Source organism: Burkholderia sp. WSM2230 (assembly GCF_000472445.1).
In the GTDB taxonomy this organism is placed as follows: Bacteria; Pseudomonadota; Gammaproteobacteria; order Burkholderiales; family Burkholderiaceae; genus Paraburkholderia.
The window spans coordinates 1-228,339 of the sequence record NZ_AXAJ01000002.1 but is presented as its reverse complement, the minus strand read 5'-3'; the positions used below and the strand labels follow the sequence as shown (position 1 = coordinate 228,339).

Genomic DNA, 228,339 nt, shown 5'->3' with positions numbered 1-228,339 from the left:
ACCAGACCCACAAGCGAAATCAAGAACTACGTCATTCAACGAAACTTCCGCGAGGCTACACATAAAGTTAACGACAGGCCGAGGGGTAAAATACTGGCCTAGTCCCTTGCCTCTTAATTGCGACGGCAAAAATTCTTCAAAAGCTCGGCCTTTAACATCCACATCATCACTTTTCACGCTGAAAGGCTCAAGCTTTTTGAGGAGGACAGCGATTGTTTCAGGTGAGAGATTGATTTCTGAGGTTTCGTCCGAAAGCAGCGGAAATGCGGAGTGCACTACTTCCTTAAAATGGATATTTACCGATCTGGTCGCTTTCTTATGCGACGTCACCAACCAGTTTTCTACATCTTCGGCCGTAAGTCGTTTATGCTTCGAATTCAGAGCGTTTAAGGCCTCATCAGCTGCGCTCATCAAAAGCAGTTTGCTTAACTCATCAAAGGCGGCGGCTGGATCGAGTTTGTCGCCGTCTCTTATGGAATTGTGCAATCCCTTAAAAAATCTTCTATAGTCGCGAATCTTTTCTGCGTCAGGCTCTTGAATCGATCCAGCCGCCTCCGAAGTCGTTCCGGAAATTTCCTTCGATCCAATTAATTTGATGAGCTTGGAAAAACTTTTTTTATTGAGAGTTTCAATGGCGTCACTGATAAGATCAACGCGCTTGTTACCGTGGTAATACGCTCGAAGGCGATACTCTTTTCCGTTGGTTATGAAGCTGAATGGCGACTGCAAAGCAAATGCATACGAATCAGTCTGGCCTGTCGCGCCCGAAATGGCTTCCGTTGGTTTTTTTGCTTCTACGACGACAAGGGTTTCTCCATGCCTTTGAATAACCAGATCAGCCGCTTTGGTCTTAACCTCTCTACCAAAATTCATCTTCACCGGCACTGCCCAGCGCATCTCTTCTTCAGAGTAGCCAAGAATTTCTCTAAAAAGAGTAGTGATTACTTTAACTTCTACGTCCCGCTCGGATGAAAGCGAATCAATCATGGTGGCCGATGCAATAAATTTTCGAATTAAATTTTGATGGTGAAATCCACCTCGCGCACGAGGTCGATATAATTAGGCGCAAAGTGTAACGCAAGCGTGCTGCTTCTTATAGAGAGTATGCATAGTCCCCCGGGCGGAACGTTGACGCTCGCTTGGAAGGTGGAAAACCGGTGCGGCTCCGCCCCGCAACCAACGGTGGGTCACTCGGCGCATGCGCGCTTGACCGTGGCGATGCTTACGCCGAAGCGGTCTGCCGTCTGCGCGATCGTCGCCCCATTCTCGGCCCGCCAGCCTTTAATTTCGGCATAGTCGGCGGCGCGTTGCCTCCCGGTGTACTTGCCCTCAGCCTTGGCAATCGCCACACCTCGGCGTTGCATTTCGGCCCGGTTCTTGTAGTCGGCTTCGCCTTGCGCGGCCATAAAAGCCAGCACTGCATCGCGCGTAGCCTTCTCAATCGGGTCTGTCGCACCTCCGTCAAAGCTCATTCCGTTGAGCGTGCACTCAACCCGCACGCCCATATCCATAAGGCGACGCATTGTGCGGTGCAGTTCGTCGTAGCGTCGGCTGATCCGGTCGAGCCAGCGGACAATCAGGACTCCGCCGTGGCGCAGGTCATGTTCTACGCGTTGCCATTGCTGCCGCTGATCCGGGGCGACATGATAGCCGCTCACACCTTCGTCGACGAAAACATCTTTCTCGCTCACACCATGTGCCGTCGCGTCTGCGTACTGGCTGGCGGCAGATTGCCCGTCCGTGGTGGAGATACGACCGTAGTACAGTTTGCGCATGGCCCGCTGGCTCACTTGAATTAGCGGCTCAATACTAGCCGCTAGCTCACGTACGGTCAACCCTACTGAGCCATCGCGTCGACCGCAAGTCGATGGATCAGCAGGGTATACCCTATTGAGCCGCATCCTGTATTTGTCCGGCCTGTACGCTTAGGCAGAAGTTTCCCGATCCCACCTCGGTTACTTGTATGCTCTCCGTTTTGTCCCGGTAGCGTGCGGCGCCGCAACGCAAGAGCATCACTAGGGGTTCGCGCTCACCGAGTCCCAAATCTGCCGCCTCCGCGCCCGCACGGCGCAGCGCGGCCACCGCCATCGCGAACCACGCAGCCAGGACAACTTTGTTCGGACGGTTCTTGAGCGTTTCTCGCTCGTTGAGTCGCCAGTCTTTCCTCCAACCCTCGTGCGCGCCGGACGCCGCTGACCACGCCCGGACGTATGCCCTCGCCCTTGGCAGTTGGCGGCGCGTCGTCTCGGCTGGCAGTGCGCCGGAACCATAGAATTTCGCTTGCTCTACGCTCGCATTCATGGCGACGATATCCGCGTCCGTTAGCCCTCTTTCAATCGCACCAACCATGAGGCCGCCATTGCAGCGGCTGCACAGCGCCGCTCTCGGTGTTCCCGTCTTATGGCAGTGGTCACTGACCATTGATTGCCGTGGCTTGGCAATCTTACATATCGGGCACTTGCTGCGATTTGCGAGCCAACATACCGTTACCCATTCCCGCTTCTCGTAGGCATTCAGCCGCCAATGATTCCTGTTATCCATTTGATCCAATATTATAGCTTTTGTCGCTTCGCCCGCGCCGCCAATTCGATCTCGGAGCGGTGCGTGAAGTCGCTCGGCCGGCCAACCATATCGGTTGCGCAGCCGCGCGACCGATACTACGTCTCACGGCGAATTATTTCGACGTGGGGACGGCGGTCTCCGCAGATTCCGACGCTTCCCGTTCGCCCAACTTTCCCGAGCCCCCTCCCGCCACCTTTTTTGGCCTGCCCGGTCGTCTAGGTGGGTCACTTTCCCTAGGCGTCATCCATTCGGGCGCGCTCCCCGTTGTCACGGTCATAACTCGTACCGCCGCCTCCTGATCTGCCCGCTTTGGCAGCCCCTCAAACACCTCCCGCAATCGCCTGTTGCGCCCCTGTGGGTGCTTGTGGTCTAGCGGCTCATCTACCCGTGGCAGCGCTCGCGGCTTACCTTTCTTCCCAGCTGTCTGCGGGCGCATCCAAACCGGCCACGCTGTCACTCCAAGGCGGGAGCCTCGCCAGCATGCGTACACAATGCTCCGCCACACCGCCGCCTCCCGCCAACGATTCTCCTGCAAACTCCAAGCGCTACGGATATCAGCACGGTGCGCCCACGGGTGGGTATCGGCTACTTCCTCCGTTCTTCGTTCCTGCTCCCATGCCTTGTGTGCTACTTCTCGGGCTTCCATCTCCGCCCGCCACACATGCTCATTCGCTCGGGCTTCCATCCATTTCCAATGCGTGTGATTCCGTGCGTTTGCTCCCTTCGGCCACTCGGTCTTTTCAGGCGGCTTCTTCCCGGCAAAGTGCTTACGCCATGCTGCTCTGTCCGCTAAGCGCTTTTGGACCGCCCATTGCTGCTGCAGGCTGTCTATTGCGATCATGCATCCCCATAGCCCTTCCTGGGGCTTGTGTAGCCATCGCCTCACAACGACTTTCGCCAATTGGTTCGCCGCTCCGGTTTTGACTGCGGCTGGTGGCTCTGTGGGCATCTGCGCGCCGCCCCAATCCTCTCGGTCCCATTGCAACCATTCTTCGGCCCGCAGTCTTTTGCCTTCCCTACGCATTACTTACCCCGTTGCATGCACAACCAATAGCAATCCTAGATTTAGCTCGCCTAAGTCGCTCGCGCCATTTGGCAAGGCCACCCATTACCCGCCGCCCACTAGGTCCGCCACGTGCCCATACGCAAGCCTGAGGGCATGCCAAAAGGGGTGGGGGGTAGGAAAAATTGCGCGGTCTTCGCCTCTGGACTCCGTCAAGTTCACCGCACGTTATTGCTTTGTCCAAAAAAACCTTCTGATTTGCGCGCGGAAACCAAGGCCCCGCCTACGCCCAGGAAAACCAAAACTGTCGTGCGCGCGCAGGCGTGTGCCTAGCCCATATATAGGCACCCCTATTGGCCGTCTGAGTCGCGAAGGTAAAATTATATCGTTTGATGGACACCTACCCGTTGCGGCGGACATTCACAAACGAAGCACGTTTTCTTGTGTGTGCTTCGTAGAACGCACCGCCATACAACCGCTAGTCATCTGCGGTTTCTGCCCTATAGTTGGCCGGCGATGTTAGGAAAGCCTCAATTTCGGCGACACGCCACCCGGTAGCGCCAGGGCCAAGCTTTACCGGTGCCGGAAAAGTACCGTTTCTCACCCGCTGATATATTGTTGAACGAGCTAAGCCAGTTTCCCTCTCTACCTCCACCCGACGCATGATTGCGTTAGCCGCTCGCCGCATCGGCTCCTCCTTCACAATATCTGTAGAGGCTGGGCCGATTTGCTGCGAAAAACGTTGAGAGGCATTAGTGTGCTCTCGGGCACGGCAACCCGCCTTCACTCCAAACTCAATGAGCATCTCGGCCAGTCGGTCAGCGGCTTGTGACCAATGGGCGAACGCTTCGCAGTAGGACGCTAAAGCGCTAGAGTCAACGGCATCCAGCACGCCAGCATCGCGCAATTGTCTCGCCACGGTAGGCCACAGGGCTACTGCTGTAGGAGACAGACCTTTAAGCAGAATCCGGACCTCGTCACGCTCACGATCGTAGTCACGTCGATGACTCGCCGCCTCGTGACCTATTGACGAAGCCGCGTGCCCTGTGCGGTCCGAATTTCGTTGGTACATGACAGGTCCTCCTTTCGGTTTCCGTCTTGATTGGCTTGGCGGCGCGCTTGCGGGACAAGCCATCTACAGAATCGAGGTTAGGTCATAGCGCACGTGCGCGCAAAGCCGCAATTGCGCCGATTAATAAGGAGGGAGTTTGCTACACTCAGCTGTCACCGCTGCTACATGCGCATTTGTAAGTCACTGATTTTTAAAGTGAAGGGGAGTTCGATCCTCCTCCTCTCCACCAAAAATACATAAAGAAATTCAAGAAGGTCCGGAAAATCTTCAAAAACCCCGTGAGATCAAGGCTTACGGGGTTTTTTGTTGCCGTCAACGTTCGAGCCCGGGTGGCCGCTTCGTCCCTGACACCCACGGCGGTGCGGCCGCGGCCTTATCACGAGCGGCATGGGCCACAGAAGCCAGCACCCTAGCCCCCCACCCCCACCCTAAAAAACCCCACCGTCTCGCTCAACTGCTGCCCCTGCTCCTCCATGGACCGCGAAGCCGCCGCCGCTTGTTCCACCAGCGCCGCATTCTGCTGCGTGACGTTGTCCATCTGCGTGATGGCGCGGTTCACCTGCTCGATGCCGCGGCTCTGTTCGCCCGAGGCCGCCGCGATCTCCGACATGATGTCCGTCACGCGCGCCACCGCATGCGTGACTTCGGTCATGGTCTTGCCCGCTTCGCCCGCAAGCGACGAGCCGTCGCGAATCCTGTCCACCGAATCCGCGATCAGTTCCTTGATCTCCTTCGCCGCGCTCGACGAGCGCTGCGCGAGGCTGCGCACCTCGCTTGCCACCACCGCAAAGCCGCGTCCCTGTTCGCCGGCGCGCGCGGCCTCCACGGCCGCGTTCAGCGCAAGAATGTTGGTCTGAAACGCGATTCCTTCGATGATGCCGGTGATGTCCGCGATCTTCGTCGAACTGTCGCTGATCTCCTGCATCGTGCTCACCACCTGGCCCACCACCGCGCTGCCTTTTTGCGCAACAGACGAAGCGTTCGCGGCCAGCATGCTGCCCTGCTGAGCGTTATCTGCGTTCTGCTTCACCGTCGACGTGAGCTGTTCCATGCTCGACGCCGTCTCCTGCAGCGACGCGGCCTGTTGTTCCGTGCGCTGGCTCAGGTCCATGTTGCCCGCGGCGATCTCGCGCGCCGCGCCGGCAATGCTGGTGCTCGCGTCGCGCACGCGTCCGACGATCGTCGTGAGACGCTCGTTCATCTCGCGCAGCGCGCCGAGCAGTTTGCTGGTTTCATCCTTACCGTCGATGGTGATGCGCGTGCGCAAGTCGCCCTCCGACACTGTCCGCGCAACGTCGATCGCAACGCGCAACGGCCCGCTCACCGCGCGCGTAATCACGACGCACGCACCCGCCGCAAGCGCGACCGCGAACAGCGAAATCGCGATCAGCAGAGCGCGCCGGTTCTCGTAACGCGCTGCGTAGTCGGCAATCATCTGTTCCTGCCGGGCATGCGTGTAGTCCGCGTACGCGTCCGTCGCTCGAATCAGTGCCGCCAGCAGCGGCCGGCACTGATCGTCCATTTTGACGATTGCCTCGTCCCGCTTGTTGGCGAGCGCCAGATTGACGATGTCGGTCGCGACCGGTCCATAAGCGGCCTCCACGCGATCGATCTCCGCCACGAGGCTGCGCGCCTTCTCGGTCGCACCCGAGTCCTTGACCATCTCGTTCAGCTTCTTGAGATTCGCCGCGACGTCTTCGTGGGCGCGCGTGACCTGCGCTTTTTCGATCTCGAGGTCCTCGGGTTTCACGACGAGCACGAGGTTGCGCGCCGCAATCGCGCGGCGATCCACGGCGGTTCGCACCTGAACCGCCATGTCGGCGTGCGCGTTGATGCCGCGCACGAAGTTCGAAAAACCATCGGTGGAATCGGCGAGCGACTTCAGCGCGAGTCCCGCAACCGCAACCACGATCACGGACAACATGCCGAAGCCGGCTATCAGCCTCGCTTTAATAGAAAATCGGTTCAGAGCGGCCATATCTTTGTTTTCTCCAGGGACGAAGCGAGCGCTTCGCAATGGACTCTCAGGTCCGGGAATGGGAGCGTCTATGCGGCCGCCCGGCATACGGTCGGCCCCGCGCGATGTTGCCGTTCCGTACAGGCAGAAAAAGCGGCATCCCATTTATCGGTTATCGGGCAAGTACAAGCGGACTTGAGGGAAGCCGGGTATTCCAATAAAAAAGGCTTGCACGAGATAAAGGCAGTAAACGCGAATTGCAGTGCAAATCGCCGGGTTTTTTGCGCTTGCTGCGGCAACCTGCCACCGCGTTGACGCAAGCCGCGAAGAGGGTGACGCCGCAGCGCGGCAGCATGAGCAGCCATCATCGTTGCGTTGTCAATCTTCGTAAGCGGCATGCAAGGCGGCAAAGACCCGTCTGTTCCACGATTTGGGCGGCGACCACCTCTGGTACGCTACCGCTTTGCCGACGCGCCACTGTGGACGCGTTTTCTTCCTTTTTCGCGCGTCAAGGCCGCGCTTGTCCGAATCCAACATAATGGTCACGCGTCGTCCGAACATCATCATTGCGATCAGTGGCGTGCTGGCCAGCGCAATCCTCGCAATCGCTGTGTGGGTACTCGCGCAAATGCACGACGACGCGTTGCGGCGCGCGCAGGACTCGGTCTTCAACGTCTCGCTGCTGGTGGAGCGCGACGTGTCGCGCAATCTCGAGATCTACGATCTGTCGATACGCAGCGTGATCCAGGGCTTGAAGCAGCCGGGCGTGCTGCAACTCGATTCTTCGCTGCGGCAGATGGTGTTGTTCGACGGCTCGGCGTCCGCGAAAGACATGGGCTCGATCCTCGTGATCGACGAGACCGGCTACATCAAGTTCGATTCGCAGTTCGTGCCGCCGCGCCACGTCTATCTCGGTGACCGCGACTATTTCAAGGTTCATCGCGATTCGCCCAACGTCGGGCTGTACGTCAGTCACCCGTTCATGCCGCGCTCGACGGGCACCGACATCAGCATCGGCCTGAGCCGGCGCATTTCGAAGCCCGACGGCAGCTTCGGCGGCGTGGTGGTGGGCACCATGCGCCTCAGATATTTCCGCAGTCTCTTCGACGGCATGCACCTGGGCGCGGGCGGATCGATGGCGCTGATGCTGAGCGACGGCACGATGCTGATGCGTCGTCCGTACGATCCGAAGATCATCGGCATCAATCTGACAGGAACGGCCAACTATTCGCGCTTCGTACAGCAGCCGAGCGGCGACTTCTTCGGCACGGCGGCAATCGACGGCGTGGAGCGCTGGTACGCATTCCGCCATATCGACATGTATCCGCTGATCCTCGACGTGGCGCTCTCCACGCGCGACATCTATGTGGGCTGGCGCCGGCGGGCGTGGATCATCGGCTCGCTGATCGCCGCGCTCGACCTCACCCTGATCGCGCTGGCCGTGCTGTTCGCGCAGCAGATGCGGGGGCGTCTGCTCGCAGAAGAAGAGTTGCGCGTACTGGCGCGCACGGACGGTCTGACGGGCGTGGACAACCGCCGCGCCTTCGAGCAAGCCGTGGAGAACGAGTGGCGCCGCGCGCAGCGCGACGGCGATCCGCTCTCCTTGCTGCTGATCGACGTGGACAATTTCAAGGGTTTCAACGACCTGTACGGCCATTCGGCCGGCGACGACGCGCTCATCATGGTGGCTCAATGCATCGCCCGGAACGTGCAGCGCCCCGGCGACACGACGGCGCGCTACGGGGGCGAGGAGTTCGCCGTGCTGCTTCCGGACACCGACGAGGCCGGTGCCCTCTCGCTCGCCGAGAAGATCCGCGCGGCCGTCGAGGCGATCGCGCTGGGCCACGTGGCGAGCTCGCACCATGTGTTGACCGTGAGTATCGGCGTCGCGACCATGCGGGGCGAGGCGCTCTCGATGAGCCGCGTGCTTGTCGACGCCGCCGACCAGGCCCTGTATGCCGCAAAGGATGCCGGCCGCAATCGCGTGTTCCCGTATCCGGCAGGCGCGCCGGCGGGAGATGGCAGCTTAATGATCGTGGCCAGCCGGTGAGTCGCACGAATTTCACCGGGTAATATATTGCGCGGCAATTTAACCCGGGTATAATTCGACAAGTTCCTGAACCCGGAGTTTGTCGTGATAACGCATTCCCGCACCTGCAGCGCCTTTGAAGGTCACCGTCTGATCGCTTCCGGCGAGTCGCCGCTGGTGGCTCTCGCCGTAAAGGAAGTACTAGAGCGCGGCGAGCAGGCACCCGTTCTTGTTTTCGACGACACGACCGCGGCTCCCGTCGAATTCGATTTGCGTGGCACTGCGGAGGAGATCGTTGCGCGCCTGAATCCCGCGCAGCGCGAACCCGCCAGCAACGCTATCAACGCCAGCAACGCAGCCGACGCCGCCAGCGACGAAGCCGCAGCCGACGCATCCGAAGCCGCCGACGCAGCAGCCCCACGCGGTCGCGGACGGCCGAAGCTCGGCGTGGTCCCGCGCGAAGTGACCTTGTTGCCGCGTCATTGGGACTGGTTGAATGCACAGCCGGGCGGCGCGTCGGTGGCGCTGCGCAAGCTGGTCGAGACGGCGCGCGCGGCGGGCGAGCATCGCGACCGCAAGCGTGCGGCGCAGGAGGCGGTGTATCGCTTCATGACCGCCCTGGCCGGCAATCTGCCCGATTACGAGGACGCCACCCGAGCGCTTTATGCCGGCGACCGGCTGCGCTTCGAAGAAAAGATCGCGCAATGGCCCGAAGATGTCCGCGCCTACACGGTGCGGCTTGCTGCAAACGCGTTCCAAACTCACAACTGAGTCGCGGCACGCTCGAAACGAGAGCTGAAACCAGAACATCTGGCCCGCAGGCGAAAAAAAACCGCTCACACTCGGCGAGCGTGAGCGGGAAGTCGGAGAGTTACAACAACATCGCATGCGCTGCCTGAGGTCAGCGCAGCGGGAGAAGTCTACGAGGCGAATCACCGGCCTCCTATCGGACGAATCTCAAAGCTGGGCGTCGGAGTCAACGGCTATGAGAACGGAACTAAAACTAATGACGCAGGCGTCATACGCTCGCGTCGTCCCGCGCTGCGCTCCCAGCCCACATTCACGCGATTTTGCTCGCGCTTGCCACCTCCAATTGCACTCCGTACACTCGCGCGTGATTCCGAACGGCGCTTCTTTTGCGCGCCGTCGTCCACGAAAAACGCCGAATAGAGGAGAACCCCCGCGATGGCCGATTCCTATTTCCCCCGCTGGCGCGCGCAGCCAGACGCCGTCGAGGGGCGCATTGTCGATACCGATGAACGCCTCGCCTGGCCGCAGATGTTTGCGATGGGCATTCAGCACGTCGTCGCCATGTTCGGCTCGACGGTGCTCGCGCCGTTGCTGATGGGCTTCGATCCCAACCTGTGCATCTTCATGTCGGGCATCGGCACGCTATTGTTCTTCGTGCTGGTCGGCGGCCGCGTGCCGAGCTATCTGGGCTCGAGCTTCGCGTTCATCGGTCTCGTGATCGCAGTTACGGGCTACGGCGGCCACGGACCGAACATGAACATTCCGGTCGCGTTGGGCGGCATCATCGCGTGCGGCGTGGTGTACGCGATCATCGGGCTGATCGTTTCGGCGGTCGGCACGCGCTGGATCGAAACGCTGATGCCGCCGGTCGTGACGGGCGCGATTGTCTGCGTGATCGGGCTGAACCTCGCGCCAATTGCAGTGCGCGGCGTGAGCGGCAGCAACTTCGATTCGTGGATGGCGCTCGTCACCGTGCTGTGCGTCGGCGCCGTCGCAGTGTTCGCGCACGGCATGCTGCAGCGTCTGCTGATTCTCGTCGGCCTGCTGATGGCGTACGTGATCTACGCGATCGTGACGAACGGCCTCGGCATGGGTAAGCCGATTGACTTTTCGATCGTGGCGAACGCCGCGTGGTTCGGCATGCCGCACTTCACCGCGCCGGTGTTCAACATGCAGGCCATGACGCTGCTCGCACCCATCGCGGTGATTCTCGTCGCGGAAAACCTTGGGCATATCAAGGCAGTGAGCGCGATGACCGGGCAGAACCTCGACCGCTATATCGGCCGCGCATTTCTCGGCGACGGACTTGCGACAGTCGTGTCCGGTTTCGCAGGCGGCACGGGCGTGACGACCTATGCCGAGAATATTGGCGTGATGGCGGTCACCAAAATCTATTCGACGCTCGTGTTCGTGATCGCCGCTTTGATCGCGCTCGTGCTCGGCTTTTCGCCCAAGTTCGGCGCGGTGATCCAGACCATTCCGGGTCCGGTGCTGGGCGGCGTTTCAATCGTCGTGTTCGGGCTGATCGCGGTGACGGGCGCGCGCATCTGGGTCGTCAACAAAGTGGACTTCTCGGACAACCGCAATCTGATCGTGGCCGCGGTCACGCTCGTGCTCGGCGCCGGCGATTTCTCGCTGAAACTCGGCGGCTTCGGTCTTGGCGGCATCGGCACTGCGACTTTCGGCGCGATCATTCTGTACGCGCTTCTCAGAAGAAAGCCGGCGCAAGGGCCGGTGGCCTGATCTTCGCGCGGCAGCGGCGCGCGCTTTGAAATAAGCGCCGCCGCCGGAAACCGCGTCTCAATGCAGCGTTACTTTCTGCGCGCAGTCAGCGCTGTCTCTGACAGATCCACTTCGTGCATGAGCTTGTTGAACGTCTCGTCGTTGATGGTCTGACTGCTGCGCAAGCTGAGCAGCACCTGACGCTCGGCACGCATCGCCGAGAGCTTCATGCGAAATTCCAGCGCGTCCGCGCGGCGCGCCATTTCGCGCGGTTCCTGATCTTCGCCGAGCGCGGTCAGCCTGCGGCGATAAACATCCATGACTCGCGCGGTGACGTCGGCGGCATACGCGGAGGCGGATTCGTCCAGGTTCGCGCACGCCTTGTCGTGCAAGTCGTCCACCGCGCGGATCGCGGCTTGCGCGGCCATCGTGCGCGCCAGCGCTTCTTCTGCGGCGTGCGGGTCCTTGCCGCGGCGCCATCCGCGCAACAGCAACGGCAGTGCGATCACGCCGACTACAAGCGACAACAGAATCACGCCCGATGCGATGAAAATCGCAAGGTCGCGCCCAGGCAATTCCGCGCCGCCCGGCAAAGTCTCGGGTAAGGACAACACGCCGGCGAGCGTCACCGCGCCTCGTACGCCCGCAACTGTCGTGACGGCCACGGTGCGCAGTCCCGGCACCGCATTCGCGACGCCATGGCGCGCCGCGCCGCGGCTCGCGAACCAGCGCAGCAGCCAGACCCACACGAAGCGCATCGCATACAGCGCCGCTCCGACGGCCGCGATGTAGCCGATCAGCCGCCACACCTGCGCGTCGCTCGTCTGATGCGCGTCGAGCAGCGCGCGGCCAAGAATGTGCGGGAACTGCAGCCCCAGCAGAATGAACACCATGCCGTTGAAGACGAACTCGATCATCATCCACGTATTGTTTGCCCGCAGGCGCGACGCGACGGGCCCGGATGTCGCGAGCGTCGTGTAGTTCATCATCATGCCGGCGGCGACTGCCGCGAGGATTCCCGAGAGTTCGAAGCGTTCGGCGATCAGATAGGCGGCGAACGGAATCAGCAGTGTCATCACGACGCCGGGCGCAGGGTCGCCTTCCTCCGCGAGATTCAAAAAGCGCACCGACACGAAGCTGAACAGCCAGCTCACCGCGGCGCCCGTTGCGAGCCCGCCGGCCGCGATGATCACGAAGCTGATCGACGCGTCGCGCAGCGAAAACACGCCGGTCAATGCGGCCGCAATCGCGAACTTGAGCGCGACGAGGCCCGACGCGTCGTTCATCAACGCTTCGCCTTCCAGAATGTGCATGAGCCGGCCCGGCACCTTGCCCTTGCCGGCGATGCCGGAGAGCGCGACCGCATCGGTCGGCGACAACACGGCGGCGAGGGCGAACGCGACAGGCAGCGGCATCGACGGCACCAGCGCGTGCACAAAGTATCCGACGGCGAGCACAGTCATGAACACGAGGCCGAGCGCGAGCATCAGGATCGAGCGCCGCGCCATGAAAAATTCGCGCTTCGGAATGCGCCATCCGTCGGCGAACAGCAATGGCGGAATGAACAGCATCATGAAGATTTCCGGATCGAACGTGACGTGCAGGCCGAGCTTCGGCCATGCGAGCATCGCGCCCATCGCGATCTGCACCAGCGGCAATGGCAACGGCAGCAAGCGCGTCGCGACGCCCGAGGCCGCCACGGCAAGCATAAGAATCAATACGGTGAAGACGATTTCCATCGGTACAGGACTTGGGAATTGCGACGATGCGGACAGGCTTCGCCGGGCAGCGCGGAGAGCGGCATGACGCGCGCCGGCGTGAATAGCCCGAAGCACGGATAACGAAGCCGGGCGGCGAAGCTGCAACTGGAGTGCGCAGTGCAGACCGCGAGTTTAGCTTGGGATCGCGCGACGCGCAGTGAAGCGGCCAGTTGCGCCGTGCTTGAGCGAAGCCGTGGGCGCCGCGAAAGCCGCAAGAGCCCACGCGTACCGCAACGGCCGTGAGGGCCACGCCCGTCTGCACCCCAACGGTGCGGGCCCGCCCATGCATGGCGCACACCCCGTATCGCCGGTGCACTCTTTTACGCGAGTTACATCGCTATGTGCGCAAGCGTGCGCATGGAGCTTGCTTAAGCCATACCGATGACGCACATTTTGGAGCAGTGGCGCCGTGGGTTGTTCGCATCCGCGTTCGGACCGGCCCGGCTCTCGCGTGAGAGGATTGCATGACGATTGCGCAACAGGAAAGGACGGCCACCGCGCCTCACGGCTTCGACGTCGAAATGGCCTCGGGCCTCGAACGTTTTTCGGTGCAGCACGGCGAGCTGACGCTGACGAGCGTGTTTCAACCCATCTTCAGCCTGTCGCATATGCGGGCTGTCGGTTATGAAGGCCTGCTGCGCGCGCACGACATGCTCGACAGGCCGGTGTCGCCGCTCGACGTTTTCGGCGAGGCGGCCCGCGTCGGCGACGTCCTGCAGCTCGACCGGCTCGCGCAGACGCTGCACCTCGAAAACTTCAAGGTGCTCGGCGCCGAACGCGAGTGGCTGTTTCTCAACGTGCATCCGGGCGCGCTCACCGATCCGTATCTGTCGGCCGCGTTGCTCGCCACGCTCAAGCGCCTCGGTTTGCCGCCGCGGCGCATCGTGCTCGAAGTGCTCGAGCATCGCGCGGAAGATCTGGAGCGTCTTGCGGATGCCGTGCGTCAATTCCGCGAGCGCGGCTTTCTGATCGCGCTCGACGACTTCGGCGCCGGGCACTCGAACGTCGAGCGCATCTGGCAACTGAATCCGGATATCGTCAAGCTCGACCGCATCATGCTGTCGCACGCCGCGCATCGCGCCGACATGGCGACGATCCTGCCTGGCCTCGTCGCGTTGCTGCACGAAGCGGGCAAGCTTGTGCTGATTGAAGGCGTGGAAACGGAGCATGAAGCGCAGATGGCGCTCGCATGCAACGCCGACTTCGTGCAGGGTTTCTTCTTTGGACGCCCGAGTCCGGGCGCGGCCGATGCGACTCATGCAGCCACGTGCATCGGCGAGCTCACCGAGCGTTATCGCGATCAAACCGAAGCGCGCGAGCGCCGCAACGCAAGCCGCCTCGCACCTTATCTGCGTGCGTTCGAACGCGCGGCCGAGCGGCTTGCGGCGGGCGAGCCGCTCGAGGAAGTATGCTGGAATTTTCTCGCGCTCGATCACGCCGCGCGCTGCTTTCTGCTCGACGCCAAAGGGCGGCAGGCCGGCCGCAACGTCGTTCTGCGGGCCGACCGCGCGGCGCATGAAACGCGCTTCCTGCCGCTCGCCGACGCGCAAGGTGCGAACTGGCTGCGTCGCCCGTACTTTCGCGATGCGATCAACGCACCCGAGCGCGTCCACGTCACGCGCCCGTATCTGTCGATCAACGAGGCGCTGCCATGCGTGACGTTGTCGGTAGCCACGCGCGTTGGCGAGAAGACCTGCGTGCTGTGCGGCGATATCGACTGGGTGGACGAAGAGCGCATCTGACATCATGTCGTTTTTAACGACACCCCGTTGCGCTCATGTCCGTTCTGCTCGAAGTCATTGCCACTACCGTTGCCGACGCACGGCTCGCCGCGCAAGCGGGCGCCGACCGCCTCGAACTCGTCACAGCGATGGGCGAGGGCGGGCTCACGCCAGGCATCGGCCTGATCGAAGCCGTGGTCGACGCGGTCAGCATCCCTGTGAATGTGATCGTGCGTCCTCACAGCCGTTCGTTCGTCTACGACACCGACGATCACGCCGTGATGTTGCGCGACGTGCGGGCCGTCAAGGCTGCGGGAGCGAACGGCGTGGTGATCGGCATGCTGAACGCTCACGGCGAGATCGACCGCGAACAGCTCGCACGCGCGATCGACGCCGCCGATGGTCTTGCCATCACCTTCCATCGCGCGTTCGATGAAGTGCGCGATCAGCGCAAAGCGCTTGACGTGCTGCTCGGTTTCGACGCGGTGACGAATGTGCTCACGTCAGGCGCAAAGCCCTCGGTGCTGGATGCCGAAGCGACGATTCGCGAGCTGGTGCATCAAGCGTCGGGATCGCGCTGCACGGTGCTGGCGGGTGCCGGTCTGACGGTCGATGCGGTTGCAGGCTTCGTGAGCCGGACGCAAGTTGAAGCGGTGCATTTTGGATCGGGCGTGCGCATGGGCGGCAACGGGCTCGCGCCGATCGACATTGAAAAGCTCGCACGCGTCAGGGCATTGCTGAACGCGCAATCGGCCAACCCGCGAGCGCAATAGACGCTACGCCCGGGCGAACAAAAAGCCGCTTCGTGTTCACGCACGAAGCGGCTTTATCAGCAAACCATCACGCACCGCGCAACACGACACACATCACGTGCGCAATGACGCTCACTTGGCCACCACCACGGGAATGCCGCGCAACTGCCCCGCGCCTTTCACTTCTTCAAGTGACTTGTTCACCGACGCACCTGTCGCCGCTTCGATCCGTAGGCGCGCGGCGAGATCGCGTTCGCCGCGCTTCACAGCCGCGAGATTCGCGAGCTTCACGTGACCATAGCCGCGCACGCGGGCATGCAGATCGGCGAGCTTCGCGACGTCTTCGAGATTGCCGGCATCGAGCTTCGCGACCGCGCGCTGCATCGTGCATTCGTAATCGTCGGCGAGTTCGCGCTCCATCTTGCGCTCGAGCGTGCGGCCGAACGGGTCGAGCATGGTGCCGCGCAATCCGCGTACTTTCGCGAGTCCGCCGAGGACCGGCCACATCCATTGACCGAAAGTCTTCTTGGTTGGACGCGCGCCGTCATGCGCGCGCGTGAGCGTGGGCGGCGCGAGATTGAACTTGATGCCGAAGTCCTTGCCGGCCACGCCTTCAAATTGCGCCTCGAGCGCCTCGCGGAATGCCGCATCCGTATGCAGGCGCGCCACTTCGTATTCGTCCTTCACGGCCAGCAGACGATAGAACGTGGTGGCGACCGCACGCGTCACGCGTTCGCTGCTGGCGTCGACGGCATGCTCCGCGCGGCGCGCCGCATCAACGAGCGCCCGGTAACGCTTCACATAGCTCGCGCCGCCATAAGTCTGCAGACGGCCTTCGCGATGCGCGATCAATTCATCGAGCGTATCGACTCGCACCGTTTGCTTCACCGCATGCCGTGCCTGCCACAGCGATTCGAGCGCGGCGGGATCTCCGGCGGCAAGACGGCCAATTGAAAACGCCAGTTGATTCATCTGCACTGCGACGTTGTTCAATTCGATTGCACGCATCAGCGCGCCGAACGACACAGGCACGAGACCGAGTTGCCACGCAAAGCCGAGCATCAGAATGTTGGCGCCAATCGTGTCGCCGAGAAAGCGCGTGGCGAGCGCCTGGGCGTCGCAGGTCGACAGGCGCTCGGCGCCCGCGGCGTGCCGCATCTTGTCGATCAGCGCGTCGGCGTGCAGCGTCGCGTCGGGGTTTGTCACGAAGGTGGCGTTCGGAATCGCATGCGTGTTGACGACAATGCGCGTGCGGCCGTGACGCACCGTCTGCAACGCGTCGGCGCTTGCGCCGACCACCATGTCGCAGGCGAGCAGCACGTCGGCCTGTTGTGTGTCGATACGAACCTGGTTGAGCCACTCGTCGCGCGCGGCGAAGCGCACGAACGACAACACGGAGCCGCCTTTTTGCGCGAAGCCCATGAAGTCGAGCACCGACGCGCTCTGGCCTTCCAGATGAGCGGCCATGCTGATCAATGCGCCGACCGTCACGACGCCCGTGCCGCCGACGCCCGTCACCAGAATGTCGTACGGCGCGGCGTCGAGATGCGTCGCGGGTAGCCGCAGTGCGTTGACCCGTTCGGCCAAAGCTTGCGGGTCGAACGCGACGCCCGCGGCTTTCTTCAGCTTGCCGCCTTCCACCGTTACGAAGCTCGGGCAGAAGCCGTTCACGCACGAGTAGTCCTTGTTGCACGACGACTGATCGATGCGGCGCTTGCGTCCCAGCACCGTTTCAACCGGCTCAACCGACAAACAGTTGGACTGCACGCCGCAATCGCCGCAGCCTTCGCACACTTCTTCGTTGATGAAGAAGCGTTTGTCCGGATCAGGGAATTCGCCTTTTTTCCGGCGACGGCGCTTTTCGGCCGCGCACGTCTGGTCGTAAATGAGCACGGTCACGCCGTCGGTATCGCGCAACTCGCGCTGCACGGTGTCCAGTTCGCTACGGTGATGGAACGTGGTGCCCTTCGGGAACAGGTCGTGATGACCGTCGTATTTCTCCGGCTCGTCGCTGACCACGACGAAGCGCGATACGCCTTCAGCTTCCACCTGACGCGCGATCTGCGGCACGGAGATGCTGCCGTCGACCGGCTGGCCGCCGGTCATCGCAACGGCATCGTTATAGAGAATCTTGTAGGTGATCGTGGCTTTCGCGGCCACCGCCTGGCGGATCGCGAGAATGCCCGAATGAAAGTACGTGCCGTCGCCGAGATTCTGGAATACGTGGCGCGTTTTCGTGAACATGGAGTGCGAGGCCCAGTCCACGCCTTCGCCGCCCATCTGGATGAGGCCGGTGGTGTCGCGCTCCATCCACGAAGCCATGAAGTGACAGCCGATGCCCGCCTGCGCGATGGATCCTTCCGGCACTTTCGTCGACGTATTGTGCGGGCAGCCCGAGCAGAAGTACGGCGTGCGCTTCACGCTGTCGGCGGCATTCGAAAGAATCTGCGGCGCGACGAGATCAACCACGCGTTCCCGGCGATCGAGCGCGGGCTTGTGTTTCGCGAGCCATTCCGCGAACACCGGCAGGATCCGCGAAGGCCGCAATTCACCGAGCGACGAGAGCAGCATGCTGCCGTCTTGCGCATGCTTGCCGATCACCACGGGCCGCGCGTCTTGCGTGCGGTTGTACAGATAGTCCTTGATCTGCTGCTCGATGACAGGACCTTTCTCCTCGATCACGAGCACTTCCGAAAGACCCGCGACGAAGGTGTCGATGCGCGTCATTTCCAGCGGAAACGACAAGCCCACCTTGTAGATGCGCACGCCGGCCGCGTCGAGATCCGCGACCGTCAGATCGAGCCGGCGCAGCGTTTCCATCAGGTCGAGATGCGCCTTGCCGCACGTGACAATACCCACGTTCGCATGCGGACTCGGCGTGATCCATTTGTCGATGCTATTGGTCTTCGCGAAGTGGCGCACCGCGTCGAGCTTCGCGTGCATTCGCGATTCGATGGTGAGGCTCGGCAAGTCGGGCCAGCGGTTGTGCAGTCCGCCCGCCGGCACTGCGAAATCTTCGGGCGCGGTCCATTCGGTTCGCAGCGCGTCGAGATCGACGGTCGAGCCGGATTCGACGGTCTCGGAAATCGCCTTGTAGCCGACCCACGCGCCCGAGAAGCGCGACAGCGCCCAGCCGTACAGCCCGAATTCGAGCATGTCGGCGATATTCGACGGATTCACGACCGGCATATGCCAGGCCATCATGGCGAAGTCGCTCTGATGCGGCATCGACGATGACACGCAGCCGTGGTCGTCGCCGGCCACCACCAGCACGCCGCCATGCGGCGACGAACCGTACGCGTTGCCGTGCTTGAGCGCGTCGCCCGCGCGGTCCACGCCAGGCCCCTTGCCGTACCACATCGCGAACACGCCTTCGACGGTGCGTTCCGGGTCGGCTTCCACGCGCTGCGTGCCGAGCACCGCCGTGCCGCCGAGCTCTTCGTTGATCGCGGGCAGAAAGCGTATATCGCTCGCGCTGAGCAGTTTCTTCGCCTTCCACAATTGCTGATCGACCATGCCGAGGGGCGAGCCGCGATAGCCGCTGATAAAACCCGCGGTGTTCATGCCGCGCGCCTTGTCCAGCGCGCGCTGCATCAGCGCGAGGCGCACCAGCGCCTGCGTGCCGGTCAGAAAGATGCGGCCGCGCGTTGCGGTGAGATTGTCGGACAGCTTGTAGTCGGCGAGAGCGGGCGTGCCGTCGATGGGCAGGCGAGCGGTCATGGGTGAGTCTCCGTAATTTTGTATTCGCGCGCGTGGCGGGAACCGCGAAGCTCGCGCAGCGAAAGAGACTCTATTTTTTAGCGCCGATCAGAGTGGATTTTTTCTACTTTGCGCGTACGTAGGCGAAGGGCCGCGAAGAGCGGCGCGTTTTCACGCGCTTTTGAGATAGATATGCCACAGCGACGGCGCGTACGGGTATGCCCTGGTCTGTGGCAGACGCTGCTGCGAAGCGTGTGCCCGGGGCGGCTCACCCGCCGTTGCCGCAGTTTATGGACGAGCACCCGCGCCAACAGGCGCCTCGTCGAGCGGCACGATCTCGTGAAAGTGCGCATAGTCGATATGGCTCACGCTGTCCCGCTCGCTCATGATGTCGACGAAACGGTGGTGCCAGTAAATCTGGTCGCACGGCCACATATGGCGCGCCTGCATGGTTTGCGAGGTCGATTCGTCGACGCCTTCCAGTGTCAGCAGCAAAGACGTGTCCCGCGCCTTCAGCGTTTCAGCGGTCTCGCCGAAGAGCGGACTGTCTTCGTCGATTATGTGCATCAGAGTCCAGCCGAGCTTGAACACAGGATGTTGATCGCGCACGAGTGTGAGGTCGTGAAGCCGGCGCAATGTGTAGCCTTCGGCTGTGGTTTCGCGCCGCAGAATGCGCAGCCGCGCGTGCGCTTCGGCAATCACGTTCTGACGACCGTTGGCCGCGCGCACCATCAGCGTCATGTGGCCGTCGAGCGGCCGGATGACCGCGTGGCGCGCGAACATGATCTTGGCGTGCGGACGCGAGAAGCGCGCGAAAATGAGGCCGGTCGCCAACGCAATGCCCGACATGCCGACGAAGATTTCGAGCGTCGCGATCCAATGCGCGTAGACCGTTTGCGGATGCATGTCGCCATAACCGACCGTGGCGAGCGTCTCGACGCTGAAGAAAAACGCGCCGCCGAAACCCGGCGGATACTGGTTGGCGATGGACGCGTCGCCGAGCATATAAAGCGTGGCGAAGGTCGTGTTGAGCAACAGGAACAGCACCGCCAGCGAGACGAAAAACATCGGCCAGCGAACGGTCAGCGCGCGGTGATACAGATCCTGCCAGAACGGCATCGGCATGCCGTGCGCAATGACCACCCGGTCGTCGAGACGCAGTTCGCGGCTGCCGCGCGAGCGGCGTTTCGGCGCGCTACTTTCAGCGTCGCCGATACCGGGAAAACGTTCGGTCGGTTCGGTAGCCATCGCGTGCTCATCAAATGAAAACGGCGCAAGCGTAGCACGGCGCCTTGCTGGCCGAACGCGGCTTCGCTTCGTGCGATGGGACCTGCGGGCAGCGCTTTACGGAAAGGCGCGCGGCTTCGGAATGCCCGCGCCGTGTTCGATGTCTTCGACCGCTTGCTGATGTGCCGCGGCGATGGCTTGAACTGCGTCGCCGTAACCGTCGTCGCCGCCGACGGTCGTCCACGGCTTCACCGCTTTCTCGCGGTGGCGGATTTCGTATTCGGCGTCCCAGCGCGCGCCGCTGAGTTCGATGGGGCGGACGTGAATCGAGTACACGCCGTAGAGGAACAGCTGTTCAGCCATGATCGCCTCCAACCATTGCGTTCAGGCGGCGCGGCGCGAGATCAAGGCGCGCCGCGCCAGTCTGCCTACAGTTCGATTTCCCCGAGTATGCGATGAGCGAGCGCCTTCGCTTCTTCCAGTGCCTCGCCTGGCGTGGACGAGGTCGCCTCGACTTCATAGACGGTCGTTTCCTGGTCCTCGCTGGCTTCGCCTTCGTCGCGCGCGAGCGTGACCACGCCTTGCCAGGTGTCCTGATCGAGCTCTCTTACCGACGCGGTGGCCGTGTAGATGCCTTTGGTGTAGGTGATGTCCTCCATGGCGTCGCTCCTTATTCCAAAGGTTACGGTGTTTTCATGCTAGCACGGCGATTGCGCGTCGGCAGGAGGGCCGGCGCGCGTCGTGCGCGGCACGCACACGCGAGCAACACCACATTAAAACGCCAGCGTTACAACAGCGCGACGACCTCATCCAGCGACGGTGCATGCGCGCCCGCATGCCGGCAAGCCGCCGCGCCCGCCGCCAGCGCAAACGCAAGATGCTCCGGCCACGCGCGCTGCGGCGCGGTCATCAGGCTGAACAGCAGACCGCCGATCGAGGCGTCGCCGGCGCCGACGGTGTCCACCACCTCGACGCGCGGCGGCCGCGCCTCGGCCGTCATCGCGCCGTCGATCAGCAGTGCCGTCTCGGGCCCGCGAGTGACGAGAATCGCGGCGCTCGGGTTCATCGAGCGGAGTTGCGCAAGTGCATTGGCTTCGTCGTCGGTTTTGAAGAGCAGGCGCAGGTCTTCGTCCGATACCTTGATCAGGTCGGCGAGCGCGGCCATCTTGCGCAGCGTGGGCTCGTAGCCGTGCTCCATCAGGTTGCGGTAATTCGGATCGAAGCTGATCTTCACGCCGCGCGAACGCAGCTGTGCGGCAAGCGCGGCAAGCGTGTCGCCAAGCGGCTGACGAACGAGGCTGATGCAGCCAAAGTGCGCCCACTTCACGCCCTCGATCCAGCCGGCCGGTAGGCGGGCCGGATCGAAGGCGAGGTCCGCGCCGTTTTCGCCCATGAAGAAGTAAGCGGGCGGATGCGTGCGATGAACGATTGCAAGCAAAGGCGGGCGCTCGACGCGCTGCATGAAGCGCATGTCGAGGCCGGCCGCGACGCTCGCGTCCCACAGCTCGTCGGAGAAATTGTCGACGCCGAGCGAACCCGCGCACGCGGTCGGCAGGCCGAGCCGCGCTACGCAGCGCGCCACGTTCCAGCCGGCGCCGCCGGGACGCGACAGCCATTGCGAGGCGCCAGTGCGCACGAGATCGGTGAGTATGTCGCCCGCCGAAACGAAGACGGGCAGTTCGTTGTTCGCGCTTATGGTGGTCATTTTGCGTGCTCCGCGGAAACGGCTGCGGCGGTCGCGCCGTCGGGCAGCGCGTGCGCGAGCACCTCGTAGCACGCGCCCATGGTGTGATAGTCGGTCTTGCCGGCCGGGCTTTTTTCGTCGCTGTACTTGCGGTTGTCGCAGGTGAGTATGCGATACCACGCGCCGTATTTGTGGTCGACGAAGTGCGCCCAGCTATAGCGCCAGATCTCGTCGTACCAGTCCCAGAAGCGTTCGTTGCCGGTGCGCTTGCCGAGCAGCGCGGCGCTCGCCAGGGTCTCCGCCTGGACCCAGAAGTATTTGTCGTGATCGCAGACGGTGCCGTCCGGGCCGAAGCCGTAGTAGAGGCCGCCATGGTCTTCGTCCCACGCGTGGGTCATGGCGGCGTCGAACAGTTCGATTGCGCGCGGCAACAACCACGGCAACGGACGGAAGCGCTCCAGAATCAGCAGCAACTTTGCCCATTCTGTTTGATGTCCGGGCTGAAAGCCCCACGGGCGGAAGATATTCGAGCTGTCTTCCTCGTTGTAGTGCCAGTCCACCGACCAGTCCGCGTGAAAGTGCTCCCACACGAGCCCTTGCGAAAGCTTCGCCTGACGCAGCGTGATATTCGATGCCACGCGCTCGGCGCGATCCAGATAGACGAGGTGGCCGGTCGCTTCATGGGCGGCGAGCAGCGCCTCGGTGGTGTGCATGTTCGCGTTCTGCCCGCGATACGAACTCACTCGCCATTCGGGCGACGCTTCGTCGGCATAGAGGCCCGCGGCTGCGTCCCAGAAGCGGTGCTCCATCAATTCGAAAGTGGCGCCGATCATGGGCTTCGCTTCCTCGATGCCGGCCATCGCCGCATGCGAATACGCGAGCAGCACGAACGCGAGGCCGTAGCAGTGACGCGTGCCGTCGAGCGTGCGCATTTTGCCGTCGCGCCATTCGATTTCCCAGTCGTAGCCTTCGTGCTGCGCATCCCAATGTGCATCACGCAAAAAGCGTAGACCGTGGCGCGCATATTCCAGGTGCTTCGGGTCGCCGAACTGGCGATACGCCATCGCGTAGTTGAACACATAGCGGCAACTGCTCACGAGGTGCCGCGTAGTTTTGTCGTAGACCGAGCCGTCGTCGCGGAAAAAATGGAAGAAGCCGCCGCTCGGATCCAACACGTTCGGCGCATAGAAGCGCAGCGTGTCCTCGATATGCGAAAGCAGAAACTCGCGGCTGCGAAAACTGGCGACGGGCGGCACGGTAGGCGCGCCGTTGGCGGAGTGAGACGTGGCGGATTGCGTCATGGCGTTTTCACCAAAGTACTGGCACGGGCAATGAGATGAACGGGCAAGCGGACTTCCGTTTCGGTGGGTGCGTCTTCGAGCAGCAACTCCACGCCGCGCCGGCCGAGCGCTTCCTTATCGACAGAAATCGTGGACAGCGGCGGCGTGGCGTGTGCGGCGGCGGGAATGTCGTCGAAGCCTATGATGGCGATTTCCTCCGGCACGCGCACCCCGCGCGCAAAGCAGGCGCGCAGCGCCGCGAGCGCGGCCGCGTCGTTGTAGGCGAACACGGCGTCGGGGCGCGGGCCGGGCCCGTCGAGCAACTGCTGCATCGCGCGGGCGGCGCCAGTGTCGGGGTCGAGACCTGCGTCGATCGTCACTTCGAGCGACGGATCGAACAGCAGCCCCGCTTCGAAAAACGCGCGCCGGTAGCCGAGCGCCCGCTGCGCGATGCTGAAGTGCGCAAGCGATCCGCCGATAAACGCGACGCGCTGGCGCCCCTGCGCGAACAGATGCCGCATTGCAAGCGCGGCGCCCGCGGCGTTGTCGAGATTCACCGAGCGCAGGCCCGGCGCCCACAGGTCGATCAGCACGAGCGGGCGCTGCATCGCGACGAGCGTGGTCAGCGTCTCAGGCTCGACAAAGCCGGCAATCGCGACAGCGTCGGGCGCATGCAGACGCATCTGCTGGATCACGTCTTCGGTCGGGCCGGCCGTCAGCACGGACGGCACGATGCCGCGCTCGCGGCACGCGTCTTCCACGCCATGCAGCACATGCGAGAAGAATGGGCTGACGGCGAAGTTGTTGTGCTGCCGGTGCAGCAGAAACGTCAGGCGGCGGATGCGCGGGCGCAGTTGCGCGGCGTCATAGCCGAGTTCGCGCGCGGCCTCGACCACGCGCACGCGGGTCGCCTCGGAAAGGCCGGGCTGGTTCTTGAGGGCGCGCGAGACAGTGCCGATCGACACGCTCGCCGCGCGCGCAACGTCGCGGATGGTAATCGCCATCGAAGCAGGCGGCCGTGCGAGGGCGACCGCGCGGTGTTTGAGTCCGGCGATTGTATAGTAAAACCGAGCGAAAACCGCTCGAAAAAAGCGCGGCGTGTTTCGGTAAATACCCGTAGGTACGCGGTATTTTCGCGCTTTTGATGTTTAGTAAAATCAACTAAACATGCGCTGCCGCCGACGTTTGCCGGCGGCTTTTTCAGCTCGTGGCCATGGCTCTTTCCGGCTGTCCGCGCAGCAACGCCACGCTTTCTTCCGCGTCGATCAGCACGAAGCCGCTCGCCTCCAGCTTCGCTCGCCGCTTCGCTAGCGCCGCGACTGAGGCGACTTCCTCGCTGTTGTAGAGCGGCGCGCCGTCGGCCGAATTGGGCTCTACACGCACGCAGCCGATTGCCATCGTCACGAAGCCGAAGAAGGTCGGATTTCCGCGCCGGTCCTCGCCGTGAATGCCGCCGGCGAGACGGTCGGCCGGCGCGTAGAAGCGCTGCGCGCCTTCGTTGAACACACGGATTGCGCGCAGCACGCGCTCGCGCCAGTCGTCGCTCTGGAACAGGATCAGGAAGTCGTCGCCGCCGACGTGACCGAGAAAGTCGCGCATCGGGTCGCAGGCTTCGGCCAGCACGGCGGCGGCGAACTTCAGCACTTCGTCGCCTTGCCAGTAGCCGTATTGGTCGTTGAAGGGCTTGAAGTGGTTCAGGTCCACGTAGCACGCGTAAAAACCGGCGTGATTGCCGACCAGCCGCGCAATGTGCGAACTGATGGGAATGTTGCCGGGCAGGAAGGTAAGCGGGTTCGCGTAGCGCGCCGCTTCGATCCGCACTTCGGTCACCGCGCGCACCAGGTTTTCGCCGGTGCCGAGGCCCGCGTACTTGCCGTTTTCGGTGATGACGAAGCCATCGGCGAGATAGCGCTGATCGTCGCTTGCAAGGAGCTTGGCCATCTGCTCTACGGTCATCGATTTTTCGATTACCACCGGCGACGCATTCGCAAACAGCAGGCACGGCCGCTTGCCGAACAGCTCGCGGTGATACGGCAGCGCATAACGGTCCATGAAACTGCGGCGGTTGATCAGCGCGATCGGCTCGTCGTGCTCGACCACCGCCACCGCGTGCAGATCCGGCAGACGGTTGAAGAGTTCGAGCACGTCGTTATTGGTGGCGTGGCGCGGCAGCGCGGGCGCGTGCACCAGCATTTTTTCCGACGCCATGCCGCCCGACGGCGACGCCCCGCCGAGCGTGCGCGTCGCTTCGGGAAACACGGCGATGTGGCCGGCGCGCAGCGCGTCGCGGGCGTCGTCGGTGACCTTGCGCGCGGGCTGCGCATTGGGGCGTCCAAAGAAAAAGCCTTGCCCGCAGCCGATTCCCATGTCGCGCACGACGATCAGGTCCGCTTCGTTCTCGATGCCTTCGGCGACGAGCCGCGCGCCGCTCGCGCTCGCGAAGTGCTGCATCGCGCGCACGGCTTCGAACTTCAGCGGGTCGCAGGCGATGTCGTGGATGAAGAAACGGTCGATCTTCACGACGTCCGGCTGCAGCCGCACCCACAGATTCATGCTGGCGTTCGCGGTGCCGTAGTCGTCGAGCGCGAACTGCGCGCCTGCCGTGCGCAGGCTGGCGATAACGGGCAGGAAGGCGCCGACGTCCAGAATCGTGCTTTGCTCCGTCAGCTCGATGACGAGGCGCTGCGGGTCGACGCCGCGCTGGCGCAACAGCGCGAGCGTGGCCTCGGGCGCGTCGGCCAGACGCCGAAGCGCACCCGCGCTGAAGTTGAGAAACAGCTTGCCGTCGTAGCCGAGCCGCGCGAACGCTTCGATGCAGGCGCGCGCGGCGGCCTGCTCGAGCTCGATCGTGCAGCCTTCGGCGAGCGCCTGCGAAAAGAGCGCAAACGGCGCCTCCAGCGATGTGCCCGCGGGCCCGCGGATCAGACCTTCGTAGCCGAGAATCGCGCCGCCGTCGAAGTCGACGATGGGCTGGAAAACGGCGGACAGCTCGCGCCGGGCAATCAACTCCTCGATGCGCGGCGCGGCGGACCGGGAGGACGAGCTAAGTTGCATGGCAGATAGGCGTAGCGATGGACCTACGGCTTAACGACCTGCGATGCGGAGAATTAAGTGAACTTTTGATGAAGCGTTGCACTGGCGTGGTGCGCGAGACTCGTCCAGGACTTTTAGAGACGCTGCCTACGCCATCTGGCTGAGGCGACAACCGCAGCGTTTGCGCGTGAAATAACAAAAAGCCGCGCATGGCGGCTTTTCGAAAAACGACGCTCAGGGAGGGCGCTTATGAATGTCTTATTTGCATTGCGCGCGTACTCAACGGCGGGCGACGGCTGCGGCAGCCCGCTCGCGAGAAGCGGCGCGAGTCTCCTCGCTCAGGTCGCGAGCGCCCCAGCGCTGCGCGAGCGCGGCGCACACCATCAACTGGATCTGGTGGAACAGCATCAGCGGCAGAACGACCGCGCCGACCGCCTGCGAGGCGAAGATGACCTTGGCCATGGGCACGCCGGCAGCAAGACTTTTCTTGGAGCCGCAGAAAATGATGGTGATCTGGTCCGCGCGGGAAAAGCCAAGCCGCTTGCTCACGAAAATCGTCATGGCCAGCGCCAGCGCGAGCAGCACCACGCTGATGAGCAGCACGCCGCCCAACGCGGAGAGCGGAATCTGGTGCCACAGACCTTCGGTAACCGACTCGCTGAAGGCGCCGTATACCACCAGCAGGATCGAGCCCTGGTCCACGAACTTCAGCACGCCGCGATGCCGCTCGATCCATTTGCCGATCAGCGGGCGCAGCAGCTGCCCGGCCACGAAGGGCACCAGCAGTTGCAGCACGATCTTGCCCACGGTGTGCCACGGCGAACTGCCGCCCGCCGCCTGACTGGTGACGAGCACGCTGACGAGCGCGGGCGTGATGAAGATGCCGAGCAGACTGGAGGCCGACGCGCTGCAAACGGCGGCCGGCACGTTGCCTTTGGCAATGGACGTGAACGCGATAGAGGACTGAACCGTAGACGGCAACGTGCAGAGGAAGAGGATCCCGCTATAGAGCGCCGGCGTGACAAGTGGCGAAAGGAGCGGTTTAAGCGCGAGGCCGAGCAGCGGAAACAGCGCGAACGTGCTGAGCAGTACGACTATATGCAGACGCCAGTGCGTCGCGCCCGCAACAATCGCTTCCCGCGAAAGCTTCGCGCCGTGTAGGAAGAACAGCAGGCCGACCGCCACGTTCGTCACCCAGTCGAACCCCACGGCGGCCTGCCCGCGAACCGGCAACAGGCTGGCCAGTATCACGGTGCCGACGAGGCACAGGGTAAAGTTGTCGGGAAGCAGTTTCGGGCGGGCCATGTCGGGTTCTCGAAATCGGTGATGCGCAACTGTACGCAAGCCGCGTGCGCGAAGCGCCGCGTGTTCGCGTCAGGGAAAACCAGTATTGTCCCGCGAAAGCGATTGAAGAGACAAATTCATTTGACGACTCGATTGATGAGTCATGTGCATTCCCCCGGCATTCGGTGTGGTGGCAAGCGGTAGGTGGAGATTTTTCAGTTCGGCGGAAGATTGGGCTTGATCGCCTGTCGGTCTGGCCCGGTGGCACTTGCGAACGCCTTTAATCGCGCGACTTCCGCCATGCATCGCGCGCGAGTCCCAAAGACCGCATCGGCGGACGCGATCCGGCGGTTTGTGCAAGGCTTATGTCGTAGAAAAACGTCGCAGTAACAAGGTGTTACAACAGCGGGCGAGGCCTAACACTTTTTGGCTCGACACCCTTTGCCCGCGACCATAAATTAGCCCTTCAAAGGCCGTCGGGAATGCCCCGCGCCGCGAAATCTCCGCAGCGCCCGCGCCAGTCCCTCAACAAGCCCGCCGCAGCTCGAACGGCGCGCTTCAGGCAAGTCTTCGGGCATGTGAGTCACTGGTGGACGGGTTGTCGAGAACGAAGCACTGGCCGTGGGGCGCGCTGATCATCGCGCTGTGCTCGTTCGCCTACGCGAAAGGGCCGGGCACACCGCATGGCGGCGCGAGATTCGGTGTCGACAGCTACGGCCACGGCAACTACGTGAACCGCGATGTGGGCCGCAGCTTCAATCGCTCCAACGCGCCAACCTCCGGCATCCGCCGGGTTGCCGGGCCGGGCGCTTATCCCGGCGAAGGCCGCGGCGGCATACCGTACCCTGGCGTCCTCACGCCGGTCAGCGCGGAGTCGCGCCCCGGACAACGGCCGCAGTCTAATGCGCCGGTTCGCTCCGGTTCCATCCGGGCAGATGTCGCGCGATACAACGAAGAACGCGGTTCGATTCGCGCGATTCAGCGCCAGGCCGACGACGGCCGCCCACCCGAAGGGTCTCCTTACCGCAACTAGAGGCGTGTGCCTCGCTGCGTCCTCACTGCCTGATTGCGCGTTTCAGTCGCGCATGGCGTTTCCATGTGCGTCGCGCTGCTCCCGGACGTCAGTTTGCTCATGATGCTTACGGTGGCTGAGCCTTTCAATTAGCTTCGCGCGCGCATTACATCCCGATTCCCTCCCGCAAAGCGTCGAAAATCCCGTCCTCGAATTGACGTTTCGACGCCACACTTTTTTGAAAACACTCGGCAACAAGCCGCCTCCCGTCGTCAAATCTTGGCGTTTATGCGGCGACGCGTCATCGGTATGTCATCTGAAGCGTTATTGAGCGGCCGGCGCATGGCGAGCGCGGCTGCGCGCGAGCCGGGCGTCTGTCGCGGCAAGGCGAAGGGCCGCATGTGAAGGTCTTTAGCAGGCCGATAAGCGACAAAACTAATCAGACCGATATACCCGCAATAACCAGCCATATTTTTGTTTATAAAAATGGTCCGCAAAGATGGTCCCGCCCAGATTGGCTCGACGATCAGACGGATAACAACATTGGTCCGCGCGAGCTTGCCCTTTCGCACAGCCACACCTTTTTGACAAAGACTGGAGAATCCATGAAAACAAACATCAGCCGTGCGCTGAAGACAACCCTGAAGGCAACCGCGTGCGCGGCTTTGCTGGCCAGTGCATCGTCTGCGTTTGCGCAATCGAGCGTGCAACTGTACGGCCAGGTCGACGAATGGGTCGGCGCTCAGAAATTCCCGGGCGGCAAGACCGCCGTGCAGGTGTCCGGCGGCGGGATGTCCACGTCATACTGGGGCCTGAAGGGGGCCGAGGATCTGGGCAACGGCTACAAGGCGATCTTCACGCTGGAAGGCTTCTTTCGCGCGCAGAACGGCCAGTACGGCCGCTTTACCGGCGACACCACGTTCTCGCGCAACGCGTATGTCGGTATCGAATCGCCGTACGGCACGGTCACGGCCGGCCGTCTGACCACGCATCTGTTCGTGTCGACGATTCTGTTCAATCCGTTCATCGACTCGTACGTCTTTTCGCCGATGGTCTACCACGTGTACCTTGGCCTCGGCACGTTCCCGACCTACTCGACGGATCAGGGCGTGACCGGCGACTCCGGCTGGAACAACGCGGTGCAGTATCAGTCGCCGAACTTCAACGGCCTGTCGGCGAGCGCCATGTACGCGCTTGGCAACACCACGCAGAACGGCGCGAAGAAATGGAGCGGCCAGGTGCTGTATTTCCACGGCCCGTTCGCGGCGACCGCGGTCTACCAGTACGTGAACTTCAACAACACGCCGGGCGACCTGGGCAGCTTCGATTCGTCGGGCGTGCCGGGCCTGAAGGCGCAAAGCGTCGCGCAACTGGGCGTCTCGTACGACCTGAAGTACGTGAAGCTGTTCGGCCAGTACATGTACACGCACAACGACCAGACGCTGACGAGCTGGCACGTGAACACCGCGCAAGGCGGCGTCTCGGTGCCGGTCGGCCCCGGCACGGTGATGGCCTCGTACGCGTATTCGCGCGACGGCGGCGGCTTCGACCAGACGCGCCAGACCGCAGCCGTCGGCTACGACTATCCGCTCTCCAAGCGCACGGATGTCTACGCAGCCTATCTGTACGACCACATCAGCAACCAGTCGAGCGGCAACACGTACGGCGTGGGCCTGCGCGCGAAGTTCTAGGCGCAGCCGTTCTCCTCTGGGTGAGCGCAGTGCTCGGCCTTGTCTTGCGCCGCGCCGGATGCACGGCATCACAGAAGCCCGCTTCCTTTGGAACGCGGGCTTTTGTTTTGCCAAAGGAGAGCGCCACAACACGCCGTTTCCTCACTTGCTCTTGATAAACCGGGCAAAATGACGCCGATTAATTCCTTGAGCGAGCGATTCGGATGGACACCCTCGTCAGCATGAAAGTGTTCCGGCAGGTGGTCGAAGTGGGCAGCTTCGTCGGTGCTGCCGAGCGCATGGAAATGTCCGCGGCGATGGCGAGCAAGCATGTCATGCATCTCGAACAGCAGCTCGGCGCACGCCTGCTCAATCGCACGACGCGCCGCGTGGCACCGACCGAGGCGGGCCGCGAATACTACGAGCGCCTGAGTCAGGTGCTCACCGAACTCGAGGAGGCGGAGCAGGTGGTAGGCGCGGCGAGCGTGGTGCCGCAAGGGCGCCTGCGGGTCTCGTCGCTGTCGGCGTTCGGGCTCAGCCACGTGATGGCGGCCGTCGCCGACTACGCCGCGCAGTATCCGCAAGTCACCGTCGACATCACCTTGTCCGACCGCGTGGTCGAGCTGATCGACGAAGGCTTCGACGTCGCGATTCGCGCTTCGCCGAGCGGGCTCAAGTCGTCGTCGCTGATCGCGCGGCCTATCGCGATGGCGCATCTGGTGCTCTGCGCGTCGCCCGATTATCTGCGCCGACGCGGCACCCCGAAGACCGCCGCCGATCTCGCGCGCCACAACTTTCTGCAATACGCGGGCGTATCCGGGCTCGACGTGATGCAGACCACTGGCGAGGTCGCGCGTGTGCGTCTGTCCGGCAACCTGATCGTCAACCATCTCGAGGCGCAACGCGTGATGGTGCTGCACGGCGCGGGCATCGCGCTGCTCGGCACCGAAGTGATCGGCGCGGACCTGGCCGAGGGGCGCCTGGTGCCGCTGCTCGTCGATGAAATGCCGCCGCGCGAGCTGCCGATTCACGTCGTCTACGCGAGCCGCCGCCATTTGTCCGCCAAGGTTCGCTCGTTCGTTGACTTTCTGGCCGAGCGCTTTGCGAACGAATCGCTGTGGCCGTCGCTCGAACAGATCAGGGCGCTGGCCGTTGCCCCGTCGGTTCGCTAGCCCGCAAGCTCTCCCGACCCGTTTCGCTATACTGGTTGCCAGCACCCGCACACGCCAATAGCGTAACGATCTGGGGGAGACATGACCGATCTGTCCACGCCGCAGCGCGCCGCCAGCCACGAGCTGCCCGCCGGCCGGCGCTTGCGTTTCGTCACTGCCGCGGCCTTGTTCGACGGCCACGATGCGTCGATCAACATCATGCGGCGCATCCTTCAGGCGAGCGGCGTGGAGGTCATCCACCTGGGCCACAACCGTTCCGTCGATGAAGTCGCGACCGCCGCGCTTCAGGAAGACGCCGACGGGGTCGCGGTGTCCAGCTACCAGGGCGGCCATAACGAATACTTCCGCTATCTCGTCGATCTGCTGCGAGCGCGCGGCGGCGAGCGCATCAAGGTGTTCGGCGGCGGCGGCGGGGTGATTGTCCCCGAGGAAATCGTTGAGCTGGAAACATACGGCGTCGAAAAGATCTATTCGCCGCATGACGGGCAGCGGCTCGGCCTGCAAGGCATGATCGACGACATGATCGGGCGGTGCGCCGCTCTCGCGCGCGAGAGCGCCGCGGCGCGGGCGGGCTCGCTCGGCGGGGTTGGCGCCACCGGCGCGGTGGGCGGGGCTGGTGCGGTCGGCGCGTCCAGCGCGTCCAGCGCGTTCAGCCCGGTTGGCGAATGGATCGACGGGTTGACCGCGGGCCCGTTACCACGCGGCGTTCCGCTCGGGCAAGCACTTACCGAAGACACAAGCTCCGCAACATTTCGCCGCCTCGCGCAACTCATCAGCGCATTCGAAACAGGCGGTGTGGGCGCGGCCGAGCGCGACAAGGTCGCGGTCCGGGCGCAAGCGGCGCGGATTCCCGTACTCGGCATCACCGGCACGGGCGGCGCCGGCAAGTCGTCGCTGACCGATGAACTGATCCGGCGCTTCCGCCTCGATTACGGCGACGCGCTCACCATCGCCGTGCTCGCCGTCGACCCGTCGCGCCGCAAGTCCGGCGGCGCGCTGCTGGGCGACCGCATCCGCATGAACGCAATCGGCGATTGGGGCGGCGGCGCGCGTGTCTACATGCGCTCGATGGCGACGCGCGAAGCCTCCAGCGAGATCTCGAACGCACTGCCCGACGCGCTGATGCTGTGCAAGGCGGCGGGCTTCGATCTGATCGTCGTCGAAACTTCCGGCATTGGTCAGGGCGACGCGGCAATCGTGCCGTTCGTCGACGAGTCGCTGTATGTGATGACACCCGAGTTCGGCGCGGCGAGCCAACTGGAAAAGATCGACATGCTCGATTTCGCGGACTTCGTTGCGATCAACAAGTTCGACCGCAAGGGCGCGGCGGATGCGCTGCGCGACGTCGCGAAGCAGGTTCAGCGAAATCGCGGCGACTTCGCGAAATCGCCCGACGCAATGCCGGTGTTCGGCACGATCGCTTCGCGCTTTAACGACGACGGCGTGAGCGCGCTCTACCGGCATCTCGCGAACGCGCTGCATAGGCACGGCCTGCGTGAGGGCGGCGGTCGTCTGTCCGCGCCCGCGGACGTGCGGTTTTCGACCGGCAGCCACGCAATAGTGCCGCCGGCGCGCGTGCGTTATCTCGCCGAAATCGCGCAGACGGTCCACGCGTATCGTGAGCGCGCCGAAGCCCAGGCGCGGCTTGCGCGCGAGCGCTGGCAACTCGTCGAAGCGCGGCGAATGCTTGGCGAGGCCGGCACGAATGAGCACGAGACACAGACCGGGACATCCGCAGCCGGGCTCGACGCGCTGATCGAGCAGCGCACCGCTACGTTGGGCGAGCGCGAACGCAAGCTGCTTGATGCCTGGCCGCAAACCGTAGCAGCCTATTCCGGCGACGAACATGTAGTCCGCATTCGCGAGCGCGAAGTTCGCACAGCGCTTGCAGTCACCACCTTGTCCGGCACGCAGATACGCAAAGTCGCGCTGCCGAAGTTCATCGACCACGGCGAAATTCTGCGCTGGCTGATGCTCGAAAATCTGCCGGGCCACTTTCCGTTCACCGCCGGCGTGTTCCCGTTTCGTCGCGAGAACGAAGATCCGACGCGCATGTTCGCGGGCGAAGGTGATCCGTCGCGCACTAACCGGCGTTTCAAACTGCTCTCGGAAGGCATGCCGGCCAAGCGTCTTTCCACTGCGTTTGATTCGGTCACGCTGTACGGCGAAGAGCCGCACGAACGGCCCGACATCTATGGCAAGGTGGGCAATTCGGGCGTGTCGGTGGCGACGCTCGACGACATGCACGTGCTCTATGACGGCTTCGATCTGTGCGCGCCGGAAACGTCGGTGTCGATGACCATCAACGGCCCCGCACCGACCATTCTCGCAATGTTCTTCAACGTCGCAATCGATCAGCAGATCGCGCGCAAAACGCAGCAACTCGGCCGCGCACTCAGCGACGACGAACTTGCAGCCACGCGCCGCATGGCATTGGAGAACGTGCGCGGCACCGTCCAGGCCGACATCCTGAAAGAAGATCAAGGCCAGAACACCTGCATCTTTTCGACGGAGTTCAGCCTTAAAGTGATGGGCGACATCCAGGCGTATTTCGTCGAACACGGTGTGCGCAATTTCTATTCGGTCTCGATTTCCGGCTATCACATCGCAGAGGCCGGCGCGAATCCGATCTCGCAACTCGCCTATACGCTCGCCAACGGCTTCACCTATGTCGAGGCGTATCTCGCCCGCGGCATGTCGATCGACGACTTCGCGCCGAACCTGTCGTTCTTTTTCTCAAACGGCATGGACCCGGAGTACACGGTGCTCGGCCGCGTCGCGCGGCGCATCTGGGCAATCGCGATGCGCGAGCGCTACGGCGCGAACGAGCGCAGCCAGAAGCTCAAGTATCACGTGCAGACGTCGGGCCGCAGCCTGCATGCGCAGGAGATCGACTTCAACGATATCCGCACCACGCTGCAGGCGCTGATCGCGATCTACGACAACTGCAACTCGCTGCATACGAATGCCTTCGACGAGGCAATCACGACGCCCACCGAGGAGTCGGTGCGCCGCGCGGTGGCGATCCAGTTGATCATCAATCGCGAATGGGGGCTCGCGAAGAATCAGAATCCGAATCAGGGCAGCTTCGTGATCGACGAGCTTACCGATCTCGTCGAAGAAGCGGTGCTCGCCGAGTTCGACCGCCTGACGGAGCGCGGCGGCGTGCTCGGCGCGATGGAAACCGGTTATCAGCGCGGGCGCATTCAGGATGAGTCGATGCTGTACGAGCATCGCAAGCATGACGGCTCGTATCCGATTGTGGGCGTGAACACGTTCCTGAGCGCGCACCCGCACGAAGCGCCGCAGCCCATCGCGCTTGCGCGTTCCACCGAAGAAGAAAAGCAAAGCCAGCTGAAACGCCTGCGCGATTTTCAGGCGCGGCATCGCGAGGCCGCGCCCGCCGCGCTCGAGCGTCTGAAGCGCGCGGTGATGGACGACGAAAACGTGTTTGCCGTGCTGATGGACGTGGTGCGCGTGTGTTCTCTCGGGCAGATCACGCACGCGCTATTCGAGGTGGGCGGGCAGTATCGACGGAATATGTAGGCGGGCGATGCGCGCTCTGGCCGCAGTCCTGCTTTTCGCAGTCCCGTTCCGCACTGCCGTGTTCCACGGCGTAGTTCAGCGCGCGATGCCGAGGCGCGCCTTCGCGTCGTCGTATTCCTTCGCAAGACGCGCGACCAGTTCGCTCACGCTCGGCACGTCGTCCATCAGGCCGACGCCCTGACCCGCGCCCCAGATGTCTTTCCACGCCTTGGCCTTTTCGCTGGCGAAGTTCATCTTGGTCTTGTCCGATTCGGGCAGTGCGTCCGGATCGAGCCCGGCGTTGACGATGCTCTCCCGAATATAGTTGCCATGCACGCCCGTGAACAGGTTCGTGTAGATGATGTCCGACGCGCTCGAGCTGACGATGGCCTGCTTGTAGCTCTCCACTGCGTGCGCCTCTTTGGTCGCGATGAAGCGCGTGCCCATATACGCGAGATCGGCGCCCATTGCCTGCGCGGCGAGAATCGAACCGCCGTTCGCGATGGCGCCGGACAGCACGATCGGGCCGTCGAAAATGCGCCGCACTTCGCCGACCAGCGCAAACGGCGACGTAGTGCCCGCGTGACCGCCCGCGCCCGAGGCCACCAGGATCAAACCGTCGACGCCCGCCTCAAGCGCCTTCTGCGCGTGACGCAGATTGATCACGTCGTGCAGCACGATGCCGCCGTAGCTGTGCACCCCATCCACAATCTCGCGCGCCGGCGCGCGCAGGCTCGTGATGAAGATCGGCACCTTGTGTTCGACACACACGCGCACGTCATGTTCGAGCCGCGCATTCGATTGATGAACGATCTGATTCACGGCGATGGGGCCCACCACCGCGCCGGGATTCGCCGCCTTATGCTCCGAGAGCTGCGCCTGGATCTGCGTGAGCCATTCGTCGAGCAATTCGGCGGGGCGCGCGTTGAGCGCCGGGAATGAACCGACGATGCCGGCTTTGCACTGCGCCAGGACCAGCTCGGGATAGCTGACGATGAACATCGGTGAGGCGACGACAGGCAGCGCCAGATTTTGCAGAACGGCGGGCAAAGCCATAGTGCGAGTCTCCTGATTGACGAGCCAGTGTGCTTTCAAGGCCCACGGCTATTTGATGAGTGTAGCGGCGCACGGCTTGCGGCGTACTGCGTGCGGCATGCAATGCGCGGCAGCAAAGCGGCGTGCGCCGCGTCGAAGCCAGCAGCGCATCTCACAGCACGTTGGCCGCGCGAACGTTTAAGAACGGTCGTTCGATTATAGGCCAGGCGCGGACGCTGCGTTCGCCGTATCGTTTGGAACCGTTGGAGGGAAGGTTCTACGCCTGGGTGGGTTATCCCACCTCGCGCGGACACATTGGCCTTTTACAATGCACGAACTCCAAAACGACGAGAGACCCGGTCATGGCCTTCGAGAATTTCACGCCCTTTCGCGTCGTCGCGGGCGATGCGGATATCTTCGGAGTAAAGGGCGGAGCAGGGCCGCCGCTTCTGCTGCTGCACGGCCATCCGCAGTCGCACCTGATCTGGGCGCGCTGTGCCGCGCAACTGGCCGAGCACTTCACGGTCATCGCCACCGACCTGCGCGGCTACGGCGCATCGGGCAAACCGGCCAGCGACAGCGCGCATACGCCGTATTCGAAACGCGCCATGGCCGCCGACCAGGTCGCCGTAATGCGTCACTTCGGCTTCGAGCGCTTTCTGGTTTGCGCGCACGACCGCGGCGCGCGCGTCGCCCACCGCATGGCGCTCGATCACGCGGATGCCGTCGAGCGTCTGATGCTGCTCGACATCGCGCCGACGCTCGCAATGTACGAAGCCACCGACCGCGCGTTCGCCACGCATTACTTCCACTGGTTCTTCCTGATTCAGCCTGAGCCGCTGCCCGAAACGCTAATCGGCGCGAATCCGGCCGCCTATGTGGATGCGGTGATGGGCAGCCGTCATGCGGGCCTCGCGCCGTTCGAGCCGGACTCGCTCGCAGCCTACCGCGCGGCGTTGGCGCAGCCTGGCGCGGTCCACGCGATGTGCGAGGACTACCGCGCGTCGGCAAGCATCGACCTCGAGCACGACCGCGCCGACATGGAACGCGGGCACAAGATTGCCTGCCCGCTGCGCGTGTTGTGGGGCGACAAAGGCGTGATCGAAAAGTGTTTCGACGCGCTTGCCGAATGGCGTCACGTGGCGCGCGACGTAAGCGGTCGTTCGCTGCCTTGCGGCCACTACATTCCCGAAGAGGCGCCTGAGCAGCTCGTCGCGGAAATGCTGTCGTTCTTCGAAGCGATCGAACGGTAAGCGCGTTCGCTGATTCGCCGAGCGCTTAGCCGAGCGGCGGCAGGCGTCGTGCGACGGGCGTCGATTTGACGATTGCAGTGCTGGTCTCCGCGCGCTCCGTGACCTTCGAGAGAATCTCGTCGAGCTGTTCGATCGAATGCAGGTAAAGGCGGCAGATGAAGCAATCGTCGCCGGTCACCTTGTCGCATTCGACAAACTCCGGAATTCGCCGGATTACTTCCTCCACCAGATGCAACTGCCCGGGCAGCGGCTTCACACGCACGATGGCTTGCAGCGTGAAGCCGAGCGCGCGCGGGTCGAGCTGCACCGTGAAGCGCTCGATCACGCCTTGCGCCTCGAGCCTGCGGATGCGCTCAGCCGTACTCGGCGCGGATAGTCCGACGAGCCGCGACAGTTCGCTGACCGGGCGGCGCGCGTCTTCTGCTAGCGCGGCAAGCAGCGCGCGGTCGGTTTCGTCGAGCGGGACAGGCGTTAGGGGAGCAAGGCGTTTTGGCATGACGGCCTTCGAATATGAGGTGCTGCCGCAGTATCGCTTAAGTTTATCCATGTTTTCGTGGATCCGGATTATTTACACTGCTTGCCATGCAGCAATCAATTCGAGGATCGGATCATGGCTTCAAACGAAATTCGCCGCGGCGCGGCGGAGATGAGCATGGCGATGCTCATGTCGGGCACGATCGGCTGGCTGGTCGTGTCGTCGCAGCAGAGCCCGTTCAATGTGGTGTTTTTTCGCTGCATCTTCGGCGGCGCGACGCTCGCGCTCGTGTGCGCAGTGCTCGGCCTCTTCAGACGCAAGCTGTTCTCGTGGAAGATGCTCGGGCTCGCGCTGCTCGGCGGCGCGGCAATCGTCGCCAACTGGGTGCTGCTGTTCGCCGCGTACTCGCGTGCGTCGATCTCGATGGCGACAGCCGTCTACAACACGCAGCCCTTCATGCTGGTCGCGCTCGGCGCGGTCGTATTTCGCGAGCGTATTAGCGCGTCGACGGTGGTGTGGCTGCTGCTCGCGTTCATCGGGCTCGTGTTCGTGGTGAAAGTCGAGCCGGCGGTGCTGGCGGTGCGGGGGCAATATCTGATCGGTATCGCGTATGCGGTCGGCGCGGCCGCGATGTATGCGGTCTCGTCGATCATCACCAAGCGTTTGAAGGGCACGCCGCCGCATCTGATTGCGCTGATCCAGGTGTTGCTCGGTGTGGTGATGCTCGCGCCGCTCGTGCGTTTCGATGCGCTGCCCGCCACCGGGGTGCAATGGCTCGAGCTCGTCGTGCTGGGCGTGGTGAACACCGGCCTCATGTATGTGCTGCTGTACGGCGCGATCCAGAAACTGCCGACTGCCATGACCGGCGCGCTGTCGTTCATCTATCCGGTGGTCGCGATCATCGTCGACCGGATCGCATTTGGGCAGACGCTCGCGTGGATTCAGGTACTGGGCGCGGTGCTGATTCTGCTCGCCGCGGCCGGCGTCAATCTCGGCTGGCGGGTTGTCCCTCAAAGGCGCGTGCGCTCGGTCTGAACACGGCGCTATCAGCGGATGCAACGGAGGCGATGCTACGGATTGCAAAGCAACCGCGTTTGTTCATATGAGCGGAGCAATGGACGTGCGGCCCGCGGCATAGCGGCGGTTCCGGCGCCCGGCGTGTATGCGGGTTAACAGCCGCCGTCAAGCATCTGTAGGGAAATCACCGATGCGGTCCAAAATCGCGCGCGCGTATCATTCAACAAGACGCTGATCACGTCCGACAAAAATTGCGCCGCTCGCCTTAACGGGTTGAGCGGCTTTCTTTTTGTGCCGGCGCTTTGGAGTGTTTTGCGCTTTGCATCTGCGCTGTTCGCCTGACCAAGGTGCTATGGCGCGGATGCCGGCACGGTTGCTCTCGCAACGATCCGCTCGCCGTCCACCGTGATCGGTCCATTGCCGGCGGCCAGTTCTTCAACAAGCGCTTTCATAAGCGCGGGCCATTCGCCACGTGGCTTCAGCATCGAGGCCGCGGCGCGCATGGCCATCGCGTCGTCGACCATTTGCAGCAGCGTCGCAAAGCTCATTGCGCGGACCTCGAGCAGCTTGAAGACGATCAGTACCTTGAGCGCGTTCTTCGCATTGCGCGCCGGATCGGCACGCAGCCACGCGAGCCGCGAGAAGGCGCGTTGCAACGCCTGCTCGACGTTCATGAACGGCGCGCCGTGGCCAGGAATCGCGAGACGCACGTCGAGCGCGGCAATCGCTTCGAGCACGGCTTGCTGTTCGGCAAAGCCGCTTTCGCCTTCCAACTCCGGGAAGATCACGCCGAAGCCGTTTTCCCATAGCGCGTCGGCGCTGATCAACACGCGCTCTGCCGCGCAGTAGAGCATGAGCGAGTGCGGATCGTGACCGGGCGCGCCGAGTATCTGCCAGTCGAGTGCGCCGAGACGCAGTGTCGCGCCCGGCGCGATCGTGCCTGTGAAGCCGAAGCGCTCGCAAGTTTGCCCGGTTGCACGGAAAGTAAGGCGCGCTTCGTCCCAGTCGCGCACGGCATCGGCCTCCGACGCGGGAATCAGCGTGCGGCACGGCCACGTCGCTTGCAACAGCGCATTGCCGCCGCAATGATCCGAATGCAGATGCGTGTTGACGATCAGGTCGAGCGGCCGCGCGCCAAGTGCCTGCTGCACGAGCGCACGCGTTTGGTGCGCATGCGTCGCATAGCCTGTATCGACGAGCGCGGCGCATTCGTCGTCGACTATCAGTACATTGTTTGACGAGAGCCAGCCGCGCTCGAACACGCGCACCGATGTGGGCAACGCGTTCATAGCGTAGCGGTGCCGCTAATGATGTTGGCGTCGACGGACGCCTCGGGTTTCGGCATCACCAGAATGGTCGAGGCGCCGATCACGGCAACTTCGCCACGCTGATTTTTGACCGTGCCTTCCAGATGCGTGAGGTCGCCATTCAGGCTCGGCTTCCAGTAAGCATCGCGCACACGCCACGTCATGACGAGCGTGTCGCCCGCGTGTGCGGCCTTTTTCAACTTGATGTCGAACTCGAGTCCGAGCGGTTGCGCGTAGGTAGAAAAATGCGTGGCGAGCAGCGCCATGAAATGCGCGGTAGGCTGCGTGCCGGACGCGATCAGACCGCCGAAGCGGCTTTGCGCGGCATAGGCCTCATCGTGATGCAGCGGGTTCAGGTCGTTGACGAGCGTCGCGAACGTTTTCACCGAATCCGCCGATAACGCGAGCGTCGCGCTGAATGTCTCACCGATGGTGACAATGCGCGGCGGTGCGTTCATCGCTGCACCTTCGCATGTTTCGCGATGAACTGTGCATGGCGCGATTCGAGCGCGTCCCATACCGCGCGCTTCTCGTCGTCGTCATAGAGCGACCAGCCGGCGATTTCGTCGATGGTGCGCAGACACCCTTCGCACCATCCCGTCGACGCATCCATCCGGCACACGTTGATGCACGGCGACGGCACGCTGCCGCCTTCTGTCCCGTGGTCGTTTTCTGCTGTCATCGGGGCTGCCATTGCCTAGGCCGTCTCGCGCAAAGCCACGTCCACCACCGGAGCACCCGTCAACGCGATCAGTTCCTCTGCGGTCAGATTGAACACCGCATGCGGATGACCAGCCGCGGCCCACAGACTGTCGAGCGAGAGCAGGTCTGCGTCGATCAGCGTGACCGGTTCGACCGCGTGACCAACGGGGCACACGCCGCCAATCGCATAGCCGGTTTTTTCGCGGACGAACTTCGCATCCGCGCGGCCGATCTCGCCGACCTGCGCCGCCACCTTTTTTTCATCCACACGATTCGCGCCGCTTGCGACGACCAGCACCGGCGCGTCGTCTTCGCGACGGCGAAACAGGATCGACTTGGCGATCTGCGCGACCGAGCAGCCGAGGCCCGCGGCGGCTTCGGCGGAAGTCTTGCCGGTTTCCGGCAGCATCACGACGCGGCCTGCGTGACCGCGTTCCCGCAGCAGCAGCGCGACGCGGCGAGCGGAGTCGGGCAAGGCGGTGAGGTCATCGGAGTCGAGAAAAGCGTGGTCCGTCATCGTTTCAAGTCCTGTCTGGTTGCGATCTGGTTGCCGAGTGCTCACACGCAGTTGGCCGCTTCGCTGCGCGCCTTTGCAAGCAACGCCTTGCCCGCGCGCGACACGTTCGGCCGGCCTATCGCCGTCGAAATGAAATCGCCGATGGCTACGACCTGCGCGAGGTCGATGCCGGTTTCAATGCCGAGGCCGTTCATCAGGTACAGCACGTCTTCGGTCGCGACATTGCCGGTTGCGCCCTTTGCATACGGGCAACCGCCGAGCCCCGCGACCGACGCGTGATAGATCTCGATGCCTTCCTGCAACGCCGCGTAGATGTTCGCGAGCGCCTGGCCGTAGGTGTCGTGAAAGTGCCCCGAGAGCCGTTCGCGCGGATACACGCGGGTCACGGCTTCGAAGACTTCGCGCGTGCGTCTGGGCGTGCCCACGCCGATCGTATCCGCGATGTCGATCTCGTCGCAGCCGAGAGCCGCGAAACGTTGCACCACGTCGACCACCGACGCCACCGGCACCTCACCCTGATACGGACAGCCGAGCGCGCACGAAACGCTGCCGCGTATGCGCAGGCCATGCTGCTTCGCCGCCTGCGCGACCGGCGCGAACCGTTCGATGCTTTCCGCGATGCTGCAATTGATGTTCTTCTGCGAGAACGCTTCGCTCGCGGCGCCGAAGATCACGATCTCGTCGGCGCGTGCGGCGAGCGCGCCTTCGAAGCCGCGCAGATTCGGCGTGAGCACCGAATAGAGCGTGCCGGGGCGCCGCTCGATGCCGGCCATCACGTCGGCGCCGTCGGCCATTTGCGGCACCCATTTGGGTGACACGAACGACGCGGCCTCGACGTTTCGAAAACCCGCTGCCGAGAGTCGGTTGATCAATTCCACCTTGGTCGCAGTCGGGACGAATTCCTTCTCGTTCTGCAGGCCGTCACGCGGGCCGACTTCGACGATCTTCACTTGTTGCGGTGCTACTGTCATGTTCTGTCTCCTGAAGGTTATCCGCCCAACAAAGCTGTGCTGGCACCGCCTGGAAATGTATTGGGACGATGGTCAGTATCCGCGCCCGATATCCACCACGCCGCTAACAGCCTCACCCCGTTGGAGCGCGAGCAGTTTCTGCGCGATCTGCGCGACGCTTTCTTCGCGCAACGTGAGCGCCGACATGTGCGGTGTGATCGTGATGCGCGGTTCCTGCCAGAACGGATGATCCGGCGGCAACGGCTCGTGCTGGAACACGTCGAGCGTGGCCGCGGCGAGTTGGCCGCTCGCGAGCGCGTCGAGCAGATCGGCTTCCACGAGATGCGCGCCGCGCGCCACGTTGATCAGATACGCGCCGCGCGCGAGCTTCGAAAACGTGCGGGCGTTGAGCACGTTCGCGGTATCCGGCGTATGCGGCAGCAGATTGACGAGTACTTTCACGCCGTCGAGAAACGCGTCGAGCCGGGCTTCACCGGCGAAGGTGGCGATGCCTTCCACCTGTTTCGCGCTGCGACTGTAGCCGCGCACGGGCAGGCCGAATGCCGCGACCGTTCGCGCGACGTGTGCGCCGAGCACGCCGAGCCCCAATACGCCGACCGTGAATGACTCGCGTGGATGCGGGTCGAGCACCTGCCAGCGGCGCTCGCGCTGCAGCGTTTGATATTCGTCGAAGCGCCGCAGATAGCGCAGCACCGCGTGCGTCACATATTCGGCCATCTGCGGAGCCATGCCGGTGTCTTCGAGGCGGATCAATTGTGCGTTGCGCGGCAAGCTGCCGGGTTGCTCGCGTTCGAGCGCAAGAATCGCATCGACGCCCGCGCCAAGATTGAAGACTGCGCGCAGATCGGCGCGGCCGGCCAGCATCTCGCGAGGTGGGCGCCACACGACGGCGAAATCGGCGGGCGCCGTGTCGCCGGGCTGCCACTCGCGCAGTTCTGCCTCGGGCAGCGCGCGGGCGAAGTCTTGCAGCCAGGCCGCGGCTTCGTCGTTGGGCATGTAGAAGAGGATTTTCATGCGGCTGCTCCGTTGCGCACGCACTTGCCCTGATTCGCGCCGCATGCGGGACGCGGGCGGCATGGCGGCCGTGAGGCTGGCAACGGCTGAAGCGCGGCGCGCGACGCTGACGACATGAGGGCTCCTCCTTTTATGGGTAGGCTTCATTCTACTTTTTCGCCGGCAATCCCGCGCAATTGCGCACGACCGTACGCAGCAGCCTTCGCAATGCGCGCACATCCAGCCCATAAACAAAGCACAAAAACTTGGTTCGTCCACGCGCAAGGCGGCGGGACAATGGCTCTCCGGTTTCTCTTTGCGAGGGACAGACATGCTTTCATGCGCAAGATCGCCGTGGCCGCCGCGGCTCGTCACGGTTCCGGGCCTGCACGGCAGCGAGGGCGCCCATTGGCAGACGTGGCTCGAGCGCCAGTTCGCGCGCTCGCTGCGCGTCGAGCAGGCGGACTGGGATGCGCCGGACGTGGCGGGCTGGGCCAACTCGTTGCGCCAGTTGCTCGAACGCGAGCGTGGGCCGTTCGTGCTCGCCGCGCATAGCTTCGGCTGCCTTGCCGCGGCTCACGCGTTGCAGCAGGCGTCGTATGCGAACGACGTGGTCGGCGTGCTGTTCGTCGCGCCCGCCAGTCCGCAAAAGTTCACCTTTGCCGGACCATTCGAAGCGCGGCGTGTCGGCGTGCCGTCCATTCTGATCGGCAGCGAAACGGATCCGTGGATGCCGCTTGCCGGTTCGCGCGAACTCGCGCAGCGTTTCGGCAGCGCTTTCGTCAATCTGGGTGACGCGGGGCATATCAACACCGCGGCCGGATTCGGACCGTGGCCGAGGGCCAAGTATTTCATCGACACGCTGGTGCACTGCGCCGCGCCGCTGCGTTTTCGCGACGAAGCGCTGGAGATCGCGCAGCATGCGATGGTTTGAGGATGGGCTGACGGGCGGCGCATTGACACGGGCGTTGATAAGCGCCTCGACTGCGCCGCATCCCATGCTTGCACGCCGTGAGGCAATCGCGCATGCCGGCGCGGCGCACAGGTGCGATCCGCTAGAATCCCGCTACATGCCGCGCGCTGGCGCGGCCACGGCTTTTCATCATCGACAGCGGGGACAACATGGCAGGCAGGACGGGGACATCGCGCTGGCTGGCGGCCGGCTTCACGGCGATTACGTTGGGCTTCGGGCTTGGCGGCACATCGGCGGCGTACGCGGATGCGTCGTTATTGAACGTGTCGTACGACGTGACGCGCGAGTTGTACAAGGACATCAATGCGGGCTTCATCGCCGCGTACAAGCAGAAGAGCGGCGAGACCGTGTCGATTCGCCAGTCGCATGGCGCGTCGAGCGCGCAGGCGCTGTCGGTATTGCAGGGCTTGCAGGCCGACGTCGTGACGATGAACCAGCCGAACGATATCGATCTGCTCGCCGAAAAAGGTCAACTGATCCCAGCGAACTGGCGCGCACGTCTGCCCAACGACAGCGCGCCGTACACCACGACGATGGTGTTCCTCGTGCGCAAGGGTAACCCGAAGCACATCAAGGACTGGGACGATCTCGCGAAGCCCGGCGTGCAGGTGGTCATCGCGAATCCGAAGACCTCCGGCAACGGACGCTACACGTACCTCGCCGCGTGGGGTTATCGCAAGCAGCATGGCGGCACGGACGCAGACGCGCTCAACTTCGAGAAGGCGATTTTCAAGAACGTGCCGGTGCTCGACACAGGAGGCCGCGGCGCGACCACAACGTTCACGCAACGCGGCATCGGCGACGTGCTGGTCACCTTTGAAAACGAAGTCGCGCTGATGAACAGCGGCGTGGGCGCGGGCAACTTCGAGGCGGTGTATCCGTCGCTGAGCCTGCTCGCGGCGCCGCCGGTGTCGATTGTCGACAAGGTGGTCGATAAACGCGGCACGCGCAAGGAGGCGCAGGCGTACCTCGATTATCTATGGTCGCCGGCTGCGCAGGAGGTCATCGCGCAACATCATCTGCGTCCGCGCGACAAGAACGTGCTCGCGAAACACGCGGCGGAATTCAAACCGATCAAGACGTTTACCGTCGAAGAAATGTTCGGCAGCTGGCAGAAAGCGCAGCAAACCCATTTCTCCGACGGCGGGACTTTCGATCAGATCGTCGTCGACAGGAAGTAACGCGTTTTACGCGTGATCGCAACCGTGCTCGCAGCCGCTCTTTTCGAGCGGCATTTGCTGGGCCGCCTCGGCGCGAATGCCGAGGCGTGAAAGCAGCTTGCGATCCGCTTCGGCTTGCGGGTTGCTCGTGGTCAGCAACTGATCGCCATAGAAAATCGAGTTCGCGCCCGCGAGAAAGCACATGGCCTGTAGCGCCTCGTCCATCTGCTCGCGGCCGGCGGACAGACGCACCATCGCACGCGGCATCGTGATGCGCGCAATCGCGATTGTCCGCACGAATTCGAACGGATCAATAGCTTCGGTGCCGGTCAGCGGCGTGCCTTCCACTTGCACCAGGTTGTTGATCGGCACCGACTCCGGATACGGGTCCATGTTGGCCAGCTGAGCGATCAGGCCCGCGCGTTCGCGACGCGACTCGCCCAGACCCACAATGCCGCCGCAGCACACATTGATGCCCGCGTCGCGCACGCGTTCGAGCGTGTCGAGGCGGTCCTGATACGTGCGCGTGGAAATAATCTGGCCGTAGAACTCCGGCGACGTGTCGAGATTGTGGTTGTAGTAGTCGAGACCGGCCTCGCGCAAGGCTTGCGCCTGATGCGTCTCGAGCATGCCGAGCGTCACGCAGGTTTCAAGTCCCATCGCCTTGACGCCGCGGATCATGTCCTTGATCGGCTCGAGATGCCGGTCTTTCGGATTGCGCCACGCGGCGCCCATGCAGAAGCGCGTTGCGCCGTTTTCCTTCGCGGCTTTCGCGGCGGCGAGCACTTCATCTACCGGCATCAGCTTGTCGGCTTGCAGACCCGTGTCGTGATGTACCGACTGTGGACAATACGCGCAATCTTCTTCGCAGCCGCCGGTCTTGATCGACAGCAGCGTCGACAGTTGCACGGTGTTCGCGTCGAAATGCTCGCGATGCGTTTGCTGCGCGCGAAACATCAGGTCGTTGAAAGGCAGTTCGTACAGCGCGACGATGTCGGCGACACGCCAGCGCGCGAGCTGTTTGCCCGCAGCATCGGCGTTGGCGTTGGCATTGGCGTTGCTGATGGCGGCCGTGCGCGCGGTCGATGGAGCGATGTTCGGTTGGGTCATGTGCTCAATCCTCATGAATGGATGTGATGTTCGATTCAGCGCTGCGAGTGACGCAGCGTCTGCAATAGCCGTTGAATGTCCAGTGCTTCAGCAGCGAGTTTGGGCGATGCCGGGCTCAGATGCGGCACGATGCCGAGCAACGGCGCATGATGTTCTCGTGCGAGATGCTCGCGGATCGATGCGATGTTTTCGTCGGGAAAGGTCATGTCCGGATCGACGCGATTCGCAACCCAGCCGGCAAGCGTGAGCCCGCGCGCGGCGATTGCCTCGGCAGTGAGCAAGGCGTGATTGATGCAGCCAAGACGCATGCCGACCACCAGCACGACCGGCAGCTTCAAGGCGACGGCGAGATCGGCGGTGTCGTGCGTCGCGGTCAACGGCACACGAAAGCCGCCGACGCCTTCCACCACGACAACGTCCGCACGCGTGAGCGCTTGTCGATGGCAGGCCACGATGCGGTCGATATCGAATCCGACGTTTTCCAACGCCGCCGCGATATGCGGCGCGGCAGGCTCTTTCAGCAGATACGGCGTGCGCATCTCGGGCGGCAACAATACGTTCGACGCCGCGTCCAACTGATCCGCGTCTTCGTTATGCAGCTGACCGTTCAGCTCGAATGCGCCCGCGGCAATCGGCTTCATTGCGGCGGCTCGCAGTCCCTCGCGAGCGAAACCGCGCAGCAATGCCGACGAGACGAAGGTCTTGCCGATTTCTGTATCCGTGCCGGTAACAAATAGCGACAATGCGCGCAACGGTGCGCTATCGGTTGACGTAGAGGTAGAGGTCATGCGGCTCGCGCTCCGGTCTGTTGCAAGCCCGCTTCGAGTCGGTCCAGATCTGCGTGCGAGTGCGCCGCCGACAGCGAAATGCGCAAGCGCGATGTGCCCGTCGGCACTGTCGGGGGCCGGATAGCGGGAACCCACAAACCCGCGCGGTCGAGCGAGGCGGCGATTTCGAGCGTGGCCTCGTTCGCGCCGATGATGAGCGGTTGCACGGCGGTGTGCGAATCGACCGGAAGCCACGGCGTGGTCTTGAGCATCGCGCGTGTGCGTTCGATCAGTTGCCGAAGATGCGCGCGCCGCTCATCGCCTTCCGCGCCGCCGATAATGCGCAGGCTCGCCGACACCGCATGCGCGGCAGCCGGCACGGAAGCTGTGGTGAAAATATACGGGCGCGCGCGCTGAACGAGCCATTCGATCACCGTCTCGTGCGCCGCGACGAATGCGCCCGACACGCCCGCCGCTTTGCCGAGCGTGCCGATTGAAATCAGGTTCGGCGCGCGCAACGCGGCTTCTGCAATTGCGCCGCGCCCTTGCGGACCGAGCACGCCGAAACCGTGCGCATCGTCGACGATCAGCCATGCGCCGTGCCGTTCCGCAAGCTCGAGCAGACGCGGCAGCGGTGCGATGTCGCCGTCCATGCTGAACACGGTATCGGAGACGATGACCTTCACGTCTGCGTCAGACGCGTCGAGCATCGCGCTCAACGCTTCCATATCGCAGTGCGGATAGATCTGCACGTCGGCTCGCGACAAGCGCGCGCCGTCGATTAGCGAAGCATGGTTCAGCGCATCGGAAAAGAGTGTCGTGCCGCGGCCCGCGAGCGCGGTGAGCGTCGCGAGGTTCGCCATGTAGCCGGTGCTGAAGTAAAGCGCTCGGGGCGCATCGACGAAGCCGCCGACGAACTCAGCCAAGTCGTCTTCGAGTTGCGCGTGCGCACGCGAGTGCCCGCCGAGCAGATGCGAACCGCCGCTGCCCGCGCCATAGCGTTGCGCGCCTTCTGCAATGGCCGCGATCAATTGCGGATGCGCGGCGAGCCCAAGGTAATCATTGCTCGCGAAGCCGATGATCTCGCGGCCGTCGACCGTCATGTGAGCCGCGCAAGGCGTGTCGGCCGTGCGGCGGCGACGGCGCAGGCCGCGCTCGTCGATCTCCTTCAGTCCCTGCGAAAGTGTGTCGAGGAGATGCATCAGTGCACCTCCGCGAGCGTGGCGCCGAACGTTTCGCGCGTGCGCGAGGCGAGCAGCGCGAGTTCTTCGTCGTCGAGAATGTACGGTGGCATCAGGTAGACAGTGGTCGAAATGGGGCGCAGCAGCAGCTCGCGCTGCAAGGCGTTTTCGAAGAAACGGCGTGAAAATGCTTTGGCATGCTGAGCATTGTCGATCACTGCGTCGAACGCGAAGATCGTTCCGCATTGACGCAGATTGCGCACGTTGGCGTGCTCCGCCAGTGGAGCAAGTGCGGCCTTCAGTGCGGTCGACTTTTGCTTGTTGACGGCCAGCACGTTGTCGCTCGCGAACAGGTCGAGCGTGGCGAGCGCCGCGCGGCATGCGAGCGGATTGCCTGTGTACGAATGCGAGTGCAGGAAACCGCGCGCGGTATCGTCGTGATAGAAGGCGTTAAAGATTTCGTCGCGCGAAAGCACGATGGAAAGCGGCAGATAGCCGCCGCTAATGCCTTTGGACAGACACAGGAAGTCCGGCCAGATGCCGGCCTGTTCGCACGCGAAGAAGGTGCCCGTGCGCCCGCAACCCACGGCGATTTCATCCGCGATCAGATGCACGCCGTACTGGTCACACAACGCGCGCAAGCCGGCGATGTACGACGCGTCGTGCATGGCCATGCCTGCTGCGCATTGCACCAGCGGCTCGACGATCAACGCGGCGATTTTTTCGGCGCGCGCTTCGAAAAGCGCGCGCACGTGTTGCAGTGCGCGACGTGCGACGTCCGTGGCCGTTTCACCGGCTTGGCCGAGCCGAGCGTCCGGCGATGCCACGACATGAGCGCTGCGGATGAGCGGATCGTAGGCGTCCTTGAACAGCGCGACGTCGGTTACGCCCAACGCGCCGACGGTCTCGCCGTGGTAGCTGTTGGCAATGCAGACGAATTCCTGCTTGTCGGCGAAACCGCGATTGCGCCACGAGTGGAAGCTCATTTTCAGCGCGATTTCCACGGCCGAGGCGCCATCCGATGCGAAGAACGCGTGGCCCAACGTGTTGTTGGTGAGCGTGCCAAGGCGCTCGGCGAGTTCGATGGCGGGCTCGTGCGTGCAGCCGGCGAGCATCGCGTGCTCGAGCGTATCGAGCTGATCCTTGAGCGCTGCGTTGATACGCGGGTTCGCGTGGCCGAACAGATTGACCCACCACGAACTGATCGCATCCAGATAGCGACGGCCGGCGCGGTCGTAGAGCCACGCGCCTTGACCGCGCGCGACGGGCACGAGCGGCAGGCGCTCGTGATGCTTCATCTGCGTGCACGGATGCCAGACGGCGCGCAGGCTGCGGGCGATCCAGTCTTCCGTCGATGTTGGTGATGCTGTTGAATTTTCCAAGGGGTACTCCGGTGCTTTTGTGCCGCTGCTGTCGGGGCTTTTTTATGGTTTTTTCGAGGCGCTGCGCGCAAAGATTTTTGTGCCGCGCCCGGTTCGAAGGCCAGCGTGCGGGGTCGAGATTAGCGGTTTATTTGCGCCTTTGCACCAGGGCTTGCGGGGCGATTTTTGGCTTGCGGGTCGAGGTTCGGCGCTGTTCGGTGCAGCTGATTGGCTTTCGGGATTGAAGGTCGCAGATGGGCGGAGTTGACGACGGAAAAGTATTGGGCGGGGTGGGAGGAAATCGGGGCCGCCTGCCGTATCTCCGCCAGTTCGGGACGGGAACTGTGCATCGTCTGGCGATCCGCTGCGCAGTCGCGACGGCCTTCAGGCCGCAAAGCAGACATTAGTATCGCTAACTAAATGCCGGAATTGACCGGCACACAACGTGTGTTGTGAAGTAAGCCAATTGGAGAGATATTGGGAGGTTTTGCCGGGCGCCTATTCCCGACTAGCAATAGCATGCCGGCCGTCATCGGCGGATGAAAGCGTGGAGCGATCCGAATCGCCCGAACCATTACCAGCCGTGCGCGAACCCTGATCTCCCCAAACAACGGAGTTATCAACCGCATACAACCGGCAAGGCGCCGAGCTCTGTTTCTGGCAGTTCGCAATCGCGACCGACATAGGATCGTCGCCGCCCTCGGCCCAGGACCATGCGCCCGTGTACGACACAGCAAAAGCGCGGCTCGGGTACTGTCGCAGGAAGTTGCGATACCCATTGCGTCCGGCTTCATCCACGTAGGGCACGGCGTCGACGGCATCGACGGAAGCAAAGCCGCTCGCCTTGGGCGCGGAAGGATCTTCCACGCGATATTGGACGCCCGTCGGCATGCCCATGCGTGCGAGGAACGCCTCGACAGCCGGCCACCAGACATGCACGCCATCGCGGTCGCCAACGAGCCGGTGTGCGTCGTTCTTATAGCGACCGTAGTCGACCATCTTGGCGCTCGCGCCGTGCGCGACGTACGCCGCGTACATGCCGGCCACGAGCGGCGCATTCCACACGGAGTCGTTGTCGCCGTACATCCACAGCGACGGCACTTTGGTCTTGTCGCCGTATGCGCCGAAAGCACGCGTCAGGTTGCCCTGCCAGTCACCGCACGCGTCCTGCCGCAAGCCGCCCGAGAAGTTGATGAGCGCCCGCACCCCCGGCGCCGCCTCGGTGCCGTACGCCATGGTTGCGAGTCCGCCGTGCGACGTGCCCGCCACCACGATGTGCGACGCGTCGACATAAGGCTGCTTCGACATGTAGTCGATCGTGGCCGCCACGTCACCGGCCTGCGACAAGCCGTTGCGCTCCACATCGCAGCCGTCCTGATGATAGACACCGCCCGACTGGCCGAAACCCTGGCGGTTCGGCGCCACCACCACGTAGCCGCGGCGCACGAATTCGCGCGCGAACGGCAGCGGGTCGCTGCGCTCCTGCATACGTGGATCGCCGGGAATTTTGCCGTGATTGAAGACGATCATCGGAAACGGGCCTGCGCCGTCCGGCTTGTAGATCGTCGTTTGAAGCGTGATGTCGCCGTCGGCGTCGACCGGTATGCGGATGATCTGCTGGTTCAGGCGCGCGCTCGGCAGATACACGTCATCGGGCAGCGCGATGCGCGGCACCTGAGCGCGAGCGAGCGGTCCAGGCTGGCCGTCTGCGAGCGGGTTCGCGTGCGCGGCTGCGACAGCGCACATAGCCGCTGCACAGATCGCCGCCCACTTAGCCAGAACCTTGCTCAACACCATTCACGTACCTGCCTGAAAAAAACTGCCACAACGTCTGCTTTGCGTTCATCGAAAACGCGCGACTAACATTTGCCTTTCGCTAGCGTTTGCGACAAACAAAAACATGCTCACGTACGCATTGCGCGAAGCGCACGCACGTCAACTCGAGATCGCACGGGACAAACCCAACGGCCGACGCGACCCCACGCGCCGATGATGAACGCCACATCTGCTGCCGGAGCCGTTGCCGCAACCCTTACTATCCGGTTATCGGCAGGCGCCGGCGCAACTTGCGGAACCCTTACCAACTGGTCCTCGCAGGGTGGCGTCATGAAGCAACGGCCTCATCCTGGCACGACAATTTTGTTTTGTGCAATCAAGGAGAACCCGCGACGAAAAAATTGCCGCGTGGCGCGCGAGGCACACGCGGTGGGGCGCGCAGCGAGAGGTGCACGAATGGAAGGCGCACGCAGGCGCATACGCAGGCGCAAACAGGCTTTAAATCGACGGATGAAACCGAAGCGCTTGCCCGGGCCCAGCCGTGCTCCCTGCGATGGCGGGCCCGCCGGGCTGTCGCGCCGAGCCAACAACAGAAAGTGGCCTTTCTAAAGGGCCATATGCGATCCCGGCGCATTGTCCAGTGCTCCCCATGTAAGACGGGGAAAGCTACTGAAAAACTATTCGCTCACGTCGCCGTCGACATAAAGCCAGTGGCCGTCGTCATTGCGAATGAATCGGCTTAGCTCATGCAACCGATATGCGCGGCCCGCCACCTTGTACCGCGCGACGAATTCAACCGTCGCGTGCGTCGGGTCCGTCTCGGCGAATGCCTTGATTTGCAGTCCGAGCCAACGCGGGGCGTCGGGCGCGAAAGGGTCCGCGTCGAGATCGGCGGGACAGGTGGCTGGCGACCACGTGGCACGGAGGTACTCGGTTGCGCCGACGACATAGGCGCTGTAGCGCGAGCGCATCAGTTCCAGCGCGCGCGGCGCCAGTTCGCCGCCGTCGATATAACGGCCGCAGCACTGCGCAAAACGCGGCGTTGTTGCTGCGCCGGACTGGTGAGGCGCAGCGCCGCCGCATGGACAATCAGCGGGGCGTTGCGTGGACGGCTTCTGCTTGCTCATCGAACTCCTAACCAATACCGCGAGCGATCAAGATCTTCTGGATGTCGCTCGTGCCTTCGTAGATCTGGCACACGCGCACATCGCGATAAATCCGTTCGACGGGAAAGTCGCTCAGATACCCATAACCGCCGTGAATCTGCAGCGCCGCCGAACAGATGCGCTCGGCCGCTTCGGAAGCAAACAGTTTGGCCATGGCGGCTTCCGTGAGGCAGGGCCGGCCCGCGTCTTTCAGCGAGGCGGCATGCCAGATCAACTGACGCGCGGCTTCGAGTTGCGTCGCCATCTCCGCGAGACGGAATTGCACGGCCTGGTGCGAGAACAGCGGTTCGCCGAAGCTCTCGCGCTCTTTCGCATAGCTCAACGCCGCTTCGAACGCGGCGCGCGCCATGCCGACGCTTTGCGCCGCGATGCCGATGCGTCCGCCCTCAAGCCCCGACAGCGCAATGCGATAACCCTCGCCTTCCGCGCCGATCAGGTTGGCGGCAGGCACGCGGCAGTCTTCGAAAACGATCTGTGCGGTGTCCGACGAATGCTGTCCGAGCTTGTCTTCGAGCCGCGCGACGACGTAACCCTGGCTGTCGGTCGGCACAATGAATGCGCTGATGCCGCGTTTGCCCGCCGCCTTGTCGGTGACGGCCATCACGATTGCAACGTTGCCGTTCTTGCCGCTCGTGATGAACTGCTTCACGCCGTTAAGCACATACGCGTCACCGTCGCGTGTTGCGGTGGTGCGCAGCGCCGACGCGTCGGACCCCGCCTGCGGCTCCGTAAGGCAGAACGCGCCGAGCATTTCGCCGCGCGCAAGCGGCGTGAGCCAGTCGCGCTTTTGCGCGTCGTTGCCGTACGTCAACAGGATGCTGCACACGGGGCAGTTGTTCACGGAGATCGCCGTGGACGTGCCGCCGTCGCCGGCTGCGATTTCTTCGAGAATCAGCGCGAGCGCGAGCGCGTCCATGCCGGCGCCGCCGTACGCTTCGGGCACCAGCACGCCGTAAGCGCCGAGTTCCGCGAGCTGACGGTGCACGTCTTTTGGAAAAGTGCGCTCGCGGTCCCACGCCGCCGCGTACGGCGTGATGGCTTCGCGCACGAAGGTGCGCAGCGCGTCGCGCACCATCAGGTGATCCTGATCAAGCACCATGAGCCTGTCTCCTCACCAGTCGAGCTGGGTGCCGTCGTATTGATAGAAGCGGCCATTGAACGCTTCGCGCGAGGCCGCCGCCTGCGCCAGCACCTCGCGCATGCCGCTCACGCTGCGGGTGGGATGAACGGCGGCCTGTGCGCCGCCCATATCGGTCTGCACCCAGCCCGGGTGCAGCGACACGCACGTCGCGCGCTGCGCTTCGAGCGACGCAAGCTTGAGCGCGTCGTTAAGCGCCGCCTTGCTCACGCGATACAGCCAGCCGCTCGTGCCGCTCGCATCGGCAATGCTGCCCATCCTGCTCGAGATCACCGCCAGCACGCCGCCGGTTTCTTCGACGAGCGGCAGCAGGATCGGCATGAGTTGCATCGGGCCACGCACGTTGGTGTGCATCACATGGTCGAAGTCTTCGGCGGTAATCGTTTCAATGCCTTCGCTGCGCGGACCATAGACGCCCGACACGACGATGGCCACATCGACATGTTCGCCGTCGAGCTTCCAGCCGAGTGCGGCGATATCCGCGGGCTCCGTTACGTCGACGGAATAGGGCTGTGCGCCGAGCTGGGACAGAGCGTCGAGCGCGGCGCCGTCGCGCGCGGTGGCGAGCACGCGCCAGCCGCTCTCTTTGTACTGCCGGACAAACTCGTGGCCGATGCCGCGCGACGCACCGACGATCAACACTGTCTTCATTGAATCACCTCCAACTATGGAAAGCGCCTGAACGTGCGCGCGACGTGTCAAACCAGCTCGATGCCCATCGCAGTCGCTTCGCCCCCGCCGATGCACAACGTCGCAACGCCGCGCTTGCCGCCGCGCCTCTTGAGCGCGCCGATCAGCGTGACGATAATCCGCGCGCCGGATGCGCCGATCGGGTGGCCGAGCGCGCACGCGCCGCCGTGCACGTTGACCTTGTCGTGGGGAAGCTTGTGCTCCTTCATCGCCGCCATGGTCACGACAGCGAAAGCCTCGTTGACTTCGTACAGATCGACTTCGTCCGCGCGCCAGCCGTTCTTCTCGAACAGCTTGTGAATCGCGCCGACCGGCGCGGTTGTGAATTTCGCCGGTTCCTGCGCGAAGGTGGAGTGCCCGACCACGCGTGCAAGCGGCTCGACGCCAAGGCGCTTCGCCGTCGATTCGCGCATCATGACGAGCGCCGCAGCGCCGTCCGAAATCGACGACGAGTTTGCGGCCGTCACCGTGCCGGTTTTGCTGAACGCGGGCTTGAGCGTCGGAATCTTGTCGAGGTTCGCCTTGTACGGCTGCTCGTCGTGCTCGACGGTCACTTCGCCTTTGCGGCTTTGCACTTTTACCGGCGCAATTTCCCACGCGAACGAACCGTCTTCGTTTGCGCGCTTCGCGCGGTTCAGCGATTCGACAGCGAAAGCATCTTGCGCGTCCCGCGTGAAGTCGAACGAGGCCGCGCATTCTTCCGCGAACGTGCCCATCAGGCGGCCTTTTTCGTAGGCGTCCTCGAGGCCGTCGTAGAACATGTGATCGATCACCTGGCCGTGACCCATGCGCATGCCGCCTCGTGCTTTGGGCAGCAGATACGGTGCGTTCGTCATGCTCTCCATTCCGCCCGCGACGATCACCTCGACCGAGCCGGCGGCCAGCATGTCGTGCGCGAACATCGCGGCGCGCATGCCGGAGCCGCACATCTTGTTGACCGTCGTGCTGCCCGTGGAAAGCGGCAGGCCGGCGCCGAGCGCGGCTTGCCGCGCGGGCGCCTGGCCGAGGCCCGCGGGCAGCACGCAGCCCATCACCACTTCGTCGATCTGTTCGGGCTTTAGTCCCGCGCGTTGCACGGCGGCCTCAATCGCAACCGAGCCCAGTTGCGGCGCGGTAAGCGACGCAAAGTCGCCCTGAAACGCAGCCATCGGCGTGCGTGCCGCGCTTACGATCACAATCGGATCAGCGGTCATACTGTTCCTGTTCGTCTCACTCATGTTTTAGCTCCTTGATCACACCTTCGACGATGGCCGGCACGTCGCCAAGCCGAGCCGCGTCGGCGGCCACCACGTCGTTGTCCGCCTCATGCGCGCGGCTCGCCGATACACCGGCTACGCAGCGCTCATAGGTCTGTTCGAGCGCGGCCGCGTTGTTCACCGTCATGCCGAGGTCGCGCACCTTGCCGTCGTGCACGCCGTACACCCAGCCGTGCACGGTCAGTTCCTGGCCGCGCGCCCATGCATCGTTGATGATGGTCGTGCGGCATACGTTCACCACCTGCTCGATCGTGTTCAGTTCGACGAGGCGGCGGTGACGCGCCTCGCCAAGCGGCCATCCGTCGAGCAGCGCCGCGTGCTTCGAACGCACGTCCTGCACGTGATGCAGCCAGTTGTCCGCGAGACCCACGCGGCGGCCGTGCAGCGCCGCGCCCACGCCCGAGCAGCCATAGTGGCCCACCACCATGATGTGCTTGACCTTGAGCAGGTCGACGGCGAACTGGATCACCGAGAGGCAGTTCAGGTCCGTATGCACGACCACGTTCGCGATGTTTCTGTGCACGAACACTTCGCCCGGCGGCAGACCGATGATCTGGTTGGCCGGCACGCGCGAGTCGGAGCAACCGATCCACAGATACTCGGGCGTCTGCTGATGCGCGAGGCGCGAGAAGTACTCGGGGTCTTCGGCCAGCTTGCGGGCGACCCACGCGTCGTTGTTCTCGAACAGATGGGCGAGCGGATGAGCGGAGTTGGAAGCGTTCATGTTCATGATGCGTGTTGGCGGTTATGCGGCCGGTTGAGCGGCCGTTTCGTTGCGTTACGTTGGATTCGAGGTAGTGCGGCTAGGCGACTCTCACGCTACGTTCGTCGGCTTGCGAGTTGGCGGCATTCACTGCGTTGGATGCTGCATCGTCAAAGCGTTCCGGATAGCGGATGCAAAAGCGCACGCTGCTGTCATAGGGAAAGAAGTCGGGCAATTCGCCTTTCAGTAGATGGTCCTTGTGCTTTTGCCACAGCGCGGGATCGAAGAAGTCCGCGTGATGCTGCATGAACGAGCGGCGCACGCGTGGGTCGCCGAGCAGGAAAGTGCCATACGTCTCGGGGAAAATGTCGTGAGGGCCGACCGGGTACCACGGCTCGCCCGACATTTCGTCTTCCTCGTTGCGCGGGGCCGGCACCGCGCGCACGTTGCAGTCGGTCAGATATTCGATCTCGTCGTAGTCGTAGAACACCACGCGGCCGTGGCGTGTCACGCCAAAGTTCTTGTACAGCATGTCACCGGGGAAAATGTTCGCCTGCATCAACTCCTTCACCGCGTTGCCGTATTCCTTGATGCCATGATCGACGTCCGCGTCGCTGCCGTTTTGCAGGAACAGATTCAACGGCACCATGCGGCGCTCGATATACATATGGCGAATCACCACGTTCTCGCCTTCATATTCGAGCAGCGACGGCACCTCCTTTTCGAGCTCGCGCAGAAGTGTGTCGTCCAGCCGCGAAATGGGCAGGGCGACGCTCGAATATTCGAGCGTGTCAGCCATACGCCCCAGGCGGTCGTGCCGCTTGACGAGCTGATACTTCTCCTGGATCTTCGCGCGCGTGGTTTCTTTCGGCGGAGGGAAGTTGTCCTTGATAAGCTTGAAGACGTATGGAAACGAAGGCAGCGTGAACACCAGCATCACGAGCCCCTTGATGCCGGGCGCGACGATGAACTGATCGCTCGAATGCGACAGATGATGCAGCAGATCGCGATAGAACAGATTCTTGCCCTGCTTCTGCAAACCGACGGACGTATAGATTTCCGCTTTCGGCTTGCCCGGCATGATGATGCCAAGGAACTCGACGTAAGCGGACGGCACTTCCATATCGACGAGAAAATACGAGTGCGAGAAGCTGAAGATGATCAGCAGCTGTTCGCGCTTGAGCAGCACGGTGTCGAGCGCAAGCACGCCGGGCTTCACATGACGCAGCGGCACCGCGAACGGCAGCAGCATGTCGCCGTTGATAATCCGCCCGACGATATACGCCGCCTTGTTGCGAAAGAACAGCGACGAGAGCACATGAATCTGGAAGTTTGGCGCTTCGTCGAAAGTGCCGAACGCGTCGTGAATCGCCTGCATCACGCAGCCGACGTCACGCGTCAAATCTTCGAACGGCGGCTCGAGCTGAAAATTTGTGACGATGCGCTCGAGCGTCGCGGCAAGGCCGTCCTTGCCGGGGTAATACGCGCGATACGTCGGTTTGGCCGCCGGTTCGTCGTTCTCGAGATATTCAGTCGAGATCGCCGGGCGCACGAAAATGAAGTCGTTGTTGAAATACGAGCGGTGCAGAATCTTGCAGCACACCGAATTGAAAAACGTCTCCGCGCATTCGGGCTGACGGTGCGTGGTCAAGAGGCCAATGTAGTGCAGCTTGATCTGCTGCCACACTTCGCGGTCAATGTTCTCTGCGTCGTACTCGTCTTCGAGCAGTTCGACGCATTCCTGCACGCGGTCGTCGTATGAAGTAATGCGCTCGCGCGCGAGCTTTTGCAGGCCATGCCAGTCGCCGTTCTCGAACAGCGTCTTGGCGTGGATCGCCGCGTCGCGAAAGATCCGGTAGTGCCGGTCGAATCCTTCGAGCATGGTTTGGGCGACGTCAAAGCCGATTTGCGACGACAACAGTTTGGGGAAGTGATTCATGTCGACCGTGCATTCGTCTCATCGTGAAGACACCCATGATTGTATCGTTCGGGTGCGCCCGCGATGCATTGCGTCAACCGGCTCGTGCCTTACTACCCATGGGCGTTGCCGGGCATTTGCCGACTTTTCCGGGCAACTGCGCTCAATGCGCCGGTTCGGCATTGCTAAACGACTCAACTTGCAGAAAAAAATCTCGTCCGATACGTGCGGTACTGTCTGATCACGCAGGCTTGGCCTCGCGCGCTTGCGGGGCTGCCGCTGGTCCTCGTGCTTCTTCTCCAACTGCCGCGTGGGTGCCGCTTTCGAGCAGCGCGCGCGCCTGGGCTTCATATTGCGCGAGGTCTTCGAGTGTCGCGTTCAGGTCTTCCAGTTGCCGCTCCAGCACGTCGCGATGACGCGCGACCGTGTCAAGAAACGCGTGCAGTTGCGGGACGGTGTCCGTCGGCGATTCATATACATCCAGCAAATCGCGGATTTCGGAGAGCGTGAAGCCGAGCCGCTTGCCGCGCAGCGTGAGCTTCAGCCGCGTGCGGTCGCGGCCGGAATAGACGCGCCGCAAGCCGCTCGATCCTTCGCGGCTTGGCGAGAGTAAACCCTGGTCTTCGTAGAAACGTATGGCGCGCGGCGTGACGTCGAATTCGCGCGCGAGCTCGGTGATCGTGTATTGGGTGGTCATCGGGGGATTCGGTAGCCGGGCACAAAATCGGATTGGACGATAGAATCGACGTTTACGTTATCGTCAACCTGGGTTGAATGCAACCTGTGGGAAGTACGCGCAAAGCGTGGAGGAAGACACCAGAATGAATGCACTCGAACATCAACTCGACTATCCGTTCAAGGACTTGCTGCCTGAGCCGGGGCAAGCGCAGGAAGTCGCGCCCGGCGTGTTCTGGCTGCGCATGCCGCTGCCGTTCGCGCTCGACCACATCAATCTGTGGCTGCTGCGCGACCGGATCGACGGCCAGGACGGCTGGACGGTGGTCGATTGCGGAATTGCGTCCGACGCGATCAGGCAGAACTGGGAGAAGGTGTTCGACACGGTGTTAGACGGTTTGCCGGTGCTGCGCGTGATCGTCTCCCATTGCCATCCCGATCACATCGGTCTTGCAGACTGGGTTTGCAGCGGCGGCGACAAGAAGCGCTGGGACGTGCGCCTGTGGATGACGCTCGGCGAATACATGCAGGCTCGCGTGATGGCGGCCGGCGACGGCTCCAACGCGGGAGGCGAGGCTGCGGCACGGCACTTCGCGCTGCATGGCGTCACCGACGAGGCGTCGCTCGAGAAGCTGCGCAACCGTCAGAGCTACTACGCGAACCTGGTGCCGGCGGTGCCGGGCCAGTACCGGCGTTTGCGCGAAGCAGACGGCGTGAGAATCGGCAGAAAAACGTGGCGCGTGGTGACGGGCTACGGCCATTCCCCCGAGCACTGCGCGCTCCATTGCGAAGAACTCGGCGTGCTGATTTCCGGCGACATGGTGCTGCCGCGCATTTCGACGAACGTGTCGGTGTTCGCGATGGAGCCGGAAGGCTCGCCGTTGGCGCTCTATCTGGAGTCGCTTGCGCGCTACGAGGTGATGCCGGAAGACACGCTCGTCTTGCCGTCGCATGGCAAGCCGTTTCGCGGCGTGCGCATGCGCGTCGCGCAGTTGCGCGAGCATCACGACGCGCGTCTTGCCGAGGTGCGCGAAGCGTGCGCGGCAAAGCCGCACAGCGCCGCGGACATCGTGCCGCTCATGTTCAAGCGCGAGCTCGACATTCACCAGTTGACGTTCGCGATGGGCGAGGCGCTCGCGCATTTGCATCTGCTGTGGCTTGCCGGGGCGTTGAAGCGCACGCTGGATGCGGATGGGGTCGTGCGGTTTTCGGCGTGAATCGCGCGGCAAGGGTGGGCCTTCGGGCCTGGCTTGACCCCCTGAAAAAAAGCCCGGCGCTTGCGCGACCGGGCTTTTTTTCTGAGCGTACAAGCCGGTTACTGCACGGCCACCGCCCCAAAATTCTGCCGTCCAAACGGACTAACGTGATAGCCGCTCACATTCGTGCGCGTGATCGCCGCGGCGGTCGGATAGCCGAGCGGAATCCACAGCGCCTGATCGTGAATGATCTGCTGCGCGGCTTGGTACGCTTTCGCGCGCTTCGTCTGATCCGGCGTGGACTTGCCGTCTGCGATCAGCTTGTCGAGGTCCTGATCGCAAAAGCGCGCGAAGTTGATGCCCGACTTCACCGCATTGCAGCTAAAGAGCGGCGAGAGGTAATTGTCCGGATCGCCGTTGTCGCCGGCCCAGCCCATAAATAGCGAGTCGTGCTGGCCTTGCTTGGCCTGCTTGATCAGCTCGCCCCATTCGATTACCTTCACGTCGGCTTTCACGCCGATCTTCGCGAAGTCCGCTTGCAGCAGTTCGGCACCCGCCTTCGGATTCGGATTCAGCACGCTGCCGTTCGGACGCACCCAGATGGTCGTTTCAAAGCCGTTCGGGTAGCCCGCATCGGCGAGCAGCTTCCTCGCCTTTGCCGGATCGTATGGCCAGGCCTTCACAGCCTTGTCGTAGCTCCACGTGTTCGGCGGATACGGGTTCACAGCGGGCGTCGCCGTGTTGTCGAACACGGTCTTCAGATAGGTGCCGCGGTCGAACGCCATGTTCAGCGCGGCGCGCACCTTCTGATTGTCGAGCGGCTTCTTCTGCGTATTCAGCGCGACGAACGCCGTCATGAACGCCGGTGTCTGCACGATGGTGAGCGACTTGTCGCTCTTTGCATCGGCGAGATCCTGCGGCTTCGGCGAGAGGGCGATCTGGCATTCGCCGGCCTTCACCTTTTGCGCGCGCACGGTGGCGTCGGGTGTGATTGCGTAGATCAGGCGGTCGATCTTCGGTTTGGGGCCCCAGTAGGTTGGGTTCACGTCGTAGCGGATCACCGCGTCTTTCGTGTAGCTCTTCAGCTCGAACGGACCCGTGCCGATCGGCTTCGAGTTGAGGTCGGCCTGTTTGCCGGCCTTCAGCAACTGATCGGCGTATTCGGCGGAATAGATCGAGGCGAAACCCATCGTCAGGATCGACACGAAGGTCGCGTCCGGCGCGTTCAGTTCGAACTTGACGGTGTTGTCGTCAACCTTGCTGATCGACTTGATGAGCTTCGGTAAGCCCATCGACTGCGCATGCGGGAAGCCGCTCGCGCCCGCCACCTTGTGCCACGGATTGCTGTCGTTGAGCATGCGGTCGAACGTGAAGACGACGTCGTCTGCATTCAGCGGCCGCGTCGGCTTGAAATAGTCGGTGCTCTGGAACTGCACGTTCGGGCGCAGATGGAAGGTGTACGTGAGGCCGTCCGCGCTCACTTCCCACTTGTCGGCGAGCGATGGCACCACTTTCTTCGCGGCTTCATCGTAGGAGACCAGCGAGTTGAAAATCACATCAGCCGACGCATTCGTCGTGACGAGCGAATTGAACTGCACGACGTCGAAGCCGTCGGGGCTCGACTCGGTGCAGACGGTCAGCGGCTTGGCGAGCGCGTGCGCGCTCGCCGTGACGAGTACGGCGGCTGCGAGCAGTTTGAAGCGCATAAGATCTCCGATAACAAGCGCAGTCAGGCAGTGCGTCTGGTTGTGGTTATGTTCCGTTGACGAGCGACGGATAACCGTCGCGTTCATTTTCATACGTTTCAGGCGCTCGCGCAGGGTCGCCATAATCCAGGCTCACGCGCGCGCCGGCCTTCGCGAAAGCTTATCGAAGGGCAGTTCCGGCGACAACAACATAATCCGCATATTCATATGGGAACGGCCGCCGTGCATCGGACCGGCGCGCGCAGTGCTTTCATGCGCCTGTGGCGCGCCGCATCAGGTAAGCGATGCCTTCTATCGCGCGCACGCCGTACCACGAGACCATTTCGCCGTCGATCAACTCGATGCGCTTGCCGCCAAGGCGCGGATCGCGCTTGAGCGCATCGCAATGAGCTTGCGTGAAGCGGTACGGCTCGCTCGAAAGTAGAATGCGCTCGACGCCGGCAAGCCACGGCGCGCGTCCGGCGCCGTCGAATTCGAACGACGGATAGCGGGCCGCGCCCGCGGCGCCGCCTTGCACGTCGGGCAGCGTGTGCCAGTTCACGAGGCGCAGCATTGCGGAGATGTAGGTGTCGCGAGCGACTGTCATCCACGGTTCACGCCAGATCAGATAGAGCACGCTTTGCGCGGCGAATGAGTGCGACGCGGCTTCGTGCAGGCGCGTCTGCAAGGCATCGGTGAGATGCTGTGCTTCCTGCTCGCGGTCGAAAATCGCGCCGAGCAACGCGTATAGCGAAAGGTTGTCTTGAGGCGTCTGCGGATGAGTCACGACGACATGCGGCACGAATGCGCGCAATTGCTCGACCGTGTCGCGCTCGTTCTCGTCGATATTGACGATCAGGTGCGTGGGTTGCAGCGCGCGCACTGCCTCGACACGCACCGCCTTTGTGCCGCCCACCTTCGGCACGTTGCGGACCTTGTCACGCGGATGCACGCAAAAGCCGGTACGCCCGACGATCTGCCGTTCGAGCCCAAGCGCGAACAGCAGTTCGGTGATGCTCGGCACCAGCGAGACGATACGGGCGCCGGCGCCCGCTTTCTCGTGCGCGACGCCGCTTGCATCGACCGCACACGCGGACATGATTTACTCGACGACGGCGCGCGGCTTGCGCGGCGCGCGTTCGAACACGCGGTCGTAAAGCCAGCGCGGCGCAACGTGCAGCAGCATTGTCACGAGCCGCATCTGCCACGGAAACACCGCGAAAGCCACCCGGCGCTCTATAGCCTGCGCGGCACTGGCGGCGAAGTGCTCGGCGTCCATCAGAAAGGGCATTGTGTAGGGATTGTGCGCGGTCATCGGCGTGCGGATATAGCCGGGCGCGATGGTGACCACGCCGACGCCGCGCGGGCGCATTTCGAGGCGCAACGCCTCGAGATACTTGAGCGCCGCCGACTTCGACGCGCTATAGGCGCCCGAGCCCGGCAAGCCGCGCACACCCGCGACGCTTGCGATGCCGACGAGCGTGCCGCGTCTCGCGGCAGCCATGGCGGGCGCGAACGGCTCGAACGTGGCAACCATGCCGAAGTAGTTGATGTCCATCACTTCGCGGAAGGTGCGCAGGTCGCCTTCGCCGGTCACGGCACCGCGGCTCACGCCGGCATTGGCGATCACGATGTCCGGCTGGCCATGTTGCGCGATGAACTGTGCGGCCGCTTCGGCGAGCGCCTCGGCGTCGCGCACGTCGACGCAATAACACGAGATGGAATTTTGCGAATGAGACCGCTGGAAGGCGGCGAGGGCGTCGCCGCGGCGGGCAACGAGGCCAAGAATCGCGCCGCGCCGCGCATATTCGGCGGCGAGCGCGAGGCCGATTCCACTCGAAGCGCCGGTAATGAAAACTTTCAACGGTGAGCTCATTCCGGCGCCTCGGGCTTTACATCTTCTTCGCGCGAACCTGCTGGACCAGGAAGTCGAGCACCTGGAGCGTGCCGGGCAGGCTGTTGGTCGCGGCCGGGCCGGTTTCATACTTGCCCTGCACGGCGATGGTCGGCACGCCGTCGATCTTGTAGTCTTCCAGCAGCTTCTTGTCTTTTTGCAGCGCGCTTTGCGTCGAGAACGAGTTGTACGCGTCCATGTACTTCTTCGGATCGACGCCGTTCTTCGCGAGGAATTTCGCCTGATCTTCCGGCGTCAGCAGGTAGTTCTTGTTGACGTGAATTTCGTTGAAGACCTTCGGCGTGAGTTGCGGGGCGACGCCGAGTGCGTCGAGCGCGTGATACATCTTCGAATGCGGAATGAAGTCGTCGCGGAAGGCGACCGGCACGCGCTTGAAGACGACGTCCGCACCTTGCTTCTTCACCCACGTTTCCAGAAACGGCTCGAATTCGTTGCAATGCGGGCAGCCGTACCAGAAGAATTCGGTGACTTCGATCTTGCCGGCGGGCACGTCGGTGGGTTGCGCGCTCGCCAGAGCGGTGTAGTCCTTGCCCGCGACCGGCGCGGACGGCGAAGCGTGCGCCGAGGCTGCGACGAGGCCCAGCGAGAGGAACAGAATGCTCAGCAGTTTTTTCATGTTGTGTTGACCCAGGTAGGCGTAAAACAGTGGCGCCACGCAGATGCCCGTCACCGTTTCAGATTCGGCGTTTGACGGTTGTATCGGCCGTCGTGCTCAATCATGCTCAGCGTGCATGCGATTCCTGTGACATGCGCCGCGCGCCGATGGTTCGGTGGCGGCGCATGCCGGTGGATCGCTCGCTAGTTATTGTTTCGTGAAGCGGATGACAGCTGTGTCCACGCCCGCGTCCGACAGGCGCTGACGGCTCGCATTCATGTCCTCGAACTTTGAGAACGGCCCGATACGCACGCGATAGTACGTGACACCGCCCGCATCGCGCTGCGTGACCTTCGACTCGAAGCCCTGGAACGCGAGACGCGCGCGTTGCTGTTCGGCGTCGGCGGCGGTCTTGTAGGCGCCCACTTGCAGGAAGTAGCCGGTGTTCGCGTCGCCCGGTGCGGGAGCCGCACCCGAGCCCGGCTTGGCGTTCGCGACCGCCGGGGACGAGGTGCTCTTCGGCGCGGAACCCGCCGCGGTGGCGGCTGGCGCGCTCGCGCCTTGCGGCTTTTTCACCGCGGCCGTGGCGCTGCTGCCGTTGTCTTGCGCGGGCTTCGGCGCGACGGCCGTACCGTTGGCGTTGTTGTTGGCGTTGCCGACGGTGGGCGGCACTTCAATGATCTGCGGCTGCTCCAGCATGCCCGACTGCGTTTGCGAGTTGGTCTGGCCAGGCGCGGTGTTCGGCGGCGCGGGTTGCGCGGCCTGGGGCACCGGCTGACCCGGGGACTTGCCTTGCAGCGGACGGTTCGGATCGTATTGCGCCTGGCTCGCGCTCGAATCCGACGCCGCGGGCGGCGCAACCTTCGAGACGAACGGCGTAGGCGCACGGGTGATATACAGCGCCACCACTACCGCGATCGCGAGGCCGACGATGAGGCCCAGCACGATGCCGAGAAAAGTACCCCCGGTTTGTTTCGATTGCTTTGTTGTGCGGCGTGGTTTTGCCATCGTATGAATCACCTGCAAAAAGAATCCTGGAACGGCCGTCGATTATAACGACGGCCGCATGCATGTTGCGCCGGAGGACTTACATCTTGACGGGAGCGGAGACGCCGATGACCGCGAGACCGTTGGCGAGCACCTGGCGCGTGGCCGCGAGCAGCGCGACGCGCGCATTGCGCTCGGCCGCATCGTCGACGAGCACGCGTTCGGCTTTGTCATTGTAGAACGAGTGGAATTCCCCGGCGAGGTCGCGCAGATAGAACGCGACCGCGTGCGGTGCGAGTTCGTCGGCGGCGTGTTGCAGCATGTCGGGAAATTCCGCCAGCTTGTTGAGCAAGGCCATGGCGCGCTCGCTCGAGAGCGGCGCGAGGTCGACATTGGCGAGCGCGGTTTCATCTGCGCCGTAGCGCGCCTTGCATTCGGCGATGACCGAGCAGATGCGCGCGTGCGCATATTGCACGTAGTGCACCGGGTTCTCGTCATTTTGCTTCAACGCAAGGTCAATATCGAACACGAACTCCGTGTCGGCCTTGCGCGAGATCAGGAAGAAGCGAACCGCGTCGCGGCCGCGGCGGATTGTCTCTTCGTCGATCAGGTCGACGGCGGCTTCCGAGCCCGGCGTCGCGCCGCCCGACCATTCGATCAGATCGCGCACCGTCACGTAGCTGCCCGCGCGCTTCGAGATTTTGACCTCTTCGCCGTTGCGCATGACCGTGACCATCTTGTGCAGGATGTAGTCGGGATAGCCCTTCGGAATGCCGATGCCGAGCCCTTGCAGACCGGCGCGCACACGCGCGATCGTGCCGTGATGGTCGGAACCCTGAATGTTGATGACCTTGGTGAAGCCGCGTTCCCACTTCGCGACGTGATACGCGACGTCCGGCACGAAGTAGGTGTAGGTGCCGTCGCTCTTGCGCATCACACGGTCTTTGTCGTCGCCGTCATCGGTCGTGCGCAGCCACAGCGCGCCTTCCTGCTCGTAGGTCTTGCCGGCGGCGATGAGCGCCTGCACCGTCTTCTCGACGCGGCCTTCCGTATAAAGCGACGACTCCAGGTAGTACTGGTCGAACTTCACGCCGAACGCCTGCAAGTCCATGTCCTGCTCGCGGCGCAGATACGCGACTGCGAAACGGCGGATCGCGTCGAGGTTCTCGACGTCGCCCGCGCCCGTGACGGGCTCGCCGTCGCTGGCCGATACGGTGACGCCGTTCAGATAGTCTTTCGCGATGTCGGCAATGTACTCGCCGTTGTACGCCGAAGCCGGCCAGCCCGCGTCGCCTGGCGCCAAGCCGCGCGCGCGCGCCTGGGTGGACAGCGCGAGAGTGCCGATCTGCACGCCGGCGTCGTTGTAATAGAACTCGCGATGCACGTCCCAGCCTTGCGAAGCCAGCACGTTCGACAGCGCGTCGCCGAGCGCGGCCTGGCGGCCGTGGCCGACATGCAGCGGCCCGGTAGGATTCGCCGACACGAATTCGATCAGCACGTGCTTGCCGGCGTCGCGTTGCGAGCGGCCATACGCGTCTTTCTCTGCGAGCACGGCCGTGACCACCGCCTGCTTGGCCGCGGCGGCCAGACGCAGGTTGATGAAGCCGGGGCCCGCAACCTCGGCGGATTCGATCAGGCCTTGCGCCTGCGGTTGGGCGAGCAGCGTGTCGACGATCTGCTGCGCCAACTGGCGCGGATTCGCGCGCAGCGGCTTGGCCAGTTGCATCGCCAGATTACATGCGACGTCGCCGTGCGCGGCGACCTTGGGGCGCTCCAGCGCGATGGTGGGCGACACGAACGCGGCTTCGGTCGCGCCTTGCGTGGCAAGCGCGACCTGCTTCACCGTGTCGGCGAGCAGTGTTTCGAGAGTATGTTTATGTGCGGGCAGCATGCTTGTTGCGAGTCCAGTGAGGCAATCCGGTGATACGGAGGATGCGCCGGCCGCCTGGTGCGCGGCCGATTCGGCAGAAGCGTGGAAAGCGGCGGTCGCCCGTTGGCGCTGTCCTTGACGAGGCATTGCGATGCATCGGCATGACCGGGCGCGCTGACGGGCACGTTGTCTGCAACGCAAGGAGCGCGCTTTTCGGCCACCCGCGAAGGCATGGCCGCTGCGGCATGCAAAGCGGAACCGGCCGGACCGGACGCTTCGTTGCGCTTGCCGCGCGAGATGCAGTGCGGCGCGCTTTTCCGTCCAGACGGATTTTAGCAGGTGCTAATATGTTCAATGAGATGCCCAGCAAGGGCCGTGGCCGCCGCGTTTCTTCGGGCGACTGACGGAAGCGCATGGGAGCGCGCGCGGGCGGCCTTCTGCGCCGCCCTGCGCGTGAAGCCAACAAAACGAAAAAGGGAATAGTCATGCTGATTACTTTCAAATGCCGCGCCTGCCCGGACGTGATGATGCTGGAGAACCTGGCACAGTATCTGGTGGGCATTGTCGGCAAGCGCCTTGGTGAACGCGGCGTGATTACGCACGACGAACTCGCCGACGCTATCGCCAGGCTCGAAGCGGCCATCACCTTCGACAAGCAGGAACGCGCCGAACACGACGGCCATTTCCACGAGGGCGAAGAGGGCCACGAGCATCACGAGATTCCGCCGGGACTTGCGCAGCGGGCCTATCCGTTCCTCGACATGCTGCGCGCCGCGCAGAAAGAGAACGCGGATATCGTCTGGGGGCTGTAGTCGAGGCTTGCCGCGAGGGTGAGTTGCGAGGGTCGCGCAAGGAGGTGCGGCGCCTTCAAAACGCGCCCAAAGCAATAGAGCCCGCTCGAAGCGGGCTCTATTGCTTTGCAAGCCCCAAAGCGGCTTGCGCGCCTCACCAGCTTACTGGCTGGCGGCTTCTGGAGCGACTGCGGGAGCCGACGCACCCTTCTTCATTTTCTGCTTCTTCGATTTCTTGACATGCTTTGTCGTGGGCGGCGAGTACGAACTGACCGAACTCGAGCCGGCCGGAGCGGCGGTCTGTGCGAGCGCCGCCGAAGCGCCCAGGGCAAACGAAACAGCAGTCAATACCAGCGTCAGCTTCTTCATATGATTTTCTCCGTTGACGGTTGCAATTCGATGAGCCGACGCGTTCTGGCCGCGTCTGGCGGGTCAAGCCGCCTCAGTCTACAAAGCCGAAAATTACGTTGCCGCAAATATTCAGTCTTTCTCGCCCGATATAGTGCGTTTCCCGCCACGCGGTTCATCCGCGCCCGCCGACGCTCGCCAGCTTCATCCGCTTACAGCAACGGCGCCAGCGCGCGCTCTGCGTCCGCCTTCGAAAGCGACATGCGCTGCGCGTAGTCTTCCAACTGGTCCTGACCGATCTTGCCCACGGAGAAATACGTGCTGTCCGGATGCGCGAGATAGAAACCCGAGACGCTTGCGGCCGGCAGCATGGCGAGCGATTCAGTCACGCTCATGCCGATTTCGCCCGCCTGCAGCACCTCGAACATGTCGCGCTTCACGAGATGGTCCGGGCACGCCGGATAGCCCGGCGCCGGGCGAATGCCGCGATACTTTTCGGCGATGAGCTCGTCGTTGCTTAGACTTTCGGCGTTCGCGTAGCCCCACAGGTCGCGCCGCACGCGCGCATGCAGTGCTTCGGCGAAGGCTTCGGCGAAACGGTCCGCGAGCGCCTTCAGCATGATTGCGCTGTAGTCGTCGTGATCTTTTTCGAACTGCTTTTCCTTCACGTCGACGCCGAGGCCCGCCGTGACCGCGAACATGCCGATGTAGTCGGCCACGCCCGAATCCTTCGGCGCAATGAAGTCGGCAAGCGAGCGGTTCGGCCGCATCACGCCGTCCACCACCGGCCGCACGCTTTGCTGACGCAGATTGCGCCAGGTGAGCGCCACTTCGCTGCGCGATTCGTCCGTGTAGATTTCAATGTCGTCGTCGTTCACGCTGTTGGCCGGCAGGAGCGCGATCACGCCGTTAGCTTGCAGCCAGCGGCCCTGGATCAGGCGGGCGAGCATCGACTTGCCGTCCGAGAACACGCGCCGTGCGGATTCGCCGACGATCTCGTCGTTCAGAATTGCCGGGTACGGACCGGCGAGATCCCACGTCTGAAAAAACGGGCCCCAGTCGATGTAGTTCGCGAGTTCATTCAGGTCGAAGTTCTTGAACACGCGGCGGCCGATGAACTTCGGCTTGACCGGCTGGTAGTTCTTCCAGTCGATGGGCGTCTTGTTTGCGCGGGCTTCGGCGAGCGTGACCATCGGCAGCGCTTTCTTGTTGGCGTGCTGAGCGCGAATGCGGTCGTAGTCGGCCTTGAGTTCGTCGAGATACTTCGTCGCGCCTTCGTCGGAGAGCAGGCTGGAGGCTACCGACACCGAGCGCGAGGCGTCCGGCACATACACCACCGGCCCTTCGTAATGCGGCGCGATCTTCACGGCCGTATGCACGCGCGAGGTAGTCGCGCCGCCGATCAGGAGCGGAATCTTCTTCACGCGGAAGTAGTCGTCGCGCTGCATTTCGGACGCCACGTAGGCCATTTCCTCGAGGCTCGGCGTGATCAGTCCAGAGAGCCCGATGATGTCCGCGCCTTCCACTTTCGCCTTCGCGAGAATGTCGTTGCACGGGACCATCACGCCCATGTTGACCACTTCGAAGTTATTGCACTGAAGCACGACGGAAACGATGTTCTTGCCGATATCGTGCACGTCGCCCTTCACGGTCGCGATGACGATCTTGCCCTTCGCGCGCACGTCGCCGCCCGCGGCCGCGAGCTGCTTCTTTTCTTCTTCGATGAACGGAATCAGATGCGCGACCGCCTGCTTCATCACGCGCGCCGACTTCACGACTTGCGGCAGGAACATCTTGCCCTGGCCGAACAGGTCGCCGACGATATTCATGCCGTCCATCAGCGGGCCTTCGATCACGTTGATCGGGCGACCGCCTTCAGCTGCGATTTTCGCGCGCACTTCCTCGGTATCTTCGACGATGAAGTTCGTAATGCCGTGCACGAGCGCATGCGAAAGGCGCTTCTCGACCGGCTGGTTGCGCCACTCGAGGTTCTCTTCCTTCTTCGCTGCGCCGGTTTTGAATTTGTCGGCGATTTCCAGCAGACGGTCGGTGCCGTCCGGGCGGCGGTTCAGCACGACATCTTCGACGAGTTCGCGCAGTTCCGGGTCGAGGTCCGCGTACACGCCGAGCTGCCCCGCGTTGACGATGCCCATGTCCATGCCGGCCTGGATCGCGTGATAGAGGAACACGGTGTGGATCGCCTCGCGCACCGGGTCGTTGCCGCGAAACGAGAACGACACGTTCGACACGCCGCCGCTCACCTTCGCGTACGGCAGATTCTGTTTGATCCAGCGCGTCGCGTTGATGAAGTCGACCGCGTAGTTGTTGTGCTCTTCAATGCCCGTGGCAATCGCGAAGATGTTCGGATCGAAGATGATGTCTTCCGGCGGAAAGCCGACTTCATTCACGAGAAAGTCGTACGAGCGTTTGCAGATCTGCGTCTTGCGCTCGAACGTGTCGGCCTGGCCCTGCTCGTCGAAGGCCATCACCACGGCGGCCGCGCCGTAGCGGCGAATCATTTTCGCGTGATGACGGAATGCTTCTTCGCCTTCCTTCAGCGAGATCGAATTGACGATAGCCTTGCCCTGCACGCATTTCAGACCCGCTTCGATCACTTCCCACTTCGACGAGTCGATCATGATCGGTACCCGCGCGATGTCGGGCTCCGACGCGATCAGATTCAGAAAGCGCACCATTGCCGCTTTCGAGTCGAGCATCGCTTCGTCCATGTTCACGTCGATCACCTGCGCGCCGTTTTCGACCTGCTGACGCGCAACCGCGATTGCTTCGTCGAACTGGTCGTTCAGGATCATTCGCGCGAACGCTTTCGAACCGGTCACGTTGGTCCGTTCGCCAACGTTGATGAAGAGCGTCCCGGACGTGACGTTGAACGGCTCGAGGCCGGCAAGGCGCATGGTGTGATCGGTCATGGCGTATGTGCGAGTCGATTGCGTGCGTTAGGTGCGGCCTGGTTGCGTCGGATGTGCGCGGACCGGCGTCTCGTGTTGACGGCGGGCTAAGCGGCGTCGCGATATTGCGTCGGCCACTTGCGCGGCTTCACTTCGGCGAGCGCTTTGGCTATTGCCGCAATGTGCTCCGGCGTCGTGCCGCAGCAGCCGCCGGCAATGTTCACGAGACCCGCCTCGGCAAATTCCTTCAGCAGACCGGAGGTGTCGGCCGGCAGTTCGTCGAAGCCGGTGTCGCTCATCGGATTCGGCAAGCCTGCGTTCGGATAGCACGACACATAAGTGTCGCAGAGCTTGGCCAGCTCGGCGATGTACGGGCGCATGAGCGCCGCGCCGAGCGCGCAGTTCAGGCCGAAGGTCAACGGTTTCGCGTGACGCAGCGAGTTCCAGAAAGCCTCGACGGTTTGCCCCGACAGAATGCGCCCGGAGGCGTCCGTCACGGTGCCCGAGATCATGATCGGCAGGCGTTCGCCGGTGTTTTCGAACAGCTCGTCGAGCGCGAACAGCGCGGCTTTTGCATTGAGCGTGTCGAAAATGGTTTCGACGAGGAACAGGTCCGCGCCGCCGTCGAGCAGCGCCTTCGCCTGCTCGTAATAGGCGGCGCGCAGTTCGTCGAACGTCACGTTGCGTGCGCCCGGATCGTTCACATCAGGCGAAATGCTCGCGGTCTTGGGCGTCGGTCCAATCGCGCCGGCGACGAAGCGCGGCTTGTCCGGCGTCGAATACTTGTCGCACGCGGCGCGCGCGAGTTTCGCCGACTCCAGGTTCATTTCCACGGCCAGCGCTTCCATGCCGTAGTCCGCCTGCGCGACCGTGGTCGCGCCGAACGTATTCGTTTCGATAATGTCCGCGCCGGCGGCGAGATACTGCTCGTGAATCTCGCTGATGATCTGCGGCTGCGTAATGGACAGCAGTTCGTTGTTGCCCTTGATGTCGCGCCCGTAGTCCTTGAAACGCTCGCCGCGATAGCGCGCTTCGTCCAGCTTGTAGCGCTGGATCATCGTGCCCATTGCGCCGTCCAGAATCAGGATGCGCGACTTGAGCAGCGCGGGCAGCGCCGCGCCGCGTGTGTACTCGGACTCGGGACGGACTGGCTTGGCGGTTTGGGCAGGCTGGTTCATGGCGGACGAGGGCTTGGGCCGGCTTTTTCGGAACCTGTCATTGTAGCCGCAGCCGGGCTATTCCGCCGGACGCGGCGGTGGGAGGCGCGAAGCGCGCGAATAGCAGGCGAGCCGTAGGCGACTGCTACGCGACCCGCGGCTCAAAAAAAGAAAACGGTCCAGTGCGCCGAGGCCCGCTGAACCGTTTCCACTCAGATCGACCGCCTGATGAAGACCGCCGGCAGAGCCGGACGGCGCGGTCGAGAGATGTCGCCAAAAACGTTGAAAAGCTCCAAACGTCGAAAAGTTGAGGCGCGAGGTGCGCTTAGTGAAGAATGACCGGTTGATGCATGAGACTGTCGAACTGGCCGAGGAATTCGTCCACTTCGTCCAGCGACGGTTCCTCTTCGATCAGCTTCTGCACGTTCTCGCGAAACCGCGCCGCCATTGCACCGTCGATGTAAATCTCGCGCTGCATATTCTTGTCGACGATCTCATAGCCACCCGATTTCATGGCCAGCGGACCTTCCTGCGGCGGAAATTCGACGACACAATAGTTGGGGCTGTTGTAGATCATTTGCATGGCGACACTCCTTATTTCCGTTGGCTCCTGGCCGTTCCTGCGCCTTACTTGGAGCTTGTGGTTTGGAATTCAAGGGGTGGGTCCGGGGTGACGCTTGTAAAAGTTCCGAACCTACCGGTTAGACCGGCCTTTCAAGAAACGTTTCAAGCAGTGCGGCAAACCGTTGGGACTGCTCGACAGGCGCAAGATGAGCGGCGTCAAGCAATTCGAACTGCGCGCCTCCAATGGCATCTGCTATTGCCTGACTAGCAGCAGGCGGCGTGCCCGTGTCATGGCGCCCCGCCACCACGAGAGTTGCGCAGCGAATGTCTCCCAGCTTACTGCGTACGTCGAAATCGCGCAGCGCTTCGCACGCCATTGCGTAGCCTTCCGGCAACGTTCGGCTGAGCGCCTCGCGTATCGGCTCGACGGCTTCGGGGTGCGCCGCGCGGAAATCGGGCGTCAGCCAGCGCTCGAGCGTGGCGGGGACAAGCGAGTCCATGCCGTCCCGACGCGCGTTGGCGGCGCGTTGATCCCACGTCGCGCGGGCTTCCGGCAAGTTGGCGGCGGAACTGTCCGCAATAGTCAGCGTGTTCACGCGCGAAGGGTTATCCAGCGCGAACTGCTGCGCGATCATGCCGCCCATCGACATGCCCACGAGGTGCGTGCCCGGCGCGCCTAGCGCATCGAGCAGTGCGGCAAGGTCGCCGGCAAGATCGGCAATGGTGAACGGCGCGGGCGACACTGCCGTCTCGCCGTGGCCGCGCACGTCGTAGCGCAGCACCGTGTAGTCGTCGCGGAAATAGCCCGCGAGCTGGTCCCACACTGACAGGTCACCGCCAAGTTGATGAATGAACGTGAGCCAGGGGCCGCCGCCTTCGTTGCTCAGCACATAGCGCGTCTCGATACCGTTGATGTTCACTTGCATGCAAGCTCCTTCAAGGGGAACGCAGTGGAGGAATCCGTCGGCGCTTGTGGCCGCCTGCCATTCATGCGCGTGGCGGCTCGCCGAACGGTGACATCAGATGATGCAGAGTCGGCGGTGAGGCGGAAGTTTCGCGGAATCTCAGAGGCACCATTCAGGTGCAGAGCTTGCCTTTTGGCTTTTGGCCGACTCTGCTTTTGGCCGACTCGCTTGCGATCACGGCTTGATGTTGCCCGAAGTATCTCCGGGACCAGTCTGATCGACCGGTGCATCAGCAGGAGAAGTGTTTGCTGGAGCGTTCGGCGAAGCCGCCGGCGCGTCGGCGCCCGCGCCGTTATCCGCATTCAGCTTGCCGCGCCACACGAGTTCGAACTGCGTGCCGTTCGGCTCCGTCTGCACGAGCCGCGCGGGCAGCCAGCCGAGCGAAGGCGCGAGCCATACGTCGATGCGGCGCTGGTCGCCCTCGCGGCGCGGCAGGCGTTTGAAATGGCGCGTTTCGACGTAGCCCTGCGCAGTGCGGATGGTTTCGTCGCCGATCGTCTCGACTGGCCAGTTTTCGCCGCTGTCGCTATCCACCACAAAGAACTGCCGTGTGACGCCCGGCCTGTACGCGTCCGGATCGCCGCGCACGAGGCTTGCCAACTGCATGACCATGCTGAAGCGGTCCTGCGCGCCGTCCGGCAGCGGCAGCGTGGCGGGCGTGCGCGTGAAGGCGATCTTGCGGTCGGCGCGGTTGAAGATGGACACGTCTTCGGCGCGATGGCCCCGTTTTTCCACGTACTGCTCGGGCGCGAGCCCGAATGCGTCGATGCGGCCATGGCTCGAATAGACGAAGGTGCCCACAAAAGGTAAGGGTACCGAAACCACCATTTCGTAGCTCTGGGCGCTGCTCGTCCAATGAATCGTGCCCGGCTGGTTGCGTACGCCGTTGTAGAACGTGTCGTATTGAAGATTGCCGGACGGCGGCACAGAGAACTTCACGCCGGATGCCGCTTGGGTTGCGCCGGCGGTTGCCGTCGCGTTTCCAGTTGCATTCGCATTGCCACTGGCCGACGCGCCGCTTGCCGCGCTTGCCGCGCTTGCGGGCACCGCGTTTGCGGCGGGCTCGCTGGCCGCGACCTCCGATGCCGCATTCGACGCTTGTGCTGTCGCTTTGTCCGCTAGTCGCATTGCGCTCAGCACGTGTTGGCGCGGCTTGCCGGCCGCGGGCCTGCGCTTCGGCTCCTGCTCGCGAGCCGCGGCCGCGGCCGCAGCCGGATTGCGCTCGATGCGCTCCGGCTGGAGCAGGGCGACCTGCACGGGCACGTGTTCGTCATTCGAAGGCTTCAGCGTTGCGCGGTGACGCTCGACCCATTGCGCGGCGATCCAGTGAAGCACGCTTACCACGAGCAGCACGGCGATCCACCGCCACGCGCGCTGACCAAAGCGCGGCTCGTCGGGCGGCGTGAGACTGGCAGCGCGTGCGGCGGAAGGGAAAGCCATCGGCGGAAGAATGTGCGGGAGGAGAGGTCAGCGTGCGCGTTTAACGCGGCGTTGGACTATACCCGAGTTCATACGAGAGCTTGCGCGCGCATTCGCGCAGCGCCGTGTCGATTTCGCCGCCCCAACTGATATCGAACGCGCCTTCGTGACCGAGCGCAACGAGGCCGAGCGCAAGCTCGCCGGTCGAGTCGAACACCGGCATGCAGAACGCGTGAATGGTCGGCAGCAACATGCCTTCCACTCGCGCCGCTTCGTGCTCGCGCACTTGCGCGAGCACGCGTTCGACTTCCTCGCGCGTGCGCGGCACGCCGCCTTGCGACGAGCGGCGCGTGTCGGCCAGCTCGCGCTCGATCATCGCGGCGGTCTTGCCGGCCGGCAGGTACGCCGCGAACAGCAGACCCGTGGCGGAACTCAGCAGCGGCATCACGTCGCCGAGTTTGAGCGACGCCTTGGCCGGATGGCTGGACTCCATCCAGTGAACCATGGTGGGCCCCTGGTTGCCCCACACGGCGATGCCCACCGTCAGATCAAGACGGTCGCGCAATTCCGCAAGCGCGATGCGCGCGAGCTTCACGCCGTCGACGCGGGCAAGCCGCGCGAGTCCGAGTTGCAGCGCGAAGCCGCCGAGTTCATAGCGCCCCGACAACGCGTCTTGCGCGACGACGCCGAGCCGCAGAAAGCTCACCAGATAGCGGTGCGCTTTCGCCGGGCTCATGCCGGCGCGCTGCGCGAGGTCGCGCAGCATCATCGCGCGCGGCTCGCGGGTCAGCACGTCGAGCAGCCTGAAGCCGACTTCGATCGACTGGATGCCCGAGCGCAGTTTTTCCTCGCCTGAATCGGTGGACTCATCGTCGGCTTCAGTTGCGCCGAGCGGTTCGTCTGCGTTGGCGTCTGCTTTGGCGTCGTTACGAATTGCGCCGGAGCGGGCAGTGTGCGGCATGAGCAAAGGAGGCGCGCGAAGCGCGTTCAAAATCAACGTGAGAAGAACCGGCTGCAGGCCAACTGCAATGCGCCTGCGAGTGGTCGCGACCGGCCGGGTTTGGGCGGCGCGGATTCACCATCGTAGAATAGATTCCCTCTATCGTCACTAACACGGTTCATTCCTCCATGAAACTTGCCACGCTGAAGGACGGCACGCGCGACGGTCAACTGATCGTCGTCTCCCGCGACCTGCATACCGCTGCCGTTGCCGATGCCATCGCGCCCACGTTGCAGCGCGTGCTCGACGACTGGGCCTTCTACGCGCCGCAATTGCACGACCTGTACGACGCGCTCAACCAGGGCCGCGCGCGCAACACCTTTTCATTCGACGCGAGCGACTGCATGGCGCCGCTGCCGCGTGCGTTCCAGTGGGCCGACGGATCGTCGTATGTGAATCATGTCGAACTCGTGCGGCGCGCGCGCGGCGCGGAAATGCCGCCGGAATTCTGGACCGATCCACTGATGTACCAGGGCGGCAGCGACGACTTCATCGGCCCCAAGGACGACGTGCTGTGTGCGTCCGAAGCGTTCGGCATCGATTTCGAGGCAGAAGTTGCAGTCATCACCGGGGACGTGCCGATGGGCGTGACGCCCGACCAGGCGCTCAGAAGCGTGCGACTGATCACGCTCGTCAACGATGTTTCGCTGCGCAACCTGATTCCCGCCGAACTGGCAAAGGGCTTCGGCTTCTTCCAGAGCAAGCCGGCCACCTCGTTCGCGCCCGTCGCTGTGACGCCCGACGAACTCGGCCAACATTGGCACGAAGGCCGCGTGCACCGGCCGATGATCGTCCATTGGAACGGCAGGAAGGTCGGGCAGCCGGACGCCGGAACGGACATGGTGTTTCACTTCGGTCAACTGATCGCCCACGCGGCCAAAACACGCAATCTGCGCGCGGGCTCGATTGTCGGCTCGGGCACGGTGTCGAACAAGGACGCAAAGCGCGGCTACTGCTGTATCGCCGAAAAGCGCTGCCTGGAGACGATCGAGCACGGCGCGCCGCAGACCGAGTTCATGAAGTACGGCGACACGGTGAAGATCGAAATGTTCGACGAAGCGGGCAAGTCGATTTTCGGTTCCATCGAGCAGAGCATTGCACCGCTCGACTGACGCGCCAAGCCTGCCGAAAGGGTTTCGCCCGATGCCGCTGTGATCGCGCGCCGCTACACTGACTGGCGCGGCATCGAAGGTCAATCAGAACGAAAAACTCAGCGAGGAGACACCATGCGGCGAGCTGAATCTGGTGAGACGGGAATGATGGGCGGGGCGGATATGCGCACGTGGCGCGAGCGGCTGCTGCAGTTCGAGCCGCAGTTGAAGCCGCCGTTCTCACCGCAGTTGAAGCCGCCGTTCTCACCGCAGTTCACCCGGCTCGCGCAGGCGGCGCGTCGCGCAACTACGCTGGGCGCGACGCTCGCGTGTTTATCGCCGGCTATCGCGCTTGCTCAGGTGAAGATTGGGCTCGTGCTTTCGCTGACGGGGCCCGCTGCGTCGCTCGGCATTCCCGCGCGCGACACGGCGAGCTTGCTGCCGAAGCAGATCGGTGGCCAGAGCGTCGAATACGTCGTGCTCGACGATGCGTCGGACACGACTCAAGCCGTGCAGGACACCAGGAAGCTGATCTCCGAAAATCACGTCGACGCGATCATCGGTTCGTCGATCACGCCGAATTCGCTGGCCATGATCGACGTGGTCGCAGACGGCACCACGCCGATGATCTCACTGGCTTCGTCGGCGAAGATCATCGAGCCCGTGGATGCCAAACGTCACTGGGTATTCAAGACCCCGCAAACAGACGCGATGATGGCTTCGGCAATTGCCGGGCACGCGAGCACGCACGGGGTGAAAACCGTCGCGTTCATCGGCCAGGCGGATGCGCTCGGCGAGACCTTTTACGCCGAAGTCGCGAAGTTCGCACAACTGCATCACATGGAGATGGTGGCAAGCGAGCGCTTTAATCGCACGGACCCGAGCGTGACCGGCCAGGTGCTGAAAATCCTCGCGACGCATCCCGATGCCGTGGTGGTCGGCGCGGCCGGCACGCCCGCCGCACTGCCGCCGAAGACGCTCAGGGAGCGCGGCTACAAAGGGCTGATCTATCACAACCACGGCGTCGGCAATAACGACTTCCTGCGCGTGTGCGGCGCCGATTGCAACGGCACCTTCCTGCCCGCGAGCCCGGTGCTGGTCGCGGCGCAATTGCCGGCGGATCATCCGGCCAAACGCCTCGCGCTCGACTACATCGCGCGCTTCGAGGCGCAGCGCGGACCCGGCACGGTGTCGGCTTTCGGTTCCTACACGTGGGACGCGGGCATGCTCCTCAATCATGCGGTGCCGATCGCGTTGAAGGCCGCGTCGCCGGGTACGCCGGAATTCCGCCGCGCGCTGCGCGACGCGCTCGAAGCGACGCGCGGTCTCGCGGACACCAACGGCGTCGTGAACATGAGCGCCGCGGATCACCTCGGCCTCGACCAACGCGCGCGCGTGATGGTCGAAATCAGAAACGGCAAATGGGTTTATCAGCCGCGTTGAACGAGGCAAGCACTCGACGACCCGGCCAAGCGCGCATACGCAGACACGCAAATACGGACACATCATCATGTCTCAGCAACCTCACACGAACGACGCGTTTTACGCGCATTACCGCTCGCTTCAACTGCATCGCCGTCCGCACGGCGTGCTCGAAGTGGTGATGAGCGGCGAAGGCGCGAACAGGAGCGCGCTCGCCACCGCGGATGCGCGCATGCATTACGAGCTCGCGGAAATCTGGCGCGACATCGATCGCGATCCCGAGACACGCGTCGCGATCATTCGCGGCGAGGGCAAGGGTTTTTCTGCCGGCGGCGATCTGCAACTGGTCGAAGACATGGCGACCGATTTCGACGTGCGCGCACGCGTATGGCGCGAGGCTCGCGATCTCGTCTACAACGTGATCAACTGCAGCAAGCCGATCGTTTCGGCGATGCACGGCCCGGCTGTCGGCGCCGGTCTTGTTGCGGGGCTCCTCGCGGATATCTCCATCGCGTCGAAGACGGCGCGCATCATCGACGGTCATACGCGGCTCGGTGTCGCGGCGGGCGACCATGCGGCGATCGTCTGGCCGCTTCTGTGCGGCATGGCCAAAGCCAAGTACTACCTGATGCTGTGCGAGCCGGTGAGCGGCGCAGAGGCGGAGCGTATCGGGCTGGTGTCGCTTGCCGTCGACGAAAACGATTTGCTGCCGAAGGCGTACGAGGTCGCGCAGAAGCTGGCTCACGGTTCGCAAACGGCGATTCGCTGGACCAAGTATGCGTTGAACAACTGGCTGCGCTCAGCGGGCCCGGCCTTCGATACGTCGCTTGCGCTGGAATTCATGGGCTTCGCCGGACCCGACGTGCGCGAAGGCGTGAGCTCGCTGCGCGAGCGGCGCGCGCCGGATTTCGGCGGCGCGGACCCGTGGCGTCGACGGTGACGACGGCGGTGCGATGGTCACGCGGCACGCGGTATGATCGGATTCATCTGTGCGGGTCTCATTTCCTTCTGCGCACTTTCGCGCTTTTTCGTTAATGCAGCGAGGCGACAAGCATGACCGACACATCTGGCGCAACCCCGCCGTTTCCCGGTTTCCCTGGTTTTCCGCCCGCCGAAATGCTCGAGCGCATGTGGGGCATGATGCGCCTCTCGCCGTTCGGCTCCGCGTTTGCCGGCGCGCAGCCGGGCGCGGGCCTCGGACCCTCGCTGTCGATGATGTCCGACATGATGGCGCCGCTCACCAATGTTGAAGAGCTCGACAAGCGCATCACCGACATGCGCGCCGTCGAGCAATGGCTCAAGCTGAACCTGAGCATGCTGCAATCCGCGATACAGGCGCTCGAGGTGCAGCGCGCAACGCTCGCGACGCTGCGCGCGTTCGGCGCGTTCGCGCAGCAGTCGATGGCGCAGCCCGCCGCGACGGGTCAAGCGCAGTCGCCGGCACCCGCGCCGAGCCCGTCGCCCGCGAGCCGTTGGCCGCATTCGGAGGCGAGCGCTTCGGCTTCCGGTTCCAGTGCCAGTTCCACTTCCGCGGAAAGCGCGAGCGCCTCTGAACCGGCGAGCGATGAAGAAGCCGCAAGCGCCGCGCCGGCATTCGACGCATCGGCATGGTGGAACCTGCTGCAATCGCAATTCAATCAGATTGCGCAATTCGCGATGACTCAGCCGGTGGCCGGCGCCGCGGACGCAGCCGCGAGCGGCAGCGCGCAGGCGGACGAGGCTGCTGACCCGGAGGACGACGCGGTAGACGCGGCCAGCGAGGCGGTAGGCGGGGCGACAGACGTGCCGCGCCCGTCGCCGGAGGACGCGGCCGCGTCCGCGGCGTCGCGCGAACCGGGCCGAGCCGCTGAATCCGCCGCGAAGCGCCCTGCGGCAAAGCGCGCGCCGGCTGCAACAAAGCGCGCGGCCGCGGGCGCTGGCAGCAGTGCGTCGAAACCGCCGAAAAAGTCTTTGTGAGAGGGCGCGCCGAACGGCGGCGCGCGCCGACCGTCGGCGGCAAATAACAAGAGAAATCGCCGACTGTCACGGTTTTGACCCTGGTCGCGGGTCACACTCGGCGGGTTCCGCATTTCATTGAGACAGGTCAAGCAGGCACCCGAATTGCGTCTGTCTCGACGCGGGTTTGGAGAAGCCAGCGTGCTATCATTGGAAGGACTTTGTTTGGCTTTTGGGCGCGCGCTGAAAACAACCAATCCAGCCGCCCTTGCTCCATTCGCCGCCGGCACGACCGGCGCAGGGCTGGACGGTGCGGTTTTCATCGCAAACTGGCTCGACCTCAGGCATAGGGTATCCCTCACCCACGGTTGGCCGCGCGGCGCGTAATTCGAGCGTGGAATTTTGTGTTGGCCGCTCTTCGCGCAAGCGTCCGGACTTCTTCGCTGCCCGTGCATCCAGGCGGCCGGTTACCGCGTAAAATTGAAGGCTTGGCCGGCGAACGGCGCGGTACCCGGGTACGACCGGTGCGTCCGGTTCGTCGTCAGCAAGAGTGCTACACGTAGTAGTGACAGACACACACAGTATGTGCAGAACAGGGGTGGGACTATGAACACCATGCTTTATCCGGAACTTTATAAATCGCTCGAATCCGTTCGATGGGACATGGAGAAAGACATTCCCTGGGACAAGTTCGATGCCTCGCTGCTGACGGACGAGCAGGCCGCGACCATCAAGATGAACGCGATCACCGAATGGTCGGCGTTGCCCGCCACGGAAATGTTCCTCCGTGACAACCATCACGACAGCGATTTTTCCGCGTTCATGAGCGTGTGGTTCTTCGAAGAGCAGAAGCATTCGCTGGTGCTGATGGAATACCTGCGCCGCTTCAAGCCCGAAATGTGCCCCACTGAGGAAGAACTGCACGCTGTGCGTTTCGAATTCGACCCGGCGCCGCCGCTCGAAACGCTGATGCTGCACTTCTGCGGCGAAATCCGCCTGAATCACTGGTATCGCCGCGCCGCCGAGTGGCACACCGAGCCGGTCATCAAGCACATCTACGAAACCATTTCGCGCGACGAAGCGCGGCATGGCGGCGCGTATCTGCGCTACATGAAGAAAGCGATGGCGCAAACCGGCGACATCGCGCGTGCGGCGTTTGCGAAGATCGGCGTGCTGATGGCGTCCGCGCGCCGCACCGAAAAGCCGCTGCATCCCACCAATCTGCACGTGAATCAGGCGCTGTTCCCGCGCGACACGATCCAGTCGCGTCTGCCCGATCCGGAATGGCTTGAGCGCTGGCTCGACGAGCAGATCCGCTTCGACGACGGTTGGGAAAAGAAGGTGGTCGAGCGTATTCTGCACAACCTGTCGCTGCTGTTCGAACGCACGTTCAACACGGCGCAGGAACTGAACCGCTATCGCAAGGAAGTGGTGGCGCGCCTGCAGGCCGACCAGAAATCGGCCGAACAGCCGGCTTGATGGTCCAGCAGGCCTCGTAAGTTCCGATTTGCGGCTGCGGGCAGTTGCAAAGCTCGCGCCGCGATCCGGTTGACGCTTCGGAGTTTGAAACGGTCCCGCAGGTGTGAGCTTGCCGGGCCGTTTTGTTTGATTGGCGTTGTTGGTCCTGGCCTTTTCGGTCGACCGGTCCTGCTGGTTCCGTATAGCTCGGGCTGTCTCGTGACAGCACTCCCTCTGTCTCTTCCACGTCCCTCATGGCTGCTATTTTCGAACGCAAGATTCTCACGCGCGACGCACTGGCCGCGCTCCGCCCTTCGCTGAAGGCGCCCGTGGTATTTACGAACGGCGTGTTCGACATCCTGCATCGCGGGCACGTGACTTATCTCGCCGATGCAAAAGCCCAAGGCGCTTGTCTGATTGTCGGTGTGAATAGCGACGCGTCGGTCCGCATGCTAGGCAAGGGCGACGACCGGCCGATCAACAACGAAGCCGACCGCATGGCGCTGCTCGCGGCGCTCGAAAGCGTCGACTATGTGGTTTGCTTTGCTGAAAAGACGCCGGTCGATCTCATTTCGGCGCTGCGTCCGGACGTGCTCGTCAAGGGCGGCGACTACGACATGGATGCATTGCCGGAGTCGGCCATCGTGCGCGGCTGGGGCGGTAAGGCGTTGGCGATTCCGTTCGAGCATGACCGCTCGACCACCGCGCTGCTCAAGAAGGTTCGCACGCAAGGCTGAATGCCCGGCATAAGCGGGGGGCGAGCGCGCTCCAGGACGAGCGCGCTCTATTGCGGCAACGCCGACGCTGCAATCGGCGCGGCGGGCGCCGGTGCGCCGACCACCGCCTGATCGCCCGCCTCGGCGGCCGTGATCGGGCGCACCTTGAGCCAGTCGGCATGGACTTCCCGGCTCAGATGATTCGGCTCGCGCCCGCTCGCCGTGGGCGTTGGCCCGAACACGCCGCGTACAGCGACGAATGCCAGAAGGTTGGCCAGAAACAGGACGGCGATCAGCCAGCGCAGCATCGTTTTGTTTTCCCATCCATGAGTTGAACTGTCGATATCGTTCGACCGCGCGCTTCGGTCATCGCGCGGGGGCACGACATTAAGGTGTGCCCACGACATTCAGCGGCGCTTCAGGCGCCTTGATCGGATGCCTGGTCCGCGGCAATCAGCGCGAGGCCGGACAAGACCAGCGAATCGTGGCGAGTATGCGGCACTTTCAGCGCACTCGCCACTTCGTCGGCCGCGCCGCCGCTGACTACGAGGCGCACCGGCACCTGCCACTCACCCTGCAAGTCGCGCCATGTCCGCTCGACGAGGCCGGCTTGCGCAAGTGTGCAGCCGGCGGATAACGAACGCCGCGTATCCGTCGCGAAGAAGAGGCCGCGACGCGCCGTTTGTGGAGCGTCGCCAGGGCCCAGCGCACTCTGCGTGCCGCCCCCGCCGGCAGTACCGCCAGCTCCATCCGTGCCGCCAGCCGCAACCGACCCATCCCTGCCACCGGTTCCACCAAACCCACTCATGCCGCCGGTTCCGCTCGCGCCACCAGCGCCACTACCCCCACCCCCGCGAAGAAGTCCCCGCGCAGCATTGGCGTCGAGCGTCGGCAATTGCGCCGTATGCTCGCCGAGCGAACGCATCATCAGGCTCCAGCCAGGCGCAATGAGTCCGCCGACGAAGCAGCCGTCCGCGCGCAATGCCTCGAGCGTGGTCGCGGTGCCGAAGGTCGCAATCAGCAGATGCTCGCCGGGAAACGCTGCATGCGCGCCGATCATGCCGGCCCAGCGGTCGCTGCCGAGTGCATGTGGCGTCGAGTAGCTATTGGTCACGCCGCATTGCCGCTCGCGTGCGCGGATCGTGGTCAGCGGCAGGTCAGGCCACCGCGTGTGGACGAGCGCGGCGATTCGGGATGCTACAGCCTCGCCGGCGACATTGGATACCCACGCGCCGCAAGGCGCGGGCAAGCTTGACCACTGAGCAGTCCCCTCAGCAGTCCACTGAGCCGCCCCCTGACTCGCCAACTCCGGCGAATCGCTCCCGCCATGCGAAAGCGCACCGGCCGCGAGCTGCGCGCCGTCCGCCGCCACCATCGCCCATTTGACGCGGCTATTCCCAGCGTCGATCAGAAGACGAGGCGCGCCGCTCGTCATGCAGCACCGTCGGCGAGACGCAGCGAAACGTCGCCGGTCGCGATGCTTTGCCGGCCCGCAGCGGTATCGAGCATTAACTGGCCGCGCTCATCGACGCCCGCAGCCACGCCGCGAGCGACTTCCGCGCCCTGTTCGAGCAGCACGACCTCGCGGCCCGCGTATGCGTGCATCGCGTTCCAGCGCCCCTGGAAGGGCGCGAAGCCTTCCGCGCCGAAACGTTGCAAGGCGGGCTCCAGCGCGTTGAGTTCGGCAGCGAGCGTATCGGTGAGATTGGCGTTCGGCAGCGCGCGCTGGAGCGCGGTCGGCGCCGTGCCGCGCGCCTGCGGCGGCGCGTCGGCGTTCAGCGCGCCGACCTTTGCGGCGAGCTCGTCGGCGCCCTTCACGTTAGTGCCGATGCCGATCACGACCGCGCTCGCGTACTCGGTGCTCCATGCGGTTTCGATCAGAATGCCCGCCAGCTTGTCGCCTTCAAGCAGCACGTCGTTTGGCCACTTCAGCGCGATCTGGCCGGGCCCGGCAACAGGCAGCGAGCGCAGTCCGTCGACAAGCGCAACGCCCACCGCGAGGCTCAACCCTGCGAGCCCTTCGAGCGGACGCGGCAGCACGCACGCCACGGAAAACAGCAGCGCATTGCCCGGCTCCGCATACCACGGACGGCCGCGGCGGCCGCGTCCAGCGGTTTGCAGGTAGGCCACCCGCACGATAGGCCGCGGCAGCGCGCCGGCCCGGCGCGGCAGCGCTTTTACGCGGGACATGAGGTCGGCATTGGTCGAGCCGGTTTCCTCGACGATTTCGATCGGCCAGTCGTGCGCATGCGCGCCGAAAAGCGCGACGGCGCGTTCACGGTCGATGCGCCAGTCGGCTGAATTGGTAGCAGCGGCCGGAGCTTGGGGCGGAGTGCGGGAAGCGTTCATGCTGCATATTGTAGCGACAGCGAACCGCGCGAGGCCGCCTGCACGGTCGATCAGCTGCGCCTTCGTTACAATGGCCGCTAATCCGATAACCAGATTGCAGCGATCCTTGAACTACGACACTCCGCCCGGCCTCGAAGTCGCGGCCGGCAGCCAAGGCAAGATCGTCCGGCTCTCGGGCCAGTGGACGGCGCTCGCGCTCGCGCGCGATCGCGCAACCGGACACGTGATCCCGCAATTGCGTTCGCTGGAAGGCGCCGAAGGCATCGGCCAATGGGACCTGTCGCGTGTCGACCGGATGGACCATGTGGGTGGCCAGGCCCTGTGGCGCGTGTGGGGCCACAGAATGCCGCCCGACACCGAACTCACCGACACGCAGCGCGATATTTTCGAGCGCATCGCGTTGCTCGACACGGTTCGCGAAACCGCTGAGCCAGTCGTCAGACTGGACCCGTTCACGCGGCTCGGGCTCGGCATCTTTTCCTTCCTCGAGCATCTGTATGGCGGTGTGGCGATGCTCGGGCGCGTCGTGATCGACCTGCTCGCGATCGCGCGCAAGCCGGCCATCACGCCGTGGACCGAAATCTCGGCCAACATCTACAACGCCGGCACCAAGGCGTTGCCGATCACCGCGCTCGTCGCATTCCTGATCGGCATCGTGCTGAGCTATCTGTCCGCGCAGCAATTGCGGCTCTTCGGCGCGAATCAGTACATCGTGAATATTCTCGGGCTTTCGGTGATCCGCGAGCTCGGGCCGGTGCTCTCGGCGATTCTCGTGGCCGGCCGCTCGGGCTCGGCGATCACCGCGCAGATCGGCGTGATGCGGGTGACCGAGGAACTCGACGCCATGCGCGTGATGGGCATTCCGCATGGCTTGCGGCTGATCCTGCCGCGCGTGGTCGCGCTCGGCGTTGCGATGCCGCTGCTCGTCATGTGGACCAACATCATTGCGTTGACGGGCGGCGCGGTCGCCGCCAAGATCGTGCTTGGCATCGACATCAGCTATTTCGCGCGCGCGTTGCCGGGCGTGGTGCCCGTCGCGAATCTGTGGATCGGGCTCGGCAAGGGCGTCGCCTTCGGCATGCTGATCGCGATTGTCGGTTGCCATTTCGGCTTTCGCATCAAGGCCAATTCGGAGAGTCTCGGCGAAGGCACGACGACTTCGGTCGTGACGTCAATTACCATTGTGATTCTCGCGGACGCCGTGTTCGCGATCCTGTTCCAGAACGTGGGGCTCGGATGATCGCGCCGCTCACTCAGGCCGTGCGCGGCCAGCCGATGCCCTGCATCGCCGAACCGGTGATCGAGGTGATCGACGTCACCAAGCGCTATGGCCGTCACATCGTGCATCAGCATCTGAATCTGGACGTGCGGCGCGGCGAAATCGTCTCGATTGTCGGCGGATCGGGCTCGGGCAAGACCACGCTCGTGCGGCAGATTCTCGGGCTCGAGCGGCCGTCGTCGGGGACCATCAAGCTGTTCGGCGAAGATCTCGCGACCATCTCGCCCGAAACGGCGCTGCTCATGCGTAGCCGCTCGGGCATGCTGTTTCAGCGCGGCGCGCTGTTCTCGTCGCTGTCGGTGTTCGACAACGTCGCGCAGCCGGTGCGCGAACTCGGCAAGGTGCCGGAAGATCTGCTGCGCGACATCGTCATGCTGAAGCTGGAGATGGTCGGACTGCCGTGCAAGCATGCATCGAAAATGCCGTCGGCGCTGTCGGGCGGCATGATCAAGCGCGTCGGCATTGCGCGCGCCATCGCGCTCGAACCCGAGCTGCTGTTTCTCGACGAACCGACCGCCGGACTCGATCCTCAGGCGTCCGATGAATTTGTCGAGCTGATTTCGGCGCTGCATCGCGCGCTGGGTTTGACGGTCGTGATGGTCACCCACGATCTGGACACGATGGTCGCGCTGTCCACACGCGTCGCGGTGCTGGCGGATCGCAAGGTGCTGGTCGCGGCGCCGGTGGAAGAGGCCGCGGGCGTCGATCATCCTTTTATCCGCGAATACTTTCTCGGCTTGCGCGGGCGGCGCGCGTTGCAGGCGCTGCCGCCCGAACGGCGCGCGAAGCTGCCGCATGCGGCGCTCGCGCCGGCGTCGTCGGAATTGCCGCTGTAGATCAGGGCTGTAAATCAGGAAACCCGGTAATGGAAAACAAAGCACATGCGTTCTGGGCAGGGCTCTTCACGATCGTCCTGCTCGCCGCGATCGCCACGGCGGCATTTTTGTTCAATGTCGACCGCGCCGTGCGCGTGCCGTACGATCTGATTGCGCGCACCAACGTAACGGGCCTTTTTACCGACGCCGCCGTGCGCTACCGCGGGCTCGATGTCGGCAAGGTGCAGTCCATCAAGTTCGACCGCGCTCATCCGGGGCAGATCGTCATCCGCATTCTGGTCGACACGCACGCGCCGATCACGCATTCCACGTTCGGCAGCCTTGGCTTTCAAGGTGTAACGGGCATTGCGTTCATCCAGCTCGACGATACGGGGCGCGATCCGTCGCCGCTGCCTTCGTCGGCGAAACAGGTTGCGCAGTTGCCGATGCGCCCAGGCCTGCTCGATCAGTTGCAGCAACGCGGCGACGTGCTGCTGAAGAAACTCGAAAAGGTCACGGACGACGTCGACAATCTCCTGTCGAAGGAAATGGTCGACCAGTTGCACGGCACGGCGGCCAGCATCCAGAAAGCCGCGGACGGCGTCGCCACGCTCACGCAGCAGATGGCGCCCGCGGCCGGCAAGCTGCCCGCCACCATCGACAAGCTGGACAGCACGCTCGCTTCGACCAACCAGTTGATCACGGGCCTGAACCGCCCGGACGGTCCGTTCGAGAGCAATCTGAACAAGGTCGGCACGGCCGCGCAGCAAGCGGGCGACGCGCTTACCGCGATGAACGGCTCGTTGCAGGAGCTGTCGGCGCGGGTCGGTTACGACACGTTGCCGCGCGTCAATTCGCTGGCCGAAGACGTGCGCTCGGCCGCGCGCTCGGTGGACCGCGCCGCCGATACGTTCAGCACCAGTCCGCGCAGCGTGCTGTTCGGCGCGCCGGCCGCGGCGCCGGGGCCGGGCGAGGCCGGTTTCACGTGGCCCGCGCCGCACGCCGCGAAATGAATCTGAAGCTTTGAAGAAAGGAAGATTGTCATGTCACGTTCCATTCGCCGGTTGTTGTCTTCACGCGTCACGCGTGCGGGCGCGGCGTGCGCGGCGCTCGTCGCCGTGGGTCTGCTGGCTGCCGGCTGCACGAGCACGCCGGCCGCGCTCGCGGACATCCGCTATGACTTCGGGCCGCCGAAGCCGGCATCGTCGGCGGGAACGCAGCCGGCCGTGAAGGTGCTCGACGTGAGCGCGCCCGAAGGGCTGCAGTCCGACAAGCTCGTGTACCGGATCGGCTATGCCGACTCGCAGCAGGTCGCCGCGTACGCGAACAGCCATTGGACGATGCCGCCTTCCGCGTTGCTCACGCAGCGTCTGCGCGGCGCGCTGAGTTCGCGCGGCACGGTGCTGACGGGTGCGGACGGCGTTGCCGCGCCCGTGCTGAAAATCGATCTCAGCGAGTTCGAACAGGTTTTCGACAGCCAGTCGCAAAGCCATGCGGCGGTGACCGCGCGGGCCACCCTCACGCAAAACGGCAAGGTGATCGGCCAACGCACGTTCATTTCACGCGCGCCGTCCAGTACCGCGGACGCCGCCGGCGGCGCGCAGGCACTCGCCACCGCCAGCGACGACCTCGTCTCGCAAATCGGCGCCTGGCTCGGCGTGCAGGCGCTGGTCGCCGCGCAATGACGGGCGCGCAGCGCACGCAACGGAGCGCTGCATGAGCGAACGATTGTGGCTGCGCCGTCCTTCGGTGCTCTCGCGGCAGGCGCTGCTGTTGTACACCGCACTGATTGTCTACGGTTCGTGGTATCCGTTTCTGGGCTGGCGCTCGCTCGGCATCGGGCCGTTGGCGTTTCTCTCCGACCCGATGCCGCAGTATCTGACGGCATTCGACGTCGTCACCAACGTGCTTGGCTATATGCCATTCGGCGCGCTGATGGTGCTCGCGCTTTACCCGCGCTGGCGCGGGCCACTCGCCGTCGCTCTGGCGTTCCTGCTGGGCGGGCTGCTGTCGGGCGTGATGGAAGCCGTGCAAACCTATCTGCCGACGCGTGTTGCCTCCAACCTCGATCTCGCGGCCAATGCGCTCGGCGCGCTGCTCGGTGCGGCGATCATGTCGCCCGCCACCGGCGCGCTGCTCGACCGCGGCTTGCTGCGACGCTTGCGGCTGATGTGGTTCGAACGCGACAGCGCGGCGCTGGCGTGTCTCGTGGCAGCGTGGCCGTTCGCGACGATGTACCCGTCGCCGCGCCTGCTCGGACTCGGCAACTGGCCGCGCGTGTTGTGGACGCGCTTCGATTCCACGACACAGGACGCGCTGTTCGCCTGGGCGCCGGCCGCCTGGCACGTCGGCGCATGGCCCGCAGCGGTCGCCGCGTGGTTGCCGGACGACGTGTGGGAAGCGCTCATCACGACGCTCAATCTGTTCGCCGCGCTTGCGCTCGCTTCGTTGTCCGTGCGCCGCCATGCGCCGCGCGTGCGGCTTTTGCTGCTCTTTATCGTCGCGGCTCTGGGTGTGAAGGCGGGCGCGACGTTCCTGCAATCGCAATCCGGCCTCGCTTTCGACTGGGCGACGCCGGGCGGTCTGGCGGGCCTCGGCTGCGGCGCGCTGCTCGGGCTCGCCGCGCTGCGTCTGCGGCGCAGCGCGCGGGCGGCGCTGGCGGCCGCTGCGCTGATCGTGACGCTAGTGTTCGTCAACCTGCTGCCGGTCAATCCTTATTTCGATGTGGTACTGGCCGACTGGCGGCAGGGGCGGTATCTGCACTTCAACGGACTTGCGCGCTGGCTCGCGTGGGTGTGGCCGTATGCGGCGCTGGTGTGGCTGGCGTTTGTCGTCGAGCGGGTGTGGCTCGGGCGGCGCACGCGGCGCGCCTGAGCCACGAGAGGGAGCGAGCGCGAGGCGTGGGTCGGTCGCTATAATCATCTGCTACCGGCCGTTCGCAGGCACGCGTTTGCAACCGGCCATCTGCCACCGACCGTCCGCACGCCGCACTGCTATCGCACACGCTTGCATCCAAAAAAACATGCGCCGCTGCGCCGAACTGCGTTCTGCTGCACTATTGCCCTTCTGACAGCCTTCCCCCGCTAGATCATGGACTCGTTCTACAAATATCACGTCTTCTTTTGCCTGAATCAGCGCGAGCCTGGCGCGGAGCGTCCGAGCTGCGCGAATTGCAACGCACAGGCCATGCAGGAGCACGCGAAAAAACGCGTGAAGAAACTCGGCCTCGCCGGCCCCGGCCAGGTGCGCATCAACAAGGCGGGTTGTCTCGACCGCTGCGAGCTCGGCCCGGCGCTCGTGGTCTATCCGGAAGGCGTCTGGTACACGTATGTCGATGAAAGCGACATCGATGAAATCGTCGACTCGCATCTCGCGAACGGCAAGATTGTCGAGCGTCTGAAAATCGATCAATAAGCGCCACCATGAACGTACACACGAAGAAGTATCTGATCGACGGCCCGGTCGGCAAGATCGAGGTCGCGCTCGACCTCCCCGACGAAGCGCGCGAAAACGGCGCGGCGCCGCGCGGCATTGCGCTCGTCGCGCATCCGCATCCGCTCTTTGGCGGCACGATGGACAACAAGGTCGCGCAGACGCTCGCGCGCACGCTCGTCAAGTTGAACTACGTGACGTATCGCTCGAACTTTCGCGGCGTTGGGCAAACGCAAGGCGAGCACGATGCGGGCATAGCCGAGCGCGACGATCTGCGCGCGGTGCTGGACCACATGCGCGCACAGCCGGGGCAGGGCGATCTGCCGCTCGTGCTCGCCGGCTTTTCGTTCGGCACGTTCGTGCTCTCGCATGTGGCCGCGAAGCTGCGCGACGAAGGGCAGCAGATCGAGCGCATGGTGTTCGTCGGCACGGCTGCGAGCCGCTGGGAAGTCGCGCCGGTGCCGGAAAACACGCTGGTGATCCACGGCGAGACCGACGAGACGGTTCCCATTCAATCCGTTTACGACTGGGCGCGCCCGCAGGAATTGCCGGTCGTCGTGATTCCAGGCGCCGAGCATTTTCTGCATCGCAAGCTGCACATCCTGAAGCGGATCATCGTCGACGCGTGGCGTTGATTGGCCGGGCGCCGTCCCGTTTTGCGGGGTACAGCCAGGCAAAAACTCACCATTAATTGCCCGCCGTTACGCGAAGTTGCGAGAGTAGCGCGCGTATAATGGGCGCTCTTTTTTGGGCGCAGCACGGCCTGTGCGGCAGTTCGCGCGATGCGTGGCTTTTTCACGCGCGCAGCGGTGCCGGTTACAAGTGTGCTGCGCGAACCGATCGCGTGGCCGGAAGTCCAATGGGCGCCCGAGCCGTTACGCTTGATATCGTGGCGGCCAGACGCTCGCCGACCGGCTCTCCCAACTCTGCGCTCTCGCGCGTTGTATTTTTCTGCACGAATCGACCCTATGCGTTTTTCCACCTCCGGCCGCCTGTCTTTCTCCTCTGTTGCATCTCTCGTTCCCTCCACGCTAAGCCGCGCATTGACGCTCGGCGTCGTGCTGCCCGCCACGCTCGTGACCAGCACCGCGTTCGCGCAAGTGCCGCCGCCGGCGGTGAATGCGCGTTCGTGGGTGCTCGTCGACGCGACCAGCAATCAGGTCCTCGCGTCGGGCAATCCGGACGAGCGCGTGGAACCGGCATCGCTCACCAAGCTGATGACCGCGTATCTCGTCTTCGAGGCACTGCAGACGAAGAAAATCACAATGGACCAGACGGTGACGCCGGGCGAAGCGGTGCGCCGCGTGCGCACGGACGAATCGCGCATGTTCGTCGAGGCGAACAAGCCCGTCACCGTGCATGATCTGGTGTATGGCATGATCGTCCAGTCCGGCAACGACGCGGCAATCGCGCTCGCAGAACTGGTGGGCGGCAGCGAGGCGCAGTTCGTCAACATGATGAACACGGAGGCGCAGCGCCTTGGCATGACGCACACGCATTTCGCCGACGTCAACGGCATGCCCGATCCGCAGCATTACACGACCGCAGGCGACCTCGCCGTGCTGTCGGCGCGTCTGATTCGTGACTTCCCCGACTACTACAACATCTTCTCGGTCAAGGAATTCACGTACAACAAGATCAAACAGCCGAACCGCAACCGTCTGTTGTGGATCGACCCGACGGTGGACGGCCTGAAGACGGGCCACACGCAAGCCGCCGGCTACTGCCTGATCGCAAGCGCAAAGCGCTCGCTGCCCGGCGTGCCGGACGCGTCGCGCCGCCTCGTCTCCGTGATGATGGGCGAGACGAAAGAGCACGACCGCGTGCAGGACAGCCTGAAGATGCTGAACTACGGCTACTCCGCGTATGACACCGTGCGTCTGTACAAGGCCAGTCAGGTGGTCGGCACGCCGCGCGTCTACAAGGGCTCGCAGGACACGGTGCAGATCGGCGTGAAGAGCGATCAGTACATCACCGTGCCGAAGGGCATGGCCGACAAGGTGAAGCCGCAGATCGAGCAGATCGATCCGCTCATCGCGCCGATTGCCAACGGTCAGCAGGTCGGCACGGCGAAGCTCGTGGCCGACGGCAAGGTGCTCGCGCAATTCCCGGTGGTTGCATTGCAGGCTGTGCCGCAAGCCGGCGTGGTCGGCCGTGTGTGGGATTCGCTGATGCTCATGTTCAACAAGAAAAAGTAAGCGCCTGATTGCGATGACCGCTCTTCCCGATGTTCCGCTCGAACCGATCGTTTATCTGAACGGCGAAGTGGTGCCGTTGTCCGAAGCGCGCGTGCCGGTGCTCGACCGCGGCTTTATTTTCGGCGACGGCATTTACGAAGTCGCGCCGCTGTACGCGCACGCGGGCGGCCGCACGGCTTTCCGCTTCGAACAGCACCTGGCGCGCCTCGCGCGTTCGCTCGAGAAGATCGGCATTGCCAATCCGCTCGACAATGCCGGCTGGCGCGCGCTGATCGAGCGCGTGTGCGCGGCGAACGAGGCCGAGGCCGGCCTCGCCGCCGACCAGGACGCGATCGCATACATTCAGATCACGCGCGGCGTCGCAAAGCGCGCTCACGCGTTTCCCGCGGGCGTCCAGCCTACGGTGTTCGTCATGGTCACGCCGCTCAGTCTGCCGAATGCCGCGCAGCGCGCGGAGGGCGTTCGTTGCGTGAGCGCGGAGGATCGCCGCTGGCTTCACTGCGACATCAAGTCGGTCTCGCTGCTCGGCAATGTGCTGATGGCGCAATACGCGGCTGAGAACGACGCTTTCGAAACCATCCAGTTCCGCGACGGCGTGTTGACCGAAGGGTCGTCGTCGAATGTATGGGTGGTGAAGGACGGCGTGCTGGCCGCACCGCCGCGCAGCCACAAGATTCTCGAAGGCATCCGTTACGGGCTGATCGAGGAACTCGCGGCCGAATGCGGTATCCGCTTCGAGGTGCGCGAGATCGCGGAGGCCGAAGTGCGCGCCGCCGACGAAATCGTGATCAGCTCCGCCACCAAGGAAGTGCTGCCCGTCACGCAGCTCGACGGCCAGCCGGTCGGCGAGGGCAAGCCGGGCGCGGTGTTTGCGGCGCTGTATGCGGCATATCAGCGAGCCAAGGCAAGAGAAGCACAGGCAGCAAACGAAGCGTGAGAGGCGCGGCGAGGAGCAACAAATGAATCCGGCAGACGAATCACTGATTGAGTATCCCTGCGATTTCCCGATCAAGATCATGGGTAAATCGCATCCCGAGTTTGCCGAGACCATTGTCACGGTGGTCCGGCAGTTCGATAGCGAAGTCGACGCCTCGCGCGTCGAAACGCGTCCTTCCAGCGGCGGCAATTACACCGGTCTGACGGTGACGGTGCGCGCCACCAGCCGCGCACAACTCGACGACATTTACCGCGCCCTTACCGGGCATCCGATGGTCAAGGTCGTGCTGTAACGAGTCACGTCGGTCCCCCCGGTCGCATTACGGCGCGACGCGCAACGCGTCCGCCGTGCCGCCGGTGCTTGTCGAACCGGTCGAATTAGCCGAACTGTCCGCGCTCCCCGAACTGGCCGGGCTTGAAGAACCGGCCGCCGGTCCGGCCTCGCAGGCCCGCTCGAAAAGCTGCTTGAACCGTCCCACCTCCCCGAACACCCAGTCGCGGAACGCCTTGACCTTGGCGGTTTCCAGCATGTGCGGCGGGCAGATGAAGTAGTACTGCCACGGGCTCGGTCCATCCACGTTGAAAAGCCGCACGAGGCGGCCGGCAGCGATCTCGTGCATTGCCAGCGAGCGGCGCGTGAGCGCGATTCCCTGACCGTCGATTGCCGCCTGCAACAAATTCGACGAATCCTGATAAAGCACGCCGCGCTTTGGCTCCGCCCAATCCGCGAGGCCGGCGGCGTCGAACCATGGGCGCCAGAGCTCGTCGTCCGAGCGCAGCAGCGGCAGGTGGGCGAGCTCTGCTGGCGTTGCCGGCAGCTTGCCGCCGTTGAAATTCGGCGCGCACGCCGGGAAAAAGATCTCTTCCAGCAGCAGTTCCGAGTGCAGCCCAGCATATTTGCCGTAGCCGAAACGGATCGCCACGTCCACGTCGTCACGCGCGAAGTCGGTCAGCGCATTGGTGGACAGCAGTTCGAGGTCCCATTGCGGATGCGCCTCGATAAAGCTGCCGATGCGCGGCGTCACCCAGCGCGCCGCGAATGACGACAGCATCGACACCACCAGCCGCCGCTCACGGTCGCCCGCGCGTAGTTCGCGGGTGGCGTCGCAGAGCGCGGCGAGTGCGGCGCGTACCTGGTTCGCGTAGCGTCGGCCCGTTTCCGTGAGGCGCACGCGCTTGCCGTCGCGCGCGAATAGCGAGACGCCTAGCTCGGCCTCCAGCGCGCGAATCTGATGACTGACCGCGCCGTGAGTGACGAAAAGCTCGTCCGCGGCGCGCGAAAAGCTCTCGTGGCGGGCGGCTGCTTCGAAGGCCTTGATCGCATTCAAGGGCGGAAGGTGGCGGAGCTCCATCGCAATTTTTCTCACATAGAGGTGAAAATTGATCGTTTTGCACGAACCCTTGCTGCGCCTACGATTGTAGCCATGAAACGACTTTTGGCGAGGGCATCATGCGAGAAGTTTCCTCTAGCATCGCGTACGAAATCCGCAGCGGCGAAACGCTGCCCCTGAAGGTGGCGCGCAGCACGAAGCTGGTCGTGCGTGGCGGCGCAGTCTGGGTGACCCGCAGCGACGACACCGCAGACTACTGGCTGCAGCCCGGCCACACGTTGAGACTGCGGCGCGGCGAACGCCTGTGGCTGAGCGCCGAGGGCACGCCCCGCGCTACCGTGGCCTTCTCAGTGCCGACGCGTTGCGACGAGCGCGCGCTGAACTGGTTTGCGCGCATAGGCGAGCGGTTTGCGGCGTGGGTGCGCGGAGGATGGCGCACGGTTTGACGGCGCAGGCCGCGCCGCCACGTCACCGCGTCATTCCGGGCGCGGCGACTTCGGGCGGGGATTGCCGGATTTCGGTAAACTGCCGGGATCATGTCCGCCCCTCCGGTTTCATCATCTCCATTGCCCGCTGCGGCGCCGCTCAAGCTGCGCTGGCGCGGCAGCGAACCCTACGAAGTCAGTTTCGAAGCGATGCGTGCGTTCACAGACGCGCGCACCGCCGAAACGCCCGACGAAATCTGGCTGGTCGAACATCCGCCTGTCTTCACGCTTGGCCAGGCCGGCGATCCGGCGCATCTGCTGGCCGCGGACAGCGGCATTCCTCTGGTGAAAGTCGACCGTGGCGGACAGATCACGTATCACGGCCCAGGCCAGGTAGTCGCCTACCTGCTGCTGGATTTGCGGCGCCGCAAACTGATGGTTCGCGAGATGGTCACGCGGATCGAGCAGGCCGTGATCGACACCCTTGCGGCGTATAATCTCGCCGGAGAACGCAAGGCTGGCGCGCCCGGCATCTATGTTTCGGGGGGGCCGCAGGCCAGCTTGCACGCCGGCGCGAAGATTGCCGCGCTCGGTCTCAAGATTCGCAATGGCTGCAGCTATCACGGCGTCAGCCTCAACGTGAAAATGGATTTACGGCCGTTTCTGGCCATCAACCCTTGCGGCTACGCGGGTCTCGAAACAGTCGACATGGCAGCGCTCGGCGTTGCCCCCGGCTGGGACGACGTGGCCCGCACGCTTGCCGAATGCCTCATCGCAAACCTCGACGGCAGTCCCGCGGCCGTCGCCCAACCGCAGGCCGGTGCGCTCACCGCCTGACTGGATCGAACGAATGACTGACGTTACCGCGAACCTCGCAGCTAATCCCGCGCCCGAAGGCGGGCCGGCATCTGCTGCTGCCTACGACGCTACCGCGAAGCAGAAGGCGCAAGCCAAAACCGCCCGCATTCCCATCAAGATCGTTCCGATTGAAAAGCTGAAGAAGCCGGACTGGATTCGCGTCAAGGCGGCAACCGGCAACTCGCGCTTCTACGAAATCAAGCAGATTCTGCGCGAGCACAACCTGCATACGGTGTGCGAAGAGGCGAGCTGCCCGAATATCGGCGAATGCTTCGGCAAGGGCACGGCGACCTTCATGATCATGGGCGACAAGTGCACGCGGCGCTGCCCGTTCTGCGACGTCGGCCATGGCCGTCCCGATCCGCTCGATCCGGAAGAACCGGCGAACCTCGCACGCACCATTGCCGCGTTGAAGCTGAAGTACGTGGTGATCACGAGCGTCGACCGCGACGATCTGCGCGATGGCGGCGCGGCGCACTTCGTGGAATGTATCCGTCAGACGCGCGAGTTGTCGCCCGACACGCGCATCGAAATTCTGACGCCGGATTTTCGTGGCCGCCTGGACCGCGCGCTCGGCATTCTGAACGCCGCGCCGCCTGACGTGATGAACCACAATCTCGAAACGGTGCCGCGTCTGTACAAGGAAGCGCGGCCGGGCTCGGACTACGCGCATTCGCTGAAGCTGCTCAAGGACTTCAAGGCGCTGCATCCTGACGTGGCGACCAAGTCGGGCCTGATGGTAGGCCTCGGTGAAACTGAAGAAGAAATTTTGCAGGTGATGCGCGATTTGCGCGAGCACGATGTGGACATGCTCACCATCGGCCAGTATTTGCAGCCTTCGGAGCACCATCTGCCGGTGCGTTCGTATGTGCACCCGGACACCTTCAAGATGTACGAGGAAGAGGCCTACAAAATGGGCTTCACACACGCGGCAGTGGGCGCGATGGTGCGCTCGAGCTACCACGCCGATCTGCAGGCGCATGGAGCCGGCGTAGTTTGAGCGCCCGGTTCTGTGGTCCGTTGATTGAAAAATGCCCGTACAGTGTGCGGGCATTTTTTTCGCGGTGAGCAAAACGCTCTGGCTTTGGCTGTTGCGGCGTCTGGCCGGGCTTCATGCAGGGCAGCCCACTCGCTGTTCGCCCCGAGCAGTGAGCCGTCCGCAAGCGGCGGCCATGCAGGCGCTTCTACACTTGCGCGCCGCCGCGCGCCTCACAAAAAAGTTCGATGACCGGCCAGCCCCGCTCGTTGGCGAGCGCGCGCAAACGTGCATCGGGGTTGGTCGCGACCGGATGCGTGACGCGTTCGAGCAAAGGTACGTCGTTGATCGAATCGCTATAGAACCAGCTTTGCGGGAAGTCCTGCAAACAGTGACCTAGCGAGGCCAGCCAGCTCTCGGTGCGCGTGATCTTGCCTTCGCGGAAAGTCGGCACGCCGACCGAGGCGCCCGTGAAACGCGCGAGCGGATCGCCGCCCTCGGTACCGAGCTCGATCCCAAGAAGATGCTCGAAGCCGAGGGCCTTGCCGATCGGCGCGGTCACGAACACATTCGTTGCGGTGACGATGCAGCACAGGTCGCCCGCGTCCATGTGACGTCGCACCAGTTCGCGCGCGGCCGGCAGGATCGCGGGCGCGATCACCTCCCGCATGAAACGCGCATGCCACGCGTCGAGCTGCTCGCGTGTATGGCATGCGAGCGGCGCCAGCGTGCGGTCCAGATAGGCGGCCATGTCCAGCGTGCCGGCCACGTATTGCCGGTAATACTCGTCGATGTCTTGTGCATGCCGCGCAGCGCCTTCAATTCCTAGGCCGGCGACAAAATGAGCCCACGCCTGGTCGCTGTCGAGCGGCAGCAACGTATGGTCCAGGTCGAACAGCGCGAGATTGCGGCTCATCCGGTTGTCCTCGTTATCAGGTGGCCAAGGGGTTGGACAGGCTCTGCATGAGCGCCATGTGAGCGCCATGTGAGTGGCATGAGCTGCGGCATTCGACGCAACAGGCACGCTGCGCACAAAAAGAAAAGCGCCACGCGTACAGAGCAAAACAAAAAGCGCCACGCCGCGCCCGACATTCGTTGCCGAGCGTATATTTAAAAGCACAAAAATACAATAAGGCAAAAATGTGCAACACTACTGTCATACGTCCCGGGTGTCCTCGGCGGCATGCGGTTCCGGTCACGGCAGCAGAGAACGAATGCGCAGTGCCTTATGTTGATTCTCCTTAACCTCCTCGCCGGTGTGGCACTGCTCGTGTGGGGCTCGCATATCGTGCGCACGGGCATTCTTCGTGTATTGGGCGCCGATCTGCGCAGCGTGCTTGGGCGCAGCACGCGGAATCGTTGGCGGGCGTTTCTCTCAGGCGTCGGCGTAACGAGTCTCGTGCAAAGCAGCAACGCAACCGCGGTGATCCTCACGTCGTTTGCCGCGCAAGGGCTCCTGCCGCTCACCAGCGGGCTTGCCATCATGCTCGGCGCCGACGTGGGCACGGCGCTCATGGCGCGAGTCCTCACACTCGATCTGTCGTGGCTGTCGCCCATCCTGATCCTGTTCGGCGTGCCGCTCTTCCTGTCGCGCAAGCAAACGCGCGCCGGCCAGGTCGGCCGTACGCTGATCGGTCTCGGGCTGATCCTGCTCGCGCTGCATCTGATCGTCGAGGCCGCTCAGCCGATGATGCAAGGCGCCGGCGTGCGCGTGATGTTTGGCGCATTGACCGGCGACACCATGCTCGACGCGCTGGTGGGCGCAGCCTTCGCGATCGTCTCGTATTCGAGTCTCGCGGCGGTGCTGCTTACGGCCACCCTTGCATCCTCGGGCGTCATTTCGTTGAAGGTGGCGCTCTGTCTCGTGATTGGCGCGAATCTCGGCAGCGGCCTCGTGGCATTGTTCGGCGCTGCCGCGCAGAATCCGGCGGCGCGGCGGCTCGCGCTCGGCAGCTTCGCGTTCAAGCTGGCGGGCGCACTGCTGATCCTGCCGTTTGCGCCCTTGCTCGCGAAGTGGTTGCCGGTGCTCATCGCCAATCCGCGTGAAGCCACCGTGGGCTTTCACCTGATCTACAACACGCTGCGGTGCTGCGTATGCCTGTCGCTGATCGATCCGGTGGCGCAAATCAGCGAGCGCGTGTTGCCGGACCGGCCCATGCCGAACGGAGAGCTGCGGCCACTGCATCTTGACGCGGCCGCGCTGTCCACGCCCACGCTTGCGCTCGCGAATGCCGCGCGCGAAGTGCTGCGTATCGGCGACATCGTGCGGACGATGCTCGACAACGTCGCCGAGCTGATCCATCACAACCATCTCGAGAAGGCGCGGGAAACCGTCCGCATGGACGACGACGTCGACGAACTCTACGCCGCGGTCAAGCACTACCTCACGCTGATTTCGCGCGAGCAACTGGACGAAGCCGACAGCCGCCGCTGGACTGACATCATTTCGCTGACCATCAACCTGGAGCACGCGGGCGACATCATCGAGCGGATTGTCGGCAATATCGAGGAAAAGAAGATCGCTCACCGCCTGTCGTTTTCCGAAGAAGGCCTGGGTGAGCTGGACGATCTGCAGGCGCGGCTCGTCGGCAATCTGCAGCTTGGTCTCTCGGTATTCCTGAACAATGATCTGCGTTGCGCCGAGCGGCTGCTTGCCGAAAAAGAGCGCTTTCGCGACCTGGAGCGCGCTTATTCGTACCGGCATCTGGATCGCCTCGCCGGGCAGACGCTGCGCAGCATCGAAACCAGCGCGTTGCATCTCGATCTGATCAGCGACATGAAGCGGCTCAATTCGCTTTTCTGCTCGACCGCTTATCCGGTGCTCGATGCCGCCGGCGCATTGCATGACACGCGCTTGCGCAAGCGCGCGCTCGACACCATGCATGTGAAGGAGTGACTGTCGATAGAACCGCATGCGGCGCGTCATCGCGCGACGCCTTGCGGTTTTTCCGGTTTCGCTTCGGCTTCCCGCTTTACGCCAGCACCACTTCGTCCAGCTTCTTTTTCAGCGCACTGAAATCGGCTGCGTCGGCGGCCTTCTTGTTGGTGACGAGCACGTCGATCCGCTCTACCGGACAATACGAAATCCGGCTGCGCTGACCAATTTTGCTGTAGTCGGCGAGGATCACCACACGGTCCGCGTTAGCGACCATCGCGCGCGCCACTTCGGTTTCCGCGTGATCGTAATTGGTTGCGCCATGCCGGTGGTCGACGCCCACCGGCGACAGCAGCGCGAGGTCCGCGCGATACCGCTGAATGTCGAGCACGGTGGTCGCGCCGGTGGTCGCCATGGCGCGGTCGCTGATCGTGCCGCCGAGCAGGATCACTTCGTTGCCGGCTTCCGCCTGTTCCGCTGCGCCGCGCAGTTTCAACGCGACGTCGATTGAATTGGTGACGATGGTCAGATTCGCGAGCTTGGCCAATTCTTCGGCGAGCGCGGCAGTGGTGGTGCCGGCGTCGATGAACAGCGTCTGGCCGCTTGCAATGAGTCTGGTTGCCGCCTTGGCAATGGCCGTTTTGGACTTGACGCGCATGTGCGCGCGCTCGGCAATCGGCGCTTCGTCGGCTGGTCTGATCGCGCCGCCATGCACGCGGCGCAGCTCACCGAGCGCTTCGAGATCGAGCAGATCGCGCCGCACTGTTTCGCGCGACACGCCCAGGTCCGCCATGATCCGTTCGGTCGACACCCGATGCAGCGTCGACAACAACGCGCGTATTCTCTGATGACGGTCTTCCTGCCACATGCATTTTCCTTGGATGCGAAGGCGCTCGCACAACGTGTATTAACCGGTGACATCGTGGTCACGAATGTGTGTCGGGACGATGTCAAGCGTACTACTTCAGCCGGATTGTGTTGTATTTTTTTGGTAGCTTGCAACTTTGTGTATTTGAATTTAGCCTTCGCAAATCGAAGTGCCGGCTGATTCGAACATCGAATGTTCGGATCGATCTGAGTGGAAGGTTTGATCTGTGCTTTCACGCATTTTCATGGCGCTTTCTGACAAGACCGCAGGCATCGGCGCATGACGAATGCTTTATCTGAGCAAAAGGTGACGGGACGTGGCAAACGGGATCGATCGCACATCACCTGCTGACTGGCCTTATCCGCCACTCGTCGCGCACCGCTGCGGCGGCACGCTCGCGCCGGAGAACACGTTGGCGGGCTTTGACGCCTGCGTGCGCTACGGTTACCGCATGGTCGAATTCGACGCCAAGCTCTCCGCCGACAACCAGTTGTTCCTGCTGCACGACGACACGCTGGAGCGCACCACCAATGGGTACGGCGCAGCGGCGATTTACAGGTGGGCGCAACTGGCGTTGCTCGACGCTGGCGCCTGGTACGGGCCGCAATTCGCGGGCATGCGTCTGCCCACGCTTGCCGATGCAGCCGCGCGTTGCGCGCGCGAGGGCATTCTCGCGAACATCGAAATCAAGCCGTGTCCCGGCCGCGACGAGATCACCGGCCGCCTGGTCGCAATTGCCGCGCTGGAGTTGTGGCAAGGCCAGACGCCGCCGCTCCTGTCGTCGTTTTCGTTCGACGCGCTCGCGGCCGCGCGCGACGCGGCGCCTTCATTGCGACGCGGCATGCTGTTCGAGGAAGTGCCCGCGGACTGGCTGCGCATCGTGCGTCAATTGGACTGCGTGTCCTTGCACGCGAGCCACCGTTATCTGACCAGGCAGCTCGTCGCGGATATTCGTGCGGCCGGCCTGCACGTACTCGCTTACACGGTGAACGACCCGGCGCGTGCGCAATTGCTCGCGCAGTGGGGCGTCGACATGATTTGTACAGATCGCATCGATAAGCTGCAGCACGACATGCTTTGAGCGCCCCAGCCGGCGCGGGCATGGCGTGGGCGCGCGGGCACACGGAGCGATGCACGGACCAACGCAAAGGCGCCGAAACAGGCGCACGCAATGGCAGAGGCCGCGCGCCCTTGAAGTCGAATCAAAAACTTTCCAAACGCAACAATTTCGGCAGAGGATGGGGAAAACTATGAACCGCACCGTGTTAGCTCGCGTACTTTCGATGTCGGCCGCCGCGGGCGTTGCCGCCGCCGGCGCGAGCAGCGCTTATGCCGCGCCGCTCGACGCATTGGTCGCCGCCGCAAAGCAGGAAGGCCAGCTCACCGTGATCGCGTTGCCGCACGACTGGTGCAATTATGGGCAACTCGTCGCGGGCTTCCAAAAGAAGTACGGAATCAAGATCAACGAACTGAACCCGGATGCGGGTTCGGGCGACGAAGTCGAAGCCATCAAGGCGAACAAGGGCAACAAGGGCCCGCAAGCGCCGGACGTGATCGACGTGGGTCTGTCCTTTGGCCCGAGCGCGAAGGCCGAAGGACTCTTGCAGCCGTACAAGGTCTCGACGTGGAACTCGATTCCGAAGGAGTCGAAGGATCCAGACGGCTACTGGTACGGCGACTACTACGGCGTGCTCGCGTTCGAAGTCAACGCCGACATGATCGACAAGGCGCCGGCCGACTGGAGCGATCTGCTGAAGTCGGATTACAAGAACGCTGTGTCGCTTGCAGGCGACCCGCGCTCTGCGAACCAGGCCATTCAGGCGGTCTATGCGGCGGGCCTTTCGCAAAGCAAGGGCGACGCGTCGAAGGCGGATAAAGCCGGCCTCAAATTCTTCGCGGACCTGAACAAGAGCGGCAACTTCGTGCCGGTGATCGGCAAGGCGGCCTCGCTTGCGCAAGGCACGACGCCGATCGTGGTCCGTTGGGACTACAACGCGCTCGCCGACCGCGATACGCTGAAGGGCAACCCGAAGGTTCAGGTGGTGATTCCGAAAACGGGCGTGGTGGCGGGCGTCTATGTTCAGGCGATCAGCGCCTACGCGCCGCATCCGAACGCGGCCAAGCTGTGGATGGAATACCTCTATTCCGACGAAGGCCAGATTGGCTGGCTGACTGGCTATTGCCACCCGATGCGCTACAACGAACTGGTGGCTGCAAAGAAAGTGCCGCAGGCGCTGCTCGACAAACTGCCGCCGCCGACCTCGTATAAGAACGTGGTATTCCCGACGCTCCAGCAGCAGGACGCGTACAAGGAAACCATCACGAAGCATTGGGACGAAGTGGTGGGCGCGAACGTCAAGTAAGCGCAGCTTGAGCAACCTTGCGTAATCGAAGTGCGCCGCGGCGCCGTTCGCAAAGGGCGGCATCCGCGGCGTTGGTTTTCAAGCCCGGAGGGTGAGCTATGAGCGCTTCATCGGATGCTGGATCGGTGCAGCCGGATTTGCTGGTGCCTGTGCCCACGCCGACGCCGCGCGTCGACGGCCCGGGCCGCGCTTCGAAGATGCTGGCCTGGATCGGCGTCGTGCCGTTCTTCACATTCGCGCTGTTGTTCCTGATTCTGCCGACCGGCTTTCTGATGGTCGGCGCGTTCCAGGATGCACAAGGCCACTTCACGCTCGCCAATCTGCGCGATCTGTTTCAGCCGTCGGTGCTCGACGCCTATTGGATCAGCTTCAAGGTCAGCGCGGCGTCGGCCGCGGGCGGCGCGCTGATCGGCTCGCTGCTCGCGTGGGCGGCGGTGCAGGGCAAGCTGCCCGGCTGGATTCGTCCGACCTTGATGACGTTCTCCGGCGTTGCGTCGAATTTCGCGGGCGTACCGCTCGCGTTCGCCTTTATCTGCACGCTGGGGCGCGTGGGGCTCGTCACCGTGCTCCTGAAGAAATACCTCGGCTTCAATCTGTATTCGACGGGTTTCAGCATTCTCAGTTTTTCCGGGCTCACGCTCACCTACCTGTATTTCCAGATTCCTTTGATGGTGCTGATCGTGACACCCGCGCTGGACGGCCTCAAGCGCGAATGGCGCGAAGCCTGCGATTGTCTTGGCGGCACCGCCTATCAATACTGGCGCTATGTCGCCCTGCCGGTGCTGTGGCCGAGCGTGCTCGGTGCGACGCTGCTGCTGTTCGCCAACGCGTTCGGCGCCGTGGCGACAGCCTACGCGCTCACCGGCAGCTCGCTGAACATCGTGCCGATCCTGCTGTTTGCGCAAATTCGCGGGGACGTCATGCACAACCAGAATCTCGGCTACGCGCTCGCGCTCGGCATGGTGCTGGTGACGGGTCTGTCGAATGGCGGCTACATCTGGCTGCGCTCGCGCGCCGAAAGGGGCCGCCGGTGAAAAGCCAATCGCGCGTGGGAGCGTGGACCGCAGTGGTGATCGGTTCGCTGTACTTCCTGATTCCGCTGATAGCCACCTTCGAATTCAGCTTGCGGATGAAGCGCGGCACTTACAGCTTTGAAGCATATAGCGTGGTGCTGAGCGATCCGCGTTTTCAGGCGTCGTTCGGTTATTCGATTTTGATGGCCTTGCTGACGATCGTGGTCGGCATCCTGCTCGTGGTGCCGACGGCTTACTGGGTGCAACTGCGTTTGCCGAAACTGCGGCCGGTGGTCGAATTCATCACGCTGCTGCCGCTTGTCGTGCCGGCTATCGTGATCGTGTTCGGTTATCTGCGCATTTACAACAGCAGTTCGATTTTGCCGCTCACGAGTAACGAGCGCGCGACCGACCTGCTGCTCGTATTCGGCTACGTGACGCTTTCTCTGCCCTACATGTACCGCGCGGTCGATGCCGGCCTGCGCGCCGTGGACGTGCGCTCGCTCACCGAGGCCGCCGAATGTCTCGGCGCAAACTGGCCGACCATTCTCTTCAAGGTGATCTTTCCGAATATCCGCTCGGGCATTCTGTCCGGCGCGTTTCTCACCTTTGCGGTGGTGATCGGCGAATTCACGCTCGCGAGCCTGCTCGACCGGCCAGCGTTCGGACCGTATCTGCAGTTGATCGGCGCGAATCGCGCATATGAGCCGTCGGCGCTTGCGATCATCGCGTTCATGATCACGTGGGCGTCGATGGGACTGATCCAGGTGTTCGGCTCGGCCCGCGCGGCAGCCGGCCAGAAACTCTGAGGCGCGAGCTTCGCATACGGCGTTTGACTCACTGAGGCGGCGAATCATGGCATTTCTCGAGATCGAAAATCTGCACAAGTCCTTTGGGACGAACATCGCGCTGCATCACTTCGACATGAAGATCGAGCGCGGCGAGTTCATCACGTTTCTCGGCCCGTCCGGCTGCGGCAAGACAACCGTACTGCGCATGATCGCCGGCTTTGAAACGCCCACGCGCGGCGCGATCCGGCTCGACAACAAGGACGTCACGCATTTACGCACGCGCCAGCGCAAGGTCGGCATGGTGTTCCAGTCGTATGCGCTCTTTCCGAACATGACGGTGGCCGAGAACATCGGCTTTGGGCTGAAGATCACGCACCGGCCGCAGGCGGAGATCAATCAGCGCGTCGAAGAGATGCTGCATCTGATCAAGCTGCCGCAGCTCGGCGGCCGTTATCCATGGCAGCTGTCGGGCGGCCAGCAGCAGCGCGTGGCGCTCGCGCGCGCGCTCGCGGGCAAGCCGCAGGTGTTGTTGCTCGACGAGCCGCTGTCCGCGCTCGACGCGAAAATCCGCATCTCGTTGCGCCAGGACATCCGCGCGTTGCAGCGTGAACTCGGCATCACGTCGATCTTCGTCACGCACGACCAGGAAGAGGCGCTGTCCATTTCGGACCGCATCGTCGTGATGAACGAAGGGCGCGTCGAGCAGATCGGCTCGCCTTCGGAGATCTATAACTATCCGCGCACGCGCTTTGTCGCGTCGTTCGTCGGCACGCTGAACATTCTTGCCGGTCACGTGATCGATCCGGCAACCGGCAAGATGGCGGTGGACGGCCAGGAGCTCATCACGACCCAGGAGCTGCCGGCCGGCGATGCAGGCAAGAAGCGCCTGCTCGCGCTGCGCCCGGAAGCGATCGTGCTGGAACCTGCGGCGCCCGGCCGCAACACGCTGAACGCGACCGTCGAGGAAGTGAATTTTCTCGGCGCTGTAGTGCGCATCAGAACGCGTGTGAAAGACGCTGTGATTTCGCTCGACGTCTTCAACGACCCGAATCGCGGTTTGCCCGAGCGAGGGCAGCCGGTCTCGCTAGGCTTCTCGCACGACAATCTGCTGGTGCTCGAGGAAGGCAACGCCTGAAACCGGCGCAAGCCAGCCGGCGACGGCCTCGGGTTTTCCCCGAGGGTTTTGCCGTGACCGATTCCGGGTTTCCCGACGCGCCTGGTCCGGATTTCCGGAATCCCGGAAGTCTGAAGCTGTGCCATTCAGAAAAATCATTACGAATCAAGGGTATGTCTTAGGCATCAACCTGGCATCGACCTTGCAAAATAGACGGCGCGGCCGCAACGGTCCGACAACTAAAGCAAGGAGACAACGATGTCCGATTTCCCTTCCCGGTATTTCTGAATTCGTCGTCTTGTCGCGGCCTAATGCCGTGCAGAGGCGACGATCTTTCGTTCGCATGATGCGCAGCGTGGCAGGCCATGAGCTCACCCACATCGCAGGAAACATCGTGAAGAAACCTATCCACAAAGTGCTGTACATCCAGGTGATCGTGGCGATCATCATCGGTATCGCGCTCGGGCATTTCTACCCGAATCTCGCCGTCGACATGAAGCCGCTCGGCGACGCCTTCATCAAGCTCATCAAGATGGTGATCGGACCGATCATCTTCTGTACGGTCGTGACCGGCATTGCCGGCATGGAAGACATGAAGAAGGTGGGCCGCGTCGGCGGCAAGGCGCTGCTCTACTTCGAGGTCGTCTCGACCTTCGCGCTGCTTCTCGGCCTCGCCGCGACGCACCTGCTGCGTCCGGGCGTCGGCTTCAACGTCGATCCCGCAACGCTCAACGGCAAGGAAGTCGCGTCGTATGCCGCGAAGGCGCACGGCCAGACCACGGTCGACTTCCTGATGCACATCATCCCGGACACGCTGGTGTCGGCGTTCTCGCAAGGTGAAATCCTGCAGATCCTGCTGATCGCGCTGCTGTTCGGCGCGGTGCTCGCGCATGTCGGCGAGCGCGGCAAGCCGGTGACGAGCTTTATCGAGAGCCTGTCGAGCATCCTGTTCGGCATGGTCGGGATCATCACGAAGCTGGCGCCGATCGGCGCGTTCGGTGCGATGGCGTTCACCATCGGCAAGTACGGCATCGGCTCGCTGTTGCCCATGCTGAAGCTGATCGGCACTTTCTATCTGACGTCGATCGTATTCGTGGTGGTGGTGCTCGGCATCATTGCGCGCGCGGTGGGCTTCAACGTGCTGCGCTTCGTCGCGTACATCAAGGAAGAGATGCTGATCGTGCTCGGCACGAGCTCGTCTGAAGCCGCGTTGCCGCAGCTGATGCTGAAGCTCGAAAAGCTCGGCTGCTCGCGTTCGGTGGTGGGTCTCGTGGTGCCGACCGGTTACTCGTTCAACCTCGACGGCACCAACATCTACATGACGATGGCCGTGCTGTTCATCGCCCAGGCGACCAACACGGACCTCACGTGGACGCAGCAACTCACGCTGCTCGCCGTGACCATGCTGACCTCGAAGGGTGCGAGCGGCGTGACCGGTGCGGGCTTCATCACGCTCGCCGCGACGCTGGCTGTGGTGCCGACCATTCCGCTGTCGGGCATGGTGCTGATTCTCGGCATCGACCGCTTCATGAGCGAATGCCGTGCGCTGACCAACATCGTCGGCAATGGCGTGGCGACCGTGGTCGTGTCGGCCTGGGAAAAGGAGCTGGACCGCAGCAAGCTGAACGCCGCGTTGCGCGGCGACGTGCCGCTCAAGGAACCGGCCGGCGTCTGAGCCGGACTTGTCGGGCATTGACTGAAACAGCATGAAGTTTGCGGCCGCGGACACCAGAACATGCAACCGGTGACCGCGCGCCCCACCTCCGTGCCGTCGGCCGGGGAAGCTCGCGCCGACGGCGCTTCGCCTTATGCCACAATATGCGGTCACACCCGACCGGATATTGCCAACGTGACCCGCCGCCTGCTGATCCTCTTCGCGCTCGTCGCCGGGCTCGTTGCGGCGTGCGGGCTCACCTATAGCATCGCGTGGCAAAGCGGAATCGACAGCTTGCGGCTGAATGCCGCCGGGCGCGTCGACCGTACCGCCAGCTCGCTAAAAAGCACGCTTGAGCGCTACGAATCGCTGCCGTATCTGCTCGCGGAACATCCGATCGTGCAGGACGTGCTGGTCGATCCGTCGCCTGCCAATGTGAAGCGCGCGAATCTCTATCTGGAAGACCTGAACCGCCATGCGCGCGCGACGGTGACCTACATCATTCCGCTCAACGGCTACTGCGTGGCCGCGAGCAACTGGCAAGGGCCGGGCAGCTTCATCGGCGCGGGCTATCAGTTCCGGCCGTATTTCGTCGATGCAATCAAGGGCGGCGTGGGCCGCTTCTTCGGCATCGGCACGATTTCGCAGGCGCCGGGCTATTACATTTCGCAGCCGGTGCGGCGCGACGGCAAGATAGTCGGCGTGGCGGTCGTCAAACTCGATCTCGAATGGTTTCAGGGCGCGGATGCCTTTGAGCCGCTCCTCGTCACCGACGATCACGGCGTGATCTTTCTGTCTTCCGTGCCCGCCTGGAAATACCACACTATCCGGCCGCTCTCCGGGCAGGTCGCTGATTCGATCTACCAGGCGCGCCAGTACGCGCAGCAGCCAATCGAGCCGCTGCCCGTTACGATCGAGCGCAAGCTGGAAGGCGACGCGCAGATCGTGCGCGTCGGCGGCGGCCGCTACGCGCCGCGCTATCTCGCGTCGCGGCGCGGCATGGGCGAGCCGGACTGGCATCTGATCACCATGGCGCCCGTCAGTCCCGTCGATGCCGACGCGCGTAACGCAACCATCGTCACAGGTTTCGGCTACGTGTCGCTGGTCCTGCTGGCGTTTTATTGGAGAATGCGCCGCGCGCGCGTGCGCGAGGTCATGCGCAGCCGCGCGCTGCTGCAGAAGGCGTATGCCGAACTGAACCGGCGCGTCGCGGAACGGACCGCGGACCTCTCGCAGGCGAACGAGCAGTTGCAGAAAGAAGTCGCCGAGCGCACGCGCGCCGAGCAGGAATTGCGCGCCGCGCACGACGAGCTGATCCAGGCGAGCAAGCTCGCCGCGCTCGGGCAGATGGCGGCCGGCATCACGCATGAACTGAATCAGCCGCTGGCCGCCTTGCGCGGCTTTTCCGACAACACGCGCGTGCTGCTCGAGCGCGGCGATCAGGTGTCGGCGCGGGAGAATCTGGAGGCGATCGCGGCGCTCACCGAACGCATGGGCAAGATCACCAATCAGCTGAAGCTGTTCGTCGGACGGGCGCGGCCCCGCAGCGCGCGCGCGCCGGCCGTGCGGGCGCTGCGCAATGCAGTCGCACTGTTGCAGAAGCGCTTGCAGGGCGTCGAACTCGAGCTCGCCCTGTTCGACGTGAAGAGCGCCACGCGCACGTCCCTCGATCTTGCCGACGACCATCCCGATCTGGTCGCGCATTGCGACGATCTGCGTCTCGAACAGGTGCTGATCAATCTGCTCGGCAACGCGCTCGACGCCACGGCCGACGTGGCGGCGCCGCGCATCTCGGTACACATCGAGGTGGCCGGCGACAGCCTCTCGTTCGCGGTCGGCGACAACGGTCCCGGCATTCCAGAAGATGTGTTGCCGCGCCTTTTCGAACCGTTCTTTACCACCAAGGAAATGGGTCAGGGCCTGGGTCTTGGGCTCGCGATTTCGTCGTCGATCGCGCGCGATTGCGGCGGCACGCTCGTGGCGCGCAATGCGCCGCAAGGCGGTGCATTATTTGTGCTGACGCTGCGCCGGCCACGCGTGCAGACGAGCCGTATCGCAGCCCCGCTCACGACGGGCTCCTGAATCCGATGAGAAAGACATGCTGAACGACGGCTTGCAAGTGCTGTATATCGAAGACGATGAACTCGTGCGGCGCGCCAGCGTGCAGAGTTTGCAACTGGCGGGCTTCGAGGTGGTCGGCCATGCGTCGGCGGAATCGGCGGCGAAGTCGATCAGCGCGGACTTCTCCGGCGTGATCGTCAGCGATATCCGGCTGCCCGGCGCAAGCGGCCTCGAACTGCTCGCGCAGTGCCACGAACGCGCGCCCGACGTGCCGGTGATTCTCGTCACCGGTCACGGCGATATTTCGATGGCGGTTCAGGCGATGCGCGACGGCGCCTACGACTTCATTGAAAAGCCGTTCGCGTCGGAACGTCTGATCGAAACCGTGCGGCGCGCGCTGGAGCGGCGCAAACTCGTGCTCGAAAATCACGCGCTGCGCCGGGAGCTCGCTGGGCAGAACGCGGTGGCGCCGCGGATCATCGGCCGTAGTCCGGCTATCGAGCAGGTGCGGCGGCTCATCGCCAATGTCGCGCCGACCGATGCGTCGGTGCTGATCAACGGCGATACCGGCGCGGGCAAGGAACTGATCGCGCGCAGCCTGCACGAGTTGTCGCCACGGCGCGACAAGCCGTTTATCGCGGTGAATTGCGGCGCGCTGCCTGAGCCGATGTTCGAATCCGAGATGTTCGGCTACGAGCCCGGCGCCTTCACCGGCGCCGCCAAGCGCCGGATCGGCAAACTCGAACATGCATCCGGCGGTACGCTGTTTCTGGACGAGATAGAAAGCATGCCGCTCGCGCTGCAGGTCAAGCTGTTGCGCGTGCTGCAGGACGGCGTGCTCGAACGCCTCGGCTCCAATCAGCCGATTCGGGTGAACTGCCGCGTTGTCGCGGCGGCGAAAGGCGATATGGCGGAACATGTCGCGGACGGCTCGTTTCGCCGTGACCTGCTTTACCGGTTGAACGTGGTGACCATCGCGCTGCCGCCGCTTGGCGAGCGTCGCGAGGACATCGTGCCGCTTTTCGAGCACTTTCTGCTCGACGCGGCCGTGCGTTATCAGCGGCCGGCGCCGATTCTGACCGACCGCCAGCGCGCGAGCCTGATGCAGCGCGACTGGCCCGGCAACGTGCGCGAACTGCGCAATGCCGCCGACCGCTTCGTGCTCGGCGTCGCCGACGATCCCGTGACCTCTTTCGGCGACGAAGGCGGTGAAACGCAGCCGCTCAAGGAGCGTGTCGAGCAATTCGAACGCGCGGTGATCGCAGAGGCGTTGGAGCAGTGCGGCGGTGCAGTCGCGCTCGCAGCGGACAGACTGCAGCTCGGCAAGGCGACGCTCTACGAGAAGATCAAGCGCTACGGCCTTGCAGCCAAAGGGGACGCGGAGAGATGAAAACAAAACGCCGGCAATCGATGCCGGCGTTTTTGATTGAGGGTGAAACTTGTCGGGGCTTATCCGGCTGGCTTTCAGACCGGTTGCCGTTGCGAGGTTCAGCGTGCCGCCGCGACGGGTTGCGCTCAGGCGGCGCTCAGCGCTTTTTCCAGCAACTGGTCGAGTTCCGCGAATTGCGGTTCACCGACGTAGCGCTTCAGGATCTTGCCGTCCTTATCGACGAGAAAGGTGGTCGGCGTGAGCTGCACATTGCCGAACTGCTTGGCGGCCGAGCCGTCGTCCATGGCTACCTTGAACGGCAACTGGCGCGTTTGCGTGTAGTTGGTCACGTACATTGGCGCGTCGTAGCTCATGGCCACCGCGACGAATTCCAGCCCTTTGCCTTTGAAGCGGTTGTAGGTCTGCACCATCTGCGGCATTTCCTTCATGCAGGTGTCGCAGCTCGTCGCCCAGAAGTTGACGAGGTAGACCTTGCCTTTCAGGTCGGCGGTGGTGACTTTCTGCCCGGAGAGCAGCGTGAAAGTCGCATCGGGCACCCGCTGCTGGCCGGCAAACGCGAAATAACCCGCGACGCCGATTGCAATCGCCACGACGGCGATGATCAGGTAGCGAAGCGGATTCGTGCGCGTGACGGCGCTGGTCGACGTAATGGAGCTCATGAACGGAACCTCGGAAGTCGCGCTGGGGCGCGGGGCAGGGCGTCGGCTGGGGGCTGGAGCGCACTGCGGCGTAGCTTCGCTATTGTAGTCGGATTCCGGCAAGGCGGCAGGGAGGGCAGTGCTGCTAAAGTCGCGAGGCGCGCGCGACGGGCAGGCACGGCGGCGGACGAGGTGGCAGAGGGCGAACCGGGAAACGCGAACGGCGAACGGCGAACGGCGAATGGCGAACGGCGGCGCGGGCAGGTGAGCAAGCGCAAGCACAGCACAAACAGACAGCCTCCCCCAGCCCCCGGTGGACCACCAATCCCACACACGCGCCGGCCGCCTCCACGCAGTCCGTCAGCTTGCAGCGGATAATTACGCTTTATGCTCACGTCAACTATCCCGCTTCACTGGCACCACCGTCCCATGCACCAGACACTTTTCCGCGTTATCCCGTTTTTGTCTCGAACTGCCTCGCGCTTCTTTTCCCGCCTCGCTCCCAGCGGAAATACTATGGATCACGCGCTGCCCGGCCAGCCGCGCCCGCGCTCGGCCGTGCGCGTGGCGGCTTGCGCGCTCGCCGTCGGCGTAGCGCTGAGCGCCTGCTCGCCGACTTTCGACTGGCGCACCGTCATGAATAACGACAACGGCTACACCATCGACTTGCCGGCCAAACCGGGCAACGATCAGCGCGCGGTGCAGGTCGACGGCACGCCGATGCAGATGGCCATGCAGACGGCCGAAGCCGGCGACGCCGTGTTCGCGGTCGGCACCATCATGCTGCCGGACGAAGGCGAAGCGACGCAACGCAAGGCTCTTGAGTTCCTGCGCACCGGCCTCGCGCGAAACGTGGGCGTGGCGCCGGACGCGCACGCAGTCCAGATCCCGCTCGCCGCGGGCGGCAAGGTTCTGGGGCTGGAAATGAAGCTGACGGGCGAGGCCGGCTCCGCGCATGAGGCGCGGACCGTCTACGCGCGGCTCGTGGCGCGGGGACGGCACGCCTATCAGGCTGCGATCATCGCGTCCAAGCCGCTGCCGCCGGAGCAGGTCGAACAGTTTTTCTCGTCCTTCAAGCTGTATTGAAAACGGTAGATTTGGCCGATTCGCATCCTCGACGACGCGCCCCAAGAGTGAAAGTTCCTTCACAGCTTCCCGCGCTAATTCGCGGTTTACGTTGAGGTTTTCGAAGTCTTGATGCGTCCTGTGGATAACTCTGTTGAGAACTCCCGTTTTTTTGCCGCAGATGCCCGTCTGGCGGGCTTTTCACCAGCTTGAGTGTCTAAAGGCAAGAATAAAAAAGCCTTTTAAATCAAGGGCGTGACGACAAGACCTTGTAGGAACCTTTCAGATGTTTCTAAATCTGTCTGGAACGCGGTCGTGTGCATAAGTCAAGTCTTGACAGCCTATTTTTCTCCTTACCCAGAGCCGAAAGCCCGCCGGTATTGAACCGCTTCACCGACCTGCGCGGCACTCGGCATGCTCGCCCCTGCCAGGTCGGCGATGGTTCGCGCAACCTTCAGGACGCGGTAATAAGCCCGCGCCGACCAGCCGAACCGTTCTCCAGCCTCCCGCAGCAGCGCCTCGCCGGCGGCGTCGAGACGGCAGACCTCGTCGACTTCCCGCCCACTCAACTCGCGGTTGGTCTTGCCTTGCCGCGCCAATTGCCGCTCGCGCGCCGCGCGCACGCGGCGGGCGATTACCTTGCTGGTTTCACCGGCGGTATTCGATCGCGTCGACAACTCTGCGGACGTGAGCGCCGGCACCTCCAGTTGGATATCGATCCGGTCGAGCAGCGGGCCGGACAGCTTGCGCAGATAACGCGCCGCGACCTCTGGCGTGCAGCGGCAACGCCCATTGGGGTCGCCGCGCCATCCGCAAGGACAGGGATTCATCGCGGCGATGAGCTGGCATGCCGCAGGAAAGTCGGCTTGCAGCGCCGCGCGCGAGATAGTGATGCGGCCTGCTTCCAGCGGTTCGCGCAGCGTTTCCAGCACGTCGCGGTCGAACTCGGGCAATTCGTCGAGGAAAAGCACGCCCAGGTGCGCCAGCGTGATCTCGCCGGGCTGCGGCGGGTTGCGTCCGCCGACCAGCGCTGCCGCGCTCGACGAGTGATGCGGTGCCCGGAACGGCCGCTGGCGCCACTGGGCAGGGGTGAACCCCGCGCGGCTTGCAGACAGCAACGCCGCTGAACAGAGCGCTTCGTCGTCGGTCATGGGTGGCAGCAGACCCGGCAGGCGAGCGGCGAGCATCGATTTGCCGGCGCCCGGCGGCCCGATCAGTAGCACGTGGTGGCCCCCGGCGGCGGCAACTTCGAGGGCGCGGCGCGCGCCTCGTTGGCCGATCACATCGCCCATGTCCGGCACGGCGGCCGGCGTCGTATCCGCCAGATCCGGTGCGGCGACGGGATAGAGGCGTGCATCGGGCGCATTCGCAAGGTGGGCGCAGAGCGACGGGAGATCGGTCGCGCCGTACACATCGACGCCGGGGACGAGCGCGGCTTCGGCCGCGCTCGCCGCGGGCAGGTACAACTGTGGATTGCGCTGTGGTGACGCTCGTCCAGCCGTGCTCGCGGCGGAAAGCGTCGCAGAGATGGCACCAGAGGACGAAGAGGCAGCGGAGCCTGCAGTGGCAGCAGTGGCCGAGCTGGCAGCAGCCGAAGCAACCGCAGCAGCCGAAGCAACCGCAGCAGCCGATATAACCGCAGCAGCCGAAACAACCGCAGCATCGCCAGCACCGCACCCACGCCCCATCGCCCCACCCCGCGCCGTACCGCAAGCCATCGCAAACGCGCCCCGCATCGGACGCAGCGCACCGGTCAACGATAGTTCGCCGGCGAATTCACGGTCGAGCAGCGACTCCGCCGGAATCTGCCCGCTCGCCGCAAGGATGCCCAAGGCGATCGGCAGGTCGAAGCGGCCGGATTCCTTGGGTAAATCCGCAGGAGCGAGATTCACCGTGATGCGTCGCACAGGGAAATCGAAGTTGCAGTTTTGCAGCGCCGCGCGCACGCGCTCGCGGCTCTCGCGGACTTCCAGATCAGGAAGCCCCACGATCGAAAAAGAGGGAAGCCCGTTGGCGAGGTGAACCTCGACGGTTACTTCGGGCGCGCGGCCGGCGGCCGGCGCGCGACTGCGCACCACGGCAAGCGACATGTTTTCTCCCGTCGGACAGCGCGCGAGTGGCGCGCTCAATCCCCTTAATACGCTGATGACGTCACGGCTCGCTTGCCTGTGATGTGCAGCTCGATGCAGCTACAACGCCGCTGCGAAACCGTCAGACGGTTTGCTAGGCGACCGGCAGCTTCTGCTCCAGCTCCGCGACGCGGCGCTCCAGTTCTTCGAGCCGCGCGCGCGTGCGCACCAGCACCTGCGTCTGCGTCTCGAATTCCTCGCGCGTGACGAGATCGAGCTTCGAGAAGCCTTGCGACAGCATGGCTTTCACATTGCGTTCGACGTCTTTGGCCGGCGAGTTCTTGAAGAGCTCGCTCATGCGCGCCTGAATGTCGTTGAAAACGTCGTTCGGTTGTTTCATGGTGTTCCCCTTGGTGCACAAAAAATGTGCAACGTTTCGTTACGTCTGTGCCTCGCTTCTCGCGATGCGCTCAGTTGGTGCGTGACGCCGGTTGTCTCGTCCGGCATGAGCCCCTTTTGGTGCGCGACTTTGCATGAGGCGTCTGCGGACACTCTAGCAATGATCCCTGCTCCGCGCCACCGGGCGGGGCGCGCGTTGGCCATCTGGACAAGGGCGGCTGTGCCTTTTCCAGCCGTGCGGGGCCGCAGTCTGACACAACATGGCATAGCAGTTGCTCTTACTGCCCCGCGCGCACTGCCGGCACCCATTTACGGCAGCGCAACGAGACCACGCGGACGGGCTGCGACTACCGCCCGCCTTGCGCGAGCGGGCTGCGGACAGCTTGCGCAAGGTTTACGCAAGCGCCTTGGGCAACGGGTTACGCAAACAGGCACCCAAACGGGCACGCAACGGGTTACGCAAACGGGTTACGCAACGGGTTACGCAACTAAGCGAGGGGATTTCATGAAACTCATCACCGCAATCATCAAGCCGTTCAAGCTCGATGAGGCGCGCGAAGCCTTGTCGGCGATCGGCGTCTCGGGCATTACGGTCACCGAGGTCAAGGGGTTCGGCCGTCAGAAGGGCCATACGGAGCTGTATCGCGGCGCGGAGTACGTCGTCGATTTCCTGCCGAAGGTGAAGATCGAGGCGGCCGTCTCGGACGACATCGTCGACCAGGCAATCGAGGCGCTCGAGCGCGCCGCGCGCACGGGCAAGATCGGCGACGGCAAGATCTTCGTCACGCCGATCGAGCAGGTGATCCGGATCCGCACCGGCGAGACCGGCGCGGACGCTCTGTAATACCAAAAGATAGCAACACAGATAGCGACAAGAGGAAACGAAAGATGCGCAAATTATTGATGTCCTTGCTGATGGCCGGTTCGCTGCTCGCGGGCGGTATCGGCGCCGCCCTTGCGGACGACGCCTCCGCCCCCGTCGCCGCGTCGGCCGCTGCTTCCGACGCAGCGGCAAGCGCGCCGGCAGCGGACGCTTCGGCGGCACCGGCAGCTTCGGCGCCCGCCGCGGCCGCACCGGCGGCGAGCGCTGCGGCAGCCGCGCCGGCCGCGCCCACCGCGCCGTTCTCGGTCGATTCGTCGAAAATCAACTCGGGCGACACCGCCTGGATGCTGACCTCCACGGCGCTCGTGCTGTTCATGACGATCCCTGGCCTTGCGCTCTTTTACGGCGGCATGGTGCGCAAGAAGAACGTGCTCGCGACACTGATGCAAAGCTTCGCGATCACCTGTCTCGTGACGATCATCTGGGCCGTGGTGGGCTACACGCTGGCCTTCACGCCGGGCGGCTCGTTCATCGGCGGCTTCTCGCGCTTTTTCATGGCGGGCATGAGCTACATCAAGGGCGACACCACGACCCTCACGGTCAGCCATCTCGCGCCGACGATCCCGGAGTCGGTCTACTTCGTCTATCAGATGACGTTCGCGATCATCACCCCGGCGCTGATCACGGGCGCGTTCGCCGACCGCATGAAGTTCTCGGCAATGCTCGTTTTCATGACGCTGTGGTCGATCATCGTCTACGCGCCGATCGCGCACATGGTCTGGGAACCGACCGGCTGGCTGGCTAGCGCGGGCGTGCTCGACTTCGCGGGCGGCACGGTGGTCCACATCAACGCCGGTATCGCCGGTCTGGTCTGCTGCCTCGTGCTGGGCAAGCGCATCGGCTACGGCAAGGAAGCAATGGCTCCGCACAACCTCACGCTCACGCTGATCGGCGGCGCGATGCTGTGGGTGGGCTGGTTCGGCTTCAACGCAGGTTCGGCAGTCGCGGCGGACGGCCGTGCCGGTTTCGCGATGTTCGCAACCCAGGTGGCAACCGCGGCGGCAGCGCTCGCGTGGATGTTCGCCGAATGGGCCGCCAAGGGTAAGCCTTCGGTGCTCGGCATCGTGTCGGGCGCGGTCGCGGGTCTCGTGGCGATCACGCCGGCTTCGGGCTTCGTCGGCATGACGGGCTCGCTCGTGATCGGCATCGTGGCGGGTGTGGTCTGCTTCTGGTCGGCAACGTGGCTCAAGCACAAGCTCGGTTACGACGATTCGCTCGACGCCTTCGGCGTGCACTGCATCGGCGGTATCGTGGGTGCGCTGCTGACGGGCGTGTTCGCGGTCAAGGACATTGGCGGTTTCGACGGCAGCATCGTGCTGCAAGCCAAGGGCGTGCTGACGACGCTCATCTACAGCGGCGTGGTGAGCTTCATCCTGCTGAAGATCATCGACATGGTAATGGGCATCCGCGTGACGGAAGAAGAAGAGCGCGAAGGCCTCGACGTAAGCCTGCACGGCGAACACGTCGAATAACAAGGTGTTTCGCGAGCCCGTGCTCCCGGGCTGAGCGATCTGTCCACGCTGGCAGCCGCGCCGCCAGGCGCGGCCAGCGTAGGCAGCAACAAGCTGCCTCACGTAAGAAGCAACAAGCAACAAGCGCAACGATTTGGCCCGCCTTCATGGCGGGCTTTTTTCTTGCTCGCTATCTTGTTAACAGTACTTTGTGCCGCCTATCATGGCGATAGGGACAATGCATTCCGGCTAGCTTGCGAATGGAGAAACCATCCCCAAATGGGCAAAGCATTTGCTCTACAATCTTTTTTCTCCAGTCTGCGAGTGATCAATGGTTCCGCACCTAGTTACGGCGTTAAACGGCCCGCTGCTCGATCTCGAGCGGAAGATCCTCGACGCTACTCCCGCAATCGAACGGTGGTTCCGGCTCGAGTGGCAGGAGCACACGCCGCCTTTCTACTGTTCCGTCGACCTGCGTAACGCGGGTTTCAAGCTTGCGCCCGTCGACACCAATCTGTTCCCCGGCGCTTTCAATAATCTGCCGCAGGAAGTGCTGCCGCTCGCGGTGCAGGCCGCAATGGCGTCCATCGAAAAGATCTGCCCGGACGCGAAGAATCTGCTCGTCATTCCCGAGCGCCACACGCGCAACGCGTTCTACCTGGAGAATGTCGCGCGGCTGGCGGCGATCATGCGCCAGGCAGGCCTGAACGTGCGTTTCGGCACGCTCGACGAAAGTATCAATGGTCCCGTCACCATTGCGCTGTCCGACGGCCAGAAGCTCGTGCTCGAACCGCTCGAGCGTTCGCAGCGGCGTCTCGGCCTGAAGAACTTCGACCCGTGCTCGATTCTGTTGAACAACGATCTGTCTGGCGGCATTCCACCCGTGCTCGAGAATCTGCACGAGCAATATCTGTTGCCGCCGCTGCACGCGGGCTGGCCGGTTCGCCGCAAATCGACGCACTTTTCGTGTTATGACGACGTCGCCAAGAAGTTTGCGAAGATGGTCGAGATCGATCCGTGGATGATCAATCCGTACTTCGCGCACGTCGAAGGCGTGGATTTCCAGGAGCGCACCGGCGAACAGCCGCTGGCCGATGCGATCGACGGCGTGCTGAAGAAGATCGCGAAAAAGTATCGCGAGTACGGCATCTCCGAGAAACCGTATGTCGTCATCAAATCGGATGCGGGCACCTACGGCATGGGCGTCATGACGGTGCACGACGCGTCGGAAGTCGCCGCGCTCACCAAGCGGGAGCGGGCGAAGATGGCGGCCACCAAGGACGGCCTCGAAGTGCACGACGTGATCGTGCAGGAAGGCGTGTACACGTTCGAACGCATTGGCGAGGAAGTCGCCGAGCCGGTCGTCTATATGATCGACCGCTACGTGGTGGGCGGTTTCTACCGCGCGCACGGAAGCCGCGAGCGCGATCAGAACCTCAACGCGCCGGGCATGCACTTCGTGCCGCTCGGCTTCGAGCACACGGCTTTGCCGGACGCCCACGCCAAGCCCGGCGCGGCGCCGCCTAACCGCTTCTATATGTACGGCGTGGTGGCGCGGCTCGGCTTGCTGGCCGCATCGGTCGAACTGGAAAAGACCGATCCGGAAGCCATCCAGGTCTGAGCGCGGCGGCGCGGCCTCGCCCGCGCCGTTTCCCTCGACCACTTCGCGGTTACTCACGATTAACGCCAGGCCCAGCAGGGCGCAACGGGACCTTCATGGACATTCTTTTCATCGCCGATCCGCTCACGCAGTTCAAGATCTACAAAGACTCGACTTACGCGATGATGGCCGAGGCCGCGCGCCGCGGTCATACGCTCTACACGTGCGAGCCGAAGCATCTGGCGTGGACTGGCGGCGACGTCGAAGCCAACGTGCGGCGCTTTGCGATTACGGGCGACGTGACCGATCTGCATCGCGACGAATGGTATGCGGCGGAAACCGCGGCGCCGCGTCCGCTGAAGAGCTTTAGCGCCGTCGTGATGCGCAAGGACCCGCCGTTCGACATGGAATACGTGACGTCCACGTGGCTGCTGGAAATGGCCGAACGCGCGGGCGCACGCATTTTCAACAAGCCGCAGGCGATTCGTGACCATTCCGAAAAGTTGGCTATCGGCGAATTCGCGCAGTTCGTCGCACCTACTCTCGTGACGCGCGATCCGGCGCGCTTGAGGGCGTTCCACGAGCAGCACGGCGACGTGATCCTTAAGCCGCTCGACGGCATGGGCGGCATGGGTGTATTCCGCGTGAAGCCGGACGGCATGAATCTCGGCTCGATCGTCGAAATGCTGAGCCACGACGGTGCGCGCACGGTGATGGCGCAAAAGTTCATTCCCGAGATCAAGGACGGCGACAAGCGGATTCTGCTGATCGGCGGCGAGGCGGTGCCGTATTCGCTCGCCCGGATTCCGCAGGGCAACGAGGTGCGCGGCAATCTCGCCGCCGGCGGGCTGGGCGTCGCGCGTCCGCTCACCGCGCATGACCGCAAGATTGCGGACACGCTCGCACCGGTGCTGGCGGCGCGCGGGCTGCTGCTGGTCGGGCTCGATGCGATCGGCGATTGGCTCACGGAAGTGAACGTGACGAGCCCGACGTGCTTTCGCGAGATCATGGATCAGACGGGCTTCGACGTCGCCGCCATGTTCGTGGACGCGCTGGAGCGCGCGGCGGGTTGAGCGCGTGGCGAATCGGGCGGCTGTGCTTGAAAGCGGGCAGCGGCTCCCAAACTGAGTGACAGGAACAGCATGATGTCCGCTGCGGGCGGGACATCGGCGTGGGCCTGAAAACGGGCCTGCTACAATGCCCGCTCTCCGCATCGATTCCTGGCGGCGGGCTCCGCGCGGAGCCGCCGGCATGGACAGCGGAGTGTTGAACGGGCAGGTTGGACAGGCGCCGCTGCGGCGTTACGGTCGATCTCCTGCTTGTGAAGTGATGCAATTGCGGCCCTCATGGCCAACGGCCGGCCGAGGGCGCGAGCATTCCGGACAAGGTTCCGATCCACGTTTGTGGCCGTCTTTTTGCAGTAGGCTGACATGGCAGGCATTCTGATCATTGCGCACGCTCCGTTCGCCACCGCGTTGCGCGACTGTATTTCGCATATTTACGGCGGTTTGCCGGCTCGTATCGGAGTGATCGATGTATCGCCCGATTGCGATCCCGCACAAATGGTTTCTTTTGCGGAGTCGGAGATTGCGCGTCTGAAGGAAGAGAACGGCGCGCTCGTGCTCACCGACATGTTCGGCGCGACACCCGCGAATATCGCGGGGCGGCTTGCTTCGGTGCCTGACGTGCGCGTGCTCTGCGGCGTGAATTTGCCGATGCTCGTGCGCGCGGTCTGTTATCGTGCGACGCCGCTCGACACGCTGGTCGACAAGGCGCTCGCCGGTGCGACAAAGGGCGTCCATGCGATCGGCCCGGCCACGCCCGCGCCCGCCGAGGCCGCGGCTGTGGCAGCAGACTGTCTGCCGGCCTTGCCGCCCGACGCGGACCTCACGCAAAAGGGCGGGCCGGCGGGTCTCTAGTCGGCCGCTCGGCAAGCCGCAGCGCAGCTCTCGTTGCCCTTGCATCTCCAACCGCACTGCGCCTGATTTGCAGTTTCTTCTTTCACAACAACACTTACCCGCGCTTCGGACCATCACATGCTGCAACAGGAAACGACTATCGTGAACAAGCTGGGGCTGCACGCGCGCGCGTCGGCCAAATTGACGCAACTCGCGGGCAGTTACCAGTCCGAAATCTGGATGAGCCGTAATGGCCGCCGTATCAATGCGAAAAGCATCATGGGCGTGATGATGCTGGCTGCGGGAATCGGCAGTACGGTGCTGATCGAAACCGAAGGCGCCGACGAAAAAGAAGCCATGGACGCATTGTTGAAACTGATCGCTGATAAATTCGGCGAAGGTCAGTGAGCTTGCGAATCGACATGACGATGAATAAAGACGCCGCGGCCATCCGCGGCGTTTTTTTTTGCGGGCGACAATACGCATAGATCATGACGATGCGCCGACGCCAAAGCAGGTAATGCGTGTTTGCTGGCACACTCCCAGGCGGCATGGCCTGGCTACGCGCTTTCGTGCTGCGCTGCACACAGCATTCGCGCGCGTGCCGAAGGGCGCGGAATTTATAATGACGACGAGAGTCTGAGAGCATTGCAGCGGTTTGCCGCGGCATCACACAACTAGAGGAGGTGCGCGTGTCGTTCACGCTGCATGGAATTCCCGTGTCACGCGGTATTGCCATCGGGCGGGCTTATCTGATCGCCCCGGCTGCACTTGACGTAGACCACTATCTGATCGAACCCGCGCAGATCGAAAGCGAGGTCGAGCGCTTTCGCGCGGCCCAACAGCGCGTGCACGTAGAACTCGACGCATTGCGCGCGGACCTCGCCGCAGACGCGCCCAGTGAAATGGGCGCGTTCATCAACGTACATTCAATGATCCTGAACGATGCAATGCTCGTTCAGGAAACCATCGACCTGATTCGCACGCGCCGCTACAACGTCGAGTGGGCGCTCACCGAACAACTGGAACGGCTGTCGCGTCATTTCGACGATATCGAAGACGAGTATCTGCGCGAGCGTAAAGCCGACATCGAGCAAGTGGTGGAGCGCGTGCTGAAGGCGCTGGCGGGCGCCTCCGCGACGCTCGTGGACGGCGTGCACGGCGCCTGCGACGAGATGATCGTGGTGGCTCACGACATTGCGCCGGCCGACATGATGCAATTCAAGACGCAAACGTTCCAGGGCTTCGTCACGGATCTCGGCGGCCGCACTTCGCATACGGCTATCGTCGCGCGAAGCCTGGGTATTCCCGCCGCGGTCGGTGTGCAGCACGCGAGCGCATTGATTCGCCAGGACGACCTGATCATCGTCGACGGCGATCATGGCATCGTGATTGTCGATCCCGCGCCGATCGTCCTCGAGGAGTACTCGTACCGGCAAAGCGAAAAGGCTCTCGAGCAGCGCAAGCTGCAGCGCCTCAAGTTCTCACCCACGCAAACGCTGTGCGGCACGCGCATCGAGCTGTGCGCGAATATCGAGCTGCCGGACGACGCGCGCGCCGCGCTCGATGCCGGCGCGACCGGCGTCGGCCTGTTCCGCACCGAGTTCCTGTTCATGAATCACAAGGACCGGATGCCGGAAGAGGAGGAGCAGTTCGAAGCCTATCGGCGTGCAGTCGAGTTGATGAACGGCCTGCCCGTCACAATCCGCACGATCGACGTCGGCGCGGACAAGCCGCTCGATTCGATGAGCGGCGGCGACGGCTATGAGACGGCGCCGAATCCGGCGCTCGGGCTCAGGGCGATTCGCTGGAGCCTCTCCGAGCCGCAGATGTTCCTCACGCAACTGCGCGCGATTCTTCGCGCGTCGGCGTTCGGTTCGGTGAAAATTCTGGTGCCGATGCTCGCGCATGCGCAGGAAATCGATCAAACGCTCGACCTGATCCGCGAAGCCAAGCGTCAACTGGACGACGCCGGGATTGCCTACAACCCGAACGTGCAGATCGGCGCAATGATCGAGATTCCGGCGGCCGCGATTGCATTGCCGCTGTTCCTTAAACGGCTCGACTTTCTGTCGATCGGCACGAACGATCTGATCCAGTACACGCTTGCTATCGACCGTGCCGATAATTCTGTCGCGCATCTGTACGACCCGCTGCATCCGGCGGTGCTGCATCTGATCGCGTTCACGCTGCGCGAGGCGAAGCGCGCAGGCGTGCCGGTGTCCGTGTGCGGCGAGATGGCGGGCGATCCCACGTTGACGCGTCTCTTGCTCGGCATGGGTCTCACCGAGTTTTCGATGCATCCCAGCCAATTACTCGAGGTCAAGCAGGAAGTGTTGCGCTCGCATCTGAAGACGCTGGAGAAACCGGTGGCCGATGTGCTCGCATCGTTCGAACCTGAAGAAGTGCAGGCTGCGCTCAAGCGTGTCGCGCAAGCCTGATTCTGCGTGATGATGCCCGCTTGAACGACAAACGCCGCACTTGTGCGGCGTTTGTCGTTATGGGCTTTGCATGTGATCAGGCGCGGTGGCGTTCCTTGCAGATGGGGCAATCCGGCTGGCGGCCAATGCGCATGGTGGTCCACTCCATTCGCAGCGAATCCAGCATGGTCAGGCGGCCGCTGAGCGGCGTGCCGATCTGGCCGATGACCTTGAGCGCTTCAGCCGCCTGCATCGACCCGATGATGCCGACCGTGGGCGCGAACACGCCCATGGTCGAACACGCAACCTCCTCGAACGGCTGGTCTTCGGGAAACACACACGCGTAGCATGGCGATGCTTCGTCGCGGAAATCGAACGTGCTGATCTGGCCGTCGAAGCGCAACGCCGCGCCTGACACGAGCGGCACGCCGTGCTTCACACAGGCGCGATTGATCGCGTGGCGCGTGGCGAAATTGTCGGTGCAATCCAGCACGACCGTGGCGCCCGGCACTTCGCGATCGAGCCATGCGTCGTCGACGCGTTCCGCTACCGCGTTCACGCTCACTTCGGGATTGATTTGTGCAAGCGTGTCGCGACCGGACTCCACCTTCTTGCGTCCGACGGACGCGCTCACATGCAGGATTTGCCGCTGCAGATTGGTGAGATCGACTGTATCGGCATCCACCAGCGTCAAGCGTCCGACGCCCGCCGCCGCAAGGTACATCGCCGCGGGCGAACCCAGCCCGCCTGCGCCGACGATGATCGCGTGCGCCTCGATAAAGCGCTGCTGCGCCTCGATGCCGATTTCGTCGACGAGAATGTGGCGGGAATAGCGAAGGAGTTGATCGTCGTTCATGGCGGGGGCCGGCGTGTCTTCGCGGCGTAGGCCGCGAAGACACGCGAGGTGGTGCTGCTTGCGCTGCTTACTTGCCTTGCGTTGCCGGAGCGGAAGCCGGCGCCGTGTTCGACGCGCCCGGCACCGGTTGCGTGGGCTTCACGGCGACCGGCGCGGACGCCGACGTCGCCGGCTTGTTCTGCGCGAGACGACGCTCGGTGAGCGACTTCGACTCCTGCACCGGCTTGCCTTCCAGTTTATTCAAGGCTTGCGCGAGCATGTAGTCGTCGGCGGAACCGAATTCGACCGGCTTGCGTTCGCGATCTTTCTGACGCTGCTCCGGCGTTTTCTTGTCGTTCTGCTCTTCGAGCTGACGCAGCTGATCCATGCGATCCTGCTCGCGCTTTTCGGCTTCCTTCTTCTCGTTCGGATCTTGCGTATTGGCAAGGTGGTTCGAGTAGTCGACCTCGCGCGTGACGAGTGCGTCGTCCGGATCGCCTTCCGCGTATTGGTCCACCGCGATGTCAGGACGGATGCCCTTGTTCTGGATGGAACGGCCGCTCGGCGTGTAGTAGTACGCCGTGGTCAGGCGCAGCGCGGTGTCGGCAGTCATGGGGCGCACAGTTTGCACGGAGCCCTTGCCGAACGTGGTTTTGCCGACGATCAACGCGCGATGCTGATCCTGCAGCGCGCCCGCGACGATTTCCGATGCCGACGCGGAATACGCGTTGGTCAGCACGACCATCGGCACCGTCTTGAAGATCGGCGCTTCGTCTTTCAGCGGGTCGGTGTCGAAAGATTGCAGACGGTAGTTGTCGTAGGTGTCGCGATAGACCTGCTTCGAGTCTGGAATCTGCCCGTTGGTGGACACGACAACCGAATTCGGCGGCAGGAACGCGCCGGCCACGCCGACCGCGCTTTGCAGCAGACCGCCGCCGTTGTTGCGCAGATCGAGCACGAGGCCCTTCAGATTGGGTTGCTGACGCGCGATGTCCTGCAGTCTGGCGGCCAGGTCAGGCGTGGTGCGCTCCTGGAAGCTCGTGATACGCACATAGGCGTAACCCGGCGCGAGAATCTTCATCTTGACCGACTGCACCTTGATGACTGCGCGCGTCACGGTGAGCGGGAACGTACGGTCGTCGGTCTTACGGAAGATGGTGAGCGTGACCTTGGTGCCCGGCTCGCCGCGCATCTGCTTGACCGCCTGGTCGAGCGTCATGCCGCGCACGGGCTTGTCGTTGATGCGCGTGATCAGGTCGCCCGGACGGATACCGGCGCGGAATGCGGGCGTGTCTTCAATTGGCGAGATCACCTTGATCAGGCCGTCTTCCGACGAAATTTCAATGCCGAGGCCTGCGAAGCGGCCCTTGGTCTGCTCCTGCAGCTCCTCGTAATCCGTCTTGTCGAGGTAGGACGAATGCGGGTCGAGGCTCGACACCATACCTTTGATGGCGGCGGTGAGGAGCTTTTTATCGTCGACAGGTTCGACGTACTCGTGCTTGATCTGCCCGAACACTTCGGCAAAGAGCCTGAGCTGGTCCAGCGGCAACGGCGTGGCCGCGCTGGCGGGTTGCTGCGCCGAGGCCGAGAGTTGCAGGGTGGCAAATACACCGGTAGCAAGGCCCGCGGCGATCAGGCCGATATTTTTCAGGTTCTTTCGCATAGAGTCTGTTGCGGTCGGAAGCGCGTGGCAGCGTCAAGAGATGGGGACGGACAAGTATAACTGCACACCCGCCAACACAGGGCGCGGCGCAGGCAATCGTGATTCGACAGCGGCAAGCGTGCCGGGTTCGGCGGAACGTGCGTCCCGCGGCGAAGTAATCTGCGGTAACGGCGGGCGGCGGGAAGAATGGCGCGTTCCGGGGAAGCGGGTGTGCCGACCGGTAGGTGTTGCCGGGCGGCGCTCCGGCTGGGTCGGTGCTAGCGGCATGAGCGACCCGACGTGACCCGAGCGGAGCCGACCCGCGCCAACCCGCGCCGACCCGAGCCGACACAACGCATTTGACGCCACCCGCCGCGTTTGCGCCGAGGTTCGCTGCCACCTTCTTTAACAAAGATGCGCGGGAATGCGAAACAACGACGAACAAGCGGCGACTCAACATCGAACAAGCGGCGACTCCAACGTCGAACAAGCGACGACTCCAACGACGAACAACCGGCGACTCCAACGACGAACAACCGGCGACTCCAGCGACGGACAGGCCGACGGGCGGAGCGCCTGCCGGAGCGACGGCAGGCCGATATGACCCGCACCCGCCCGGCAGCGCGCAGTGCGCCCCGCGGGATCAGCCCGCCTTACCTTGCTTGGCGACGGCGGCCTGGGCCTTCGCGATGGCTTCCTGATCGCCCAGGTAGTAGTGCTTGATGGGCTTCAGATCCTCGTCCAGTTCATAGACGAGCGGCACGCCGTTAGGAATGTTGAGCCCGACGATGTCGTCGTCCGAAATGTTGTCCAGGTACTTCACCAGCGCGCGGATCGAGTTGCCGTGTGCGGCGATCACCACCTTGCGACCCGACTTGATGGCCGGCGCGATCGACTCGTTCCACAGCGGCAGCACGCGCGCGACCGTATCTTTCAGGCACTCGGTGAGCGGCAACTGTTCGCGCGGCACCTTCGCGTAGCGCGGATCGTCGTAGGGCGCGCGCTCGTCGGTCGGCTCGAGCGCCGGCGGCGGCGTATCGTAGCTGCGGCGCCAGACGAGCACCTGTTCGTCGCCGAATTTAGCCGCCGTTTCTGCCTTGTTGAGGCCCGACAGCGCGCCGTAATGGCGCTCGTTCAGACGCCACGAATGGACGACCGGAATGTACATCTGGTCCATCTGGTCCTGCACGTGCCACAGCGTGCGAATCGCGCGCCTGAGCACCGAGGTGTACGCGATGTCGAACGTGTAGCCGGATTCCTTCAGCAGCACACCCGCCTGCTGTGCTTCGCGGTTGCCCTGCTCGGTCAGGTCGACGTCGACCCAGCCCGTGAAGCGGTTTTCCTTGTTCCAGGTCGATTCGCCGTGGCGGATGAGAACGAGTTTGTACATAAGATTGCCGGTCGGTAGTAAGGAAGCGGTAAAGCGCTGCGAAGCGCCCGCCGGGGAGCGCCGCCATCGCGTCAGACGGTTATTTTATAATGGCCGGATTGCCCTTTTCGATTTCTCTCTTTTTCGGCGGATTTTCCGTGAAGTTTTTCACTGATTACACAAACCTTGTCCTGATCGCGATCGTCCTCATCTCCGGTGGGTTGCTGCTGTGGCCGAGCCTCAGCCGGCGTGGCCGCGGCGGCCTGTCGGCGGCCGAAGCCACGCAGCTGATCAACCGGCGCAATGCGGCTGTTATCGACCTGCGTCCGTCGGCCGACTTCGCCAAGGGGCATTTGCCCGCGGCGCGGCACCTCGAATTCGCCGAGTTGCAAGCAAAGGTCGCGCAACTGGTGAAGAATAAGAACAACCCTGTGCTGCTGGTGTGCCAGACCGGCCAGCAGTCGAACAAGGCAGCGCGTATCGTGCAGGACGCGGGATATGCGGAAGTCCACGTTCTGGAAGGCGGCGTCGACGCCTGGCAGAAAGCCGGCATGCCGGTTGTGAAACAAGGAGTAGCCAAGTGAACAAAGTGATCATGTACAGCACGCAGGTGTGCCCGTATTGCCAGATGGCCGAACGTCTTTTAAAGTCGCGCGGCGTCGAGAATATCGAAAAAGTACTGATCGACAAGGACCCGGCCCGTCGTGAGGAAATGATGACCAGGACCGGTCGTCGCACGGTGCCGCAGGTGTTCATCGGCGAGAAGCATGTCGGCGGGTACGACGACCTTTCCGCGCTGGATCGCGCGGGCGGTCTGACGCCTCTGCTCGAAGCCGCCTGAATGCGCGCGCGTTTGCGCGCGTGTATTGGCGGGTGAGGCACAAGACGGCGCATCGTCGCTCCGTTGAAGGAGCGGGCGGCGCGCCGCAACTATCTGGCGGGCCATGGAACTCATGGGCCGCCGCTTCGCATATCTATCAGGGAATCACACAATCATGTCCGACGAGAATAACCAGCCGTTCTTCAACATCCAGCGCATCTATCTGAAGGACATGTCGCTCGAGCAACCCAATTCGCCGGCCATTTTCCTCGAGCAGGACATGCCGTCGGTCGAAGTGGAAGTCGACGTGAAGGCTGAGCGCCTCGCGGAGAGCGTGTTCGAAGTCCTCGTGACCGGCACGGTGACGGCCAAGGTGTCGGATAAGGTCGCGTTCCTGATCGAAGCGAAGCAAGCCGGCATTTTCGACATCCGCAACATTCCCGCTGAGCAGATCGATCCGCTCGTCGGCATTGCGTGTCCGACCATCCTGTTCCCGTACCTGCGCTCGAACATCGCAGACGCGATCACGCGCGCCGGCTTCCCGCCGATCCACCTCGCCGAAATCAACTTCCAGGCGCTCTACGAGCAACGCCTCGCGCAGATGGGCGGCCAGGACGGCGCGGCGCAGAACGGCGTCACGCATTAAGTGTCGCAGGCAGTGCCGGCCATGAAGGTTGCTGTTCTCGGAGCCGGCGCATGGGGCACAGCCCTCGCCGGCCATCTGGCCGTTCGGCACGACACCGTGTTGTGGGCGCGCGAGCCCGCGCTCGTCGCCGAACTGTCCACTTCTCACGAAAACGCCCGCTACCTGGCGGGCGTTGCTTTGCCCGCGGCGCTTCGCTATGAAGCAGACCTTAACGCGGCGCTCGAGCACGCGCTCGCCGACGATGCATTGTGCGTCGTCGCCACGCCGGTGGCCGGACTGCGCAGTCTCATCCAGTCAATGCGCGATGCCGGCAAAGTGCCGGCGCATGTCGTGTGGCTGTGCAAGGGTTTCGAAGCGGACTCGCAGTTGTTGCCGCATCAGGTGGTTGCGGCGGAGCTGCCGCAGCACGGCAGCAATGGCGTGCTGTCGGGTCCGAGCTTTGCGCGCGAAGTCGGGCAGGGCTTGCCGGTGGCGTTGACTATCGCCAGTGCTTCGGCGGCGTGCCGCGAGCGCACGGTGGCCGCATTCCATCACGGCGCGATGCGCATCTATACCGGCGATGACGTTGTCGGCGTGGAAGTGGGCGGCGCGGTGAAGAACGTGCTGGCTATCGCGACGGGTATCGCGGACGGTCTCGGTCTCGGCCTGAACGCGCGCGCGGCGTTGATCACACGCGGCCTCGCCGAAATGTCGCGTCTGGGCGTGACGCTGGGCGGACGTGCTGAGACGTTCACCGGTTTGACCGGCCTCGGCGATCTGATTCTGACCGCGACGGGCGACCTGTCGCGCAACCGCACGGTCGGCGTCCAGCTCGCCGCGGGCCGTTCGCTCGCCGATATTCTGGGCGGGCTCGGCCACGTGGCCGAAGGCGTGCGCTGCGCGCAGGCGGTGCTGGCTATCGCGCGCGCTCATTCAATCGACATGCCGATCACGCAAGCGGTCTGTGCCGTGCTGTTCGACGGCGTGGCGCCTCGCGACGCCGTCAGCGCCCTGCTGCGGCGCGATTCCAAGGCCGAGTAAGTCCGGCCGCCTCCGTTAATCGAGTCGTTTCAATCAGCCGTTCGGCGCGTAAAACGCTGAACGGCTGCCGGCGCTGGCTGTCCATTGTGTATCGACGCTTCGGATCAGCGAGGTTCACATGCTCAGTATCGATCGTTGCACGCTGGAAGCACGCGTTGCCGACATTACGACGCTTGATGTGGATGCCATCGTCAACGCGGCCAATAGTTCGTTGCTGGGCGGCGGCGGTGTGGACGGTGCGATTCACCGCGCGGCCGGCAAGGAGTTGCTGCGCGAATGTGAAATGCTTGGCGGCTGCGCGACCGGCGACGCCAAGCTCACGCGCGGCCACCGTCTGCCCGCGCGCTATGTGATTCACGCGGTGGGCCCCGTGTGGCGGGGCGGCACGCACGGCGAGCCCGACTTGCTGGCTTCGTGCTATCAGCGCTCGCTGGAAGTGGCGCGCGAGGCGAATTGCGCGAGCATTGCGTTCCCCGCGATTAGTTGCGGCATCTACCGTTTTCCCGCCGATCAGGCGGTTCGCATTGCGGTCGAAACGGTGCTCGAAAATCTGCCGCGCATGCCGCAACTGGAAAGCGTGATCTTCGCCTGTTTCGATCATGCGATGTTCGAGCGCTACGAGGCGGAATTGAAAAGCCGTCAGGCGCCGCCTTCAAAGCCGGTCTGACGCCACGCCTCGAACACCACGATTGCAACGGTGTTCGACAGATTGAGGCTGCGGTTGCCCGGTCTCATGGGCAGACGCACGCGCTGCTCGCCGGCGAACTGGTCGAGCACCGAGTCGGGCAAGCCGCGCGTTTCGGCGCCGAACACGAACCAGTCGCCCGGCTCGAACGCGTGCTCGTGAAAGCGGCCCGAGCCGCGCGTGGTGAACGCGAACATGCGCGACGGATTGGGCGACTCTTTTGCGATGAACGCGGCCCAATCCGCGTGCACATTCATTTGCGCGTACTCGTGATAGTCAAGGCCGGCGCGGCGCAGTTTGGCGTCGTCGAGCGGAAAGCCGAGCGGCTCGATCAGATGCAGACGCGCACCTGTGTTCGCGCACAGGCGGATAACGTTGCCGGTGTTCGGCGGGATTTCCGGTTCGACGAGAACGACATTGAACATATGGTGACCAGGTAGAGACTAGTTTTTCGGTGTGCGGAGCGCGACGAAGTTCGTGACCCGCCGGGCGCCGGCCGCCTTCAAAGTGCGAGCCAGCGCTTCGAGCGTGGCGCCGGTCGTCATCACGTCGTCGACGATGCCGACGTGCAGCCCTTGGACGCTTCGCGTGAGCCGGAACGCGCGGCCCACGTTGAGCCGGCGCGCATCGAGGTCGAGCCGCGACTGCGGCGCCGTGTCGATTACCCGGCACAGCAGTGTTGCGTCTGCCGGCACCCGCAGCTGGCGAGCCAGCGGTCTGGCAATCTGCCAGGCCTGGTTGTAGCCGCGCTCGATCAGGCGCCGCCTGGCAAGCGGCACCGGCGCGATTACATCTGGACAGTCCGACGGATCTTGCCAGGCATCTTGCGCGAGACGCGCGAGGCGCCGCGCAAACTCCCCCGCAAGCATGAGCCGCGCGCGAAACTTCAGGCTCACCGCTAGCGCGTCGAGCGGTGCACGGTAGTCGGCGAGCGCGAAAGTGGCATCGAACGGCGGCTTTTCGGTGCTGCAGTCCCCGCAACGATAAGACGCACGGCGCCCTCTAAACGTGACAGGCAATGGAACCGCGCATACGCCGCATCGCAAGGCGCCGTCATTCCAATAGGATTCGTCGCAAAAGGCGCACAGCGGGCTATGCGACATATTGCCGCACAAAGCGCATGCGTTCGGCAATATCGCCTGCATTGCATGCGGCCACGCCCATGCGAGGCCGCTCGCGAATCGCGCGAAGCGGCTTCGTGAAAACCAGGAAGCGTCTCGGAATGACATGCGTTGACGGCCGCAACGGCCTGTTGCGCTGAATCGGAGGAAGCGAACGAGTATACTTCGGGCTCTACGCCAGTACGACACCCATGTCCCCAACGCATCCTCAATCTGGCCGTCCGGTCTACGACTCCCGGCGCCTGCGGCAGATTTTCGACCGCCGTGCAGCGAATTTCGACGACGTCGCCTTCCTGCCGCGCGAAATCGCGCAGCGCATGCGCGAGCGTCTCGATTACATCAAGGTCGCGCCGGCGAGCGTGCTCGACGCGGGTTGCGGCGCAGGCGAAGACATCCCTGCATTGCGCGAGCGCTTTCCAGAAGCGCCGGTATTCGGCATGGACCTGTCGCGCGGCATGCTCGCGCGCGCGCTGCACCACGATTCCGGCGATACCAGCTGGCGGCGCTTCTTGCCCGCTGCGCTTGGCAAAGCGCTGGGCGCACGCGGTCCGCGCTTCGCGCAAGCCGACTTTGCCGCACTGCCTTTCGCGGCGGGCGCGTTCGACTTCATCTGGTCCAACCTCGCACTCCACTGGCACTCGCGGCCCGACCTCATATTTCCGGAGTGGCAGCGAGTGCTGAAGGTGAGCGGCCTGCTCATGTTCAGCACGCTCGGTCCCGACACGCTGAAGGAGTTGCGCGGCGCCTACGCCGAAGTCGAAGCGGCGCATGGCGTGGGCTCGCGCAAGCACGTGATCGACTTTGTCGACATGCATGATCTTGGCGACATGCTGGTCGAAAGCGGTTTCGAAATTCCCGTGATGGACCAGGAAACCATCACAATCACCTATAAGTCCCCCGAGTCGCTGCTTGCGGATGTGCGCCGTTGGGGCGCGTATCCGTTCGAGCGCGAAGCCTCTGCGGGTGCGGCGGCACGCCGGTTGCACAGGGCGTTGCTGGCGGCGCTCGAAGCGCGCCGGCGCGCCGACGGCACGATCGCGCTGACCTTCGAGGTGATCTACGGACACGCATGGAAAGCAGTGCCGCGCACGACGGCGGAAGGGCATGGCATCGTGCGGATAGAAGACATTGGACGAGGTTCGTCAAGGAATCGCTGAAACGGTAAAGAGGGCATCTGTTATGTCTGAAATTACCGTTTCCAGACACGTGCAAAAGGTGCGGCAAAACGGCGCGGAGGCTTGTCGCGCCTGGCTTGTGAGGCAGGCGGGGCTTGCTTGTGGATGCTATGGATCGCGCCTATAATGCGTCAGTTTGTCGCCCGGAGTTCCCACATTTGGGGCGGCAGGCCCGAGGCAAACGGCCGCAAGACGAGTTGGCGCGGTAGGGCTCAGGCGGCCGGAACACGAGGCTCTGCTCGGGCGATCGCAGGCGGCCTTTGGGACGATCGGCGGGAGGCAGCGATGGAAGCATCTGATCTGCTGGCGGATTCAGAACCGGTCCTCAAGGACTGGACGATGAAACGCAACTGTTCCATGTCGCCGCGGCAGTTCATATGTTTCTACGTGTCGCTTGCGTTGTTCTCGTTGGCAATTGCTTTCATGCTGGTTCTGGTCGGCGCCTGGCTGGTGTTGCCGTTCACCGGTATCGAATTGCTGGCGGTGGGCGTCGCGTTCGCCATATATGCGCGTCATGCTGTCGATTACGAACGCATCCGGCTGTTTCCGAACCGGCTCGTGATCGAACAGGTGAGCGCCGAGCAGGTCACGCAGTTCGAGTTCAATCCGCGCTGGGTGCGGATCGAGGCTGGCGCAACACCGCGAGATCAGATCAGGCTGGTTTCGCGCGGCGAGACTGTCCTGATCGGGCAGCACCTCGCGCAGCACCGGCGCGCGCAGTTCGCCGGCGAATTGCGGATGTGGCTCGCGCACTGTTAGACGCGCGCAGACATGCGCGGTTCGGGGCAGCGGATGAACGGGGTCAGCGGGCCAGCGGGGTCGAGGGTTTGAATGGAAATTTTGGGTAAGGAAGCTATGAAAACAATCAAGCGAGCGCTCATGGGCGTGCTGGCGATGAGCGGACTGCTTTTCGCCGGTGCCGCCCTGGCAGTGGGCGATGTTCCGGGCGGCCCCGCCGTCAACGAGATCAATCTCCAGCCGCCTGCGACGAGAATCGCTGAGGAGCTCTACAGCCTCCACACGTTGATGCTGATTTTGTGCACGGTGATTTTCGTCGGCGTGTTCGCTGTGATGTTCTATTCGATCTTCGCTCACCGCAAATCGAAAGGACACAAGGCTTCGAATTTCCACGAAAGCACCACCGTCGAAATCATCTGGACGATCGTGCCGTTCATCATCGTCGTGTTGATGGCGCTGCCCGCCACCAGGACGGTCGTCGCGATGAAGGACACGACCAACGCCGACGTCACCATCAAGGTCACCGGCTACCAGTGGAAGTGGGGCTACGACTACGTGAAGGGTCCGGGCGAGGGCATCAGCTTCCTGTCCACGCTGGCCACGCCGCGTGCGCAAACCGACGGCCGTCAACCGATTTCCACTACGTACCTGCAGGAAGTCGACAATCCGCTCGTCGTGCCGGTCGGCAAGAAAATTCGCATCATCACCACCGCGAACGACGTGGTTCACTCCTGGTACGTGCCGGCCTTCGGCGTGAAGCAGGACGCGATTCCGGGCTTCGTGCGCGACACGTGGTTCAAGGCTGAGAAGGTGGGCACGTTCCGCGGCTTCTGTACTGAACTCTGCGGCAAGGAACACGCGTTCATGCCGGTTGTGGTCGAGGTGCTCTCCACCGACGACTACGCGAAGTGGGTCGACGCGCAGAAGAAGAAAATGGCCGCGGGTCAGGACGATCCGAACAAGACTTATACGATGGCCGAGTTGATGGAGCGCGGCGGCAAGGTCTACGCGGCGAACTGCGCGGTCTGCCATCAGCCGACGGGCAAGGGCGCAGGCGCGTTCCCCGCGCTTGACGGCAGCAAGGTCGCCAACGGCGCGATCGCCGAGCATGTGAGCATCGTGCTGAAGGGCAAGAACGCGATGCCTTCGTGGGCGCCTACGCTGAACGACGTCGAAATCGCTTCGGTCGTCACGTTCGAGCGCAACTCGTGGGGCAACCACACAGGCGACATTCTCCAGCCGAAGCAGGTCGCGGACGCACGTAACGGCAAACTGCCCGAAGGCGGCAACCATCTGGCCGACGCAGGCGCGGCGGCAAGCGGCGCCGCAGCGGCCTCGGGCGCTGCGGCTTCGGAAGCATCGGGCGCGCAGCCCGCTGCGGCAGGCTCGGAAAGCGCGGGTGCATCGCAAGCCGCGCTGCCGGCAAGCGTCTACTTCGAAACCGGCAAGAGCACGCTGCCCGCAGACGCGAAAGCGGCGGTCGAGGCAGCCGCGGCGTATGCGAAGGCGCATCCGGATGCGAAGTTCTCGCTGTCGGGCTTCACCGACGCCACCGGCTCGGCCGAGACCAACGCGAAGCTCGCAAAGAGCCGCGCGGAAGCCGTGCGCGACGCGTTGAAAGCAGCCGGCATCGCCGAAGACCATATTATTTTGAAGAAGCCGGAAACGATCACGGGCGGCAGCGACGCAAAAGAAGCTCGCCGTGTTCAGATCAGCGCGGCTGCCAGCCCGGCTGCCTGACGTGTCACGGTCAGCACCGCAGTATTCGCTTTAGGAGATTGTCATGTCTAGCATCGGACACGATGTAGTCGCGGGCCACGAGCACGTGCACGGCGACCATGCCCACGAAACGCCGCACGGCTGGCGTCGTTGGCTGTTCGCAACCAACCACAAGGACATCGGTACGCTGTACCTGATCTTCTCGTTCACCATGTTCCTTTCCGGGGGCGTGATGGCGCTGATGATCCGTGCCGAGCTGTTCGAGCCGGGCCTGCAGATCATGCGCCCCGAGTTCTTCAACCAGTTGACCACCATGCACGGCCTCATCATGGTGTTCGGCGCGATCATGCCGGCGTTCGTCGGCTTCGCGAACTGGATGGTGCCGCTGCAGATCGGCGCATCGGACATGGCTTTCGCCCGTATGAACAACTTCAGCTTCTGGCTTCTGCCGGTGGCGGCTGTTCTGCTGGTCGGTTCGTTCTTCTCGCCTGGCGGCGCGACCGCCGCGGGCTGGACGCTCTACGCGCCGCTCTCCACGCAGATGGGCCCGGGCATGGACTTCGCGATTTTCGCAGTCCACCTGATGGGTGCCTCGTCGATCATGGGCGGGATCAACATCGTCGTGACGATTTTGAACATGCGCGCGCCGGGCCTCACGCTCATGAAGATGCCGATGTTCGTCTGGACCTGGCTGATCACCGCGTACCTGCTGATTGCCGTGATGCCGGTTCTGGCAGGCGCGATCACCATGGTGCTGTTCGATCGTCACTTCGGCACGTCGTTCTTTAACGCGGCGGGCGGCGGCGACCCGGTCATGTACCAGCATATCTTCTGGTTCTTCGGGCACCCCGAGGTGTACATCATGATCTTGCCGGCGTTCGGGATCGTGTCGCAGGTGATTCCGGCGTTCTCGCGCAAGCCGCTGTTCGGTTATAGCTCGATGGTGTACGCAACGTCGTCGATTGCGATTCTGTCGTTCATGGTCTGGGCGCACCACATGTTCGCAACGGGCATGCCGGTGACGGGCCAGCTGTTCTTCATGTACGCGACCATGCTGATCGCGGTGCCGACGGGCGTGAAGGTGTTCAACTGGGTCGCGACGATGTGGCGCGGTTCGCTTTCGTTCGAAACGCCGATGCTGTTCGCGGTGGGCTTCCTGATCGTGTTCACGTTCGGCGGGCTGTCGGGCCTGATGCTCGCCATGGCGCCGCTCGACATCCAGTACCACGGTACCTACTTCGTGGTGGCGCATTTCCACTATGTGCTGGTAGCGGGGTCGCTCTTCGCGCTCTTCGCCGGCTGGTATTACTGGGCGCCGAAGTGGACCGGCTGGATGTACAACGAAACGCGCGGCAAGATCCACTTCTGGGCGTCGCTGTTCTTCTTCAACCTCGCGTTCCTGCCGATGCACTTCGTGGGCCTTGCGGGTATGCCGCGTCGTTACGCCGACTACCCGGCGCAGTTCACGGACTGGAACCAGGTGATCTCGATCGGCGCGTTTGGCTTTGGTCTCGCTCAGGTCTACTTCCTGTTCGCGGTTGCGCTGCCCGCTTATCGCGGCGGCGGCGATCACGAAAAGGCCGGCGACAAGCCGTGGGACGGCGCAACGGGCCTCGAATGGACCGTGCCGAGCCCGGCTCCGTTCCACACGTTCGAAAACCCGCCGACCGTCGAGTAATCGGCGTGGGGCGAAGTACCCGGTTCCACAGCGGCGGTCTTGCCGCTTAGGAACCGGGCAGCAGCGGCAAGGGCAGTGATAAAGCAGTAGCCGTAGCAGTAGCCGCCGCGGCAATCGTTGCAGTAACCGCGGCGGTAACCGCGGCGGTAACAGTTGCGGTAACAGTTGCGGTGATGGTCGCCGTAACCAGCGCAGCACCAGTCACCGTAACAAGCGCAGTAAAACGGTATTCAGAAACGTGAGCATGACGCGCAATCCACAGGAAAGACGTACGCCGGAGCAGATTCGCGCGAGCAACAGGCGGTTAGGTCTCGTGCTGCTTGCCATCGCAGCGGTTTTTTTCGCCGCTGTCATCGTCAATCAGGGCTGGTTTTCCTGACCAAAACGGGTAAGCCTCGTTTGCAGGTTTGTTGAGGATTGAGATGTCGACGCAGCCGCCGGCTCAGGCCGATCGCTCTTTTAACCGTTCGATGCTGATCAAGCTGTTCGTCGTCGCGTTGATGATGTTCGGTTTTGGATTTGCGCTGGTGCCGATGTACCGCGCGATCTGTCAGATCACCGGTATCAACAACCTCGTGCAGCGCGATGCGACGGCGCGCGAGGCAAAGAATACGCAGGTCGACATGAGCCGCACGATTTCGATCGAATTCGATGCGAACGCGCGCGGCCCGCTGGGTTTCAAGCCGGAGCAGCACAGTCTGGACGTGCATCCGGGCGAAGTGATGACGGTCATGTACGAGGTGAGCAACGAACAGGCGCGCACAATTCAGGCGCAAGCCATTCCGAGCTATGCGCCGAAGCAGGCGACCGAGTACTTCAAGAAGATTGAGTGTTTCTGCTTTACGCAGCAGACGTTGAAGGCGAACGAGACGAAGCGCATGCCGGTTGTGTTCGTCGTCGATCCGAAGCTGCCGAGGGATGTGAAAACGATCACGTTGTCGTACACGTTCTTCGAGTTGAACACGCCGGCAACGGCAAAGGTCGGAAGCGCGGCGCTCCCGGCCGAGACGGCGGCAACGTCCGCCAATCCCGCCTGACGGCCAAAGCCCGGGCGAAGGAAGACAACATGAGCGATAACAGCGGCGGCCCGCGCAAGAGCAGCTTTGGCCAGTCGATGCGGGCGGTGTTCTGGTCGTTCTTTGGGGTGCGCAAGCGGCGCGATCTCGAAAGCGACGCGACGCAGTTGAACCCGCTGCATGTGATTATCGCCGCGCTGATCAGCACGGCCATTTTCATCGGCGTGCTGATTCTGGTGGTACGCGCCGTGGTCGGCCAGCACGGCTGACCCGGCGCGGGCACGAAGCAGGGCCGGGCGCTGGGCGCCCACGAATTAGAGTGAAGCGGTGCGGTACAGACGCGCCGTCGAAGATGCAGCCGGACCTTCCGGAACAACTGGACTGAAGTGGAGAATCAAGAATGAGCGGTCAAAACGAGAGCCCGTACTATTTCGTACCGCATCCGTCGCGGCATCCGATCAGCGCCGCTGTTGGCTTGCTGATCATGCTTGGATCGCTGGCGGCCTGGATCAACGAACATGAACTGGCGCCGATCGGTGTTGTCGTCGGTCTGTTGTGGCTGCTGTTTACGTTGTGGCACTGGTTCGGCGACGCAATCGCCGAGTCCGAAGGCGGCATGTACGGCAAGAACGTCGACAAGTCGTACCGCTGGAGCATGAGCTGGTTCATCTTCTCAGAAGTCATGTTCTTTGGCGCTTTCTTCGGCGCGCTGTTTTACGCACGCGCCATCGCGCTGCACGAACTGGCAAGCCTCGACTACAAGCTGATCTGGCCGGACTTCTCGGCGGTGTGGCCGAACAACGGCCCCGCGTCGCTCGTGTCGACCTTCAAGTCGATGACGCCCTGGCCGGTGCCGACCATCAACACGGCGTTGCTGCTGTCGTCGGGCGCCACGCTGACGGTGTCGCACCACGCGCTGCGTGAAAATCATCGCAGGAAGGCGATTGTCTGGCTGGCCGCTACGCTCGTGCTCGGTGTCTGCTTCCTGTTCCTGCAGGGCTTCGAATATTTCCACGCGTATAACGAACTGAACCTGACGCTGGCTTCGGGCGTGTATGGCTCCACGTTCTTCCTGCTGACCGGCTTCCACGGTTTTCACGTGTTCCTCGGCGGCACGATGCTGGCGGTGGTGCTGGTGCGCATGATCCGCGGACACTTCACGGCGGATCACCACTTCGCGTTCGAAGGCGCGGCCTGGTACTGGCACTTCGTGGACGTGGTCTGGCTCGGACTGTACGTCGTCGTGTACTGGCTGTAAGACTGGCGCGACCGCGCCGGGCCAGGTCCGCGCTAATGCGGACCACCGTGCGCGGGCTGTCGCGTAGCGTCTTTCGGGATGCGCCGCGAACGCGGCAAGTACGGCAAGTACGGCAAACAAACGCCGCTGCAGCACGACGCAACGAGCAGTACGCGGAAACGTCCGCAGCAGGTGAGAAGAATGGATGCAGCGCCGCCCTCGACCCTGTCAGGGCGGCTTTTTGTTTGAAGCTGCGGTTTAAAGCAGCGATTCAGGGCAGCGGGAGTCTTTCGCCGGACTCAGCGCCCGTACGGAATACCGGTCGAGTGAATCCAGCCCATCCAGTAGGCGAACAGGATGAAGAGGAACAGCGAGATCGACAGTCCGACTCGCGTGGCGAGCGACCAGACCATCCGCTTGGTTTTGCCCTTGTCATGCATCATGAAGTACAGCGCTGACACCATGCTGGCGATGATCAGTGCAAAGGCAATGGGAACGAGAATGTGCATGGAACCTGCTGAAACGGAAAAGCGCGAAGGCAAGATAGTCATTATCTCACCGCGCGCAGGCGTTTGCCCCGCGTTCCTCGCGACGCGCGGCGCGAGCCTGGAGTGCGGTCGATGAAATTCCGGCTCGTTCCCGTCTTGTTGATCCTGCTCGTCGTCGCGGTGACGGTTCGGCTCGGTTTCTGGCAGCGCGAGCGCGCGCAACAGAAGGAAGCGCTCGAGGCGCGCATCACGCAGTTCGAAAACGCGCCCGCTCTACCCGTCACCGGAGCACCGGTGGCATTGAAAGACATCGAATTTCACCGCGTGAAGGCCCGTGGCACCTTTGTCGCGGACAAGGTCGTGTATCTCGACAATCGTCCGTATAACGATCAACCGGGCTTTTACGTCGTGATGCCCTTTAAACTCGCCGACGGCGGGTATGTGCTCGTCAACCGCGGATGGTTGCCGCGCAATATGAACAATCGCGAGACGATCGCGCCGTACGCGACGCCCTCGGGCGAGATCGAAATCGAGGGCATCGCGCGCGCGGATGCGTCGCGCGCATACGAGCTCGGCCAGGGCGGTTCAGCCGCGCATCAGTTGATTCGCCAGAATCTTGACGTTGCCGCATACGCCGCTGAAACCGGACTGCCTTTGCAACCGTTCGTGATCCAGCAACTGAGCGACGACGGCGACAGGCTCGTGCGCGATTGGCCGGCTCCCACGAGCGGCGTCGAGCGCAATTACGGCTACATGTTCCAGTGGTGGGGCATGGCGGCGGCGGCCCTGGTGTTCGGCCTGTACGCAGCGCGCCGCGCAGCCCGAAAAGAGCACGCGCCCGGTGTGTAATGCAGCGCGCTGCGCGGCTCCACGGGAGTTCGGCGCCAGCCGCACAATCATTGAAAGAGGTCATGTAGTGTCCACGCAATCTCCCCGTTCGCCACAATCCGGCAAGCCCGCCGGCACGAAATCCGCCGCCACGCGCGCTGCGGTCAAGCCGATGCCCGGCCAACCCAACGGCCGGGGCTCGTGGAAAAGCGGACGCTGGATGCTGCTGCTGCTGGCCATCGTCTGCGGCGCGCCGATCGCTATCTCGTACTTCATGTACTACGTGGTCAAGCCGACGGGCGGCACCACAAGCTACGGCACGCTCATCGAACCGCAACGGCCGATTCCCGAATCGCTCGTCGTCACCGGCGAAGACGGCAAGCCGGCGAAGCTCGCCTCGCTGCGCGGCCACTGGCTGCTGATTTCCGTCGACAACAGCTCGTGCGACAAGGCGTGCGCCACGAAGCTCTACTTCATGCGGCAAATCCGCGCGGCGCAGGGCCCGGAACGCGAGCGCGTCGTGGAAGTGTGGCTGCGTACGGACGCAGGCAACGTCGCGGACGTGATACAAAAGGCGTACCCGGACACGGACATGCTGATTGCTGATCTGGCGCAGGTATCGGCGTGGCTGCCGGTCGACAAGGGCACCAAAGTTTCGGACCATATCTACATGGTCGATCCGAACGGCAATCTGATGATGCGTTTCCCGAAAGATCCGAACCCGAGCAAGATCAAAGGCGACGTGACCAAACTGCTGAAGTGGTCGCGTATCGGCTGATGCCGCAACAAGGGTAATCAAGATGTTCGTACTGCAATTGGGCCTGATCGGCTTGTGTATCGCGTTGTTGCCGCTGTCCTACGTATGGGTGAAGGCCGACGACAACAAGTTCCGCAAGCTCGTCTGGCTCACCACGTTTCTCACGCTCGACCTCGTGATGTTCGGCGGCTTCACGCGTCTCACGGATTCCGGGCTTGGTTGTCCAGACTGGCCCGGCTGCTACGGCACGTCGTCGCCGTTTATCGCGCACGCGGCCATCACCGCCGCGCATCAGGCTATGCCCACCGGCCCCGTCAGCATGACGAAGGCCTGGATCGAAATGATCCACCGCTACTTCGCAATGGCAATCGGCGTGCTGATCATCGCGCAGACGGTCATCGCGTGGGTCGCGCGCATCAAGCGCCGGCCGTTGCACGTGTCGCCGTGGTGGCCAACTTCGCTGCTGCTTCTGATTCTCGTGCAAGGCGCGTTCGGGGCGTGGACGGTGACCATGAAACTGCAGCCGGTCATCGTGACGACGCATCTGCTACTCGGTCTCGCTCTGCTGGGCACGCTCGGCTGGCTCGCCGCGCGGCAAACGCCGCTGCCCGCCTACGAGCCGGAGGCGGCGCGCTGGCGTGCCGCGGCCCTCGCCGGGCTCGTGCTGCTGATCGCGCAGATCGCGCTGGGTGGCTGGGTGAGCACGAACTATGCGGTACTCGCGTGCACGGACTTCCCCACGTGCAATGGACAATGGGTCCCGTCCATGGACTTCACTCACGGCTTCCACCTGTGGCGCGCGCTCGGCATGACAGGCGACGGCGACATGATCACGCAGGACGCGCTGGTCGCCATCCACTGGACGCATCGAACGTTCGCGTTCGTCGTGATTGCCTACCTCGTCTGGTTTGCGCTGAGGCTGCGCCGCTTCGAGTCGCTGCGGCGTCCGGCGGACGGCGTATTGCTGGTGGTGCTGGTCCAGTTCGTCACCGGGTTGTCAAACATCGTTCTGCAATGGCCGCTGCCTATTGCGGTAGCTCATAACGGCGGCGCGGCGGTCCTGTTGCTGCTGCTCGTTATGTTAAACTTTCGAATCGCTTATAGCCGTCCCGGCCGCGCCGTGTTGCCCGCGCGCGATGCCGCGCCAGCGTGACTCCACATGGACAGCACAACACTTTCCCAAACGCCCGGCAGCCGGATGTCCCAGTACATCGCACTGACCAAGCCGCGCGTCACGCAACTTGCGGTGTTCTGCGCCGTCATCGGCATGTTTCTGTCGACGCCGGGCATGGTGCCGTGGACCGTTCTTATCGGCGGCACTATCGGCATCTGGTTGCTGGCCGGCGCCGCGTTTGCAATCAACTGCCTCGTCGAGCAGAAGATCGACGCGAAGATGCGGCGCACCTCGTGGCGTCCGTCGGCGCGCGGCGAAATCACTACTGCGCAAATTCTGCTGTTCTCGGCCGTGCTCGGCGGCCTCGGCATGTGGACGCTCTACACGTTCGCGAATCCGCTCACCATGTGGCTCACGCTCGCTACCTTCGTCGGCTATGCGGTCATCTACACGCTGCTGCTCAAGCCGGCCACGCCGCAAAACATCGTGATCGGCGGCGCGTCGGGCGCCATGCCGCCGGCGCTCGGCTGGGCGGCCGTGACTGGCCACCTGCCGGGCGACGCGTGGATTCTCGTGCTGATCATTTTCGTATGGACCCCGCCGCACTTCTGGGCGCTCGCGCTCTATCGCCGCAAAGACTACGAAAACGCCGGCCTGCCCATGCTGCCGAACACGCACGGCGAGAAGTACACGCGCTTGCACATCCTGCTTTACACGGTGATTCTCTTCGCCGTCACGATGATGCCGTTCATTTCCGGCATGAGCGGCGTTGTGTACCTTGCCGCGGCCGTCTTGCTGGGCGCGGTGTTTCTCGCCTATGCGTGGAAGATCTACCGCGAGTATTCGGACGATCTGGCGCGCCGAACCTTCCGTTATTCGATCGTCTATCTGTCGCTGCTATTCGCGGCGCTGCTGGTCGACCACTATGTGCGCGTTCTGATCGGCGCGTAATCCCTATGTTCGATACCCGCTTCGCGCGCGCGGCGCGTGCTGCTGTGATTGCCTGCGCGCTCGGCGGCGCGTTGTTCGTCGCCGGTTGCGGCAAAGAGCAGCCGGCATTCCAGAACCTGGACATTACCGGCAACGCGCAGTTCGGCAGCAACTTTTCGCTGCCGGATACGTCCGGCAAGATTCGCACAATGGCGGATTACAAGGGCAAGGTGGTCGTGCTGTTCTTCGGCTATACGCATTGCCCGGACGTGTGTCCGACCACCATGGCCGAGCTCTCGCAAGCGCTGCAGCAACTGGGCCCCGAAGATGCGAAGCGGGTGCAGGTGCTGTTCGTCACCGTCGATCCCGAACGCGATACCGCCGCGCTGCTTGCGCAATATGTGCCGGCGTTCAATCCGACCTTCGTCGGCCTGCGTCCCGCGGACGATGCACAGGTCAAGAAGGTAACGAAAGATTTCCGCATCTACTACGCGAAAGTGCCGGGCAAGACGCCCGACAGCTACACAATGGACCACACCGCGGCGAGCTACGTGTTCGACACCGACGGCAAGCTACGCCTCTTCGCGCGCGACGGCCAGGGCGCCGCGCCCTGGGTTCACGACATCAAGCTGCTGCTCGACTGACGCGGCGTCCAATTCGAGCGGAGAGAGCCGCATGAATGCGGCACGACGCGCGGTAACAGCGGTGCGAAAACCGCGCCGCAGCCATAGCAAATTCGCGCGGCCGCCCAATAACCTCAAGCGGGTATCGGCAGATTAAACCCCGGCGCAAGCCGCGTGGTCTTGAACTCCGTCACCTCATAACGCGCGAGTTTGTGGACGGCGAACGGATCGGTCGCGAGAATCGCGTCGAGTCTGTCGCGCTCTATGCGCACCGCCAGAATGATGCCGCCGTCGCGCGGCACTTTCGGGCCGGCGGCAACGAACACACCGTCCTCAAACTGCTTTGCCACAAACGCGCGATGCGCTTCCAGCGCGTCGTCGATCCGCTCGAGCGGCGCGGTGTAGATCAGGTTGATGACATACATGGATGGGCGTCCTCGCACGCAAATGAACATGCCGCGGAACTCGCGGCAACGTCTGCAATTATCGGCCACCGCGCGGCTCATTCGCCAGCGTGCATCGCATACTCATATGCGATTGCGGTATTTCCCATCTTGCGCAGCATGTGAGACGATTTACGGTCCAGCCGGCGGCGCCACGTCATTTGCGCGGCACATGTGTGTGGTTAGCAGCGGTCTCCGGCTATCACCCGAATCCGTTTTCCAATGGATCCGTTCAGAAACAGCGAGAATTACATGCAGCGCAGAAACATCCTCAAAGCCCTCTCCGCAGTGATCGCCGGCGCGGCGATCGTCACCAGCTTCGGCGCTCATGCCGACGACAAAGCCATCAAGGTCGGTACCATCAGCGGGCCGGATGCGCAGATCTGGGAAGTCGTCACGAAAGTGGCCAGGCGTGAAGGCCTGAACGTGAAGGTCGTGGAATTCAACGACTACGTGCAGCCGAACGCCGCGCTCGACGCGGGCGACCTCGACGCCAACAGCTTCCAGCACCAGCCGTATCTCGACAGCCAGATCAAGCAGCGCGGCTACAAGATTGTCAGCGCGGGGCTCACGTACATTTCGCCGCTCGGCATCTACTCGAAGAAGCTGAAGTCGGTGAAGGATCTGCCGCAGGGTGCGAAGGTCGCGGTGCCGAACGATCCGTCGAACGAGAACCGTGCGCTGCTCCTCCTGCAAGCGCAAGGCGTGATCAAGCTCAAGGCGGGCGCGGGCACGAACGGCAATAACGCGACGGCGCTCGACGTGGCCGACAATCCGAAGAAGATCAAGCTCGTCGAACTGGATGCCGCGCAGTTGCCGCGCTCGCTCGCGGATGTCGACGCAGCCGCGATCAACACCAACTTCGCGCTGGCCGCCGGCCTGCAGCCGACCAAAGACGCAATCGCACTCGAGGACATTCACAGCCCGTACGCGAACCTGATCGCCGTGCGCACGCAGGACAAGGACAAGCCGTGGGTGAAGAAGCTGGTGGCCGCGTACCAGTCGGAAGACGTGCGCCAGTTCATCAAGACGCAGTTCAAGGGTTCGGTGGTGCCGTCGTTCTAAGGCAGCCTCCTACAGGCCGAGCTCCCAGCGCTCGATCATCAGGTCCTTGCCGAAACGGCGCTCCGGCGCCGCGTTGACGAGCTCGAAACCGGCGCGCTCGCACAGGCGCCGCGCCTGTTCCAGCGTGCTGGCCGTGGTCAGCGTCAACTTCGTATAACCCGCGCGCCGCGCAAAGCGTGTTGCTTCTGTCATTAAGCGAGTGGCGATGCCACGGCGCTGCAGGTCCGGTTCGACCCACAGGAGCCGCACGCCGGCGACCGTCGTCGATACCGCGACGACGCATACCGCGCCAACCACCGTGCCGTGCTGATCCGCAACGACGCAGACTTCGCGCACCGTATCGTTGCGCTGCGTGTAGTCGGCAACCACGCGCGCGAGCAGTCCCTCGAACGACTCGTCCCATCCGTATTGGGCGGCAAACCACTGCGCCTGCCGATGCACGATCCAGCCGCATTCGCCGGCGCGCGGCGCCCGTAGTTCCACAGCGTCATGCGGCGGCTTGTCGCCAAGCAGCCTTTCGACGACGTTCATCGCGGCAATCAACTGCTCCTGCGATGCTTCGCTGAGCTTGTCCAGCAACTCGAGCACTTCCTGATTGGCGGCGGCGTCGAGCGGTGCGTAAGCCGCGTGGCCGTTATGTGTGAGTGCGATCAACGACTGGCGCGCGTCCGTCTCGGACGGCCGGCGCGTGATGAGATCGCGTCGTTCAAAATTGGTGAGTAAGCGGCTCAGATAACCACTGTCCAGTCCCAGCGCACGGCCGAGCACCGACGCCGTCTGCGCGCGTCCACGCGACAGCTCGTGCAGCACGCGCACCTCGGTCAGCGAGAAGGAGCTCTGAGCCAGGTGTTCGTGCAGAGCTCCGATAAGCCGCGTGTAAAAGCGATTGAAGCGGCGGACTGCCTGGGCCCGCTGCAGCGCCTCGGAATCGGTCAAATGCTGATCTCCGTTTTTTTATGCATTCGCGTATCACTATATTGGAACGCGTCCTTATAAACAAAGGCGCGTGCCCGTGAGCTTGATTGACGGGTATCAAAGAGGCCGCAGCGAGCATGACCTCACACCTCTGGAATTGGTCCGCAATTGGCCACAGACACTTCTTTCCTATCTCGAATACGGGTAAATCCTGGGCTCGCAAACCGGCGACACAATAGCGCCTTATCCGAGCAAAACGCTTGTGCGACAAGGCTTTCCGCAGGCCGAGCCAACGTATAACCAGTTTGTTGACTGGTATTATTGTGGTTATATAATGGGCTCTCTTTTCTGCAGGCCGAATTCTCGACAGCCGCCCGGAGCGCCATGGAAACTCGCTGGTCCGCACTCATGCCTGACGCTCGCAACGTCACGCCGCTGTATCTGCAGCTTGCGCGCAATCTGGCGACGGCAATCCACTGCGGCGTATGGTCGGCGGGTGAGGCGCTGCCTTCGGAGCGCACGCTGTCCGACGCAATCGGCGTATCACGCATCACCGCACGCAAGGCGATCGAGCTGCTGGTCGAGCAAGGCCTGATCCGGCGCGCGCGGGGCGCTGGCAGCTTCATCACGCCTCGCGTTGAAGATCCGCTGTCGCGGCTCACCGGCTTCACCAAGAAAATGCAGCAGCGCGGCTTCCGGCCGGACTCGGTATGGCTCGAGCGCGACATCCGCGCCGCCAATCGCGACGAGCTGGTGCACCTCGGCTTGTCGCCGGGCGCCTCGGTGGCGAGCCTGCGGCGCCTGCGTCGCGCGGACGGCATCGTGATGGCGGTCGAACACTCGGCGCTGCCGGTCGCCGTCGTTCCCGATCCGCTTGCCATCGGCGTCTCGCTTTACAGCTATCTGGAACAACGCGGCGCGGCCGTCGTGCGCGCGCTGCAGCACTTTCGCGCGGTCAACGCGTCGAGCGAGATCGCTTCACTCATGGATATCGAACCGCGCTCGGCGTTGCTGGTCATCACTCGTATCGGTTATAGCGCCGACCAGCGCGCGATCGAGTTGACGGACACCTATTGCCGCGACGACTACTACGACTTCGTCGCTGAGTTGCGCACTTAAGCCGCGCCGCGGTGCGCCGCGCGAGCCGCGCGGGTTGTGCTGACCCGCGGCGCCGTCGGGTGCAATTCAGCCTCGCCCTGTATCACGCCTTGCAAGAGAGACTCATGCTGACCGGAAACATACTCACCACCGAAGGGTGGATTCACGGCACGCTCGAATTCGAAAACGGCCGCATCACGGCACTCACCGGCGAGCGCGTCGATCCCGCGACGAACGACGCGCCGTACATCCTGCCGGGCTTCATCGACCTGCACGTGCACGGTGGCGGCGGCGCCGACGTGATGGAAGCCGGCGACGCCATCGAAACCATCACACGCACGCATGCGCGCTACGGCACGACGAGCCTGCTCGCCACCACCATGACCGCGCCGCGGGACGAGCTGATGAGCGTGGTGGCCGGTCTCGGCGACGTCGCGCGCGTGCGCACGCCGGGCTGCTCGCGCGTGCTCGGCGTGCATCTGGAAGGGCCGTATATCAATCCCGGCAAGCTCGGCGCGCAGCCCGACGCGGCCGTGTCGGCGGTGATGGACGAAGTGCTCAAGTATCTGTCCATCGCGCCGATTCGCGTCGTGACGCTCGCGCCCGAGATCGCGGGCCACATGGACATCATTTCGGAGATGGCGGCGCGCGGCGTGCGCGTGCAACTCGGCCACTCGCTCGGCACTTATGACGACGCCGTCGCCGCGCTCAAGCACGGCGCGTGCGGCTTCACGCATCTGTTCAACGCGATGTCGCCGCTGCATCACCGCAATCCCGGCCTCGTGGGCGCGGCGCTCGCGCACGCGGAGTTCGCCGAAATCATTCCCGATCTGCTGCACGTCCATCCGGGCGCGATCCGCGCCGCCTTGCGCGCGATTCCGCGCCTGTACGTGGTGACGGACAGCACGTCGGCGACCGGCATGCCCGACGGCGAATACCGCCTCGGCAGCCAACACGTGACGAAGTGTCTCGGCGGCGTGCGTCTCGCCGACGGCACGCTCGCCGGCAGCACCCTGACGATGGATCAGGCGCTGCGCAATCTGGTGTCGATCGGTCTGCCGATCGCCGATGTATCCAACCGTTTGTCGCGCTACGCCGCCGACTACCTCGGTATCGAAGACCGCGGCCGTATCGCGCGCGGCGCGTGGGCCGACGTCGTCGTGTTCGATCGTGAACTGGCGTTGAGCGCGACTTACGTCGAAGGAGAAGCAATTGTCGAATATGCTTAAAGAGGCGCTGGCGTCCGCTGAAACGGTCGCCGCGCAACTCACGGACACCTCGCGCGTCGAGGCGCTGGCCGCCCGGCTCGCAGAGAAGCCGCGCCACGTCGCCCTGACGGTCGCGCGCGGCAGTTCCGATCACGCGGCGAGTTACTTCGCATCCCTGACGATGAGCCGCCTCGGCGTGCCCGTCGCCTCGCTGCCGATGTCGGTGGCGACGTTGCAGCAGGCGCCGCTGCAGGTGCGCGATCAGCTCGCGCTGGCGTTCTCGCAATCGGGTAAGAGTCCCGATCTGGTCGGGACCATGCAGGCGCTGCGAGCAGCGGGCGCGCTGACCGTGGCGGCAGTCAATGCACCGGCTTCGCCGCTAGCCGACGCGTGCGAATGGCATCTGCCGCTCGCCGCCGGTCCGGAGTTGAGCGTCGCGGCCACCAAGAGCTATATCGCGATGCTCTCCATTTCGGCGCAACTGGTCGCGCATTGGCAGAGCGACGCTGCGCTGCTGGGCGCGTTGAACACGTTGCCCGACGCACTGCAAGCAGCGGGCAAGCTCGACTGGTCGAAAGCGGTTGACGAACTGCGCGGCATCGAACGCATGATCGTGATCGGACGCGGTCTCGGTCTTGCAATAGCACAGGAAGCCGCGTTGAAGCTGAAGGAAACCTCCGGCATTCAGGCCGAAGCGTTCTCGAGCGCGGAAGTGCGTCATGGTCCGATGGAACTGATCGACCGCGACTATCCGCTGCTGGTCTTCGCGCCGCGCGGACCGGAGCAGGCGGGCCTCTTGCAACTCGCGCGCGACATGCAGGCGCGCGGTGCGCGCGTGCTGCTCGCGGCTCCGTCGGACGTTGCCGAGGCCACGTTGCCGCTTGCCACCACCGCTCATGCTGCGCTCGATCCGATCGCCGCAATCCTGTCCTTTTATGTGATGGCCGCGGGCCTTGCAGCCGCGCGCGGGCGCAATCCCGACGCGCCGCGCCATCTCAACAAAGTCACCGAAACTCACTGACGAGAAATCAGATGCGACGTGTCGAGGAGTCCCGTTTAATGAGCCATTCTGAAGGCCATATTGTTTTGCTCGCGCCGATGACCGGTCCGGTCGTCCCGCTCGCGAACGTGCCCGATCCCGTGTTTTCGGGCGGCATGTTCGGCGACGGCATCGGTGTCGATCCGCTCGAGGGCCGGCTCGTCGCGCCATGCGACGCCACTGTCACCCATCTCGCGCGCACCGGCCACGCGGTGACGCTCGCCACCGCCGAAGGCGCGGAGATTCTGCTGCACATCGGTATCGATACCGTCGAGCTGAACGGCAAGGGTTTTGCGCCGATGGTCGAGCAAGGTGCGCAGGTGCGTGCCGGCGACGTGCTGATCGAGTTCGATCAGGATCAGGTCGCGCTACATGCGCCGAGCCTCGTTTCGGTGATTGCGATTGCCAACTCGGACGCGTTCGAAATCGTCGAGCGTGCCGACGGCGGCATGCTGAAGGCGGGCGAAACGCCGCTGTTGCTGCTGCGTGCCCGCGACGGCGCGGCGGCCGCGGCGTCGCGCGAGTTAAGCGCGACGTGCATGACTGAGGAAGCCCGCGCTCAGGTCACGCTGGTTCACGCAGGCGGCTTGCATGCGCGGCCGGCAGCGCGCGCTCGCGAAGCGGCGCGCGCTTTCGACGCGCGTGTCGAAGTTCGTTACGAAGGACGCAAGGCGCCAATTGAAAGTGTGGTGGGTCTGCTTGGACTCGGCGCGGGGCAGGGCGCGACGGTCGAGTTACTCGGCGTCGGTCCGCAAGCCAAAGCCGCGGTCGACGCGATCGCTCAAGAACTGACGCGCGAAGCGCTCGGCGAAGTCGAAGAAAAGCCGGCGCGGCAAAGCTCGCCCGCGCCGCAAACGGCCGTTCCCACGCCCGCCGCCGGCGGCGAAGCGCTCGCGCCGAACACGCTCGCGGGCGTGTGCGCGGCGCCCGGCGTCGCGGTCGGCAAACTGGTGCGCTGGGACGACGCGGACCTCGATCCGCCTGAACAGGCGAGCGGCACCTCGGCGGCGGAAAGCCGTCTGCTCGATAAGGCGATTGCCAGCGTGGACGCCGATCTCGGCACCACGGTGCGCGATGCGTCGCAGCGCGGCGCGGTCGGCGAGGCGGGCATTTTCGCGGTGCATCGCGTGTTGCTCGAAGATCCGACGCTGCTCGATGCCGCGCGCGACCTGATCAGCCTCGGCAAGAGCGCAGGCTTCGCCTGGCGCGAGGCAATCCGTGCACAGACAGGCATCCTAAGCAATATGGAAGACGCCTTGCTCGCCGAACGTGCCGCCGATCTGCGCGATATCGAAAAGCGCGTGCTACGCGCGTTGGGCTACAGCAACGCCGCCGCACGCATGCTGCCGGACGAAACGGTGCTCGCCGCCGACGAGTTCACGCCTTCCGATCTGTCGACGCTCGACCGCTCGCGCGTCACCGCACTCGTCATGGCGCGCGGCGGCGCGACTTCGCACGCGGCGATCCTCGCGCGCCAGGCGGGCATTCCGGCGCTGGTGGCAGTCGGCGACGCGCTGCATGCGATTCCCGAAGGCACGCAGGTGGTGGTGAACGCGACCACAGGCCGCCTGGAGTTTGCGCCGACCGAACTCGACGTCGAGCGCGCGCGGCTGGAGCGCAGCCGCCTCGCCGGCGTGCGCGAGGCGAACCGCCGCATGTCGCAGCAAGCGGCCGTCACGGCGGATGGCCGCGCGATTGAAGTCGCCGCCAACATCGCCACGCTTGACGACGCCAACACCGCCGTCGAAAACGGCGCCGATTCCGTTGGCCTGCTGCGCACCGAGCTGCTCTTCATTCACCGCGCCGCCGCGCCCTCGGTGGAAGAACATCGGCAGAGCTATCAGGGCATTGTCGACGCATTGAGCGGGCGCACGGCGATCATCCGCACGCTTGACGTCGGCGCTGACAAGGAAGTGGATTACCTGACGCTGCCGCCGGAGCCGAATCCCGCGCTCGGCTTGCGCGGCATTCGTCTCGCGCAGGTGCGTCCCGATCTGCTCGACGATCAGCTGCGCGGTCTGCTTGCCGTCAAACCGTTTGGCGCCGTGCGCATTCTGCTGCCGATGGTGACCGACGTCGGCGAATTGATCCGCATCCGCAAGCGCATCGACGAATTCGCTCGCGAGCTCGGGCGCGCCGAGCCGATCGAAGTCGGCGTGATGATCGAAGTGCCGTCGGCGGCGCTGCTTGCCGATCAGCTCGCGCAACACGCGGACTTCCTGTCCATCGGCACGAATGACCTCACGCAATACACGCTCGCAATGGACCGCTGCCAGGCGGATCTCGCCGCGCAGGCCGACGGTCTGCATCCGGCCGTGCTGCGGCTCATCGCGACGACCGTGCAAGGCGCGAACCGGCACGGCAAATGGGTCGGCGTGTGCGGTGCGCTGGCGGGCGATCCGCTCGCGATGCCGCTTCTCGTCGGCCTCGGCGTAACCGAGCTTTCGGTTGATCCGGTGTCGGTGCCGGGCATCAAGGCGCGCGTGCGCAACCTCGATTATCAACTGTGCCGCCAACGCGCCCAGGACGCACTGGCGCTGGAATCGGCACAGGCGGTAAGAGCAGTCAGCCGGGAGACCTGGCCGTTGGACTGAATCCAGCGGTCCGGTCAAGCCGGCCACATAACTTAACGACGTCCGCTTAACGACGTCCGTCGACAACGAGACAAGGATTGGAGGTAATCAATGGATGGGAATCCGTTTCTGAAGATTCAGCGGCTAGGACGCGCGCTGATGCTGCCTATCGCGGTGCTGCCGGTTGCCGGCCTGCTGCTGCGGCTCGGCCAGCCCGATGTGTTCAATATCAAGATGATCGCCGACGCCGGCGGCGCGATCTTCGACAACCTGCCGCTGCTGTTTGCAATCGGCGTCGCGGTCGGCTTTGCCAAGGACAACAACGGCGTCGCGGGTCTCGCGGGTGCGATCGGTTATCTGATCGAAGTCGCGGTGATGAAGGACATCAACGACAAGCTCAACATGGGCGTGTTGTCGGGGATCGTGGCGGGCGTTGTCGCGGGCTTGCTGTACAACCGCTACAAGGACATCAAGCTGCCGGATTACCTCGCGTTCTTTGGAGGCAAGCGCTTCGTGCCGATTGTCACGGGCGTGGTCTGTCTCGCGCTCGGCATTCTGTTCGGCTACGTGTGGCAACCGGTACAGGCGGTGATCGACACGGCAGGTCACTGGCTGACCACGGCGGGCGCTCTCGGCGCGTTCGTGTTCGGCGTGCTGAACCGGCTGCTGCTCGTGACGGGTTTGCATCACATCCTCAATTCGCTGACGTGGTTCGTGTTCGGAACCTTCACGCCGCCGGGCGGCGCCGCGGTGACGGGCGACCTGCATCGCTTCTTTGCTGGCGACCCGACTGCCGGAACCTTCATGACAGGCTTCTTCCCGGTCATGATGTTCGGCTTGCCGGCCGCCTGTCTCGCGATGTTTCATGAAGCGCCGAAGGAGCGTCGCGCCGTGGTCGGCGGCCTGCTGTTTTCCATGGCGCTCACGTCGTTCCTCACGGGCGTCACCGAGCCGATCGAGTTCAGCTTCATGTTCCTCGCGCCGGTGCTGTACGTGATCCACGCGCTGTTGACGGGCCTCTCGCTCGCAATCTGCTCGGCGCTCGGCGTTCACCTCGGCTTCACGTTCTCTGCGGGCGCAATCGACTACGTGCTGAACTACGGTCTGTCGACGAAGGGCTGGCTGGCGATTCCGCTTGGCCTCGCGTATTCGGTCGTGTACTACGGGCTGTTCCGCTTCTTCATCCGCAAATTCAACATGGCGACGCCGGGCCGGGAGCCGGCGGCTGCCGACGAGCAGGTCGAATCGTTCACGGCGGGCGGCTTCGTTTCGCCGGCCGCCGGGGCGGCCGTGCCGCGCGCTCAGCGCTATATCGCGGCGCTGGGCGGCGCGTCCAACCTGTCGGTAGTGGATGCTTGCACGACGCGTCTGCGTCTGTCGGTCGTCGATTCGAACAAGGTCTCCGAGAACGAGCTAAAGACGATCGGCGCGCGCGGCGTGCTCAAGCGCGGCGCGACCAACGTGCAGGTGATTATCGGACCGGAAGCGGACATCATCGCCGATGAAATCCGCACGGCGATCGGGCAGGGCAGCGCCGCTGGCGCGGCAAAGCCCGCCGCCGTTGCTGCGGCTCCCGCTGCGGTCGCGGCCGCGCCGGCGGTTGCGGCGAACGTGGCGAATGGTCCGCTCGACCCCGATCCGTTGCGCTGGCTCGCGGTGTTCGGCGGCGCGGGCAATGTGTTGTCGCTCGACGCCGTCGCGGCGACGCGCTTGCGTATTGTCGTGCGCGATCCGTCGGCGGTGGATCGCCAGCGTCTCGCCGCGCTCGACACCGCGTGGGTGTCGGCGGATACGTTCCATATCGTTGTCGGCGATGCCGCACGGCGTTATGCCGAAACGCTGGCAACGCGCGTGCCCACGAGCGGCGGCGCGGCGCCTTTGCCCGCCTGATCGCATGAACGTGGCGGCGGAGCGCTGGCGTGATCGCGCTGTGCCGCTGCGTGCCGGGTGCGGTAAAGTCTGAGCGCCGCCCAGTCGCAGCAAACAAAAAAGCCCTGCCGTCGCAAGACGGCAGGGCTTTGCTCAGGGCTTTGCTACTGACGGCGCTTCTTCAGGGCACACCGCGGAATCCTCTTGCGGCCGCCCCGTTTTGCCGCCGGCAAGCGTTACGCGTACTCGGTCAGCGCGCCGCGCATCTTCTTCATGGCGCTGGCTTCGATCTGGCGAATACGTTCCGCCGACACGCCGAACTCGTCAGCCAGTTCGTGCAGCGTGGAGCCGCCCGAACCGTCGTCCTGCACCTTCAGCCAGCGAGCTTCGATGATGCGGCGGCTGCGGGCATCCAACGCTTCCAGTGCCGTCGCGATACCGTCGCTCTGCAGCTTGTCGCGCTGACGCGACGCCAGCACGGCCGTCGGCTCGCTGTGCGAGTCGGCGAGATACGCGATGGGCGCATACGACTCTTCGCCGTCTTCGACCTGGCCTTCCAGCGCGATATCGCCGCCGGACAGGCGCGTTTCCATCTCCGCGACTTCTTCGCGCTTGACGTTCAGCTCCTTGGCGAGACCATCTATCTCGTCCGGCGTGAAAGCGCCCAAGCCTTGCTTGTGGCTGCGCAGGTTGAAGAACAGCTTGCGCTGCGCCTTGGTCGTGGCGACCTTCACCATGCGCCAGTTGCGCAGAATGTATTCGTGAATCTCAGCCTTGATCCAGTGCATGGCGTACGAGACGAGGCGCACGTTCTGTTCGGGATCGAAGCGCTTCACGGCCTTCATCAGGCCGATATTGCCTTCCTGGATCAGGTCGGCGTGCGGCAGCCCATAGCCCAGGTAGTTGCGCGCAATCGAAACGACCAGCCGCAGGTGCGACAGCACGAGGCGGCGTGCAGCCTCGAGGTTGTCGTGCTCGCGGAATTCGGTGGCGAACTGGCGTTCTTCTGCCGGCGTCAGCATCGGAATCCGATTTACGGCCTGGATGTAGGCGTCGATATTGCCCAGTTGACCGGGCAGCAGGGAGGAATGCGAGAGCGCCAGCGCACCTGCCGGAGCGGCCTTAGCCGACGACGGGCTCAGAGTACTCGGAAGGGTCAATGCATGGCTCACGTGGAAAACTCCTTTGGAATCAGGCAAAAGCTTGTTCAGGTAACGACTCCAGCGTTGGATGTTAGCACTCTCGTTTTCCGAGTGCTAATACTTAGAGGCGGTAGGGGCATCGAAGTTCCATAAATTCCTATCGAACATCATTTTTCAATAGCCATCATACGCGCTTCGGGCCAAGCTTGCGGAGGCCGTACAAATTACCTGACAACGCGCCTTCATTCTCACTTTCGACCGATTTTTTCGGTTTTCGGCGTGAGTAATTGCGAAACTTTAAGTTTCTTAAGATGATCCACCGAGTTCAGATTCTCTTTAGAATAAGCAAGAATGTTACGGAATGTTCAACCTTTGCTGAGCTCGGGTATCAGATGAACAACAAAAAGAAACGCTTGCGTGGTCTGGCTCTAAAAAGTACTTGCGCAGCCTTGCTGCTCGGCGTTTCCGCCGCTGCCGCAGCCGATCAGTTCGGAATTCAGGTCGCCGGCGGCCTTGGGGATCATCATGTCAAGAAACTCGACCTCGGCATCGTGTGGGACCCCAATCTCACGTGGTGGCAGATCGGCGACTGGCATTTCGCGCTGATCGGCGAGGCGCACGTGGCCTGGTGGCATACGAACGAAGGCAATGTGCACGAGAACATCGGCGAGATCGGTGTGACGCCTATCATTCGCTTCATCAAAGGGTCCGGATCGATCCGGCCTTTCGTCGAGGCAGGCGCCGGCGTGCGTCTGCTGTCGAGTCCCAGAATCTCTTCTGACTTCACGCTGTCCACCGCGTTCCAGTTCGCCGACATGGCGGGCGTGGGTGTGCAATTTGGGGGTCATCAGCAATACCAGGCCGGCTACCGGTTCCAGCATGTGTCGAATGGCGGTATCAAAGAGCCGAATCCTGGTATAAATTTCCACCAGCTATATCTGCAATATAACTTCTGACCGTGGCCGCCTTCGGCTCACCGGTACAAGGGGCTGAGCAATGGCGGCAAAGACAATCGAGGCGATCCGCGGGCTGGAGAGGGAACGTTTCCGCGCGATGGTCGACGGCGACGGGCCCTCGCTCGACGTGCTGCTCGCTGACAACGTGAGCTACGTTCACACGAACGGCAAGCGCGAAACGAAGCGGCAATTCATCGACGGCATTACCGCAGGGCGCCGCCGCTACCGGCAGATCGAAGTGCAGTCGCAAGACGTGCTGCCGGTCGGCCGGGAAACCTGCGTCGTGACCGGCCGCGCGCTGATCGAGATGGAAGCGAATAACGGCGCGCTGCTTTTCCCCATTGCCTACACGGCGATCCACACGCAGGAAGACGGCCAGTGGCGCCTCATTGCCTGGCAGGCGACGCGCTGCGCCATCGAGTGAGCTTAAGCCGGCGTTCTGGCCACATCCACGATCACCTCGACTTGCCGCTCGATCGCGCCCGGCACCGGCGCCTCGCCGCGCAGCACCGCGCCGATCCACGCGGCGGTGGTCGCGGCGTCGCGCGCTTCGGGTAAGTCGACTTCGGGCGCGTCGCGCGACGAACGCTCATGCGGCACACGCGTTTCGCAGATGCCGTCGTGCAGCCAGTCGATCTGCACCTGGCGCCGCGTGTCCGCCACCGCTTCGCCTTCCGTACCGCGCGCGAGCAGAGCGCCGCCCAGCGCGGCATCGGGATGCGTGCTGAAGAGCTGTGTGAGGCTGTCCCGATACGGCGGATGCGTGTAGTTCACGAGCCGCAGTCCGGCGGGCGCGAACGGCTGCAGGATTTTCACCAGCGTATGCGTCGAATTGCGCACGCCCATGCGCCGGCGCAGCGCGAGCAGACGAGCGAGCTTCGGCGCGAGGACGTCGATCGACGCGAACGCCACACGCCGCTCGGCGAGGCCGTCTTCGATATCGTCGTGCGAGCCCGCGTGCGGAATCCGCAGATGCGCGAAAATCTCCGCGCTCGTCACGCGGCCTGGATCTTCGGTGACGCCGTGCACGAGAACCGGCACGCCCTCGCGCGCGAGCAACAGCGCGAGCAGCGGCACCAGGTTCGGCTGCTTGCGCGCGCCGTTATAGCTCGGGATCGACACCGGCCGGAAGTCGCCAGGCGGCAGATGAACCGGCTCGAACGACGCATGAGCGCCCGCCAGCATCGCGGCAAGCTCGTCGGCGGTTTCGCCTTTCACGCGATACGCAAGCAGGATCGCGCCCAGTTCGAGTTCGCCGACGCGGCCGTCGAGCATGGCGGTGTAGAGCGCGCGCGTGTCGTCGGCGGTGAGCGCGCGGGCGCCGTTGGGCCCACGGCCGATTTCCTTGATGAAGCGGGCGCACGGGAACGGGTTGGCGGTGTCGGCGGAGTCTGTCATGAGGGCAGTTGACGTGCTGGCGTGCCGCTGTCGAGCCGGCCGCCACGGTATTCAAGGGACGTTGTCTGGTGTGAGTATCGCATCTATGGCCGTCCGGCGAGACGTCGGCGGCGGCGCGCCGCTGTCTCGAAGCCATGCTGGACCGGCGCGCGCCGCCTTGCGCCGCGCGTTACACTCGCTGTTTAGCGCCGCGCGGCGGCTCATTTCCAACAAAGAACGGAGAATCGGATGAGTTACGTATTTGCGCCCGCACCGGTGGTTGCGGTGCCGGTTGTGGGGTCCAGCGAACAGTTCCCTGTGCGTCGCATTTATTGCGTTGGCCGCAATTACGAGGCGCATGCCCGTGAGATGGGACACGATCCGGACCGCGATCCGCCGTTTTTCTTCGGCAAGCCTGCGGATGCCGTTCTATACGTCGCGCCCGGCGAGACTGGCGAATTCCCGTATCCGTCGCTGTCGAAAAGCGTCCACTTCGAGATGGAGCTGGTCGCGGCGCTCGGCAAAGGCGGCAAGGATATTCCGGCTGAGCGCGCGCTCGATCACGTTTATGGCTACGCGCTTGGCCTCGATATGACGCGCCGCGACCTGCAGGCCGAGGCGAAGAAACTGGGGCGTCCGTGGGACACCGCAAAGGGCTTCGATCACTCGGCGCCGCTCGGGCCGATCCATCCTGTTTCGACGGTCGGCCACGTCGATAAAGGCGCGATCTGGCTGTCCGTCAACGGTGAGGAGATGCAGCGTTCGGACGTTTCGCAGCTCATCTGGTCGGTGGGCGAGACCATCGCCTATCTGTCCACGCTTTTCGAGCTGCAACCCGGCGATCTGATTTTCACCGGCACGCCGGAAGGCGTCGGCGCGGTGGTGCAAGGCGATCTGATGAAAGGTGGCGTGGACCGGCTTGGCGAGTTGAGCGTGCGCGTCGTTTGACGCAGTTTTGGGGAGGAGACAACGAGATGAAGCTCTACAGCTATTTCCGCAGCTCCGCGTCGTATCGCGTGCGCATCGCGCTGAATGTGAAGAACCTGCCGTATGAGTACGTGCCTGTGCACCTGGTGCGCGACGGCGGCGAGCAACTGAAGCCGGAGTATCGCAAGATCAACCTGGACGGCATCGTGCCGACTCTGGTTGACGGCCACGAGGTGTTGCCGCAGTCGCTCGCGATCATCGAGTATCTGGAGGAAACGCACCCCGAGCCGCCGCTTTTGCCCAAGGCGCCGGCCGACCGCGCGTATGTGCGCTCGGCGGCATTACAGGTGGCGTGCGAGATTCATCCCTTGAACAATCTGCGCGTGCTCAAGTATCTGAAACACACGCTGCGCGTGGACGACGACGCGAAAGACGCGTGGTATCGCCATTGGGTGGAAGCCGGTTTTGCGACGCTGGAGGCGCACCTCGCAGGCGATCCGCGTACGGGCAAGCTGTGTTTTGGCGACGCCCCGACGCTCGCCGACGCGTGCCTGATTCCGCAGGTGTTCAATGCCCAGCGCTTCAAGGTCGACACGGCCAGGTTTCCGACGATTCAGCGCATCTACGACCACGCCATGCAGATCGATGCATTTGCCCGCGCGGCGCCGGGTGTGCAGCCGGACGCTGAATGAAGCCGCGGTGGTGGTTGCCGTGAACGTAAAAAGGGCACTCCGCGGAGTGCCCTTTTTGTGTCGCCTGGGACCGGAGCTGTCGTGAGCGCCCGGTCAGCCGACGCTCAACCGCCGAGCAACGCGTCCGAAAACTCTTCGGCGCTGAAAGGCTGCAGATCTTCCACCTTTTCACCCACGCCGATGAAGTACACCGGAATCGGCCTTTGCCGCGCGATAGCGGCGAGAATGCCGCCCTTCGCCGTGCCGTCGAGCTTGGTGACGATAAGGCCGGTGAGGCCGAGCGCGTCGTCGAAAGCCTTGACCTGCGCGAGCGCGTTCTGTCCGGTATTGGCGTCGATCACGAGCAGCACCTCGTGCGGCGCGCCGTCCTGCGCCTTGCCGATCACGCGCTTGACCTTGCGCAACTCTTCCATCAGATGCAACTGGGTGGGCAGACGGCCGGCGGTGTCCGCCATCATCACGTCGATCTTGCGCGCCCGCGCGGCGCCGACCGCGTCGAAAATCACGGCGGCGGGGTCGCCGCTTTCCTGCGCCACCACCGTCACGTTGTTGCGCTGGCCCCAGATCGCCAACTGCTCGCGCGCGGCCGCGCGGAAGGTGTCGCCGGCCGCCAGCAGCACCGACTGGTTGAAACTCTGCAGATGTTTGGCGAGCTTGCCGATGCTGGTGGTCTTGCCCGCGCCGTTGACGCCCGCGATCATCATGACGAGCGGCTTGGCGCGCCCGAGCATCAGCGATTTTTCGAGCGGTTTCAGCAGATCGACCAGCAGCGCGCGCAGCGCGGCCTTGACCTGTTGCGGCTCGGTGAGACGCTCGACGCGCACTTTCTCGCGCAGCGCTTCCAGGAGGAATTCCGTGGCGTCGACGCCCGCGTCCGACATGAGCAGCGCGGTTTCGAGCTCTTCGTATAGCTCTTCGTCGATTTTCGTGCCGACGAAAATGCCGGTGAGACTCGAACTGGTCTTCGACAAGCCGGTTTTCAGGCGAGTCAGCCACGAGCGTTTCGCGCTCGCGTCCTGAACCGGCGGCGGCACGATTTCTATGGTTTCGAGCGACGGTTCTTCAAAAACTGTTTCCGGCTCAGTCTCGGGCTGTGTTTCCCGCGCAGATGGAAGCGGGGACGGCAGCGCAACGTCAGCCGGCGGCGCGGCTGGCGCATCTGGCGCTTCTGGCGCGAGGTCGTCGACAAGCGCCTCTGGCGCGGCTTGCGATTCGTCTGGCGCGTTTTCGGACTCTTTCGAACCCTTGAATCGTTTGAAAAAGCTGAACATGATCTGGCGAGGTGAGAGCGCGCGCCGATGCGCGCAGCCGGCATGGCGCCGGCGGGAGCGGCAGGCAGCGTTGCAATGCGGGATGCAAGGCGCTGGAAGCCGCACATTTTATCAGGCGCGCCGTCGTGCGTCGTATCGGCCGATCGGCCAGGCTGGACGCACGGCGCCCCTGTGGTAACGTTGGCGCTCCAGTCCGCTTGCTTTGCGTTTGCGCCGCGCTTGTCTCGAGCTCGTGTCGCGTTTGCGTCGCCTTCGTGTGAATACTGGCGGACAATTTCACCAACCCTGATTGACTCTGCATGCCCCGTTCAGCACCATCACGCGCCCACGGCGCTTCATCCAAAGGCGGTAAGCCGCACGCCATCCGGATTATCGGCGGCGACTGGAAACGCACGCCTTTGCCCGTGCTCGACCTCGACGGGCTGCGTCCCACGCCGGACCGCGTCCGCGAAACGCTGTTCAACTGGCTCGGGCAGCGTCTGGACGGCGAGCGATGCCTCGATCTGTTCGCCGGCAGCGGCGCGCTCGGTTTCGAAGCGGCGTCGCGCGGCGCCGCGCGCGTGCTGATGGTCGAGCGCAATGCGCGCGCGGCCGCACAATTGCGGGCGAACCAGCAAAGGCTTGCCGCGCGCATGATTGAAATTGCGGAAGCCGATGGTTTGCGGCTCGCGGCGAGCCTGCCGCCCGGGTCGTTCGACGTCGTGTTCCTCGACCCGCCTTTCGGCGACGATCTGCTCGACAAGGCGCTTACGCTGGCTGCACCGCTAGTCAGCGAAGACGGCTTTCTGTACGTGGAGGCCGGCGCGGCTCTAGAACTGGACGCGAATGAAGCGCTGACCGGATGGAAAATTGTGCGGGAAGGCAAAGCAGGCGCTGTCCACTTCCATTTGCTGCAACGCGAAAATGAGGAATAATGCGCCTTCCATAACAAGCGCCGGACGGCCCCACGTCACGCGCGCGGCCGGTGCCAAATGCGTCGCGTGGACGCTTTGACGTGCCCATCTGTCTGAAGAGAGGAGAAATCTCATGGTAGTCGCCGTGTACCCGGGCACGTTCGATCCGCTGACACGCGGTCACGAAGACCTCGTTCGGCGCGCGTCGAGCATCTTCGACACGCTGGTGGTCGGCGTTGCCGACAGCCGCAACAAAAAGCCGTTTTTCACGCTGAAAGAGCGTCTGGATATTGCCCACGAAGTGCTGGGCCATTACCCGAACGTGCAGGTCATGAGCTTCAAGGGGCTGCTGAAGGATTTCGTCCGCACCAACAACGCGCGCGTGATCGTGCGCGGGCTGCGCGCGGTGTCGGACTTCGAATATGAGTTCCAGATGGCCGGCATGAACCGGTATCTTCTGCCGGACGTGGAAACCATGTTCATGACGCCGTCGGACCAGTATCAGTTCATCTCGGGCACGATTGTCCGCGAGATTGCGCAGCTGGGCGGCGACGTCAGCAAGTTCGTGTTCCCGTCGGTCGAAAAATGGCTGAAGGAAAAGGTTGCGGCATTGGACCCGAATAACGGCGCCCAGGCGGGGCAGCCATAACCGGCGTAAACTGTCGGTTTGACGTGATGAAGCCGGCTGCGGCCGGCATGAAGTGAGAGAAGTATGGCCCTGATGATTACCGACGAGTGCATCAATTGCGACGTGTGCGAGCCTGAGTGCCCGAACGACGCAATTTCGATGGGCCCGGAAATCTACGTGATCGACCCGAAAAAGTGTACAGAGTGCGTCGGGCATTTCGACGAGCCGCAATGCATCCAGGTGTGCCCGGTCGAATGCATTCCGCGCGACCCCGAGCATCTGGAAACGCCGGAAGGCTTGATGGCGAAGTACCACGCACTGCAGGCGGCAAAGAGCGCGTGACGTTGGGCTCGACGGAGACAGAAACGGCGAGGCGCGGGCCTCGCCGTTTTTTTTTGCGCCCGGTGAGCCGAATTGGCGGCTAGGCCGCTAGGCGCTCACGATGCCGCGCAATGCGTCGAGCAGAATGTCGCACTCGGCGTCGGTTCCGACCGAGATGCGCAAGTGCTGGTCGATTCTGGGCGCCTTGAAGTGACGCACGAAAATTTCCCTTTCGCGAAGGCGGGACACGAGCATCGCTGCTTCGTGTTCCTTATGGCGGGCAAACAGCAGATTGGCCGCCGACGGCACTACGTCGAAGCCAAGCGTGGTCAGCTCCGCGGCCAGCCGTTCACGGCTCGCAATCACTTTCGCGCATGTGTCGCGGAACCACGCGTCGTCTTTGTACGCTGCACAGGCCGCGACTTGCGCGAGGCGGTCGAGCGGATATGAATTGAAGCTGTCTTTCACGCGATTGAGCGCGTCGATCAACCCCGCATTGCCGAACGCGAAGCCGACGCGCATGCCCGCGAGCGAGCGCGACTTGGACACCGTCTGCACGACGAGCAGATTCGGATAGCGGTCGATGAGCCTGATCGCCGACTCCGCTCCGAAATCCACATACGCCTCGTCGATCACCACGACTGAATCCGTGTTCTTCGCCACGAGGCGCTCGATCTCAGCAAGCGACAGCGGGCGTCCGGTCGGTGCGTTTGGGTTGGGAAACAGGATGCCGCCGTTGGCCACCTCATAGTCGTCGACGTTGATCGCGAAGGCGTCGTCGAGCGGAATGGTCCGATAGTCGACGTCGAAAAGCCGCGCATAAGTCGGATAAAAGCTGTAGGTGATGTCAGGGAACAGCAAGGGCTTATCGTGCTTCAGCAAAGCCTGGAAAGTGAGCGCGAGTACCTCGTCCGAACCGTTGCCGGCGAAAACCTGATCGGCGCGGATGCCGTGATACGCGGCCACCGTTTCACGCAACTTGCGCGCGGTGGGGTCGGGGTAGCGCCGCAACGACTCGCCAGCCGAGCCGAGTTCCTTGCGAATTGCCTCGAGCACGCACGGGGAAGGCGGGTACGGGTTCTCGTTGGTGTTCAGCTTCACCGGATGCGCGAGCGTGGGCTGTTCGCCCGGCACATATGGCGTCAGACGGTGAACGATGTCACTCCAATATCGGCTCAAAGGCTTCTCCCATGCGAGGCGGTCGACTTGACGCCTGGTCCTGAGTCAATGCAATCAATGCGATCAGATACTGTGCGGGCGCCACGGCGGGCGGCCGGTGCGCTCTTTGCCCGCCGCAGCGGCACCGTGCACGACAAACCGGTTAGGAATTGCGATGCAGTTGCATCATCGCGCGTTCAAGCTCGCCTTTGATGATCTGCGGCATGACGGCGAGCGCGCGCTCGATGGAAGCGTCGATCGCATCCTGCTCCTCGCGGCGCGGCGGCTTGAGCACGTAGTTCGCGACATCGGGCTTTACGCCCGCGCGTGCGCTCTCCGGAATCAGGTCGCGCGGGTGCCCGATGCCGATGCGCAGCCGCCAATACTGCTGCGACGACAGATGCGCGGTGATGTCCTTCAAACCGTTATGACCACCGCTGCCGCCGCCGAGCTTCAGCTTCACACTGCCGGGCGGCATGTCGAGTTCGTCGTGCGCCACTAGAATCTCGTCGGGCAGAATCTTGAAGAACTGCGCAAGCGCGACGACCGACTGACCCGAGCGGTTCATATAAGTCTGCGGCTCGAGCAGATGCACTTCCTCGCCATGCAGTCGCGCCTTCGCGTAAAAGCCGTGAAAGCGCCGCTCGTCGCGCAGCGTCGCGCCTGCTTCGCGCGCCAGTTGGTCGACCAGCCAGAAGCCGGCGTTGTGGCGCGTCACGGTGTATTCGGCGCCCGGATTGCCGAGTCCGACGATCAGCTTGATCATGTTTGCGTGGGTCCATCTGGCCCGGAAACCGGCGACGGCCGAGCCGAAAAAAACCGAAAAAAAACCCGCCGGGGCGAACCTCGGCGGGTCACGTCGACCGTCTCATTGAAACGGATCGAGAGGATTGCTTGCTCGGTGCGCGAAGCGCGCTCAAGCAGCCGGCGTTTCGCCTTCAGCGGCAGCAGCGTCGCTTTCCGACACGGCGCCAGCCGGGATCGTTGCCGAAGCGACGACCGGGTTTTCAGCGTCGACGTGAGCAACCAGCGACACGCCTGCGGGCAGCGGGATGTCCTTGGCGTGAACCGATTGACCAGCTTCGATCTTGGCCAGGTCGACTTCGAGGAATTCCGGCAGTGCCGACGGCAGGCACTCGACTTCCAGTTCGTTGACGACGTGCGAGATCACCGCGCTCGACAGCTTCACTGCCGGGTTGGTTTCCTGGTTCATGAAGTGCAGCGGCACCTTGGTGTGCAGCTTCTTCGTTGCGTCGACACGCTGGAAGTCCACGTGCAGCACGAGCTGACGGAACGGATGGTATTGCACGTCGCGCAGCAGAACCTGCTGCGACTTGCCACCGATTTCCAGATCGAGAATCGACGAATGGAAAACTTCTTTCTTCAGCGCGTGCCACAGCGCGTTGTGGTCCAGTTCGACCAATTGCGTTTCAGCACCAGCGCCATATACGATGCCCGGGGTCTTGCCCGAGTTACGCAGGCGGCGGCTCGCACCCGTACCTTGCAAAGAACGCTCGAAAGCGACAACTTTCATTTTGAATCTCCAATGCACTGCCCGCGACCAGGCAGTAAAAACGGGGCCCGCAAGCCGTTATGGCTGAGGCCCCAGAGCTGCGGCATGAACCTTCGTCCGTTCATGCCGATTGTGCAAAAGCGCGCTATGCCGCACGAAGCGGCAACTGCGCTTTCACAAATACTTAACTTTCAGCGAACAGCGACATGACCGAATCGCCCCGGCGGATGCGCGAGAACGTTTCGGCCAGCAAGCCGGCGCTGGTCAGCGAACGGATCTTCGCGCACGAGCGGGCTTCATCGCCGAGCGGGATCGTGTCCGTGACGACCAGTTCGTCCAGAGCGGATGCAGCGATGCGCTCGCCGGCACCGCCCGACAGAACCGGATGGGTGGCATAAGCGAAAACCTGTTTCGCGCCACGTTCCTTCAAAACCTGTGCTGCCTTGCAGAGCGTGCCGGCGGTGTCGACCATGTCGTCCATGATCACGCACGTGCGGCCTTCAACCTCGCCGATGATGTTCATCACTTCGGCAACGTTCGCCTTCGGGCGGCGTTTGTCGATGATTGCAAGGTCGCAGTTCAGCTGCTTCGCCAATGCCCGGGCACGCACCACGCCGCCGACGTCCGGCGAAACGACCAGCAGGTTCTCGTAGTTCTGCTTGCGCAAATCGCCGAGCAGCACGGGCGTAGCGTAGATGTTGTCGACCGGAATGTCGAAGAAGCCTTGAATCTGGTCGGCGTGCAGATCCATCGTGATGATCCGCTCGACGCCCGCGATTTCCAGCATGTTCGCCACGATCTTCGCCGAGATGGCGACGCGCGCCGAACGCGGGCGGCGATCCTGGCGTGCATAACCGAAGTAGGGGATGGCTGCGGTGATCCGGCCGGCGGACGCGCGCTTGAGCGCGTCGACCATGATCATCAGTTCCATCAGGTTGTCATTCGCCGGTGCGCACGTGGACTGCAGAACAAACACGTCTTTGCCGCGCACGTTTTCCTGAATCTCGACCTGGATTTCACCGTCCGAGAAACGGCTAACCATTGCTTTGCCGAGGGGAATACCGAGGATTTTGACGACTTCCTGTGCAAGCGCGGGATTTGCGTTGCCAGTAAAAACCATCAGGCCGTCATGGCTGCTCATCGTGCACCTGCTTCAGGCTGGGGGCGAGGGGAACTGCGAGAATTTTGGCAGGGGAGAAAGGATTCGAACCTTTGCATGCCGGAATCAAAATCCGGTGCCTTAACCAGCTTGGCGACTCCCCTACACTAACTTTGAGCTCCGCCGAACGTGGAGTTTCGTTCGACGATGCAAAACCTATGACGCGAAAGCAAAGAGTGGATGCACTTCCAGACTGGCGGCCACTGCGCTGTTCCATTCGGCTGGCAGTTTGGCTTGCGCCGCTTCTGCTTCAGCTTTGCTACGGAACGCTGCAAAGACACTTGCACCAGATCCGGACATCCGCGCCGGCGCGATATTTTCAAACCATCGCAGCACTTGCGCTACTTCCGCGTACTTTCCTACGACAACCTGCTGCATGTCATTGCGGCCGAAACTTTCTGGCCATTCAGTGTTGCAGCTAAGTTCTGCAGGAAAGTCCGTAATTGTGAGGGCTTTTGAATCTCTTGTCAACGCTTTTTCGGAAAAAATCGCTGCAGTCGGAACATGAACCCTCGGCGTCACTACCAGGAAATGACGCGGCGGCAATTGTACAACGTCTAATGCTTCTCCGACACCCTGCGCGAACGCATTTTTTCCAAAAACGAAGAACGGCACGTCGGCGCCTAGCTTCAATGCCAGCTCCCGCAATTCGAGGCGCGGCAGGTTGAGGTTCCACAGCCGGTTCAGCGCGAGCAGCGTGGTCGCCGCGTCCGAACTGCCGCCGCCGAGCCCGGCGCCCATCGGCAGGCGCTTTTCAATTTCTATATCGACGCCTTGCGGCGAGCCCGTGTGTGCTTTGAGCAGGTTGGCTGCGCGCACGGTGAGGTCGTGTTCCGGCGGCACGTCGGCGATTTCGGTGCTGCGTGTGATCAGCCCGTCTGCGCGCCGCGTGAAGTGCAGCGTGTCGCCCCAGTCGAGTAGCTGGAAAACCGTTTGCAGCGTGTGATAGCCGTCCGGCCGACGCCCGGTGATGTGCAGGAACAGGTTGAGCTTCGCTGGCGCGAGGCAATCGCGCAGCGAGTTGGTTGTTTCGATCATGTCGAGGCTACATGCGCCAACGAGGCGCCGAATAAGCGGCAAGAGCGCGCTAGAGCACGCGTTTACTGGTCCAGCACAAGCTTGATGTCGAGCGGCGGCTCAGCGCGCGTCAGATTCACGCGCTTCACCCCGGTGGCGGGCGGCTCGGCGTAGGCGAGATAGTCGATCGTCCAGCCGTCCTGGGTGATCTCCTTCAGGCGCGACGGCTGCTCGGGGTCCTTTTCCGTTTTCGCGCGCGAAGTGGGCGCGGGCGAAGGTTGCAGCCAGTAACGCAAGCCTTCGACAGGCAGTGCAAAGCCAAGCGCGTTCTGCATCAGCGTGGACACGTTATCGGCGGTGAGCGGCTGACGGTTCGGCAACTCGAGCGTGGCCGAAGCCGGCGACGAGGTCACGATTGCGAGCGTCTGCCCAAGCGGATTACGCAACTGCAGGGTGACGGTGTCGCCGGTTTCCTGCCACGAGAAATTGCCGTACGCATTGCGCTGCTGGCCATTCTGATCGTTGTACTGGACAGCGAAACGGCCCTGGTAAGCGCGGCTAGTTTGCGCTGTCACCGCGGTTGCGGCATTCGACGTGGACGGCCCTTGCGGTTTTACCGACGCGCAGCCGGCCAGAACAAGAACGGCGGCTGCGGCGAGCCCGAGCGCCGCACGACGCGGTGCCCGGAAAGAAGTATCAAGACTGGAAAGACGCATCAAAGATCGTTCACCTGAAGACGTTGCAGCGTTTTGACGAGCGTTTCGTTGTCCGGTTCGAGCTTGCGCGCCTCACGAAAGGCGGCGCGAGCCTGGTCCTGGTCGCCGGCTTTCCACAGCACTTCGCCGAGATGTGCGCCGATTTCGGCGTTCGGCTGAATGGTGTAGGCCTTGCGCAGCAGCCGGATCGCGTCCGTTGTGTCGCCCATGCGGTACTTGACCCAGCCGACGCTGTCCATGATGAAAGCGTCGTTCGGCGCAAGCGAGGAGGCCTTTTCGACCAGCTTGTCGGCTTCCGCGAGACGCTGATTGCGATCGGCCAGCGAATAGCCGAGCGCGTTGTACGCCTGGGGATTGTCCGGCTGCGTCTGGATCAGCTTGCGCAATTGCGCTTCCATTGTGTCGAAATGGCCATTCTTTTCGGCGGCCATCGCGTAGTCGTAGGTCAGATCGGGGTCGTCCGGGAACGAGGCCGTGGCCTGTTGCAGGCGCGTTTCGGCTTCCGGATAGCGCTTGGCATCGAACAGGATCGCGGCGTCGGTGCGCGCGACGACAGCCTGGTCGCGCGGATCGGCGGGCCGCAGGCTGGCGAGCTGCCGGCGCGCGTCGTCGGGCTTGCCCTGCTTGGCGAGCAGTTGCGCGCGCGTGATCTGCGCCGACAGATACTGCTGGCTCGCGGGCGAGATCTTGCTCAGCCAGTCGGCCGCAGCCGCCTCGTTCTTCTGTTCCAGCGACAACTGCGCAAGGTAGATATACGCCTGGCCCGGGTCCGCGCCGGGCGTCTTCTCGGCCTGCTGCGCGTACTGCGTGAGGTAGCCCTGGGCGTCGTTGAAATTCTTCTGCTGGATCTTGATGAGCGCCAACGCCATGAGCGGTGTGAGGTCGTTCGCGTTCGCCTTGTGCATCACCTCGAACTGCTTTTGCGCGTCTTCCAGACGGTCGCTCGCGAGATACATTTGCGCGAGCGCGAGGCGCGCGTCATGCGATTTCGGGTTTTGCTGCACGTATTTTTCGAGCGACGCAATGCCTTCCTTGCGCTCCTCCGGGCCCATTTGCGACAGCATCAACGCCGCCGGCAAATAGTCGGGCTTGAGCGCGAGCGCCTGCTGGAGCGACTTGTGCGCGCCGGGCGCGTCGTCCGCAACCAGTTGCTGACGCGCGATCGCCAATTGCGCTTCCGGCCGGTTCATGTCGTTCTTCAGCATGTCCTGCAACACGTGCAGGCCGCCGACCCGGTTCGGTCCGCGCGACAGCAACAATTGCAGCGCGAGAATCGCATTGCCGCGATTGTCAGCCGGCACTCGGGCGAGTTCGCGCGTGAGCAGCGGCTCGGCGTCGTCCGGCTTGCCCGACAGCACGAGCAGCGACGCGTCCAGCTGGGCGGCGCGCTCGGAGTTCGGCGCATACTGCTGCCACAATTGCGCGGCGGCCAGTGCGTCCGACGGACTTTGCGCGGCCAGCGCGATTTCGGTGGCGCGCTGCGCCATACGCGGATCGTGCGTATCGCGCGTGAGCGCAAGATACGTCTGGTAGGCAGGCGCCGGCTGATTGCGTTGCAGCGCCACTTCGGCGGCGAGCACCTGGAATACGATCTGGCTCGTCAGCTGTACGTTGGGCAGCGCCTTCTGTTCGTCCGCCGACGGCGGGCCGAGCGGATCGCTCAATGTGACCGAGTTGTCGTCCGAATCCGGCGAGGGGTCCTGCGCGTGCGCGGGCATTGCGGCGAACGCCCACAGGGCTAGCGCGGCAGCACCAAGCGAGCGCCGGGCGGACACTGCGTGCGGTACACGGAATGCGCTGGCCGGGCGCTTCGAAAACAGCTTCACGAAGGACAAGTTCATGGAAATCCGTTCAATGTTTCGGACGATTGTAACGCGCTCGCTACAATACGCGCACAACCGCTCACGCAAGTTGCAGACCAGTTAGACATGCCAGAGTTGCCAGAAGTTGAGGTTACCCGACGGGGAATCGAACCGTATGTTGCCGGCCGTAAGGTCGAGCGCGTCGAGGTGCGCACGCCCGCGCTGCGGTGGCCGATTCCGGCGGATCTCGCGAAAACCTTGCGCGGCCATGTGGTGCGCAACGTCGAGCGGCGCGGCAAGTATCTGCTGTTCGAAACCGACGCGGGCTGGTTCATCGTGCATCTTGGCATGACAGGGACGCTGCGCGTGTTGCGGCACGTGCCGCATCCGCCGGCCGCGGCCAGACACGATCACGTCGACTGGATTTTCGACGACTTCATTTTGCGCTTTCGCGACCCTCGACGCTTCGGCGCGGTGCTTTGGCATCCGCGCGAAGCCGGCGACGTGCTCGGGCATCCGCTGCTTGCCAGTCTCGGCGTCGAGCCGTTTTCGCCGGCATTCTCGGGCGCGCTGATGCATCGGCTCACGCGTGGGCGCAAGGTGTCGGTGAAACAGGCGCTGCTGGCGGGCGAAATCGTGGTCGGCGTGGGAAATATCTATGCGTCGGAGAGCCTTTTTCGCGCGGGCATTCGGCCCACTACGGCAGCGGGCCGCGTTTCGCTCGTGCGCTATGGGCTGTTGGCCGACGCCGTGCGCGTGACGCTTGCGGCGGCTATCGAAAAGGGCGGCAGCACGCTGCGCGATTTCGTCGGCAGCAACGGCGAGAGCGGTTATTTCCAGCTGGACTATTTCGTCTATGATCGCGCGGGCGAGCCGTGCCGCGTGTGTGCCACACCGATCAGACAGATCGTGCAAGGTCAGCGCTCCACTTACTTTTGTCCCACCTGCCAGCGCTAAATTTCCCATGCCTTCCCGCTTAATTCCGCGCTCTGCACAGCCGTTGTCGCCGTCCGCCACGCGTGCTTTGTCCGATTCATCCGCATCATCCGCATCGCCGCTAACTTCACATTTCGCTTCGCGGCTGATTGCGTGGCAGCGCAAGCACGGCCGCCATGACCTGCCGTGGCAGAACACGCGTGATCCGTATCGGATCTGGCTGTCGGAAATCATGTTGCAGCAGACGCAGGTATCGACGGTGATTCCGTACTACGCGAAATTTCTCGCGCGTTTTCCGGATGTTGCCGCGCTGGCCGCGGCGCCTGTCGACGACGTCATGGCGCTGTGGGCCGGCCTCGGCTACTACACGCGCGCGCGCAATCTGCATCGCTGCGCGCAGGCGGTCGTCGAACAGCATGGCGGCGCGTTTCCCGCTTCGGTGGAAGAGCTTGCGGAACTGCCCGGAATCGGCCGATCGACGGCGGCCGCGATCGCGTCGTTTGCCTTCGGCGCGCGCGCGACGATTCTCGACGGCAACGTGAAGCGCGTGCTCGCGCGCGTGTTCGGCGTGGAAGGTTTCCCCGGCGAGAAGAAGGTCGAGAATGCGATGTGGACGCTGGCGGAATCGCTGTTGCCGTCCAATGCCTCGGACGACGAAGTCAGCTCGTACACGCAAGGCTTGATGGATCTGGGCGCCACATTGTGCATGCGCGGCAAGCCGGATTGCCCGCGTTGTCCGTTTGCTTCTGACTGCGTGGCCAACGTGACCGGGCGTCAGCGCGAACTGCCGGCGGCGCGCCCGAAGAAAGCCGTGCCGACCCGCCGCACCTGGATGCTGGTGCTGCGCGACGGCAATGCGGTCATGCTCGAAAAGCGCCCGCCGTCGGGTATCTGGGGCGGTTTATGGAGCTTGCCGGAAGCCGCCGACGAAGCCGCGCTCGCGGCCCGCGCTGAAGAGTTCGGCAGCGCAGGTGGCGTCTTCCGGCTCGCGCCGCTTACGCATGTCTTCACGCATTTCAAGCTGGATATCGAGCCGCGGCTCGCTGAACTGGATCGAGGCGTGGGCGCGCTCGCCGCGCTCGGCGATGCGCAAACGGCCTGGGTGGCGCTCAGCGATCTCGACTCATTCGGTGTGCCGGCGCCCGTGCGCAAACTGCTGGACAGCCTGCAAGGTTCGCTGATCTGATGAATCGCGTTCGCGCGTCGTCGTGAGGGCGGCGTCGTTGGAACCTAAAGCAGTTGATGCTGCTGCATATAACGATGAACCACCTCGACGCGCGCGCCCGCGTCCAGCATTTCCATCAGTTTCTGGCGCGCGCGCAGCGCGATCGGCAGCACTTCGGCGAGACGGTTCGATACCCACGACGGGTCTTCGAGTCTGAATGGCTCCGCAAACGGCAGGCTTTCCGGATCACGCTCGCGGATTGTCGCGATGATCCGCTCGAGCACTTCAGCGCATGCGCCGAATTTGGCCAACTGCTGATTGTCTTCGAGCGGCTGATCTTCTCCGAGCGGTTCAGCCATCCCAACGAGCAAGCCGCTGCTTTCCACCCGGTGCGACAGCAGCCGGAAGCGCCGCGTGCCGCGCGCGCGAATCAGCAGCATGCCGAAAGTCTCAACGTCGCATTGGTCGATTTCCGCGAGGCAGCCAATTGATTCGGGCACCGAAGGCTCGTTCTCCCGCGCGACTTCAGCGCCGCTTTTGAGCAGGCACACGCCGAAGGGCGTCTTTTCGCGCAGACAGTCGCGCGCCATATCCAGATAGCGCGCTTCGAAAATTTTCAGCGGCAGGATTCCGTCGGGAAACAGAACCGTGTGGAGCGGAAACAGCGGCACATCGGCAAGCACAGCAGAAGTAGAGGACATGGCGCAACGCTTCGAGTTGAGGCCGCGCGATGCGGCCGGTTAAGCCACTAACTTCGATGACGCGCCGGCTTCGACCGGTGCGTCGCGGTGCCGCACGATTACATTCGCTGCATTGGCGAGACGCGCGGCGAGCGTCTCTGCAATGAACACCGAGCGGTGCTGGCCACCCGTGCAACCAATCGCGACCGTCAGATAACTACGATTGTCGTCGCGGAAATGCGGCAGCCATTTAGCGAGAAACTTCTGAATGTCGTCGATCATTTCATGCACCACCGGCAGTGCGTCGAGAAAATCGATCACCGGTTTGTCGAGGCCCGTGAGTGGGCGCAATTCATGATCGTAGTACGGGTTCGGCAGCGTGCGAACGTCGAATACGAAATCGGCGTCGAGCGGCACACCGCGCTTAAAGCCGAACGACTCGAACATCAGCACAAGCCCTGCATGCTCCTGCTCGATAAAGCGTTTCACCCATTGGCGCAACACGTTCGCGCGCAGATTGCTGGTGTCGATCTGATGGCCGAACTCGGCGAGGCCCGCCACGAGCTCGCGTTCCCGTTCGATCGCCTCGCCGAGCGACGTGAGCAGGCCGACGTCCGCATCGTGCGCAGTGGAGCCCGACAGCGGATGGCGGCGGCGCGTTTCGGAAAAGCGCTGGATCAGCGACTGCGTGCTCGCGTTGAGGAACAGCACGCGCACGTCATGGGCCCGCGACAGGTCGCGGATCATGGCCGGCATGTCGTCGAGCGACGCGCTGGAACGGGCGTCGATTGCGACCGCGAGGCGGTCGTGTCCGTCTTCGGCAAGATAGGACGCGAGTTCGGGCAAGAAGCGCGGCGGCAGATTGTCGACGCAGTAATAGCCCGCGTCCTCGAGCGCGTTCAGCGCGACGGACTTGCCGGAGCCGGATATGCCGGTGATGAGGATTATGCGCATGGAGTCGTGAAATCGGTCCGTTTCATCATAGCATCTGAGCCTTTCGCGCGTACCCGCAGCGGGCCGTGGGCGAGGGCTGCGAGTAGCGCATGGGCAGTGTGCTCAGCTCAGATGAGTTTGCCGGGAAACTGGCTATCCGGATCCTGCATGGCGAGACGCTGGCGATCCATGAAATCGCGCAGTGTATCGATGCCGCGCAATTGCAGGATCGTGTTGCGCACGGCGGCTTCGACCAGCACCGCGAGGTTGCGGCCGGCCGCAACCTGGATCGTTACCTTGCTGATGGGCAGCCCCAGTACGTCGACGGTTTGGCTCTCCAGCGGCAGCCGCTGGAACTCGCCGTCAGGACGGCGCACCAGTTGCACGATCAGCTTCAGCTTCATTTTCCGGCGCACGGCGGTTTCACCGAAAATCGTCTTGATGTCGAGCAGGCCGAGGCCACGCACTTCCAGCAGATTCTGCAAGAGCGGCGGGCAACGACCTTCTACGAAGTCCGGACCGAGGCGCACGAAGTCCACGGCGTCGTCGGCGACGAGGCCATGGCCGCGGCTGATCAGTTCGAGGCCAAGCTCGCTTTTGCCGAGGCCCGAGTCGCCGGTGAGCAGCACGCCCATGCCGAGGATGTCCATGAACACGCCGTGCAGCGTGGCGCGTGGCGCGAGAATGCGCGACATGTAAAGACGCAGGCTGTCGATCACCGCGGCCGCCGACATTGGCGTGGTGAATAGCGGTGTGGACGAGCGCGTGCAGCGCAGCACCAGTTCCGGCGGCGCGGCAACGCCGCCTGCCACCACCAGGAACGGCGGTTCCAGCGCGATCAGCTCGGCCATGTGGCGCGAGCGGTCTTCGTCGGTCTGGCGTTTGTAGTAGTCGATTTCGGCGTCGCCGAGCACCTGGATCCGGTTCGGGTGGATCAGGTTCAAGTGGCCGACGAGGTCGGCGCTCGACGTGGCATTCGCGACCGATTCCGAAGAAAAGCCGCGTTCCCAGCCTTCATGCCCCGTCAGCCAGCTCAATTTCAGCGTGGCGGCGTTATCGTCGAAAATGCTCTGGGCGTTGATGCTGGACGTATCCATGAGTCAGTGACTCCAGTGTTGGCCGCTTGCCGGACACAGCGCTGGCCGCGCTAACGCGGGCCGTGAGCCGGGCCTGGCTGTACCCGCACGCGCCCGGTTGGGCGTGCAGATAGGCGGCGTGCGGATAACCGCCGCTGCATCAAGGTTGCCACTGAGTGAGCAGGCGATGCAATGATTCGCGGTCTTCTTCCGTATGCAGGCGCTCGCGTGCCTCGCGATCGGACAGCAGTTGCGCGATTTCCGAAAGAATTTCGAGGTGCTGCTGCGTGGCCTGTTCGGGCACGAGCAGGAAGATGAGCAGCGAAACCGGCTGACCGTCGGGCGATTCGAAGGGAATGGGTTCGGCCAGGCGGACAAATGCGGCGAGCGGCTGCTTGAGCCCTTTGATCCGGCCGTGCGGAATCGCGACGCCTTCGCCGAGCCCCGTGGATCCGAGGCGTTCGCGCGCAAACAGATTGTCTGTGACCGTGCTGCGGGCGATGCCGTTCTGGTTCTCGAAGATCAGGCCCGCTTGCTCGAACACGCGCTTTTTGCTGGTGACCGATAGTCCGACGACGACGTTCTCGAGGGGAAGAAATTTGGCTAAACGATTCATGTTGACAGGCGAAAACGTGGCCTGGGTTCTCCTCGCTGGGGCGTTTGATTGGCGTTCCATTCGTTTGATGCTCACGGCGACGTACGTCGGAGTCCGAAAGCACAGGACTCCGGCAGACCGCCTTTGTGCGAGCTAGACCCCGATGGTAACCGGAACATTATAGAACAGGGCGACGGCCTATGGTGCGGCGCGCCATCAATGCGTAATAGGTTCTTTCTTCGGGATTCGCAAACGCGGATCGCAATGAAAGCCCCAACGAAAAACCGCCCGGATGCGGGCGGTTTCGGGCAGGCGAACTGAAGCAGTTCTTGTGAATTCGCTTACTGCGGCGGCACGTCCAGTTGCGGTGCCGGTTGATACTTGATCGCTTCGTGCTGATGGCCTTGCAGGCGATCCTTGTGGCGTATCACTTGCCGGTCAAGCTTGTCGATCATCAGATCGATCGCAGCGTAGAGGTCGCTGTCGCAGCTCTCGACAAAAATGTCTTTGCCCTTCAGATGCAGGTTGATTTCAACCTTTTGCCGCTTTTCCTTTTCCTTGTGGTTGTCGACCGAGAGGACCACACTGCCGTCGATGACCTGATCGAAATGTCTTAGCACCCTATCCAATTTGGAGATCACGTATTCGCGCAACGCAGGCGTAACTTCGAGGTGGTGTCCACTGATCTGCAGATTCATAGTGCTTCTCCAAGCTAGTGGCCGCTTGTTCCGCACGATGACGAAGGTCCGGTCGATCTGTCGGCTTGCCTGAGTCGCCCCCCGGTGACTGACTTCTGGCAGGTCGCATCGGCCGGCCTGTCCGCCAACTTGCGGAGCGGCCGGTAAATGCCCGCCACGGAAGGCGACGGGCTACAGAGACTTGCGCAGGTTGACTGCCGGGATTCTGAGCGCTTCGCGATATTTCGCCACGGTGCGCCGTGCGACCACGAAGCCCTGTTCCGCCAGCAGTTCGGCTATGCGGCTGTCTGAGAGAGGCGTTTTTGCGTTTTCCGCTCCTATCAGTTGCTTGATGAGCGCGCGAATGGCTGTTGAAGACGCCGCGCCGCCCGTATCCGTCGAAACATGCGAACCGAAGAAGTACTTGAACTCAAGCGTCCCAAACGGGGTGAGCATGTACTTACCGGTTGTCACACGCGAGACAGTTGACTCGTGTAGGCCCAGCGTATCAGCAATTTCCCGCAAAACCAAGGGGCGCATGGCAATTTCGCCATGCACAAAAAAGCTCTTTTGACGCTCGACAATGGCTTGCGCGACCCGCAGGATTGTTTCGAAACGCTGCTGAATATTCTTGATCAGCCAGCGCGCTTCCTGCAGTTGCTGGCGCAACGAACCGCTGCCCGGATCGCCCCGGTTATTGCGCAGAATGTTGGCATACAGGTGGTTGATGCGCAGCTTCGGCACCACCTCGGGATTCAGTTCGGCCTGCCAGCCCTGGGCGGTTTTGCGCACCATGATGTCCGGCACGACGTAGTCCGCCTCGGGTTTGCCGTATGCAGCGCCGGGGAACGGTTCGAGCGAGCGGATCAGCGCGTGCGCGGCGCGCAGGTCGTCGTCGCTGGCTTTTAAATGCTTGCGCAGACGCGTGAAATCGCGCGCGGCGAGCAGTTCCAGATAATGGGCAACGATGTCGAGCGCCAACGCGCGCGTGGGCGAGGGCTCGAGCCGCAACAATTGCAGCTTGAGGCATTCGGACGCGGAGCGCGCACCGACGCCGGCCGGGTCGAAGCTGTGCAGCAGCGCGAGTGCCGCGTTCAGCTCGTCGAGATCGACTTCGAGTTCTTCGGGCAGGTCCGCGAGCACTTCTTCGAGAGTGGCGGCAAGGTAGCCATCGTCGTCGAGCGACTCGATCAGGAAGGTGACAAGCGCGCGGTCGCGCTGACCGGCCTGGGTCACGCGCAATTGCGCCATCAGGTGGTCACGCAGCGAAGTACTCGACTCGTGAATTTGCAGCGGCGGCAGGTCGTCGTCGTCGGAGGCGTTGCCGGAGCGGCCGTAGTCGTCGAGGTTCCATTGCGACGCGTCGCCGTTGCCGTCGCCGGCAAGGCCGTTGTACTCGTCCACACTTTGCGGCTCGCCGCTATCCGAGCGCTCGCTACTGCTTGTGGACGATGACGAGCCGTTGCCGCCCATCTGGTCGGGCGGCGTGGCCGAGCCGGGCGCCTGCGCGATCAGCGAGCCGTCGGCCGCGACGCGAAGCGGGCTCGCGATCCAGTCGTCCTCGTTTTCGAGCAGCGGATTCTGCGAGATCGCCGTTGCCACTTCCTGCTGCAGTTCGAGCGTGGACAGCTGAAGCAGCCGGATGGACTGCTGCAGTTGCGGGGTCAACGCAAGATGCTGCGATAGGCGAAGTTGGAGGCTGGCTTTCATGGCAAGTTCAGATTCATTGTAGAGAGTTTGCCACGACCGCGATACCTTGCGAATTCGCAATTACATATGCGTCCGCTTCCGGCGGCGCCGGGGCGCGAGCCGCCCCGCTCGAACACGCACAGGACAACGACCGCAAACGGGCGGCAGCGCGCGGCGCCGCCGTTTCCCGGTGCGCTTACATGCGGAAATGCTCGCCCAGATAGACGCGCCGCACGCTTTCGTTTTCGATGATTTCGCTCGGCGCGCCGGCCGCGAGCACGCTGCCGTCGCTGATGATGTACGCGTGATCGCAGATGCCGAGCGTTTCGCGCACGTTGTGATCGGTGATTAGCACGCCAATATTGCGCTGCTTCAGAAATTTGACGATCTTCTGGATTTCCAGCACCGCGATCGGGTCGACGCCCGCGAACGGTTCGTCGAGCAGAATGAAGCTCGGGTTGGTGGCGAGCGCCCGCGCGATTTCCACCCGGCGGCGTTCGCCGCCCGACAGCGAAAGCGCCGGGTTTTCACGCAGATGCGCGATTTGCAGCTCGTCGAGCAGCGCTTCGGTACGGCTCGTGATCGCCTCTTTGGACAGGCGCTTGCCGTTTTCCTCGTGCTGGAGTTGCAGCACCGCGCGAATGTTTTCCTCGACGGAAAGCTTGCGGAACACGGAAGCTTCCTGCGGCAGATACGAAAGCCCGAGCGAAGCACGCTTGTGGATGGGCAGCAGGCTGATCGACTTGCCGTCCAGGTCGATTTCGCCGGCGTCGAGCGGCACGAGGCCGACGATCATATAGAACGACGTGGTCTTGCCCGCACCGTTCGGGCCGAGCAGGCCGACCACTTCGCCGCTTTTCACATCGAGAGAAACGTCTTTGACGACCGTGCGCGAACCGTAGCGCTTTTTCAGATTCCGTACGACCAGCGAACTACTGGTGCCGGCCGGCTTGCGATGGGGGAGGGACGCGGAGGTACTCACTGATTCGGCGCTCCCTGAATCGTGGTGGACGGCGCGAGCGTGGCCGACGCGCCGTTCAGCGGCGCGGCGCCGCCGTTGCGCGGCGACAGCATGGCGCGCACGCGGCCGGTCGGGTTGCCCGGGCCGGCAACGTCCTTGCCTGCCTTCGCGGTATAGAAGTCTTTCTGGCCGTCATAGGTGATGACGCTGCCGTGCACCTGGTCCATCACCGTCGAAAGGCCTTGCAGGCGCTTGACGGTTGCATTCGTGGTGAGCGTGGTCAGATCCTGCTTGCCGTCGTAGTCGATACGAACGGCCGTGCCTTCGATGTATTCGTCGAGGCCCTCGCGCTTCTGGCGGAAATACGACAGGTTGGCGCCGCTCGACGTGCCGGTCGCGTACTGATAGCCCTGCGGGTCTTGCGTCACTTCGACACGGTCGGCCTTGATCACGATTGTGCCCTTGGTGGCGACCACATGGCCGGTGAAGATGTTGACCTGCTTGAGGTCGTCGTAAGTCATGTTGTCCGCTTCGATGTTGAGCGGCTTGTCCTTGTCGGCGCGGTCCGCGTGCGCGAGCGGCGCGAAGCCGGCGAGCGGCAACGCGACCAGCAGCGCAGCGAGTGCGGCGCGGCACGCGGACAGGGTGCGCGAGCGGCCGGTATCAAAACGGGGGAACGATTCGTTCATGCAGTCACGCCTGGAATGGATTTACCCGGGTTGCTTGGGCGAGCTGCCGCCGGCGTCGGACGCGGCGATGGCGCCTTTCACATTGCCGAAGAGCTGCATCACCCGGGTGACGTTGTTGTAATTCATGCCGCTGGCAGTCATCACGGACATGCCGCGCTGAAGTTTAACCGGCTTTTCTGTCTCGATCACATCGTCGTTCACGAGCACGCGGAAATGCTCGGAATCGGCCTGCATCTGCGGATCGCCATAGCCTGCCGAGCGCAGGATGCGGGCGTTGCCGTACAGGTCGACGATGGACGCGTCGCCGTTCACCTTGCCTGTGTCGCCAGTCGCGGTAACAACCGGCTTGCCCGGCTGGAACGCGCGCATGGCGGGCTTGACCAGATCGCTGAGTTCGTCGTCTTCGTAGTGAATCAGCGACTGCGCGGTCAGGCGGTACTGCGTCGAGCCCGACTGATCGAGTTCCGAAACCGAGAAGTTGTCGGCGAAGTAGTCCGGCGTATGCTCTTTGGGACGCACCGCGCCTTCGTTTTGCCGCGGCAGCGTGGCTTGCAGCAGCCACCACGTGATGCCCGCGAGGGCGGCCATTGCGACGAGCGGAATGAGCGAAGTGAGGCGAAACTGGTTATTCATCCGACGAGGCCCCGCTGTTCGCCGCTACAGGCGGCCGCGAGCAGCGCCTCGTACTTGTGCTGCGCGCGCAGCAGGGTGTCGCACACTTCGCGCGCTGCGCCGTGACCGCCGCGCGCCTCGCTGACCCAATGTGCCCGTGCGATCACCTCAGGATGCGAATTGGCCGGCGCCGCCGCGAAGCCCACCTTCAGCATTACGCCGAGATCGACCCAGTCGTCGCCCATGTAGCCGCATTGTTCGGCGCTCATGCCGGTGGCTTGAAGCAGGTCCGCGAAGGCTTGCGGCTTGTTATCGACGCCCTGATACACGTGGGTGATATGCATTTCTTTCGCGCGCGCCGCGACGATGCCCGACTTGCGCCCGGTGATGATCGCGGTTTCAATGCCGGCCTGGCGCAGCAGCTTCATGCCGTGGCCGTCCATGGAATTGAAGCCCTTCATCGTGTCGCCTTCCGCCGTGAACAGCAGGCCGCCGTCGGTCAGCACGCCGTCGACGTCGAAAATCATCAGCTTCACGCGGCTCGCGCGTTCGGTAGCGGTAGGGGGCGCGACGGCCATCAGATCACCTTCTTCGAGAACAGGTCGTGCATGTTGAGCGCGCCGATCAGCTTGCCCGCTTCGTCGACGACCAGCATCTGATTGATGCGATGCCGCTCCATCAGTTCCACGGCTTCAACCGCGAGATGATCCGGACCGATGGTGCGCGGGTCGGCCGTCATGACGGCGGCGATGGACAGCGCGCGGAAATCGCCGTCGCGCTCGAGCACGCGGCGCAAGTCGCCGTCGGTGAAAATGCCTTTCACGCGGTCTTCGCTATCGACGATTGCGGTCATGCCCATGCGCTTGGCAGTCAACTGGAAGAGCGCATCGCGCACGGTTGCCTCGGGCGTGACCTTTGGCACCTGGTCGCCGGTGCGCATCACGTCGCTCACATACGTGAGCAGACGCCGGCCGAGCGCGCCGCCAGGATGCGAGCGCGCGAAGTCGTCGCGGCCGAAACCGCGCGCGTCGAGCACCGCGACCGCAAGGGCGTCACCGAGCGCGAGCGCCGCGGTCGTGCTCGCGGTGGGCGCAAGATTCATCGGACAGGCTTCTTTGGCGACGCCCGAATTCAGATGCACGTCGGCGAGTTTTGCAAGGCTCGACGACGGGCGTCCGGTCATCGCAATGAGCTTGGCGCCAAGCCGTTTGATGAGCGGCAGGATAGCCACCAGTTCTTCGGTTTCACCGGAATTGGATAGCGCGAGGAATACGTCGTCGGCGGTAACCATGCCGAGGTCGCCATGGCTTGCTTCTGCCGGATGCACGAAGAACGCCGGTGTGCCCGTGCTAGCGAGCGTGGCCGCGAGCTTGCGAGCCACATGCCCCGATTTGCCGATGCCGGAGACGACCACGCGCCCACGGCAACCCAGGATGAAGTCGACCGCCCCGACGAAGGCGCCGTCGAGTTGATCGCGAAGCGCGCGCACGGCGTCCGCTTCGATGTCGAGCACGTCACGAGCGAGCGCAAGTGCCCGGTCGCCATTGATTTTCGCTATCATTCGCGAAGTATAGCAAAGGCGTCTGTTCGCCGCGCCGGGCCTGCTGTGCAAAGCTGCAGCCTTCATCGCCTTCTTTATCGCCCCCTATAACGGCCCCTCAACCTTGTTGCACGGCCTCTGGCGTGCACGGTTCCGCTGACGAACGAGGACGCTTCACCCATGCGTTTTTGCCGATGATTTCCCCGCTGGAAATGACGCTCTTCCTGCTGCTGGCATCAGTAGCGGGTGTGGTGATCTTTCGCTTTCTGAATCTTCCGCCGATGCTCGGTTATCTGACCGTCGGCATTGTTGTCGGCCCGAATGCGCTCGGCCTCGTGCCCGATTCCGTCGGCGCGCAGAACCTCGCGGAATTCGGCGTCGTGTTCCTGATGTTTTCCATCGGCCTCGAGTTTTCGCTCGCGAAGCTGCGCTCCATGCGCCGCCTCGTCTTTGGCCTTGGCCTGTTGCAGGTGCTCGGCACGATCGTGGTCGCGGTGTCGCTCGGCTTCATGTTCGAGCGCTGGGTGCACATCAAGTGGCAGGCGAGCATTGCGCTCGGCGGCGCGCTTGCCATGTCGTCCACGGCGATTGTCAGCAAGATGCTCGCGGAGCGCCTCGAGATCGAGACCGAGCACGGCCGCAATATCTTCGGTGTACTGCTGTTCCAGGATCTCGCGGTGGTGCCGCTCCTGATCATCATTTCGGCGCTAGGCGGCGATTCGAAGGACCTCGTCAGCGCGCTCGGCGTCGCGGCGATCAAGATCGTCGTCGCGTTGTCGCTGCTGCTGATCGTCGGGCAGCGTTTCATGACGCGCTGGTTCAACGTGGTCGCGCGGCGCCGCTCGCAGGAACTGTTCATTCTCAATCTGCTGCTCGTCACGCTCGGCGCAGCGTTCATCACCGACAAGTTCGGCCTTTCGCTCGCGCTGGGCGCGTTCATCGCCGGCATGCTGATCGCGGAGACGCCGTATCGCCATCAGGTTGAAGAAGACATCAAGCCGTTTCGCGACGTGCTGCTCGGGCTCTTCTTCATCACCACCGGCATGCTGCTGAATCCGCTTGTGATCTGGCAGCATCCGTTCATCGTGCTTGGTTTCCTGATCGGGCCGACCCTGCTCAAGGTCGTAATGATCACCGGGCTTTCGCGTCTGTTCGGCGCGTCGCCGGGCGTCGCAATGCGCACCGGCATCGGCCTCGCGCAGGCCGGCGAGTTCGGCTTCGTGCTGCTGAATCTGATTCTCGACAAACACCTCGTCGACGCCACGCTGTTGCAGGCGATTCTCGCGGCGATGCTGCTCTCGATGCTCGCCGCGCCGTTTATGATCCAGAACGCCGACCGTATCGTGCTGCGGCTGTCGTCGACCGAATGGATGATGCAGTCCCTGCAGATGACGCGCATCGCCACGCAGAGCCTCAAGCAAAGTGGCCACGTGATCATTTGCGGCTACGGTCGTTCCGGTCAGAACCTCGCGCGCATGCTGGAGCACGAAGGTTTGTCGTATGTCGCGCTCGACCTCGACCCGGACCGCGTGCAGGCGGCCGCAGCCGCGGGCGAGTCCGTTGTGTTCGGCGATGCGGGGCGGCGCGAGTCACTGCTCGCGGCCGGCATCCACCGCGCCGCGGCGATCGCCATCACGTATGCGAATACGCCCTCGGCACTGCGCGTGCTGCACAACATTCACGAACTCGAACCGACTTTGCCGGTCATCGTTCGTACCGTCGACGACGCCGATCTGGAAAAGCTGCTGGCCGCGGGCGCGACCGAGGTGATTCCGGAGATTGTGGAAGGCAGCCTGATGCTCGCGTCGCACACGCTGGTGGTGATGGGCGTGCCGATGCGCCGCGTGGTGCGCCGGGTGGAGGAGATGCGCGACGAACGTTATGCGCTGCTGCGCGGCTACTTCCACGGCGCGGACGACATGGACGACGACGACGGCCACGAACAGGTGCGGCTACAATCGGTTCCGGTCGACGAGAATGCGGACGCGGTCGGCCGTACGCTGGCGGATCTGGGCCTTTACGAACTGGGCGTGGAAGTGACGGCGATTCGCCGGCACGGCATTCGCGGCGTGGAGCCGGATCCGTCGACCAAGCTGCGTGCGAGCGACATTGTGGTGTTGCGCGGCTTGCCCGAGCAACTGGCGCAAGCCGAGGAACTGCTCTCGAAACACCGCCGCGCGGGCGCCGCCGCAGCCTAGCCAATGTGCGGCACGGTTCGCCCGGCCGCCGCTGATTCAGCTTTTCATTGGACCTTGCGGGGTCCATCCGGAGACATCATGTCAAACGCGCCTGCGAGCGCGCCGCTCGACGCGGCCGACTACATCAAGAGTCACATTCGCACCGTTCCCGACTGGCCGCAGGCCGGCGTGCAGTTTCGCGACATCACGCCGCTTCTGCGCGAGCCGAGGTCGCTGCGTGTGCTGATCGACCTGTTCGTGCAGCGTTATATCGACGCCAAGCTCGACTACATCGCCGGGCTCGACGCGCGCGGCTTCATCATCGGGCCGATTCTCGCTTATGAACTGAACCTCGGTTTCATTCCGATCCGTAAGGAGGGCAAACTGCCCTACAAGCGCGCGTCGCAATCGTATGAGCTCGAGTACGGCACGGCCACCGTGGAAATTCACGAGGACGCCTGCAAGCCCGGCGACCGCGTGGTAATCATCGACGATCTGATTGCGACCGGCGGCACGATGATGGCCGGCAAGATTCTGCTCGAGCGGCTCGGCGCGGTGGTCGTGGAAGGCGCGGCCATCATCGACCTGCCCGAGCTCGGCGGCTCGAAGCTGCTCGCGGGCGGCGGGTTGCCGCTCTATACGGTGACGAGTTTCGCGGGCCATTGAGAACCATGCCCAACTTCGCGCTATTTCTCGCCACGTCGATCGCAATCACGATGGCGCCCGGTCCGGACAATCTGCAAGTGCTGGCGCGTGGCATCTCGCAGGGCCGCGCCGCGGGTCTTGTCGCGGCGCTCGGCTTCGCGGCGGGCATCACGTTTCACACGACACTGGCCGCGCTCGGCGTGGCCGCGCTGCTGCGCTCATCGCCGCTCGCGTTTCACGCCATCAAGCTGGCCGGCGCCGCCTATCTCGTGTGGATCGGCATCAAGGCGCTGCGCAGCCAGGGCCTCGCGAGCGCTCACGAACGCGCGCCTCAACCGTTGATGACCGTGTTCCGCCAAAGCGTGCTCGGCAATCTGCTCAATCCGAAAGTGACGCTGTTTTTCGTTGTGTTTCTGCCGCAATTCGTGCAGACCGATGGTTCACAAAGCGGCGCACAAAGCGTGACCGTGCAGATGCTCGAACTCGGTGCGCTCTTCATGTTGCAGACGCTGGTGGTGTTTTCGCTGTTTGGCGTCTGTGCGGGGATGATCGGCGCATGGTTGAGGCGTCGCCCGCGCGTGGGCGTGTGGCTCGACCGTCTTGCCGGCGCCACTTTCATCGCGCTCGGAATTCGCGTCGCGTTGCGCGATTGAAGGAGCGATTGGTTTATCACATGCGCTGACTGTCGCGCGTCGCCGAAAGTCTGGAGTATTGAATGAGTTTGCCTTGCCTCACTGCCGCACGCCGCTTCGATGTCCGCGCGCATCTGCCGTTCTGGATCGACGCCGAGCAGGTCGGCTGGATCCGTTCGGGCGACGTGCATCTGCTCGCGCGCTGGCCAGACGTGTTCGAGATCGGCGACACGCGCGTCACACTCGCGCCGGCCTTCAATACGATCGATCTGCGCAGCGCGGCGCTCGGTTCAGTGATCGGCGCGCTGGCGGCCGAGGGGCGCATTCCCGGCTGGCGCAACGAGACGTACGCGATCCGCAACGCATTCGACGCGCGGCCGCTCGCATACATCGAGCGTGCGGCGTCGCGCTTCTTCGGCACGATGACCTACGCGGCGCATCTGAACGGCGTCGTAGAATACGCGAACGGTGGAGCGCCCTCTGGCGGAGCGCCGGGCTTGTGGATCGCGCGCCGCAGCGACACGAAGGCAACTGATCCGGGCATGCTCGACAATGTGGTGGCGGGTGGAATCGGCTGGGGCTTCAGCGTGGAGACGACGATCGTCAAGGAGTGCTGGGAAGAAGCCGGCATTCCCGAAGAGATCGCCGTGCGCGCCGTGGCAGGCCGCACCGCGCATGTGCTGCAATCGTTGCCGGAAGGCACGCAGGCCGAGCAGATTTTCATCTACGACCTCGCGTTGCCGGCTGACTTCGCGCCGCGCAACCAGGACGGCGAAGTGGGCGAGCACCGCCTTGCGCGCATCGACGAAGTGGCGCGCTGGATCGAGGAAGGCGCGATGACCGTCGACGCGAGTATCGCTACGCTTGACTGTCTGCTGCGCCGCCGCTGGATCGACGAAGAGGCGTGCGCGGGCATCGAAACCCTGTTCGCGCCTCCGGTGCTGACGGCACGCGCGCCGTAACGCCCGAGCCGCGCAGCATGCAGCAACACGAACAAACCACGCATTGAAGAAGGGAGTCACCCAGGTCATGTCGACCGATCACAGCTTTATTCTCAAACTGTCGTGCGCCGACCGGCCCGGCATTGTTCACGCCGTGTCGGGCTTTCTGTTCGAGCGCGGCAGCAATATTCTCGACTCGGCGCAGTTCGGCGACAGCCGCACCGGCGAATTCTTCATGCGCGTGCATTTCCAGCAGGTGGGTGGCGATCCGGGCCTCGAGGCGCTGCGCGCTTCGTTTGCAACGCTCGCCGAGCAGTTCGGCATGAGCTGGGAGATGCACGATGCATCGGTGAAGCCGCGCGTCGTGATCATGGTGTCGAAGATCGGTCATTGTCTGAACGACCTGCTGTTCCGCTACCGCACCGGTCAGCTGAACATCGACATTCCGGCGATCATCTCGAACCACAAGGAGTTCTATCAGCTCGCCGCGAGCTACGATATTCCGTTCCATCATTTCCCGCTGCTCGGCGGCACGCCTGAGGCAAAGGCCGCGCAGGAAGCGCGCGTGCTCGAAGTGATCGACGAACATCAGGCCGATCTGGTCGTGCTCGCGCGCTACATGCAGATTCTGTCGCCGAAGCTTTGCGAAGCGCTCGCGGGCCGCGCGATCAACATTCACCACTCTTTCCTGCCGAGCTTCAAGGGCGCGAAGCCGTATTACCAGGCGTTCGACCGCGGCGTGAAGCTGATCGGCGCAACGGCGCACTACGTGACGACCGATCTGGACGAAGGTCCGATCATCGAGCAGGAAGTGGAGCGGGTGGACCACAGCATGACGCCGGAGCAGTTGACGGCGATTGGTCGCGACGTCGAATGCGTGACGCTCGCGCGTGCGGTGAAGTGGCACGTCGAGCATCGCGTGGTGCTGAACGGAAGCAAGACGGTGGTGTTTCGCTAGAAGCGGGCGCGGGCCTTTGCGGCGGTTGCGTGGGCGCGCTGCCGCGGCGAAGGTTGATGGCAGAACAGGCGGCGAGTTCACCAGCGGGCGCTTTGGTTCAGCTTGCCGGTGGCGGCTGCTTATAGCGCCGGCTCGCCTCGGCTGCGCTGCCTACTCGTGGCCCACGTCTGCTCATTCCACCGCGATCTCTCCGCGTGGCCGCTCCGGCGTTCTGGCGGCCTCGCGCGTCACCGAGGCTTTCTCCCTCTTTTGCATCTTCTGCGTCTTCTGCGCCGGGCGGCGGCGCGCGTTCAGCTTCCTCAGCCAGATCAGCAGTCCCGTCGCGCTCAGCACGGCGACTGCGATGCCGACCGCGCTGATCACGATTCGTCCGCCGATACCAAGGATGCGTCCCGAATGCAGCGGGTATTGAGCCTGCATGAAGATGTCGCCGGCCGTGCCCTTGCCGGGAATCTGCTTGCCGAGCAGCTTGCCGGTGGCCGCGTCCCAGTACATCCACGGGTTGCCGAGGCCTGTGTCGCCGTGATCGTTGCCGGTCTCGAAGAAGCCGACGCCGTACGCATGCACGAATTCGGCATAGTAGATGCCGCCCGGCGGCACGGCGATATGCTGCGCCTTGCCGGCTTCTTCGGCGATCTGGAGGATGCGCTCGCGACTTAGCACGCCGTCGCCGGGTTGGGGCGCGCGAGCGATCCCGGGGTTGTTAATCGGGTCCGGCGTGAGCGTCGAAAACATGGAGACGATGGGACGCACAACCGGTGCGGCGAGGTTCATCGACACCGAGGTCAGCGCGACTATCAGCAGCAGGCCCCAGATCCATACGCCGCCCGAGCGGTGCAGATCGAAGGTGAGCGCATAGCCGCCGCGCCCGAGGCGGAACGCGAACGACTTGCGCCACGACCTCAGGCTCGGAAACGACAGCCACAGCGCAATCACGCTATCGAACAGCCAGATGATGCCAACCACGCCCATCAGCCAGACGCCAACGTCGACGCCGCCGGTAAACGGCAAATGCAGCGTGTAGTGCAGCTTGTAGATGAACGGAATCAGATTCAGCCGCGAGACGGAGAAGGCGCCCCATTCGCGACGCCCTTGCACTTCGCCGGTCGCGGGGTCGACCGCGATCTGGTTGAAGTCCAGCTTGTAGGGCTCGCGCGTGGCGGGATTCGTGCGCGGCAGCACCATCATCTGCAGCGTGTGACCCGGCTCCGCGGCGAGCGGCAAATACGTCACTTGCACGCGCGGATCGGCGGCTTCGACGCGCCGCGCGAGCTCCAACCCTGGCAACGCCGGTCCCGCCGTGCGCGCCTTGAAGAACGACGGGTTGAGCGCGGCGTCGAGTTCGTGATCCCACGCGATGATCGCGCCGGTCAGCCCCGCGACGAACAGAAACAGCGCCGTGGCTACGCCGAACCAGCGATGCAAACGAACGAGCTGACCCCTCATGAGCAGGCCGGCGGGACGAAACAGGACTGAGGACGATGTGTCACTGCAAGCGGTCAAAACGGAAATAGGAATTGTTCGCATCTTATGCGAAGCGCGTCGCATGCCGCAAGTTCCTCGAAAGGTCTGCGCTGATGATTGCGCCTTCGCTTGTCATCGCCTCTGAAGCGCCGGCCGCGCAAGGCGCGGCTAACTGCCACCAAGTCACACTGCGACAAACTGTCGCACCTCGAAGCTGACAATCCGCATAAATTTTTGGCATTATTCCGTCCCGTATAAATGGGAATGATTCTCATTTGATGGGTGAATCGCGAGACGGAATAACAAATGAACAAGCACAGCGGGGTAGCGCGTCCACGGAAAACACGCGGGATGCGGAAATTGAACTGGGCCGCGTGTCTGGCGCTGACTGCCTCTCAAGCGGCGCTGGCGCAGGAGGCGTCGCCTGAGCCGGCCGCGACGCCGGTCGCGGCGTCGGCTTCCGCGGACGGCGACGGCAAGGCGCTGCCGACCGTGAAGGTCACCGCCGCGCAGGACACAGCGCAGCATCTGAAAGAGGACGTGGGCAGCGGCGCGCTTGGCAGCCGCTCTCAGCTCGACACGCCGTTCTCGACCACGGTCGTGACGAGCGAAGAGTTGCAGGATCGCCAGCCGTCCAAACTCGGCGACGTGTTCGCCACCGACGCCTCCGTGTCCGACAACGGCAACGCGTACAACGCGTGGTCCACGTATCTGACGGTGCGCGGCATGCAACTGGACTGGCAGTCGGGATTCAAGATCGACGGCATGCCGTTCAACAGCTACGGCATCACGCTGCCGTACGAACAGCTCGAAAAAGTAGAGTTGCTCAAAGGCTTGACCGGCTTCATGTACGGCTTCGGCGCGCCGGGCGGAGTGGTCAACTACGTGACAAAAAAGCCGCCCGTTTCGACGACGCCCGTGCGCAGCGTCGACATCGGCTATTACACCGACGGCGTATGGACCGAGCACGCAGACCTGGGTGGCCGCGTCGGCCCTGACGGCATGTTCGGCTATCGCCTGAATGCGACGCATGAGGAAGGCAAAACTTATAACGACGGCAATGTGCGGCGCGATTCGGTGTCGGTCGCGCTCGACGCCCGCCTCACGCGCGACCTCAAGGCGACGTTCGGCGCGTTGTACCAGGAGCGCCATTCCACCGGCATCACAGGCTCGATTTCGACGGCGCAATACACCGGTACGAGCCTGCCGCATACGATAAGCGGCGGCACTGGCGACCTTTCCGGTCCGGACCAGCATCTGAACACGAACCTGCAGCTCTACACGGCGGGGCTTCAGTACAACCTCGGCGACGACTGGACGCTCAACGCAAGCTACAGCTACAGCAAGAGCTCGCGCGATCGCAACGAAAGCACCTACTACCTGTTAAACGGCGCGGGCGATTACACCGACAGCCGTTTCGCCGGAAAGGAAGGGCATCAGCTGAGCTTGTGGCAGGTGTCGGCGGAAGGACGCGTGAAGACCGGGCCGCTTCTGCATCAGCTCGTGTTCGGTGCGGCGTATCAGCGTCAGACGAACGACTACGGCGCCAACAGCTTCTTCGGTCAGATCGGCACCGGCAACATCTATCAGCCGAACACCAATACGTTCGACAGCGCGTCGAACTACTACACGTACCGCGACAGCGACATCACGCAGAAGGCGCTCTTCGCGAGCGATACGATCCAGTTGACGCAGCGCTGGTCGGTGCTCGGCGGCGTGCGCTACACAAACTACGAGCAGCACGGCTACTCGACCACCGGCGCAACGACGTCGACGTACAGCCAGAACGGCGTGGTCACGCCGACCGTCGCGGTCATGTTCAAGCTCGCACCGACCACGACGTTGTACACGAGCTACGTGGAGTCGCTGGAGGCAGGCACAGTGGTCGGCGACACCTATGCGAACCGCGGCGAGCTGCTCAAGCCGTTGCGCAGCAAGCAATACGAAGTGGGCATCAAGACCGGGCACTCGCGCTGGAGCGCGACGGCCGCGCTGTTCCGGATCGAACGCGGCGCGGCGTACGCCAATAGTGCGAACGTCTATACGCAGGACGGCGAGTCGATTTTCCAGGGCATTGAGATGGGCGGCGACGTGCGTCTGGGCAGCCACTGGAACGTGGGCGGCGACCTCATGTGGATCAATACGAAGTACGAACGGGGCGCGGCCAATAACGGCAATCGCGTGGCGGGCGCGCCGCAGTTCGTGGTCGCCGGCCATGCAACTTACTCGGTGCCGTACGTGCCGGGTCTGCGCATCGGCGCCGATGCCAAGTTCACCGGCAATACCAACGTGCGGCCGTCGGCGAATCTGAACGCGCCGGGCTATATGCTGGTGAATCTGGGGGCGAGCTACGCGACGCGAATTGCAGGCTATGACGTGACGTTTCGCGCCGCGATCGATAACCTGCTCAACCGCCGTTACTGGGAATATCAGTATGCCGACTATGTGACGCCGGGCGATCCGCGAACATTGTCATTGAACGCGCGCATCGACTTCTGAGGACGAAAAAAAAACGGCACCGCGGTGCCGTTTTTATTTGCTGTGCAAGCCAGCGCGTAGCGCAAGCTCAAACCAGCCGAAGGTAAATCAGCTCGCGTTTGATATACGCATAGAAGATGGGTGCGGCGATCACGCCAGGCAAACCGAATGCGGCTTCCATGACGAGCATCGCCACAAGCAACTCCCACGCGCGCGCCTCGATCTGCCCGCCGACAATCCGCGCATTCAGGAAATACTCGAGCTTGTGGATCAGAATCAGGAACGCGAGCGACATGACCGCGGCAGGAAAGCTGACCGATAGCGCCACCGCCACGATAATCGTGTTCGAAATCAGGTTCCCGATAACCGGCAGCAAACCGACGATAAACGTGACCAGCACCAGCGTTTTCGACAGCGGCAACTGGTCGTGGAAAATCGGCAGCACGATCAGCAGGAAGATGCCTGTGAACACCGCGTTGATCGCGGAGATTTTCACCTGCGCGAACACGATGCGGCGAAACGCGTCGGCGAAACGGCTCACGCGCGTGACGAACGCTGTGGAAAGCGGCAGCCGCTGCATCTGCTTTTGCGCGCTCACCGCGATGATCGCGCCGATAATCATGCCGATCAGAATATGCGTGAACGCGCGCGCCGCCGTCTTGCCGCTTTGCTGAAGCATGTTCGCGTGCGTCTGCATCAGCTCGGCGGCCTTGGTTTTCATCTGCTCGGTGTCCACCGGCAGATAGCTCGCGATGAATTGCGGAATCCGGCCACGCGCCTGATCGATCAGCTGCATTGCCTGGTCGAGCAGCTTCTGCACGCTCGGCACGTCGTTCTCGAAGTGCTCGATGATGCCGAGCGTGAGGCCCGTGAGCGCGCCCACGATCACCGTGGAGAGAATCACCACCGCCAGCCAGCGTGCCCGCTTGCTCGACATGTGACGCTCGATGCGCGGCGCGATGGTATGCACCAGCTGAAACACCAGTAACCCGGCGAGCAGCGCGCCGAGCAGATGGAGCTGGATCACCGCCCACATGCCGAACAGCATCAGCACATAACTGCCGATCTCGACTGCCGAGAGTTTCGGCAGGCTCATGTTGCTGGTCAGCCTGACCGGGCGTGGGCGTAAGTCCTGCACCTGCCCGTTTTCGCTCGCCTGATTCCGCTTGGCCATGGCTTATCCGTCCCCAACCCGTGTTGTGCAGCGTTACTTTTTGCTGGCCGCGCGTTTCAGCAAAGGCGCCAGATATCTACCGGTAAAACTTGCTTTGGACTTCGCGATCTGCTCCGGCGTGCCTTGCGCGATGATCTGGCCGCCGCCCGCGCCGCCTTCCGGACCCATGTCGATGACCCAGTCCGCAGTTTTGATTACATCGAGATTATGCTCGATGATCACGACGGTATTACCCTGGTCGCGTAACCGATGAATAACTTCGAGCAGTAGCGCAATGTCATGAAAGTGCAACCCGGTTGTGGGTTCGTCGAGAATGTATAGCGTGCGACCCGTATCGCGCTTGCTCAGTTCCAAAGATAGTTTGACGCGCTGCGCCTCGCCGCCGGACAGCGTGGTCGCCGACTGGCCCAGCCGGATATAGCCCAGGCCGACGTCGAGCAAGGTTTTCAGCTTGCGCGCGATGACCGGCACCGGCTTGAAAAACTCGTATGCATGCTCGACCGTCATGTCGAGCACTTCGCTGATGTTCTTGCCTTTGTACTGCACGTCCAGCGTTTCGCGGTTGTAGCGCTTGCCGTGGCAGACGTCGCACGGCACATATACGTCCGGCAGGAAGTGCATCTCGACCTTCAGCACGCCGTCGCCCTGACAGGACTCGCAGCGTCCGCCCTTCACGTTGAACGAGAAACGCCCCGGGTCGTAACCGCGCTCCTTCGCGGCGGGGACGCCCGCGAACAGCTCGCGGATCGGCGTGAAGAGGCCTGTGTAGGTGGCCGGATTTGAGCGCGGCGTGCGGCCGATCGGCGACTGGTCGACGTTGATGACCTTGTCGAAGTGCTCGAGCCCCTCGATCGACTCATACGGCGCCGGCTCCGTGGACGACCCGTAAAGATGATGCGCGACCGCCTGGTACAACGTGTCGTTGATGAGCGTCGACTTGCCCGAACCGGACACGCCGGTCACGCAGGTGAGCAGGCCGACCGGCAGATCGAGCGTGACATGCCGCAGATTGTTGCCGTGCGCCTCGACGATGCGCAGCCGCCGCTCGTCCGGGTCCTTGCGCTCGTCCGGATACTCAATGGTGCGCGAGCCCGACATGTACTGCCCCGTCATGGACGCCGCATTGCGCTCCACTTCTTTCGGCGTGCCCTCGGCGATCACCATGCCGCCGTGCTCGCCGGCGCCCGGACCCATGTCGACGACGTAGTCGGCCATGCGGATCATGTCTTCGTCGTGTTCGACGACGATCACCGAGTTGCCCAGGTCGCGCAGATGCTTGAGCGTGGCGATGAGCCGGTCGTTGTCGCGCTGATGCAAGCCAATGGACGGCTCGTCGAGCACGTACATCACGCCGGTGAGCCCCGAGCCGATCTGCGACGCGAGGCGAATGCGCTGCGCCTCGCCGCCCGACAGCGTTTCGGCGCTGCGTTCGAGCGACAGATAATCGAGCCCGACGTTGTTCAGGAACATCAGGCGCGCGACGATTTCCTTGACCACCTTGTCGGCGATCTCGCGCTTCGAGCCTTCCAGGCGCAGTGTCTGGAAATAGCCGAGCGCGTCGCGCAACGGCCAGCCGCTGATTTCGTAGATGCCGCGCGCGTCGCCGTCCGCGCCCACGCGCACAAAGCGCGCTTCGCGGCGCAACCGCGTGCCCGCGCAGGCCGGGCATGGCTGATTGTTCTGATACTTGGCGAGTTCCTCGCGCACGGCGGCCGAATCCGTCTCACGGTAACGCCGCTCCAGGTTCGGAATGATCCCTTCGAACACGTGCTCGCGGACCGACGCACGCCCGCGCTCGTTGATGTACGAGAACGGAATCTCCTGCTTGCCCGAGCCGAACAGCAGAATCTTGCGGACTTTTTCCGGCAGGTCTTCTACAGCCGTGTCGATGTCGAAATCGTAGAAGGCCGCGAGGCTTTGCAGCATCTGGAAGTAGAACTGGTTGCGCCGGTCCCAGCCCTTCACCGCGCCCGCCGCGAGCGACAGCGACGGATGCGCGACCACCCGCTTCGGATCGAAGAAAGTGATCTGGCCAAGGCCGTCGCACTCCGGGCACGCGCCCATCGGATTGTTGAACGAGAAGAGCCGCGGCTCCAGTTCCTGCAGCGAATACGAACAGATCGGGCAGGCAAACTTCGAGCTGAACAGATGCTCCTTGTCCGTATCCATTTCGAGCGCGATGGCGCGGCCGTCCGCGAGACGCAGCGCGGTTTCGAACGATTCCGCGAGACGCTGCTTCATGTCGGGCCGCACCTTCAGGCGGTCGACCACGACGTCGACGGTGTGCTTGTCGTTCTTCTTCAGCTTCGGCAGCGAGTCGACTTCATAAATTTTCGCGGCGCCTTCATTGGCCGTGCCGCCGCCCGAGCGCACGCGAAAACGGATGAAGCCTTGCGCCTGCATTTCCTCGAACAGCTCGACGTGCTCGCCCTTGCGGTCCGCGACCACGGGCGCGAGGATCATCAGCCTGGTCTCTTCCGGCAGCGCGAGCGCAGCGTCGACCATTTGCGACACGCTTTGCGCTTCCAGCGGGATTTCATGGTCCGGGCAATAAGGCGTGCCGACGCGTGCGAACAATAGCCGCAGGTAGTCGTGAATCTCGGTGACGGTGCCGACCGTGGAGCGCGGATTGTGCGAGGTTGCCTTCTGCTCGATCGAAATGGCCGGCGAGAGGCCCTCGATCAGATCGACGTCGGGTTTTTCCATCAACTGCAGGAATTGCCGTGCGTAAGCCGAGAGGCTTTCGACGTAGCGCCGCTGTCCTTCCGCATAGAGCGTGTCGAACGCGAGCGACGATTTCCCCGAGCCGGAAAGACCGGTAATAACGACGAGCTTATGACGTGGTAAGTCGAGATTGACGTTCTTCAGGTTGTGGGTGCGAGCCCCACGAATACGGATTTGTTCCACGGATTTATTCCATGAACTGCGGAAAGAGGAAGAGGCTAAACCTGCTACTATAACGACTTTTCAAGGCCGCCGTTACGGCTTCCAGACGGCCTGAAGAGGACCTCGGGCATGCTGTAAGACCGGGGTTCAGCGCTGTGGCAAAAGATCTAACTGGGGCCGTTTTCCGTAGGTACAAGGCGCCGTGAACCGCGCGAGGGGCAGGCGCTCCTGCTGTGAGGCACTTGCAACGTAGCAACGGAAGCGCCGCTAGGCCGTCAGCTTGCCGCAAGGCCGCGCCGCGTGCCGAGCGGCCTTCACGTGCAAAGCCGTCCGGTCGTGGCGTGCCCGGTGCGCCACCAGCTCATTCAAATAACGCTTCCGATGTCCAATCCGTCCGCCACATCTTCACGCATGAGCGCGCCTGAGCTGCGCGCGACCGTGTCGCTTGCCGCCATCTTCGCGCTGCGCATGCTCGGTCTCTTCATGATCATGCCGGTGTTCTCCATCTACGCGAAGACGATTCCCGGCGGCGAAAACGTGCTGCTCGTCGGCATTGCGCTCGGCGCGTATGGCGTCACGCAGTCGATGCTCTACATTTTTTACGGCTGGATTTCCGACAAGGTGGGTCGAAAACCGGTCATCGCAACGGGGCTTCTCATCTTCGCGCTCGGCAGCTTTGTCGCGGCGGGCGCGCACGACATGACGTGGATCATCGTGGGCCGGGTGATCCAGGGCATGGGCGCGGTGTCGTCCGCGGTTATCGCATTCATTGCCGACCTCACCGCCGAGGAGCACCGCACCAAGGCGATGGCGATGGTGGGCGGCAGCATCGGCATCTCGTTCGCGGTCGCGATTGTCGGCGCGCCGATCGTTTTTCATTGGGTCGGCATGAGCGGGCTGTTCACGCTGGTCGGTGTGTTCTCGATTCTGGCGGTGGGCGTGGTGCTGTGGGTCGTGCCGGATGCGCCGAAGCCCGTGCACGTGCGCGCGCCGTTCGCCGAAGTGCTGCACAACGTCGAGTTGCTGCGGCTCAATTTCGGCGTGCTCGTGCTGCACGCCACGCAAACGGCGTTGTTCCTCGTGGTGCCGCGCATTCTGGAGGCGGGCGGCCTGCCGGTCGCATCACATTGGAAGGTGTATTTGCCCGTCATGGGGCTTTCGTTCGTGATGATGGTGCCCGCGATCATCGCCGCGGAAAGGCGTGGACAGATGAAAACGGTCCTGCTTTCCGCCATTGCTCTTATCCTTTTCGGACAGTTGTTATTGGGCGTCGCTCCGCATACGATTCTGAGTGTGGCGGCCATCCTTTTTGTGTACTTTCTCGGCTTCAATATTCTCGAGGCGTCGCAGCCTTCGTTGGTGTCGAAACTGGCGCCGGGCACCCGAAAGGGCGCGGCGGCCGGCGTGTACAACACCACGCAGTCCATCGGTCTGGCGCTGGGCGGCATGATCGGCGGCTGGCTGCTCAAAGTGGATGGTCAGAGCGCGGTGTTCTTCACTTGTTCGGGGCTCGTGTTTTGCTGGCTTATAATCGCCGCAAAGATGAAACAGCCGCCGCGCAAGGCATGACAGGATTTTTCGCGGCGGAATCAGCTACTCGAGACCGCACCAGGTGCGTATCCCGGCATCACCCAGAACTCACCCGGCGGCGGGCAGAGGCGCACTTCCAGTCTCGGCCCGCAGGCCATGAGACGGAAACCGCGAATCGCCGTGCCGCCCGCAATGGAATCAACAGGAGAAACTCATGGCATCCGTGAACAAGGTCATTCTCGTCGGCAATCTCGGAGCCGATCCGGAAGTCCGTTATCTTCCGAGCGGCGACGCAGTGGCGAACATCCGCCTTGCCACGACGGATCGGTACAAGGACAAGGCGTCCGGCGAAATGAAGGAGGCCACTGAATGGCACCGCGTGTCGTTCTTCGGCCGCCTCGCGGAAATCGTGTCCGAATATCTGAAGAAAGGCTCGTCGGTCTATCTGGAAGGGCGCATTCGCACCCGTAAGTGGCAGGCGCAGGACGGCACCGACCGTTACTCGACCGAAATCGTCGCCGAGCAGATGCAAATGCTGGGTGGCCGTGGCGGCTCGATGGGCGGCGGCGACGAAGGCGGCTACAGCCGCGGCGAGCCTTCCGAGCGCAGCGGCGGCGGTGGCGGCCGTGCGGTCTCGGGCGGCGGTTCGCGTGGCGGCAGCGGCGGTGGTGGCGGTGGTGGTTCCAGCCGTCCGAGCGCGCCGGCCGGCGGTGGGTTTGATGAGATGGATGACGATATTCCGTTCTGAAAACCAACCCCTCGCGCCAAACGCCCCAAAAGACCCCGCTCACCCAGCGGGGTTTTTTTCATGCCCCCCCGCGCGCCCTTACCGCTCCAAATGCACCAGCGCGTCCCGCATCGGCGAACTCGAAATCATGATCGGCCCGGTCAGCGGCGTATCCAGATCCACAATCACATAAATCGCTGACGCAATCGACACCGCGCCAAGCGTAATCGTCACGAGTGCCAGCGCATTGCGCGGCGCGATCAGCCCGAAGCTCAGAAAAATCACGCAAAGCCAGAACGTCAGCGTCTTGAAGAACGGCTGCGAAATCGAGCTGTGCGCTTCCTCGATGATTTTCCAGCGCGCGTCCACCACGCGGCGAAACTCGGTCAGACCGTCGTCGAGCGCGCGCTGTTGCAGCGGATCATGCGCGCGCAGCTGCCGCAATTGCCGGCCCACCGACGTCAGCAATTCGCCGAGCCGCACGTTTTCCAGCTTCTGCGAGTTGTCGGGCGAGCCCAGGTTTCGCGGATAGTCCCCGGCCGGAGCCGGCTCGCGCGGCCAAGTCGATGCAATGGCCGCCGCCGTGTAGACGCGCAACAGCTTCCGCGCCGCGTCCGTATCGCTGCCGTAGTCCCGCAACGTCATGTCGAGCTCGATGATGTCGGCGGCATAAGTGCGCAGATCGTTGGCCGCCGTGTCGAAGCTCGATTTCGCCGACGCCGTCATCAGACCCAGCACCAGCGCGGCGAACGTCACCAGCATGCCGATCACCAGTTGCACGAGCTGCACCGTTTCGTGCGCCTTGTGTTCCTCGGGCAGCAATGGTCGCACCCACACGCCGATCCCCGTGGCCGCGAGCAGCAGAACGAAAACCAGCAGAGCCGAGCCTATTTCCGACATAGAAATGCTCCCATTGATGCTCGCGTCGATTGCCGCCACGCGGACACGACGACGCAAGTCACGAACCCACGCCGTCGTCGCGCTCCTGGCCGTTCGCTGTCCCCGTCATTTGACGTGATGCAAACGCTTGCGCCCTCACCATAAAGTTTTCAGATATTCAGCCGTAGTCCCTATCTGTGGCATTCGCTTAAATTCTGACAAAAAGTTGCGAACCATGCCAAAAGGGCTTGGGCGCAGCATGCGTGGCCGGGCACATTTCACTGAGTATTCGGTCAGGCAGCCCATATGGAGACTAGCCCGATGCTGAAAAATCTGTCGATTCGCAGTTGCCTTACCTTGATGATCGCGTTCTTTGCCGTCGCGTTGCTGCTGGGCGCTGCGGCCGGGCTGTTGTCGCTGCGCTCGAGCAACGCGTCGCTGCAGCAGATGTACACCGTCGATACCCCCGCCGTCGCCGATCTGGAAGGCAGCGCCGGCCAGTTGTTGCGGCTGCGCCTCGCGCTGGCCACTTACGCGTCGCTGGTGGACCTGAACGATCAGGACGGCGCCAATGCGGTGCTCAAGCGTTTCGGTCAATATCAGAAAGGCTCCGACGAGCGGCTCGCCCACTATCTGAGCCGCGCCAGCGCCGCCGAGGACGAGCAGCGCCTGATCAAGGACATGCAGGTGAAGCGTGACACGTTCCTGCACGAAGGCGTCGAACCGGCCTTAGCCGCGCTGAAGGCGGGTGACCGCCCCACGTTCCAGCAATTGCAGGCGCGCAAGCTGCCGTCGCTCTACAGCGCGTACGAAAAAGCGATGCTCGCGCTCGAGCAGTTGCAACTCGATCACGGTGCGCAGCGCTATCAGAGCGCGCAAGACCTGTTCTACGCGATTTGCGTGTCGGTGGCGATTGGCATCGTCGTCTCGCTGGTTGGGTCGCTGATCGGCCGCGCGGTGCTCGTGCGCGCAATCGTGAGTCCGGTGGATGCCACCATCGCGCAGTTCCAGCGGATTGCCAACGGCGACCTGACGGGCCGCATCGTCGTGACGAGCAATAACGAAATGGGACGCCTCGCCGCCGCGCTGCGCAAGATGCAGGAGTCGCTGATCGCGACAGTGAACTCGGTGCGTCAAGGCACGGAATCTATCGATAGCGGCGTGAGCGAAATCGCCGCCGGCAATGCGGATCTGTCGCAACGTACAGAGGAACAGGCTGCGTCGCTGGAACAAACGGCCGCGAGCATCGAGGAACTCACTTCGACAGTCAAGCAGACCGCCGACAACGCGAAGGAGGCGAGCTCGCTCGCGCAGGGCGCGTCGACGCTTGCGGCGCAGGGCGGCGAGCTGACGGAGAAAGTGGTGGGCACGATGCACGAGATCGTCGACGACTCGCGGCGTATTGCCGACATTGTCGGCGTGATCGAAGGAATCGCTTTCCAGACCAACATTCTTGCGCTGAACGCGGCGGTCGAGGCGGCGCGCGCCGGTGAGCAGGGCCGCGGTTTTGCGGTAGTCGCGAGCGAAGTGCGTTCATTGGCACAGCGAAGCGCTGCGGCAGCCAAGGAGATCAAAACGCTGATCGACGCATCGACCACGCGGGTAGAAAACGGCTCGCAACTGGTCGAGCGCTCGGGCTCGACGATGAGCGAGATCGTGCAGGCCATTTCGCGCGTCAGCTCGATCATGGGCGAGATCGCGGCGGCGGCGAATGAGCAGAGCACCGGCATCGATCAGGTGAATCTCGCTGTCGCGCAAATGGATGAGGTCACGCAGCAGAACGCCGCGCTTGTCGAGCAAGCCGCGGCGGCCGCCGGTTCGCTGGAGGAGCAGGCGAGAAGGCTCAGCTCGGCGGTGGCGGTGTTCCGGACAGACGGCGGTTCATCGTCGTCGCACGGCCTTGCGGGCTCACGCGGCCGTAACGTTGATGGTGTTGCGGAAACGTCTGTGGCGAACACGGCAGATCAGTTCGCTACCGCTTGAGGTTTTCGCGCCCGGTTTCGCGCGTGTTTCGCAGGGCGTGGGGCGCGTCACCTCACATGGCCGCGTGCCCCTTGCTCAATGGCGCCGCTCATCAGGCAACGCGGCGTCCAGAAGGTGCCGCAACAAACCAACTCGCTGTACCCGCGCCGCTCTACTGCATAGTCGCGTAATACTTCGCGAGGCTGTCAATCTCCGCTGACGTCATCTTCCGCGTGACATTACGCATCTGCTCGTTGATGTCGTTGTGACGCGTGCCTGAAGCAAACGCCCGCATTTGCGCAGCAAGATAAATCGACGACTGTCCGCCGAGCCACGGCGCGGAACCTTTGCGATCGAGCTGCCCGTGGCACGCGGCGCACGGCGCGATGTTGCGCTGGGGATCGCCCTGCATCGCGAGGCGCACGGCGGTCGCATCGGGCGTGCTGCCGGTGGGCGCGACTTCGGCCGCCGGACCGCGCGGCAGCGACGCATAGTAAGCCGCGAGATCGTGCAGGTCCTGATCGCTGCGAGCCGCGACAATGGGCTGCATGATCGAGTTTTGCCGCACGCCTTGCTGATAATCGCGCAGTTCCTTGTAGACCACGTCCGCGTATTGACCGGCTAGTGCGGGCGCGGTGACTTGCACCGTGCCGAGCACGCCGTGGCACATCGAGCAATTCTGCGTGGCGATCGTCGCGCCGCGGCCGATTGAATTGGCATCGGCTCGCATGCGCCGCAGCGGTGGCAACACGACCACGTCGCTCGGCGCCGGGCCGCTGATATTCGCGCCGCTATACCAGCTCGACGGCACGCCCGCCGCGCCGCAGATGGTCGCCCACAAGCCACGGTTCGCAAATGCGCTGTTGGCGGAAGGCAGCCAGACGAAGCCGATCAGTATCGAAACGACGGCAATTGCGAGCGTGCCGCCGATACTCACCGTGAACCACGGATTGCGCAAGCTGAAGACGCGTTCCTGATTCATCGCTGTGCTCCAACGACGACCGCCGGCACGGACGTCTGCGGCAGTTTCAGCAATTGAACGATCGGCACGCTGTAGTTGACGACGGTGAGACCGATCATCAACGCCACCCATAAGCCGAAGGTATTGAGCGCGGCCGGCACGCGCTCGACCGGATGCACCGCGCTCGCAAAACGGAAGCCCTGTTGCGGAACCGCGGGGCCGAATTGCGACTTCGCGAGAATGTAGATGAAGAGCGCGCCCGATACGGCGAGCACCAGGCCGCCCACCGCCGACATGCCGACCCAGAACGCCTGCGCCTCGAGGCCCGGCATCTGATAGTCGTAGTAAGCCATGCGACGCGGCGCGCCGAGCAGGCCGACGTAATGCCACGGCAGCGTCACCACGAGCATGCCGATGAACCACAGCCACAACTGGGTGCGCACGAGTTTCAGCGAGACGATCGCGCGGCCCGTCAGTTGCGGCCACAGTTCATAAGCAATCGCGAAGTACATGATGACGATCGCGCCGCCGAAAATCAGGTGGAAATGCCCGGTGACCCACTGCGTGTTGTGCACCGTGGTGTTCAGCTGATAGCTCATGTTGATCAGGCCGCCGGCGCCGCCGAGTCCGAGCATGACGAACGAAAACGCGACCACCAGCATCATCGGGTTCTGCCACGGCAAGGCCGTGAGCCAGCCGAACGCGCCCTTGCCGCCGCGCAGCCGTCCGGCAATTTCCACCGACGCACAGATCGTGAACACTGTCAGCAGCGTGGGCACGGAAACCATTCCAGTGAAAACCGCGTGCAGGAACTTGAAGCCCGAGCCGACCTGCGGATCCGCGAACAGATGGTGAATGCCGATCGGCATCGCGAAAACGAGAAAGAGAATGAACGACACGCGCGCCATCGAATCGCTGTAAAGCCGCCCATCGATTGCACGCGGCACGAGCGTGTAGTACGCGATATACGCGGGAATCAGCCAGAAGTAGACGATTGCGTGAAGCGTCCACGAGAACAGGACGCGTGACAGGCCGGCGTCGATCGTATTCGTGATACCGAACGCCACCGGCAGGATCTGGAACAGAATTTCGACTGCGGCGCCGACGGCGGTCCAGGCCCACAGATACGCACCGGCGACATTCGCGAACATTGCGAGCGGCACAGGCTTGCCGGGATTCGCGCGCCTCCAGACCCGCAGGTTCACGTGCATCAGCGCGACCCAGATCCAGGAACCGACCACGACCAGCACGACGCCGAGATAATAGAACGGACTGCCAATCATCGGCGGATAGAAGGTGTAGAGCACCGAGGCCTTGCCGAGCGCAACGGGCACCATTGCCATCACCGCGCCGACCGCCAGCATGATGAACGCGGCCCACGCCCATTTGAGGCCAGCGAGGCGCTGCCCGAGTGCGAGCTCGACGATGGCATAACCGAAGCCCATCGAAACCAGAGTCGGCAGCACGTATGCCATGACCGAGCCGTGCGCGGTCACGGAGCGGTAGTAGAGCTCAGGGTCGCCGATCCACGGGGCGAGGGGACTGCGCACCAGCATCTGCCACGCGCCGAGAAAGAGCGCAATGATGAACGCGATGAAGGCGAGCCAGAAATGCGCGAGAACGAGTCGCTTAGCGTGAAACACAGCTCAGCCTCCGTGATTGTCGGGCCTGTTCGAAGAAGGCCGCCTTGTCGATCACCTTCACATGCGCCCACATCGCCTGATGGCCGAAGCCGCAGAACTCGTGACAGGGCATGGTGTGATCGGCGGGCGCGTCGAAGCGCGTGTCGAGCGTCGCGACGTAGCCGGGCACGACCATGGTGTTGACGTTCGTGTCGGTGATCAGCAGGCCGTGCACGACGTCCGCGCTCGTCGCGCGAATCTTGATGGGCGTGTCCGCGGGCACGAGCAGGCACTGTGGCGTGAACGAGTATTGCTGCGCGATGAAACGCACCACCACCGAGCCGTCCGGCTCGAGCGCGCTGCCGAGATTGTCTTCAACGAATTCGCCCGAAAGTTGCAGGCGCGACGGGTCGATGGTTTCCACACGCGACGGCGGCATCATCGCCCAGTGCAGTCCCGAGAAGACGATCACGGCGAGCATCAGCAGAATCAGCGCGCCGACAAAAATCGCCCAGCGGCGTTCGGCGCGGACGGCGACTGCGTGGCCGCTGCCTGGCGGGTGTTGGGAGTCGGGGGAATGGGTGGACATGATCAGTGGATCAGTGGACGACGCCGCGCGGCAGGAACACGAGGAAGTAGAAGCCGAACCAGACCGCCATGACGATCAGCGTGGCCACGCCCGCGACGGCAACGGCGCCGTGCGGACCCGCGGCCACCACACGTTCGACTTCTTCATCCGTGGATGGACGCACAGTGCGCGTATCGTTCGCTTCCATGTCAAGGCTTCTCCAGTTTCCGATGCAGCGGCGAGTGGCGGCGGCGGTGTCGTTAATGCAGCGGCGCGTTGCGCAGTTCGTTGACCTCGCGCGCGGTCACTGGCTTGCCGTGATTGCCCCACGCGGTACGAATATAGGTCACTACGGCGGCGGCTTCCGTATCGTTCAATTCCTGCGCGAAGGGCGGCATGCCATAAGGCTCCGGATTGCGTTTCGTGCCAGGCGGGAAACCGCCGTTCAGCACGATGCGGATCGGGTTGACCGCGGAGTCCATTTCGATCGACTGGTTGGCGGCGAGCGGCGGATAGTGCTGCAACTGACCCTCGCCCTTCGCGCCGTGACACAGCGCGCACTTGTCGCCGTAGATCTTCTCGCCGAGCGCGAACAGGTTCGTGTCGGCCGCTGCAGTCGGGCCCGACTTGCGTCCGCGATTGTCAGGCAGCGTCTTCAGGTACACGGCCATTGCCTTGACGTCTTCGTCGGTCATGTATTGCAGGCTGTGGTACGTGACCTCGGCCATCGGGCCGTAGACCGCGCCGCGGTCCGAAATGCCCGCTTGCAGCAGATCGACGATGTCCTTGATGCTCCAGTCGCCGAGACCGCCGTCCTTGTCCGAGGTGAGCGAGGGCGCATACCAGTTCTGCACCGGGATCAACCCGCCGGCAAACTGCTCGCTTTGCGACGAGCCGCCGAGCATGTTGATCTTGGTGTGGCACATCGTGCAGTGACCGAGCCCTTCGACAAGATACGCGCCGCGATTCCATTCGACCGAACGGGTCGGGTCGGGCTTGAATTCGCCCTCGCGGAAATACAGCGTGCGCCACCCGTATAGCAATTTGCGCTGGTTATATGGAAAGCGCAGCGTGTGCTTGCGGTTAGCCTCGCGCACCGGCTCGACGGATTTCAGATAGGCGAAGATCGCGTCCGAGTCCTCGCGCGTGACCTTGGTGTACTGCGCGATCGGCATCGCGGGATAGAGCAGCGCGCCCTCGGGCGTGATGCCGGTGCGCATCATGCGGAAGAAGGCCTCCTTGCTCCACGTGCCGATGCCGTATTGCGCGTCCGGCGTGATGTTCGGCGAATAGAGCGTGCCGAACGGCGTTTCCATCGCGAGGCCGCCCGCGAACAGCCTGCCGCGCGGTGCAGTGTGGCACGCCACGCAGTCGCCCGCGCGCGCGAGGTATTCGCCGCGTTTGACGATGTCCGGGCGGGTGTCGGCAGAAGTGCCGGCTTTGGCCGGCTGCGCGCTTTCCGCGGCGCGAGCTTCGGCGACGAGGAGCGGCGATGGCACATGCATGCGGACAAGCATCGCGCTGCCGGTTACGAGCACGACGGCGACTAACAGCGAGAAACGGCGGCGCATCAACAGGCGAGGAGAACGAAGTAGCGATTTCATTGCGGTTGGCTCCCGCATGCGAGAGGCAACCGCTTCGCCGATGCCGGCGCGGGCCGCGGGTCGGCTGGGCGCGCTTGCCGCGCAAGCCACGTGGAGACGGCGGTGATGTCCTTGTCGGTCAGCTTCACGGCAATGGAGCGCATGCAATCCGGCGCGAGCGCATGGCGGGTGCCCGAGCGCCATGTGCCCATTTGCCCGGCGATATAGCTCGCATGCAAACCGAGCAGGCCAGGAATGCCCGGCTGCTGACCGGTCATGCGCTCGCCATGACACGCGATGCACGCGGGAATCTTGCGCGCGGGGTCGCCTTGCATCACGAGCCGCTGACCGGCGGCAAGCACGGCTGGCGTCACGTGGGACTGGTCGGCATTGGGATAGGGCGGCTGAAGCTCGGCGAAATACTGGCTGATCTTGCGCAGATACTCGTCGGGCAGAAAGGCGACGAGATAACCCATTGGCGGATAGGTGCGGCCGCCGTCGCGAAAGGCGCTTAGCTGATTGAACAGATACTCGGCGGGCTTGCCCGCGATACGCGGGAAATAATCGTTGTTGAGGCCTTGACCTTGCACGCCATGGCAAGAGGTACAGGCCCGCACGCGTTCGTCCATGGCCGAAGGCATGGCGCCGGCCGCGGCACCGGCCGCGATTGCGGTGCCGCTCCACAACATGTGAAGCACGAACACAACGGCAAATCCCAAAGCTCTACGATGCACGTCGGGCCTCGCTGGGGAACGTTCTTTTATCGATTCTGCTTCACCTGCATTCGCGGCTGGATTTCCATCCAGCCGTGATATGCCACGCACAGCGGGTCTACCACTTTCTCTACTTTCTCTTTACGGCAGCTTCAGACAGACCGCGTCAGACAGCAATGGAAGCTTATTCTGGATGGCAAGAGCTGATTCGCCATGGCAATACAATTGCTTGATCGAAATCAATCACGCCCATGAATGCGCCGCGCCGCGGCGGCTTATGCATTGCCTGATTGATGCCCGACTGCAAGATGACCTATGGCACGTTGAATGGGTTCATTGATTCGTCTCTGACCATCATAGGTGCCGTTCAAGGCGCTTTCAACACCTCTATTCGTTTTGCATTGCAATCGGCATTCACCTGCGAATGTGATCGTTTGATGTACTTAACTGAAGAGCCGCATCAACGCTATGCGTGCATTGCTTACCCGCTCGCTCTCGCCAATCCGGCCAGGCAATAGATGAAACTCGACAGCCGGCAATGCGGGCAAACCGATGCCGGGTGGGCAGGCCACTACGCCCGCTCCAATCGACGATTCGTTCAGGCACGAAATGCCGAGCCCGGCCTTCAGCGCCAGTTGCAATCCGGCCACGCCCGAGGCGGAGTGGGATATCACATACGGCACTCTGTTTTCGTCGAGTAGCTTGACGACGAAGCGCTGCAACTGACAACTCGACGGCAACAGGACAAGTTGATATGGCGCGGCCGGTCGCGGGCTTGCGTCGGCGGCGCTGGCCCACAAGAGTTTCTCGCGCCGGACGACGGTGCCCTGGACGCCGCCGCGCGTGACCGGCGCACGCGGGTTGCGGGCGACTAGCCGCAACGAAAGGCCGATGTCGAACGAGGCGTCGTCGCCGGCCTGGCTGTCGATCACGGCGCTCGGCAACACGGTGACATGCAACTTCAGCCGCGGATGCTGCTCGGCGAACGTCTTGAGGATGCGTGCGACGTCGTGGGGGCGGTAGTAGTCCGTGACCGCGATGCGCAGTTCGCCGTCGAGCGTGCGGCCTTGCAGATCCTCGAACGCCGCTTCGTTCATCGCGATGATGCGTCGCGCGTGCTCGAGCAGTCGGCTGCCGGCGGGCGTCGCGCTCACGCCCTGCTTGCTGCGCACGAAGAGCGGCTGGCCGGCGCGCTCTTCGAGCTTTTTCAACTGCTCACTGACCGACGATTGCGACAGGAACACGCGCTCCGCCCCCGCCGAAACGCTGCCTGAGTCGGCGACGGCGACGAAGGTGCGCAGCTGGGTAAGGTCGAATCCGCGCTGGCCCATGTTTCGGTTCTCCCGATGGGTAAGATCTGATTTTCCGGCTTTTCCGATGGCTCACGTCGCCGTAGCATACCTTCGAAATCATCGCGGAGGGAATCATGGCAGACGGATTGGCGGCAAGCGGCCTCATAACTGGGGTCCGCCCGGAGAGCCACAGATGGAAGGTGCTCGGCGTGGGATTCGCGGCGAACGCGAGTTTTTCCGCGGCGTTTTCGGGCATTCCCACGACGGCTGTCTATTTGCGCTCCGGTTATCACCTGGGTAACGACGGCCTTGGGCTCGTCCTCGGCATGCTCGGTCTGGGCATCGCAGTGAGCGAACTGCCGTGGGGACTGTTGACGGACCGCTGGGGCGATCGTCGCGTGTTGCTGTTGGGGCTTCTTTCGACCGCAGCGGCGCTCGCCGGCCTCGCGGTGTTTGTCGCGCCGTCCGGCTCGCATGTGCCTCGCGTTTCGACGCTTGCGCTTGGATTGCTGCTCGTCGGCCTGCTTGGGGGCAGTGTCAACGGCTCGAGCGGTCGCGCGGTGATGGCGTGGTTTCGCGAAGGAGAGCGCGGGCTGGCAATGAGCATTCGTCAAACGGCGGTGCCCGCAGGCGGCGGACTCGGTGCGCTGCTGTTGCCGGTGCTCGCAGCGAGGTTCGGCTTCGTGAGCGTGTATGCGGTGCTGGCGCTGGCTTGCGCGATAACGGCGTCATTTGCGTGGCAATGGCTGCACGAGCCTACGCAGGCTGAAGATGGCGAGGCGCGCCTGGGCGGGGGAGGTGAGGGACATTGCGCGCAGGCGGCTTGGGGCGGCGATGCGGTGGGTGGTGCGCGGGCGGAGTGGGCCGTAGATGCGGTGAGTGGTGCGCGAGCGGAGCGTGCCGTGGATGCTTTGTGTGTTGTAGATATGGAGTGTGCAGCACGGACTGCTCGCACGCTTCGCGGGGGAAACGCCGTGCGAGCGGCCGACGCGGCTCGTGACATGCAGGGCACGAACAGCACGAACGGCACACACGCACTCATCCGCTCTCCGCTGCGCGAAATCGGCATCTGGCGCGTCGCGCTGGGAGCTGGCGCGCTGTGCGTGCCGCAGCTTGCCGTTGTGACCTTCGGAACCGTATTCTTGCATGACTTCGGTCACGCCGACGTGCTGACACTTAGCGTAGCAATGGCTGCAGTACAGGCCGGCGCCGCCATCGCGCGGGTCTGGAGCGGCAGGTGGACGGACCGGCGCGGCAATCGGCGCGCGTACATGCGCGGCTGCAGCCTGCTGACGGCGGTTCTGTTCGCCGCCCTCGCGCTCGCGACCGGCGTCGCCAGCATGCAGCACCTGACGGTCACAGGAACCACGCTGATGCTTGCGGCAATGATCGTGCTTGGCGGCGTGAGCGCGTCCGCATGGCACGGCGTCGCGTTCACCGAGCTTGCGACGCTCGCCGGCACGAAGCGCGCGGGTACTGCGCTCGCAATCGGCAATACCTGCGTTTTCCTCATGCTTTTTCTGACGCCGCTTGCAATTCCGCCGCTGCTATCGCTCGGCTCATGGCCGATGGTGTGGACGGTGGCCAGCGTGAGCGCGGCGATCGCATTGCGGATTTTCCCCCGCGCGAAACGCACTCAGCTCACGCGCGTGACCGCAAACTGAGATGCGGCTTGACGATTGTCAACCGGGCCGGTCCGGCCGGCGCGTCGCGTCTTGCGACTTTTATCTGCACGTCGTGCAAGCGAGCATCGATGGCACGCGGTTTCTCGCGGTAATCGCATCGTGCGCGGATTTTCCCGAATTATTCATTTTGAGTAATTAGGTCTTTTATCGTGGACGCGCCGCAAGCGGAACCTTGGCTAGGTTCAGAAGCGGGCAGCGCTCCGATTTTCGCTATGGACCCGGCGGTTATTTATTGCTCGCGCCGCGCGCTCACATTGAAAATATTTGGCGCCGGAACGCGCGTCGAACGTGTCAATCTGTTCTACGTCTGTAACAACGATTCCTACAACAAGCGAGAGTGGTCCGCGCGACAGTTCGAATCGTTCTCGCTTATCGCCAGCCGTTGATGCACGTGATGCGCGCATCGTCCTGATGTCGGTCACAACTAGCCCAATACTCCTGTGCGCACCGGCATCGCGTAGCGCTGCGAGCTTGTCGAGCAAGACCGAGCCGACGAACGGATTGCCGCACACGATCGACTAGCCTGCCAGCGTTGCCAGCACATCTGCGTCTCGCTTTCCCGAATGCTCGCAAGACCGCCCGACGAGTGCGAACGGCCGCTTACACTGCCTCTGTCGGGACTGCTCGCTGTAATCGTCAGAATCTTCGACGAAGGTCGCTCCATTGCGGAAATTCCCACTACTTCCGGATGCCATCGCCGCAGCGTTAGCCGGCAAAATCGCGATGTCATAGAAACACTTGGCTTTACTAACGATCATGGTTTATTCTCGTCCGTTTCCGATTTGCTGCGAGTCTTATATTTGCATCGCATATCTAAGCAATTAATCGATTGAGTGATTGAAGTGGTTTCAGATCGATCTTATGTTTAATTCCGCCGTAATGTTTGAAGATCGAGCAGGGCCAGTCGCGCGAGGCAAGGTGACGGGTAGGTCAGGATATGGAGAAGAGGCAGACGATGGGCGACACCGCTGAAATTGGCACGCCGGTCCGGGCGATCATCGCGGACGATCATCCGCTCGTGCTGTTGGCAATCGAAAATTTAATGGGCGGCTACCCGAACATGGAGGTGGTCGGCCGCGCGGGCGACACGACGGAACTGTTCGCCGAAGTCGAGCGCACCGGCTGTGACCTGGTGCTCATGGACCTCTACATGCCAGGCGGCGCGGATGGCAGTGGAATCGAGGCAGTGCGGCAGTTCAGGAGCCGTTATCCGAACGTGGCCCTCGTCGTGCTCACCATGGAAACGGAGGCCACCGCGCTGCAAAGCGTGATCTCGCTCGGCGTGCATGCGCTCGTCAGCAAGCGCGACCGCATCGATCTGATCCACGTGGCAATCGTGACGGCGCTCGCGGGCGAATGCTATCTGGGTCCGGCCGTGCGTGCGCTGATTGCGGAGGCAACCGCAATGCAGCGGCTCGACTTCGTGCGCTCCGTGTTGTCGCGGCGCGAGCTTGAAGTATTCACTCAGTACGCGTCAGGGCTCGGCGTCACGGAAATTGCGGGCCGGCTCGGGCGCAGCGTGAAGACGATCAGCGCTCAGAAATGCACCGCCATGCGCAAACTCGCGCTTCATAGCGACGCCGAATTGTTCCGTTTCGCTGTCGAGCACGGCGTGGTGTCCGAGGCGCGTGTCGAAGGCCGTTAGCGAACGGGCAAGTCGAAGATAGAGGTCGCGCGCAGGCCGCGTGACGAACATAAAATGCATTGGCGTTGTCCGGGGAAAGTACTTCTGTACTGGGCAGCCCAGTCGATAAGACAACAAAACAATGGCAAACAAAATCCGCGTTATCCTGGCGGACGACCACGACTGCGTCCGTGTCGGCGTGACGAGGCTGTTGCGCGCCACGCCTGATATCGAAGTTGTCGGGGAGGCCAGCGACACGCCAGGTCTCGCCAAACTGCTTGATAGCTGCAATTGCGATGTGATCGTCACCGACATCGGCATGCCGGGACTCGACGGCGGCGCCAACTCGGTTTCGTTTCTGCGCCGCGTGTTGCGAGGGCGCGCGCATCCGCCTGTCGTCGTGCTCACTATGATCGGCCGTTCGCACATGCTCTCGGGTCTGTTGCATCTGGGCGTCAGCGCCATAGTCGACAAACGCGACACCACAACACATCTGATCGACGCTGTCCGGGCAGCAATGGCGGCAGACGTCTATCTGTCAGAGCACGTGCGCATGGCAATGAAAATCACGGAGGCACCGCCGCAACTGCGCGACGGCATTCTGAGCGCGCGAGAGTGGGAAATTTTCCAGCTTTACGCGCAAGGTCTGGCGGTACACGAAATTGCTGATCGCCTGCAGCGCAGCAGCAAAACCGTCAGCACTCAGAAGCGTACCGCCATGCGCAAGCTAGGCCTCGACACGGACTCCGATCTTATCGACTACGCGCGGCAGATCGGTCTGATCTAGCGGCGATCGTGGCACCCCCCGCCTTATACCGACATCTTGCGGTCCCAAAATTAGGAGTCTTCTGATTGGTCGACGCGCCTTGTCACTCCATAGTTGCGAATTAGCTTGGGCTTTTGCTGAGGTTGGCCTGCTGGAAGCAGTTCGTTCCTGAGGCCGGCCCGCTCAAAGCCGGGGATCTGAGGCGGGTGTCTGCGGAATCACGCAGCGCCGTCTGCTTCGTATAGCGACAGGAGGGCGGCATGGCCGTGCTAGGTAAGCGGTTGTTGGTAGAAGGCGTGGGTACCGCATGGCTTGTGTTTATCGGCTGCGGCAGCATCGTATTGAACACCGGCGCCGTTCAGCAGGGATACGGCGTACTCGAGGTCTCGCTTGCTTTCGGTCTTGCGTTCGCGACGGCCAGCTACTGGTTCGGCGAAACGTCGGGCGCGCATTTCAACCCGGCCGTCACGGTCGGTTTCACTGCCGCGCAACGGTTTCCCGTCAAAGATCTTCTGCCCTACATCGCCGCGCAGATTCTCGGCGCCGTCGCAGCCGCGGCTTTGCTTGTCTATGTGGCGAACGGTCGCCCAGGATTTGCCTTGGGCGCAAGCGAATTCGCTGCTAACGGTTTTGGCGACCATTCTCCTTCGGACTACAAACTTCACTCGGCGCTCGTAATCGAATTCGTGCTGTCCTTCGCGTTCGTCATGGTGAGTCTCGTCGTGGCTTCGCGCTACAAGGCAGAGCCGGGTGGACCGATGGTCGTAGGCGGATGCCTGGCACTTATTTATCTGGTGTCGATTCCGGTTACCAACGGCTCGGTCAATCCCGCACGCTCCACGGCGCAGGCGCTTTTTGTCGGCGATTGGGCGCTCGACCAATTGTGGCTCTTCTGGGCTGCGCCCATGTCCGGCGGGGTCGTCGCGGGTTTTCTGTTCTCGTTCCTCGATGGCAGATCGGATCAGTCCGCCGCTGCGCTTGCCGACGGGCAAAGCGAAGCCGCCTGAGGCGCACCGTGCCGTTGAGTCCCGTCTTCATGCGCTTCGAAATGGCTGCGATAGCACGCGTGCTGCGGCGCGTGTCCATGTGTCTCGTCGGGCTAAGTTTATTCGCGGCGGCGCAGTTCGCAGCTGCCGCACAGCCGTTCGGCGACTCTGCCTCGAGGCAGACAGCGGAACGTTTTCCCGAGAAAATCACTGTCGGCGTACTCGCGGACAACTGGCTGCCGTTCGACGCGCTGCAGGACGGTCGGCTCAGCGGAATGAGCGTCGACTATTTGCGCGCGCTCGTCGGGCCGGGCGTCGTGATCGAGGCAAAGGCGTTTCCGGACATGCCGCAACTGCTCGCCGCCGCGTGCGCCGGAAAATTCGATCTTCTGATGAGCGTTGCCCGCACACCGGAGCGCGAACGCTGCATCAGTTTCACGGCGCCGTATTTTCGCGCGTCGACCTCGGCGGTGGTCCGCAGAGACGGCGAACTCTACGAAGGCGCGGCGCGCATTGCGGCAGCATCCATCGCCATCGAGAAGGGCTTTGCGCTCGAGCGCTCGTTGCGCGAGCGCTTTCCGCGTGCCCAGATCAGTGTGTTCACGTCCACGCACGCGGCACTCGCCGCCGTGGTCCACGGCGAGGCGGACGTCTACATGGGTTTCACGCCGGCCGTCCAATATGCGCTCGCGACTGAAGAGTTCCGCAATTTGCGCGTCGCATTCGAGGAAAGCACCCGAAGCGCGGAACTGCGTTTCGGTGTGCCGCGCAGTCGGGTTGCGCTGCGCGACAGCCTCGATCGCGCGCTGGCATCCATGACTCAGGCCGACGAGACGGCAATCCGCGTTCACTGGCTTTCCGGTAATTTCGGCGCAAAGCCGGAGCCCGTCACATCGCGTCTGGAGTTGACGGAGCAGGAACAGGCCTGGCTGCGTTCGCTGCCGCCGTTGCAGGTCGGCTTCGACAGCAGCTGGGCGCCTTTCAGCTACATCGACACTTCCGGGCGCCCTGCCGGCATTACCGCCGACTACCTGGCTTACCTGAGCCGCACGCTTGGCGTGGTGTTCAATCGTGCGCGTCAGCCTGACTGGCCGAGCACGATCGACGCATTCCAACAAGGCCAGCTTGCGATTCTCACCACGGGCTCGAGCAATGATCCGCGCCTCGCGAAGGCGCAGCATACCCGTGCGTACGAAAGCTATCCACTGGTGATGGTCGGCCGTGACGACGAGCCCGCCGCACGTTCGCTCAGCGATTTCGCTGCACGTCGCGTCGTGGTGTCCTCGCATGTTGCCGGCATCAATCCGCTCGCGTTCCAGCGCATCCCGGCGGACCACGTGGCCGTCGCTCCAAGTCTCGACGAGGCGCTGCGCATGGTGGCTTCCGGCGAAGCAGATGTGGTGGTAGAAAACGTAGCCGCAGTGGACGTCGTGCTCAAGCGGCAATACGCGGGCGTGCTCAAGATTCTCGGCACCGTCGGCGAATCGGACGCGCTCGACTTTGCCGTGCGCGCCGATCTGGCTCCGCTCGCCGGTCTGATCGACCGTGCGCTACTGGCCATGCCGCCGGCCGAGAAACAGCGCATCCGGCGAACCTGGGTGACCGGCAATGCGGTGGGAACGGGTACATGGAGTGTTTCCGCCGTGCGCCTCTTGCCCGTGCTGATCGGTATCGGCGTTGCGTTGCTTGTCACGTTGCGCGCGTATCTGCTTTTGCAGCGCGAAGTCAGGCGCCGCAAGAAGACCGAGCGCGAGCTGGCGCTGCAACTGAACTTCCAGGAAACCATGATGAAGATGGTTCCCTATCCGCTCGTCGCGCAGGATCTGCAGGGCCGCTATATCGCGGTCAACGGAGCCTATGAGCAAGCGTGCGGGCAAAGCCGCGAGGCAGTGCTCGGACGCACCACGATGGAAGTGCAGACGTGGGGCGAGGCGAACATCCAGGTGCTCGACAAGATGCGGCGCGACTTGCTGCAAGGCGGCGACATGGCGCAGGTCGAGCTTCAGTTCGAGCGCAGCCCGGGCGATTTGCGGCACGGCCTGTTCTGGACGAGCATCTGCCGCGGCAATGACGGTCAGCCGGTCTGCTCGCTCGGCACCATGGTCGACATTACCGACATCCGGCGCGCCGAGATGCGCGCGCGCGACACTGAACGGCGGCTGTTCGACGTCACGCGTTCGTTGCCGGCCGTGGTGTTCCAACTGCGCCGCACGCCGGAGGGCGCCTATTCATTCCCCTACATCGGCGGTGCGCCGAGACTTCTGCTTGGCCAGGGCCAGGCGAGATCCGCCTGTCGCGATCACGCGGATTTCGGGCGCATTTGTGCCGAAGACCGCTCGTACGTGATCGCCGAACTCGAGCGCTCCGCGCGTCTCGAGACGCCGGTGCTCATCGAGTTTCGCCTGGGCGCCGAGCAGGAGTTCAAGTGGACTCGTGCGGAACTGGTGCCGCGCCGCGAGGCGGACGGAAGCGTCGTGTGGAGCGGCTATTGGGTGGACGCGAGCATCGAACATGCGCGTGCGGAGGAACTCGCTCGTGCGCGCGACGTCGCAGAGGCCGCTTCGCGTGCCAAAGACGACTTCTTTGCAATGATGAGCCACGAAATCCGCACGCCGATGAACGGCGTGCTCGGACTCGTCGAAGTGCTGGAGCGCACGCCGCTCAATGCGGACCAGGGCGAAATGCTCGGCATGATTCACGAGTCGGCGGGCGCGCTCCTGCAAATCCTCGACGACTTGCTCGATTACTCGAAGATCGATGCGGGGCGGTTGACGATAGAAGCGGAGCCTATCGACCTGCGCGAACTGGTGGACAACGCGGTGGGCTTGCTCGCCGGGCGCGCGCACGAGAAGGGCCTGAAAGTCCGGGTGGACATTGCGTCTGACGTAGCCGCCACTCTACGGGGCGACAGCGTGCGGTTGCGGCAGGTGCTCTTCAACCTGCTCGGCAACGCGATCAAGTTCACGCCCGAAGGCCAGGTGGACGTGAGCGTAGCGGTCGTCGAGCAGACGGAGGAGCAACAGACAATCGAAATGATCGTCGAAGACACCGGTATCGGCATCGCGGCTGACGTCCAGGCAAAACTGTTCGAGCCGTTCGTGCAGGCGGAGTCGTCCACCACGCGCCGCTTCGGCGGTACCGGCCTCGGTTTGACCATTTGCCGCAAGCTGATCGAACTGATGAACGGTTCGCTGGCGCTGGACAGCGAACCGGGCCGCGGGACCCGCATGACGGTGCGGCTCAGCCTTCGGGTCGAGACGCCGGGCTATTCGGTGAGCGGTTTGCGCGACAAGCGCTGTCTCGTCGCAACCAACGACGCGCGAGTCGGCCAGGCGCTGGTCCACTTCGGACAAGCGCTGGGACTTGATCTGCGCCGTGTTCCCGCCGACGCTGCGGAATTGCGTTGCAGCGCCGCGATGAGCAACGTGGATTTGCTCTTCGTGAGCGAGGACGTAACTTTATCGGCGAACATCAAACGCAAGCTGCGCGTGATATCGCTGACGGAAAAAGTGAAGCCGACCGGCTATCGCGTTATCGAAGACAACGTGCGCCTCAGCGTCAATCCAATATCGTGGCGTGGCCTCGGCGCGGCGTGCGCCGCGGCCATGACGGGACTTCAGTCGGCGCCGGCGCCTTCGGCTGGTGCGGGCCGCGCGTCTGAAGGCATCACCGCGCCGCCGGACCGCGAGCGGGCCATGGCCAGCGGCCGTCTGATTCTGGTCGCTGAAGATCATCCGGTGAATCAGGAGCTGATTCGCCATCAACTGGCGCTACTTGGTTTCGCGTGCGACGTCGCGAACGACGGCGCCGAAGCGCTGGCCGCGCTTGAGCACACCAGTTATGGATGCCTGATCACCGACTGCCACATGCCGAACCTGTCTGGCTATGAATTGACGCGCCGCGTCCGCGAGAGAGAGCGCGAGCAGGGCGGTTCGTATCGTCTGCCGATTCTCGGGATCACCGCGAACACTGCGCCAGAAGACCTGCGCCAGTGCCGCGAAGCAGGCATGGACGAGAGCCTCGTCAAGCCGACCCGGCTCGCCACACTGCGTGAGTACCTGAACCGCTGTTTCGGCACTGACAGCGGCTGGCAGTCAGCGCCGGCCGACACTGTCGACGTCGCGGAAACTGCCGGATCGACGTCAGCGGCCGCAGAGCCGTTCGTCCCGGTCGATCTTGGTCATATGACGCAATTGTGGGGGAGCGAATCGACGGTCAAGGCTTTGCTCGATTCGTTTGTTTCTTCCGTACGCGAAGACATTCAGTCGCTTGCGCCGTTGCTCGAGAATGTGGACATGGTCCGCGTGCGCGAATGGCTTCATCGAGTGGCTGGAGCGGCGAGCGTGCTGCAATACCCGCCTCTCATCAGCGCGCTCGACGAGTATCGCCGCGCGATCCTGAGTACGCCAGAGCGCGCGCGCCGCGACGGACTTGCGCTCATCGACAAATGCAATGCAATGCTCGACGGCATCGAGCAGCAAGCCGCGTTGCTTGCCTGAGCGCTTACTGTTTGCGGGCGGTCCCATTTGCCGGACAGCGTTGCCTATCGCCACACCCGAAACACGCGGCGAAAAAGCGCAGCCGAAAAAAAAACGCGGCCGAAGCCGCGTTAAAGATTTGGAGACATCCCTCGATGAAGGAGTCACTTCTCGCGAGGCCAAAGCATACCCGGGATCGCGCCGATGATTCATTACAAAATCCGCAAATAACTGTTCAAAAAAATCGCAAAAAGCGCACAGGCCGCGCGTTGAGCGCGCATCGAGTGTGCATTGAGGGCGCATCGCGCACACTGAGCCGCGCATCATTCGCCCGCAGACCGGCGCAATTTCCGTCACCGACGTCCGCCCACGATTTGCACTAGTATGTGATGGCTTCGCGGCCGGCCGACGTGTCGGCGCCGAGGCGCAACTAGTCGGAGAAGACCATGATTACGCTAAAAAAACTGAATCTGGCTGTGGCTTTGTGGGCGGCAATGGCGGGTGTTGCGTATGCTGACACGGTGGCGTTGAAGGCAGACCTCGAACCTTCCAGCGAAGTGCCGCCTCGTGTGAGTCACGGGCATGGCGCGCTTAACGCAACGTTCGACACGTCGGCGAAATCCCTGCAATGGACGGTGAGCTACGAAGGGCTGAGCGGTCCGGTCACTGCCGCGCATTTCCACGGGCCCGCGCCGGTTGGCCAGAACGCGAAAGTGCAGGTTCCAATTGACAAGAACGCACTCGCGAGTCCGATGAAAGGCTCGGCCACTCTCAATGAGCAGCAGGTGACCGACCTGATGGCGGGTCAGTGGTACTTCAATATTCACACCGCGCAAAATCCGATGGGTGAAATTCGCGGGCAGGTCTTGCCGGCGAACTAGCGCGCGAAACGAATCGCGGCCGCAGCTGCAGCCGCCACCGCCACCGCCACCGCAGCTGGAACCGGAACCGGAACCGGAACCGGAACCGGAACCGGAACCGGAACCGGAACCGCGGCCGCAGCCGCAGCCGCCACCGCCACCGCAGCCTCGCGCAACTCCGCGGCCGCGGCCTTTCAAAAAGAATAGAGGCCGCCATCCATTGGCGCACTGGCCAACGCAAGTACCATCAGGGGACGTTTCCGAAGGAGCATGTCCCGATGAGCTGGCAAAGCGCACTCGCGTGCTGGTATTTGCGTAGGCAGTTTCGCCCTCAAACCCTGAAGCCGCATGTCGATGTGAACCGGGCGCGCGCATTGACGGCGAAGCGCGCCTGGTTGCCCGAGGTACCGCGCGGCTGGCGTCTGCGAGAACTGGATGGCGCCGACGGCAAACCGCTGCGTGGCGAGTGGATCGAGCGCCCGGACGGCGAACGGGCGAGCGGCGCGTCGGCCATGGTGTTGTACTGCCATGGCGGCGGCTACTATTTCTGTTCGCCGCGCACGCATCGCTCGATTGCGTTCGGCCTCGCGACGCGCGCGAACGCGCCGGTCTTTTCGCTCGACTACCGCCTCGCGCCCGAGCACCGCTTCCCGGCCGCGCTAGACGACGCAACCGCCGCGTATCGTCAGTTGATCGCTGACGGCGTGGCGCCGGAGTCCATCGTGATTGCCGGCGATTCGGCCGGCGGCGGCCTTGCGCTCGCGACGCTGGTCGCGCTGCGCGACGCGGGCGACCCGCTGCCGGCGGGCGGGCTGCTGTTCTCGCCGTGGACGGATCTCGCGGCAACCGGAGCCAGCATCGTCGATAACGATGGCGTCGATCCCATGTTCAGCGGCCCGGCAATCGCAAGAGCCGCAAAGGTCTATCTCGGCGACATGCGAGCCACGCATCCGTACGCTTCACCGCTCTACGCGGACTTGCGCGGCTTGCCGCCGCTTTTCATGATGGCGGGCAGCACCGAGGTTTTGCTCGACGATTCGCGGCGCGTTGCCGCCAACGCGTGCGCGGCGGGCGTCGATTGCGAACTGGAGGTGTGGAACAAGATGCCGCACGTCTGGCCGATCTTCGCGCCGTTCATTCCCGAGGCGAACCGCGCGCTCGAGCGCGCGGCCGCCTTCATCAGGCGCGCGACGAGTCGCGCCTCGCATGCCGCTCAGGCGTCGAGCGTGACGTCGATAGTCTGATACGCGGCCTTCACCGTTTGCTCGCCGTACTGCCGCTCGAGCCGCCGCACGGTGAAGTGGCCGTGCGCGACCTGCTGGAAGTGGTCGATGAACACCGTATTCACCATCGCGCCGAGCACTGCGCCAATCGCGGGAATGGACTTCGCAGCGATCTGTTCGCTGACCTGCACCGAGAAGCGCGCGGCGATCGCACTAACGAGGCGCAGCAAGGCGGCGGAGCCGTGCGTGGTGAATCCCTTCGTCGCGATTTCTGACGACGCTTTCGATACCGCCTGCGCCAGCGCGCCGCGCATGATGAAGTAGCCGAAGTCGGCGTCGTCGTCCGCGGCGGACGTGCCGCCCATGCCCAGCACCGTCAGACATTGCAGCTGCGTGTCGATCGACCTCAGGTCCTCGCCCTCGCTGCGCGCAATGTCGCAGATCGAGCGGAACATGAGCGTTGTCGTGACCGGCAACTCGACGGGCAGTGCAATGAGGCCGAATGCGCCGCCGGCCGCGCCGGTGGTCGCGACTGCAAACTTGTGCAGCAGGTTGCTCGGCTTCTCGGGCGCGAGCCCCGCCGCGGCGCCGTCGCGCCGCCCGAGCGTGCGCAGCGCGATCGACAGACACTTGCGCAGCGCCAATTCGGTCGCGTCGGTCACCTTCTCGTTCGCGAACGCGGGCATGCGCGCAATCAGCTTCTCTAACGGCGCGCCGACGATGCTCGCCAGTTTCATCGCCAGCGCGGGGCTTTCCAGCTCGTGTTTCGCGCGACGCAGCGCGCTGAGATCTTCTTCCGACAACGATTGTGCTGCGAGCGAACTCGGCTCCATGTGCCTCCCTGGCGTCCTTCGATGTGCTTTCCCCGGTCGATACGGCCATGGCCCGGCCACTCGACGCCCTGCTTAGAGCGCCCATGCATGATATGATTCCCGAATCGTTTGACGCGTCAACTGTTGCTATATCAAAAATGGCTGTCCATACCGCCGCCCATCATTCGAGTGGGCAAGTCTTGCCGTTCCGGGAATCGCTGCTCGCGATGCTCGGCATCTCCTTCGTCACCATGCTGGTCGCGCTCGACCAGACGGTGGTTGGCACCGCGCTGCCCACCATCGTCGCCGAGCTGAAGGGCTTCGAGTTGTACGCGTGGGTCGCCACGTCGTACCTGCTGACCTCGGTGATCACCGTGCCAATCTTCGGGCGCCTCGGCGACTACTACGGACGCAAGCCGTTCGTGATCGCGTCTATTGTGGTGTTCACGGGCGCGTCCGTGCTGTGCGGCGTCGCCGATAACATGCTGTTTCTGGTGCTCGCGCGCGGCCTGCAAGGCATTGGCGGCGGCATGCTGGTCGGCACCGCGTTTGCCTGCATTCCAGACCTTTTCCCGGATTCCGTCGTGCGTCTGCGCTGGCAGGTGCTGATGAGTTCGGCGTTCGGCATTGCCAACGCGGTCGGGCCGTCGCTGGGCGGTTTTCTGACCCAGTACTACGGCTGGCGCTCCGTCTTCTACGTCAATCTGCCGGTCGGCATGCTGTCGCTGTTTTTCGTCTGGCGGTTTCTGCCGCATCTGCGGCATGTCGAGCATGAAGGCAAGATGCGGCTAGACTGGCCCGGCGCCGCGCTGATCGCGGTGGCGCTCGGCTCGCTGCAGTTGTTCGTCGAATTGCTGCCCAAGCATGGGCTGACATTCGGCGCATGCGCGTTGCTCGTGCTGAGCGTCGCTTCGGCATATGCGCTGTGGCAGTGGGAAAAGCGTTGCCCGACAGCAATCCTTCCCGTGGACATGTTCCGCAACCGGAGTCTCGCCGCGCTTTTCACATTGGCGGTGCTCGGCGGCTTCACGATGTTCTCGCTGCTGTTTTATGCGCCGCTGCTGTTCCAGGGCGGGTTTGGCATGTCGCCCAAGGAAGCGGGCGTGGTCATCACGCCGCTCGTCGTGTTCATTACGATCGGCAGTATCGCGAACGGCCGCGTGGTGTCGCGTGTGCGCAATCCGAATCTGATGCTGTATGTCGGCTTCGCGCTTCTCGCGCTTGCGTGCGTCGGCGTGGTGATCGCCACGCGTTCCATGCCGCATTGGCTGCTCATGTCGTTCATGGTGGTGGGCGGGCTTGGCCTCGGTTTCGTCATGCCGAATCTCACCATCTTCGCGCAGCAGACGGCCGGCCGCGAGCATCTCGGCATTGCAACGGCGCTGCTCCAGTCGCTGCGGATGATCGGCGGCATGATCGGCACCGCGCTCACCGGAACGCTCGTCAGCCATATGTACGCGAGCGGCGTGCGCAGCGCGCTGGAAAACGAGCGCGCCTCGCAATGGTTCGGCGATCTCAGCGATCCGCAGATCCTTATCAACCACGAAGCACAAGCAAGCCTGCTCGGCGAACTGGCACAGGCCGGCCATAATGGCGCGATGCTTCTGGAGACCGCGCGCGAGACGCTCGTCGCGGCGATCCACTTTGGTCTTGCGATGGCGGCCGTTATCGCTGTCGTGTCGGTATGGCAAAGCCGCCGTGTTCCGCCGATCAAGCTCCAGCGCAAGCTCGAGCCGGTGATTCATGCGGACTGATTTTCGTTTTTCAGCGTTATAGAACCATCATGGAAGAACAGGACCGCGTCGCCGTCATGCAGCAATTCGGCCGCACGTACCGGGCGTTCATGTCGGCGTTCGAGGCCCAGGTGGGTCATCCGTTGCCGCGCTGGCGCATCATGCTCGCGCTGCATGAGCAGGCCGGCGAGTCGTCGCAGAAGCGGCTCGTCGAACAATTGCGCGTGGACCCCGGCGCCTTGACGCGCCAGTTGAAAGCGCTCGAAGCATTGGGCTGGATTGCGCGCAGCATGGACTCGCGCGATAACCGCGTGACCAATGTGCGCCTGACCGAAGCGGGCTTGTCCGCGACCGAAGCAAGCCTGCCGCGCCGCAACGCCTTTCTGCGCGACACGGTGGCCGCGCTGCCTGACGACGCGCTGAGCGCGTTGTCAGGAGCGTTGAAAATGCTGGAGACAAGAATCGGCGAAGTTGCGTCGACGGCGAACGCCGGGGAAACGCCCGTTGAGGCTGCGGCTGAAGGCTCACGCGCGGAGCGCTGAACGCCCGCGCGCCCGCGGCTCGTCGACAATCAGAAGAAGGTTTCGATAACCTCGGTCACCCGATAAGCCGGATCCAGCACCAGCACCTGACGCCACTTGTCGAATGTGAGACACGGGTGCGAGATGTCGAACGCGATCATGTCGCCCACCTTCAGATCGGCGCCCGCGGGAATCCGCATATACGCGTGCTGATCCATCAAGCCGAAGATTTCCCAGCCTTCGCTCGGGGCGATGTCGCGCGGCGCCTGATGGCTTTCTCCTTCCTGGCCCGGCCGATAATGGCGCGCCGGCTCCGGCAAGCCCGCGTCGAATGCAGAGTCGCGCTTGCCGAGGCCGATGATCGCGCGATCCGGCTCCGGAATGGACTGCACATAGGCCCACAATTGCAGCGCGGGCAAGAGCCCTTCGCCCATTTTCCTCGCGACAGGATTGCGCGCGAAGATATCCGTCTGCGCCTTGCGATAAATGCCGACGTCATGCGTCAGGTAGCAGCCGGGGCGCAACACGACCTCGACCTTGCCGGTCTCCGACGCCTTCACGAATTCCTCCGCGACCACGTCATACCATGCCGAACCTGCGCCGGAGAGGATCGCCGGTGTGCGGTCGAAGCGTCCTTCGTCGATGAGCGCGCGCGTAACCGCAACCGCGCTTTGCAGGAACTCGCGCACCTCGTGCTCTTCTTTCAGCACGCCTTCATACAATTCGACGCCCGCGAGCTTCAGCACGCCGGGATAGCGGCCAATCGCTTCGAGCACTGCATTGCGTTGCGCTTCGTCGCGTACGCCGGTGCGCCCGCCAGGCACGCCCAGTTCGAGCAGCACCTGCAACGGCTTCTTCACCGACGTGAAAAAACGTCCCAATTGCTCGACGCCTTCCACTGAATCGACGAGACAGAAGAACTCGAAATCCGGATCGCTGAGCAACTCGGCGACCATCATCATGTTGCGGCGGCCCACCAGCTGATTGGCCATCAACACACGCGAGACGCCGCCGTGATAAGCCGCGCGCACCTGGTGCGCGGTGGCGAGCGTAATGCCCCACGCACCGGTTTCCAGCTGACGGCGGAACAGTTGCGGCGCCATCGTCGTCTTGCCGTGGGGCGCGAGCTTGACTCCGTATTCGGCGACGAATGCCTGCATCCATTTCAGGTTGTGTTCCACGCGATCCGCATAGAGCACGGCGGCGGGCAGACTGACGTCTTCGTTTAACAGATTCCATTCCAGACGCGCCGCGTCGGTGAGCTGAATGCTCGTGCCCGGAACCATGCCCAAGCCCTTGCTATAAGGATCAATCGTTGCGCCCTGATAGTTTGTAACTTTCATGTCTCCTGCTCCATCGTCCGGTTAAATTGCAGCGAAGTTGACTTTACCATGTTACCGAAAGTACGATGGGCGCAGAAATGTTATTTAGTACCATGATTTTGCCAGGAGCCCCGCCGGGCACGAGCAGCATGAACTCCACCGCCGAACCGCTGACTTTCGACATCGTCGCGCGCATTGCAGAGTGTGCGCCGGAGCTGCGCTCGGCCGAACGCAAGGTGGCCGCGCTGATTCTGGACGATCTGACGGGCGCGTCGCGCGCCAGCATCGGCGCGCTGGCGGAGCAGGCGCAGGTAAGCGTCGCGACGGTCACGCGCTTTGCGAAGGCGGTGGGCTGCCGCGACGTCCGCGAATTGAAGCTGCGGCTCGCGCAGGCCGCGGCGGTCGGGCAGCGGTTCTTGCAGACGGGCGCGCCCGGCGACGCGCCCGAGCACATCGCGACGCGCGTATTCGACGAATTGCAGACAGCGCTTGCGCACAATCATCAACTGCTGCGCCAGGCGCCGCTAGCCGAAGCGGCTGCCGCACTGCGCGGCGCGCGCATGATCTACGTGTTCGGCATGGGCGGCGGTTCGACCGCGCTCGCCGACGAAATGCGTTTCCGTCTTGTGCGCCTGGGCCGGCCCGTGGCCACGTACCAGGACGGCTTGTTGCAGCGCATGGTCGCGAGCACTGTATCGCGCGACACGGTGCTGATCGCGTTGTCCACCACGGGCCGCGTGCCAGAGATGGTGGAGAACTGCAAGATCGCGCGCAGCTACGGCGCGACGGTGATCGCGCTGACCGCGCCCGCGTCGCCGCTCGCGAGACTCGCCAACTGGGTGATCCCGATTGTCGCCTTTGAGACAGACTTTATTTACAAGCCTTCGTCGTCGCGCTACGCGATGATGTTGGCGCTCGATGTGCTCGTCACCGAACTTGCCGTCAGTCAGGGTGACGAGAGCCGCGAATTGCTGCGCCGCATGAAGCACGCGCTCGACACGCACCGTGGCGGCGGCGATCGACAACCGTTGGGTGACTGATAGGAGACTGATCCATGCACTCGCATCCCGAAGCCGCCGACACTTTGATCGTCGGCGCGCAACTGTATGACGGCACGGGCGCGCCGCCTGTCGAGCGCGATGTGGCGATCCGCGACGGGCGCATCGTCGCCATCGGCAATCTGTCGAACTGGCTCGCCGAGGACGTGATCGAGGCCGAGGGCCGGGCGCTCGCGCCGGGCTTCATCGACGTTCACACACACGACGACACGCATGTGATCCGCTCGCCGCAAATGCTGCCGAAAATCACGCAAGGCGTCACGACGGTGATTGTGGGCAACTGCGGCATTAGCGCGTCGCCGGTTGCGCTGAAGGGCGATCCGCCCGATCCGATGAATCTGCTCGGCGAGCGCGACGCGTTTCAATACCCGACTTTCGCGGATTACGTGAAGGCCGTGAACGCCGCCCGTCCGGCGGTGAACGTGGGCGCGCTGATCGGGCACACTGCCTTGCGCAACAATCAGATGGACCGCCTCGACCGTGCGGCCACGCCGCAGGAAATAGAAGGCATGCGCGCGCAGCTTGAAGAGGCGCTCGCGAACGGTGCGCTCGGCCTGAGTTCGGGACTCGCCTACGGTTCGGCCTTCGCCGCGCCCACCGAAGAAGTGATGGCGCTTGCCGAACCGCTCGCCGCCGCGGGCGCGCTTTACACCACGCACATGCGCACCGAATTCGACGCAATTCTCGACGCAATGGACGAAGCGTATCGCGTGGGCCGTCACGCGCGCGTGCCGGTCATCATCTCGCACCTCAAATGCGCGGGGCCGTCGAACTGGGGGCGCAGCGTCGAAGTGCTGGACTCGCTCGAAGGCGCGCGGCGCATGCAGCCCATTGGTTGCGACTGCTATCCGTACAACCGCAGTTCGTCGACGCTCGATCTGAAGCAGGTCACGGGCGACATCGACATCACGATCACGTGGTCCGAGCCGCATCCGGAAATGGCCGGCAAGCTCGTCAAGGACATTGCCGCCGAATGGGGCGTCACGCAGCAGGAAGCGGGCAAGCGCCTGCAGCCGGCGGGCGCGGTGTATCACAACATGTCCGAAGACGACGTGCGGCGCATCCTGTCGCATCCCGCGACCATGGTCGGCTCGGACGGCTTGCCGAACGATCCGCTGCCGCATCCGCGTTTGTGGGGCGCGTTTCCGCGCGTGCTCGGCCACTATGCACGCGACGCCGGCTTGCTGCCGCTCGAGGAAGCCGTGCGCAAGATGACGAGCCTGTCCGCGCGACGCTTTGGCCTCGTGCAACGCGGGGAGGTGCATATCGGCTATCACGCCGACCTCGTGCTGTTTGATCCGGCGAAAGTGCGCGACGCCGCGACGTTCGAGCAACCGCAACAGGCGGCCGACGGCATCGACGCCGTGTGGGTGAACGGCGTGCTGTCATACCGCAACGGCGAAGTGACGGGCGAGCGCGCCGGACATTTCGTGGCGCGCGGCGCGGCGTCGAAAGGCGACGCGCACGGCGCATTCTGATTAACCGGGCTAACCGGCCTGGCGATCTGTCTATCAAGGCACGCGCGGCTCGATGTCCGCGCGCGCCTCAACTTTGAGGAGTGTAACGATGAAGCGATATGGCGTTGAAGGCGGAAAGGGAACGGGCGGTCAGCACATGCCGTTTGCGCGTGCGGTGGAAGCCGACGGCTGGCTTTTCGTGTCGGGGCAGACGCCGATGGAAAACGGCGAGGTGATCAACGGCGGCATCGTCGAACAATCGCACAAGGCCATCCAGAACGTGTTCGCGATCCTGAAGGAAGCCGGCTACGGCGCGGAGCACGTGGTCCGCTGCGGCGTATGGCTCGACGATCCGCGTGACTTCGCGTCGTTCAACAAGGTGTTCCGCGAATACTTCGGCGACAATCCGCCGGCGCGCGCGTGCGTCGTTTCGTCGATGGTGATCGACTGCAAGGTCGAAGTGGATTGCGTCGCCTACAAGAAGCCGGCGGCCTGAGATGCTTGAGCGTTCGCCGCGGGACGTAGGCAAATGTCCGCGGCGATAACCTGAATGCCTGCTGGTGCCTGGGGACTTATTGCCGCGCGAGCCGCATGTTGTCAGGCATCGGCAGATTGTAGTTGGTGCGGAACGGGTTGATGTCGAGCCCGCCGCGCCGCGTGTAGCGCGCATACACCGCAAGCTTGACCGGACGGCACGCCTTCTGCACGTCGATAAAAATCTTTTCGACGCATTGCTCGTGGAAACCGGTGTGGTTGCGGTACGAGATGATGTAGCGCAAGAGGCCCGCGTGATCGATCTGCGGCCCGACGTAGTGAATCTGCACGCTGCCCCAATCCGGCTGGCCCGTAACCGGGCAGTTCGATTTCAGCAGGTTCGAGAACACCGTTTCTTCGACCGGCGCTTCGTCGAGCGCGGCTTTCAGCAGCGACGCGTCGGGCGTGTAGATATCCGTGTCCAGATCCAGCCGGTCGAGCGGCGTGCCTTCGAATTCTTCCATCTGCAACTTGCCGAAGTCGTGTGGCGCGGTCAGATAAACAGAGACCGTCGAGCCGCACGACGCAGACACGTCGCGCTTGATCGTGTCGCGCACAGCTTCGATCGACTCAAACGCGGTCTGCGCAAATGAGCCCAGATAAAGCTTGAACGACTTCGACTCGACGATGTTCGGCGAGTCCGCCGGCACAAAGAACGTGGCGACCGCGATCTGCGGTTTGCCGCGCTGATTGAGCCACGACAATTCATACGCGTTCCAGATGTCTGTGCCGAAGAACGGCAACTGCGCGCCGATGCCGATCGCGTCGCGCGCGTTGCTGCGCGCAATCGGAAAGAGCAGCGAAGCGTCGTACTGTTCGGTGTAAGTAGAGGCCTTACCCAGCGGAGATTGTTCGGGTGTCATGATGCATTCACGATGCCACTGAGCACATGCCCTGTCGCCGTCACGACGCGGGCCGATTCGCAGTGGCCAATTTGGTCGTCGAAGAAAAAGTCCGGCTCGAACTCGCGCAGGAATGCGCTTTTGTCCAAGCCGCCCAGAAACATCGCTTCGTCGATTTCAATGTTCCAGGCCATCAGGGTTCGGATCGCGCGCTCGTGCGCCGGAGCCGAACGCGCCGTCACCAATGCCGTACGAATATGCATCGGCGCGGCTTGATCCGCGAGTTTTTGCAGCCGATGAAGCGCTTCGAGCAAAGGCTTGAGCGGCCCGTCGGCGAGCGGCAGATCCTTGTTGTGCATCTCGTGGCCGACGAAGGCCCGCAAGCCGTCTTTCTGGAACACGCGCTCCGCTTCGTCGGAAAAGAGCACGGCGTCGCCGTCGAAAGCAATGCGGATTTCGTCCGGGTACTTGCTCGCCATTTTCGCCGATTCCGGCAACACGCGTGCGGCGGGAAAACCGGCGGCGAGCGCGTCGCGCACGTCGTCCTGATTCGCGGACAGAAAGAGCGACGCGTTCAACGGCTTCAGATAGGCGAACGGTGCACGTCCGCGCGTGAAGACGCCGCGCTCGATCGCGAGTCCGTGTTCGCGGCACGAATGAAACGCGCGCAGCCCGCTGATTGGATCACTGCGCGACAGGATCACCACTTCCACGCGATGTCCGCCGGCATTCAAGGCCAGCAGCTTGCGGATCAGCGGGAAGGCGACGCCGGGTTTGGCGGGTACGTTCAGTCGCGCACGCTGCAAAGCTTCGTATGCCTGAAGATCGCCTTCCTCGTAGACGCGGTTCTCTTCCTCGAAATCGAAGAGCGCGCGCGACGAGATCGCCACCACCAGTTTGTCGACAAGCGAAAGAGCCATCTGCAGGTTTCGGGTTTTCGTTGCAGTAGTTGCAGTAGTTGCAGTAGTTGCAGTAGTTGCAGTAGTTGCAGTCGTTCAGCCAAGAAACAACCGATAAACCGGATTCTGCGTCTCTTCCCAATACGGATAGCCGAGCGTCGCGAGGAAGCGGTCGAACTCCGCGTTGTCGGTTTCCGGCACCTGGATGCCGACGAGAATCGAGCTGTAGTCCGCGCCCTGGTTCCGGTAATGGAAGAGACTGATGTTCCAGTCCGGCGCCATCGACGAAAGGAACTTCATCAGCGCGCCCGGCCGCTCGGGAAACTCGAAGCGGAAGAG

General features: G+C 63.4%; 207 protein-coding genes, 1 tRNA gene and 2 pseudogenes (1 of these 210 only partly in view). 106 read left to right on the top strand and 104 right to left on the bottom strand.

The genetic code is table 11. The features are described from left to right. The 5 genes from A3AC_RS0106505 to A3AC_RS29070 all read right to left on the bottom strand — a co-directional run. Positions 1-987: the 5' end (the start) of an N-6 DNA methylase gene (locus A3AC_RS0106505; protein ID WP_025597980.1), read on the bottom strand. It extends 1,593 nt beyond the left edge of the window; only the first 987 of its 2,580 coding nucleotides appear in the window; the start codon lies at positions 985-987; its stop codon lies off the left edge, out of view. A gap of 200 nt (positions 988-1,187) precedes the next feature. Then, on the bottom strand, positions 1,188-1,775 hold the full coding sequence (locus A3AC_RS0106500; protein ID WP_025597979.1) for a recombinase family protein: 588 nt from the start codon (positions 1,773-1,775) through the stop codon (positions 1,188-1,190). Positions 1,776-1,887: 112 nt separating this feature from the next. Continuing rightward, entirely contained in the window at positions 1,888-2,541 is a 654-nt protein-coding gene (locus A3AC_RS31270; protein WP_035474846.1) for an endonuclease domain-containing protein, read from the bottom strand. Positions 2,542-4,043: 1,502 nt separating this feature from the next. After that, positions 4,044-4,637: an AlpA family phage regulatory protein gene (locus tag A3AC_RS31210; protein ID WP_156924580.1), complete on the bottom strand. Its 594-nt coding sequence runs from the start codon at positions 4,635-4,637 to the stop codon at positions 4,044-4,046. 409 nt (positions 4,638-5,046) lie between these two features. Further along, positions 5,047-6,615, bottom strand: coding sequence for a methyl-accepting chemotaxis protein (locus A3AC_RS29070; RefSeq protein ID WP_035474844.1), 1,569 nt, complete (start codon positions 6,613-6,615; stop codon positions 5,047-5,049). Positions 6,616-7,132: 517 nt separating this feature from the next. Between A3AC_RS29070 and A3AC_RS0106485 the strand changes: the two genes are divergently transcribed. From A3AC_RS0106485 to A3AC_RS0106475, 3 genes are all read left to right on the top strand, one after another. Then, on the top strand, positions 7,133-8,644 hold the full coding sequence (locus A3AC_RS0106485; RefSeq protein ID WP_025597977.1) for a sensor domain-containing diguanylate cyclase: 1,512 nt from the start codon (positions 7,133-7,135) through the stop codon (positions 8,642-8,644). Positions 8,645-8,728: 84 nt separating this feature from the next. Then, entirely contained in the window at positions 8,729-9,394 is a 666-nt protein-coding gene (locus A3AC_RS0106480) for a DUF2239 family protein (protein WP_025597976.1), read from the top strand. Between the two features lie 414 nt (positions 9,395-9,808). Further along, on the top strand, positions 9,809-11,116 hold the full coding sequence (locus A3AC_RS0106475) for a solute carrier family 23 protein (protein WP_025597975.1): 1,308 nt from the start codon (positions 9,809-9,811) through the stop codon (positions 11,114-11,116). A gap of 68 nt (positions 11,117-11,184) precedes the next feature. On the opposite strand, the gene A3AC_RS0106470 is transcribed toward A3AC_RS0106475, so the two are convergent. Beyond that, the gene (locus tag A3AC_RS0106470) at positions 11,185-12,834 is read right to left on the bottom strand and encodes a Na+/H+ antiporter (RefSeq protein ID WP_025597974.1); all 1,650 of its coding nucleotides are present in this window, start codon (positions 12,832-12,834) and stop codon (positions 11,185-11,187) included. Between the two features lie 485 nt (positions 12,835-13,319). Here A3AC_RS0106470 and A3AC_RS0106465 point away from each other — a divergent pair, with 485 nt between their 5' ends. Together A3AC_RS0106465 and A3AC_RS0106460 are read left to right on the top strand one after the other, a co-directional pair. Continuing rightward, complete coding sequence (locus tag A3AC_RS0106465) at positions 13,320-14,597, top strand: sensor domain-containing phosphodiesterase (protein ID WP_025597973.1); 1,278 nt, start codon at positions 13,320-13,322, stop codon at positions 14,595-14,597. 35 nt (positions 14,598-14,632) lie between these two features. Continuing rightward, positions 14,633-15,349 carry a copper homeostasis protein CutC gene (locus A3AC_RS0106460; RefSeq protein WP_025597972.1) on the top strand — a complete coding sequence of 239 codons (717 nt, stop codon included), beginning with the start codon at positions 14,633-14,635 and terminating at the stop codon, positions 15,347-15,349. 111 nt (positions 15,350-15,460) lie between these two features. Here A3AC_RS0106460 and A3AC_RS0106455 read toward each other — a convergent pair whose 3' ends face one another. The 9 genes from A3AC_RS0106455 to A3AC_RS0106415 all read right to left on the bottom strand — a co-directional run bounded on the left by A3AC_RS0106455 (position 15,461) and on the right by A3AC_RS0106415 (position 27,556). After that, on the bottom strand, positions 15,461-19,048 hold the full coding sequence (locus A3AC_RS0106455) for an indolepyruvate ferredoxin oxidoreductase family protein (protein WP_025597971.1): 3,588 nt from the start codon (positions 19,046-19,048) through the stop codon (positions 15,461-15,463). A 267-nt stretch (positions 19,049-19,315) separates the two neighbouring features. Next, entirely contained in the window at positions 19,316-20,275 is a 960-nt protein-coding gene (locus tag A3AC_RS0106450; protein ID WP_025597970.1) for an ion channel, read from the bottom strand. 96 nt (positions 20,276-20,371) lie between these two features. Further along, on the bottom strand, positions 20,372-20,617 hold the full coding sequence (locus tag A3AC_RS0106445) for a hypothetical protein (protein ID WP_025597969.1): 246 nt from the start codon (positions 20,615-20,617) through the stop codon (positions 20,372-20,374). A 65-nt stretch (positions 20,618-20,682) separates the two neighbouring features. Further along, on the bottom strand, positions 20,683-20,913 hold the full coding sequence (locus A3AC_RS0106440; protein ID WP_025597968.1) for a hypothetical protein: 231 nt from the start codon (positions 20,911-20,913) through the stop codon (positions 20,683-20,685). Between the two features lie 128 nt (positions 20,914-21,041). After that, positions 21,042-21,959 (bottom strand): carbohydrate kinase family protein, encoded by a 918-nt coding sequence (locus tag A3AC_RS0106435; protein ID WP_025597967.1) that lies wholly within the window; start codon positions 21,957-21,959, stop codon positions 21,042-21,044. Then, entirely contained in the window at positions 21,956-23,239 is a 1,284-nt protein-coding gene (locus A3AC_RS0106430) for an AGE family epimerase/isomerase (protein ID WP_025597966.1), read from the bottom strand. The genes A3AC_RS0106435 and A3AC_RS0106430 overlap by 4 nt, the downstream gene beginning before the upstream one ends. Next, complete coding sequence (locus A3AC_RS0106425) at positions 23,236-24,222, bottom strand: LacI family DNA-binding transcriptional regulator (RefSeq protein ID WP_025597965.1); 987 nt, start codon at positions 24,220-24,222, stop codon at positions 23,236-23,238. Before A3AC_RS0106425 ends, A3AC_RS0106430 begins: the two co-directional genes overlap by 4 nt. Before the next feature lie 196 nt (positions 24,223-24,418). Beyond that, a complete protein-coding gene (locus A3AC_RS0106420) occupies positions 24,419-26,272 on the bottom strand; it encodes an EAL domain-containing protein (RefSeq protein ID WP_025597964.1) in 1,854 nt (617 codons plus the stop codon). A gap of 258 nt (positions 26,273-26,530) precedes the next feature. Then, a complete protein-coding gene (locus tag A3AC_RS0106415) occupies positions 26,531-27,556 on the bottom strand; it encodes a bile acid:sodium symporter family protein (RefSeq protein WP_025597963.1) in 1,026 nt (341 codons plus the stop codon). Between the two features lie 568 nt (positions 27,557-28,124). Here A3AC_RS0106415 and A3AC_RS0106410 point away from each other — a divergent pair. Further along, positions 28,125-28,568 (top strand): hypothetical protein, encoded by a 444-nt coding sequence (locus A3AC_RS0106410; RefSeq protein WP_025597962.1) that lies wholly within the window; start codon positions 28,125-28,127, stop codon positions 28,566-28,568. Between the two features lie 251 nt (positions 28,569-28,819). On the opposite strand, the gene A3AC_RS30335 is transcribed toward A3AC_RS0106410, so the two are convergent. Continuing rightward, complete coding sequence (locus A3AC_RS30335; protein WP_156924579.1) at positions 28,820-29,119, bottom strand: hypothetical protein; 300 nt, start codon at positions 29,117-29,119, stop codon at positions 28,820-28,822. 33 nt (positions 29,120-29,152) lie between these two features. On the opposite strand from A3AC_RS30335, the gene A3AC_RS0106400 reads away from it, so the two are divergent. The 3 genes from A3AC_RS0106400 (at position 29,153) to icmF (ending at position 34,935) form a co-directional block, all read left to right on the top strand. Continuing rightward, positions 29,153-30,238 (top strand): porin, encoded by a 1,086-nt coding sequence (locus A3AC_RS0106400; protein WP_025597961.1) that lies wholly within the window; start codon positions 29,153-29,155, stop codon positions 30,236-30,238. Positions 30,239-30,441: 203 nt separating this feature from the next. Beyond that, positions 30,442-31,389: a LysR family transcriptional regulator gene (locus tag A3AC_RS0106395; protein WP_025597960.1), complete on the top strand. Its 948-nt coding sequence runs from the start codon at positions 30,442-30,444 to the stop codon at positions 31,387-31,389. Between the two features lie 81 nt (positions 31,390-31,470). After that, positions 31,471-34,935 carry a fused isobutyryl-CoA mutase/GTPase IcmF gene (gene icmF / locus A3AC_RS0106390; RefSeq protein WP_025597959.1) on the top strand — a complete coding sequence of 1,155 codons (3,465 nt, stop codon included), beginning with the start codon at positions 31,471-31,473 and terminating at the stop codon, positions 34,933-34,935. A 75-nt stretch (positions 34,936-35,010) separates the two neighbouring features. On the opposite strand, the gene A3AC_RS0106385 is transcribed toward icmF, so the two are convergent. Further along, on the bottom strand, positions 35,011-35,970 hold the full coding sequence (locus tag A3AC_RS0106385) for an NAD(P)H-dependent flavin oxidoreductase (protein WP_025597958.1): 960 nt from the start codon (positions 35,968-35,970) through the stop codon (positions 35,011-35,013). A gap of 341 nt (positions 35,971-36,311) precedes the next feature. Here A3AC_RS0106385 and A3AC_RS0106380 point away from each other — a divergent pair, with 341 nt between their 5' ends. Continuing rightward, complete coding sequence (locus A3AC_RS0106380; protein WP_025597957.1) at positions 36,312-37,202, top strand: alpha/beta fold hydrolase; 891 nt, start codon at positions 36,312-36,314, stop codon at positions 37,200-37,202. Between the two features lie 25 nt (positions 37,203-37,227). Here A3AC_RS0106380 and A3AC_RS0106375 read toward each other — a convergent pair whose 3' ends face one another. Continuing rightward, on the bottom strand, positions 37,228-37,698 hold the full coding sequence (locus A3AC_RS0106375) for an Lrp/AsnC family transcriptional regulator (protein WP_025597956.1): 471 nt from the start codon (positions 37,696-37,698) through the stop codon (positions 37,228-37,230). 114 nt (positions 37,699-37,812) lie between these two features. Here A3AC_RS0106375 and A3AC_RS0106370 point away from each other — a divergent pair, with 114 nt between their 5' ends. Next, positions 37,813-38,712 (top strand): DMT family transporter, encoded by a 900-nt coding sequence (locus tag A3AC_RS0106370; protein ID WP_025597955.1) that lies wholly within the window; start codon positions 37,813-37,815, stop codon positions 38,710-38,712. A gap of 332 nt (positions 38,713-39,044) precedes the next feature. Here the strand turns inward: A3AC_RS0106370 and A3AC_RS0106365 are convergent, their stop codons facing one another. From A3AC_RS0106365 to A3AC_RS0106340, 6 genes are all read right to left on the bottom strand, one after another. Beyond that, positions 39,045-39,983: an MBL fold metallo-hydrolase gene (locus A3AC_RS0106365; RefSeq protein WP_025597954.1), complete on the bottom strand. Its 939-nt coding sequence runs from the start codon at positions 39,981-39,983 to the stop codon at positions 39,045-39,047. Beyond that, positions 39,980-40,459, bottom strand: coding sequence for a MaoC family dehydratase (locus A3AC_RS0106360; RefSeq protein ID WP_025597953.1), 480 nt, complete (start codon positions 40,457-40,459; stop codon positions 39,980-39,982). Before A3AC_RS0106360 ends, A3AC_RS0106365 begins: the two co-directional genes overlap by 4 nt. Next, the gene (locus A3AC_RS0106355; protein ID WP_025597952.1) at positions 40,456-40,683 is read right to left on the bottom strand and encodes a DUF1289 domain-containing protein; all 228 of its coding nucleotides are present in this window, start codon (positions 40,681-40,683) and stop codon (positions 40,456-40,458) included. The genes A3AC_RS0106360 and A3AC_RS0106355 overlap by 4 nt, the downstream gene beginning before the upstream one ends. Before the next feature lie 15 nt (positions 40,684-40,698). Next, the gene (locus A3AC_RS0106350; protein WP_025597951.1) at positions 40,699-41,220 is read right to left on the bottom strand and encodes a YbaK/EbsC family protein; all 522 of its coding nucleotides are present in this window, start codon (positions 41,218-41,220) and stop codon (positions 40,699-40,701) included. 41 nt (positions 41,221-41,261) lie between these two features. Then, a complete protein-coding gene (locus A3AC_RS0106345; protein WP_025597950.1) occupies positions 41,262-42,191 on the bottom strand; it encodes a hydroxymethylglutaryl-CoA lyase in 930 nt (309 codons plus the stop codon). A 72-nt stretch (positions 42,192-42,263) separates the two neighbouring features. After that, complete coding sequence (locus A3AC_RS0106340) at positions 42,264-43,205, bottom strand: 2-hydroxyacid dehydrogenase (protein ID WP_025597949.1); 942 nt, start codon at positions 43,203-43,205, stop codon at positions 42,264-42,266. A gap of 310 nt (positions 43,206-43,515) precedes the next feature. Here A3AC_RS0106340 and A3AC_RS0106335 point away from each other — a divergent pair, with 310 nt between their 5' ends. Further along, a complete protein-coding gene (locus A3AC_RS0106335; RefSeq protein WP_025597948.1) occupies positions 43,516-44,118 on the top strand; it encodes an RBBP9/YdeN family alpha/beta hydrolase in 603 nt (200 codons plus the stop codon). Between the two features lie 188 nt (positions 44,119-44,306). Continuing rightward, complete coding sequence (locus A3AC_RS0106330) at positions 44,307-45,338, top strand: sulfate ABC transporter substrate-binding protein (protein ID WP_025597947.1); 1,032 nt, start codon at positions 44,307-44,309, stop codon at positions 45,336-45,338. A gap of 6 nt (positions 45,339-45,344) precedes the next feature. On the opposite strand, the gene bioB is transcribed toward A3AC_RS0106330, so the two are convergent. The 12 genes from bioB to A3AC_RS0106270 all read right to left on the bottom strand — a co-directional run bounded on the left by bioB (position 45,345) and on the right by A3AC_RS0106270 (position 59,080). Then, entirely contained in the window at positions 45,345-46,427 is a 1,083-nt protein-coding gene (gene bioB, locus A3AC_RS0106325; protein WP_025597946.1) for a biotin synthase BioB, read from the bottom strand. A gap of 35 nt (positions 46,428-46,462) precedes the next feature. After that, entirely contained in the window at positions 46,463-47,215 is a 753-nt protein-coding gene (gene bioD / locus A3AC_RS0106320) for a dethiobiotin synthase (protein ID WP_025597945.1), read from the bottom strand. Beyond that, positions 47,212-48,396: an 8-amino-7-oxononanoate synthase gene (bioF, locus tag A3AC_RS0106315; protein ID WP_025597944.1), complete on the bottom strand. Its 1,185-nt coding sequence runs from the start codon at positions 48,394-48,396 to the stop codon at positions 47,212-47,214. Before bioF ends, bioD begins: the two co-directional genes overlap by 4 nt. Next, entirely contained in the window at positions 48,396-49,757 is a 1,362-nt protein-coding gene (gene bioA, locus A3AC_RS0106310; protein WP_025597943.1) for an adenosylmethionine--8-amino-7-oxononanoate transaminase, read from the bottom strand. The genes bioF and bioA overlap by 1 nt, the downstream gene beginning before the upstream one ends. Positions 49,758-50,234: 477 nt before the next feature. After that, positions 50,235-51,533 (bottom strand): dienelactone hydrolase family protein, encoded by a 1,299-nt coding sequence (locus tag A3AC_RS0106305; protein WP_025597942.1) that lies wholly within the window; start codon positions 51,531-51,533, stop codon positions 50,235-50,237. A gap of 656 nt (positions 51,534-52,189) precedes the next feature. After that, positions 52,190-52,639: a YchJ family protein gene (locus tag A3AC_RS0106300; protein WP_025597941.1), complete on the bottom strand. Its 450-nt coding sequence runs from the start codon at positions 52,637-52,639 to the stop codon at positions 52,190-52,192. Between the two features lie 7 nt (positions 52,640-52,646). Continuing rightward, positions 52,647-53,777, bottom strand: a complete 1,131-nt coding sequence (locus A3AC_RS0106295; protein ID WP_025597940.1) for an acyl-CoA dehydrogenase family protein — start codon at positions 53,775-53,777, stop codon at positions 52,647-52,649. A gap of 12 nt (positions 53,778-53,789) precedes the next feature. Beyond that, entirely contained in the window at positions 53,790-54,467 is a 678-nt protein-coding gene (locus tag A3AC_RS0106290) for an SDR family oxidoreductase (RefSeq protein ID WP_025597939.1), read from the bottom strand. 47 nt (positions 54,468-54,514) lie between these two features. Next, positions 54,515-55,723, bottom strand: a complete 1,209-nt coding sequence (locus tag A3AC_RS0106285; protein ID WP_025597938.1) for an acetyl-CoA C-acetyltransferase — start codon at positions 55,721-55,723, stop codon at positions 54,515-54,517. Beyond that, positions 55,716-56,492 carry a carbonate dehydratase gene (gene can / locus A3AC_RS0106280; RefSeq protein ID WP_025597937.1) on the bottom strand — a complete coding sequence of 259 codons (777 nt, stop codon included), beginning with the start codon at positions 56,490-56,492 and terminating at the stop codon, positions 55,716-55,718. The genes A3AC_RS0106285 and can overlap by 8 nt, the downstream gene beginning before the upstream one ends. Before the next feature lie 73 nt (positions 56,493-56,565). Continuing rightward, positions 56,566-58,404, bottom strand: a complete 1,839-nt coding sequence (gene aceK, locus A3AC_RS0106275; protein WP_025597936.1) for a bifunctional isocitrate dehydrogenase kinase/phosphatase — start codon at positions 58,402-58,404, stop codon at positions 56,566-56,568. A gap of 220 nt (positions 58,405-58,624) precedes the next feature. Then, positions 58,625-59,080, bottom strand: a complete 456-nt coding sequence (locus A3AC_RS0106270) for a MerR family transcriptional regulator (RefSeq protein WP_025597935.1) — start codon at positions 59,078-59,080, stop codon at positions 58,625-58,627. A gap of 124 nt (positions 59,081-59,204) precedes the next feature. Here A3AC_RS0106270 and A3AC_RS0106265 point away from each other — a divergent pair, with 124 nt between their 5' ends. Then, the gene (locus tag A3AC_RS0106265; protein WP_025597934.1) at positions 59,205-60,275 is read left to right on the top strand and encodes an MBL fold metallo-hydrolase; all 1,071 of its coding nucleotides are present in this window, start codon (positions 59,205-59,207) and stop codon (positions 60,273-60,275) included. Positions 60,276-60,373: 98 nt separating this feature from the next. Here A3AC_RS0106265 and A3AC_RS0106260 read toward each other — a convergent pair whose 3' ends face one another. The 6 genes from A3AC_RS0106260 to argS all read right to left on the bottom strand — a co-directional run bounded on the left by A3AC_RS0106260 (position 60,374) and on the right by argS (position 67,327). Beyond that, positions 60,374-61,960: an ABC transporter substrate-binding protein gene (locus A3AC_RS0106260; protein ID WP_025597933.1), complete on the bottom strand. Its 1,587-nt coding sequence runs from the start codon at positions 61,958-61,960 to the stop codon at positions 60,374-60,376. 250 nt (positions 61,961-62,210) lie between these two features. Further along, a complete protein-coding gene (locus A3AC_RS0106255) occupies positions 62,211-63,038 on the bottom strand; it encodes a helical backbone metal receptor (protein ID WP_025597932.1) in 828 nt (275 codons plus the stop codon). Positions 63,039-63,041: 3 nt separating this feature from the next. Beyond that, complete coding sequence (locus A3AC_RS0106250; RefSeq protein WP_025597931.1) at positions 63,042-63,815, bottom strand: SDR family oxidoreductase; 774 nt, start codon at positions 63,813-63,815, stop codon at positions 63,042-63,044. A 16-nt stretch (positions 63,816-63,831) separates the two neighbouring features. Next, positions 63,832-64,470: a thiol:disulfide interchange protein DsbA/DsbL gene (locus A3AC_RS0106245; RefSeq protein WP_025597930.1), complete on the bottom strand. Its 639-nt coding sequence runs from the start codon at positions 64,468-64,470 to the stop codon at positions 63,832-63,834. 186 nt (positions 64,471-64,656) lie between these two features. Then, positions 64,657-65,475 carry an SPOR domain-containing protein gene (locus A3AC_RS0106240; protein ID WP_025597929.1) on the bottom strand — a complete coding sequence of 273 codons (819 nt, stop codon included), beginning with the start codon at positions 65,473-65,475 and terminating at the stop codon, positions 64,657-64,659. A 61-nt stretch (positions 65,476-65,536) separates the two neighbouring features. Next, positions 65,537-67,327: an arginine--tRNA ligase gene (gene argS / locus A3AC_RS0106235; protein WP_025597928.1), complete on the bottom strand. Its 1,791-nt coding sequence runs from the start codon at positions 67,325-67,327 to the stop codon at positions 65,537-65,539. 464 nt (positions 67,328-67,791) lie between these two features. On the opposite strand from argS, the gene A3AC_RS0106225 reads away from it, so the two are divergent. Further along, complete coding sequence (locus tag A3AC_RS0106225; protein WP_035474897.1) at positions 67,792-68,118, top strand: DUF1840 domain-containing protein; 327 nt, start codon at positions 67,792-67,794, stop codon at positions 68,116-68,118. Between the two features lie 141 nt (positions 68,119-68,259). On the opposite strand, the gene A3AC_RS0106220 is transcribed toward A3AC_RS0106225, so the two are convergent. The 7 genes and pseudogenes from A3AC_RS0106220 to A3AC_RS0106190 all read right to left on the bottom strand — a co-directional run bounded on the left by A3AC_RS0106220 (position 68,260) and on the right by A3AC_RS0106190 (position 76,420). Then, on the bottom strand, positions 68,260-68,466 hold the full coding sequence (locus A3AC_RS0106220) for a hypothetical protein (RefSeq protein WP_025597926.1): 207 nt from the start codon (positions 68,464-68,466) through the stop codon (positions 68,260-68,262). Positions 68,467-68,657: 191 nt separating this feature from the next. Next, positions 68,658-71,381 (bottom strand): annotated as a pseudogene (metH, locus tag A3AC_RS0106215) (methionine synthase); the annotation flags it as partial. A gap of 80 nt (positions 71,382-71,461) precedes the next feature. Beyond that, positions 71,462-72,532 (bottom strand): homocysteine S-methyltransferase family protein, encoded by a 1,071-nt coding sequence (locus tag A3AC_RS0106210; protein WP_025597924.1) that lies wholly within the window; start codon positions 72,530-72,532, stop codon positions 71,462-71,464. A gap of 304 nt (positions 72,533-72,836) precedes the next feature. Beyond that, a complete protein-coding gene (locus A3AC_RS0106205) occupies positions 72,837-73,094 on the bottom strand; it encodes a BTH_I0359 family protein (protein WP_013337859.1) in 258 nt (85 codons plus the stop codon). Positions 73,095-73,212: 118 nt separating this feature from the next. Then, positions 73,213-74,001: an alpha/beta fold hydrolase gene (locus A3AC_RS0106200; RefSeq protein ID WP_025597923.1), complete on the bottom strand. Its 789-nt coding sequence runs from the start codon at positions 73,999-74,001 to the stop codon at positions 73,213-73,215. 213 nt (positions 74,002-74,214) lie between these two features. Beyond that, positions 74,215-75,480, bottom strand: a complete 1,266-nt coding sequence (locus A3AC_RS0106195) for a DUF3108 domain-containing protein (RefSeq protein ID WP_025597922.1) — start codon at positions 75,478-75,480, stop codon at positions 74,215-74,217. Positions 75,481-75,520: 40 nt separating this feature from the next. Further along, complete coding sequence (locus tag A3AC_RS0106190; protein ID WP_025597921.1) at positions 75,521-76,420, bottom strand: IclR family transcriptional regulator; 900 nt, start codon at positions 76,418-76,420, stop codon at positions 75,521-75,523. Between the two features lie 167 nt (positions 76,421-76,587). On the opposite strand from A3AC_RS0106190, the gene A3AC_RS0106185 reads away from it, so the two are divergent. The 6 genes from A3AC_RS0106185 (at position 76,588) to rfaE2 (ending at position 83,102) form a co-directional block, all read left to right on the top strand. After that, positions 76,588-77,571, top strand: a complete 984-nt coding sequence (locus A3AC_RS0106185) for a fumarylacetoacetate hydrolase family protein (protein ID WP_025597920.1) — start codon at positions 76,588-76,590, stop codon at positions 77,569-77,571. A gap of 114 nt (positions 77,572-77,685) precedes the next feature. Then, positions 77,686-78,993 carry an ABC transporter substrate-binding protein gene (locus A3AC_RS0106180; protein WP_025597919.1) on the top strand — a complete coding sequence of 436 codons (1,308 nt, stop codon included), beginning with the start codon at positions 77,686-77,688 and terminating at the stop codon, positions 78,991-78,993. Between the two features lie 67 nt (positions 78,994-79,060). Next, positions 79,061-79,912, top strand: coding sequence for an enoyl-CoA hydratase/isomerase family protein (locus A3AC_RS0106175; RefSeq protein WP_025597918.1), 852 nt, complete (start codon positions 79,061-79,063; stop codon positions 79,910-79,912). Between the two features lie 113 nt (positions 79,913-80,025). Next, positions 80,026-80,928, top strand: coding sequence for a PhaM family polyhydroxyalkanoate granule multifunctional regulatory protein (locus A3AC_RS0106170; RefSeq protein WP_025597917.1), 903 nt, complete (start codon positions 80,026-80,028; stop codon positions 80,926-80,928). A gap of 585 nt (positions 80,929-81,513) precedes the next feature. Further along, complete coding sequence (locus tag A3AC_RS0106165) at positions 81,514-82,386, top strand: ferritin (RefSeq protein ID WP_025597916.1); 873 nt, start codon at positions 81,514-81,516, stop codon at positions 82,384-82,386. 233 nt (positions 82,387-82,619) lie between these two features. Further along, positions 82,620-83,102 (top strand): D-glycero-beta-D-manno-heptose 1-phosphate adenylyltransferase, encoded by a 483-nt coding sequence (gene rfaE2 / locus A3AC_RS0106160; RefSeq protein WP_025597915.1) that lies wholly within the window; start codon positions 82,620-82,622, stop codon positions 83,100-83,102. Between the two features lie 47 nt (positions 83,103-83,149). On the opposite strand, the gene A3AC_RS0106155 is transcribed toward rfaE2, so the two are convergent. The 3 genes from A3AC_RS0106155 to A3AC_RS0106145 all read right to left on the bottom strand — a co-directional run bounded on the left by A3AC_RS0106155 (position 83,150) and on the right by A3AC_RS0106145 (position 85,430). Beyond that, the gene (locus A3AC_RS0106155) at positions 83,150-83,389 is read right to left on the bottom strand and encodes a hypothetical protein (protein WP_025597914.1); all 240 of its coding nucleotides are present in this window, start codon (positions 83,387-83,389) and stop codon (positions 83,150-83,152) included. Positions 83,390-83,499: 110 nt separating this feature from the next. Beyond that, complete coding sequence (locus tag A3AC_RS30920) at positions 83,500-84,516, bottom strand: type III pantothenate kinase (protein ID WP_025597913.1); 1,017 nt, start codon at positions 84,514-84,516, stop codon at positions 83,500-83,502. After that, entirely contained in the window at positions 84,513-85,430 is a 918-nt protein-coding gene (locus A3AC_RS0106145) for a biotin--[acetyl-CoA-carboxylase] ligase (protein ID WP_025597912.1), read from the bottom strand. The genes A3AC_RS30920 and A3AC_RS0106145 overlap by 4 nt, the downstream gene beginning before the upstream one ends. Before the next feature lie 106 nt (positions 85,431-85,536). On the opposite strand from A3AC_RS0106145, the gene A3AC_RS0106140 reads away from it, so the two are divergent. From A3AC_RS0106140 to A3AC_RS0106095, 10 genes are all read left to right on the top strand, one after another. Then, positions 85,537-86,670, top strand: a complete 1,134-nt coding sequence (locus tag A3AC_RS0106140) for an MlaE family ABC transporter permease (RefSeq protein ID WP_025597911.1) — start codon at positions 85,537-85,539, stop codon at positions 86,668-86,670. Further along, the gene (locus tag A3AC_RS0106135) at positions 86,667-87,545 is read left to right on the top strand and encodes an ABC transporter ATP-binding protein (RefSeq protein ID WP_025597910.1); all 879 of its coding nucleotides are present in this window, start codon (positions 86,667-86,669) and stop codon (positions 87,543-87,545) included. The genes A3AC_RS0106140 and A3AC_RS0106135 overlap by 4 nt, the downstream gene beginning before the upstream one ends. 29 nt (positions 87,546-87,574) lie before the next feature. Next, positions 87,575-88,537 (top strand): MlaD family protein, encoded by a 963-nt coding sequence (locus A3AC_RS0106130; RefSeq protein WP_025597909.1) that lies wholly within the window; start codon positions 87,575-87,577, stop codon positions 88,535-88,537. A 30-nt stretch (positions 88,538-88,567) separates the two neighbouring features. Further along, a complete protein-coding gene (locus A3AC_RS0106125; protein WP_025597908.1) occupies positions 88,568-89,209 on the top strand; it encodes an ABC-type transport auxiliary lipoprotein family protein in 642 nt (213 codons plus the stop codon). A 31-nt stretch (positions 89,210-89,240) separates the two neighbouring features. Beyond that, positions 89,241-90,398 carry a VanZ family protein gene (locus A3AC_RS0106120; protein ID WP_025597907.1) on the top strand — a complete coding sequence of 386 codons (1,158 nt, stop codon included), beginning with the start codon at positions 89,241-89,243 and terminating at the stop codon, positions 90,396-90,398. 216 nt (positions 90,399-90,614) lie between these two features. After that, positions 90,615-90,938 carry a (2Fe-2S) ferredoxin domain-containing protein gene (locus tag A3AC_RS0106115; protein WP_013337877.1) on the top strand — a complete coding sequence of 108 codons (324 nt, stop codon included), beginning with the start codon at positions 90,615-90,617 and terminating at the stop codon, positions 90,936-90,938. An 8-nt stretch (positions 90,939-90,946) separates the two neighbouring features. Next, the gene (locus A3AC_RS0106110) at positions 90,947-91,591 is read left to right on the top strand and encodes an alpha/beta hydrolase (protein WP_025597906.1); all 645 of its coding nucleotides are present in this window, start codon (positions 90,947-90,949) and stop codon (positions 91,589-91,591) included. A 333-nt stretch (positions 91,592-91,924) separates the two neighbouring features. Then, a complete protein-coding gene (locus A3AC_RS0106105) occupies positions 91,925-93,154 on the top strand; it encodes a D-alanyl-D-alanine carboxypeptidase family protein (protein ID WP_025597905.1) in 1,230 nt (409 codons plus the stop codon). 13 nt (positions 93,155-93,167) lie between these two features. Continuing rightward, the gene (locus tag A3AC_RS29065; protein WP_035474836.1) at positions 93,168-94,091 is read left to right on the top strand and encodes a D-amino acid aminotransferase; all 924 of its coding nucleotides are present in this window, start codon (positions 93,168-93,170) and stop codon (positions 94,089-94,091) included. Between the two features lie 22 nt (positions 94,092-94,113). Then, on the top strand, positions 94,114-94,383 hold the full coding sequence (locus tag A3AC_RS0106095) for an HP0495 family protein (protein ID WP_025597904.1): 270 nt from the start codon (positions 94,114-94,116) through the stop codon (positions 94,381-94,383). A 27-nt stretch (positions 94,384-94,410) separates the two neighbouring features. On the opposite strand, the gene A3AC_RS0106090 is transcribed toward A3AC_RS0106095, so the two are convergent. Next, positions 94,411-95,442: a transcriptional regulator GcvA gene (locus A3AC_RS0106090; RefSeq protein ID WP_025597903.1), complete on the bottom strand. Its 1,032-nt coding sequence runs from the start codon at positions 95,440-95,442 to the stop codon at positions 94,411-94,413. Positions 95,443-95,540: 98 nt separating this feature from the next. Between A3AC_RS0106090 and A3AC_RS0106085 the strand changes: the two genes are divergently transcribed. From A3AC_RS0106085 to lipA, 3 genes are all read left to right on the top strand, one after another. After that, positions 95,541-95,867, top strand: coding sequence for a DUF2917 domain-containing protein (locus A3AC_RS0106085; RefSeq protein ID WP_025597902.1), 327 nt, complete (start codon positions 95,541-95,543; stop codon positions 95,865-95,867). A gap of 90 nt (positions 95,868-95,957) precedes the next feature. Further along, the gene (gene lipB / locus A3AC_RS0106080) at positions 95,958-96,683 is read left to right on the top strand and encodes a lipoyl(octanoyl) transferase LipB (RefSeq protein WP_025597901.1); all 726 of its coding nucleotides are present in this window, start codon (positions 95,958-95,960) and stop codon (positions 96,681-96,683) included. A 13-nt stretch (positions 96,684-96,696) separates the two neighbouring features. After that, positions 96,697-97,704, top strand: coding sequence for a lipoyl synthase (lipA, locus tag A3AC_RS0106075; RefSeq protein ID WP_025597900.1), 1,008 nt, complete (start codon positions 96,697-96,699; stop codon positions 97,702-97,704). Between the two features lie 184 nt (positions 97,705-97,888). Here lipA and A3AC_RS0106070 read toward each other — a convergent pair whose 3' ends face one another. Then, complete coding sequence (locus A3AC_RS0106070) at positions 97,889-98,596, bottom strand: HAD family hydrolase (protein ID WP_025597899.1); 708 nt, start codon at positions 98,594-98,596, stop codon at positions 97,889-97,891. A 312-nt stretch (positions 98,597-98,908) separates the two neighbouring features. Here A3AC_RS0106070 and A3AC_RS0106065 point away from each other — a divergent pair, with 312 nt between their 5' ends. Next, positions 98,909-100,576, top strand: a complete 1,668-nt coding sequence (locus tag A3AC_RS0106065) for a Na/Pi cotransporter family protein (RefSeq protein WP_025597898.1) — start codon at positions 98,909-98,911, stop codon at positions 100,574-100,576. A 76-nt stretch (positions 100,577-100,652) separates the two neighbouring features. Here A3AC_RS0106065 and A3AC_RS0106060 read toward each other — a convergent pair whose 3' ends face one another. Beyond that, positions 100,653-101,423: a DeoR/GlpR family DNA-binding transcription regulator gene (locus A3AC_RS0106060; RefSeq protein WP_025597897.1), complete on the bottom strand. Its 771-nt coding sequence runs from the start codon at positions 101,421-101,423 to the stop codon at positions 100,653-100,655. Positions 101,424-101,739: 316 nt separating this feature from the next. On the opposite strand from A3AC_RS0106060, the gene ugpQ reads away from it, so the two are divergent. From ugpQ to A3AC_RS0106020, 8 genes are all read left to right on the top strand, one after another. After that, the gene (ugpQ, locus tag A3AC_RS0106055) at positions 101,740-102,504 is read left to right on the top strand and encodes a glycerophosphodiester phosphodiesterase (protein ID WP_025597896.1); all 765 of its coding nucleotides are present in this window, start codon (positions 101,740-101,742) and stop codon (positions 102,502-102,504) included. Between the two features lie 169 nt (positions 102,505-102,673). Beyond that, entirely contained in the window at positions 102,674-103,786 is a 1,113-nt protein-coding gene (locus A3AC_RS0106050) for an ABC transporter substrate-binding protein (RefSeq protein WP_025597895.1), read from the top strand. Positions 103,787-103,884: 98 nt separating this feature from the next. Next, positions 103,885-104,820 carry an ABC transporter permease gene (locus A3AC_RS0106045; RefSeq protein ID WP_025597894.1) on the top strand — a complete coding sequence of 312 codons (936 nt, stop codon included), beginning with the start codon at positions 103,885-103,887 and terminating at the stop codon, positions 104,818-104,820. After that, entirely contained in the window at positions 104,817-105,608 is a 792-nt protein-coding gene (locus tag A3AC_RS0106040) for an ABC transporter permease (RefSeq protein ID WP_025597893.1), read from the top strand. The genes A3AC_RS0106045 and A3AC_RS0106040 overlap by 4 nt, the downstream gene beginning before the upstream one ends. A gap of 46 nt (positions 105,609-105,654) precedes the next feature. After that, on the top strand, positions 105,655-106,725 hold the full coding sequence (locus tag A3AC_RS0106035) for an ABC transporter ATP-binding protein (protein ID WP_025597892.1): 1,071 nt from the start codon (positions 105,655-105,657) through the stop codon (positions 106,723-106,725). A gap of 373 nt (positions 106,726-107,098) precedes the next feature. Continuing rightward, positions 107,099-108,379 carry a dicarboxylate/amino acid:cation symporter gene (locus A3AC_RS0106030; protein WP_025597891.1) on the top strand — a complete coding sequence of 427 codons (1,281 nt, stop codon included), beginning with the start codon at positions 107,099-107,101 and terminating at the stop codon, positions 108,377-108,379. Between the two features lie 60 nt (positions 108,380-108,439). After that, positions 108,440-110,440 carry a sensor histidine kinase gene (locus A3AC_RS0106025; RefSeq protein WP_025597890.1) on the top strand — a complete coding sequence of 667 codons (2,001 nt, stop codon included), beginning with the start codon at positions 108,440-108,442 and terminating at the stop codon, positions 110,438-110,440. 16 nt (positions 110,441-110,456) lie between these two features. Then, positions 110,457-111,809 (top strand): sigma-54-dependent transcriptional regulator, encoded by a 1,353-nt coding sequence (locus tag A3AC_RS0106020; RefSeq protein WP_025597889.1) that lies wholly within the window; start codon positions 110,457-110,459, stop codon positions 111,807-111,809. 125 nt (positions 111,810-111,934) lie between these two features. Here A3AC_RS0106020 and A3AC_RS0106015 read toward each other — a convergent pair whose 3' ends face one another. Further along, positions 111,935-112,468, bottom strand: a complete 534-nt coding sequence (locus A3AC_RS0106015) for a TlpA disulfide reductase family protein (RefSeq protein WP_025597888.1) — start codon at positions 112,466-112,468, stop codon at positions 111,935-111,937. 495 nt (positions 112,469-112,963) lie between these two features. On the opposite strand from A3AC_RS0106015, the gene A3AC_RS0106010 reads away from it, so the two are divergent. Next, positions 112,964-113,533 carry a hypothetical protein gene (locus A3AC_RS0106010; protein WP_442856468.1) on the top strand — a complete coding sequence of 190 codons (570 nt, stop codon included), beginning with the start codon at positions 112,964-112,966 and terminating at the stop codon, positions 113,531-113,533. Between the two features lie 332 nt (positions 113,534-113,865). On the opposite strand, the gene A3AC_RS0106005 is transcribed toward A3AC_RS0106010, so the two are convergent. Both A3AC_RS0106005 and A3AC_RS29060 read right to left on the bottom strand, forming a co-directional pair. After that, the gene (locus A3AC_RS0106005) at positions 113,866-115,602 is read right to left on the bottom strand and encodes a YifB family Mg chelatase-like AAA ATPase (protein WP_025597886.1); all 1,737 of its coding nucleotides are present in this window, start codon (positions 115,600-115,602) and stop codon (positions 113,866-113,868) included. 133 nt (positions 115,603-115,735) lie between these two features. Beyond that, the gene (locus A3AC_RS29060; RefSeq protein WP_035474834.1) at positions 115,736-115,981 is read right to left on the bottom strand and encodes an accessory factor UbiK family protein; all 246 of its coding nucleotides are present in this window, start codon (positions 115,979-115,981) and stop codon (positions 115,736-115,738) included. Between the two features lie 504 nt (positions 115,982-116,485). Here A3AC_RS29060 and A3AC_RS0105995 point away from each other — a divergent pair. The 7 genes from A3AC_RS0105995 to ptsP (A3AC_RS0105965) all read left to right on the top strand — a co-directional run bounded on the left by A3AC_RS0105995 (position 116,486) and on the right by ptsP (A3AC_RS0105965) (position 124,253). Next, positions 116,486-116,824, top strand: a complete 339-nt coding sequence (locus A3AC_RS0105995; RefSeq protein ID WP_006048089.1) for a P-II family nitrogen regulator — start codon at positions 116,486-116,488, stop codon at positions 116,822-116,824. Positions 116,825-116,868: 44 nt separating this feature from the next. After that, positions 116,869-118,335: an ammonium transporter gene (locus tag A3AC_RS0105990; RefSeq protein ID WP_025597885.1), complete on the top strand. Its 1,467-nt coding sequence runs from the start codon at positions 116,869-116,871 to the stop codon at positions 118,333-118,335. A gap of 310 nt (positions 118,336-118,645) precedes the next feature. Next, positions 118,646-119,935 (top strand): glutamate--cysteine ligase, encoded by a 1,290-nt coding sequence (gshA, locus tag A3AC_RS0105985; protein WP_025597884.1) that lies wholly within the window; start codon positions 118,646-118,648, stop codon positions 119,933-119,935. Between the two features lie 95 nt (positions 119,936-120,030). Then, positions 120,031-120,987 (top strand): glutathione synthase, encoded by a 957-nt coding sequence (gshB, locus tag A3AC_RS0105980; protein WP_025597883.1) that lies wholly within the window; start codon positions 120,031-120,033, stop codon positions 120,985-120,987. A gap of 357 nt (positions 120,988-121,344) precedes the next feature. Then, positions 121,345-121,833, top strand: a complete 489-nt coding sequence (locus tag A3AC_RS0105975) for a PTS sugar transporter subunit IIA (protein ID WP_025597882.1) — start codon at positions 121,345-121,347, stop codon at positions 121,831-121,833. A gap of 117 nt (positions 121,834-121,950) precedes the next feature. Beyond that, on the top strand, positions 121,951-122,220 hold the full coding sequence (locus tag A3AC_RS0105970) for an HPr family phosphocarrier protein (protein WP_025597881.1): 270 nt from the start codon (positions 121,951-121,953) through the stop codon (positions 122,218-122,220). A 284-nt stretch (positions 122,221-122,504) separates the two neighbouring features. After that, the gene (gene ptsP, locus A3AC_RS0105965) at positions 122,505-124,253 is read left to right on the top strand and encodes a phosphoenolpyruvate--protein phosphotransferase (RefSeq protein ID WP_025597880.1); all 1,749 of its coding nucleotides are present in this window, start codon (positions 122,505-122,507) and stop codon (positions 124,251-124,253) included. Between the two features lie 76 nt (positions 124,254-124,329). Here the strand turns inward: ptsP (A3AC_RS0105965) and A3AC_RS0105960 are convergent, their stop codons facing one another. From A3AC_RS0105960 to gpmA, 3 genes are all read right to left on the bottom strand, one after another. After that, positions 124,330-125,088: a HesA/MoeB/ThiF family protein gene (locus A3AC_RS0105960; RefSeq protein WP_025597879.1), complete on the bottom strand. Its 759-nt coding sequence runs from the start codon at positions 125,086-125,088 to the stop codon at positions 124,330-124,332. A gap of 67 nt (positions 125,089-125,155) precedes the next feature. After that, the gene (locus A3AC_RS0105955; RefSeq protein ID WP_025597878.1) at positions 125,156-126,730 is read right to left on the bottom strand and encodes a S41 family peptidase; all 1,575 of its coding nucleotides are present in this window, start codon (positions 126,728-126,730) and stop codon (positions 125,156-125,158) included. Positions 126,731-127,352: 622 nt separating this feature from the next. After that, entirely contained in the window at positions 127,353-128,099 is a 747-nt protein-coding gene (gpmA, locus tag A3AC_RS0105950; protein WP_025597877.1) for a 2,3-diphosphoglycerate-dependent phosphoglycerate mutase, read from the bottom strand. Positions 128,100-128,236: 137 nt separating this feature from the next. Here gpmA and A3AC_RS0105945 point away from each other — a divergent pair, with 137 nt between their 5' ends. The 5 genes from A3AC_RS0105945 (at position 128,237) to A3AC_RS0105925 (ending at position 131,231) form a co-directional block, all read left to right on the top strand. Further along, positions 128,237-128,662 carry a rhodanese-like domain-containing protein gene (locus A3AC_RS0105945; RefSeq protein WP_025597876.1) on the top strand — a complete coding sequence of 142 codons (426 nt, stop codon included), beginning with the start codon at positions 128,237-128,239 and terminating at the stop codon, positions 128,660-128,662. Further along, positions 128,659-128,919: a glutaredoxin 3 gene (gene grxC / locus A3AC_RS0105940; RefSeq protein WP_006048078.1), complete on the top strand. Its 261-nt coding sequence runs from the start codon at positions 128,659-128,661 to the stop codon at positions 128,917-128,919. The genes A3AC_RS0105945 and grxC overlap by 4 nt, the downstream gene beginning before the upstream one ends. Before the next feature lie 154 nt (positions 128,920-129,073). Further along, positions 129,074-129,544: a protein-export chaperone SecB gene (gene secB, locus A3AC_RS0105935; RefSeq protein ID WP_025597875.1), complete on the top strand. Its 471-nt coding sequence runs from the start codon at positions 129,074-129,076 to the stop codon at positions 129,542-129,544. 21 nt (positions 129,545-129,565) lie between these two features. Then, positions 129,566-130,564 (top strand): NAD(P)H-dependent glycerol-3-phosphate dehydrogenase, encoded by a 999-nt coding sequence (locus tag A3AC_RS0105930; RefSeq protein ID WP_025597874.1) that lies wholly within the window; start codon positions 129,566-129,568, stop codon positions 130,562-130,564. Between the two features lie 118 nt (positions 130,565-130,682). Continuing rightward, positions 130,683-131,231, top strand: a complete 549-nt coding sequence (locus A3AC_RS0105925; RefSeq protein WP_025597873.1) for an O-acetyl-ADP-ribose deacetylase — start codon at positions 130,683-130,685, stop codon at positions 131,229-131,231. Here A3AC_RS0105925 and trmL read toward each other — a convergent pair. Together trmL and A3AC_RS0105915 are read right to left on the bottom strand one after the other, a co-directional pair. Next, positions 131,204-131,674, bottom strand: coding sequence for a tRNA (uridine(34)/cytosine(34)/5-carboxymethylaminomethyluridine(34)-2'-O)-methyltransferase TrmL (gene trmL / locus A3AC_RS0105920; RefSeq protein WP_025597872.1), 471 nt, complete (start codon positions 131,672-131,674; stop codon positions 131,204-131,206). The genes A3AC_RS0105925 and trmL overlap by 28 nt on opposite strands. Positions 131,675-131,692: 18 nt before the next feature. Next, positions 131,693-132,478, bottom strand: a complete 786-nt coding sequence (locus A3AC_RS0105915; RefSeq protein WP_025597871.1) for a ComF family protein — start codon at positions 132,476-132,478, stop codon at positions 131,693-131,695. 83 nt (positions 132,479-132,561) lie between these two features. On the opposite strand from A3AC_RS0105915, the gene A3AC_RS0105910 reads away from it, so the two are divergent. From A3AC_RS0105910 to A3AC_RS0105875, 8 genes are all read left to right on the top strand, one after another. Further along, positions 132,562-133,527, top strand: coding sequence for a methyltransferase domain-containing protein (locus tag A3AC_RS0105910; protein WP_025597870.1), 966 nt, complete (start codon positions 132,562-132,564; stop codon positions 133,525-133,527). 303 nt (positions 133,528-133,830) lie between these two features. Then, complete coding sequence (locus tag A3AC_RS0105905; protein WP_025597869.1) at positions 133,831-134,304, top strand: DUF2244 domain-containing protein; 474 nt, start codon at positions 133,831-133,833, stop codon at positions 134,302-134,304. A 72-nt stretch (positions 134,305-134,376) separates the two neighbouring features. Next, entirely contained in the window at positions 134,377-136,023 is a 1,647-nt protein-coding gene (gene coxB / locus A3AC_RS0105900; protein ID WP_025597868.1) for a cytochrome c oxidase subunit II, read from the top strand. 43 nt (positions 136,024-136,066) lie between these two features. Continuing rightward, entirely contained in the window at positions 136,067-137,680 is a 1,614-nt protein-coding gene (gene ctaD / locus A3AC_RS0105895) for a cytochrome c oxidase subunit I (protein WP_025597867.1), read from the top strand. 244 nt (positions 137,681-137,924) lie between these two features. Then, on the top strand, positions 137,925-138,059 hold the full coding sequence (locus tag A3AC_RS30915; protein WP_015001523.1) for a cytochrome oxidase small assembly protein: 135 nt from the start codon (positions 137,925-137,927) through the stop codon (positions 138,057-138,059). Between the two features lie 43 nt (positions 138,060-138,102). Beyond that, positions 138,103-138,717, top strand: a complete 615-nt coding sequence (locus A3AC_RS0105885; RefSeq protein ID WP_025597866.1) for a cytochrome c oxidase assembly protein — start codon at positions 138,103-138,105, stop codon at positions 138,715-138,717. Positions 138,718-138,746: 29 nt separating this feature from the next. Next, positions 138,747-138,965 (top strand): DUF2970 domain-containing protein, encoded by a 219-nt coding sequence (locus A3AC_RS0105880; protein WP_025597865.1) that lies wholly within the window; start codon positions 138,747-138,749, stop codon positions 138,963-138,965. Positions 138,966-139,096: 131 nt separating this feature from the next. Beyond that, complete coding sequence (locus tag A3AC_RS0105875; RefSeq protein WP_025597864.1) at positions 139,097-139,954, top strand: cytochrome c oxidase subunit 3; 858 nt, start codon at positions 139,097-139,099, stop codon at positions 139,952-139,954. A 278-nt stretch (positions 139,955-140,232) separates the two neighbouring features. On the opposite strand, the gene A3AC_RS0105870 is transcribed toward A3AC_RS0105875, so the two are convergent. Then, the gene (locus tag A3AC_RS0105870; RefSeq protein ID WP_006048064.1) at positions 140,233-140,442 is read right to left on the bottom strand and encodes a twin transmembrane helix small protein; all 210 of its coding nucleotides are present in this window, start codon (positions 140,440-140,442) and stop codon (positions 140,233-140,235) included. Positions 140,443-140,553: 111 nt separating this feature from the next. On the opposite strand from A3AC_RS0105870, the gene A3AC_RS0105865 reads away from it, so the two are divergent. The 5 genes from A3AC_RS0105865 to A3AC_RS0105845 all read left to right on the top strand — a co-directional run bounded on the left by A3AC_RS0105865 (position 140,554) and on the right by A3AC_RS0105845 (position 144,694). After that, on the top strand, positions 140,554-141,270 hold the full coding sequence (locus A3AC_RS0105865; RefSeq protein WP_025597863.1) for an SURF1 family protein: 717 nt from the start codon (positions 140,554-140,556) through the stop codon (positions 141,268-141,270). Positions 141,271-141,337: 67 nt separating this feature from the next. After that, positions 141,338-142,027, top strand: coding sequence for an SCO family protein (locus A3AC_RS0105860; RefSeq protein WP_025597862.1), 690 nt, complete (start codon positions 141,338-141,340; stop codon positions 142,025-142,027). A 22-nt stretch (positions 142,028-142,049) separates the two neighbouring features. Beyond that, positions 142,050-143,159: a COX15/CtaA family protein gene (locus A3AC_RS0105855; protein ID WP_025597861.1), complete on the top strand. Its 1,110-nt coding sequence runs from the start codon at positions 142,050-142,052 to the stop codon at positions 143,157-143,159. 6 nt (positions 143,160-143,165) lie between these two features. Beyond that, complete coding sequence (gene cyoE / locus A3AC_RS0105850) at positions 143,166-144,071, top strand: heme o synthase (protein ID WP_025597860.1); 906 nt, start codon at positions 143,166-143,168, stop codon at positions 144,069-144,071. A 5-nt stretch (positions 144,072-144,076) separates the two neighbouring features. Further along, positions 144,077-144,694, top strand: coding sequence for an SCO family protein (locus A3AC_RS0105845; protein ID WP_025597859.1), 618 nt, complete (start codon positions 144,077-144,079; stop codon positions 144,692-144,694). A gap of 113 nt (positions 144,695-144,807) precedes the next feature. Here the strand turns inward: A3AC_RS0105845 and A3AC_RS0105840 are convergent, their stop codons facing one another. Then, complete coding sequence (locus A3AC_RS0105840) at positions 144,808-145,098, bottom strand: YciI family protein (RefSeq protein ID WP_025597858.1); 291 nt, start codon at positions 145,096-145,098, stop codon at positions 144,808-144,810. A gap of 270 nt (positions 145,099-145,368) precedes the next feature. On the opposite strand from A3AC_RS0105840, the gene A3AC_RS0105835 reads away from it, so the two are divergent. Then, entirely contained in the window at positions 145,369-146,181 is an 813-nt protein-coding gene (locus A3AC_RS0105835; protein ID WP_025597857.1) for a MetQ/NlpA family ABC transporter substrate-binding protein, read from the top strand. Between the two features lie 9 nt (positions 146,182-146,190). On the opposite strand, the gene A3AC_RS0105830 is transcribed toward A3AC_RS0105835, so the two are convergent. After that, the gene (locus tag A3AC_RS0105830; protein WP_025597856.1) at positions 146,191-147,117 is read right to left on the bottom strand and encodes a helix-turn-helix domain-containing GNAT family N-acetyltransferase; all 927 of its coding nucleotides are present in this window, start codon (positions 147,115-147,117) and stop codon (positions 146,191-146,193) included. Positions 147,118-147,480: 363 nt separating this feature from the next. Here A3AC_RS0105830 and A3AC_RS0105825 point away from each other — a divergent pair, with 363 nt between their 5' ends. From A3AC_RS0105825 to nagE, 5 genes are all read left to right on the top strand, one after another. Continuing rightward, positions 147,481-148,215: a GntR family transcriptional regulator gene (locus A3AC_RS0105825; RefSeq protein WP_025597855.1), complete on the top strand. Its 735-nt coding sequence runs from the start codon at positions 147,481-147,483 to the stop codon at positions 148,213-148,215. A 104-nt stretch (positions 148,216-148,319) separates the two neighbouring features. Beyond that, on the top strand, positions 148,320-149,423 hold the full coding sequence (gene nagA, locus A3AC_RS0105820; protein WP_025597854.1) for an N-acetylglucosamine-6-phosphate deacetylase: 1,104 nt from the start codon (positions 148,320-148,322) through the stop codon (positions 149,421-149,423). Further along, the gene (locus A3AC_RS0105815) at positions 149,416-150,423 is read left to right on the top strand and encodes an SIS domain-containing protein (RefSeq protein ID WP_025597853.1); all 1,008 of its coding nucleotides are present in this window, start codon (positions 149,416-149,418) and stop codon (positions 150,421-150,423) included. The genes nagA and A3AC_RS0105815 overlap by 8 nt, the downstream gene beginning before the upstream one ends. Positions 150,424-150,461: 38 nt before the next feature. Further along, positions 150,462-153,035, top strand: coding sequence for a phosphoenolpyruvate--protein phosphotransferase (ptsP, locus tag A3AC_RS0105810; protein ID WP_025597852.1), 2,574 nt, complete (start codon positions 150,462-150,464; stop codon positions 153,033-153,035). A 90-nt stretch (positions 153,036-153,125) separates the two neighbouring features. After that, complete coding sequence (nagE, locus tag A3AC_RS0105805; protein WP_025597851.1) at positions 153,126-154,904, top strand: N-acetylglucosamine-specific PTS transporter subunit IIBC; 1,779 nt, start codon at positions 153,126-153,128, stop codon at positions 154,902-154,904. Between the two features lie 215 nt (positions 154,905-155,119). Here the strand turns inward: nagE and rpoH are convergent, their stop codons facing one another. Further along, entirely contained in the window at positions 155,120-156,055 is a 936-nt protein-coding gene (gene rpoH / locus A3AC_RS0105800; RefSeq protein ID WP_013587030.1) for an RNA polymerase sigma factor RpoH, read from the bottom strand. A 362-nt stretch (positions 156,056-156,417) separates the two neighbouring features. Between rpoH and A3AC_RS0105795 the strand changes: the two genes are divergently transcribed. Beyond that, the gene (locus tag A3AC_RS0105795; RefSeq protein ID WP_025597850.1) at positions 156,418-156,981 is read left to right on the top strand and encodes an acyloxyacyl hydrolase; all 564 of its coding nucleotides are present in this window, start codon (positions 156,418-156,420) and stop codon (positions 156,979-156,981) included. Positions 156,982-157,021: 40 nt separating this feature from the next. Further along, entirely contained in the window at positions 157,022-157,405 is a 384-nt protein-coding gene (locus A3AC_RS0105790) for a nuclear transport factor 2 family protein (RefSeq protein ID WP_025597849.1), read from the top strand. A 2-nt stretch (positions 157,406-157,407) separates the two neighbouring features. On the opposite strand, the gene ybiB is transcribed toward A3AC_RS0105790, so the two are convergent. Further along, positions 157,408-158,379: a DNA-binding protein YbiB gene (gene ybiB / locus A3AC_RS0105785; protein ID WP_025597848.1), complete on the bottom strand. Its 972-nt coding sequence runs from the start codon at positions 158,377-158,379 to the stop codon at positions 157,408-157,410. A gap of 228 nt (positions 158,380-158,607) precedes the next feature. On the opposite strand from ybiB, the gene A3AC_RS0105780 reads away from it, so the two are divergent. Both A3AC_RS0105780 and maiA read left to right on the top strand, forming a co-directional pair. Further along, positions 158,608-159,306 carry a fumarylacetoacetate hydrolase family protein gene (locus A3AC_RS0105780; protein ID WP_025597847.1) on the top strand — a complete coding sequence of 233 codons (699 nt, stop codon included), beginning with the start codon at positions 158,608-158,610 and terminating at the stop codon, positions 159,304-159,306. 26 nt (positions 159,307-159,332) lie between these two features. Then, positions 159,333-159,977 carry a maleylacetoacetate isomerase gene (gene maiA / locus A3AC_RS0105775; RefSeq protein ID WP_025597846.1) on the top strand — a complete coding sequence of 215 codons (645 nt, stop codon included), beginning with the start codon at positions 159,333-159,335 and terminating at the stop codon, positions 159,975-159,977. A 104-nt stretch (positions 159,978-160,081) separates the two neighbouring features. On the opposite strand, the gene ftsY is transcribed toward maiA, so the two are convergent. After that, a complete protein-coding gene (gene ftsY, locus A3AC_RS0105770) occupies positions 160,082-161,248 on the bottom strand; it encodes a signal recognition particle-docking protein FtsY (RefSeq protein WP_025597845.1) in 1,167 nt (388 codons plus the stop codon). A gap of 299 nt (positions 161,249-161,547) precedes the next feature. On the opposite strand from ftsY, the gene rsmD reads away from it, so the two are divergent. The 3 genes from rsmD to A3AC_RS0105755 all read left to right on the top strand — a co-directional run bounded on the left by rsmD (position 161,548) and on the right by A3AC_RS0105755 (position 163,111). Further along, positions 161,548-162,162 carry a 16S rRNA (guanine(966)-N(2))-methyltransferase RsmD gene (rsmD, locus tag A3AC_RS0105765; RefSeq protein WP_025597844.1) on the top strand — a complete coding sequence of 205 codons (615 nt, stop codon included), beginning with the start codon at positions 161,548-161,550 and terminating at the stop codon, positions 162,160-162,162. 112 nt (positions 162,163-162,274) lie between these two features. Beyond that, positions 162,275-162,790, top strand: a complete 516-nt coding sequence (coaD, locus tag A3AC_RS0105760; protein WP_025597843.1) for a pantetheine-phosphate adenylyltransferase — start codon at positions 162,275-162,277, stop codon at positions 162,788-162,790. A gap of 63 nt (positions 162,791-162,853) precedes the next feature. Next, on the top strand, positions 162,854-163,111 hold the full coding sequence (locus A3AC_RS0105755; protein WP_013337947.1) for a YfhL family 4Fe-4S dicluster ferredoxin: 258 nt from the start codon (positions 162,854-162,856) through the stop codon (positions 163,109-163,111). Positions 163,112-163,198: 87 nt separating this feature from the next. Here the strand turns inward: A3AC_RS0105755 and hisC are convergent, their stop codons facing one another. The 8 genes from hisC to A3AC_RS0105715 form a co-directional block, all read right to left on the bottom strand. Further along, positions 163,199-164,269: a histidinol-phosphate transaminase gene (gene hisC, locus A3AC_RS0105750; protein WP_025597842.1), complete on the bottom strand. Its 1,071-nt coding sequence runs from the start codon at positions 164,267-164,269 to the stop codon at positions 163,199-163,201. Between the two features lie 142 nt (positions 164,270-164,411). Further along, on the bottom strand, positions 164,412-165,014 hold the full coding sequence (pth, locus tag A3AC_RS0105745; protein WP_025597841.1) for an aminoacyl-tRNA hydrolase: 603 nt from the start codon (positions 165,012-165,014) through the stop codon (positions 164,412-164,414). Between the two features lie 150 nt (positions 165,015-165,164). Beyond that, positions 165,165-165,782 (bottom strand): 50S ribosomal protein L25/general stress protein Ctc, encoded by a 618-nt coding sequence (locus A3AC_RS0105740; RefSeq protein WP_025597840.1) that lies wholly within the window; start codon positions 165,780-165,782, stop codon positions 165,165-165,167. 163 nt (positions 165,783-165,945) lie between these two features. Continuing rightward, a complete protein-coding gene (locus A3AC_RS0105735; RefSeq protein WP_025597839.1) occupies positions 165,946-166,902 on the bottom strand; it encodes a ribose-phosphate pyrophosphokinase in 957 nt (318 codons plus the stop codon). 45 nt (positions 166,903-166,947) lie between these two features. Beyond that, positions 166,948-167,024 (bottom strand) — tRNA-Gln (locus tag A3AC_RS0105730). A gap of 52 nt (positions 167,025-167,076) precedes the next feature. Beyond that, positions 167,077-167,958, bottom strand: a complete 882-nt coding sequence (gene ispE, locus A3AC_RS0105725) for a 4-(cytidine 5'-diphospho)-2-C-methyl-D-erythritol kinase (protein ID WP_025597838.1) — start codon at positions 167,956-167,958, stop codon at positions 167,077-167,079. 62 nt (positions 167,959-168,020) lie between these two features. Continuing rightward, entirely contained in the window at positions 168,021-168,653 is a 633-nt protein-coding gene (lolB, locus tag A3AC_RS0105720) for a lipoprotein insertase outer membrane protein LolB (protein WP_025597837.1), read from the bottom strand. After that, positions 168,653-170,494: a tetratricopeptide repeat protein gene (locus tag A3AC_RS0105715; protein ID WP_025597836.1), complete on the bottom strand. Its 1,842-nt coding sequence runs from the start codon at positions 170,492-170,494 to the stop codon at positions 168,653-168,655. The genes lolB and A3AC_RS0105715 overlap by 1 nt, the downstream gene beginning before the upstream one ends. 87 nt (positions 170,495-170,581) lie before the next feature. Here A3AC_RS0105715 and mutM point away from each other — a divergent pair, with 87 nt between their 5' ends. Both mutM and mutY read left to right on the top strand, forming a co-directional pair. Continuing rightward, entirely contained in the window at positions 170,582-171,412 is an 831-nt protein-coding gene (gene mutM / locus A3AC_RS0105710) for a bifunctional DNA-formamidopyrimidine glycosylase/DNA-(apurinic or apyrimidinic site) lyase (protein ID WP_025597835.1), read from the top strand. 7 nt (positions 171,413-171,419) lie between these two features. Continuing rightward, a complete protein-coding gene (gene mutY, locus A3AC_RS0105705; protein ID WP_025597834.1) occupies positions 171,420-172,577 on the top strand; it encodes an A/G-specific adenine glycosylase in 1,158 nt (385 codons plus the stop codon). Positions 172,578-172,621: 44 nt separating this feature from the next. Here mutY and A3AC_RS0105700 read toward each other — a convergent pair whose 3' ends face one another. From A3AC_RS0105700 to kdsD, 11 genes are all read right to left on the bottom strand, one after another. Next, the gene (locus tag A3AC_RS0105700) at positions 172,622-173,257 is read right to left on the bottom strand and encodes an LON peptidase substrate-binding domain-containing protein (protein ID WP_025597833.1); all 636 of its coding nucleotides are present in this window, start codon (positions 173,255-173,257) and stop codon (positions 172,622-172,624) included. 39 nt (positions 173,258-173,296) lie between these two features. After that, positions 173,297-174,190: an RNase adapter RapZ gene (gene rapZ / locus A3AC_RS0105695; RefSeq protein WP_025597832.1), complete on the bottom strand. Its 894-nt coding sequence runs from the start codon at positions 174,188-174,190 to the stop codon at positions 173,297-173,299. Between the two features lie 107 nt (positions 174,191-174,297). Continuing rightward, positions 174,298-175,266 (bottom strand): HPr(Ser) kinase/phosphatase, encoded by a 969-nt coding sequence (gene hprK, locus A3AC_RS0105690; RefSeq protein ID WP_006048029.1) that lies wholly within the window; start codon positions 175,264-175,266, stop codon positions 174,298-174,300. 139 nt (positions 175,267-175,405) lie between these two features. Then, positions 175,406-175,921 (bottom strand): PTS sugar transporter subunit IIA, encoded by a 516-nt coding sequence (locus A3AC_RS0105685; protein ID WP_013337958.1) that lies wholly within the window; start codon positions 175,919-175,921, stop codon positions 175,406-175,408. A gap of 260 nt (positions 175,922-176,181) precedes the next feature. After that, positions 176,182-176,538, bottom strand: a complete 357-nt coding sequence (gene hpf / locus A3AC_RS0105680) for a ribosome hibernation-promoting factor, HPF/YfiA family (protein WP_006048027.1) — start codon at positions 176,536-176,538, stop codon at positions 176,182-176,184. Positions 176,539-176,709: 171 nt separating this feature from the next. Further along, positions 176,710-178,227 (bottom strand): RNA polymerase factor sigma-54, encoded by a 1,518-nt coding sequence (locus tag A3AC_RS0105675; protein WP_025597831.1) that lies wholly within the window; start codon positions 178,225-178,227, stop codon positions 176,710-176,712. Positions 178,228-178,402: 175 nt separating this feature from the next. Next, the gene (gene lptB, locus A3AC_RS0105670) at positions 178,403-179,188 is read right to left on the bottom strand and encodes an LPS export ABC transporter ATP-binding protein (RefSeq protein ID WP_025597830.1); all 786 of its coding nucleotides are present in this window, start codon (positions 179,186-179,188) and stop codon (positions 178,403-178,405) included. Then, entirely contained in the window at positions 179,185-179,856 is a 672-nt protein-coding gene (gene lptA / locus A3AC_RS0105665) for a lipopolysaccharide transport periplasmic protein LptA (protein WP_025597829.1), read from the bottom strand. Before lptA ends, lptB begins: the two co-directional genes overlap by 4 nt. A 21-nt stretch (positions 179,857-179,877) precedes the next feature. Beyond that, positions 179,878-180,489 carry an LPS export ABC transporter periplasmic protein LptC gene (lptC, locus tag A3AC_RS0105660; RefSeq protein ID WP_025597828.1) on the bottom strand — a complete coding sequence of 204 codons (612 nt, stop codon included), beginning with the start codon at positions 180,487-180,489 and terminating at the stop codon, positions 179,878-179,880. After that, the gene (locus tag A3AC_RS0105655; RefSeq protein ID WP_025597827.1) at positions 180,486-181,046 is read right to left on the bottom strand and encodes a KdsC family phosphatase; all 561 of its coding nucleotides are present in this window, start codon (positions 181,044-181,046) and stop codon (positions 180,486-180,488) included. The genes lptC and A3AC_RS0105655 overlap by 4 nt, the downstream gene beginning before the upstream one ends. After that, positions 181,046-182,029, bottom strand: a complete 984-nt coding sequence (gene kdsD / locus A3AC_RS0105650; RefSeq protein ID WP_025597826.1) for an arabinose 5-phosphate isomerase KdsD — start codon at positions 182,027-182,029, stop codon at positions 181,046-181,048. The genes A3AC_RS0105655 and kdsD overlap by 1 nt, the downstream gene beginning before the upstream one ends. Before the next feature lie 173 nt (positions 182,030-182,202). Here kdsD and A3AC_RS0105645 point away from each other — a divergent pair, with 173 nt between their 5' ends. The 5 genes from A3AC_RS0105645 (at position 182,203) to purU (ending at position 187,361) form a co-directional block, all read left to right on the top strand. Next, positions 182,203-184,206 carry a monovalent cation:proton antiporter family protein gene (locus A3AC_RS0105645; RefSeq protein WP_025597825.1) on the top strand — a complete coding sequence of 668 codons (2,004 nt, stop codon included), beginning with the start codon at positions 182,203-182,205 and terminating at the stop codon, positions 184,204-184,206. 78 nt (positions 184,207-184,284) lie between these two features. Beyond that, the gene (locus A3AC_RS0105640; RefSeq protein WP_025597824.1) at positions 184,285-184,851 is read left to right on the top strand and encodes an adenine phosphoribosyltransferase; all 567 of its coding nucleotides are present in this window, start codon (positions 184,285-184,287) and stop codon (positions 184,849-184,851) included. Between the two features lie 5 nt (positions 184,852-184,856). Further along, complete coding sequence (locus tag A3AC_RS0105635) at positions 184,857-185,483, top strand: LysE family translocator (RefSeq protein ID WP_025597823.1); 627 nt, start codon at positions 184,857-184,859, stop codon at positions 185,481-185,483. 62 nt (positions 185,484-185,545) lie between these two features. Continuing rightward, entirely contained in the window at positions 185,546-186,424 is an 879-nt protein-coding gene (locus A3AC_RS0105630) for an NUDIX hydrolase (protein ID WP_025597822.1), read from the top strand. A gap of 67 nt (positions 186,425-186,491) precedes the next feature. After that, positions 186,492-187,361 (top strand): formyltetrahydrofolate deformylase, encoded by an 870-nt coding sequence (purU, locus tag A3AC_RS0105625; RefSeq protein ID WP_025597821.1) that lies wholly within the window; start codon positions 186,492-186,494, stop codon positions 187,359-187,361. Between the two features lie 171 nt (positions 187,362-187,532). Here the strand turns inward: purU and A3AC_RS0105620 are convergent, their stop codons facing one another. Continuing rightward, positions 187,533-188,807, bottom strand: a complete 1,275-nt coding sequence (locus A3AC_RS0105620; RefSeq protein ID WP_025597820.1) for a PepSY-associated TM helix domain-containing protein — start codon at positions 188,805-188,807, stop codon at positions 187,533-187,535. A gap of 369 nt (positions 188,808-189,176) precedes the next feature. On the opposite strand from A3AC_RS0105620, the gene A3AC_RS0105615 reads away from it, so the two are divergent. Further along, the gene (locus A3AC_RS0105615; RefSeq protein ID WP_442856463.1) at positions 189,177-191,324 is read left to right on the top strand and encodes a TonB-dependent siderophore receptor; all 2,148 of its coding nucleotides are present in this window, start codon (positions 189,177-189,179) and stop codon (positions 191,322-191,324) included. Positions 191,325-191,391: 67 nt separating this feature from the next. Here A3AC_RS0105615 and A3AC_RS0105610 read toward each other — a convergent pair whose 3' ends face one another. Continuing rightward, a complete protein-coding gene (locus A3AC_RS0105610) occupies positions 191,392-192,477 on the bottom strand; it encodes an AI-2E family transporter (RefSeq protein ID WP_025597818.1) in 1,086 nt (361 codons plus the stop codon). 33 nt (positions 192,478-192,510) lie between these two features. Next, on the bottom strand, positions 192,511-195,384 hold the full coding sequence (gene uvrA / locus A3AC_RS0105605) for an excinuclease ABC subunit UvrA (RefSeq protein ID WP_025597817.1): 2,874 nt from the start codon (positions 195,382-195,384) through the stop codon (positions 192,511-192,513). A 360-nt stretch (positions 195,385-195,744) separates the two neighbouring features. On the opposite strand from uvrA, the gene A3AC_RS0105600 reads away from it, so the two are divergent. Both A3AC_RS0105600 and A3AC_RS0105595 read left to right on the top strand, forming a co-directional pair. Then, positions 195,745-196,932, top strand: a complete 1,188-nt coding sequence (locus A3AC_RS0105600) for an MFS transporter (protein ID WP_156924577.1) — start codon at positions 195,745-195,747, stop codon at positions 196,930-196,932. A gap of 175 nt (positions 196,933-197,107) precedes the next feature. Next, positions 197,108-197,641: a single-stranded DNA-binding protein gene (locus A3AC_RS0105595; RefSeq protein ID WP_025597815.1), complete on the top strand. Its 534-nt coding sequence runs from the start codon at positions 197,108-197,110 to the stop codon at positions 197,639-197,641. Between the two features lie 78 nt (positions 197,642-197,719). Here the strand turns inward: A3AC_RS0105595 and A3AC_RS0105590 are convergent, their stop codons facing one another. Beyond that, the gene (locus tag A3AC_RS0105590) at positions 197,720-198,520 is read right to left on the bottom strand and encodes a bestrophin-like domain (protein WP_025597814.1); all 801 of its coding nucleotides are present in this window, start codon (positions 198,518-198,520) and stop codon (positions 197,720-197,722) included. Between the two features lie 300 nt (positions 198,521-198,820). Here A3AC_RS0105590 and A3AC_RS0105585 point away from each other — a divergent pair, with 300 nt between their 5' ends. Continuing rightward, on the top strand, positions 198,821-200,482 hold the full coding sequence (locus tag A3AC_RS0105585) for a methyl-accepting chemotaxis protein (protein WP_025597813.1): 1,662 nt from the start codon (positions 198,821-198,823) through the stop codon (positions 200,480-200,482). A gap of 151 nt (positions 200,483-200,633) precedes the next feature. Here the strand turns inward: A3AC_RS0105585 and A3AC_RS0105580 are convergent, their stop codons facing one another. From A3AC_RS0105580 to A3AC_RS0105545, 7 genes are all read right to left on the bottom strand, one after another. Next, on the bottom strand, positions 200,634-201,443 hold the full coding sequence (locus tag A3AC_RS0105580; protein WP_025597812.1) for a c-type cytochrome: 810 nt from the start codon (positions 201,441-201,443) through the stop codon (positions 200,634-200,636). Then, the gene (locus A3AC_RS0105575) at positions 201,440-203,065 is read right to left on the bottom strand and encodes a b(o/a)3-type cytochrome-c oxidase subunit 1 (RefSeq protein ID WP_025597811.1); all 1,626 of its coding nucleotides are present in this window, start codon (positions 203,063-203,065) and stop codon (positions 201,440-201,442) included. Before A3AC_RS0105575 ends, A3AC_RS0105580 begins: the two co-directional genes overlap by 4 nt. Then, entirely contained in the window at positions 203,052-203,633 is a 582-nt protein-coding gene (locus A3AC_RS0105570; protein ID WP_025597810.1) for a cytochrome c oxidase subunit II, read from the bottom strand. Before A3AC_RS0105570 ends, A3AC_RS0105575 begins: the two co-directional genes overlap by 14 nt. A gap of 10 nt (positions 203,634-203,643) precedes the next feature. Next, positions 203,644-203,820 (bottom strand): hypothetical protein, encoded by a 177-nt coding sequence (locus A3AC_RS30620; protein ID WP_198017973.1) that lies wholly within the window; start codon positions 203,818-203,820, stop codon positions 203,644-203,646. A gap of 52 nt (positions 203,821-203,872) precedes the next feature. Beyond that, complete coding sequence (locus A3AC_RS0105560; RefSeq protein ID WP_025597809.1) at positions 203,873-205,216, bottom strand: c-type cytochrome; 1,344 nt, start codon at positions 205,214-205,216, stop codon at positions 203,873-203,875. Beyond that, entirely contained in the window at positions 205,213-205,929 is a 717-nt protein-coding gene (locus A3AC_RS0105555) for a c-type cytochrome (RefSeq protein ID WP_025597808.1), read from the bottom strand. Before A3AC_RS0105555 ends, A3AC_RS0105560 begins: the two co-directional genes overlap by 4 nt. Positions 205,930-206,351: 422 nt before the next feature. Next, positions 206,352-207,239, bottom strand: a complete 888-nt coding sequence (locus A3AC_RS0105545; protein WP_025597807.1) for a LysR family transcriptional regulator — start codon at positions 207,237-207,239, stop codon at positions 206,352-206,354. A gap of 95 nt (positions 207,240-207,334) precedes the next feature. Between A3AC_RS0105545 and A3AC_RS29055 the strand changes: the two genes are divergently transcribed. The 8 genes from A3AC_RS29055 to A3AC_RS0105495 all read left to right on the top strand — a co-directional run bounded on the left by A3AC_RS29055 (position 207,335) and on the right by A3AC_RS0105495 (position 218,843). Next, positions 207,335-208,864, top strand: a complete 1,530-nt coding sequence (locus tag A3AC_RS29055; protein ID WP_035474826.1) for an MFS transporter — start codon at positions 207,335-207,337, stop codon at positions 208,862-208,864. A 170-nt stretch (positions 208,865-209,034) separates the two neighbouring features. Further along, positions 209,035-209,271: a hypothetical protein gene (locus A3AC_RS30330; protein ID WP_156924576.1), complete on the top strand. Its 237-nt coding sequence runs from the start codon at positions 209,035-209,037 to the stop codon at positions 209,269-209,271. 569 nt (positions 209,272-209,840) lie between these two features. Continuing rightward, a complete protein-coding gene (locus A3AC_RS0105525) occupies positions 209,841-210,530 on the top strand; it encodes a response regulator transcription factor (RefSeq protein ID WP_025597806.1) in 690 nt (229 codons plus the stop codon). Between the two features lie 121 nt (positions 210,531-210,651). Next, entirely contained in the window at positions 210,652-211,296 is a 645-nt protein-coding gene (locus A3AC_RS0105520) for a response regulator transcription factor (RefSeq protein ID WP_025597805.1), read from the top strand. 239 nt (positions 211,297-211,535) lie between these two features. Continuing rightward, complete coding sequence (gene aqpZ / locus A3AC_RS0105515) at positions 211,536-212,282, top strand: aquaporin Z (protein ID WP_025597804.1); 747 nt, start codon at positions 211,536-211,538, stop codon at positions 212,280-212,282. A gap of 29 nt (positions 212,283-212,311) precedes the next feature. Beyond that, on the top strand, positions 212,312-216,760 hold the full coding sequence (locus A3AC_RS0105510; protein WP_084515391.1) for an ATP-binding protein: 4,449 nt from the start codon (positions 212,312-212,314) through the stop codon (positions 216,758-216,760). Between the two features lie 425 nt (positions 216,761-217,185). Further along, positions 217,186-217,620 (top strand): CHRD domain-containing protein, encoded by a 435-nt coding sequence (locus A3AC_RS0105505; RefSeq protein WP_025597802.1) that lies wholly within the window; start codon positions 217,186-217,188, stop codon positions 217,618-217,620. A 257-nt stretch (positions 217,621-217,877) separates the two neighbouring features. After that, positions 217,878-218,843 carry an alpha/beta hydrolase gene (locus tag A3AC_RS0105495; RefSeq protein ID WP_025597801.1) on the top strand — a complete coding sequence of 322 codons (966 nt, stop codon included), beginning with the start codon at positions 217,878-217,880 and terminating at the stop codon, positions 218,841-218,843. Here the strand turns inward: A3AC_RS0105495 and A3AC_RS0105490 are convergent. Further along, a complete protein-coding gene (locus A3AC_RS0105490; RefSeq protein ID WP_025597800.1) occupies positions 218,813-219,655 on the bottom strand; it encodes an EcsC family protein in 843 nt (280 codons plus the stop codon). The genes A3AC_RS0105495 and A3AC_RS0105490 overlap by 31 nt on opposite strands. 137 nt (positions 219,656-219,792) lie before the next feature. Here A3AC_RS0105490 and A3AC_RS0105485 point away from each other — a divergent pair, with 137 nt between their 5' ends. Both A3AC_RS0105485 and A3AC_RS0105480 read left to right on the top strand, forming a co-directional pair. Continuing rightward, positions 219,793-221,388 (top strand): MDR family MFS transporter, encoded by a 1,596-nt coding sequence (locus tag A3AC_RS0105485; RefSeq protein ID WP_025597799.1) that lies wholly within the window; start codon positions 219,793-219,795, stop codon positions 221,386-221,388. Between the two features lie 29 nt (positions 221,389-221,417). Then, positions 221,418-221,909, top strand: coding sequence for a MarR family winged helix-turn-helix transcriptional regulator (locus A3AC_RS0105480; RefSeq protein WP_025597798.1), 492 nt, complete (start codon positions 221,418-221,420; stop codon positions 221,907-221,909). A 29-nt stretch (positions 221,910-221,938) separates the two neighbouring features. Here the strand turns inward: A3AC_RS0105480 and A3AC_RS0105475 are convergent, their stop codons facing one another. Beyond that, positions 221,939-223,231: an amino acid deaminase gene (locus A3AC_RS0105475; protein WP_025597797.1), complete on the bottom strand. Its 1,293-nt coding sequence runs from the start codon at positions 223,229-223,231 to the stop codon at positions 221,939-221,941. Between the two features lie 128 nt (positions 223,232-223,359). Here A3AC_RS0105475 and A3AC_RS0105470 point away from each other — a divergent pair, with 128 nt between their 5' ends. From A3AC_RS0105470 to A3AC_RS0105460, 3 genes are all read left to right on the top strand, one after another. Further along, positions 223,360-224,250: a MurR/RpiR family transcriptional regulator gene (locus A3AC_RS0105470; RefSeq protein WP_025597796.1), complete on the top strand. Its 891-nt coding sequence runs from the start codon at positions 223,360-223,362 to the stop codon at positions 224,248-224,250. A 14-nt stretch (positions 224,251-224,264) separates the two neighbouring features. Next, positions 224,265-225,746, top strand: coding sequence for an N-acyl-D-amino-acid deacylase family protein (locus A3AC_RS0105465; RefSeq protein WP_025597795.1), 1,482 nt, complete (start codon positions 224,265-224,267; stop codon positions 225,744-225,746). 88 nt (positions 225,747-225,834) lie between these two features. Beyond that, a complete protein-coding gene (locus A3AC_RS0105460) occupies positions 225,835-226,221 on the top strand; it encodes a RidA family protein (protein WP_013337998.1) in 387 nt (128 codons plus the stop codon). A 76-nt stretch (positions 226,222-226,297) separates the two neighbouring features. Here A3AC_RS0105460 and queF read toward each other — a convergent pair whose 3' ends face one another. From queF to A3AC_RS29050, 3 genes and pseudogenes are all read right to left on the bottom strand, one after another. Beyond that, on the bottom strand, positions 226,298-227,122 hold the full coding sequence (gene queF / locus A3AC_RS0105455) for an NADPH-dependent 7-cyano-7-deazaguanine reductase QueF (protein WP_025597794.1): 825 nt from the start codon (positions 227,120-227,122) through the stop codon (positions 226,298-226,300). Beyond that, positions 227,119-228,021: a 5'-nucleotidase gene (locus A3AC_RS0105450; RefSeq protein ID WP_025597793.1), complete on the bottom strand. Its 903-nt coding sequence runs from the start codon at positions 228,019-228,021 to the stop codon at positions 227,119-227,121. The genes queF and A3AC_RS0105450 overlap by 4 nt, the downstream gene beginning before the upstream one ends. Before the next feature lie 75 nt (positions 228,022-228,096). Continuing rightward, positions 228,097-228,339, bottom strand: a pseudogene (locus tag A3AC_RS29050) (threonine ammonia-lyase, biosynthetic); the annotation flags it as partial.

Coding starts and splice junctions, on each gene's coding strand:
- A3AC_RS0105910 (WP_025597870.1), top strand. CDS start 132,562: ATGTCCCCAACGCATCCTCAATCTGGCCGTCCGGTCTACGACTCCCGG.
- A3AC_RS31210 (WP_156924580.1), bottom strand. CDS start 4,637: ATGTACCAACGAAATTCGGACCGCACAGGGCACGCGGCTTCGTCAATA.
- aqpZ (WP_025597804.1), top strand. CDS start 211,536: ATGGCCGTGCTAGGTAAGCGGTTGTTGGTAGAAGGCGTGGGTACCGCA.
- A3AC_RS0106300 (WP_025597941.1), bottom strand. CDS start 52,639: ATGAGCAAGCAGAAGCCGTCCACGCAACGCCCCGCTGATTGTCCATGC.
- A3AC_RS0105855 (WP_025597861.1), top strand. CDS start 142,050: ATGTTCGTACTGCAATTGGGCCTGATCGGCTTGTGTATCGCGTTGTTG.
- A3AC_RS0106285 (WP_025597938.1), bottom strand. CDS start 55,723: ATGAGTGAGACGAACAGGAACAGTATGACCGCTGATCCGATTGTGATC.
- A3AC_RS0105835 (WP_025597857.1), top strand. CDS start 145,369: ATGCAGCGCAGAAACATCCTCAAAGCCCTCTCCGCAGTGATCGCCGGC.
- A3AC_RS0106120 (WP_025597907.1), top strand. CDS start 89,241: ATGAGCGAACGATTGTGGCTGCGCCGTCCTTCGGTGCTCTCGCGGCAG.
- A3AC_RS29070 (WP_035474844.1), bottom strand. CDS start 6,615: ATGGCCGCTCTGAACCGATTTTCTATTAAAGCGAGGCTGATAGCCGGC.
- A3AC_RS0105870 (WP_006048064.1), bottom strand. CDS start 140,442: ATGCACATTCTCGTTCCCATTGCCTTTGCACTGATCATCGCCAGCATG.
- A3AC_RS30920 (WP_025597913.1), bottom strand. CDS start 84,516: ATGACGAGCGGCGCGCCTCGTCTTCTGATCGACGCTGGGAATAGCCGC.
- rfaE2 (WP_025597915.1), top strand. CDS start 82,620: ATGGCTGCTATTTTCGAACGCAAGATTCTCACGCGCGACGCACTGGCC.
- A3AC_RS0105495 (WP_025597801.1), top strand. CDS start 217,878: ATGAGCTGGCAAAGCGCACTCGCGTGCTGGTATTTGCGTAGGCAGTTT.
- hprK (WP_006048029.1), bottom strand. CDS start 175,266: ATGGATACGTCCAGCATCAACGCCCAGAGCATTTTCGACGATAACGCC.
- A3AC_RS31270 (WP_035474846.1), bottom strand. CDS start 2,541: ATGGATAACAGGAATCATTGGCGGCTGAATGCCTACGAGAAGCGGGAA.
- A3AC_RS0106015 (WP_025597888.1), bottom strand. CDS start 112,468: ATGAGCTCCATTACGTCGACCAGCGCCGTCACGCGCACGAATCCGCTT.
- A3AC_RS0105970 (WP_025597881.1), top strand. CDS start 121,951: ATGCTGCAACAGGAAACGACTATCGTGAACAAGCTGGGGCTGCACGCG.
- lolB (WP_025597837.1), bottom strand. CDS start 168,653: ATGCGTCTTTCCAGTCTTGATACTTCTTTCCGGGCACCGCGTCGTGCG.
- A3AC_RS0106045 (WP_025597894.1), top strand. CDS start 103,885: ATGAGCGCTTCATCGGATGCTGGATCGGTGCAGCCGGATTTGCTGGTG.
- mutM (WP_025597835.1), top strand. CDS start 170,582: ATGCCAGAGTTGCCAGAAGTTGAGGTTACCCGACGGGGAATCGAACCG.
- A3AC_RS0106020 (WP_025597889.1), top strand. CDS start 110,457: ATGCTGAACGACGGCTTGCAAGTGCTGTATATCGAAGACGATGAACTC.
- A3AC_RS0106430 (WP_025597966.1), bottom strand. CDS start 23,239: ATGACGCAATCCGCCACGTCTCACTCCGCCAACGGCGCGCCTACCGTG.
- A3AC_RS0106345 (WP_025597950.1), bottom strand. CDS start 42,191: ATGACAGTAGCACCGCAACAAGTGAAGATCGTCGAAGTCGGCCCGCGT.
- A3AC_RS0106395 (WP_025597960.1), top strand. CDS start 30,442: ATGGACACCCTCGTCAGCATGAAAGTGTTCCGGCAGGTGGTCGAAGTG.
- queF (WP_025597794.1), bottom strand. CDS start 227,122: ATGACACCCGAACAATCTCCGCTGGGTAAGGCCTCTACTTACACCGAA.
- A3AC_RS0106500 (WP_025597979.1), bottom strand. CDS start 1,775: ATGCGCAAACTGTACTACGGTCGTATCTCCACCACGGACGGGCAATCT.
- A3AC_RS0106165 (WP_025597916.1), top strand. CDS start 81,514: ATGAACACCATGCTTTATCCGGAACTTTATAAATCGCTCGAATCCGTT.
- A3AC_RS0106050 (WP_025597895.1), top strand. CDS start 102,674: ATGAACCGCACCGTGTTAGCTCGCGTACTTTCGATGTCGGCCGCCGCG.
- A3AC_RS0106035 (WP_025597892.1), top strand. CDS start 105,655: ATGGCATTTCTCGAGATCGAAAATCTGCACAAGTCCTTTGGGACGAAC.
- A3AC_RS0105715 (WP_025597836.1), bottom strand. CDS start 170,494: ATGAACTTGTCCTTCGTGAAGCTGTTTTCGAAGCGCCCGGCCAGCGCA.
- rsmD (WP_025597844.1), top strand. CDS start 161,548: ATGCCCCGTTCAGCACCATCACGCGCCCACGGCGCTTCATCCAAAGGC.
- A3AC_RS0105545 (WP_025597807.1), bottom strand. CDS start 207,239: ATGGGCCAGCGCGGATTCGACCTTACCCAGCTGCGCACCTTCGTCGCC.
- A3AC_RS0105825 (WP_025597855.1), top strand. CDS start 147,481: ATGGAAACTCGCTGGTCCGCACTCATGCCTGACGCTCGCAACGTCACG.
- A3AC_RS0105915 (WP_025597871.1), bottom strand. CDS start 132,478: ATGTCATTCCGAGACGCTTCCTGGTTTTCACGAAGCCGCTTCGCGCGA.
- A3AC_RS0106290 (WP_025597939.1), bottom strand. CDS start 54,467: ATGAAGACAGTGTTGATCGTCGGTGCGTCGCGCGGCATCGGCCACGAG.
- A3AC_RS0105840 (WP_025597858.1), bottom strand. CDS start 145,098: ATGTATGTCATCAACCTGATCTACACCGCGCCGCTCGAGCGGATCGAC.
- A3AC_RS0105925 (WP_025597873.1), top strand. CDS start 130,683: ATGCTCAGTATCGATCGTTGCACGCTGGAAGCACGCGTTGCCGACATT.
- A3AC_RS0106175 (WP_025597918.1), top strand. CDS start 79,061: ATGTCTCAGCAACCTCACACGAACGACGCGTTTTACGCGCATTACCGC.
- A3AC_RS0106200 (WP_025597923.1), bottom strand. CDS start 74,001: ATGCAAGTGAACATCAACGGTATCGAGACGCGCTATGTGCTGAGCAAC.
- cyoE (WP_025597860.1), top strand. CDS start 143,166: ATGGACAGCACAACACTTTCCCAAACGCCCGGCAGCCGGATGTCCCAG.
- pth (WP_025597841.1), bottom strand. CDS start 165,014: ATGATCAAGCTGATCGTCGGACTCGGCAATCCGGGCGCCGAATACACC.
- A3AC_RS0106340 (WP_025597949.1), bottom strand. CDS start 43,205: ATGAAAATCCTCTTCTACATGCCCAACGACGAAGCCGCGGCCTGGCTG.
- can (WP_025597937.1), bottom strand. CDS start 56,492: ATGAACATGAACGCTTCCAACTCCGCTCATCCGCTCGCCCATCTGTTC.
- ybiB (WP_025597848.1), bottom strand. CDS start 158,379: ATGACAGACTCCGCCGACACCGCCAACCCGTTCCCGTGCGCCCGCTTC.
- A3AC_RS0105735 (WP_025597839.1), bottom strand. CDS start 166,902: ATGAGCAGCCATGACGGCCTGATGGTTTTTACTGGCAACGCAAATCCC.
- A3AC_RS0106130 (WP_025597909.1), top strand. CDS start 87,575: ATGGAAAACAAAGCACATGCGTTCTGGGCAGGGCTCTTCACGATCGTC.
- nagA (WP_025597854.1), top strand. CDS start 148,320: ATGCTGACCGGAAACATACTCACCACCGAAGGGTGGATTCACGGCACG.
- A3AC_RS0105905 (WP_025597869.1), top strand. CDS start 133,831: ATGGAAGCATCTGATCTGCTGGCGGATTCAGAACCGGTCCTCAAGGAC.
- A3AC_RS0106245 (WP_025597930.1), bottom strand. CDS start 64,470: ATGAAAAAACTGCTGAGCATTCTGTTCCTCTCGCTGGGCCTCGTCGCA.
- A3AC_RS0106065 (WP_025597898.1), top strand. CDS start 98,909: ATGTTGATTCTCCTTAACCTCCTCGCCGGTGTGGCACTGCTCGTGTGG.
- trmL (WP_025597872.1), bottom strand. CDS start 131,674: ATGTTCAATGTCGTTCTCGTCGAACCGGAAATCCCGCCGAACACCGGC.
- A3AC_RS0106440 (WP_025597968.1), bottom strand. CDS start 20,913: ATGGAGGACATCACCTACACCAAAGGCATCTACACGGCCACCGCGTCG.
- secB (WP_025597875.1), top strand. CDS start 129,074: ATGTCCGACGAGAATAACCAGCCGTTCTTCAACATCCAGCGCATCTAT.
- A3AC_RS0106225 (WP_035474897.1), top strand. CDS start 67,792: ATGCTGATTACTTTCAAATGCCGCGCCTGCCCGGACGTGATGATGCTG.
- A3AC_RS0106370 (WP_025597955.1), top strand. CDS start 37,813: ATGGCTTCAAACGAAATTCGCCGCGGCGCGGCGGAGATGAGCATGGCG.
- A3AC_RS0105885 (WP_025597866.1), top strand. CDS start 138,103: ATGTCGACGCAGCCGCCGGCTCAGGCCGATCGCTCTTTTAACCGTTCG.
- A3AC_RS0106210 (WP_025597924.1), bottom strand. CDS start 72,532: ATGAACCAGCCTGCCCAAACCGCCAAGCCAGTCCGTCCCGAGTCCGAG.
- lipB (WP_025597901.1), top strand. CDS start 95,958: ATGTCCGCCCCTCCGGTTTCATCATCTCCATTGCCCGCTGCGGCGCCG.
- A3AC_RS0105490 (WP_025597800.1), bottom strand. CDS start 219,655: ATGGAGCCGAGTTCGCTCGCAGCACAATCGTTGTCGGAAGAAGATCTC.
- A3AC_RS0106380 (WP_025597957.1), top strand. CDS start 36,312: ATGGCCTTCGAGAATTTCACGCCCTTTCGCGTCGTCGCGGGCGATGCG.
- maiA (WP_025597846.1), top strand. CDS start 159,333: ATGAAGCTCTACAGCTATTTCCGCAGCTCCGCGTCGTATCGCGTGCGC.
- A3AC_RS0106270 (WP_025597935.1), bottom strand. CDS start 59,080: ATGACCACCCAATACACGATCACCGAGCTCGCGCGCGAATTCGACGTC.
- icmF (WP_025597959.1), top strand. CDS start 31,471: ATGACCGATCTGTCCACGCCGCAGCGCGCCGCCAGCCACGAGCTGCCC.
- A3AC_RS0106470 (WP_025597974.1), bottom strand. CDS start 12,834: ATGGAAATCGTCTTCACCGTATTGATTCTTATGCTTGCCGTGGCGGCC.
- A3AC_RS29065 (WP_035474836.1), top strand. CDS start 93,168: ATGACCGCTCTTCCCGATGTTCCGCTCGAACCGATCGTTTATCTGAAC.
- A3AC_RS0106060 (WP_025597897.1), bottom strand. CDS start 101,423: ATGTGGCAGGAAGACCGTCATCAGAGAATACGCGCGTTGTTGTCGACG.
- A3AC_RS0106450 (WP_025597970.1), bottom strand. CDS start 20,275: ATGGCTACCGAACCGACCGAACGTTTTCCCGGTATCGGCGACGCTGAA.
- A3AC_RS0106385 (WP_025597958.1), bottom strand. CDS start 35,970: ATGGCTTTGCCCGCCGTTCTGCAAAATCTGGCGCTGCCTGTCGTCGCC.
- A3AC_RS0106115 (WP_013337877.1), top strand. CDS start 90,615: ATGGACTCGTTCTACAAATATCACGTCTTCTTTTGCCTGAATCAGCGC.
- A3AC_RS0106135 (WP_025597910.1), top strand. CDS start 86,667: ATGATCGCGCCGCTCACTCAGGCCGTGCGCGGCCAGCCGATGCCCTGC.
- A3AC_RS0105585 (WP_025597813.1), top strand. CDS start 198,821: ATGCTGAAAAATCTGTCGATTCGCAGTTGCCTTACCTTGATGATCGCG.
- A3AC_RS0105560 (WP_025597809.1), bottom strand. CDS start 205,216: ATGAAATCGCTACTTCGTTCTCCTCGCCTGTTGATGCGCCGCCGTTTC.
- A3AC_RS0106420 (WP_025597964.1), bottom strand. CDS start 26,272: ATGCAACTTAGCTCGTCCTCCCGGTCCGCCGCGCCGCGCATCGAGGAG.
- A3AC_RS0105755 (WP_013337947.1), top strand. CDS start 162,854: ATGGCCCTGATGATTACCGACGAGTGCATCAATTGCGACGTGTGCGAG.
- A3AC_RS0106295 (WP_025597940.1), bottom strand. CDS start 53,777: ATGGTGCTTGATCAGGATCACCTGATGGTGCGCGACGCGCTGCGCACC.
- A3AC_RS0105685 (WP_013337958.1), bottom strand. CDS start 175,921: ATGGAACGCCAATCAAACGCCCCAGCGAGGAGAACCCAGGCCACGTTT.
- A3AC_RS0106455 (WP_025597971.1), bottom strand. CDS start 19,048: ATGACCGCTCGCCTGCCCATCGACGGCACGCCCGCTCTCGCCGACTAC.
- A3AC_RS0105865 (WP_025597863.1), top strand. CDS start 140,554: ATGAAATTCCGGCTCGTTCCCGTCTTGTTGATCCTGCTCGTCGTCGCG.
- A3AC_RS0105525 (WP_025597806.1), top strand. CDS start 209,841: ATGGGCGACACCGCTGAAATTGGCACGCCGGTCCGGGCGATCATCGCG.
- argS (WP_025597928.1), bottom strand. CDS start 67,327: ATGCTGCCCGCACATAAACATACTCTCGAAACACTGCTCGCCGACACG.
- A3AC_RS0105580 (WP_025597812.1), bottom strand. CDS start 201,443: ATGAATCAGGAACGCGTCTTCAGCTTGCGCAATCCGTGGTTCACGGTG.
- nagE (WP_025597851.1), top strand. CDS start 153,126: ATGGATGGGAATCCGTTTCTGAAGATTCAGCGGCTAGGACGCGCGCTG.
- gshB (WP_025597883.1), top strand. CDS start 120,031: ATGGACATTCTTTTCATCGCCGATCCGCTCACGCAGTTCAAGATCTAC.
- A3AC_RS0105780 (WP_025597847.1), top strand. CDS start 158,608: ATGAGTTACGTATTTGCGCCCGCACCGGTGGTTGCGGTGCCGGTTGTG.
- mutY (WP_025597834.1), top strand. CDS start 171,420: ATGCCTTCCCGCTTAATTCCGCGCTCTGCACAGCCGTTGTCGCCGTCC.
- A3AC_RS0105995 (WP_006048089.1), top strand. CDS start 116,486: ATGAAACTCATCACCGCAATCATCAAGCCGTTCAAGCTCGATGAGGCG.
- A3AC_RS0105505 (WP_025597802.1), top strand. CDS start 217,186: ATGATTACGCTAAAAAAACTGAATCTGGCTGTGGCTTTGTGGGCGGCA.
- A3AC_RS0106005 (WP_025597886.1), bottom strand. CDS start 115,602: ATGTCGCTTGCCGTGGTGCGCAGTCGCGCGCCGGCCGCCGGCCGCGCG.
- A3AC_RS0106365 (WP_025597954.1), bottom strand. CDS start 39,983: ATGAACGCGTTGCCCACATCGGTGCGCGTGTTCGAGCGCGGCTGGCTC.
- A3AC_RS30915 (WP_015001523.1), top strand. CDS start 137,925: ATGACGCGCAATCCACAGGAAAGACGTACGCCGGAGCAGATTCGCGCG.
- A3AC_RS0106445 (WP_025597969.1), bottom strand. CDS start 20,617: ATGGCTGAACAGCTGTTCCTCTACGGCGTGTACTCGATTCACGTCCGC.
- bioB (WP_025597946.1), bottom strand. CDS start 46,427: ATGACCCAACCGAACATCGCTCCATCGACCGCGCGCACGGCCGCCATC.
- A3AC_RS0106095 (WP_025597904.1), top strand. CDS start 94,114: ATGAATCCGGCAGACGAATCACTGATTGAGTATCCCTGCGATTTCCCG.
- A3AC_RS0106355 (WP_025597952.1), bottom strand. CDS start 40,683: ATGACAGCAGAAAACGACCACGGGACAGAAGGCGGCAGCGTGCCGTCG.
- A3AC_RS0105845 (WP_025597859.1), top strand. CDS start 144,077: ATGTTCGATACCCGCTTCGCGCGCGCGGCGCGTGCTGCTGTGATTGCC.
- A3AC_RS0106010 (WP_442856468.1), top strand. CDS start 112,964: ATGGATCACGCGCTGCCCGGCCAGCCGCGCCCGCGCTCGGCCGTGCGC.
- A3AC_RS0105655 (WP_025597827.1), bottom strand. CDS start 181,046: ATGGCCGTCGCGCCCCCTACCGCTACCGAACGCGCGAGCCGCGTGAAG.
- A3AC_RS0106435 (WP_025597967.1), bottom strand. CDS start 21,959: ATGACCACCATAAGCGCGAACAACGAACTGCCCGTCTTCGTTTCGGCG.
- A3AC_RS0106220 (WP_025597926.1), bottom strand. CDS start 68,466: ATGAAGAAGCTGACGCTGGTATTGACTGCTGTTTCGTTTGCCCTGGGC.
- A3AC_RS0106205 (WP_013337859.1), bottom strand. CDS start 73,094: ATGCAAATGATCTACAACAGCCCCAACTATTGTGTCGTCGAATTTCCG.
- A3AC_RS0106260 (WP_025597933.1), bottom strand. CDS start 61,960: ATGCGCTTCAAACTGCTCGCAGCCGCCGTACTCGTCACGGCGAGCGCG.
- A3AC_RS0106025 (WP_025597890.1), top strand. CDS start 108,440: ATGCAACCGGTGACCGCGCGCCCCACCTCCGTGCCGTCGGCCGGGGAA.
- A3AC_RS0106375 (WP_025597956.1), bottom strand. CDS start 37,698: ATGCCAAAACGCCTTGCTCCCCTAACGCCTGTCCCGCTCGACGAAACC.
- A3AC_RS0105570 (WP_025597810.1), bottom strand. CDS start 203,633: ATGTCCACCCATTCCCCCGACTCCCAACACCCGCCAGGCAGCGGCCAC.
- A3AC_RS0105460 (WP_013337998.1), top strand. CDS start 225,835: ATGAAGCGATATGGCGTTGAAGGCGGAAAGGGAACGGGCGGTCAGCAC.
- A3AC_RS0105975 (WP_025597882.1), top strand. CDS start 121,345: ATGGCAGGCATTCTGATCATTGCGCACGCTCCGTTCGCCACCGCGTTG.
- A3AC_RS0105930 (WP_025597874.1), top strand. CDS start 129,566: ATGAAGGTTGCTGTTCTCGGAGCCGGCGCATGGGGCACAGCCCTCGCC.
- A3AC_RS0106485 (WP_025597977.1), top strand. CDS start 7,133: ATGGTCACGCGTCGTCCGAACATCATCATTGCGATCAGTGGCGTGCTG.
- A3AC_RS0105630 (WP_025597822.1), top strand. CDS start 185,546: ATGAGTTTGCCTTGCCTCACTGCCGCACGCCGCTTCGATGTCCGCGCG.
- A3AC_RS0105510 (WP_084515391.1), top strand. CDS start 212,312: ATGCGCTTCGAAATGGCTGCGATAGCACGCGTGCTGCGGCGCGTGTCC.
- A3AC_RS0106360 (WP_025597953.1), bottom strand. CDS start 40,459: ATGAACGCACCGCCGCGCATTGTCACCATCGGTGAGACATTCAGCGCG.
- A3AC_RS0106330 (WP_025597947.1), top strand. CDS start 44,307: ATGGCAGGCAGGACGGGGACATCGCGCTGGCTGGCGGCCGGCTTCACG.
- A3AC_RS0105520 (WP_025597805.1), top strand. CDS start 210,652: ATGGCAAACAAAATCCGCGTTATCCTGGCGGACGACCACGACTGCGTC.
- A3AC_RS0105640 (WP_025597824.1), top strand. CDS start 184,285: ATGTCAAACGCGCCTGCGAGCGCGCCGCTCGACGCGGCCGACTACATC.
- aceK (WP_025597936.1), bottom strand. CDS start 58,404: ATGAATCACTTCCCCAAACTGTTGTCGTCGCAAATCGGCTTTGACGTC.
- kdsD (WP_025597826.1), bottom strand. CDS start 182,029: ATGATAGCGAAAATCAATGGCGACCGGGCACTTGCGCTCGCTCGTGAC.
- A3AC_RS0105790 (WP_025597849.1), top strand. CDS start 157,022: ATGGCGGCAAAGACAATCGAGGCGATCCGCGGGCTGGAGAGGGAACGT.
- A3AC_RS0105470 (WP_025597796.1), top strand. CDS start 223,360: ATGAACTCCACCGCCGAACCGCTGACTTTCGACATCGTCGCGCGCATT.
- A3AC_RS0105485 (WP_025597799.1), top strand. CDS start 219,793: ATGGCTGTCCATACCGCCGCCCATCATTCGAGTGGGCAAGTCTTGCCG.
- A3AC_RS0106170 (WP_025597917.1), top strand. CDS start 80,026: ATGACCGACACATCTGGCGCAACCCCGCCGTTTCCCGGTTTCCCTGGT.
- lptC (WP_025597828.1), bottom strand. CDS start 180,489: ATGAATAACCAGTTTCGCCTCACTTCGCTCATTCCGCTCGTCGCAATG.
- gpmA (WP_025597877.1), bottom strand. CDS start 128,099: ATGTACAAACTCGTTCTCATCCGCCACGGCGAATCGACCTGGAACAAG.
- lipA (WP_025597900.1), top strand. CDS start 96,697: ATGACTGACGTTACCGCGAACCTCGCAGCTAATCCCGCGCCCGAAGGC.
- A3AC_RS0105795 (WP_025597850.1), top strand. CDS start 156,418: ATGAACAACAAAAAGAAACGCTTGCGTGGTCTGGCTCTAAAAAGTACT.
- A3AC_RS0105595 (WP_025597815.1), top strand. CDS start 197,108: ATGGCATCCGTGAACAAGGTCATTCTCGTCGGCAATCTCGGAGCCGAT.
- A3AC_RS0106125 (WP_025597908.1), top strand. CDS start 88,568: ATGTCACGTTCCATTCGCCGGTTGTTGTCTTCACGCGTCACGCGTGCG.
- ctaD (WP_025597867.1), top strand. CDS start 136,067: ATGTCTAGCATCGGACACGATGTAGTCGCGGGCCACGAGCACGTGCAC.
- A3AC_RS0106090 (WP_025597903.1), bottom strand. CDS start 95,442: ATGGAGCTCCGCCACCTTCCGCCCTTGAATGCGATCAAGGCCTTCGAA.
- A3AC_RS0106255 (WP_025597932.1), bottom strand. CDS start 63,038: ATGTCCGCGTGTGCGGTCGATGCAAGCGGCGTCGCGCACGAGAAAGCG.
- A3AC_RS0105615 (WP_442856463.1), top strand. CDS start 189,177: ATGCGGAAATTGAACTGGGCCGCGTGTCTGGCGCTGACTGCCTCTCAA.
- A3AC_RS0105610 (WP_025597818.1), bottom strand. CDS start 192,477: ATGGCCAAGCGGAATCAGGCGAGCGAAAACGGGCAGGTGCAGGACTTA.
- A3AC_RS0105590 (WP_025597814.1), bottom strand. CDS start 198,520: ATGTCGGAAATAGGCTCGGCTCTGCTGGTTTTCGTTCTGCTGCTCGCG.
- A3AC_RS0106265 (WP_025597934.1), top strand. CDS start 59,205: ATGAATGCACTCGAACATCAACTCGACTATCCGTTCAAGGACTTGCTG.
- A3AC_RS0105635 (WP_025597823.1), top strand. CDS start 184,857: ATGCCCAACTTCGCGCTATTTCTCGCCACGTCGATCGCAATCACGATG.
- A3AC_RS0105465 (WP_025597795.1), top strand. CDS start 224,265: ATGCACTCGCATCCCGAAGCCGCCGACACTTTGATCGTCGGCGCGCAA.
- A3AC_RS29055 (WP_035474826.1), top strand. CDS start 207,335: ATGGCAGACGGATTGGCGGCAAGCGGCCTCATAACTGGGGTCCGCCCG.
- A3AC_RS0106070 (WP_025597899.1), bottom strand. CDS start 98,596: ATGAGCCGCAATCTCGCGCTGTTCGACCTGGACCATACGTTGCTGCCG.
- A3AC_RS0106190 (WP_025597921.1), bottom strand. CDS start 76,420: ATGCCGCACACTGCCCGCTCCGGCGCAATTCGTAACGACGCCAAAGCA.
- A3AC_RS0105620 (WP_025597820.1), bottom strand. CDS start 188,807: ATGAGGGGTCAGCTCGTTCGTTTGCATCGCTGGTTCGGCGTAGCCACG.
- coaD (WP_025597843.1), top strand. CDS start 162,275: ATGGTAGTCGCCGTGTACCCGGGCACGTTCGATCCGCTGACACGCGGT.
- A3AC_RS0106110 (WP_025597906.1), top strand. CDS start 90,947: ATGAACGTACACACGAAGAAGTATCTGATCGACGGCCCGGTCGGCAAG.
- A3AC_RS0105700 (WP_025597833.1), bottom strand. CDS start 173,257: ATGTCCTCTACTTCTGCTGTGCTTGCCGATGTGCCGCTGTTTCCGCTC.
- rapZ (WP_025597832.1), bottom strand. CDS start 174,190: ATGCGCATAATCCTCATCACCGGCATATCCGGCTCCGGCAAGTCCGTC.
- A3AC_RS0105815 (WP_025597853.1), top strand. CDS start 149,416: ATGCTTAAAGAGGCGCTGGCGTCCGCTGAAACGGTCGCCGCGCAACTC.
- ptsP (WP_025597852.1), top strand. CDS start 150,462: ATGAGCCATTCTGAAGGCCATATTGTTTTGCTCGCGCCGATGACCGGT.
- A3AC_RS0106185 (WP_025597920.1), top strand. CDS start 76,588: ATGAAACTTGCCACGCTGAAGGACGGCACGCGCGACGGTCAACTGATC.
- A3AC_RS0105740 (WP_025597840.1), bottom strand. CDS start 165,782: ATGAAAGTTGTCGCTTTCGAGCGTTCTTTGCAAGGTACGGGTGCGAGC.
- A3AC_RS0106105 (WP_025597905.1), top strand. CDS start 91,925: ATGCGTTTTTCCACCTCCGGCCGCCTGTCTTTCTCCTCTGTTGCATCT.
- A3AC_RS0106465 (WP_025597973.1), top strand. CDS start 13,320: ATGACGATTGCGCAACAGGAAAGGACGGCCACCGCGCCTCACGGCTTC.
- ftsY (WP_025597845.1), bottom strand. CDS start 161,248: ATGTTCAGCTTTTTCAAACGATTCAAGGGTTCGAAAGAGTCCGAAAAC.
- A3AC_RS0105480 (WP_025597798.1), top strand. CDS start 221,418: ATGGAAGAACAGGACCGCGTCGCCGTCATGCAGCAATTCGGCCGCACG.
- A3AC_RS0105960 (WP_025597879.1), bottom strand. CDS start 125,088: ATGAACGACGATCAACTCCTTCGCTATTCCCGCCACATTCTCGTCGAC.
- A3AC_RS0106250 (WP_025597931.1), bottom strand. CDS start 63,815: ATGAGCTCACCGTTGAAAGTTTTCATTACCGGCGCTTCGAGTGGAATC.
- A3AC_RS0106460 (WP_025597972.1), top strand. CDS start 14,633: ATGTCCGTTCTGCTCGAAGTCATTGCCACTACCGTTGCCGACGCACGG.
- A3AC_RS0105450 (WP_025597793.1), bottom strand. CDS start 228,021: ATGGCTCTTTCGCTTGTCGACAAACTGGTGGTGGCGATCTCGTCGCGC.
- A3AC_RS0106145 (WP_025597912.1), bottom strand. CDS start 85,430: ATGAACGCTTCCCGCACTCCGCCCCAAGCTCCGGCCGCTGCTACCAAT.
- A3AC_RS0106475 (WP_025597975.1), top strand. CDS start 9,809: ATGGCCGATTCCTATTTCCCCCGCTGGCGCGCGCAGCCAGACGCCGTC.
- A3AC_RS0106350 (WP_025597951.1), bottom strand. CDS start 41,220: ATGACGGACCACGCTTTTCTCGACTCCGATGACCTCACCGCCTTGCCC.
- A3AC_RS0106425 (WP_025597965.1), bottom strand. CDS start 24,222: ATGGCGATTACCATCCGCGACGTTGCGCGCGCGGCGAGCGTGTCGATC.
- A3AC_RS0105990 (WP_025597885.1), top strand. CDS start 116,869: ATGCGCAAATTATTGATGTCCTTGCTGATGGCCGGTTCGCTGCTCGCG.
- hpf (WP_006048027.1), bottom strand. CDS start 176,538: ATGAATCTGCAGATCAGTGGACACCACCTCGAAGTTACGCCTGCGTTG.
- purU (WP_025597821.1), top strand. CDS start 186,492: ATGTCGACCGATCACAGCTTTATTCTCAAACTGTCGTGCGCCGACCGG.
- A3AC_RS0105475 (WP_025597797.1), bottom strand. CDS start 223,231: ATGAAAGTTACAAACTATCAGGGCGCAACGATTGATCCTTATAGCAAG.
- A3AC_RS0106180 (WP_025597919.1), top strand. CDS start 77,686: ATGCGGCGAGCTGAATCTGGTGAGACGGGAATGATGGGCGGGGCGGAT.
- A3AC_RS0106305 (WP_025597942.1), bottom strand. CDS start 51,533: ATGGTGTTGAGCAAGGTTCTGGCTAAGTGGGCGGCGATCTGTGCAGCG.
- A3AC_RS0105600 (WP_156924577.1), top strand. CDS start 195,745: ATGTCCAATCCGTCCGCCACATCTTCACGCATGAGCGCGCCTGAGCTG.
- A3AC_RS0106415 (WP_025597963.1), bottom strand. CDS start 27,556: ATGGCCCGCCCGAAACTGCTTCCCGACAACTTTACCCTGTGCCTCGTC.
- lptA (WP_025597829.1), bottom strand. CDS start 179,856: ATGAACGAATCGTTCCCCCGTTTTGATACCGGCCGCTCGCGCACCCTG.
- A3AC_RS0106335 (WP_025597948.1), top strand. CDS start 43,516: ATGCTTTCATGCGCAAGATCGCCGTGGCCGCCGCGGCTCGTCACGGTT.
- A3AC_RS0106195 (WP_025597922.1), bottom strand. CDS start 75,480: ATGGCTTTCCCTTCCGCCGCACGCGCTGCCAGTCTCACGCCGCCCGAC.
- A3AC_RS0105955 (WP_025597878.1), bottom strand. CDS start 126,730: ATGCGAAAGAACCTGAAAAATATCGGCCTGATCGCCGCGGGCCTTGCT.
- bioD (WP_025597945.1), bottom strand. CDS start 47,215: ATGACCTCTACCTCTACGTCAACCGATAGCGCACCGTTGCGCGCATTG.
- A3AC_RS0105875 (WP_025597864.1), top strand. CDS start 139,097: ATGAGCGGTCAAAACGAGAGCCCGTACTATTTCGTACCGCATCCGTCG.
- A3AC_RS30620 (WP_198017973.1), bottom strand. CDS start 203,820: ATGGAAGCGAACGATACGCGCACTGTGCGTCCATCCACGGATGAAGAA.
- A3AC_RS0106085 (WP_025597902.1), top strand. CDS start 95,541: ATGCGAGAAGTTTCCTCTAGCATCGCGTACGAAATCCGCAGCGGCGAA.
- bioF (WP_025597944.1), bottom strand. CDS start 48,396: ATGCATCTCCTCGACACACTTTCGCAGGGACTGAAGGAGATCGACGAG.
- gshA (WP_025597884.1), top strand. CDS start 118,646: ATGGTTCCGCACCTAGTTACGGCGTTAAACGGCCCGCTGCTCGATCTC.
- A3AC_RS0106155 (WP_025597914.1), bottom strand. CDS start 83,389: ATGCTGCGCTGGCTGATCGCCGTCCTGTTTCTGGCCAACCTTCTGGCA.
- ispE (WP_025597838.1), bottom strand. CDS start 167,958: ATGATCGAAACAACCAACTCGCTGCGCGATTGCCTCGCGCCAGCGAAG.
- A3AC_RS0106400 (WP_025597961.1), top strand. CDS start 29,153: ATGAAAACAAACATCAGCCGTGCGCTGAAGACAACCCTGAAGGCAACC.
- A3AC_RS0105675 (WP_025597831.1), bottom strand. CDS start 178,227: ATGAAAGCCAGCCTCCAACTTCGCCTATCGCAGCATCTTGCGTTGACC.
- A3AC_RS0105645 (WP_025597825.1), top strand. CDS start 182,203: ATGATTTCCCCGCTGGAAATGACGCTCTTCCTGCTGCTGGCATCAGTA.
- A3AC_RS0105880 (WP_025597865.1), top strand. CDS start 138,747: ATGAGCGATAACAGCGGCGGCCCGCGCAAGAGCAGCTTTGGCCAGTCG.
- A3AC_RS29060 (WP_035474834.1), bottom strand. CDS start 115,981: ATGAAACAACCGAACGACGTTTTCAACGACATTCAGGCGCGCATGAGC.
- coxB (WP_025597868.1), top strand. CDS start 134,377: ATGGAAATTTTGGGTAAGGAAGCTATGAAAACAATCAAGCGAGCGCTC.